Consider the following 226185-nt stretch of genomic DNA (forward strand, 5'->3'; position numbering starts at 1 on the left):
CCCATCGCCAGCGCTTTTACGGTAGCGGCAATTACCGGGCAGCCGCGTTGTGAGGCCTGCTCCGCACCCTCCGACGTGATCTTTGGGCGCAGAGCGGGCCTAACAACGAGTGGTCAGCGACGGGTTTCGCCGGTTCCCACGCTTGCTATCCGGGCCAGCAGGAGCTTACGCTCGACGAGGAGAAACTGTACTTGTGCCAAAGGTACCCACCTCTCTTTCCACCTTCAGGGTCCACAATGACTGCTCAGTCAGCACAGCAACCTCTTTCTTCCTCTCACCACGCACGCCAGCCCCGCTGCGAAAAGTGCCGCACCAACCAACACCTCATGGTCGACACCATCGACGCCCATTCAGACCTCTCGATGGGCCTTGTCCGCGTCGGTTACAACTGCAGAAAATGCGGGTCCTTCCGCGCGCATGCAGCAACCGTGGCCGACGTCGCCGATGTCCTCAACACCTCTAACCCATCCTCCGGGCTGCTGCAGTTCGGAAAGCACTTCCTGCACTGCGGGCTCCCCATGCACACCGGCGCCGGGAAGCTAAACCGGATTTCCGCCACCACCGGACGCATCGTCGATCCGGAGCTTGAGGTCTACCTCAACACCCGGGTCCTGCACTGCGATGAGTGCGGCTTCCAGATGGAAATCCCGGACTAGCCTGCGCCCGGGCGGCACCCGTGCCATGAAGCGTCCGTCGGCGAGCACCGCCGTCGGACGCTTTTCGTACGCCTTCCAAAGCCCGACGCGCCGATCGCTCCAGGCGTCTGGCATTGCGGGCGCAAGTGTTCGCGTGCCAGTGCTTGGGCGTGCCAGCTTCCGCAGGTAGCGTGAGCCACGGACAGGTATTGCTCCGCCCCGCGCGGACCATTCCCGAGGACGAGCCCCTAGGAGCCAGCCATGAGCAGATCCCATCGAACGTCACAGCGCGAGCCGAACAACGCCGTCGAACTCAATCCCCTGTTCAGCAGGCCCGGAGAATCAACAATTTTTCCGCGCTTCACCATGCCTGAGGGTGAGGCCCTGCCATCCACGGCTTACCAGGTTGTCCATGACGAAGCGATGCTCGACGGAAACTCGCGCCTGAACCTTGCCACGTTCGTAGGGACGTGGATGGAACCCGAAGCGTCCCAGCTGTATGCCGAGACGTTCGACAAGAACATGATCGACAAAGACGAATACCCTCAAACGGCGCTCATCGAAACACGGTGCTGGCGGATGCTCGCGGATCTTTGGAACGCGCCGGATCCCGAAAAGAGCATCGGAACGTCGACCATTGGCTCCTCCGAAGCCTGCATGCTGGGCGGCCTTGCTTTGAAGCGTCGCTGGCAACACGCCCGGCGCGAGGCAGGTAAGCCCACAGACAAACCCAACCTCATCCTCAGCTCAGCCGTCCAAGTATGCTGGGAAAAATTCTGCAATTACTGGGAGGTGGAGCCCAGGTTCGTTCCCGTCTCCGCCGAACACCCGATGCTCGACGGGCATGACCTGGACAGATACGTCGACGAAAACACCATCGGCGTTGTAGCCATCATGGGAGTCACCTACACAGGCGTCTACGAACCCGTCCGCCTCATCTCCGAGGCCTTGGACGACATCCAGGAGCGCCGCGGCCTGGACATTCCCATCCACGTCGACGGTGCCTCCGGAGCCATGGTTGCCCCTTTCCTGCAGCCCCAGACGGTTTGGGATTTCCGGCTCCCGCGGGTTGCTTCCATCAACACCTCAGGACACAAATACGGGCTGGTGTACCCCGGTCTTGGCTGGGTGGTCTGGCGGGACGCCGCGGCACTACCCGAGGACCTGATCTTCCACGTCAGCTACCTCGGCGGGGATATGCCCACCTTTGCGCTGAACTTCTCGAGGCCCGGCGCGCAGGTGCTGTTGCAGTACTACCTCTTTCTCCGGCTCGGCTTCGCAGGGTATCGGGCGGTTCAGGCGACCTCCCGGGATGTCGCGCTCTACTTGTCCAACGAGATCGGTGCCATGGACGCCTTCACGCTGTGGAGCGATGGTTCAGACATTCCCGTCTTCGCGTGGCAGCTAAGCGACGGCCACACGGAGCATTGGAACCTCCACCACTTGTCAGAGCGGCTGCGGATGAATGGATGGCTGGTGCCCGCGTATCCCCTACCCGATGGGTTAAGTGACGTCACGGTCCAACGGATTGTTGTCCGTAACGGCTTCACCCGCGACCTCGCCTCGAGTTTCCTCGCCGACCTCAAGAAAGAGGTGGACTACCTGGACAGCCTCACCGCACCCATGCCTACAGACAAGCAATCAGAAGGATTTCACCACTGACCCTGTGAACGGGAGGCACGCATGTGCCGTCTCTTTGGCCTACATGCCGGCGCCCGACCGGTACGAGCAACCTTCTGGCTGCTGGACGCCCCGGACAGCCTGTCGGTGCAAAGCCGCCGGGAGCCTGACGGGGCAGGGATAGGGACGTATGACACCGAGGGCGTGGCCCGCGTGGCCAAGCAACCGTTGGCTGCCTGGGAGGATCATGCTTTTGCCCGCGAGGCGCGAGACTTGCAGAGCACGACGTTCCTGGCTCACGTACGATACGCGAGCACGGGTGCGCTCACCATGGTCAACACCCACCCGTTCGAACAGGACAACCGGCTGTTTGCCCACAACGGAGTACTCCATGGGCTGGACGAACTCGACCGGCGGCTCACTTCACTCGGAGTCAGGGGCCTGGTCCAGGGACAATCGGACAGCGAGCGGTTCTTCGCGCTGATCACTGCCGAAACCCGACGCGCTGGAGGGGACGTTGGCGAGGGCATTGTGCAGGCCGTGCGCTGGATAGCGCGCGAACTGCCCGTCTTCAGCCTCAACTTCATCCTGTCCACGGCGACCGACATGTGGGCGCTCAGGTACCCTGCCACGCACCCTCTTTATATGTTGGAACGGGATCCAGCCAGGGCACCCGATCCGCCGGCCCCGCTCGATGCCAGGAGCAAACGGATCAGTTCCCGCAGCACGGATCTTGCCCGTTCTCCCCACGTTCTCTTTGCCACCGAACCCATGGACCACAATCCCCGGTGGCACCCCTTGTCGTCCGGCGAGTTGGTCCATGTTGGCGCGGACCTGGCCGTGACCTCCACAATGCCCTTCGACGGCGACCCCGTCCGCCTCCTGACGCTCGCGGATCTTGAACCGTCAGCAGCGGCTTCGCAGACACCGTAAACCGCCCCGGTCTGCACCCGTCCTGTAACGCTCGACGGCGACCTGCCGCCGTCGTGCGTTTCTGTCGCCAGCCGGGACAGCCCCGGAGACAGTTCCCTGCACGAGGTCAGGGGCGTTTGAAACCGGGTTTGGAGCTTCTCTGGTCGATGGTCTCCAGTTCCTGGAACAGGGTAACTTGGAGGCCCGCAGGTGCTTCGAGCCGGGAATTTAAGGATTTCCACGGGGTTTCGCGCGGTTCTGCGATCAGGGTGGCACCGGCGTTTGTCAGGTCCTTGGTGATCGCGGCGGAGTCGTCCACTTCGAAGGCGATCCGGATTTTCGCGCTAGGTTGCCCATCGGCCTCAACGTGGTCGATCATCCGCACCTGCGCGGGATTGGATATCTCCAGGGTTGCCCGTCCTGCTTCGAGGATGGCAACACGGGCATCCCCTTCGCCCTCAAAGGCGGCCTGTTCGGGGAGACCCAAGGCGTCGCGGAAGAACGCCACAGCGGCATCGTAATCGTTCGCTTCAACGATCAAGCGCATCTGGCGTACCGGTGATTGGGAGTTCGATTCACTAGTCATGCCTGTACCGTAAGACCTGACACCAATGTGAGGGGCAAGTGCCTATGCGTATCGGCGAACTCGCGGCAGCAACCGGGGTAAGCGTGCGGTCCCTCCGCTACTACGAGAACCAAGGATTCCTCAACCCGGAGCGGTCCGCTTCAGGGCAACGGATCTACGCTCCTGACGCTTTGCAGCGCGTCACACTCATTCAGAGACTGTTCGACGCCGGCCTGTGCAGTAAGGCAATGACGGACATCCTGCCCCTCATCACCGATCCCCGGCCACAGGCGGCCGCGCTTCAAGCACGCCTCATGCAGGAGCGCGAGAGGCTTAGCAACGACATCGCCAAAATTAAGCGAAACCGCGAGTCCTTAGATCACATGATCGGTGAACTAAGGCAGTTTTCCACATAGGTCGTTTGAGGGCTGATGGTGGGTTGAGGGAGCGTGTCAGGCTGGTTGCATGGGAAGCGGCGGGCAGGTTTTGGCATCAAGGGCGGTAGCGCCCGGCAGCGACGGGGCCCTGCTCGGCCGTCTTGCCGGGCGTACGACTCCGGCTTCGGCTCCCCATTGGATGGCAGCGGGCGACTGGTCCGGATCAGCAGGAAGTTCCAGGTCAGCAGGAATGTCCGTCCCCTCAGGCGGCTCGTCAGGGCACCAGGATGTTGGAGCCCACGGCAGTGCCAGTGCGTTTGAGCCGAGGGTTGATCCGTCCGGGGAGGTTGGTCCATCCGGGGAGCTGGCCGCACCCTTGGCTCAGGCCGTCCAAGCCTTGACGGGCCTCCGGGACATCGCAGTCTCCAAGGCGCGTGTCCTGGGATTCGTGGAGGCAGCGGACTTTGCAGGCAGGATCGAGGACATCTCCCGGACGCTGGAGTACCTGCAGGTGGTTGCGGCCCATGCCGTGGAGCGAACCCGGCATGAGGCACAACAGGCCCGGGATACAGGAGCCGCAGGTTCAGCAGATCATGCCGGCGCCGGCGGCGGGTCATTCGCCAGCCCGGCCAGCACGGCCAGCACAACCCAGGCCAGCTTCTTGGATGATGGGTATCGGAACGCGGCGGAGTTCCTGCGGGCGCGGTTGCGGATTGGCATTGGTGAAGCCCGGCGCCGGCTCGCCCTCGCCGCCGACACACTCCCCCACATCGGTTTGACCGGCCAACACCTCCCGGCCCGGCGGCAGGTCCTCGCCGATGCCCTCGCCACAGCCCAGATCCCCTCCCGGTCCGTCACAATCATCAGCACCGCCCTGGACAACGTCCGACACCTCACCAACCAAGACACCCTGGCACGGATGGAACACGCCCTGACCAGAACCGCGATCCAAACCGACCCGGACTTCCTCACGAAAATCACCAAACGCTGGAACGACTACATCGATCAGGACGGCCCCGAACCAACAGAAGAAGCCCTCCGCCAATCCCAAGGCGCGTTCCTCCGACGCCGACGCCGCCACGGCCTCCACCACCTCGAAATCTTCGCCACCGACGAACAAATCGAAACCCTTACCACCGCCATGAACACCGCCACCAACCCCCGACTCACCCCCACCCACACCAACACCGGCACCGGCACCGGCATCGGCACTCCCGGCGACAACGGCTCCAGGCACAGCCCGCACGAAAACGAGAAACACGGAAACGAGAAACAAGACCACCCCCGTCAACCCGCCCCCAACCTGGACCGCCGCTCACGCGCCCAGAAACTCCTCGACGGGCTCGTCGGTGCCTGCAACGTCGCGATGACCACCGGGAAACTCCCCACCAACGGCGGGCTCCGCCCCCAACTCACCGTCACCATCAGCCACCAAGACCTCTTCGACCAACTCACCCACACACCCACCAACCCAGACACCAAGACCACCGCCGGCACCGGCACTAGCACCGGCGCCGCGACGTTCACCGGCCCCATCCACCCCAACACCATCCGCAAAATCGCCTGCGACGCCGACATCATCCCCGTCCTGCTCGGCACCGACTCCCGCGTCCTGGACATCGGCCGCACCACCCGGATCTTCCCACCCCACATCCGCAAAGCCATCACCGCCCGCGACGGCGGCTGCGCCTTCCCCGACTGCACCATGCCCGCCCCCTGGTGCGAAACCCACCACATCACCTACTGGTCCCACGGCGGCACCACAGGAACAGAAAACGGAACCCTCCTCTGCTCCCACCACCACCACCTCATCCACAAAGAACAATGGACCATCACCAACACCAACGGCACCCCCTGGTTCATCCCCCCACCCCACATCGACCCCACACAAACACCCCGACGCAACCACCACCACACACCCCTCAAAACATGAGGCTGATGGGGTTGGCGGCCAGCCAGGCGAACCCTATGGGCCAGCTTCAGGTCGACCGCAGTTAACGCAACAAACGCCCGACTGTCGGGGAGCCCCCAAGGGGACTTCCCGCCGTCGGGCGCCGGAGGTGGGTTGCCGGGTAAAGCGTCAGCGTGAGGTCGGCCAGCCTGTGTACGATTCCGCGAGGTACGCCTTGGCATGCTCGGAGGTCACCACGGAGTGGAGTTCGCCAAGCTGGCGGGCGCGATCGAAATCGACAGCGCCGGGTACGGTGTGCAGCATCGATGTCATCCAGTAGGAGAAGTGCTGGGCCTTCCACACACGGTCCAACGCCCGGTCACTGTAGGAATCCAGGAGTGCGGTGGAGCCGTTGGAGTAAAAGGAGTCGAGGCCCTCGAAAAGCACTTTGACGTCGTGAATGGCCAGGTTCAGGCCCTTGGCGCCCGTGGGTGGGACAGTGTGCGCTGCATCGCCGGCGAGGAACAGGTTTCCGTGGCGCATGGGGGTATGGACGAAGCTGCGGAAGGGCAGGACCATCTTTTCGAGGACCGGTCCTTCCTTGAGTTCGAAGCCGTTGCCGTTGACGCGCTTGCGGAACTCTGACCAGATACGTTCGTCGTCCCAGTTGGCTACGTTCTCTTTGGGGTCGCACTGGAAATACATGCGCTGGACGGTCTCGGTGCGCTGGCTGATCAGGGCGAAGCCGTTTTCCGAGTTCGCATAGATCAGTTCGTCTGCGCTGCGTGGGGCTTCGGCGAGGATACCGAACCACGCAAACGGATATTCGTGGAAGTACCACTTGCGGTTCGCTTCGGGAATCTGGAAACGGCAGTGGCTTCGGGATCCGTCGGCGCCGACGAGAAAGTCCGCCTGAATTTCAAATTCCTGCCCGTCGGCATTGGTAAACCAAACTTTGGGCTTGCCCTCGAGGTCATGCACGGTGGTGTCCGTAACGCTGTAGTGGACGGCACCGCCGTCAGCCTCACGCCGGGCAGCCAGGTCCATGAAGACATCTGTTTGCGGGTAGAGCCATACGGATTCGCCTACAAGTTCCTTGAAGTTGATGCGATGGCTTTCGCCGTTGAAGCGCAGTTCGATGCCGTCGTGCCGGTCGCCTTCGCGAAGCACCCGGTCGGACACTCCCGAGTCCACCAGCAGGTTCACCGTGCCATGTTCCAGGATGCCGGCTCGCACCGTCTCCTGGATTTCCTTTCGGCTGCGAATTTCCACCACGACCGATTCGATTCCCTGCTTGGCCAGAAGATGGGAGAGCATGAGGCCTGCGGGGCCTGCGCCCATGATGGCGACTTGGGTTTTGATAGGCGTGCGTGCCATGGTTGTTCCTCGCTTCGTTGCGGATCCCGGCGCTTCTGCCAGGTGAATTGGTCTGGCATCAGTCTGGCCCCATCAACGTGATTGTCGTTACAACAATTCCGTTCAACGGAAATCTGTAGGCTAGGCGAGCTGGCGTCCGATTCCCCGGGCGGCGGTCTGCAGAGCCGGGACCAGCGCCTGGAGCCGCATCTCGGCCAAGGGCACCACTACCCCCAATGCGGCAATCGTCTTCCGCTTCCCGTTCATCACCGGAACGGCGATCCCCCACGTATCCGGATCCACCACCCCAGCCAGTTGCACGTACCCCTGTTGGGCGGCTTCGGCCAGCAGATGGCGCACGACGTCGGCGCTCACCTTCCCGGCTGGGTCGTTGAAGTGTCGGAGGTACTCGGCCTGCAATTCCCGCGACTGGTGAGACATCAGTGCCAAGCCGGCCGAGGAGATGTGCACGGGCATGCGACCAGCAATTTGTGCACGGTTGGCCACCGAACCGCGGCGGGACAGCCTTTCGACAAACAGCGCTTCCCACCCATCCAGGACGGCCAGGTTCACGTTCTGGTTCAGGACCTGCTGAATGTCCTCCATGAACGGCATGGCTGCCGTCCTGAGGGCCAGCGTGGGCGAATTCCGGTTGACGAGTTCCCACAGGCGCAATCCCAAACGGACCGTGCCGCCGGCCCCAAGATCCAGCAACCCGTGGTGGGAAAGCTGACGGACCAGCCTGTGGGCAGATGACAACGGGAGCCCCGCCCGATCTGCCAACTCCGTCAGCTGCAGAGTGGTGACACCCTCAGGGAATGCCTCGATAACCCGCACCACGCGGTCCACCACGGAATCCCCAGATGCAGAGTTAGCCACGATGCCATCCTCAGTTAGAGCCATCCAGAACAGAAAGCACCTAACGCACCTTCCATTCAATGGTAGAACGTGTGCCAGACAACATTCCACGGTGATACAACTCTCATAACCAAACGGCCGTTCTGGCGGCCGGGAACACCATCAAGACGCACCACCAAGACGTACCGAGGACGCTATGCCAACGATGCCATCTGCCCACCGCTCTCAATGGCCCGTTTGGCTATGTTGGCTAGCCATGGTGCTGGACGGCTTCGACCTGGTAGTCCTGGGGACTGTCATTCCCACACTCATCAAGACTGGAGAGTTGGGCTTTGATGCAGTCGGAGCCACCTTCGCCGCCACCATCTCCCTGGTGGGCGTAGGCCTGGGAGCCCTGTTCATCGCACCCCTCTCCGACACGTTCGGCCGCCGCAAACTGTTGATCGCATGCGTCGCCGGCTTCTCGATCTTCACCATAGGCGTCGCCTTCGCACCGAACGTGGCAGTGTTCTCCGTGCTGCGACTCCTTGCCGGGCTGGGGCTGGGCGCATGCCTTCCCGCCGCCTTGGCCTACATGAACGATTACGCCCCCGCGGGCTCAGCAGGCAAGTCCACCACCCGGACCATGACGGGGTACCACGTTGGCGCCGTAGCAACCGCTTTGCTGGCCATCCTGATCGTTCCGAACTGGCGGCTCATGTTTATCATCGGCGGCGCCGCTGGCCTGGTCCTGCTGCCTTTCCTTTGGGCAAAGCTGCCCGAGTCCCTGCCCGAAGCAGCCCACGCCGCGTCCACTCCGGCTACCAAGGCCCCGGCCGCCGTCGGGCGTTCCGCTGAAAGCAGCCAGGCCGCACCCAAGACCGGTTTCCGTGACCTGCTGCAGAAGCCATACCCCTTGGTTGCACTGGGCATCGGCATCGCTTCGTTCATGGGACTGTTGCTGGTTTACGGGCTGAACACCTGGCTTCCACAGCTGATGGCCGCCGCCGGATACCCCGTAAGCACTGGCCTGACGCTGCTGTTGGTCCTGAACCTGGGCGCTGTTGCAGGCCTGTTCCTGGCCGGTTTCCTCGCCGACAAGCACGGAACCAAGAAGATCGTTTTGCTGTGGTTTGGATTGTCCGCGGTGCTCCTGGCAATCCTCAGCGTTAAGATCCCGAACGAATTCCTGCTCAATGCCGCCGTGTTCGTCACCGGCATTTTCGTGTTCAGCTCCCAGGTACTGGTTTATGCGTGGGTCAGCCAGTTGTTCCCACCACGGCTTAGGGGAACCGCGCTGGGGTTCGCCGCCGGCGTTGGCAGGCTCGGCGCAATCGTCGGCCCGGCAGTAACGGGGACATTGGTTGCTGCCAACATCGCCTACCCGGCGGGCTTCTATGTGTTCGCGATCGCCGGACTGCTGGCCGTTGGCGCCTTGGTCCTGGTGCCTCGGGAAGTCAACACCGCCGACCCAAACGTGCTTGCGGGTCGCTAAACCCGCCTCGGTGCCAGGGGCGTCCGACACAGGGAGCTCTGCGCAGTGCCGAGCAGTTGCGGCCCCGCCGCAAAGCACCGGTCGGTTGAGCGTCGCAGCTCCGGCAGCGCCTGTACTGCGACGTCCAGGTGGTCTTCCCGAATCATGGTTTCAATGGCCAGGCACTGGTCTTCTGTCTCCAGGGCGCCCACCATGGCAGAGGAGATCTTGAGGCTCAGGATGGCATCCATGCTCGCCTCCCTGTCGCCTTGGCACAGTCCGGTGGAGATCCTCAGCATCCTTCCGGGCAACATCGACAGATAGGTCGAGAGGAAACGGAGCGCCGGCCGGGAGTCGCCCAACTCCTCGGCCAGCGCCTGCAGCCTGCACGGTTCCAGTGCGGGAATACCCGGTCCCTCACTCACCGCTGGCCGCCTTCGGCTCGGCGACGCCCTTCGGCGTCGTCTTGGTGCTGTCCTTGGTCCAGATGGAGGCGAGCATGCCGATCACCAGGATTGCCGGCGCACCGTACATCAGGATGTTTCGAACCATGGGTTCGCGGAGCGCACGGATCGCGTTGCCCACGTACGGGATAGTTGCGACCTGCTTGTCCACGGTCTTGCCCTGCAAGGTGGCGATCCATGGGTCGATGCCGTTATTGGCGTCGCCCTTGGTCTGCACAGCCACGCCGCCATCGGCCGTTGCGGTGATTTCGGTGATGCGGTGGGTTTCCACCCGCTGGTCTTCAACCGGAATGTGGTAGGTGATGATGTCGCCGACTTTGACGTCGGCGATGGGGGTGGGGACCGTCACGACGACGTCGCCCGGGTTGATCAGCGGGGCCATGGAGCCGGTCAGCATGGTGGACGTCTGGTAGCCCAGCACCCGCGGGCCAATCGCAAGGAACAGAAACACCAGCGCCGCCAGGACCAGCATGCCGATGCCGACGGACTTAACAACCAGGCCCGCAACCCGACGGACTCCGCGCTGGGTGCCGGCGGCACTTTCGACGGCGGCACTCGGGGCTACGTTCTCGACGGCGGCACTTTCGACGGCGGCACTCGGCGCGGCCTTCGCGGAACGCCGGCCGCGGACGGCTGAGGTGGGGATGGTGCTCAGTGCGCTCATTGTCCTGGCGTTCCTTCCGGTAGGTTTCGTCTTCTGTTTCCCAGTCTGAAGGGGATGGCTCAGGCTTGCTGCGGAAATTCCTCAAGTCTGGCTCAGGAAAAGCCGGCGGACCTGATCAGGCAGGGGGGACGCCCGATCAGGCCCGGCGGGGCTTGTGGTTACTTGGTGGTTTCGGTGCGTTGGGTGCCGGTGAAGGAGAAGGCGATGGTGGAGGTGGCGCCTTGGAAGGTGTTGTCCGCGGTGGTGGGGAAGGCGGTGGTGACTTTGAGGTTGTCGGTCTTGGCGTTGGTCAGGGAGGTCAGGTTGTTCAGGACCTTGTTCGCGGCGATCACGGGGCCGGAGGCCAGGACGGTGGTTTTGGTGCCGGCGCAGGTGTAGGGGGCGGCGGTGCCGGTCCAGGCGACGGAGCAGTTTTCGATGGTCAGCTGGAGGCCGTTGGTGGTGTCGGTGGTGAGCAGGGACCCGGTGGCGCCGGCGGAGGTGGTGAGGGTGACGTTGTTCAGGTCTGAGTTGCCGGTGTTGGCCAGGGTGACGAGCTTTTCGACTTTGTCGCCGGGCAGCAGGCCTGCGACGGGGACGTTGAGGGTGTTGTTGGCGCCGGTGCCCAGGGCGATGGTGACGGTTCCTGCGGTGACTGCCTGGGAGGCGGAGGTGGAGGAGGTGAACGCACCGTAGGTTCCCATGCCGGCCACGGCGGCGGCGGTGCCGACCAGTGCGACGGAAGCGAGGATCTTGCCGGAGGTGGTCTTGAGGCTGATGGCCATGGGAATCAGTGTCCTTTCGGTAGGCCACCGTGAGACCGGCCGGCCGTTTCTTCCAGCCTCTCTGGCTGACAAGAACTACTGTGCCGGGCCACCCTCAAGAACCAATCCTGCAAATCCGCAACAGCCCCTCAGGAAAACCTCAAGATTCTTTACACCTTCTAAGGCTCCTTATGAAACACTGCTTGATGCATGTGGACCGGCGATGAAAGGGCAAGTCAATGCCGATGTGGTTGCAGGCCCTGATGTGGGGAACGCTGGCAGGCGGGGCCTTGGTCCTGGGCGCTGGTGTCGCGTGGATGTGGAAAGTACCCGCCAAGGTGGTGTCCACGGTCATGGCCTTCGGTGCCGGGGTCCTGATATCTGCACTGGCCTTCGAGCTGGTGGACGAGGCCGTGGACGGCGGCGGATTGCTCCCCACCGTCCTCGGCTTCCTTTTGGGCGCACTGATCTTTGTGGGCTCCAACGTGTTGTTGGCCCGCGCGGGCGCGAAGCACCGGAAGCGTTCCAGTAAGCCCCAGCCCACCGAGAAGGACTCGCCGGGCAGCGGTACCGCCATCGCCGTGGGTGCGCTCATTGACGGCATACCCGAATCGGTGGTCCTTGGCGTGGGACTGCTGGCCGGTGGTGCTGTGAGTCCGGCGATGCTGGCCGCCGTCTTTATCTCCAATGTCCCCGAAGGCCTGTCCAGCACGGCAGGCATGAAGAAGTCCGGACGCAGCCCGGCCTACGTGTTCGGCACCTGGATTGGCATCGCGGTCTTCAGCGGACTTGCTGCACTGGTGGGGTACACCGCCCTCGAGAACGCGCCCGAAACTGTGATCGCCTTCATTACAGCCATAGCAGCAGGCGGTATTTTGGCGATGCTGGCCGACACAATGATTCCCGAAGCCTTCGAGGAGCACCACAACCTGACCGGGCTGACGGCCGCCGTCGGGTTCCTTAGCGCCTTCACGATTCACCACGTCGGGGGCTGACCCTCCGGAAGGGCTCCGGCGGCCGGCCCTGCCTCAGGCGGGCAGTAGTCCAAGCAACGGCAATGTGACCGCCGTCGAAACCGCCATGGCGGCCGTGTTGCCAATAACAGGGTGGAAATCCGCGGGCAGCTTTGCGGAGAAAGCCTTGGCCAGGGGCGGTGCCAAAACTGCACCCAGGATCGCCCCGACGACGACGCCGGACCAGGAGCCCCCGGTGGCGAGGACCGCCGCCGGGGCTACGGACACCACGGACGCATACGTCGCAACCCATCCCTCGTCCCGGTACCAGCCCCGCCAGAGGACGACGCCGATGGCCGAAGTGAGCGCCTGCGCGAACAGGATGTGGGGAAGCAGGTTGGTCCCGTAGGCCGGCAGCCCCGGGTTGAGGACATATGCCACGGCAGCCCCGAAAATCATGCCAACGCTGGCGAGCCCCTTGGCGATGAAGTGGGTCTCCGTGAAGTCCCGGAGGACCTGTCGCGCAGCCCACAGAGCGTCAGCCCACAGAGCGTCCCCGAGGACCGTCCGGTTAATGCCCGACGCCGGCAGGTTCCGTTCTGGTTGGACGCCCGGCTCGCGCAGGACAAGCCACGGCAATCGTCGTGCGACCAGGAACGCGAGGACGGAACCCACGGACATCGCCAGGACGTTAGCCACGACGGGCGGCAGGCCAAGGGGGCTGGCGACGGTGGGGATGAAAATCAACGCCAAGGGCGTGACGGTGGCTGCACCCAGCACGGCGCCCGTGATGCACGTCCTCCACCCCGCCCCATGGAGGATCACCATGGCCGGAGCCACGCAAACGAAAGGCACGAACGTTGGCTGCCACCCGTCGTCGAGCATCCATCCGAACGCAAGGCTGGACAGCAACAAACTCAGCGAAGCTGACGCAAGGATCCAAGGACCCAGGCCCCCACCCCGCTCGTCCCGGCCCCGGCGGCGACCGATCCACCACGACAACCCGGCCCCTGCTAACAGCCCAAGGGCTGCAAGGTCCGACTTGTAGAAGAGCGGCTCCGTCATGTCCCCCAGGAACCACCTCGCAGCAGCCACCGGAGACCCTGCCGCAGCCTCGGCCCAGCCGGAGTAGCCGGGGCCAAGGTGCGGAGATCGCTGCCCCAGCACCTGCAGGAACACAGCGAGGATGCCCATGATGGCGGTGATCCCGAAGGCGCCCAAGGCTGTCCCGAAGATGCCGTATTGGCGGGTCTGTTCCGGCCGCCCTTTGATGACGGCGGCGGCTGAAGAGTGCATCGTTGGCCCTTAGCGTGCGGTGGGTGGTGACGTCGAGCAGCGTAGCTGAGCCGAGGGAGTCGCTCCCAGCCGGGCCCAAGCGGGGGAAATGTGACCGGCAGGGCGAGGACCACCCTCGTTGGACACTCAGCTTTAGTGGGTGATTTTTCTGTCGAATCGTTGCCCATTCGTCTCCCCGCACACGCAGGAGGGCCCTGCCGAATCGAGAATGGTGTTGTGCTCCTGCCGGAAACGGGCGCTGCACATTGAAGCAGCCAAAGCCCTCCTCGCCGCTGGCGATATCACCGAGGCTGAGTACGCCGGCCTGAAGGAGCTTGCGTTGGGCGCGGTCCGCAATCCACGTACCACCGCATTATCTCTTCGAAGCCACGACGGTCCCTTAAACCAGCTGAGGCCCCGGCGCCTGCGTAGTAAAACGCGGCGACGGGGCCTCAGGCTGTCAGCCAGTTACGCCTTCTTGCGCGTAACCAGGCCCCAGATAACCAGAACGATCAGTGCGCCCACGATGGCCAGCAGCCAGGTGGACAGCGACCAGAACTCGTTGATGCCAACGTTGAACAGCGCGCTGCCGATCCATCCACCCAGGATGGCGCCAACGATGCCCAGGAGCAGCGTGGCGATCCAGCCGCCACCCTGACGGCCCGGCAGGATGGCCTTGGCAATGGCGCCGGCGATCAAACCCAAAATAATCCAACCTATGATTCCCATTTTTCATCTCTCTTTCGTGATTAGGTCCCAGTTCGGCATGAGAGCGCACGCCGCTATCGACCTGATTGTTGGCTACCAGCTGAGCCGTCGGAGCATACCGACGGCTTGGCTGGCAGACGGTCTACCCGCCGGATCGGGGTCTGTCATGGCGTGAAGCACCATGGACCAGCGCCGCCGTACCGTGCCGGGAATTCGGGGTTCCCCCAGGGTCCTTGCAACCATGGACTCGAGTGGAGGGCCAGGAAAAGCCTTTGTGCCGGTGAGGCATTCGAGGGCAACCAATCCCAGCGAATAGATGTCACTGGCAGCAGTTGACTTGCCGCCACAGACTTCTTCCGGGCTCAGATAATGTGGCGTCCCGGAGGAGGAGCTCGGTGCGGAATGCCGTCCGTTGAGGGCAATGCCGAAATCGGTCAGCTTGGCCACGCCCACACCGTCCGGGTCGCCTGCGAAGTCCACCAGGATGTTGCCGGGCTTGATGTCGTTGTGGACAATCCCGCGTCGGTGAAGGAACGTCAGCGCCCTTGCGATTCCGCTCATCCACTCCATTGTTTGCCGTGGAGAGGCCGGCCTTTCATCGAGGAGGGTACGCAGGTCCTGGCCTTGGATCAGTTCCATCACAAGGTAGTTGTGGCGGCCATGGACGTCCTCGCCCCCGGTGGCTCCGGATGAGACCACCTTGGCGATGTTCTTGTGGCGCAACGGACCGTGAATGTCCAGTTCGCGGCGAAAGGGGGCGTCGTTGGCCGGTTCCGTGGCCCTGAAGATCTTGATGGCCACAGTGGTGCCCGACTGGAGGTCGAAGGCCTCCTTGACGTAGGCTTCGGATCCCCCGCCCAACTGCTTGCCGAGCCTATAGCGGCCTCCGAGGACCACGTCGGAAGGTGCGGCCCCGCGATCAACGCGGACGGCCACCGTATCCATGAGCGTCATTGGAGGAGCTGTTCAATCTCAGCGGCTGGCACCCCTGCCACCTCGGCGAGGGCAAGCGGGTTGACTCCGGCGTCAACGGCCTTCTTGAAGGCCAGCGCCAAGGTGTTCTGGGATATTGCGAGCTCATGCTGCAGGCTTTGCCGCCGAAGGGCTGCAATCCAGACCCCACTCACGGGATCGACGGCGTCGATGTCCATCCGGAAGCCGCAACCGCAGGCCCATTCCGGCCAGATCGGCTCGACGGAAACCCATTGCATCGAATCGAAGGTGGGCCCGGCGGAAATCGCCATCCGTGAACCACAATGCACGGGGCCCGCAGGAATGACCTGTTCCGTGATGACGTCAACGTCATTCTCAGCGACTGGTGTGGAGCTTGGTTCACGCAGCGCGATTGTCATCGTCTTCTCCCACACATTCACTAGTAAGTAGCTTGGCTATCTAGTTATATGTGTACTTATCAATTATGTCCAACTGCGCGTCAGGAAGAGGAGACGCTGTCGATCGCCTTTCGCATGCGCCGAAGGAACTCAACCACCACCGCGGAGTCCTTGCTGCTCAGCGTTTCAGCGGCCTCCATCATGCGCGAATGCATGTCGCCCAAGGTGCTCCGGACCTCCTGGTCCGACCCCGGGGTCGGGCGCAAAATAAGGGCTCGACGATCAGTTGGGTGCGGCTCGCGGGTTACGTAACCGGACCTCACCAGGCGGTCCACCAAGGACGTCATGGAGGCCGAAGTCACCCCCAGCCGTACCGCCAACTCCTTCGGACCCACCTCGCGGCCGGCACGCTCGGCTTCAAGCAGGTACCCCAACGCCAACAGGTCGGTTTCGCCCATGCCCATCGAGGCACGCGTCCGGCGCCGCATGTCAGCTTCGGCCGTGCGGTAGTCCCTGAGTGCGTTCAGGACGTCCACGGCGCCCATCTGCTTGCGGCTCTCCAGCCCGTACCAATATCCCTTGCGTTCGTCCTTGTCGCTCACACCAGTCCTTTGGTAGACATGTATCTCGCTTGTCTAACCAATTGATACTAATCCATGGAGCGAATAAACCGGATCAGCCTTCGATCAGGGCTGCTTGCCGCACCCGCACGCGGCGCCACACGGCCGGTGCCACAACCACCGCCACGCCCACAGCTGCACCGATGACGGTTTCGATGATGCGGTCCCGGAGGAGCAAGCCCGGGTCCACCGGCGCTGCGAGGAGCGTGGCAATCAGCGCCAGCGGGGTGACGAAAAGCTGTGCAATGAAGTACTGCCGGGCTATGAACATCTCCGCACCAAACTGGCACGCAGCTATCACCAGCACCATGGCCCACGGCGCCGGGTTGAGCCACAGGATGCCCGCGAGCAACACCAGGCCCACCACGGTTCCCGCGATTCTCTGGATACCGCGGCTCACCCGGTGCCGGGTTGAATGGCCTACCAACGGCACCACCGCCGCCACCATGGCCCAGTATGTGTGGCCAAAGCCAAGCCGCTCCCCCACCAGCGTCGCGATGGTCCCGGCCAGTCCAGCTGCTATGAGGTAGCCCCCTCCTTCAAGCCAGATGGCACGGCGTTCGGCAGGTGTATGGCGGATGCGCGGGGGCCGCTTCCATGGCGTTCGATGGCTTTTGACCACACGCGCCGACATGCCCACCAACAGGCAGAAGCCGGTGGTCAGGACTGCCACCACCGTCGCCTCCCACAAGGGCGGCTGGGTGGGAATCGAAGCGATCGCAGCAAAAGCAAAAATGTGAAAGAGGGAGCCTCCGGGACGGAGGCGCCAGGCAGCTACCACCACGGAGCAGGCACCAGCCACAACGGTGGTGGCGACGATCAGGAGCCAGGAATACGCGGTAGCATCGAGGCCCCAGGCATGCTCCCCCCGGGCTATCAACGTGGCGCAAAGAATGATGAAAAGCATGAAGCCGCCGGCCCGCAGTTGGCTCCGGAAACGCACGCTATGCGGTTCATTGCGACCATAGATTCCGGTGAAAGCCCCGAACGACGCAAACACTGCCAGATCCAGTCGACCCAGCAGCGTCAACGCGATCAGTGGCACGAACACGCCTACGGCGCAGCGAAGGGCGGGATGGTGGTCCTTGTTTCCCGGACCCATCGTGAACATTTCCGCTACAGCCTTCAAGGGGCGGCTCGCCTTTCGTCGCAGGATCAAACGTACGACGGCGGCGCTGGCGTCCGCTTCAAGGTTACGCTCCAAGCGCTGGCCTACTCAGGGATCAGGCACAGATAGTGCCCCTCATCACCTTGAGGGGCACTATCTGTGACGTACTGCTGTGGCTCGATGGAGGGATCAGAACCGGGAGGGTGCGCCGTTTACCCCACCGGGGACAATCGGGTTGGTTGCGAGGTCGGTCATGCCCGGTCCTGGGGTGTAGGTGGGGAACACTGAGGTTGAAGTAACTGTCTTGTCCCCGGCGATGTTCCCTCCTCCGAGGGTGATGGTCAGTGTCCCGGATGTCTGGGTGGGAGTCCACGCCAGGCTGGAGGCGTTGTTTCCGTTTCCAGAGAATGTCATTCCCGTCGAGGTGTAGATCGCTCCAAGCGCTACCTTTCCAACAGTGCATCCATTACTGGTGACTGTGAGGTCGTTGGCCGCGGAGACTGCCACCGTCACAACTCCGTTGCCACTGAGCGACTGGGCCGTGTTGGTGGTCCAGGCCGTGCAGATAGAGCTGGCGGTGAGCGGTTCGGAGAACGTCAGGGTGACCTTGTCGCCGGGAGCCATGACTCCGCTGCCGGAGGTGCCGCCACCGTTGATCAACTGCACTCCCGTGACCGTGGGAGATGCGACGTCCTTGGTTGATGTCGCCATGCCTGCTGGCCCCGTGTTTCCCGCCGCGTCAGTTGCCTTGGCGGAGTATGTGATGGTGCCAGGGTTGAAGGCCGTGAGGTTCACCGGCACAGCATTCCAGTTACCGGCGCTATTGGTAGTGACGTTTTGGGTGACTGGTACGGCCCCGCCGCCGGTGATGGTGAGGACCACTGTTGAATTGGCCTCGGCGGTGCCACCAACGGGAACATTGGCGACGTTGCCCTGATGGACATAGGTGGGAGCCGTGACCACGGGAGCAAGTGGCGGGGTGGTATCGGTGACGGGTGTGGTACCAGCGCTGCGTGCGCTCTCAGCGCCCTGCCAGAGGGAGAGCATGGGCGTCACAGTGTAGTACCAGGTCCCGGCAGGAACACTGGTTTCAACGCAACTCAGTCCTGCGATGGCGGCACTGCAGCCACCGGTAGCCGCAACCCTGGTTCCGCCGGTTGCTGTCCCATAGCGGGCGATGCTGTAGCCGCCCACGGGCCGTCCTGCCGCCGTCGTACTTGCCGTCCAGGTGACGGTGACGTTAGCGCCGGAAACCGCGGTGGTGGGCTTGGCGCCTTGGGCTACGGCGTCTGCTTTTGCTGTGCCGGAGCCGGAGCCCAACGAGCCCCAGAACGCGCTGGCCGCCGGACCGCCCCACGAGACGAGGAGGATTCCCACCACGATCAGGGCAAAGCGGTTCCACCTGCCGAAAGATGTGACGGGGACAGTACGATGCCGGTTCACTTCCTTACCTCCAACGTGACGGGGACGCCGAACTGGGCTCCTTGGCAGGCGGAAAGGGAGGTGGCGTCCATCGTTGCCGCACCCTGAAGCGTGAGCAGGATTGAGCTGCTCGCGGGAATGGTCACCGACGGTGTCAACGGTGCCGGCGGTGGCGTGAAGGTGACGCCTGTGGTGGTGCAGCCGGAGTGGGCTGCGTCCGCGGTCACGGGACCGTTGCCGGAGACGGCGTAGATGGTTACCGGATGGGGGTTGGGGTTGCTGGCCCGGAGAATGACGTCGGCGGTTCCGCCGGGCACCAAACTGGTCTGCAGGGTATCGCCCGGGACGAGTGCGTCCACCGTGACGGTCTGCATGGTGCCATTGGTTGCCGCACCGGAACCGGCACCGGTAGTTGCCCAGTAAGCGTAGGCGGAACCTGCTCCGCCCAGGATGCAAAGCGCCACGGTGGCCGCCGCCGTTCGTGCCAGGCGCCCGGTGCTGGGGGTGCGCGGGATTCGGACTGTCGTCTTCATGTCAGTTCGCCTGTCCCGTGCCTGTGTAGGTGAGCTGGAGGGTCGCGCCTTTGCAACCGTCCTGCAGTTTGTTGGTATCGAGCATCTTGATCTGGGGCCATTTCGCTTGAGCCACGCCAAGGCCTGACAGGGAGCGGGTGCCTGGTTCCACGGTCAACGGGTACGGGCCCGAGTACTGGGTGAGTTGATAGTCCGCAGTGGTGCATGGAAGGTTGGCCGCCACGGCTGCGGAGGTCCGGACCACCTGGGTGATCTCCACCGACAGGTTCGTCACCGCGATGCCCTTGTTCTGTGGGTTGGAGATCTGGAGGTCCACGGAGCGGGAGACGCCGGGGGCGAGCAGCCCGTTCACCGACCCCGTAACACCGAAGGTCCGTTTGACTTCCAGGACCTGCAACTGGCCAAATGCCGCGTTCGACACCGTTGTTCCGCCGGTTCCCTTGACCGTGAAATCCGTCTTGGCCACTGGGGTAGTGGGGGAGGTCAAAACGGTGAGGGTGGTCTGGGCGGTGCTCCCGGAGGTGAGGTTAACCGACGACGGCGCCGCGCTGGCTGTTGCTCCAGCCGGCAGCCCGGTCACGGCGAACGTCACCGGACCGGTGAAGCCTCCCGTTGAGGTGGCAGACACCGTGAAGGTTGCGGACTGCCCCTGGTCTACGGTGCGGCTCGATGGGGACAGTGCGACGGTGATCCCCTTGACGGTGGCTGCGGCGCCACCTTGGCTGGCGCTTTGTCCGTTGCCTTGTCCATTGCCTTGTCCATTGCTGGCCGCCAGGGCCGCAACGGGTATCACGGCGACCACCAGTGCGAGCAGCAGGGCACGGAGTGGAATTCCAACTCGCTGGAATGGTGCGGTGCGCTGTGGCCGGTGGTCCATGGAGGCTCTTTTCGGACGATAGCTTGGGTGGGTTGGAGGCAGCTTAGGTGCGTTGAAGGCGTTGCGGTGAAAGGGTGAGCCGGGGGCCGCCATGTGAAACGTGGCCCCCGGCGCGTGACGGCCTAGAGGCTGCCGACGGTGACCGTAACGATCGCGGACTTGCAGGCGTCCTGGTTGACCGCGGCGTCGTTGAACTTCAGGACGCCACTGCCTACGGATGTTCCGGTGGCACCTGCCGCCACGGGGCTGTTCGTCGTCACGGCCGTGACTTCGAACCATGCAGGAAGGCAGCCCGCCACGTTGGTGGTCACATCCGCGCTGAGGGTACCCACCACGGTGCTGGACGTCGTCGAGTTGTCCGCGGTGTAGGAAACCGGGACGGAGTTACCCGGAGCGAGTCCGCCTGCGAAGGTCGCGTGAAGGGTGACGGTACCGCCGCCGGCCGAGTTGGTTGCCGCGCCGCTGCCCGAACCTGTAGTGGTCCAGTAGGCGTAGGCGGCTCCGCCACCCACCGCCACCAATGCGACGCCTGCGACTGCAGCGGTGACCCGGCTCTTCTTGGAAAGTTTGCGCATGATGTAACTCCTTGGTTGATCGGTTCCGGGAGCCGCTGGGCAACCCCCACCATCCGGCCGAGGGTGGCGGATGAAGCGATGCCACCTATGCTTCAGGCCGCACGCGTCCGGCCGCTAGGGTCCGGTGTACGCCTCTTTTTCATCCGAACATGGCACTCGAAATACCCACACGCACCATGCAGGTACTCAGTTTTGGGTAGCGGACTACTTGGTGCCCCTCGCCCGATCGCAGGCAGGGCAAGGGCCCGGTACCCGCTTCCGGGAGGAGCTGTCCAAGGGGTGGAGAGGGGCCATGCGCCCTCCCCGGGATGGCCCTCGAGTGTGAGTGCGCAAAGATTGTGGCCGTCTTGAGCAAAAACTGCGCTGGTGTTCGAACGTTTTTCCCCCACAGCTGCCGCACTACTCCCCCACATCGAGGAACCACAGCGGCCTTAAACGACCACGACGGCGGCCCGGTCACCTCCGGAGAGGCGACCAGACCGCCGTCGTACGTCTTTGGCGCTGGTAGGGAGCGCCTAGCCGACGCTGTCCAGTTTCGGTTCCGTCAGGGGAGCGCGTCCAAGGGGGGTTAGCTGTGGGCTGCGAGGATGGTGGAGGCTTCCTGGCGGGTGGTGCCGGAGGACTCGATGTGGGCCAGGGCGGCCGGGATTTCCCAGCCCTTCTTCCGCATCGCGGTGGCCCAGAGACGCCCGGCCCGGTAGGACGAACGGACCAGCGGCCCGGACATGACGCCGAGGAAGCCGATCTCCTCGGCCTCGTGCTGGAAGTCCACGAACTCCTGCGGCTTCACCCACCGGTCCACCGGAAGGTGCCGTTCGGAGGGGCGCAGGTACTGGGTGATCGTGATCAGGTCACACCCGGCGGCGTGCAGGTCACGCAACGCCTCGGAGATCTCTTCACGGGTCTCGCCCATGCCCAGGATCAGGTTGGACTTGGTCACCATGCCCAAATCCCGGCCCTGGGTGATGACATCCAGGGACCTTTCGTACCGGAACGCCGGCCGGATCCGCTTGAAAATCCTTGGCACGGTCTCGACGTTATGCGCGAACACCTCGGGCTTGGAATCGCAGATCGCCGCGATGTGCTCAGGTTTGCCGGAGAAGTCCGGGATCAGCAACTCCACCCCGGTGCCCGGGTTCAGTTCGTGGATCTTCCGCACCGTTTCGGCGTACAACCACACACCCTCATCGGCCAGGTCATCACGGGCCACACCGGTCACCGTGGCGTACCGCAGCTGCATCGCCTGCACCGAGCGGGCCACCTTGGTGGGTTCGAACATGTCCACCGGGGAGGGTTTGCCGGTATCGATCTGGCAGAAATCACAGCGCCGGGTGCACTCGGACCCGCCGATCAGGAACGTCGCTTCCTTGTCTTCCCAGCACTCGAAAATGTTCGGGCAGCCGGCCTCTTCACAGACCGTGTGCAGGCCTTCCTTCTTCACCAGGTTCTTGAGCTGAACGAACTCAGGACCCATCTGGACCTTGGCCTTGATCCACTCAGGCTTACGTTCAACCGGGACCGCCGAGTTACGCTGCTCAACGCGCAGCAACTTACGGCCTTCAGGTGCGAGTGTCATGACGTTCCTTCGTTCTTGGGTTTCAATCTTCTTGCGGCAGTGCGTTGTGGGGCCTGCTCTGCGTGCTTTGCCTGGGTTTTAGGCGGCAAAGCGGGCCTCACAACGGGCGTTTTTCAGCATTCAACGACGTTGACGGCCAGGCCGCCCATCGCTGTTTCCTTGTACTTGTGGGACATGTCCTTGCCCGTCTCACGCATGGTCACGATCACCTCGTCCAACGAGACCCGGTGCGTCCCATCGCCCCACAACGCCATCTTCGCCGCGTTGATCGCCTTCGCCGCAGCGATCGCGTTCCGCTCAATACACGGGATCTGCACCAACCCGCCAATCGGATCACACGTCAGCCCCAGGTTATGTTCCATCGCGATCTCCGCCGCGTTCTCCACCTGCCCCGGGGAACCACCCATCACCTCAGCCAAACCCGCAGCAGCCATCGACGACGCCGACCCCACCTCGCCCTGGCACCCCACCTCAGCACCCGAAATCGAGGCCTGCTCCTTATACAACACACCCACCGCACCGGCAGCGAGCAGGAACTTCACCACCACATCATCCCGGTCCTGCTGGGTGGCCTTGTCCATGCCCGGGGCGTAATTCAACGCGTAATACAACACCGCCGGAATAATGCCCGCCGCACCATTGGTCGGAGCCGTCACCACCCGGCCGCCCGAAGCGTTCTCCTCATTGACCGCCAACGCGATCAGGTTCACCCACTCCTGCCAATACTTCGGATCGTTCCGGTCCTTGTCCTCCTTCAGGAGCCGCTCCAACCAGTCCGGTGCACGACGCTTCACCTTCAAACCACCCGGCAACACACCCTCACGCTTCAACGAGGTCTCAACACAGGCCTCCATCACCTGCCAGATATGCAAAAGACCCTCCCGGATCTCCTCCTCCGACCGGGACGCCCGCTCATTGATGAACATGATGTCGCTGATCCCCAACCCCTTGGACGCGCACCTGCCCAACAACTCCGCCGCCGTCCTGAACGGCAACGGCAACTCCTTCTTGGACTCCTCCAACTCAGCCTGAGCCGCGTTCTCCTCGCCCTCACGGACAATGAACCCACCACCGACCGAAAAGAACGTCGCTTCCTTCAGCACATTGCCCCCGGCATCGGACACAGCAAACCGCATCCCATTCGTATGCCGCGGCAACACCGTCAACGGATGAAGAACCATATCCTCCACCGCATACGGCAACAGAACCTCACCGGCGAGGTTGAGCTTGCCGGTCTCAGCGATCGCCGCAAGCCGCTCCTCGACCTCGTCCGGCAGGATTTCCTCGGGTTCGAACCCTTCCAGGCCAAGCAAGGTAGCGGTGAAGGTGCCATGCCCCTTGCCGGTCGCAGCCAAGGAGCCGTAGAGATCGACACGGAGCCCCACCACTGCAGGAAGCACGCCGGAATCACGCAACTCCCGGGCAAACACCGCCCCGGCCCGCATCGGTCCCACCGTGTGGGAACTCGACGGACCAATGCCCACGGAGAACAGATCGAAAACGCCAACAGCCATAGCCGTGCTCCCTTTCAGGGAAGAATCAAACAAAAAAGAATGTGGGGCCGGGCCAATTCCTGAGCCAAGGCGGCCCGGCCCCCGTGGAGGTCCCAGTGCGAACCTCCAAACCCGGTGTTTACGTGCGGCATTCGTTCCCAGCGAATGCCGCACCCGGGAGATCAATGTGCATACGCCGCGGAGCGCCTCGGCAGAAACAGGGGTTCGCTGCGAAACATGCCGTTCGCACGGCACACTCCGCTGCGAGCCCACGAATCGGCCAGCACCACCGAGCGGCTAGCCGAGGTTCGCCACTCCCGGGTACAACGGGTGCGCCTTGGCGAGTGCCTCAACACGGTGACGCAACCCGGTAAGGTCCACATCGGCGTCGGCGATCAGTGCCTCGGCGATGATGTCAGCGACCTCACGGAAGGCCGCCTCCCCGAACCCGCGCGTTGCCAGCGCAGGGGTGCCGATGCGCAGGCCGGAAGTGACCATGGGCGGGCGCGGGTCGAAGGGGACTGCGTTGCGGTTGACGGTGATGTCGATTGCGGCGAGGCGGTCTTCGGCCTGCTGTCCGTCGAGATCGCAGTTGCGGAGGTCCACCAGGACCAGGTGCACGTCCGTTCCACCGGAAACCACGGAGATTCCCTTGGCGGCGACGTCGGGCTGGATCAGGCGTTCGGCCAGGATGCGCGAGCCTGCCAGGACGCGTTCCTGGCGCTCACGGAACTCCTCCGAAGCGGCAATCTTGAACGCCACAGCCTTGCCCGCGATGACGTGTTCCAGCGGTCCGCCCTGCTGGCCCGGGAACACGGCCGAGTTGATCTTCTTGGCGATGTCGGCGTCGTTGGACAGGATGATTCCGCCGCGCGGACCGGCGAGGGTCTTGTGCGTGGTGGAGGTGGTGACGTGGGCGTGCGGGACCGGCGAGGGGTGCAGTCCAGCGGCCACCAGGCCAGCGAAGTGTGCCATGTCCACCATCAGGTACGCGCCAACGGAATCGGCGATCCGGCGGAACTCGGCGAAGTCCAGCTGCCGCGCATACGCGGACCAGCCGGCCACGATCAGTGCCGGTTTGTGCTCCTGCGCCAGCGCTTCAACTTCGGCCATGTCCACAGTGTGGGTGTCCTCGCGGACGCCGTACGGGACCACGTTGTAGAGCTTGCCCGAGAAGTTGATGCGCATGCCGTGGGTCAGGTGGCCGCCGTGGGCCAGGTTGAGGCCCATGATGGTGTCGCCCGGCTTGATCAGGGCATGCATCACCGAGGCGTTGGCCTGCGCGCCGGAGTGCGGCTGGACGTTCGCGTACTCGGCACCGAACAGGGACTTGATGCGGTCGATCGCGAGTTGCTCGATCACGTCGACGTGCTCGCAGCCGCCGTAGTATCGCTTGCCGGGGTATCCCTCGGCGTACTTGTTGGTCAGCACCGAGCCCTGCGCCTGCATCACGGCCACGGCCGTGTGGTTCTCGGAGGCGATCATTTCCAGGCCGTCGCGCTGGCGGCCCAGTTCGTCGTCGATCTTCGCGGCGATCTCCGGGTCCAGCTCGGAGAGCTGCGCGTCCAGCGACGCCGACACAACCTGCTCGAATTCAGTCACGGCTGCCGGGTTCACAGTTCGCCTCCGTTGGCTGCTGCGTACTCTTCGGCCGACATGAGCGGTCCTTCTTCGGTGGCGGCCACTTTGAACAGCCAGCCTGCGCCGTACGGATCGTTGTTGATGAGCGCGGGATCGCTGACGACGGCGTCGTTGATCTCGGTCACCTCACCCGTCACCGGCGAGTACAGATCGGACACGGACTTGGTGGACTCCACCTCGCCGCAGGTCTCCCCCGCGGTCACTGTGGAACCAACCTCGGGAAGGTCCACGTACACAATGTCACCCAGGGCGTCTGCGGCGACAGCGGAGATCCCGATCCCCACGGGCCCGCCACCATCGGCGGCAACCCACTCGTGCTCAGCCGAGTATTTCAATTCAGCAACTACCTTGCTCATTCCGGTTCCTTCTCTCTGGGAGTTACTTTTGACGCTTGTAAAAGGGCAGCTGGACGACCTCGAAGGGCTCGGCTTTGCCGCGGAGATCGACGTCGACGATCGTTCCCGGCTCTGAATGTTCGACGTCGACATAGGCCAAAGCGACCGGGTAACCGAGCGTCGGGCTTGGCTGCCCTGAGGTCACCTCACCGATCAGGGAACCGTCCTTGAGGACCGAATAGTGGCCCCGGGCGGCACGACGGCCGGCGCCCTTGAGCCCCACGAGCTTCTGGCCGAGAGCGGATCCCACACCGGCAGCTTTGATCGCAGCGAGTGCTTCCTTGCCCACGAAATCGCCCTCCTTGGCCAGGGAAACAACGGGTCCCAGTCCGGCGGTGTAGGGATTCACGTGGCGGGAGAGCTCGTTGCCGTAGAGGGGCATTCCGGCTTCGAGGCGCAGGGAGTCGCGGGCGGCCAGCCCAGCCGGGATGAGTCCTTGGCCTTCACCGGCTTCAAGGAAGGCGTCCCACAGTCCGGCAGCATCGACGTTCGGGACATAAATCTCGAAGCCGTCTTCGCCGGTGTACCCGGTGCGGGCAAGGAGCAGATCCTGTCCGTTGATCGAAACCTCAACGGCCGCGTAATACTTCAGCTCCGTGACCAGCGCGTGCTGCTCGCCGGGGACCAGTTTCAGCAGGATGCCCTCGGCGTTGGGTCCCTGCACAGCGATCAGTGAGGTTTCGGCGGACGCGTCCTGCACGTCAACGTCAAAACCGGCTGCCCGCTCCATCAGTGCCGCCGCAACCACCTTGGCGTTGCCCGCATTGGGGACCACCAGGAAGGTATCGTCAGCGCGACGGTACGTAATCAGGTCGTCGATGATGCCGCCGTCGGCGTTGCAGATCAGCGAGTATTTGGCCTTTCCCACCGCAATCGCGGACAGTTTTCCAGCCAAGGCGTAGTCCAGGAAGGCCGCTGCGTCCGGACCGGTAACCCAGACTTCACCCATGTGGGAGAGGTCGAACAGGCCTGCCGCGTTGCGGACTGCGTGGTGCTCGGCGAGCTCGGACTCGTATTTCAGTGGCATCTGCCAGCCACCGAAGTCCGTGAAGGAGGCGCCGGCCTTTTTGTGCTGCTCGTAGAGGGCGGTGTAGTTCTCAGTCATGGAGTCAGTCCTTAGTTTTCAAAGTCTTCGAGGGGAGGGCAGGAGCACACCAGGTTGCGGTCGCCGGCTGCGCCATCGATGCGGCCCACGGGCGGGAAGTACTTGTCCTGCTTCAGGTGGTGGACTGGGAAGGCGGCCTGCTCACGCGGGTAGGAGCGGTCCCAGTCGGAATTCACGACGGCGGCCGCCGTGTGCGGCGCGTTGCGCAGCGGCGACTCCTCAATAGTGAAGTCACCGTTGGCCACCTGCTCGATCTCGGCACGGATGGTGATCATGGCTTCGATGAAACGGTCGATTTCGGCCAGGTCCTCGGACTCGGTCGGTTCCACCATGAGCGTGCCTGCAACCGGGAAGGCCAGCGTGGGAGCGTGGAAGCCGAAGTCGATCAGGCGCTTGGCGACATCTTCGGCCGTGACTCCGGTGCGGGCGGTGAGTTCGCGGAGGTCCAGGATGCACTCGTGCGCAACCAGTCCACTTTCGCCCGTGTACAGAACCGGGAAATGCTCATCCAACCGGGAAGCAACGTAGTTCGCGGCCAGCAGTGCCGACTTGGTGGCTTCGGTGAGGCCCTGGCCACCCATGAGCTTCACGTAGGCCCAGGAGATCGGCAAGACACCCGCGGATCCATACCGCGAAGCGGAAATCGCTACGCCATGACCCGGTTCGTGGGCGGCCTTGTTGGCATCGCCGGGCATGAACGGGGCCAAGTGGGCTTTCGCAGCAACGGGTCCAACACCGGGACCGCCGCCACCGTGCGGGATGCAGAAGGTCTTGTGCAGGTTCAGGTGGGAGACGTCGCCGCCGAACTTGCCCGGCTGGGCAAGGCCAACCAGGGCATTGAGGTTCGCGCCATCGACGTACACCTGACCACCGGCCTGGTGAACGGCGTCGCACACCTCAACGACGTCGGCGTCGTAGACACCGTGCGTGGACGGGTAGGTGATCATGATGCAGGACAGGACGTCCTTGTTGGCTTCGATCTTGGTGGTCAGGTCCGCGTGGTCGATGGTGCCGTCAGCAGCCGTCGCCACCACAACCACCTTCATGCCGGCCAGCACCGCGGACGCAGCGTTGGTGCCGTGGGCGGAAGCGGGGATCAAGCAAACGGTGCGCTGCTCGTCGCCCCGGGAGAGGTGGTATCCACGGATCGCCAGGAGCCCGGCGAGCTCACCCTGCGAACCGGCGTTCGGCTGGATGGACACTTGGTCGTAGCCGGTGATCTCCGTGAGGTCGGCTTCCAGGTCCTCGATGAGTTCGCGCCAGCCGGCCGTCTGGTGGTCAGGTGCGAACGGGTGGATCGAAGCGAACTCGGGCCAGGAGATGGCTTCCATCTCTGCCGTGGCGTTGAGCTTCATGGTGCACGAACCCAACGGGATCATGGTGCGGTCAAGTGCGAGGTCCCGGTCGGACAGCTTGCGGATATAGCGCAACAGCTGCGTCTCGGAACGGTGGGTGTTGAACACCGGGTGCTGCAGGAAATCGCTGGTCCGGAGCACGTCCGAGGGCAGCTCGAAGCCGGCGGCGTCCCTTACCGGACCGGCACCAAAGGCAACGGCTACTGCGGAGAGGACCTCCGGCGTCGTGGTTTCATCAACCGAAACCCCAACGGTGTCGGCGTCGATGAACCGCAGGTTGATGCCGCGGGCTTCGGCGGCGGCGATGACCTTGTCGGCCTTGCCCGGGACCCTTACGGTGATGGTGTCGAAGAAGGCCTCGGTCACAAGTTCGCGGCCAGCCGCCTTTAGCGCCGTCGCAAGCGTGCGCGCATGGCCGTGCACGGTTTCGGCGATCGATTTCAGGCCTTCCGGGCCGTGGTAAACCGCGTACATGGAGGCGACGATCGCGAGCAAGGCCTGGGCTGTACAAATGTTGGACGTGGCCTTTTCACGGCGGATGTGCTGCTCGCGGGTCTGGAGGGCCAGGCGGTACGCCGGAACGCCAGCGTTGTCCTTGGAAACGCCGACGATACGGCCCGGGAGCGTGCGCTCCATGCCTTCGCGGACCGCCATGTAGGCTGCGTGCGGGCCGCCGAAGAACAGCGGGACGCCGAAGCGCTGCGCAGTTCCGACGGCGATATCGGCACCCTGTTCGCCCGGGGGCGTGATGAGGGTGAGCGCCAGAAGGTCGGCTGCAACGGTGACGAGTGCGCCGCGTTCCTTGGCCTCAGCGATCACAGAAGAGTGGTCGAACACACGGCCGGAAACGCCCGGCTGCTGCAGCACGATGCCATTGATGTCGCCGTCGGGAAGACCCGCCGACAGGTCAGCAATCTCCACCTCGAAGCCCAGGGCCTCAGCGCGGCCCTTCACGATTGCGATGGTCTGCGGGAGGAGGTCGGCGTCCAGGACAGTCTTGCCATCCTTGGCCGTCTTGGACTTGTTGGCCCGGCGCATCAGCAGCACGGCCTCGGCCACGGCGGTAGCTTCGTCCAGCAGCGAGGCGTTGGCCACGGGAAGTCCAGTAAGGTCCTGGACCATGGTCTGGAAGTTGAGCAACGCTTCGAGGCGGCCCTGGGAAATTTCCGGCTGGTACGGGGTGTAGGCCGTGTACCAGGCGGGGGCTTCCAGGATGTTGCGGCGGATGACGGGCGGGGTCACGGTGTCGTAGTAGCCCTGGCCGATCATCTGCACGGCGGTTTTGTTCTTGGAAGCCAACTTGCGCAGCTCGGTGAGGACCTGCACCTCGGTGAGGGCGTCCTGCAACTTCAGGGCAGTGTCCTGGCGGATGGAATCGGGGACAGCAACGTCCACCAAGCCGTCGACAGAGTCGTAGCCGATGGCCTTGAGCATGGTGTCAACATCGGCCTGGCGCCGGGCGCCGATGTGCCGGTCCGCGAAAGCGGTGGGGGTTGATTGAACAGTCAAGAGGAACTCCATGATTCAGGCGCCCACTGAGCGCCACGATGATGTGGGTTCCTCCCCGCTCTGTATTGGACCTGAGAGATTCCGCAGGAATGGTTGCCTGCTTGCACCGTCGGTGAGCCCGGTTGCCCGGGCTGCTTTCCAGAGTTGCCTAACCGCGGCGGTACATGGGCCTGAGAGATTCCTGGGGAGGATTTGCTCCTACGGCGCCTGACTGGATGTACCGGCAGGACTCTCCCGCCGCAGATCAAAAGCGTTGCATCACGTGAGTGACACGCTTCACACCATAGCGGGTTGGCTTGGAGTTCTGCAAGAAAGGTTCGGCTATTGCCGTGGTGCGCGTTCGCCACCTTGACACGCCCCTGACACCGGCAAGAAACCCTGGAGTGGTAGTTTGTTCTCTGCTGGAGGCAGACACTGCACCTATTCGGAGGACCATCCATGTTCAAGGGTTTTAAGGACTTCATACTTCGCGGCAACGTGATCGAGCTGGCCATTGCCGTCGTCATCGGCAGTGCCTTCACCGCCCTCGTCGGCGCCTTCACCAACCACATCATCAACCCGGTGATTGCCGCGGCCGGTGGCATGAATGCCGAGGGCCTGGGCTTCAAGATCTGGGAAAACAACCCGGCGACCTTCGTTGACTTCGGGGCCGTGCTGACCGCGCTGGTGACCTTCGTCATCACCGCGGCCGTGGTCTATTTCATCTTCGTGGCGCCCATGAACAAGATCAACTCCCTGGTCAAGGACCGCCTTTCCACGGAGGAACCCGAGGAAGAGCCGCTGCCGGCGGATACCGCTCTCCTGGCTGAAATCCGCGACCTGCTGAAGGATGCCGCTGCCGCCCGCAACGCCGGCCCGGCTTCCGTGCTGGACGCCGACCTCGATTCCGACCGCACGCGCTAGGCCCCTCTTCGCCAGGACCGCACGCTCGCCGCGAGCGTTCCTTCCCATCGCTTGGCCCGAGCCCGGTGTCCTCTCCGCGAGGACGCCGGGTTCTTGCGTTCATCAGGCCTTCCCCAGAACGTGACGCGACAGCAACGGGCACGAAACAGCAGCAGGGCAGCATGAAACCATGAAGCCCAACCCGAGCAATCCGGTTACTGCGGATCTTCTCTGCGATGTCTGCGGTCAGCTGCCCGAACCACCTAAGGCCAGGCTCACCCTGGCCAACATCGCCGTCATGCTTCCTATCGAACTGCTGGTTCACGCTGCCGTGGTGGAAACCCACCTCCCGTACGTGGCCAAAGTCCTGCTCCTGGCCGTCACGGCCACGGTACTGGTCATCTGGGTGGCTGAGCCATCTGCCGCGAAGGTCCTGCGCCGCTGGCTGCACGCCACCGCACTGCGGCAGCGACGCCAATTGCACCTTGCCCCGGCACTTTGGCGGGCACGGACTCTGCTCCGGGACCAGCCGGGGTCATTGCAAAGAATCACCGAGTCGCTGGCCAGGATGGAGACGAATATCCTCAGCCTCCACGTCCACCCGATGTCTGGAACCGGCGTTGCGGAAACAGTTATGGATGAGTTCGTGCTCTCCGCGCCGGGCCACGTCACCGAGCAGCAACTGCAGAAAGCACTGCTCGACGGCGGCGGGCGTGAGTCCCATGTTTGGCCTACCACCGCGCTGGCCATGGCCGACGGACAAACCAAGGCGCTCAGCCTCGCCGCCCGGGTGGCCGGAAATCCGCAGGAACTTCCGATGGCCGTGGCGGAGCTGCTTTCCGCGAAAGTAGTCCCGAACGATCCTGAGCACCCGGCACCCCACGCGGGTGCCGGCGTCGTTCCATCCCCAGACATCCTCAAGATTCCGACGGCCTGGCACGGACCCTTGATGTTTTCACGCCTAGGCGAGCCATTCACGCCCGCTGAATCCGCGAGGGCGCACAGGCTAGCTGAGCTCGCGGAGATTCTGGCATACCGTACCGTTGCCACGGAGAGCTCGCGCGGCTAGCCTAGCCCAGCGCTCCCTCCCAGTTTGTGCCAGCCAAACCCGGCTTTTTCCTGAGAAAGCCGGGTTTTTGGCGTGCCTCAAAGAGGAAACCGGGAGGGAACGCACCTGGGCTGGTCACATTTAGTTTCGAAAACGGGTATACCAAAACTCTTGACAGTGCCACGGGCCACATCTAACTTAGTTTTTGGGATCCCAAAGCGGGATCCCAAAAGATTCGCACCGGCTGTGGATTTGCCGCATCGATCGGCAGGGACCGCAACAGTTGCCGCCGGAACGGATCAGGCTGCAGCGGTATCCCGCCCGGCTCATCCCCCCCAAGACATTCCCATCCGTTGACTCCTAATGAAGGAGAAGTTGTGTCTCCCCAAAACACCCAACTGGCAACCGAGGAAGCCCAGGACAACGAGCCCACATCCGGCAAGAACGGCGTGCAGCGACGCACGAACGTCCGCTGGAAGCTCTTCATCCTGCTGTTGGTCCTCGTCTCGGTCAACTACATCGACCGTGGTTCGATCTCCGTAGCCCTGCCCATCATCCAGAAGGAATTCAATCTGCCACCGGAGCTGGTAGGCCTGCTCCTTTCGGCCTTCTTCTGGACCTACGCCCTGATGCAGATCCCGGTCGGCTGGCTGATCGACAAATTCGGCCCCCGCAAAGTGGTTACTGCCTCCTGCATCGGCTGGGGTGCAGCCACTGCTGCTTCCGGCTTTGCCGGCGGATTCCTCAGCATGTTCATTGCGCGTCTGGGCATCGGCGTGACGGAAGCCGGTGTCATGCCCGCCGGCGGCAAGCTCAACGCCATCTGGATGCACAAGAAGGAACGGGGCCGTGGTGCCACCATCCTCGATGCCGGGGCTCCCTTGGGTGCCGGCCTGGGCGGCATCCTCATCACCTGGCTGATCGCCTCAACCGGCAGCTGGAGGATGTCGTTCATCCTCGCAGGTGCCGCCACCGTACTCATGGGCTTGGCTGTCTGGTGGTACATCCGTGATAATCCGCGCCAGCACAAGGGCGTCAATGAGGCCGAGGCCGCCTATCTTGAGGCCTCCCACGCCGAGGACGACGCCGAAGCCGCCAAGGAAGGGGCGCACGGAAAGCGTGCTCTGCTCCCCTACCTGAAATTCCGCTCCTTCTGGGCGATGTGCTTCGGCTGGCTTGGCTTCAACGGCGTCTTCTACGGCCTGCTGACCTGGGGTCCGCTGTATCTGGCACAGGCCAAGGGCTTCGACCTGAAGACCATCGGTTGGTCCACGTTCGTCATATTCGGAGCAGGCTTCGTTGGTGAAATCCTGGGCGGCGTCATCGCCGACAAGTGGCGGGCCTCCGGCGCCTCCGCGAACCGCGTCATGCGCACGTTGCTGGGCTTCTCCAGCGTCGTCGTGGTGGGTGGGCTCGTAGGGGTGACAGTGGTCGCTGACCCGATCACCGCCGTCGTGCTTCTCTCGGTTGTCCTGTTCTTCCTTCGCTGGGTTGGCCTGTTCTGGTCCATCCCGTCCATCCTTGGCGGGCGGACCAACGCCGGCGTCCTCGGTGGTGCGATGAACTTCAGCGGCAACATTGCCGGGTTCGTCACACCCATTGTGGTAGGCCTGATTGTTGGGGCCACGGGCTCATACACCTGGGCCCTGCTGTACTTCGTTGGGTCCGCTGTCGTCATGGGCATCTCTGTCCTGGCGCTGGACTACAACAAGCGACTCCCGGTTTAGCTCGCACAGACCGGGCCGGCCGGACGGTCCTGAACCGCCGGAAGGCCGGCAGCCCGCCGGGTCACCGGGCGCACTGCCTCACATATCACGAAATGGAGCCTGAAATGCCAGCCGCAGAAGCCACGAAGAACACTGACCGTCCCCTCCGGGAGTCAGTGCGTGACACGCTCCGTTCCAGGATTTTTGAGGGGCACTACGCGCCCGGCACCCGGCTGGTTGAACGTGATCTCGCCGCCGAATTCAACGTCTCGCGCCTCCCCATCCGCGAAGCGCTCCGCATGCTCAGGCAGGAAGGCCTCATCAGGGACCGCACGGGACGTGGCACGGAAGTCAGCGGGTTGAGCCCCAAAGACGTGGAAGATCTCTTCGATGTCCGCCAGTCGCTTGAAGTCCTCGCCTGCCGGCTCGCAGCGAAGCGCGCCACCGCTGAGGACCTCAAGCGCCTGGAACAGCTTCTCGACGAAGCCGGGCGCTGCCTCGCGAAGGGTTCTATCCTGGAAGCGCACCGGGCCAACAGTGAATTCCACGATGCCATCACCTACATCGCCAACAACGACTTTCTCCGCTCCGCGCTGGAACCGCTACAGGGACGCATGCACTGGCTTTTCCGCCACGTCAGCGACCTGCCCGAGCTCATCCAGGAGCACCGCGAACTCTACGCAGCCATCGCCAGTGGCGATCCGGACCGCGCCGCCGCGCAATCGGCGTCGCACATCGGCAAGTACCGCGAGCAGTTCCCGGAGGAATCCAGCGCAACCGAGCCCAAGCTGCAACGGAAAAAATAAATGAAACTCCTGGTCATCAATCCCAACATCAGCGATGCCGTCACCGCCCTGATCGAAGCCGAGGCGCTCCGTTCCGCGGGTCCGGACACCGAGCTGGTTGTCCGCACCGCCGGCCACGGCGTCGAATACATAGAGACCCGCTTTGAATCAATCATCGCCGCCGGCGCGGTAGCGGAGCTCATCGCCGAGTACGCGCACGACGACGGCGGCCCGGCCGGGTCTGAGGGTGCCGGTTCCGCTGTGGACGGCGTGGTTGTGGCCGCGTTCGGCGACCCGGGGATGCCGGGCCTGAAGGAACTCGTGGACGTTCCCGTTATCGGCATCACGGAGGCTGCCCTGTGCGCGGCAGCCCTGCAGGGCCAGCGTTTCTCCATCATCGCTATCTCCGACCGGATCCAGGCCTGGTACCGCGATTGCGTGGAACGCTTCGGGTTCGGTGGCAGGCTCGCCTCAATCCGTTCCATCAACCAATCCCTGAACTCGATCGGTTCCGTGCAGGCCGATTTCAAGGAAACCCTTTTGGCACTCAGCCGAAAGGCCGTCGCGGAGGACGGCGCCGACGTCGTGATCCTTGCGGGTGCGCCCCTGGCCGGACTTGCCCGTGAGCTCGAGGGACAGATCCCCGTGCCGGTGGTGGACGGGATCTCCGCGGGTATTCGCATGGCTGAGGCCGTGGTTGCGCTGAAGTCCGGTGTCCACCGCGGCGGTTCGTTTGCCGCCCCGCCGGTGAAGGCCCGCCGTGGTCTCTCCGAACACCTCGACTCGGCTTTGGCGATCGCGCAGTCGGCGCAGCTCCCCACCACCGTTTAGTACTTTCCCAGAACAGGATGACAATGATGTCCCACTTCCCAGACCTCGTGATCGCCAACGGCACGGTGGTGAACAGCTTTGGACGGCAAGCCGCCCATGTAGTCGTCGACGGCGGCAGGATCACCCGGTTGCTCGACGCCCAAGAACCCGTACCCGCAGCTGTTCGCACCGTGGACGCCGCCGGAATGCTGGTCATTCCCGGCGGGGTGGACGGCCATTGCCACGTAGCCCAGGTCACCGGCCGCTTCCGCACCCTGGACGACTACGCCACCACGTCGACAGCCGCGTTGTGGGGCGGAACCACCACAATCGTCGACTTCGGCATCCCGCGCGACGCCCAGGAAACACCACTCGACGCAGTCCTGAACAAGAAGCGCCTGGCAACGGAATCACGCTGCGACGTAGCGCTCCACGGTTCCGTGATCACCTGGGACGAAACCGTGCCGTGGCAGCTGGAGCAGCTAGCTGAGGAGGGGGTCCGATCAGTCAAGATGTACACCACCAACCGCGGATCGACGATGGCCGACGGCGACACGATCCTCAAAGTGATGCGGGAAATGGTCAGGTTGGACGGACTGACCTACATTCATGCCGAGCACGACGCCATCATTACGGATTGCACTGAACAGCACGCCACCGATGGTCGTATCGGGATTGAACACCTGCACCGAACGCGGCCCGGGCTGGCGGAGGAGATCTCCGTCAAGGAAACCCTAGCGATGGCCGAGTACACCGGAGCGCCCGTGTACTTTGTGCACCAATCCACGCCCGGAGCTGTTGACCTCGTGACAGCTGCCCGCGAACGTGGCTTGGAAGCATTCTCCGAGACGTGTCCGCACTATGTCACCCTGGACGACACCGTCTACGGCTCCCATTTCCCGGAATGGTACGCCTGCTGCCCGCCGATGCGCGATGCCAGGACGGTGGCAGCGTTGAAGGAACGGCTCGCCTCCGGGGCCATCCATACGGTGTCCTCGGACCACTCCTGCTACGACCTTTCCCAGAAGCGTGAGCGCACGGATGACGTCCGGTTCATGCCCCACGGACTGCCGGGCGTAGAGACCCGCATGCCCGTCAGCTTCACGGCCCTCGTCACTGAAGCCGGTGGCTCGGTAGAGGACTTCGTGGCGGTCTTTTCCGCTGGCCCGGCCCGCATCAATGCGCTGCCAGGAAAGGGAGTCGTGGCAGAAGGCTTCGACGCCGACCTGGTGATCTTCGATCCCGCCGCAAAGCGAACGGTCGACGGCGGCGCGCTGCACATGGGGACTGACTTCTCGCCTTTCGAAGGGAAGACGCTGAACGGTTGGCCCGCCGTCGTGATTTCTGCCGGAGTTGTTGTCCTTGATGAGGCAGGTTTCCACGATCCCGGGCCCGTGGGCAGGTTCGTTGCCAGGAATGGCTTCACCGAACACCGCTCCATCCCTGCACCCATTCCCGCCTAGGAGTTCCTGATGCCTTCCCTCGACCGACCGACACGCATCGGCATGATCGTCCCGTCCTCCAACACGTGCCTCGAGCCGCAAAGTTACCGGATCCTCGGCGACCGGCGCGACGTAACCATCCATTCCACCCGCATCCCCGTAACCCGGATAGCCTTGGACGATTCTTCGGACAAGCAGTTCGATTCCACCGTGATGCGTGCTGCTGCCGAACTCCTGGCAACGGCGAACGTTGACGTCATTGCGTGGAACGGGACCTCGGGGTCCTGGCTGGGGGCCGCGCATGACCACGCCATCGTCCGGGAGATCACGGAAGCCACAGGCATCCCGGCAACAACGTCCACGCTGGCCTACCTTTCCGCGTTTGATGCCTTTGGGACAGAACGGATCGGGCTGTTCACCCCGTATACCTCCGATGTGAATGAGGCCGTGATCGCTTCCTATGCCCGGGAAGGGATCAAGACCATCGACCACCGGCATCTGGACCTCAGCGACAACGAATCCTTCGCCAGAGTCACCGATCAGGAGATGCTCCCGGGCTCACTGGAACTTGCTGCAAACCACCCTGATGCCTTGGTGTACCTGTGCACCAACCTCTACGGCGCAAACATCACGGCGGAGGTGGAGGGCCGCACCGGAGTACCCGTTCTCGATTCCGTGGCGGTCACCCTCTGGCACGCCCTGAGGCTGGCTGGCGCGCCGCTGCTTGACCCCGCATGGGGCAGGTTGCTTGCCGGCTAGTCCTTGTCGATCCGGTCCAGCAACTTCCCCAGGGCATCGCGGATGTCGTCGTAGTCGTTCTGGCCGGCGCGGCTTTCGGCGGCGATGACACCGCAGCGATGGATCTTTGTGAAGTCTCCGATGGGGAACTTGTAGTGGCCCTTTTGGTCATCCGGGTGTTCGTCGTCGACGCCGAGGAACCACTTGGAGTACTCGGCATGGCCATGCTTGTCCAGGAACGCATTCTCGTCCTTGGTTGAGGGGGCATGCTCACTCCAGTCGTCCCGGGTGTCCTCGACCACCTTGCCGTCACGGATCAAGGCCTTGGCATGCTCGAAGGCCTTCTTGTTGAGCTTCACGGTCATGGCACAACCTCGCTTTGACGTCTCAATTCGGGCTTTGGACTGGTACGCCCCAGCTTAGGGCGAGGACGGACAGCCCGGAATACCCGACGGCGAGCGCGGGGGCGGGCGTGCGGCCAGTGCGCGGGGCTAGTTCATGAGCTGGACCCAGAGGCCCGTACCCCGCTCCTTCGTGACCATCCGGCGTCCGATTGCCCCCTTTTGGGTCAGCCACAGGACGCTGCCATCGGCAGTTACTGCTTCCACCAAGCCTTGGTCAACAATCTCGTTCCCACGCCAGATCTGGACGGCCTGGCCCACCAGCAGCTTCCAGTTGGACACCCTCTTCCCCTTCGCTGTTTCGAGGCGTGAACCAAACAACGATTCTTTCCCACGGTCTTTCACTCGATGACTCCTAGCCTGCTGTACACGGTTCCTGTACATGACGTGTGCCATCAGTGCCGCATAAATGACGCGTTTATGCGGCCTACGTTCATCAGAGTGCTTTCACGGCCCCCAGCACCTTGGTCAGAGAGTCCTTTGCATCACCGAACAGCAAAGTGGTCTGAGGTTCGTAGAGCAACTCGTTCTCTATCCCGGCGAACCCAGGCCTCATGGAGCGTTTCAGGAACACCACCTGCCGGGCGTCGGCCACCTCCAGGATGGGCATTCCGTAGATGGGCGAGCCCGATGTGGTCTTGGCCGCGGGGTTCACGACATCGTTGGCACCCACTACCAGCGCAACGTCCGTTGTTTTGAACTCGGAGTTGATATCCGTCATTTCCTTCAGCGACTCGTAAGGAACGTTGGCCTCGGCCAGGAGCACGTTCATGTGTCCGGGCATGCGACCGGCTACAGGGTGAATGGCGAAGTCCACGTCGATCCCCCGGGCCTCCAAAGCCAGAGCAAGTTCGGCTGCGGTGTGCTGCCCCTGGGCCACGGCCAGTCCGTACCCGGGGACGATGATCACCCGCTGCGCGTAGCCGAGCAGCACTGCGACGTCCTCCGCGCTGGACGAGCGGACCGGCCGTTCGCTGACCGCCGTGGAGCCTGCCGTGGATCCACCTTTAAAGGCACCGAACATGATGCCGGCAACACTGCGTCCCATGGCTGCTGCCATGGCCCGCGTAAGGATGGTGCCGGAAGCTCCAACCAGCGTTCCGGCAACGACCAGGAGGACATTCCCCAACACGAGTCCCGACGCCGCGACAGCCAGGCCCGTGAAGGCGTTCAGGAGCGAAATGACAATCGGCACGTCGGCGCCACCCACCGGCAGCACCAGAAGGACGCCGGCCACCAGCCCCAACCCCAGGAGCGCCAAGGCCAGCACCAGCGATCCGCCCAGGACCACCGCGACACCGCTCCCCACGGCTGCCAGCAACACAACGCCCATCAGCACCGGCAACCCGGGGAACGTCACTGGCTTGGTGGTCATGAGCCCTTGAAGCTTGGCGAAGGTAACTGCGGACCCGGCGAACGACACCGCACCCACCAGGAGCGTGAACACGATAGCCACACGAACCCACGAGTCGCTGGAATGCGGGAGTTCCAGAAGCGCCACAAGGGCCGCTGCACCACCGCCCACACCGTTGAAGAGGGCCACAAGCTGCGGCATCTGGGTCATCTGCACCCTGCGGGCCACGGGGGCAGCAACACCGGCACCCACCACTATGGCCCCAAGAATCCAGGGGATGTTTTCCAGTTTCACGGACAGGAACACCGTCAGCACGGCCAAAAGCGCCCCAAACGCGCCAATGAGGTTGCCGCGCCGGGCGGTCCGGGGCGAGTTCAAGCCTTTCAGGGCGAGGATGAAACAGGCGGCAGCTACGAGGTACAGCAGTGCAGTCCAGAGGGGGTTGAGGAGGGTCACGGGCGGCCCTCCTTGCCGGTGGTTTGCCCGGTGTCGATTTTCGACGGCGGCCGTTGCCTTCCCCGGAACATCTCCAGCATGCGGTCGGTCACCACGAACCCGCCCACGAGGTTGGCCGTGGCCAGGACGACAGCCAACAGTCCAACCGCCAGGACCCACGGATCCGTAGCCTGCCCCGCGACGATGATGGCCCCCACCAGGATGATCCCGTGAATGGCGTTCGCCCCGGACATGAGGGGCGTGTGGAGGGTGCTGGACACTTTGGAAACGACCTCGAAGCCCACAAAAACGGCCAGCACGGTGATGGTCAGCAGACTCATTCCATCCATCAACGCACTCCTTCTGTTCCGGTGTGGGTACTGCCGAAGGGTGCCTTTTCGCCGGCGAGCGCCGTGAGTGCCTCCGCTGTGGGTGCGTGCCGGACTTCGCCGTCGTGGGTGAGGCACGCACCGTTCACCACTTCATCCCCGAAGTCGGGTGAAACCACGCCATCGCGCGTCATGAGTGCCAGGAGGTTGGCCACGTTCTTGGCGTACAAGCGCGAGGCGTCCGCGGGCATGGCGGAGGCTGGATCCTTGATTCCCACCAGTGTCACAGTGCCCTGGCCGTCGGCGGTTGGGACGGGGATATCCTGCCCCGGGATACTCCCTTCCACGTTGCCGCCAGATTCTGCCGCCAGGTCAATCACCACCGACCCGGGCCGCATGCCCTGCACCATCTCGCGGCTGACCAGGAGGGGAGCGCGCCTGCCGGGGACCGCGGCGGTAGTAATCAGGACATCGGCCTGGGCAACATGCGGCGCAAGGAGTGCGCGTTGCAGCGCTCCCCGGTCGGCGCTCAGTTCGCGCGCGTATCCACCTGACGCTTCGGCCGTTTCGAGGTCGAGTTTGATGAACGTTCCGCCCATGGACGCTACCTCGTCGGCTGATGCGGGCCGGATGTCGTTGGCTGAAACGCGGGCGCCAAGCCTTTTGGCTGTTCCGATCGCCTGCAGTCCAGCCACGCCCGCTCCAAGCACCAGCACCTTGGCGGGCGGGATGGTTCCGGCCGCGGTCATGTAGAGCGGGAAGAACCGCGGCAAACGCATTGCAGCCTCAAGCACGCACCGATATCCCGCCACCAAAGCCTGGGAGGTCAGCGCATCCATGGATTGGGCCCGTGAAATCCGGGGCACCAATTCAAGCGCAAACGACGTGATGCCGCCAGCGGCGAGGGCCCGCACGGTAGGCAACTCCGACGACGGCGACCCCAGTCCCACGGTGACCGCACCCCTGTGGAGGGATCCCGCCGTCGACGGTTCCAAGGGCCGCACATGGCAGTAGACATCCAAGGACCCGACATCCAGGGCCTGCACTACGGAGGCACCTGCTTGCCGGTAGTCGTCGTCGCTATGGCCGGAGGCCAGCCCGGCCCCGGACTGGATCTCCACGTCAAGGCCCAGACCCACCAACTGCTTGACCGTTTCCGGCGTGGCAGCCACCCGTCGCTCACCATCGAGCGCCTCGCGCGCTATGCCTGCTTTCACCCGCCACCCCTCTTCCGGAACCCGCCAGAAACCAGTTGGCATGAGTCTATGACCGCATGGGTTCCGGCGGGAGTAGGGGGCTGCGCTATGTGCACAAGTCCACTAGGGTCGGTGGAAGCTGGTGGCAACCAGCCACCACACCGTCGACGAGCCGGTTCCGGCCGTGCCGTCGGGAAGGAACGCCGCTATGGACACGTTCAAAATCGGCTATTTCGTAGGAAGTCTCTCAAGTACCTCCATCAACCGGGTCCTCTCAAAGGCCCTGATCAGCGTCGCTCCGCCGGAGCTGGAATTCCATGAGATCGCCATCAAGGATCTCCCCCTCTACAGCTCTGATTACGACGCCCAGTTCCCGCCTGCCGGGCAGGAGCTGAAGGATGCCATCGCGGCATCGGACGGCATCCTGTTCGTCTCCCCCGAATACAACCGTTCCATTCCGGGCGCGCTGAAGAACGCCATCGACTGGGGCTCACGCCCGTGGGGCACCAACTCGTTCGCTCGAAAGCCCACTGGAATCATCGGAGCTTCGCCCGGCGGCATCGGCACGGCGGTGATGCAGTCCTCCATGCGGAGTGTGCTGAGCTTCCTGGACGCACCGCAGTTGAACGCCCCGGAGGCGTACATCCGTTTTGTCGCGGACGCTTACGACGACGACGGTTCAGTTAAGGACGAAGGCACCGCTGGGCTCCTGCGGCACTACATGGAGGAGTACAGCGCTTTCGTGCAGCGCGTCCTCGCCGCCAATGCTCCCGGCCACATCGGCGACCCGGAACCGGATACCGACAAGCTGAACCGCTAGGACTGCGGGCTGGGTGTCGCCTAACTCTTTACGGGCGGCACCCGGACTTCCCGCCCGTCCCACGATTTAGTCAGTATGCTTACTACTACGAGGATGTACGAACAGGCCCCTACCTCAGGAGAAAAGATGCTTCGTAGAGTAGCTATGACCGCCCTGGCGCTGGCCCTTTTTGCCGGCTCTGCCGCCTCCACCGCCGGAGCCGCCAACGCGGCCACAAGCTTTCAAGGCAGTGTTGCCGCAACCACGCAGGGCCCGTCACCCGAGCCCAGCAACCCCTCCGGCCCGTCCACCGCGACCCCCACGGCGGAGCCAACTTCCGACGCTCCCAATCCTGCCGGTACGGGGCCGGCCAACCCCGGCACCAGCGAAACCAACCAGCAGCAGCAAACCCGGACAGATGTTGTTCCGTGGGTTCTCGCGGGGGTGGCTGCGGTCATCATCATCGCCCTCATCATCTGGACGTTGCGAAACCGCCGCGGCCGGGACAAGGGCATCCAGCACGACGACGACTAGTCGCCCTGGCCCCTGCCGATCAGCTTGCCAATAAGGCTCGTCTCCAAGTGCTCCAGCAGGTGCTGCGGATTGTCGTAGACTTCCGCGGCACCTGCGTCACGCAATTCTGCTTCGCTGATTCCACCGCAGGTCAGGGCAACCACCGGCACGCCGATCGCAGCGCCGGCCTTCACATCCCATACGGCGTCGCCAACGAATACGGCATCCTCCGGGCTCACGCCGAGCTTCTCCAGGCAGGCCACCAGGATGTCCGGGGCGGGCTTGCTTTCCTCGGCGTCGTTGGAGCTCGTCCAGGCGTCGATGGAGGAGCCCGCGTCGAGGAGGTGGCGGCTCACGTCGAGGTCGCGTTCCTGCGCCGACGATGCCAACCCGACCGCGAGCCCGGCGTCGGAGCATGCCGCCAGAAGGTCGCGTGCCGAGTCGAATGGCCGGAGCGTCGGCCAGAACGTCGAGAACACGGCGCCGTGGGCCGATTTCAGGTCTTCCTGCATTTCATCGGTGCAGTCCGGGACCAGGCTTTGGATCAGTTTGTCACCTCCCATGCCCACGCGGCGGTGGATAGCGGACATTTCGATGTCCAGCCCTTCGCGCCTGAACGCCTGCCACCAGGCCATCGCGTGGAAGTAGCTGGAATCGATCAAGGTACCGTCCACATCGAAGAGGACTCCGCGCTTCTTTTGCGACTTCACATCAGCTGCCACAACTCACCACTTTCGACGTCGTTTGGGCACCTTGCTCCGCGAGCGCCGAATCAATGGCGGGCTCTTCCAGCATCAGTACCGCGTACCGCTCAGGGGAGGCTTGCCGCAGCAGGCCGGTGCCGGCAACTTCCCGGATGGCCTCGACGCCTTCCACCGCCTCATCCACGGAAGAGAAGCGCTTCGAGAGGCCCATCAGGGCGTCGTTGCCATCCACTACCAGAATCCGATATCCCCCGTCGGGCGTTTCAACCATCTCCAAGTGTCCGGCCACGCAAACCTCCTCTTCGTTGATGAACTGCATAGTAAGACTACTTAGTATAGGCCACCTAAGAAATGTGGCGTAACGCGGGAAATACGCGCGTGCAACATCTTGTTGGCACCGACATGACAACAATTGGAATCATCGGTGCAGGACACATTGGCAGCCAAGTAGCACGCAAGGCCGTGGAACTGGGCTACGACGTCGTAATCAGCAACTCGCGGGGTCCCGAAACGCTTGGCGAGTTGGTCGCGGAACTTGGGCCGAAGGCCCGTGCCGCCACGGCAGCCGAAGCGGCAGCGGCGGGCGATTTCGCCGTCGTGACCGTTCCCCTGAAGAACTACCAAAGCATCCCGACGGAGCCGCTCGAGGGCAAGGTGGTCATCGACACCAACAACTATTACTGGGAGCGCGACGGCCGCATCCCCGAGCTGGACAACGGCGAGGCAACCACGTCAGGCCTCCTCCAAAAGCACCTCCCCACCTCCAAGGTAGCCAAGGGCTTCAACCACATCTTCGCCAAGGACATCACCACCGACGGCACCCCTGCCGGGACGCCGAACCGTCGCGCACTGGCCACCGCCAGCGACTTCCCCGAAGCCGCGGAACTGGTCACCAAGCTCTACGACGAGTTCGGCTTCGACACCGTCAACATCGGCCCGCTGGAAGATAGCTGGCGCGTGGAGCGGGACCGCCCCGCATACGTGATCCGGCAAAACGCGGACGAACTCCGCGAGAACCTCGCCAAGGCAACCCGCACCGTCTAAATTCCGGAACGCACGACGGCGGGCAAGCGGCTTGCGCTTGCCCGCCGCCTTTGTTTTGGGTGCTTTGGGTTCCGGAACTTCCATCACGGCGGAGTCCAAAAAAACGACGGCGAAACGGTGTCACGAATCGGCGGCGGCGCACACATTATGGGTGGCTGCCTCCCCGATAGGCCCGGCGCATGGGCTTCCGGGGAGGCAGCTTCGCCCTAAGAGCCCCTACGCGAGGAGTCCCATGTCCACAAGAATCTCGAGCTGGCCCGCAGCAACCCCCATGTGGGTGGACCTGGGCGCAGATGATCCCGAAGCGGCGAAGGACTTCTACTCGGGCCTGTTCGGCTGGGACTTCATCTCCGGCGGCGAGGACGCGGGCGGCTACGTCCTGGCGTGTGTCGGCGGGCGTGCCGTGGCAGGACTGGGCCCCAAACAGGATCCGCAGATGCCCACCACCTGGACCACCTTTCTAGGGTCGGATGACGTCGACGTCACCGCAAAGAAGGTAACCGCAGCTGGCGGACAGCTGATCGCTCAACCGTTCGACGTGATGGATTCCGGCCGCATGGCCCTGGCCGTGGACAGTGCCGGCGCAGTGTTTGGGGTCTGGCAGGCAGGCAACCACATCGGCGCGGAACGCGTCAACGAGCATGGCGCGCTGTGCTGGAACGAGCTCCATACCCGTGACTATGCTGCAGCCCGCTCTTTCTACGCCGAGGTCTTCGATGTCAGCTACCAGGACGTGACCGAGGACGGCTTGGTCTACTCCACTATCAGGCGGCCGCTGGACGGGCGCGAAGTGGGCGGGGTCCACCATGACACCGAGCTCTCCGGGACCACACCCAACCATTGGATGACGTGGTTCGCCAGCGACTATGTGGAGGGCTCCGCCACCCGGGCCGTGGAGCTGGGTGCGACGCTCCTGGAGCCGGTCACCGATAGCCCGCTGGGACGAATGGCCGTAGTGCGGGGACCGCAGGGCGAGAAATTCGGCCTCATCGACGCTCCGCGCACCAGCGAATAGGACGCCCCGCGTACCAGCGGTAGTCAGGCCGCCGCCGGGTCCAGCGCTTCGGCGATGATTTCATGCGCGTGGGCAGCGGCCAACGGCGCGGCCAGGCGATGCACGGCCTGGAAGGTCCTGCGGACGGCGGGGCCATGCCATTCGGGCGGGAGATAGTCCGTGGGCAGGTTGGGGTCCCGGTACGGGAACCGGCGCCACATGGTCAGCATGGGGATGTAGTAGCGGAACGCGTCACGCCGCAGCTCCTCCGTGGACTGGGCCAAGGCAACGTTCGGGTCCTCACCCACGCGCTCAACCCACTGCTGCTCCGCATCCCCGTAGAGCTCAAGGAACTCGGTGAACTGGTCATCGAGTTCCTTGAGGTCCCACCACTCCGAGATTTTGGGCCGCATGGGTCCGTCAAAGACGTAGTCGCTCCGGAAAAGGTCCACGAATTCGATCAACCCACTGGCCGTGAGGCGCTCCCTGGCTTGTTCGAGTTTGTGTGCTGGCGCGATCCACACGCCGTTCGCCACCGACCCGAACCCCAAGCCGGACAACGCCGAACGCAGCTGGTGCCTGCGGTTCCGCATCGATTCCGGCACGGAGAACACGGCAAGCACCCATGTGTCCACCGGTGCAGGCTGCTCAGGGGCGAAGATGCGGCGGTCACCTTCACGGAACACATCGCTGACAGACTCCGAGATCTTGTACTTGGCAATCCCACCTTCGCGCACACTCTTCAGCACGCCCTTGGCCTTGAGCCTGGAGACAGATGACCTCACGCCCGGCGCGTCGTAGCCGAGCGAGCCCAGCATGGAAATCAGTGCGGACACCGGCAGGGCATCGCCTGCGTTCCGACCGTAGAGCCCGAAGATCGTGACGAGCAGCTGCTGGTGGCGCACCGGGGGTGCCGGGACGGCGAACATCGGAAGGATCCTCATTTCCGCGCCCCACAGTGGGCGCCAGTCCAGTTCATCATAGGTGCGGGCAGCAACCCGCCCGAGACTAGCCGGGCCATACTAAGCATGCTTACTATAGATGGACGCTGCTCGGGGGCTGTTAGTGCCCCGGAGAGTCCTTTCCGTTCAAACGATAGGAAGCACATCATGGCAGGAAATCTGGTAGCACGCTCCATCCACGACCTTACGGCCGCTGCGTGGTTCGGCGGCTCATTGATGGGGGCCATTGGTCTTAATGGGGCCGCCGCAGAAGCCAAAGATCCCACGGAGCGTACCCGGTTATCGAGCAAGGGCTGGGGAAAGTGGGCCCCTGTGCAGACAGCGGCCTTCGTCGGGCACCTCGCATCGGACCTGGCAATCGCTTGGGAGAACAAGGGCAGGATTGCGAAGCAGGACAGCGTCGCCGCCAACACCATCTATAAGACCGTGGTGACACTGGCCGGCGCTGCCGTCACTCTCTACGCAGGCGTCGTTGGCAAGAAAGTGGATGAGCTTTCCGAAGAAGGGGCAGAAGGAGCCACCGAACCTCGCGCAGGCGCTTCCGATGAGCTGAAGTCCGCCCAGAACCAACTGAAGGCGCTGCAGTGGGCCATTCCCGCATTCGCAGGCTGGGTGATCGTTCTCGGCGCCAAGCACGGTGAGATGCAGCGGCCCAAGAACATCCTGAAGGGCCTCCGCTAAGGGCTCCGAAGACCCCGCCGAGATGGCACCTAATGACAATCCGGAGCCGGCATTGTCATTAGGTGCCATCTTGCGCGGTGATCCTGCGTACGAAGTGCTCCGGCCACGGTTCCGCTGAGGTGGCTCCGCTGGGTACGTGGACGGTGGTGACCGTCCCGAAAGCCGCCACGTCCCCGCCGTCGGACGTTACTTCGAATGCCATGGTCAGCGAGGTCCGCCCCAGCGCACTGACCCGCACCGTCGCGGTGATGCGCTGGCCGAACCACAGCTTGGCTTTGTAATTGATGACTTGCTGGACCCTGGGTGCGCTGGGGAAATAGTCCGGCAGGTCCAGGGACCGGAAGAGCTCAGCTTCGGCAGCTTCCACCCAGCGCAGGATGGCCGAATTGTGTTGGTGTCCGGAGGCGTCGGTGTCTACCCACTCCACCGTTCGCTCGATGCACGCCTCCGGAAACCTGTCCACGATGCTCTATCGGGCGCTTACTGCGACGTCGTCCGGGTCCACGCCCGCCTCGGCAACCGGCACCTCGGGCTGCGGCTTGGGAATCAAGGCCACCGCTCCGGCTGCCAGCACTGCAATCCCGGCAAAGATCGCGAAGTTGGCCTCGAAAGGCAGCTTCGAGCCAGCAATCCAGCCACCGATAAGGGGTCCCGAGATGGCACCAAGCCGGGCAAAACTCAGGGCCCATCCCGTTGCGGTGCCGCGAACCTTGGCGGGATAGTAGTCGGCGATATAGCCCGTCAGGACCAAGGACGTGGAGATGGAACCAACGCCGGCGAACGCGACGAACAGCAGGTTGACCACCATGGTGTTCGGGAAGACCAACAGCATGATGCCCAGGCCGCCCAGGATGTAGAACACCACCAGGATGAGCTTCTTGCCGTACTTGTCCGCCGCCCGCCCCAGGAGCAGGCCACCGATCGCGGAAGCCAGGCTGAAGACCAGGAGGAAGGTCAGCGACGAGCCGAGGTCGTAGCCAGCCTTCTTCATGATGCTCGGCAGCCACGTGTTCAGGCCGTAGACCAGTACCAGTCCGCAGAAGAGCGAGATCCAGAAGAACACCGTGGACCGCAGGTACTTCCGCGAGAACATGGTGGTGATCGTCTTCCACCATGGGTCGGCCTGCACGCCGGCCACAGGAGCAGTCTGGACAACCGGCCGGTAGCCGCGGATGTCCAGTTTGGCTGCCAGCGCCTTGGCCTCAGCCCGCCGCCCCTTGGACTCAAGGTATTCGAGGGACTCGGGAAGGAACTTCCAAATGATGGGCAGCAGGACAACCGGTGCGGCACCGATCGCGATGACGGCGCGCCATCCACCCAAGGGAAGGACGAACAGGGCCGCAAGTGCCGCCGCCACGATGCCCAGCGAGTAGCCGGAATACATCAGGCCGTAGTTGTAGGAGCGCTTGTTTGGAGCCGAGTATTCGATGGTCAGGGCCGCGGCCACCGGGATGACACCGCCCATGCCCAGCCCACCAATGAGACGGAAGAGACCGAACAATTCAGGGGTTGGAGCCCAAGCCGCCCCAGCCTGGGTGATCGTGAAGATGACCATGGAGGCCAAGAGCATCTTCTTCCGACCCACGAGGTCACTCAGGGTGCCGATGAAGAGTGCGCCAATAAGCATGCCGATCAGGGCATATGATCCCAGGCCGCCCAGCGCGAGCGGCGAGAGGTTCCATTCCTTGTACTCCGCAAGTGCGGGAAGGACGGCACCGAGTACGCCGACGTCGTAACCCTCGGCGAGGATCGCGATCCAGCAGCAGAACAACACCAGGCCGGTTGTTTTAGTGGGTACATTCCAGTCGTTGACGGGTGCGGTTGCCATGACTACTTCACCAAGACCGATGCTGCGGCGGACTCCGGAGTCCAACGAAGGTGCGTGTTGACCTGTTCGATGTCCGCTTCCTTCAGCAGGGAAAGGCGGGGGCGTACGGCGTCAGTCCGCGAGCTCGGCGGCTTCCGCCGGCCAGCGCGGAACTGCGGGATCCATTGGGCACCAGGGCCCTGGTATTCCTGTTCAGCCGCAGCGTGCAGGGTCCACTGGGGATCGTAGAGGTGCGTGCGGCCGAGTGCGATGAGGTCCGCGCGGCCGGCGAGGAGGATCGAGTTGACGTCGTCGTAACTGGAGATAGCGCCGACGGCGATCACTGCCACGCCTGCCGGAGCGGCCACTTCCTGACGGATGCGGTCGGCGAACGGGGTCTGGTAGCTGCGCCCGAACGCGGGCTTCTCTTCCTTGGCGACCTGGCCGGTGGAGACATCCAGGCCGGCAGCGCCATGCTCGACGAATGCCTTGGCAATCGCCACGGAATCGTCGGACGTGTTGCCGCCTTCGATCCAGTCCGTCGCGGAGATGCGCACCGTCACCGGCTTGCCGGCAGGCCAAGCCGCACGAACGGCGTCGAAAACTTCCAGCGGGAACCGCAGCCGGTTCTCCAAGCTGCCGCCGTATTCGTCGGTCCGCTTGTTGGACACCGGCGAAAGGAACGAGGACAGCAGGTAACCGTGCGCGGCGTGGATTTCCAGGAGGTCGAAGCCTGCCTGTTCGGCGCGGACGGTCGAGGCAACGAACTCTGCCTTGATGGCTTCCATTCCTGCACGGTCCAGTTCAACGGGGGTCTGGTTCTCGGCGCTGTACGGCAAGGCAGAAGGGCCGACGGCGGTCCAGTTGCCGGAGTCGAGTGGCTGGTCGATGCCTTCCCACATGAGCTTGGTGGAGCCCTTGCGGCCGGAGTGGCCCAACTGGGCGCCGATCTTGGCGGTGGAACGGCCGTGCACGAAGTCCACGATCTCCTTCCAGCTATCGCGCTGGGCATCTGTGTACAGGCCGCTGCAGCCCGGGGTGATCCGGCCGGCTTCGGAAACGCAGACCATTTCGGTCATGACCAGGCCGGCGCCGCCCAGGGCCTTGGAGCCGAGGTGGACCTTGTGGAAGTCACCGGGGATACCGTCGACGGCGGAGTACATGTCCATCGGTGAGACCACGATGCGGTTCTTCAGCTCGAGGTCGCCAATGCGGAACGGCTGGAACATGGCCGGGGCAACCTCTGCGAGTCCCTGCGACGAAGCGAAGTCGCGGTCCACGGCGTCGGCGAACTCGGGGTCGCGAAGGCGCAGGTTTTCCTGGGTGATGCGGCGGCTGCGGGTGAGCAGGTTGAACGCGAACTGCGTGGGATCCTGGTCCTTGTACTGGCCGATGCGTTCGAACCATTCGAGCGAGGCCTGGGCAGCACGCTGGGTGGAAGCGACTACGGGCCGGCGTTCGGCTTCATAGGCTTCCAGGGCGTCCTGCACCGTGGAATGCTCGTGCAGGCACGCAGCCAGGGCCAAGGAGTCTTCCATGGCCAACTTGGTGCCGGAGCCGATGGAGAAGTGTGCCGTGTGCGCGGCGTCGCCGAGGAGGACCACGTTGTTATGGCGCCAGCTCTCATTCCGGACCGTGGTGAAGTTGATCCACTTGGAGTTGTTGGTGAGGACCTCGTAGCCATTCAGTTCCTCCGCGAAGATTTCGCGGATCTTGGCGATGGCCTTCTCATCGGAAACGCCGGGTGGGAAGACCTCGTTGGCGGTCTCGTCGAAGCCTGCCGCGTGCCACACGTCCTGGTGCATTTCGACGATGAACGTGGAGCCCTCATCCGAGTACGGGTATCCGTGGATCTGCATGACGCCCCACTCGGTTTCCTTCACGAAGAACTTGAAGGCCTCGAACACCTGGTCCGTGCCCAGCCACATGAACTTGTTGGTGCGGGGATCCAGGTTTGGCTTGAAGGAATCGGCATACTTGGCGCGGATCTGCGAGTTGACGCCATCCGCGGCCAGCACCAGATCGTAGGTGGCTTCGAGTTCTTCGACGGGCGGGGCCAGGGTGCTGAAGCGGACGTCCACGTTCAGCTCGATGCAGCGGCGCTGCAGCAATTCCAGCAGTTCCTTGCGGCTCATGGCAGCGAAACCTTGGCCACCAACGGTGATCATCTGGTCCTTGAAGTGGATGTCGATGTCAGACCAGCGGGCGAAACGGCGGCTCATGTACTCGGCCACGACGGGATCGGCGTTGCCGATGCCGCCCAGCGTCTCATCGGAGAATACGACGCCGAAGCCAAAGGTGTCGCTGGCAGCGTTGCGTTCCCAGAGGGTGATGTCATGCGACGGGTCCAGCTGCTTCATCAGCGCTGCGAAGTACAGGCCGCCGGGGCCGCCTCCAACGATTGCGATTTTCATGGGTGTTGCTCCTTCTCAGGCCTGGCTCTGGCCGGCGGGGGTAAGTTGTTCGGTGCTCGCGTTCGCCGTGACCAGGCCCTCGCGCAGCTTGAAATGCTGGAGTTTGCCACTGGGGTTGCGCGGCAGTTCGGTGACGAAGCGGACATCCCGGGGGTACTTGTACGGGGCGATGGTCTGCTTCACGAAATCTTGGATTTCCTTGCGCTTACCGGCGTCGCCAGTGACTCCCTCGCGCAGGACGACGAACGCGCAGACGATGCTGCCGCGTTCCTCGTCCGGAATTCCGATGACCGCGTTTTCCACCACGTCCGGGTGTTGGTCGATGGCGGTTTCAACCTCCGGCGCACCGATGTTGTAGCCGGAGGAGACGATCATGTTGTCCGAACGGGCCTGGTAGGTGAAGTACCCGTCCGCGTCCATTGCGAAGGTGTCACCCGTGACGTTCCAGCCACGGACCACGTAGTTCGCCTGGCGGGGGTCATCCAGGTAGCGGCATCCCGTAGGACCAATCACGGCCAGCCGTCCAATGTTGCCGGGGCCAAGTTCGTTGCCTTCGTTGTCCAGGATGGTGGCCCGGAATCCCGGCACCGCACGCCCAGTGGTGCCGGGGCGGATGTCATCCCCGGCAGCGGAAATGAAGACATGCAGCATTTCCGTGGCACCGATTCCGTTGACCAACCGCAGTCCAGTCGCCGTGTGGACGGCTTCCCAGGTCTCCTTGGAAAGGTGCTCCCCTGCGGAGACCGCGATGCGCAGGCCGCGAAGGAGGTCGCCGCGTTTCTCCTTGAGGATGGCGCGGTAGGCCGTGGGTGCCGTGAAAAGGATCGTGGCCCCGGCCTTCGAGGCGTGCTCGGCCAGTTCAACGGGTCCGGCCTTCTCGGTCAGGAGCGATGACGCGCCAAACCGCAGCGGGAAGACCACCAGCCCCCCAAGCCCAAAGGTAAAGGCCAGCGGAGGCGAACCGGCAAAGACATCGTCCGCGGTGGGCTGAAGGATGTACCGGGCGAAGGTGTCGGCGTTGGCCAGGATGTCCCGGTGGAAGTGCATGGTCACCTTCGGCACCCCTGTGGTGCCGGACGTCGGACCCAACAGCGCAACGTCATCGGCGGCCGTGTCCACAGCCGTGAACTTCCCACTCTTGTGCCCGCAGCGGGAGGCGAGGTCGCCGTCGTCGTCGAACCCGTTGCCGGCTCCATAGGTCAGGACGGTGACGCCATCCCCGGCGGCGATCGCGAGTTCATCCACGAACCGGTGGTCCGAAATGGCCACTACGGGCTTGGTGAGCTGGATGAGCGTGGAAACCTCGGTGGATCGCAGCATGGGCATGGTGGTGACCACGACGGCGCCTGCTTTCAGGACACCCAGCCACGCTGCAACAATCCACGGGTTGTTGGGGCCGCGCAGCAGCACACGGTTGCCGGGAACAACACCGAGATCTTCGGTGAGGACCTGCGCCACCTGGTTGGAACGCGTCTGGAGCTGGCCATAGGTCCAGACGGAGCCATCGGGTGTCCACAGGGCGGGACGGTCTGCGCCGAACTGTTCGACAGCGTCGTCGATCAGCACCGCGGCAGCATTGAGCCGCTCAGGGTATTGGAGTTCAGGAAGAGTGAATTCAAGCGCCGGCCAGGTGTCGGCGGGCGGCAGGTGGTCGCGGGTGAACGTGTCCACGTGGGCCGATGGCGTCATGCTCATGGCCGTTCCTTTCAGTGGTGCGTCGTTGAAGCTGGTGGTTGGGGGATCTCAAGCTGTTCAGGCGCCGGCCCGGATCATGCCCTCCTGGGCGACCGTGGCGAGGAGCCTTCCGTGCCGGTCGAAGAAGCGGCCCATGGCGAGGCCCCTGTTGCTTTGACCGGAAATTGCTTCTTGGGCGTACAGGATCCAGTCATCCGCGCGCCCGTCGCGGTGGAACCACATGGAGTGGTCCAGGCTGGCGGTAGCGAGTCCTGGGGTTGACCAGTTGAGGCCGTTGACCCGGAGGAGCGGCTCCAAAATCGTGTAGTCGCAAACGTAGGCGAGGGCTGTGCGGTGGAGGTCGGCATCGTCCGGCAGGGCGTCGAAGGCCTTAACCCAGATGGCTTGCTGGGGCACCGCGCCGCCCTCCAACTTGATGTATACCGGACCGGGAATATGGCGCATATCGAAGCTGCGACCCGTGGACCAATAGTCTGCGGCCGGACCGTCAATTCCGTCCAGCACTTCGGCTGCCGTCCGCAGTGATTCAGGATCGACGGCGGCAGGTGCCTCGGGCTGGAAGTCCGGTCCGTCTTCGGGGACCTGGAAGGAACCCATTGCGGCATATACGGGTTTGCCGTTCTGGAAGCCCCGCACCGTGCGGGTGGAGTAGCCGCGGCCATCGCGCAGGCGCTCCACTTCGTACCGGACACTGGAGCCGATATCCACCGGACGCATGAAGTAGCTGTGCATCGAGTGCAGGTCCCTGTCAGCATCAACGGACCGCATCATTGCGGCCGCGGCCTGTGCCACCATGTCTCCACCGTAGGCTTTTGGCCACGGCACGTACTGGGTGGTTGCTTCATAGGCTTCGTCGAAGACCTGGGGCTCGGTGGCGGTAAGTTCCACCGCTTTGAGGAAGGTCTCCGAGGTGAGGGTTCCAGTGATCATGGCTTAGGCCCGGCGGTAGTCTGCGAGGGTTTCGTCGGCGACGTCTTCGAGGTTGACCACGAGGTTCTCCGGCGTCCGTGCCGTGAGCCAGACGAGTTCTTCCGTGATGGACATGTTGGCTTCAACGTGCGGCATGAACGGCGGCACGAACACCCAGTCGCCGGCCTTCATGTCGATGAACTCCGAGTAGTTCTCGCCGAAGTAGATCCGACCATGGCCACGAAGGACGTAGCCGCCGGTCTCAGCCTCGCCGTGGTGGTGCGGCAGGGAGCGGTAGCCGGGGGTGTTGGACACCTGGCCGAACCAAATCTTGGTTGCCGGGGTGTGCTGGATGCTGACGCCCGAAACACGGATGCAGTCTCCGGACTGGGCAGTATTGGTGTCTTCAGCTCCGGAGCGGGTGACGACCGGAACAACCTTGCCATCAGGCTGGGCGTAGATGGAGTTGTCGCCTTCGAGGACGTATTCAGTGGTGGTCTGGCTCATTGGTCTCTCCTTTGAATGGGTTGTATCAGGCGTTTACAGGGACGGGGGCATGGATCCGGAACTGGTTCTCCAGCCGGCCAATCCCATCGATTTCGGTGGTGAGCACGTCACCGTCCTGGAGGAAGCGCGGCGGAGTCATTCCCATGCCCACTCCCCCGGGCGTTCCCGTGAGGACGAGGTCGCCAGGGCGCAGGATGGTGAACTGCGAGATATAGGACAGGAGTTGCGCGGGGCCAAACACCAAGGTGCTGGTGTTGCCGTTTTGGACGAGCTCGCCGTTGACGTAGCCCCTGACCTGGAAGTGTTCACCCGCCTCGTCCGCGGTGACCAGGACTGGGCCCACCGGAGTGGTTCCGTCCCAAGCCTTGCCCTGGAACCACTGCAGCGTCCGGTTTTGCCAGTCGCGCATGGAAACGTCGTTCGCCACCGTGTACCCGGCGATGCCCTGCCGGGCTTGGTCCTCATCGGCGTGGAACAGTTCAGAGCCGACGACGACGGCCAGCTCGGCTTCCCAGTCGACGCGGCCACTGCCGTGGACTTCTACAGGGTCGGTGGCCCCAACGAGGGTGTCCGCGTACTTGGCGAACAGGGTGGGGAACTCGGGGAGTTCACGGCCCATTTCCTGGATGTGGTCACCGTAGTTCAGGCCGCAGCAAATCACTTTGCCGGCGCGGGGCAGGAGCGGTGCCAGATCGGCGTCGGCTGACTGAATCACAGTCTGCTCCGTCGAGGCCGCGGCATCCTCCACCACGGACCGCCACTCAGGCTGGGCCAGGAGTGCGCCCACATCGCTGGCTGGCAGCGCAAGGTAAGAGTCGGCGCCCGTGGCGAGTGCCGCCGTCGTACCTCCGTTTGCCGTGCGCAGGGTGGCGAGTTTCATGTGCTGGGTTCCCTTCGAGTTTTGTGATGTGTCGACTTTTTTACGATCGTCACATATGCTCAACGTAGCACGAGAGAAATGATCTGCACAGAGGCTTTCCAAAAGTTTTTGCAGCCGCCACAACGAGGAGGAACAGCATGAGCCACCAGACGATCAACCCCGAATCCCTGCCTAAGCCCTCAGGTTTCGCGCACGGCATCCTGGCCGGCAACACCGTGTTCCTGGGCGGACAAACCGCGCTGGACAAGAACATGAACATCGTTCCCGGCGGCATCGTGGAGCAGTTCACGCAGGCCTTCACCAACGTTCTGACGACGCTGCGCGAGGCCGGGGGTCAGCCTGAGGACCTGGTCAACGTGACCATCTACCTCACGGACGTGGACGACTACATGGCAAACGGCCGCGAAATCGGACGCATCTGGCGTGAAATGGCGGGCTCGCAGTACCCCGCGATGGCCGGTATCGGCGTCACGAGGTTGTGGCAGAAAGAAGCCCTGATCGAAATCCAGGGCATCGCGGTTATTCCGGAGCGCTAAGCCCGGTAGGCCAAGTCTGTGGGACGTGCGGGTTCAGATGCCGCTTTCGGCATCGAGGCGGCCCGCGCGGACTGCGCGCGCCAACTCCGCATGGTCCTTCTCGGTCTGGTCTGCGTAGTGCCTCGCCCATCCCGCCAGTGCTTTTTCGAACAGCTCTGAACGGCCCAGGTAGCCCGCGATGAATGCGGTGCCGGGAGTTTGGGAGTGGGCCCGGGCGAGCACACCCCCGCACAGCTGGGCATAGTCGGCCAGTGCCCCCGGGCCCAACTGATCCACGGCGAAGGACCCCTTCATGTCGCGGAATTGACGGACGAAGTAGTCCCGAGGCTGACCATCGGCCTCGACCGCGTTGCCCACCCATCCGAGGAACGGATCGGATTGTGCCTGCATGATCCTCTGGCCGGCCACGGTTCGGTAGCCTTGGCCGAAGCTGGTCAGCAACCGGACAACATCTGAGGATGGTCGGGAGCCTCCATGGCTCTCCAGCACGGAACGCTGCACCTCTTTTGCTTGCAGGAACAAGGGCTCCTCCGATGGGCCCAGCATGAGGATCACCCAACAACGGGTTCCGACGCTACCCACTCCGACCACCCGCAACGCTACGTCCACCAGCCGGTACTGGCTTACCAGCACTGCAGTATCGGCACGCAACGAATCCCGATACTGGTCAAAGAGTGCGCTCACTCGATCCAGCGTTGTAGTTTCAGGGTGGTAGACCAACGGCCACTGGTCGACGATCCTCCGCTCCCCCTGGACTGTCTCCGTAGTCATCTTGGCCAAAACCTGTTCGGAGGTCCGCCTCTTGGCCTTCTCGACGTCCTTCTCCAGGATGTTTTTCCTGGAAAGCCTCCCGGACGACATGGTTGCCATGAGCACGTCCATATCGACGTGGAAGTAGTACCTCTCTGCGGCCGTACCCTCGAACAACCTCCGCATCGCCACCCGGTACCCCCTCGCCGAAGCCTCAGCAGCCGTTTGGCATTGTTCCTCAGAGTGGCCGCTGTTGCGTCCGCTCAGCCAGATACTTGCTGCCAGCCTCTTGACGTCCCACTCCCATGGAGCGGGAAAGACCTCGTCAAAGTCGTTGAGATCGAAGACCAAGCGCCGCTCGGGTGACGCGTACAGCCCAAAATTTGCCAGATGGGCGTCGCCGCAAGCCACCACCTGATGCCCGGAGGTCGCTTCGAGGGACAGGTCCCCGGCCATGACAGCCGCGGCACCCCGAAAAAAGGCGAAAGGCGTCTGCACCATCCGGCCCACCCGCACGGGAACAAGGTGCGCCAGCCGGGAAGCGTGCTGTTCCTCAAGAATCGATACCGGGCTGCGGTCCGGCGTCGAGAACCTTCCCTGGGCGCTCCGCGGCAAGGCCTCCCGGGCGGCTTTGCCCCTGGCGCGGTCTTGGTCGACTGGACTCCACGTACCACTGACGAGCGGACTCATGCCCCAAGTGTGGCATCCGGGTCGTCTTGGGTGAACCATGTCCCTATGGGATCTGTCACTGAATATCTGGAAAGCGTTACCCCTGGCAACCGGCCGATACTGGAACGGATAGTGGGTATCGCGCGCGAACTCGCGCCGGAGGCCGAGGAAGGTGTCAGCTACGGTATGCCCGCGCTGCTCGTGGACGGGAAGGGGTTCGTGAGCGTGCTCGAGACGAAGAAGCACCTGGCTCTGTACCCGTTCAGCGGGCAGATCCTGCCGACAATGTCGGAGGAGCTAGGCGGGTACTCGTGGTCGCCGGGGACGCTGCGGTTCTCGGCGGATAATCCCGTGCCCGACTCAATGGTGCGCCGCATCTTGGAGACGCGGCTGGCGGCGATCCGGAGCTAGTTCGTCAAGGTCTAGTGCTTAGCGGAGACATCCTGGGATATTGCGTTGGCTGCGGCCACGACTTCCTGGCGCACGGAATCCAGGTACTTCTCCGGGTCTGGCTGCGCTGCGACCGCCTGGGCCTGCAGTGACACGTTGATGGCCGCGACGTTGTCCCCGTTGTTGTGGTTGAACACCGGCGCCGCGATGGACATGAGGCCCAGTTCCAGCTCCTGATCGAGCAGGCACCAGCCTTGCGCACGGACACGCTCGACGGCGGCCCTCAAGTCGGGCACGCTGGCGACGGTTCGCGGCGTGAGCGGGGTGAGTTCCGCCGTCGAAAGGTAGGCCTCAAACTTGGCCTGCGGCAATCCGGCGAGCAGGACGCGACCCATGGATGTGGCATACGCCGGGAATCGGGTGCCGACCGTGATGCCGACGTTCATGATCCGGCGGGTAGCAACGCGTGCCACGTAGAAGATGTCCGGACCGTCCAGAACCGCGGCCGAGGTGGACTCCCCCAGCTTCAGGCTGAGCTGCTCGAGGTGGGGCTGCACCAATTGCGGAAGGGAGAGTGCCGACAGGTAGGAGTAGCCCAGCTGCAACACCTTGGCCGTGAGCGCGAAGGTCTTGCCGTCGGTGCGGACATAGCCCAGCTCAACCAACGTGTGCAGGAACCTCCGTGCCGTGGCGCGGGTCAGGTCGGTCCGGGCAGCGACTTCGCTCAGTGTCATCACCGGGTTATTCGCGTCGAACGCCCGGATGACGGCGAGTCCGCGTGCCAGCGACTGCACGTACTGGTCGCTGGCCTGCGGGGTAACTGCGGAGTCGGTCATGGTTACCAATCCTAGGGGTCGTTGCGGGGCCCGCTTTGCACCCTCAGCGGGGCAAATAACGCGCAGAGCGGGCCCCACAACGCGAGGGGGCCACCTTGCGAGGCCTACTCTGCGCCCCAAACTCACGAACAAGCATGCAGAGCGGGCCCCACAACGCGAGGGGGCCACCTTGCGAGGCCTACTCTGCCTTTTTCAAGGGCAGCGGCACGAGCTCCTGGATTTCCTCGAAGGTACAGCCGAAGGTTTCGCGGACCGTGACGCCGTCGGGGCCGGTGAGGAACACGGCTTTATCCGTGTACACGCGGGTCACGCAGCCGACGCCTGTGAGCGGGTAAGTGCACTGTTCTACGAGCTTGGACACGCCTTCGCGCGTCAGCAAGGTCATCATCACGAAGACGTCCTTGGCGCCCGTGGCCAGGTCCATCGCGCCACCCACGGCGGGGATCGCGTCCGGGGCCCCGGTGTGCCAGTTGGCGAGATCTCCTGCTGCGGAGACCTGGAACGCGCCGAGCACGCAGATGTCCAGGTGACCGCCCCGCATGATCGCGAATGAGTCAGCATGGTGGAAGTAGGACGCCCCGGGCAGTTCGGTGACGGGTATCTTGCCCGCGTTGATCAGGTCGCCGTCGATCTCGTCTCCCTCAGCGGCCGGGCCCATGCCTAGCATCCCGTTCTCCGTGTGGAGCGTGATGTTCTGTTCCTCGGTGAGGTAGTTCGACACCAGGGTGGGCTGGCCGATGCCCAGGTTCACGAAGGAACCCGGAGCGATGTCGCGGGCCACCAACTGGGCGAGTTCGTCGCGTCCCAGCGGCTTTTCAGAGGTTTGGATGCTCGTCTGCGTGCCCATGATCAGGCCACCTTTCCGTTCGTAGCAGCGGAGTCAACGCGCACCACGCTGTTGACGTAAATCCCCGGCGTCACCACGTTCTCCGGATCCAACGAACCGGTCGGCACGATCTCCGAGACCTGCACGATGGTCTGCTTTGCTGCCGCAGCCATGATGGGACCGAAGTTCCGGGCGGTCTTGCGGTAGACCAGGTTGCCCTTGCCGTCGGCCTTGAGTGCCTTGATCAGGGCGACGTCGGCGTGGATCGGGGTTTCGAACACCTGCCACTTCCCATCCAGCAACCGGGTTTCCTTGCCCTCGGCCAACGTGGTGCCGTAGCCCGTGGGTGTGAAGAACCCGCCGATACCAGCCCCAGCCGCACGGATGCGCTCGGCCAGGTTGCCCTGTGGAACCAGTTCCAGCTCGATCTCCCCAGCATGGTACTTGGTGTCGAAGTGCCAGGAATCGGATTGCCGCGGGAAGGAACAGATCATCTTGCGGACCCGGCCTTCCTTGATCAACAACGCCAGGCCCTGGTCGCCCTGGCCGGCGTTGTTGTTCACCACGGTCAGGTCCTTCGCGCCACAATCCATCAGCGCGTCGATCAGTTCGAACGGCTGCCCGGCGTTACCGAACCCGCCGATCATTACTGTGGAACCGTCCTTGATCCCGGCGACAGCCTCGCCGACAGTGTCTATGAAATTCAGCATCGCCCTTAGCCCTTCACTGAAGCTGTTACGTTTTCGAGCACCACGGCCAGGCCTTGGCCCACGCCGATGCAGATCGCCGCAACGCCCCAGCGCTGGCCGGAGGCCTGCAGGGAACGGGCCAGCGTGCCCAGGATGCGGGTACCGGAAGCGCCGAGAGGATGGCCCATCGCAATCGCGCCGCCGTGACGGTTCACGATTGCGGGGTCAATCCCCCACGCGTCAACGCACGCCAGCGACTGCGCGGCGAACGCTTCGTTAAGTTCGACGGCGCCCACCTGGTCCCAGCCGATGCCCGCCTTCGCGAGGGCCTTGTTCGCGGCCTCCACGGGCGCGTAGCCGAAGAACTGGGGATCGTTGCCGTGCGCACCACGGCCTGCGATGCGGGCCAAGGGATCCAAGCCAAGGATCCCCGACGCAGCCTCGGAACCGATCCACGCAGCCGAAGCACCATCGGACAAAGGCGAGGCGTTCCCGGCGGTGACCGTGCCGCCGTCGGGCCCGTCTGACTCAGCCCTGAACACCGTCTTCAAACCGGCCAGCTTCTCCGCAGACGAACCAGCGCGGATGCCCTCATCACGCATCAAGTCCGTACCGGGGACCGCGGTCACCAGGTTGTCGTAGAAGCCTTCATTCCACGCAGCGTCGGCCAGGTTGTGTGAATCTGCCGCAAAAGCATCCTGCCGCTCACGGGTGATCCCGTACTTCTCGCGGAGGCGTTCGGTGGCCTCGCCCAGGGAGATGGTCCAGTCCTTGTTCATGGCAGGGTTCACCAGGCGCCAACCGAGCGTGGTGGACGCCAAGGTCATGTCCCCGGCCGGGTAGGGCTTGGAGGTCTTGGGCAAAACCCACGGCGCACGGCTCATGGATTCCGCGCCACCCACCAGCATCAGTTCGGCGTCGCCTGCGTTGATCTGCCGCGAAGCGATGATGGCAGCATCCAGGGAGGAGCCGCAGAGACGGTTCACCGTGGTGCCCGGAATGGAGACCGGCAGGCCTGCCAGGAGGGTGGCCATGCGGGCAACGTTGCGGTTTTCCTCGCCGGCACCGTTGGCGTTGCCAAACACCACCTCATCGATCCGCTCAACATCCAGCCCCGGCGCCCGCTTCACGGACTCACGGACCACGTGGGCAGCAAGGTCATCGGGACGGACAGCGGCAAGGCCGGAGCCGAACTTGCCAAAGGGCGTGCGCACGGCGTCGTACACAAAAGCCTGATTCATGGGGTTTCCTCTGGATTCTGTAGTTCCAAGTAGCTAAGTTGCTCAACCGCTAGTTGGCGGGTGGATTAGTTGGGTTCGGACGCGTCGATCTCGGCGAAGACCTTCTGGGCCGTCTTGAACGCTGAATTGGCCGACGGCACACTGCAATAAATGGCGGTCTGCAGCAGGATTTCCTTGATCTCGTCCCTGCTGAGGCCGTTGTTGAGTGCCGCCCGGACGTGCATGGCCAGCTCCTCCCAGTGCCCGTGCGCCACCAGGGCCGTGAGAGTGACCGCGGAACGCATCTGCCGGCTAAGTCCTGGCCGCGTCCAGATGCCGCCCCAGGCGATCCTGGTGATCATGTCCTGGTAGTCCTCGGTGAAGGAATCCTTGTTGGCATTCGCCCGGTCCACATGGGTGTCGCCAAGCACTTCGCGCCGGACAACCATGCCGGCGTCGTAAATGTCCTGTGCGGTAGCGTCCGCCTGGACGGCACCGTTCCGTACTGCGTCGTTGTGCTCAGAAAATGTCATCGTCCGTTCTCCTTCATGAAGGTCCGCATCAGCCCGGCCACCACGGCCGGTGCTTCTGCTGGCGCAAGGTGACCGACGCCGTCGAGCGCTTCCGCCACGGCGAAACCGCCGCCCGCCCGAATGCCGGCGGCGGTCTCTTCCGCCATGGACGGCGGCGCCACAGTGTCCTCGGCGCCGGCGATCGCCTGCGTGGGGACGGTGATGCTCCCGAGCTGCTCGCGGACATCGAAAGCGGCCAGGGCTTCGCAGCAGAACGAGTAGCCGAAGCGGTCGGCGTCGCGAAGTGCGTGCAGGAGTCGGCTGCTGATCTCCGGCTGACGGTCCATGAATCCGGCGCCAAACCAACGCTCAGCGGAGCCTTGGATCATCACCGGCGTCCCCAGTTTGCGGACAGTTTCAGCCCGTTCCAACCAACCCTCCGGTGTGCCGAGCTTGGGTCCGGAGCACTGGACTGACAAGCTGCGGAGGCGGTCGCCGTGCTTGATGCCGAGCTGCAGGCCGGTGGCCCCGCCCAGCGAGACGCCAGCGTAGTGGAACTTTGATCCGGGCGAAACCGAATCGACAAGATCGACGACGGCGTCCGCCAGTTCCGCGACATCGAAACCTTCGGTGGTGGTCGGCGAGATGCCGTGGCCGGGGAGGTCCCAGCCGATGACGTCGTACTCATCGCCGAGAAGGGCTGCGGTTTCTGTCCAGAGCACGGTGGATGTGCCCAGCGACGGGCCAACAACCAGAAGCGGTTTGGCTCCCAGTTCCCGCTGCGGAGACAGCAGCACTGCCTTGACTGTTGGCTTAGCCACGCGTGGTTCCTTTCGTGGAGGTGAATTCGGGGTAGGCGGCGAGGATCCGGCGGCTGATCTCCTGAGCTTCGCCCAGGTAGCTTGCGGGGTCCAGGAGCGCCTCAAGTTCGGCGTCGGAGAGCTTGTCAGACGGCACCGCCTCGCGCAGCAGCTTGCGGTAGGTGTCCGCCTGCTCGGGAGCCGGCGCGGTGAGGGTTTCGTCGACGACGACCTGCAGCTTTTGCTTGCCGTCCTCGCCCAGGAGAGGTGCGACGGCGGCCACCAAGCCTTCGCTGAGGAGCAGCGGTCCCGAAATGTCGAGGTTCCGGCGCATCGCATCGGGGAAAACGCGCAAGCCTTCCGTGAGTTCGCGGAGGTGGCCGGCCGCACCGGCAGCCAGTGCCAGCAACTGGCGGAGGGCGGGCCATTCGCTGTGCCAGGCGCCGTCCGGACGTTCGTCGTTGAAGGTGGCGGCAGCGAGATGGAGTTGAGAGGCGAGGCCGGGTGCCTGCAACGCCGCGCTGCGGATCAGCACGGACAGTACGGGGTTCTGCTTCTGCGGCATGGCCGAGGAAACACCGCGCCCGGCGGCCAAGGGTTCGCCGAGTTCGGCAACCTCCGGCCGGCTCAGGAACAGGAGGTCCGCGGCGATCTTCCCGAAGGAGTCGATCAGGGCAGCGAGTCCGTCGCCTAATGACGTGACGGCCAAGCGGTTGGTGTGCCAGGGAGCGGCAGCGGGTGCGAGGTCCAGTTGGGCGGCCAACGCATCCGCCAAAGCGAACGGCGTAGATGCAGAACCAGCCGTCAGCTTGTTCGCCGACGCCAACGTCCCGCCGGCCCCGCCGAACTGGATCGGAATCTCCACCGATTCCAGTCGCCGGGAAGCTGCGGCCACACCCTGGAACCACTGCCCAGCCCTGAGCCCGAACGTATAGGGAAGCGCATGCTGCGTCAGGCTCCTGCCTACGCACAGCGTGTCCGCATGCTGTTCCACCAAAGTGGCGAGCGCCGTCGTCGTACCTTTGACGTCAACCAGCAGCGCGGAAACGGTGCGGCTGGCCAGCAGCATCAGTGCGGAGTCGAGGACGTCCTGGCTGGTCAGGGAGGTGTGCACTGCGGAGGCCGCGCCGAGTCCGGCAGTGTCCAGCTCGCGGACGCGCGCACGGAGGTCCCCGAGCAGCGGAATGACCGGGTTCCCTCCACCCTGCGCACGCTCCGCAAGCGAAGCAACGTCGTAGGAGCCGGGGTCGGCGGCTTCGGCCACCACGGCGGCGGATCCGGCGGGGACCAGCCCCGCCTCCTCGAGGACGGCCGCCCAGGCGGCTTCGACGTCGAGGATTGCCGCGATCACTGCTCGGTCGCCCGTCAACGCCGTCACAGCGGTCGACGCCGAGACAGGACTAAGGAGGCCGAAGTCGCCGCCGGTCATGGGGTTGCCAGGTCCAAAGAACCGTCCTGCTGGAAGTCCAGGAACACGGTTTCGTCCCCACCCTGCAGGCGGATGTCCCAGGTGAGGCCGCCGTCGGGATCGCGGCGTGCGATCAGCGTCTTGCGGCGTTCGGGATCGAGGGAGCTCAGCAGAGGATCGTTGGCCAGCGCTTCCTCGTTTTCCGGCAGGTACACGCGGGTGAAGAGGCGGTTCATGAGGCCGCGGGCGAAGACGGCTACGGAGATGAACGCGGCAGCGCCGGACTTAACCGGCCCGGGGTTGACCGTGGTGAAGGTGTACACGCCGGAGTTGCCCACGGAGCTGCGGCCCCATCCGGTGAACGTGTAGCCATCGCGGACCAGGGACCCGGTGCGCTGGACGATGTTTCCATCGGAGTCCGGCTGCCAGATCTCCAGGATGGCGTCCGGAATAGTGCTCCCGGCGCCGTCATAGACCGTACCTTGGAGGCGGATGCTTCCGGGGCTGCCCGGTGCCAGGAGTTCGTTGTCCTTATTAAAAGGAAGGGCGTAGCCGTAGAAGGGGCCAACGGTCTGACCCGGTGTGGGTGCCAGCTTGCTCATGCGCTTACTCCTCGTCCCCGGCGTCGCCGTATGCTTCGTTTTCCGTCCAGGTCCGCTTGGACCCGGTCAGGATGATGTCCCACTTGTAGCCAAGGGCCCACTCGGGGCTGGTCAGCTCATGGTCGTACTGGGCCACAAGGCGGTCGCGGGCGTCCTGGTCCACGATCGACTGGTAGATGGGGTCCAGCGGGAAGAGCTGGTCACCCGGGAAGTACATCTGGGTCACGATGCGCTGGGTGAACTCCGAGCCGAACATGGAGAAGTGGATGTGGGCCGGGCGCCAGGCGTTCAGGTGGTTCTTCCACGGGTACGCGCCGGGTTTGATCGTGGTGAAGCTGTAGGAGCCGTCCGCGCCGGTGATGCAACGCCCGACGCCGGTGAAGTTCGGGTCCAGCGGGGCCGGGTGCTGATCGCGCTTGTGGATGTAACGGCCGGACGCGTTCGCCTGCCAGATCTCCACGAGCTGACCGGCAACCGGGCGTCCGTCGCCATCGAGGACACGGCCGGCAACGATAATGCGCTCACCCTGCGGTTCACCGTTGTGCTGGATGGTCAGGTCCGATTCCAGCGCGTGGACATCCTGGTGGCCGAACGCCGGCGAGTAGAGCTCGATGGTTTCCGGGTCCGCGTGGTGCAGGCTCTTGGTGGGGTGGCGCAGGATGCTGCTGCGGTACGGGGCGTAGTCCAGGCGCGGCATGGTCTCGGGTCCCTTGCCGTCCTTGACTGCCTGGGCGTAGCGATCCCCGATGGCCTTGATCTCAGCACTGAGATCTGCCTGGGTTTCCACCTTCTTGGTGTCGTGCGCGGCGTGTGGCTCAGCTGGCGGCACGAGTTCCTCGGTTTCGAGAGCTTGTGTGGTGTGGTCTTGCGGCACAGCCGGCTCCTTTCGGTTTGGATGGATTCTTGGTGGTACTGGTCGTAGGGCTTACACCCGGTGGAGCGAGTCGTATTGAACGGCGTGGCGCACCGGTGCGTTGGGCGCACCGTAGCCGTCGTAGTTGCCGCGTCGCTCCACCATTTCGAAGAACACACTGCCCACTGTGGCGGTGTAGAAGTGGAGGAATTCGCCGCTGGCGTCCCGGTCATACAGGAGGTTCAGTTCCTTGAGGGTGGCCAGGAATCCGGGTTCAAGATCGAACCGTGCATCCAGGTCCTCGTAGTAGTTGGCCGGAATCTGCAGGAACTCAAGGCCACGATCGCGTGCGCCCCGGGCCGTAGCCACGAGGTCGTCCACGGCGAAGGCGATATGTTCCTGGTACGTTTTGCGTGCTTTTTCGGCCTGCTGCGCCGGCGCAAGGTTCAGCACCAGCCGCACGGCTTTGTTGCCAGTCTGCATGACTTGGGAGCGGACCAGGCCGCTGGGGCTCGGAACCTCGGCGAAAGGCTGCGGTTCCAAGGCCAACGCGCTGGTGTAGAAGAGGACAGCTTCATCGAAGTGCTGCCACGGCTGGGCCAGGTTCACGTGGTCAATGACCGCTGTTTGGCCGGCGCCGGCGTGCTCCAGCCCCTCGCCGAACTCGTGCGTCCACGCGGCGGTCCCGTCCGGGCTGCCTTGGCAGAGGAAGATCTCGGTGGAGTCCGGCGCCGAGATGCCCTGGAACACCTCTTCATCGGCCTGGACCTTGCGGGCAACTACAGGCGCCTTGAGTTGCTGGGCGCGAGCGGAGGCAATCACTGGAGAGTCGACGTCGAACCCCAAAGCGGCAATAGCCGGTTCCGCGTGTTGCGCTGCTTGTTCGTTGATGATCACGCGGGCCTGGCCCATGGTCCAGAGCTGGACGTCCTTGGTGCGGTGGCGGCCCTCGAACTCGAAGCCGAGTTGGCCCAGGAGCTTCTCCAGCTGCGCGGTGTCGTCGGCCTTGACCTCGGCGAAGTTGAAGCCGGCGGGTTCGTTCACCTTGGGCAGCGTGGCAAGTTCCATGGGATAACGACGGCGGGACGCACTGCCGTTGCCGGCGGCGGTTCCGGTCTCCAAAGCGGTACTTGCGAGCCACTTGGCGCTCTGTTCCTCCAACCAGATCAGGGAGCGCATGGCATCCACTGCGGTCCGCTCAACGTCGGACTGGCGGAACACGTCATTGAAAACTTCAAGGGAGACCGGGCCGGTGTAGCCCGCGCGGACCACGTGACCCATGAACTTGGCGAGCTCGAACTGCCCTTCGCCCGGGAACACGCGGTAGTGGCGGCTCCAGGAGAGGACGTCCATGGAGAGCTTGGGGGCATCGGCAACCTGGACGAAGAAGATCTTTTCCGCGTTGATGTTCTCGATCGGGGCGGTGTCCCAGTCGCGGGAGAGGATGTGGAACGAGTCCAGGCAGGTGCCGAGGTTGGGGTGGTCCACCATCTCAACCAGGCGGTAAGCGTGCTCGTAGTCGTTGACGTACTTGCCCCAGGCCAAGGCTTCGTAGGCAACCTTCACGCCGTGGTCCCCGGCCAGTGCTGCGAGCTCAGCCAGTTGTTCAGCCCGCAGATGGTCGTCGTCAATGGTTGCCGTTGCCACGTTGGAGCACACCAGGATGGTGTCCATGCCCAGGCGTTCCATCAGGTTGAACTTTGCCTCGGCGCGCTTGAGGTTGGCCTTCAGCAGGTCCGGAGTAACGCCGTCGAAATCCCGGAACGGTTGGTACAGGTCAAGGCCCAAGCCGAGGTCTGCGGCCATTTTCCGCACTTCCTCCGGGCTGAGGGGTGACGTGACCAGGTCCTGCTCGAAGATCTCGATGCCGTCGAAGCCCGCAATGGCGCAGGCCTGCATCTTCTCCTTCAGCGTGCCGGACAGGCAGACGGTGGCGATTCCGGTGCGCATCAGCGGGCCGCCTTTGCGAGGGTGCCTCCGTTAAGACTGGCGGCTGCTTCCTCCTGGGCGATCAGCTCCAGGAAGTGGGCCCGCATCCGCTCACGGTCCGCAACTCGTCCGGTGATGAGTTGGAAAGCGTCCGCGGCCTGACCGACCGCCATTCGACCGCCGTCGAGGACGGCGCAACCTTTGGCGCGGGCTTCACGGACCAACTGCGTGTCGATGGGGCGGTAGACAATGTCCGCAACCCAGTGCCGCGGCTCCAGGAGTTCGATGTCCAAGGGCAGGCCCGGATGCGCGGCCATGCCGATAGGGGTGCAGTGGACCAGGCCGTCAGTGCGGGGCATGAGCTGGGCGAGTTCATTCGGCGTGTGCGGCGTCACCGAGGCCTCGGGGAACAGTTCGCCGAGTTCCGCGGCACGCTCAGCCGCCCGGTTCGCGTCCATGTCCACGAGGTCAAGTTCCTTGACCCCTGCCTTGAGCAACGCATACGCGACGGCGGATCCCGCACCGCCCGCGCCGAGCTGGACGACGCGATCGAGGTGAGCATCCGGGAGGCCGTCGGCGAGCGCCGAGCCGAATCCGGAGAAGTCCGTGTTGTGTCCGATGTACCGGCCGTCCTGAATCAGGACCGTATTGACGGCACCCAGGCGCGCGGCGTCGTCGGAAATTTCGTCGAGGTGCTTCATCACCAGCTGCTTGCAGGGGTGCGTGATGTTCAAGCCGTTGAAGCCCATGTGCTGGGCCGCGGTCAGGAGATCCCCGACGGCGGCGGCCGGCAATGCGAGTTCAAGCAGGTCGATGGGGCGGTACAGCAAGCGAAGGCCCTGCACATCGGCTTCGCGTTCGTGCATGGGCGGAGTGAGCGAGGGCATGACGCCTTCGCCAATCAGGCCCACCAGAACGGATTCGGCTCGGTTGCTCATCCTCAAGCTCCTTCTAACTTCAGCACCGCGGACACGTGGCGTTTTCGAAGCGCCGCACGCCGGGTGTTATTTACGTTACTACAGATGTTCATATTCCGCACGCATGTTCTTATCGCGAACAAATGGTGGGTAAATAGCACGTTGCGGGTCAGCGCCTCGGCAGGCGGGCCGCGAGTTCGGCCGCCGCCTCCTGCAGGGTGGGGACATGCGCGATCAGCTCCTCCATGGTGAGCCTGAAGACCGGCACCGCCGTAGCCAGTGATGCAAAAGCGTGGCCCTGGGCATTAAGGACCGGCACGGCGACGGCCCGCATGCCGATTTCGTTTTCCTCATCCATCACCGCGTAGCCCTGGCGGCGCACCTGCTCAATCTCCTCGCGGAATGCGTCACGATCTGTGATGGAGTGCTCCGTGAGCGCATCCAACGGAAGCTCCTCCAGGAGTCGCTTGCGTTCGATTTCCTCCTCGAAAGCCACAATCGCCTTGCCCACGGAGGTTGTATGCAACGCTCCCAGGTGGCCGGGATCGCTGGTGACGCGGAACGTCTTGGGTCCGTCCACCTTGTTCACGGTCAGGTGATGATTTCCATCCCGGACAGAGAGGATGGTGGCCTCATGGGTGCGCTCGGTGACACGCTGGAGGACAGGCAATGCGGTAGCCGCGAAGCCGTGGTGGTTTGAAACCCGCTGACCTAGCTGGAAGACCCGCAGGCCCAGGTGGTATCGCCTTCCATCAGGCTCGTAGTCGACGAAACCGTCGCGGGTCAGGGACCCCAGCAGCCGGTAGGTGGTGCTGAACGGGAGACTTGCACTCCTCGCGAGATCAGCAGCACTGGCCCCGCGGGGTTCGTCGCCAAGCAATACCAGCAGGCTCAGGGCCTTGCCGACCATGTCGGTCTTTGTGTCGTCTTTCACACTCATAACTCGATGCTCTCACATGGTGAGAGCTATTTCTAGATGGTGGTGACATCTCTTGACAAGTGACCGTACTCACAGTCACTATTGCTGTATTGCACAAGTAGCTCTCACCATGTGGTTACTTTGAGGGATGATCCGGCCGCACCTCGCTCTGGTCTCCCACAGACGCTAGATCCGCGACATCGTCGTCACAGAAGGAACACCCAATGAGCCAAACAATGCCGTCAGCGACGCCAGGCACTGAAACCATCACCGGAACACCCCGCAAAGCAGCCCTCGCCAGCTTCCTGGGCAGCGCCGTCGAATACTACGACTTCTTCATCTTCGGCTCGGCTGCGGCACTGATTTTCCCGCACGTCTTCTTCCCGGACGCCGATGCCAACGCATCCATCATGTCCTTCGCCACCTTTGGCTTCGCCTACGTCGCCCGGCCCATCGGAGCCATCATCCTGGGCCACTTCGGTGACAGGATCGGCCGGCAAAAAGTCCTCATGTTCACGTTGGTGCTCATGGGGGCGGCAACGTTCGTCATTGGCTGCCTTCCGGACTTCAAGACCATCGGTTGGTGGGCTCCGGTGCTCCTGGTTCTCGCCCGCCTCTGCCAGGGCCTTTCCGCAGCCGGCGAGCAAGCCGGCGCTTCATCGATGACCCTCGAGCACGCCCCTGATAACCGCCGCTCCTTCTTCACCTCGTGGACCCTGACCGGTACGCAGGGTGGCCAGATCCTGGCAGCTCTGGTCTTCATCCCCGTCGTGGCATTGCCGGACGAGATCAAGTACGGCATCGGCTGGCGCATCCCGTTCTGGCTAAGCGCCGTCGTGGTGATCGTCGCCTACTTCATCCGTCGCACGCTGCACGAGCCGCCGGCATTCGCCGAAGCCAAGAAGAACAACCAGATTTCCAAGCTTCCCATTGCCGACCTCCTTCGCCTGCACTGGCGTGATGTCCTCCGCGTCGTCTGCTGCGCCTTCATCGCGGCCGTCAGCACCGTGTTCGGTACCCTCGCCATCAAGTACGCCCAGGACGTGGCCCACGTCAACAGCACCATCACGCTGTGGTTGGTTGTAGCGGCCAATGTCGTAGCCCTCGGAACCCAGCCCCTGTTCGGTATGCTCGCGGACAAGATCGGCCGGAAGCCAGTCTTCATCTACGGAGCCATCGCCAGCGCAATCATGACCCCGGTGTTCCTGCTGACCCTCGAAGGCGGCAACGTTCCACTCATGTTCCTGGTCTCCGTGGTCTACTTCGCCTTCGGATACGCGGCAGCAAACGCCGTATGGCCTTCCTTCTACGGTGAAATGTTCAGCACGAAGGTCCGATTCTCCGGCCTGGCGATCGGCACCCAGCTCGGCTTCCTCATGGCCGGCTTCGCTCCGGCAATCGTGACTGCGCTGGGCGGGACCAAGCCCGGCGGATGGGTCCAGATCTCCATCTTCACCGCAGTGATTTGTGCCATCGCAGCAGTCTCCGCAATGACGGCACGCGAATCGGCCAAGACTCCCACCTCGCAGCTCGGCCTGCACAAGCAAGCCCAGTCCGCGTAACACTGACGCTCCTGCCCACATAGTCGGAACTGAAGTACGGAAAAGCCCGGAATGCCACCTGACACTCCGGGCTTTTCCGTGTCTGGTACGGGATCGGTGGAGGCAACCGGGACAGAGCGCGCCAACCCATTCAGCGCCACCCACCCGCGAGGGGTGGCTAGCTATCCTGTGCGTTGAACCTGTACATGAAGGCAGCCATCGCATCACGGTTGACGGGTTGCAAGGGCCGGAAAGTCCGGTCATCCCAGCCGGTGCTGATCCCGGTGGATGCCAGCCATGCGATTTCCTTGTAGAACTGGGCGTTGGCCGGAACGTCAACAAATGGCGATGTGGCTGGCGGAACGAAGTCCGTGACCTTGGCGAAGCGGTGCAGGAAAGCGGCCATCGCATCACGGTTGACGGGTTGCAAGGGCCTGAACGTCTGGTCTGGCCAACCACCCGAGATCTTGGTTGACGCCAGCCAAGCGATTTCCTTGTAGAACTGGCTGGTGGTCGGAACGTCCACGAATGGCGACGAAGCCGGGGGTGTGAAGGCGGGTTGCCCAGCCAGTCGATAGAGGAACGCCGCCATGGCATCCCGGTTCACGGACAGCAAGGGGCGGAACGTGGCGTCTGGCCAACCCGTGGAGATGCCGGTGGACTTCATCCAGCTGATCTGGTGGTCGAACTGTTGGCCTTCGGAGACGTCGGAGAAGTTAGCGCGAGACCAATAGGCCACTGTTCCGACGTCGGTCTGGGCGCCACTGGTGACGGCGATTTCCTTCGCTTCGGATTGATCCGCGACGCTTCCGGAATAGGTGGTGCCAGCGAGGCGCACATTCGTAGTGTTGCCCCGGAGACGGTAGGACCCGGTGGTTAGTCCGGTGATGTCGAACCTTCCTTGGGCGTCCGTGACTGCCTTCCTCGTCACGAGCGAACCATCGCGCGTGTAGGCCTCGACTACCGCAAACGGTAAAGGATGGCCGTCTGCATCGCGGAGGTATCCCTTCATGCTCCCGCCATCCGTGCCGGAGAAATCGAACCGGGTTTTCTGCTCATTCGCCGTGAGCGTGATGATCTGCGCAGGACCGGGCCCCTTGTCCTCACTCACGCCACTGTAGTACTGCCCCTCATAAGAATTCTTGGCCTGGTGGGCGCTCCCGACGGTCACCATATCCAACGCAAGTTTGTATTGCCCAGGCTGAAGTCCGCTGACGGTGTAATAACTGCTGTTAACCGGGACGTCCTTCACCACCTTGCCGCTGAGGTCATGGACAGAGACCCTATGCATGCCTTCACCCGTTGCCGGCCATGCACTGGACACCCAACCACTGATGCTGGAGCCAGGATCGCCCGCCAGATCTGCGTTGTAGACATCCTGCTCGCCCACGATGGAAACAGTGGCGGCCTCAGCGAAGGAAGCTCCTCCTCCATGCCAACTGGTAAGGACACCGCCGCTGGCCCGGATCCGGTAGATGCCATCAGGGATTCCACGGAGATCATAGTGGCCACCGCTGCTTGGAAACTCTGAAGCGACAACAGCTCCGGAGGAGTCCAACGCCTCGACCACAACGGTGGTCGTATCCACGTAGTAGGGCATCTCCACCCTGCCTTGGATCCGGCCGCCGCCCATGTTTTGGTCGATTCCGGTAACGTCCTGCCCCTCTTTGACCAGCACAGGAGTGTAGGTGCTCAGGTCCGAGCCGCCGTAGACCTCCATGCGCGACCAGCCGGGGTCGCTGGAATAGAAATAGACCTTGTATTCTGCGGCCGGCAGGCTGGGAAGAGTATAGGAACCGTCGGAGTTCACGATGCCGGACGGAGCGTTGGAGGACGGGTTATAGAGATTTGTCGCAAAGACGGAGACGGACCCCAAGTCCACATCTGAACGGACAGTAACGGTCCCACTGATGGAACCACCCGTCGTTCCGCTCACCGTCTCCGAACCAACTGTCATAGGGGTCAGGCCCACGGCCTGCGCGGGAACCATCCCCAACGCCAACGAAGCAAGCAGTGTTGCCAGGACGGCCATACGCCAACGCCGGATCCTCAAAAGAGACACGGATTCCCCCAAAATCAAGAGTGGATCGCCGTCGTAACCGCAGCGACTATGGCAATGCTAACGTTCGCCCGGGACAGAAATGGAACCCGGGTCTCAGCTCCGGCCGAGAGCTACCGCGGGTTCAGCGAGACCGGCTTGAACTGGCCCGCACCGGTACCGGAGTAGAGCAGCAAGGTCCCGTCGCCGGCTGCGCCCACCACGGACGGATCCCCAGTGCCCGTGAATCCGTTGCCCAACGCCGCAATGCTGGAGAACATGTTCCATCCGGATCCCAGATACAAACGCGCGAGGAACCCGCCCGAACCGTTGCCCGGATACAGCCACAGTCCACCATCCGAGGCGCGTCCCAGGAGGTCTTCCTTACCGTCGCCGTTGAAGTCGCCGGCCTGCAAGACCAGGTTGAACATATCCCAGCCCGTGCCGATCTGCTTGCGGGCCAGGAATCCGCCGGCACCGTTCCCGGGATACACCCACAGAACGCCGTCGGCAGTCTGCCCCACGATGTCCGCGCGGCCATCACCCGTGAAGTCCCCAGGGGCCAGTAACTGCGTGAACCCTTGCCAGCCCTCGCCGATCTGTTTGCGGGCCAGGAACTGGGCTTTGCCGTCGGTCGGATACAGCCACAGTGAACCGTCCGACGCCCGTGCCACAAGATCAGGGTGGGCATCGCCGTCGAAATCTCCTGCACTGACCACGGAAGTGAAGACGTTCCAGCCGGATCCCACCTGCACGCGCGGCAGGAAGCCACCCGAACCGTTCCCGGGATACAGCCACAACACACCATTGGTGGCGCGGGCAAGAATGTCCGCAACTCCATCGCCGTCGAAGTCGCCCGCCTCCCACACCTGGCTGAACTGGTTCCAGCCGATGCCAATGGTCAGGCGATCGGCGAAGCCGGAGCCGTCGCCTGGATAGAGAGTCATCGCGGAACCATTGCCGAGGACATCTGCGATCCTGTCACCCGTAAAGTCCTGCCCACCCATGATGTCGCCTGCCAGGTTCCAACCACTCCCGACGGCGGAACGCGGCAGGAAGCTGCCCTTGCCATCCCCCGGGTAGGAAAAGAGCGTTCCATCAGCGGAGCGGGCGAGGAGCCCTGCCGAACCGCCGCCGAAGGTACCGGCCGGGGCGAGGCTGGTGAACATGTCCCACCCTTGACCGATCCGAATGCGCGCAAGGAAACCACCCGAACCGTTGCCTGGATATAGCCAGAGCAGGCCTTCGCTGTCGGCGGCGATGACATCGTTCCAGCCGTCACCGTTGAAATCGCCCGGAGCCACCAACTTCGTGAAGCTCTGCCAGCCGACACCAATCTGGGCCCGCGGCAGGAAGCCACCTTTCCCGTTGCCCGGATAAAGCCAAAGTGTGCCATCGCTGGCGCGCGCCATGATGTCCGCGAAGCCGTCACCGTTGAAATCGGAGGTGCCGAACACGGAGTTGAAAATGTCCCAGCCGGAGCCGATACGCACTGGATCCTCAAGGCGGTTGCCGGGGAGGCCTGCGAAGAGGACCAGGGACCCGTCCGCCTCGCGGGAAATGACGTCGGCCAGCTTGTCGCCGTCAAAATCGCCAGCGGAGAAGCTGATGCGCGTTTTCAAGTTGACGTCAGCGTTGATGGTCACCGACGCCGACGTCTTGCTGACCGCGTTGATGGTCACCTGGGTCCCGGTGTACGTCGTGAACGTGCTGCCCGCCTGCCAGGCGTGGTTCTTGGCGTAGTAGGGCTCGGTAAAGGGCACCGTTGACGGCATGAGGATCAGCGAGGAGGCAATGGTGGCACCGCCCCGCTGGACAACCTTGACCCCCATATTGCCCTGCGGCCTGCCGGCATCCCCCAAGTAGCTGTCGTAGCCGGCGGGTTCCCTTAGCTCCAGGTAATAGACCTCTTTGCTGATGGGATCGGTGAACTTGATGGCACGCTGCGCGTCGGTGCCGCCCCAGGGCTTCAGCGTGTAGCTCTTGACGCCTGTGGCCACTCCGACGTCACGTATTTCGTCACCGCGCCCCAGCCGCGCGTAATCCCAGAACGTCGAACTGACCACGGGTTGGGCGTACTGCGCCGCGCCCATAAGGTCGGTGGTGTCGCCGTACTCGCGGATGTAGCAGGACGGGTCCGTGAAACGTCCGTCGCTGTTAACGCCGACGTCGGATGCGCCGCTGCCGCACTGCAGTGCATCTGCGTGCATCAGGCCGATGACGTGACCGAACTCGTGGCTCATCACGTTGTTCGAGAAGTTGCTGAGCTGCGGCATGAGCACGCGGCCGCTGTACGCTCCGCTGCTGTACCCGGCCCCCAACGCGTTGCCGGACAGCGTGGACGTGGGGATGAAGATGACCAGCGCTGTGTACGGACTGGCCGACCATTGAAGCTCGCTGGTGATCGTGGAAATGATGGTGCCGTAGCTGTCCGTTGAGCGGGCCTTCGACTGGAAGCCCTCCACCCTGCTGTTGACGGTCATGGAGAGCTTGTTGTCCGTCATGGCCTTCCAGTAATTACTGGTGGACACCACGGCCTTCTCTGCGCCGGCCATGGAAACGGGGTTGCCGTTGTCTGCCAGCTTTGCAGTCACCAACCGCACACGGATGTCGCCGCTGGGCCCGGTGGCCGCCACGGTGTTGTCCGGCGCGGTGTCCAACGGCGAAGCGCCGGGTCCTTCGAAAGTATGGTCCGAGTGCGGCGTACCCTCCACGAACCGGACATTTGGGTTGTCCGGCCCTGGAACCGGCACGGCCGTAGCCTGAGCCTGAACGAAAAACAGGCCCGTGGCAAAAACCATTAGACCTGTGGACAACGCGATGGATCGCCGCAAAACTCCCATTGAATCTCCCGGGGACGGAGTCTGTGGTTCCTGTGAGTCTCAAGAGCCACAGTCAGGTTACAGGCGGCTAGACAGTACCCTGCGCACATGTGCGCGTAACGTCGGCGAGTCTTCGTAGCTTCGGGCGGGGGGCTTTGTGGGTCTCTGGTGGGGGACGTCCGGGAAGCACCAGGGTTCGAAGTGCGCCCAACGCTGCTGCGTGGTCCAGGGGCTGCGCGCCGACAACCGTCGTCGGACGTCCATGAAACGCAACCATCCCGGAAACCTAACCGGACCCTAACCACGCGGAAATACGGCGGCAACATTGCCGCGCCACACTGGAATAGCCGGCAAGTGCAGGCGCCCAGCTCCAGCCAGGAGGACACCATGCTGAAGGAAGTCACCACTCACACAACACGTATACGCGCGATCAGCCAGCTCCACCGCGGAGACGAGATCGAAGCCCGCCTTTCCGTGGGTCCCGCCTATGATGACGTGGTCATCCGCCGCGGACGGGTCCAGGAAACAGCACCGGGAATCGGTGTCGTCTGGATCATGGATCACGCTTCAGGCATGAGAAAAGCGATCAATACCGATGAATGCAGTGTTTGGCGCGTCGCCTGAACAGGGCTCGACCCCGAACACTCGCTCAGCCGCCAGCCACGGACTGGATAATCAAGACCTCCTGGCCAGCCGCAACCTCCGTATCAAGACCCTTCAGACGCCGGACCTCATCTCCGTTCACGTAAATATTCACGAAACGGCGAAGCGCCCCGGTCTCATCCCGCAATCGCCTGGCCAGCACCGGATATTCTCCGGTAACTGAGTCCAGCAACTGTCCCACGGTCACAGCCCCGTCGGCGGACGCAGTCAGATAGGACTGTCCGCCGACGAGCGGCTGCAGGACGCCAGGCAACAGGACCGTAAAGTCAGCCACGGCGGACCTAACCAGGTACCGGAGCGTCAGGTTGGTCTTCGGGAGACGCTGCCGTCTTGGCAGCCGCCTCCACAATCACCTCGGCCTCCGCCAGTACTGTTGCTTCCGCTGCAGCCAGCGGGGCTTCCTCCCCTGCCGGGTTTCCAACCACGACGGCGGCACGCACGCTCAGTACGTCCGGCAAGTGTGCTGCCACTTCAGTAAAGGTCACGCCCTCGTCGGCGCTGGCGTAGACGGTGCCGCCGCGGGTGCCGAAATACACGCCAACGGGCTCGGCCGTGTCCACCGATGCGGCGTCACGGAGGACCGCGTTGTATTCGTGGTCCGGGAGTCCGGCGTGGAGTTCTGTCCACGTATTTCCTGCATCATGGGTCCTGTGCACGCTGAGTTTGCTGTCCGGCGGGATACGTTCGCCGTCAGCTTTGAGGGGAATCACCCAAGCCGTACCCTCGCGCCGTGGATGCGTCAGCATTACGAACCCGAAGTCTGCGGGCAGGCCCTCCGCGATGGAATTCCAGTTCTCGCCGTCATCATCCGTGCGGTACACGCCGTGATGGTTCTGCGCATAAAGACGACCGTCGACGGCGGCGTCTGCAGCGATCTTGTGGACGCACTGGCCGAATTCAGGGTTGGGATCGGGCATGAAGTAGGCCGATATCCCCTTGTTCCGGGGCTCCCAGGACGTACCGCCGTCGAGCGATCTGTAAACGCCGCCCGTGCTCATGGCGACGTGGACCTTCTCACCGCTCGGGTCCACCACGATCGAGTGTGCCGCCGCGCCGCCATAGCCGGCACCCCACTCACTGCGGTGGGGGTGGTCCCACAGTCCGCGGTTCAGTTCGAAGTGCTCGCCGCCGTCGGTCGATTTCCACACTGAAATCGGCTCGCAACCAGCCCAAACGACGCCGGGCCGGGAGTCGGCGTCGGGGTGGATCTGCCAAATGCGCTCCAGGGCCGCGTCAGTATCTTCGGGGAATTTGATGGCACCCTGTTCGGGCTCGGTCCACGTGGCGCCAAGGTCATCGGAGTGGACAACGGTGGGACCCCAATGTTCGGAACGCACCCCCACCATGATCCGTGTTTTGCCGTCCCTGGTGTCTATTCCAATGCTCGGTATCTCGCTCATCAGGAAATGTGGGCCGGAGAGGGACCATTCCTTGCGGTCTGTGCTGGTCGCGAGCCACAGGCCCTTCTTGGTCCCGATCGCTAAGAGGTAACTCTCTGGGGTAGCCATGAACCCATGCAACCATCCGCTGGATGGCGAGGGCAATGGTTTCCCTCATCTTAAAGCGCGGACCGACGCCCAGGCACAGCTATTCACTAAAGCAAGAAAACATGCTTGACTGAAGACTTTGCGGCCAAATTGGGTTGCATCACAAATCTTGGGGGATTAAATGAATCACGAGGATGGCAGCCAATGAGAATTCTGACTGGGAGCGCCTTGGTTACTGGCCGGTAGCGGGACTGCTTTTATGAATTCGCTTGCATTGCAAGAGGGAACGATCGTCCTGGACCCCTTCGCCGTCCGAATCATCCTTGGTTTGGTGACCTTGGCACTGATTGTCATCTCGTGCGTTACGTCGCAACGGAAACGCACCCCTTACGCCGACTGGTGGCGGGCGGCCCTCTTCCTGTTTTTCGTGGGAAACGCGGCTTTCCTGTTGAACAGCACGCCTTTCCAGTGGTGGGCCAATCCTGTGGGTAAATCCTTGGTGGTGGCCGGCGCCTTCTGTGTCTGGGCGGGAGCCCGCACCCTCCGCGACCGACAGGCCGCCTTATGGCAGCTGCTGCCTGGACCAGTGCTGGCCGGAGCGGCCTCCATTCTGGATGACCCAGCTTCAAGCGTGTGGTCAGGCGGGGTGGCTTATCTGGCAATGACCACCGCCGGAATCTCTTTTGCCGCAATTGAACTGTGGTTTACACAGTCGGCCCGGTCCAGAATCACCAAGTTTCTATCCATCATGGCTGGGCTGACAGCCGCCTATTACCTGATGCGCACGCTTACTTACATTCTGTACGGTGCTGAAAGTTGGCTGTTCCGGACATATTTCGGTTACGCTCCTGCCGCCTTGATCCACCTCATGCTGCTGGTAGCGGTGTCATCCACTATGAACACCCTGAGCAACAGGCAACTCATCCGGCGCCTTCGCGAGCGCGCGGACCGCGACCATCTGACGGGACTGCTCAACAGGGGCGCTTTCCTGGACCTGGCTGCCCGGGAACTTGCCCGCTCTTCGCAAGGCCGCGGCGCTGCTTTGATCCTGGCCGACCTGGACAACTTCAAGGCCGTCAACGACGAACACGGACATTCGGCCGGGGACGCCGCCCTCCGGGCCTTCGCCGAGGCCAGCTCAGCCGCCGTCAGGTCAACGGACCTCATAGGACGCTACGGCGGGGAGGAGTTCATCCTTTTCCTGCCGGGAGCCTCTCAGCAACGGGCCGAGGCCATTGCCTCGGACATCAGCAACCGCCTGGCTGCGATGGAGGGCACGGACGGCCTGCCCTTTCCGACGGTCAGTTACGGTGTCACGTCCACGGGAACCGGGGATCCTGACCTGGCGTTCATGATCAACGTGGCAGACGCCGCCCTGTACAGCGCAAAGGCCCAGGGCAGGAACCGGGTTGTGGGAGCAGACCCCTTGGACGCTGAATCGGCGGAAGATAGGGCAACACCGTAGTAGATGGTCACACATCGACTCCGGTGAGCGGCACGCACCCGTGAGTGCGTCCCGCTCACCTTCCTAGCAGGCAGTCGGTTCCCCGAACGGCAATGCGGTTCCTGCTATGCGCCAGAGCGAGCCGTCCCAATGCATCGCATACTGAATCCGCCAATTTGAGCATGTCTGGCCACTCCTGCCATGGGCCGGGTCCTGGATGGTCTGAAGGACTACATTGGCGTTCAGGTCATCCGGGGACTGTGTATTGGTGACGTTGTAGAGCTCGGCCTTGGTCCAGTAGGACGAACCCAACCCTTCGCTCCATTTGACCGAGTCTCCAAAGGTCGCTTGGAGTTCGGGGGTGAGAATTTTGAAGGCCGCGGCGTATGCGCCCTGGTTAATACCTTGCCCGTGAAGAATCAGGCTCTGCCCTACGCTGCGGGCCTGATCGTGATTCGCCGACACAGTGAACGGAAAGAACCCGGAACCCGGTGCCGGCGCGTTTCCGCATTCGTCGAAGGCCACAGGTGCGGACCGTGATTTCCATTCGTCTACAGCCGCTGAAACACGGGGTGCTGTTACTGCATAAGCGATGCCTTCTGCCCGGCCGTTGCCTTCGGGTTCTATGGTGACCACTACACCGGAAACCTTCCCGTCCTGGGTGATGAGCGGCCCTCCACTGTTCCCGTGGTTTATGGCGGCGTCTGTTTGGATAAGGTTCGGAAGAGTCCGGTCACCGATGTGTTGTTCGACGTCGAGTGCGCTCACCGTTCCCCTGGTCAAGGTGAACGGATGACCCAGGGGGAATCCGAGTGCGGCCACATCGCTCCCGACTGGGGGCTCGCTGCTTCGTAGTTGAAACTGATGGCCTTCCACAGGGCTTCGGGTTTTAACCACCGCGATGTCCGCCACGTCATTCTTGCCGAGAACCGTGGCATCTACGGAGGTCCGGCCGAAGGCGATGCTGATCGCGGATGCGTCACGAACAACATGGGCGGCTGTGACCACCAGATCCGGTCCCACAAGGAACCCCGTACCCGTGTAACCGGCGTCGCACGTAGTGACGGTCAGCTGCCCCACGCCCGACTGCACTTGGGCAACCACGTCAGGCCAAGTACTTGGCTCAGGAGACTTACTGGTGCCGGTGTCGGCGGCAGAGCTTCCGTTTGGGCTTGGCGTGCTCGGGGAAGGGGTGGGGACTTCTTGTCTGGTTGCTTGTGATGTAGAAGTTTGAGGGGACGGACTGGAGCCGGCGTTACAGCCCGTTGTCAAAAGACACAGGCTTATGGACGCTATGACAGTGCAGCGGACAAAGGGGTTTGGGGTGCTGTTCATCAAGGACCTCCTGACGCTGAGGGCGAGCAGCGGCATGAGCGGGTTCCCGTTCTGGATCGCTCCTGCAACTGCGCCCTCAAAAGAAAAGTCGGGTAAGCCGCCGTCGTAAGGGAGTGATCATGGAATGGATATGCGAGACCCATGATGCAAACCGACGGCCGTTTACTCGACTCGTGTTTCCCAGCAAGCACATCGTAACTCCGGGAAAGCCGGCCAAGGAGAAACCGCCACGCCTTAGGCCTAGGCTGAAGCTGGCAAGATTCCCAGCCCACGACGGAGGAAAACCATGACAGAAGCAACCACCCATTCACGTGCGCAGCAGTTGAAGGCCCTGCATGAGGCCCCGGAAATCCTCAGCGTTGTCAACGTCTGGGATGCCATCAGTGCCTCCACAGTTGCGGCCCTTCCAGAGACGAAGGCCATCGCGACGGCCGGCCATTCGATTGCTGCTGCCTACGGCTACGCCGATGGGACCATGCCGCTGGATGTGGCGCTCAGCGGCGTCGAGAGGATCGTCAAGGCTGTGGATGTTCCGGTCACCGCAGATCTCGACGACGGATATGAGGACCCAGCCGAAACGATCCGCCGGGCCATTGGAATCGGGGTAGTGGGCGCCAACGTCGAGGACCGCCTGCGGCCCTTCGACGAAGCCGTTGCCCGCGTTAAGGCCATCATTGAAGCAGCCAACGCAGAGGGCATCCCGTTCCAGCTGAACGCACGCACTGACGCGATCGTCCGCGGCGGCGACCGCCCGGTCAAGGACAGCCTCGACGACGCCATCGCGCGTGGCCGGGCATTCCTCGACGCCGGTGCTGCCTTGGTTTTCGTGCCGGGCGCACTGAACCGTGAAACCATCGAGCCCTTGGTTGAAGCCTTGGGACACGGAAAGCTCTCCGTGATTGGCGCACCGGGAGCCCTCCCGGCGAACGAATTGCAGGAGCTCGGCGTTGCCCGCGTCTCCTACGGCCCGTTCACCCAGCGCGTAGCTTTGCGGGCCCTCCAGGACCTGGCCGCTGACCTGTACGGCTCCGGTGTGATCCCCGCGGACACCCCGGCTTTGAACTAGCAGCCACTCCCGCCCGGTCCCGCTGGCAAAAACCCGGCGGGACCGGTCAGGAGCCTGCCCGCGTGTCGAAAGCCGCTGCCGATTCCCGGAGAAGACGTGCGACGGTATCCAGCGGCAGGCTCGTTGCCCTCCGCCGGTCGAAACGGCGGAGGGCAATGTGGCGGGTGCCCAAGCCAGGCACGTCCAGGATGTCCACGTTGTCCTGGACCACCCCGGTCAGTGCCAAGGTGGGAACAATCGCGACGCCCTCACCGGCGGCAACCAGGGCGAATGCCGTGAGTGTGTCCTGGTACTGATGGACCGTCTCTATGCGGGCACCGGTGGTGTGGCGAAGGCGACCCAGCACGGCGTCATTGGCTGCAGACGGCTCCACTCCGAGCCAGGGCAAGTGCAGCCGGCTCAGGTCGATGCTGTCCGTGGCGAGCAAGGATCCGGCCGGCACCACCAACTTCCACGGCTCATCAAGCAAGGGCTCCTCGACCATTCCGGCGGCGAGCGGATGCTGCACCGCCGCGGCCGAGTCCTGCTCGATCACTACGGCGTCGAGTTGTCGTTGCCTGAAGAGCCGCATGAGCGCCGGAAAACTGTCCTCGACGATCCGGATCTGCAACTCGGGGTACAAGCCGCGCCACTCAGGCAGCCGCGGAATCACCACCGTACGCATGAAGCTGGTGAACCCACCGATGCGCACCATCCCCGCTACCTGGGCCTCGCCCTGCATACGCGCACGCGCAACGTTGAGCGCCCGTTCGATCTCTTCGCCTGCTTCTGCCACCGCCAGTCCGGCCGGCGTCAGGACAGAGCCCTTAGGGGTTCGCATGACCAAAGCCTGTCCCGCTTCGCTCTCAAGCTTGCTGAGTTGCTGGGACACTGCCGATGGTGTGATCCGCAGTTCATCGGCAGCGGCAAGAACGCCTCCAGTGCGTGCTACGGCAAGGAGAACAAGCAGCCGGCGTGGGTCCATCTCCATGTTAAGAAATCCTAAATACGGGATTCAGCGGAATGCAATTGATCTAAAGAAGAATCTCCAGCAATATCTATCTCAGAGCTGCTGTTCAGTCCAACGAAGGACGAGCCAGGGCAGCCTCAAATCCTTAAAACTTACGCCGCCGGCAATCCCAGCCGGGCGCTTCATCCTGAAAGGAATCCGATGGAACTGCTGTGGGAAATGACCGGTTGGGCTGGCGCTGCTGCGATGCTCGGTTCTTACCTGTCGGTGTCCATGGGTTGGTTGAAGCCGGGCATCAGTTTCCAGACAGCGAACCTCTTCGGATCATGCGCCTTCATCATCAATGGCACGCTGCACGGAGCCTGGCCGTCGGTAGCCACCAACGTGGCGTGGTTCCTCATCTCAGCGGTGGCGCTGCATCGCCTGCGCACCAAGCAGGAGGCCGTCGTCGTCGACATCACCGAACGAACCTCAACGAATACGGGCACCCTGATGATCGTCCAGGCGCCCCAGCCGACCACCAACTGCGCGTAGGCCACAAAAAGTAACCTCCCGGCGTCGTACCAAGACGTGGCGCAATAGTCTGGGCCGTAACACGCGACCCAAAGGAACGCCATGCCCAATCCAGACCGTCCGCTCCGCAACCTCGGATTTCTCACCATTGGACTGTTCGATCCCGCGGACCCGGCCGCTGGTCACCAGTCCACACTGGACATCATCGAGCTGGGCGAGCAGCTCGGCTTCGACAGCGCGTGGCTGCGGCACCGCCATCTGCAGTTCGGCATCTCCTCCCCCGTTGCAGTGATGGCCGCTGCAAGCCAGCGCACGTCCAGGATCGAGCTCGGCACCGCCGTTACTCCGCTGGGATGGGAGAACCCGTTGCGCCTCGCTGAGGATCTGGCCACCGTGGACATCCTCGCGGGCGGACGCATCAATCCCGGGCTGAGCGTGGGCGAACCCATGAACTACGACACCGTGAAGCACGAGCTCTACCCTGACTCCGCGGACGTGGAAGACTTCAGCTACGCCCGCGTGGAACGGCTGGCCCGGCTGATCGCAGGTGAGAAGGTCCGGGAGTTCTCCGGTAAGCAGGGCGTCGTGGAGGAATTCTCGAACCGGGTGGAGCCGCACTCCCCCGGGCTGCGGGACCGTCTTTGGTATGGGGCAGCCAGCCTGAAGTCGGCCCTGTGGGCCGGTGAGAACGGCTTCAACCTGCTCTCCAGCAGCGTGGTCTTTCCCTCCCCCGATGAAGAGCCGAACTTCGCCCGCGTCCAGCAAAACCAGATCCGCGCCTACCGTGAGGCCGCCGCGGCGCAGGGGCGCAAGCCAGCGCGGGTCTCGCAGGGACTGGTGGTCATCCCCACCGATTCCGCATCCGCAGCGCAGCGGGAGAAATACCAGCGCTACGTCGATGAGCGCACGCCCCGCACCAGTGCGCCACAAGGACCCAAGGGCATGCTGTTCGCCAAGGACCTTATTGGCACCAGTGAGCAGATCGCCGAGCAACTGTACGCGCACGCCGGATTCCAGGAAGTTGACGAGGTCGCGTTTGCGTTGCCTTTCAGCTTCGCCCACGAGGACTACGTCCAGATCCTCACCGACATTGCAGGCACCCTCGGCCCAGCCTTGGGATGGCGCCCGGGAAGCTAGTCCACGAACTCCGACTGGGTCTGGATGAACTCCCAATCCGCGTCCGTGAGCACTCCGCTCACCTTATCCGGATGCGGACCGCCCGCCTCGGCAATGTGCTGCAGCACCTGCAGGGGAAGTTCGTCGGCACGCAGGTTCTCGCGCAGCCACTCCTTGCTGTCCAGGTGCAGATCGAGCCACCACATGTAAATTTCCATCGCAGACCGCCTTCCTTGGGATTAACCGTAGGCCCGGGCAAACAGTGTCTACAAGAGCCCCTTGTGGCGGACCTTGCGGAGGGCCACTCTGTACGTAGAGGCCTCCCAAGGGGTGTCCCGTCGTAAGAGGATCCGCGATGGATTGTGACATCGAGCTGGAAATCGACGCCGGCTCTGCACGCGGCGAATACACGGTGCACGTGGTCCGTGCACCGGCGGGAGGGCACGCTTCGGGGGAGTTCAGGCTGGATGTGGACCGCGTACTGGAACGGCTTTCCCAGCTTGAGGCCACCGTCCTCGCCTCAGCCGTCGCAGCCCGACGGACCGCCCCGGTAGCCGAGATGGCCGTCCGCGAAGTAGGCCAGGATTTGTTCCAGGCCCTGTTCACCCGTGAGGTGTACGGAACGTACCGTGCGAGCCTGGGAGCGGCCCAGCATGCGGGGCAGCAACTCCGGGTGGTACTGCGGCTGGCTGCGCCCGAGTTAGCCGCGATGCCGTGGGAGACGCTGTTTGATCCCGAAACGGAAACCTACTTGTGCCAAACCGAACCACTGCTCCGGCACATCCCGGCCCCCGACTACAACCAGAATCCCTTGGACGTGGCTCCCCCGCTGCGCATCCTGGGAATTGTTGCCTCACCACGCGACCTCCCGGCCCTGGATGTCGCCACGGAAAAGGACCACCTCAGCAGGGCGTTGGCCGGTCCGGCGTCGGAGGGGCGGGTGGAATTGGTCTGGGCAAAAAGCGGCACCTGGGACGACGTGCAGTCCTTGCTGCTGGCCGGCCCATGGCATGTGGTGCATTTCGTGGGCCACGGCGACTACGATTCCCGAACTGACGAGGGCCGGATCGCGCTGGTCGGGCCCGACGGCAGGGCGGCGATGGTCCGGGCCGTCAGGCTCATGGCGCTGCTCAGCGTCGCATCCCCACGGCCACGGCTGGTGGTGCTCAACTCCTGTTCGTCGGGTGAAATGGGACAGTCCGACCTGTTCTCCGGGACCGCATCCGCGCTGGTCAGGAGCGGGATCGGAGCTGTGGCCGCCATGCAATTCGCCATTAGCGACTACGCGGCCATAGCCTTCGCCCACGGCTTCTACGCCGCCATAGCCAACGGCCGGACTGTGGACGAAGCCGCCCGCGTAGGCAGGATTTCGGTGATGGCCAGCCCCGACGGCACCTTGGAATGGGTCACCCCCGCCCTCTATGTCCGTGGGGGTTCCACCCAACTGTTCACGCTGACAGGATCACCACGCGCCGCTTCCAACACGGAAGGCACGACGACGGCACGCGGCCCAGACGGTCAGGCAGCAGCTTCCACTGCTCAGCCGGCGTTGGCCGGCCAGACACAATCCAGCGAGACACTCGCCGACGCTGAGCGGGCGATGAAGCGCGCCCAGCTGCGCGCCCTTTACGTGCAGGCGTCGGCGGAACTCCGCGCACGGCGTTTTGAGCAGGCCGTCGAGTTGTTCGAGGATCTCCTGACCCTTGAACCCGGATACCGGGACGCTGCCGCGCTTCGCGACCATGCCCGGCAACGATTGGAGATGGCCAAGGTCTACCGATCGGCCCTGGAAGCGGAGGAATCCCGGGATTGGTTGGCCGCAGCCGACGGTTACGCCGTGGTCCAAGGCGACCCGGAATTCCCGGAAGCAGCCGCCCGCAAGCAGGACTGCGAGCGTCGGCAACGTATTTCTGACCTGCAGGGTGAGTTGCGCTACCACTCCTCCATGGGTGCCTGGGAGACGGTGCTGGACGTATCCGCCGAGTTGGCCACGGCGGACCCGGCTTCGGCGGACCCTGACGGACTCGCAACCGCTGCGAGGGTTGAGATCGAGAAGAAGCAGCATACGGACACGCCCAAGCCTGCCGTGCCAGAGGTCGCAGCGCGCGGTTCGTACACGGCTGCATCTCAGGCCCCAGCGCAATCCCACGCCCCGGCACCCAACCGGGTCCCGGCGTCGAGCGCTGCTGTTTCCGGACCCCGCACCAAGGCCGCATCGCCGCCGCTGAACTGGATGCCACTCGCGTGGGGCGGTGCCGCACTGGCGATAGCGGGCGGGCTCGGGGCGGGCTTCGCGGTCTACTTCCTCTGGTTCGACGACAACTACTGGTACGAAAGCGGCGGCGACGGTTCGCTCAGGGTTCTCTACGGTTTGATCGCACCTTTTGGATATCTCATGTTGGCGGTCGCCGGCCTTCCTGATCGCACCGTGGTGGGCCGCGTGGTCATGGCTGGCTTAGTGGTTTCGCACGCGGTGTTTGGATTGGCTGGCCTGAACTACGCGGTGGAAGCTACGGCCGTCTACTCCAGTCTCCTCGTTGCCGGCCTGGGAATTTGGGCAGGGATCCTTGCCCTGCGTTCCCCGCCCCAGCGGACCCTGGGCTGGCTGTTGTTGCTGGCCACGGCAAGCATCCCGCTTGTTTGGATCCAGGACAAGGGGACCTTCCTGGAGGAGTGGTACCGGACGCACGCCTACTTTGCCTTCGTGCAGCTCCTGGTTTTGTGCGGAGCCGGCATCGGATTCATGGTCGCCGCGCGCCGCCTGCGTGGGCTTTACGGGAAGGGTCAGGAACATGAGCCGGTTGGTTGAGTTCACTACGGACGACGGCGGCACGGTGGTTGTGGAGGTGGCGAGCTCCGCGGGGAGCCTTGTCACCAGGGGCGGGGACCACGCCGGCGATTCCTCGGGTGTGTTCGCGAGGGCACAACAGACGTTTGAGCGGGCGTTGGCGCATGTCAGGCCAGCGGTCCAAGGGGTGATCGATGAGTTGCTGAGCCTCGAGAACCGGCCGGACGAGGTGAGCGTCGAGTTCGGAATCGACCTTCATGCGGAAGCGGGAGCTTTCATCGCGTCGGCCAGCACGGCATCGAACTTCAAGGTGCGGCTTACGTGGAACAAACCTGCCAACCCCAGCGCCGCCAGCTAGGCCGTAGTTGGGGGACCGGTGCCCTGTTCAACGCCACCCAGCGGCGTAACAATAAGGGTATGGCTGCGGAAGATTTCAGCGGACCGATTCCCTTGGTGGTGGGAGTGCTGCCGGACCAGCATGTGGAGGTCCTCCAGACGGCACGGACCTTGGCCGAACAGCTCGGCGTGCCGCTTGTCTGTGCGTACGTGGACGAGGCCAGCTACCTCGTCGAGTGGGATCCAGCGCGTGACGCGCACCGGATGTCGTTGCACCCCGAAAAGGACCAGGCCGACGTCGAGGCCGTTCGCGGGGACCTGGGCAAGGTCATCGGCGAAGCGCTGGACGGGGGAACCGCCGAATGGACCCTGCGTCTCCTTGCCGGTGATCCTGCCCGCGCCCTGGGTCGGCTCGCGGAGGACATCAAAGCGTCGATGATCATTGTGGGTACCCCTGAGCCTGGTTTGGGGCACCGTATTTCCGAGGCCCTCAACGGTTCGGTTGCAGCCTGGCTCAGCCATCACCAGCGCCGCCCGGTGCTGATCGTGCCCCAGAAAAAGAGGCAGGAAGCGGCCCATCGAAACTAAAGCGAAAGTACTTATTCGAGGTGGTGGCAATGGCGTCCCGGGCCACGTAGAGTAATTACTGCAGGACGGCGAAAGCGCCTGCTCAAAGGCTGCTCCGGAGTGCGTATCCCCCAATAACGCACTCCGGAGCTTTTTGTTTAAGCCCGGGTTTCTTCCCGCGCCGCCACCACCTTCTTTCACGCACAAACGGCCCCGACACACCCTTTTTAGGCGTGTCGGGGCCGTTGAGTTCTCAATGTTGGTGGGGGCGGCACGGCTCGCAGTATGAAGAGCGCGACGCCGGAAGTCACCTTGTACCTGGGAACCTCACCTCACGAAGGTGTACAGCAGCGCCGCCATTCCGAAGCCCACAACGGAGAGCACCGTTTCCAGCACGGTCCACGTCTTCAGGGTGTCCTTGACGGACATGTTGAAGTACTTGGAGATGATCCAGAACCCGCCATCGTTCACGTGGCTGGCGATGATGGAGCCCGATGAGATGGCCACGACGATCAGCGCGAGCTGAGGCTGGGAGTAGCCGGTAGCCAGGCTGGGCGCCAGGATGCCGCCAGTGGTCACGATTGCCACCGTTGCCGAGCCCTGTGCGATGCGCATCCCTGCGCTGATCACGAAGGCGGACAGGATGATCGGCAGGCCGGCTTGGGACAGCGAATCCGCCACCGCCTTGCCCACACCGGTAGCCGACAACACCGCTCCAAAGAATGCACCGGCACCAACCACCAGCAGGATCATGCCAACGGGCCGCAGCGATGATCCCGTGATTTCACTTAGCTCGGCTGAGGTCATGCCACGGCGGATGCCCAGCAGCCACATGGCCAGAAGGACGGCGACGGTGAGTGCGATTGCCGGGTTGCCGAAGAACTGGAGGATGTCCCGGAAAACACCGGCCGGGGCGAAGATGTTGCCGAACGTGCCGCCAAGGATGAGGATCATGGGCAGGCCAATAGCCAGCAGCACCAGGCCGATGGACGGCTCCTTGCCCTTGGCAGAGTCCGACTCGGGAACGATCCGGTCCTCAGGGACGGATACCATGACGCGCCTGCCGATGTAGGTGCCCCACAAGATACCGGAGGCGAACCAGGCCGGGATACCGCAGATCAGACCCATGAGGATGATCCAACCAAGGTCCACGTGGAACAGCCCGGCAGCAGCCACAGGACCGGGGTGGGGAGGGAGGAAGGCGTGGGTCACGGACAGGCCGGCCAGCAACGGCAGCGCATACAGGGCAAGCGACTTACCGCCACGGATCGCGGCAACATAGACCAGCGGTGCCAGGACGAAGATGCCGATGTCGAAGAACACCGGGATACCCAGCACGAAGCCGGTGATGCCCATGGCAAGCGGGGTACCTTTTTCACCGAAGATCTTCACGAGCCTGCCGAGCAGCACTTCCGCGCCGCCGGACCGTTCCAGAATGGCGCCCAGCACGGTACCGAGACCGATGATCACGGTGATGTGGCCGAGGATGCCCGCGAAGCCCTTCTCAATCAGGGCGTCACTGCTCTTGGTAGCCGAACCGACCAGCGCCTCCACGGAGATGCCGCCCACCAAGGCCACGATCACGCCCGTTCCCACCAGGGCGATGAACGGCTCGAGCTTGACCTTGATGATGAGGAACAGCAGAAGGGCAATGCCTGCACCCGCCAGGAGGAGCAGGCCGGCGGTGTCGTGCCGCAGCCATTCAAGGAATTCATTCATGGGCGTATCTTTCTGGGTGAGTCCTACTTGAGGGTGCCGGTGAAGGCTGCGGCACGCGCCGCGATGTCTGCCCAGTCGCCTGCGGCAACTGCCGCGGGCGGGACTACGCTGGTGCCGCAGCAGACTGCGGCAGCACCGGCGTCGAGGTAGCTCTTGGCGTTGGAGGCATCGATGCCTCCCGAAGGCAGCAAGCGGATCCCGGGGTAGGGGCCCTGCAAATCCTTCAAATACGCCGGGCCGAGCTGCCGGGCGGGGAAAATCTTGACGGCGGCCGAACCCAGGTCCAGCGCCTGTGCCACTTCGGTGGGGGTCATGGCGCCGAGGCTGAACGGGATCCCCGCAGACGTGGCGACGGCGGCCACCTCGGGCCGAAGGCCTGGCGTCACCAGGAACTGCGCGCCGGCGTCGATCGCTGCACGGGCCTGGTCGGCGGTCATCACCGTTCCAATTCCGACGGCGGCACCGTGCTCCGCTGCGGTCTCCGCCGCACGCTTGACGTGCTTGAGTGCATCCGGGGTGGTGAACGTCAGCTCGACACTGCGGATGCCGCCGTCGGCCAATGCCCTGCAGAGATCCGCGGCGTCGGTGATGGATGGTGCGCGGACCACTGCCAGGGTGCGGTCGGCTTCAAGCTGTTCGAGGAATTGTTCAGGTGTCATTGTTGTCCTTCTCGGGTGAGGCCGTCGCGGCTGCGACGCAGGGCGCGGCCGGCTCGGGCGCCGGTTGCTTTGCCGCCGTCGATCGCTGCCGTGCCGTTGACGAAGACGTACTGGACGCCGCTGGCGGCTTGGCGGGGGTTCTCGAAAGTGGCTTCGTCCCGGATGGTTTCCGGATCGAAAAGCACGACGTCGGCCGCGTAGCCTTCGCGGACCAGTCCCCTGTTGTGGAGCTTGAGTCGTGCGGCAGGCCGGCCACTGAGATGATGGACCATTTCCTCGAGGCCCAGCAGTCCCAGATCGCGGGAGTAGTGGCCGAGGTAGCGGGGGAACGTGCCCCACGCGCGGGGGTGTGGCTTGGCGCCGACCAGAAGCCCGTCACTGCCGCCGGTGTGTGTGCGGTGTTTCATGATGGCCTGCACGTTTTCTTCGTGGCCCACATGTTGCAGGATTCCGGTGCCGAGGCGGTCTTCGGTGAGGATGTCTGCGAAGACGTCGAAGGGCTCCTGATGCGTTTCCGCGGCGATGTCCCTGATGGTCTTGCCCACGTAACCGGCGAGCGCCGGGTTCTGGACGCCGCTGATTTCCAGGGTGTCCCACTCGGCAACCACCCCGTGACAGCCGTCGGATCCGTAGATCTCCACAGCCTCACGGATGCGAGCCCGGGTTTCCGGATCTGCCAGCCGCGCCAAGGTGGCATCGGTTCCGCCGGACGAGGCCCAACTGGGGAGGATCGCGGAGAGCGTGGTGGCCCCGGGGAGGTACGGGTAGGTGTCCAAGGTGATGTCCACGCCTTGGTCCAGGGCTTCATCGATCAGGTCCAGGAGCTCCCCTGCACGGCCTTTGTTCTCCGCGAAGTTCATGGTGGCGTGGGAAAGATGCAACGCGCAGCCGGTGTCGCGGCTCAGACCGATCATCTCGGCGTAGGCGTCCAATGCACCCTTGCCGTAGGAGCGGTGGTGCGGCGCGTAGAAGCCACCCAGCTCACCTACTGTCCGGCAGAGCCCGGCGAGTTCTTCGGTCTGCGCGTACATGCCCGGGGTGTAGGTCAGCCCGGAGCTCATGCCCACGGCTCCGTCCTCCATCGCCGTGCGGATGACGTCCTGCATCTTCTGCTGTTGCTCCGGGGTGGGATCACCCTCGGCGAAGCCCATGACCATGGCCCGGACAGTTCCCTGCGGGACGAGGTAGGCGGCGTTGGTGGCGATGCGGCCACCAACTTCTTCGGTGTCGAGCCGGTCCAGGTACTCGCCCACGGTCCGCCAGTTCCAGTCGAAATCGGCAGGGTTGTCGTTCCAGGCGGCAATTTTCTCCCGGACACCGGCCAGCGTTGCGTCATCAACCGGCGCATAGGACAGTCCGTCCTGGCCCAGCAGTTCCGTGGTGACGCCCTGGCTGAGCTTGGCGTAGTGCTCCCTGTTGACCAGCAGCTGCAGGTCCGAGTGCGCGTGCATGTCGATGAAACCGGGGCTGAGGACCAGTCCTGTGGCATCGATGACACGGTCCGCGCCGGTTTCCCCGGCGGTGAGGGTCCCGGCGTCGACGATCGCGGCAATCACCCCACCGTCCAACAGGATGTCTGCGGGGCGGCGTTCCGCTCCCGTTCCGTCCACCAGGGTGGCATTGCTGATCAAGGTCTTCATGGCGTCCTAGAAGAAGGTATGGATGAGGTCGACGACGGTCTGGTCGCCATTGGTCCGGGACGAGCCTGTGTCAGCCAGAACCGGGATGACGGTCCACTTATCGAACGCAGTGCACGGGTGGGAAAGGCCCAGGCGGACGACGTCGCCGGGGCGGACGGTGGTGGTGTTGGCGTCGAAGGTCATGAAGGAATGCTGGTCGTTGACCGAGGTGATTTCTGCGCCAACCAGGGGTTCCATGGCACCGCCAAGCACGGGTCCGATGAGCTGCGGCTCGGGCAGTCCTTCGTCGAACGGAAGGTCGCGCTTGCCGGCGTCGAGGATGGCCAAGCCGGGCTCGGTCTGCGAAACTACGCGGGCCCAACCGTACATTCCGGCTGTGAAAGGCTGGTCGCCTTCCCGGGAAAAGGGCGAGATTCCGCGGTAGAAACCGTCGTCGTGGATGATGTAGGCGCCGCTGCGGATCATGAGGTCCACTCTCGGTCCACCGGTTTCGGCCCCGGCGCCGATGCATGGGGACAGCACAGTGACGACGTCGTCAAAGTACGCGCTGCCGCCGGCAGTGAGTATCACCGAGTCGGTGCCGTACAACCCGTCTGCGAGCAGTTGCTCGTGAAGCAGCCGCATCTGGGCGAGGTAGCCGCGGACGGCGGCCAGGCCGGCGTCGTCCGCTGTGTGCGCGAGTGAGCCTTCATAGCCGCTGACACCTACCAGGCGCAGGTTGGGCGAGGCCGAAATAGCGCGGGCCACGTCCATGGCAGCGTCCACACCGCGTGCACCCGTCCTGCCGCCGTGGGCACCGAGCTCCACCAGGACATCCAGCACGGAATCGCTACCGGCGAGGGTTCGATTGATGACGTCCACGGTTCCCAGGGAGTCGATCCAGGACAAGATCGTGGAGCCCTGGGCAGCGACCCACTCGATGGCCCGTGGGTCCGTGAGGCTGTTGGCGAGCTGCAGGTTCCGGACACCAAACCCGCGGGCCACGCGAAGCTGCGCAAAATTGGCCAGCGTGATGCCCCATGCGCCTCGGTTCAGCTGCTCGGCCCAGAGCTGCGGGGCCATGGTGGTCTTTCCGTGCGGGGCGAGCAGCACGCCTTTTTCGGCGCACCAGTTCGCGAGGCGGTCAGCGTTGGCTGTCAGCGCGTCGGCATCGAGTGTCAGCAGCGGCGTTTGGAGGTCGGCCAGCGTGTGTTTGGCGGCGAGGAACTCCGCGTGGGTGGTCCCGTTTTCGCTTGCCGGCACGGCTTTGTGGCGCCAGTCGAGCCGGCGCTCGGCCAAGGATGCCACGGCGGTCGCCGAGATGGCTACGGAAGTGTTCACGCGTTTCGTTCCCTTCGCGGTGCTGCGACAGTGCGGCTGTGGGATAGTCGCCGCCGATTCTTGCGTTGCGTATTTTGCAACGCTGGTTGCAAACCTGATGGTGATATGTCTAACATGGTGGCGGATCGAGAGTCAAGGCCGCTTGGCGGCACGAACAAGTGCGGGAGAACGATGCTTTCAGCTGTATGCGTTGGCGAAACCATGGCCATGCTTACCCCTGTCAACGCCGTTCCGCTGCACCTTGCAACCGAACTGCACTTCGGGATTGGCGGCGCTGAATCCAACGTCGCCATGGGCCTCGCAGCCATGGGCCTGGACACGCATTGGGTCAGCCGCGTGGGCCGCGACGGCTTCGGCACCCGCATCCTGGACGAACTCCGCGACCACTACGTTGGGGTCTCCGGCGTCGAGGTTGACCCCGTGCGCCCCACCGGCTTGTACGTCAAAGTGCCTGCCCAGGACTCGGCGTCCGACGGCGGCAGCTCAGTTTTGTACTACCGGCAAGGATCTGCGGCCTCAGCGATGGGACGCGACACGCTCTCCAACCCTGACGTGTCCTCACTGCTGGAGAACGCAGCACTCATTCATTTGAGCGGGATCACCGCGGCTCTATCCCCCGAATGCCTCTCGCTGCTGGAAGCCATCCTGAGCGCACCCCGGAACGGCCGCACCATCAGCTTCGACGTCAACTGGCGTTCCGCCTTGTGGGCCGGCCAGGACCGCTCCGTCCTGCAGCGATTGGCCAACCTGGCCGACGTAGTGCTGGTCGGTAAGGATGAAGCCGAGCACGCCTTCGGCACCACCGACGAAGCCGAACTCCGCCGCATGATGCCGGACCCGGACGTCCTGGTGATCAAGAACGAGGCGATCAGTGCCATCGCGCTCACCCGTTCGAGCGCTGACCTGGGCGGCACCCGGGAAGAGGTCCCCGCACTGTCGGTCGCCGTCGTCGAGCCTGTAGGCGCCGGCGACTCGTTCGCCGCCGGTTACCTCAGCGGCATGCTGTTCGGACTCGGCCAAAAGGAGAGCCTTCGCCGCGGCCACGTCGCCGCGGCCTGCACCCTGACCGTCCACGGCGACCGCGGCCCGCTCCCCGACGCCGCCCAGCTCGCAGCCATCCTCGATTCTTCGGATGACGCCTGGGCTGCTATCCATGTTGAAGACGGACAATTCAGCAAACGGAGCGTGACACCTTGAGCCAGAGCCTCATGCGGGCCATCGACCTGCTCGGCGAACTCGCCGCCAAACCTGCAACCCTGGACGAGCTCGCGTCCAAGGCCGCCGTGCACAAGACCACCGTGATGCGGCTCCTGCACGCCATGGAAGAGAAACGTTTCGTGGTCCGCGACGAGGACCAGCGCTTCATGCTCGGCTCCAAGCTGTTCGAGCTATCCTCGCTGGCGCTGGAGCAGCGGGACATCCGGAAGGTCGCGCATCCACACCTGGCCGAGCTCAACGGAAAAACCGGGCACACTGTGCACCTCGCAGCCTTCGAAGGGAACGAGGTGGTGTACATCGACAAGTTCGAGTCGCACCACCCCGTCCGCATGTACTCGCGCATCGGCCTGACAGCATCGCTGCACTCGGCCGCTGTGTCCAAAGTCCTCCTCGCCGACATGCCGCGCTCCCGGCAGGAAAAGATCGCCGCGGGGCTGGACTACGTCAAAGTTACCGAGAACACCCTGACCTCGCCGGAGGCCTTGCTGGCCGAACTCGAGCGGGTCAAGGAACAGGGCTGGGCCCACGACAACGCCGAGCACGAAGCATTCGTGCACTGCATCGCGACCCCCATCCGCGATGCGAGCGGCGCCGTCGTGGCCGCAGCCTCTTGTTCGGTACCGGTAGTGATGCTCAGCTATGAAGGCCTGCTTGAGCTGCTGCCCGACCTCAAAGCCAGCACCGAGGCCATCTCCAACGACCTCGGCTGGATCAGCCACGAAAGGAACTCAGCATGAGTGAAAAGACCGTAGTACTGACCGAAAACGCCCCTGCCCCGGCGCACGTATTCTCGCAGGGCATCAAGAAGGGCGGCATGTTCCAGGTTTCCGGCCAGGGCCCCATGGACCCCGCCACCAACCAGTACATCGGCGAGGGCGACGTCCGCGTCCAGACTCGTCGCACCCTGGACAACGTCAAGGCCATCCTCGAAGCCGGCGGATCCTCCGTTGAAGACGTCCTCATGTTCCGCGTCTACCTCACCACCCGCGACGACTTCGCCGCCATGAACGAGGTCTACGGCGAGTTCATCAAGGAGAACGTCCCCAGCGGCCAACTGCCCAGCCGCACCACGGTGTTCGTGGACCTGCCGCACGAGGTCATGCTCGTCGAGATCGACGCCCTGGCCGTCACCGCCTAGCATTTCCCCGTCGCTGCCCCGCTGTTCCGTTGTTGCCCAACGACGCCGCAGCGGGGCAGCAACGTCCGACGGCGGCACTCACCGTCAGGAAGGCACGCGCCTGGACACCACCGACGTCGGGACCGCCGGAACCCGCTGCCGTTTGGCGAACACCCTTGCCCGCTGGCTCGACAACGCCAGAAGCACCAGGATGTCCGAAGCCAGACCGGACAGACCGGCTTCAAGGGTGAGGTTGGCGCTCCCACTGAAGTAATCGATCGCCTGCACCGTGATGGACACGGAGCTCAGACCCATGGCAATCACCCGCGCTCCGTTGCTGCCGAGGAAAATCCGCCATGCAAGGAAGACTTCTCCGAGTCCGAAGAGCAGCACGATGACCGCTACGGTGACCAGTGCCGCCGTCGTGGTTTGTGGATCAGTTGACGCGTCATCGAAGGTGACACCCTCAATGTTGCCACCCGAGGTCAGCAGGGTAAGCGCCAACACAAAGGCCGCAAGGGACCTGGCCACAACCAAGGCCGTGCCCACCATGATGGGCGCGGGCCGCCTGTCGCGGCTGTCGGTCTGGCGGGGCAGTTGATCGGTGGGCGCCCGGACGCTGCGGGCGTCGACAATGGGAAGGTCGCCGTCGGTGGAGATCGAATCGCCGCCGCCGTTGCGCGAGTGGTAGCCGGTGGAAAAGTCCTCGATGACCTGCACCTCAACGGCCGGCGACGCAGCCGAAACTGTAGAGACAATGTGGTCCCGTTCCACGTCAGTGTTCTGCTCGATCTTGTGCGTAACCTGCAGCGTGAACAATGAAAAGCCCACGCTGCGGTCGTAGGTGCCGGCGGCGAGCCAATCGACTTTGTGCCCGCCCGGCAGGAGCCATCCTTCGGGGCAGCGCCAGAAACGGACATGGTGGCGTTTGCCCGGATTGTTGTCCACTTCCTGCTGGTAGGCGAAGTCCTGCTGGCGGTCGAAAAGGAAGAGGGGGCTGACCGGCGCCTCGGTGTAACTCTGCCGGAAAACAGTGGAACTGATGATGCGGCGGCTGCTGGCGAAGGTGACGTCGTCGGCCATGGTCCACCCGGCGGCCCTCATGATGGCGTGGATCTGGGTTTCGGCGCCCAGCAACGCAACGTTCACGGGATCACCCAACAGCCCATCACTGGTCCTGGCGCGTCCAATAAAATACCCGGGAACGTAGATGGTGGTGAGGATGCGGTGCAGGCGCGGCAAGAGCAGGTACGCGAGGAACGCCCAGAAAACGACGTAGAACCAGACTTGGCCCCACCCCAGCTGAAAGCTTTCGCCCACGAGCAGGAAGGCGAGCCAAATAGCCGCCGCACCGCCCAGGATGAAAAACGCGTGATCCAGCCGGCTGTCGGTCACGTTGAGGCGTGGTGTCTTAGCCATGCAGCTCCCCCTTTTGCTACTTAAGCTTCGGGGTTGGGGCTGGGGTTGTACATGGGGTAGGCGGGATTAAGCTCTCATTGGGCTATCGACGAGCAGCCTGTTGTTCTCGATGAGCCATCCAACTGACTCGTGCACCGCTTCCTCCGGTTCGTACCGCGGCGCGTAGCCCAGCAGCGCCTTGGCCTTCTCGATGCTGATGCAGTGGTTGCGGGACAAATGGGCCCAGCTGGTGTCGGCGTGTTCGGGCGTAGTGGTTTTGCGGAAGTCCTCCCAGCTGACCATCTCCGAGTTTGGCTCTTGCCCGAACCACGACGCCGCAATTTCCAGGTAGCCGCGAACCGTCAGGGCGGACGGAGCAACGATGTTGAAGTCCTCCCCTGCTGCCGCTTCGCGTCGCTGGATGGCTTTCTCGAATGCCTGGGCGAGGTCGTCGGCGTGGACGTGGTGCATCAATTCGGTGCCACTTCCCGGAATCCGGAGGGGCTGTCCGGCGGAGACCCTTTCCCAGACCGCGGGATCGAAATTCCCCAGCGGGCCTACCGGATGCCAGCCCGGCCCCACAATGTGTCCTGGGTGCAGCGACGTGGTGACCAAACCGCCGTCGGCCGTTTCTTCCTTCAGCATCCGGGCGATGTCGCGCTTCTGGATGCCGTATTCATCCAGCGGCTCCGCGGTGGAATCCGACACCTCTGAGATGGGCAGCTTCCGGCTCGCGCCATAACGCCAGATGGACCCGCAATGCAGCAGATGCCCCACCTCGCCGCGGAGCCGGTTCACCAAGTCGGTGGCTGAGTCGAGCGTAAAGCACATCAGGTCAACAACGACGTCGGCACTCAAGTCCGCGATGCGGTCACCAAAAGTGCCCTCCCGGTCCTCCCGCGCGCGGTCCGCGGTGACCTGGTGGACGTGCTGCCACTCGGGGGAATCCGTGTAGGGCGTACTGGTGCCGCGGCTGAGGTTGACCACTTCATGTCCCCCGCGTACCAGCCTGGGAACGAGGAACGAGCCGATGTGGCCACTGCCACCGATGACGACGATTTTCATGGTTCTCCTGCGCTGGGTGGGGCGTGGGTGTTCACTGTACGTGACCGGATCTTGGCGCGCGATCCCCCGGTCCATTCGCCATCGGTTCACTAGGGTGGAGAGAAGCCCAGAGTGAGGATCACCAAATGGACACCGCTGCCAGCGCAATCGCCGTGGACCGGCACTACGATCTGATCATCATCGGCACCGGGTCCGGGAACTCGATTCCCGGACCGGAGTTCGAAGACCGGTCGATCGCGATCATCGAAGAAGGGACGTTCGGCGGTACCTGCCTGAATGTCGGCTGCATCCCGTCGAAGATGTACGTTCACACTGCCGACACCGCACTGGACATTGCTGACTCCAAGCAACTGGGCCTCGACGCCCAGGTCAACTCCGTGGATTGGCCGGGCATAGTCAACCGGGTCTTTGAAAAACGGATCGACCCCATTGCCGCTTCAGGCGAGGATTACCGCCGTGGCCCGCGGAGCCCCAACATCGACGTCTACGACCACCACGCCGTTTTCGTCGGAGAACGTACTCTGCGCGTAGGCGACGGCGCCCACCAAAAAACCATCTCAGGTGACCAGATAGTCATCGCCGCCGGCTCCAGGCCCATGATTCCCGATGCCATCGCAGCTTCGGGCGTGCGGTATTACACCAACGAGGACATCATGCGGCTGCCGGAGTTGCCCAAATCCTTGGTGATCATTGGCGGGGGCTACATCGCCATGGAGTTCGGCCACGTGTTCGACGCCCTCGGCACCGCCGTCACCATCATTCCCCGCTCAACGCTCCTGCGGCATCTGGATCACGACCTCCACGACCGGTTCAACGCCCTGGCCGCCAAACGTTTCGACATCCGGCCGGGCCGGAGCACCATAGGAGCCGAGCAGACAGACCAAGGCATAACAGTCAGGCTCGACGACGGCACCTCCGCGACAGGGGAGGTACTGCTCGTAGCCACGGGGCGCATCCCCAACGGGGACCTGCTGGACCTGGACGCTGGCGGGATCGAGATGACCGGGCAGGGTCGCATCAAGGTCGACGAGTACGGGCGATCAACCTCGGCGCCCGGTGTCTGGGCCCTTGGCGACGTCTCTTCCCCCTACATGCTCAAACACGTCGCCAACGCCGAGATGCGCTCCGTGCGCCACAATCTGCTGAACCCGGACAACCTCCGAAAAATGCCACACGACCATGTTCCCGCGGCCACGTTCACCAACCCGCAAATCGCCACAGTGGGCATGACCGAAGCCCAAGCCCGCGAAAACGGCTACAACGTGACCGTCAAGATCCAGGACTACGGGGACGTCGCATACGGCTGGGCTTTGGAGGACACCACCGGGATCTGCAAACTCATCGCCGACCGCAACAGCGGCAAACTCCTCGGCGCCCACTACATGGGACCTCAGGCATCGACCCTCATCCAACAGATGATCACCGTCCTGGCCTTCGACCTCGACGTGCGCGACTTCGCCGCCAAACAATACTGGATCCACCCCGCACTGCCCGAAGTTACCGAAAACGCGTTGCTCGGCCTCACGTTCAACGGGACGGGAGCGGGGTGATGCGGGTGGCGGCTTGAACGATTCGGGTCGGTGGATCCCAGGAGGAACTGAACGTGCCACGATCCAGTTCGTAGTCGGACGCTATTGCGTGGCTTCGGGCGGCCGGATGGCTTTGATCTTTCGCCAGCCACCGGCACGGTTATTGGCAATGATGGCCCTGAACATGTCACCAAGTGCCTGGACGTTCACTGCCTCACCCTCGCGGTAGGAGACGGTGCGGGCCGTTTTGTTGTTGTGTCCGGCCGTGATGATGCCTTGGGGGTCCGGGACAATGCCACCGTCATAAAGGAATACGTTGACGTGGTCATTGGCCGCGAGGAGGGCGCAGATATTGCCATCCAGGACGAAATACGGCTGGATGGTGCGTTTGATGGTTTCCTGGACGTCCGGATCTGCGGCGAGCACCAGCTCCCTGACTGCTTGGCAGATTGCCTGCTGCCATTCCGGCAGGGACTCGATGTAGCTGTCAACGCGGGGGTCAGCCATGTCCGAAAGTATGCGCCAGCAATTCGGGAAATTGAAGGGTGCGTGAGCCGTTCGAATTTGAACCACGGTTGCAGGAGTAACTCAGAAGTCCGGGCTGGATCCGGTGGTCGCCATCCGCCGTCGAGCCTCAACCCGCACGACTCACTTCTCCTCGAGGTCGACAAACAGCTGCCAAGGATGCTTAGCATGATTACGCCGGGTGCGCCCGGGTACGTGACCTCTTGAATGACCCCTCGGACGGTCGGCGCAGCTGCGGCGACCACGTAAAGGAGAATGCTGTGCGGGAGCCTGTAGTCAACGAGAGCGCGGCAGAAGTCGGCGCTGATCCAGCCGAAACGCAGGAAGAACCGCAGGTAGAGTCCCAGGAAGCCGAGGAAACCGCAACGGAGTCGCCGGAGATCACCTTCGACGAGCAGTTCTACCCTGCCCGCCCCAAAGCGCTCCGGCCTATTGCCCGCCGTCGTCAGTTCTTCGCGGCCCGACCGTCACTTGAGTTCGACGGCCTCAACAAGACGTATGTGGACTGGCTGCGTAACCAGTCGATGCTGGGTGACGCCAACACCATGGCCCGGCAGCTTTCCGGTCAGGCAAGCATGTGGCAGAACTCGTATGCCAGGCCAAATCCGCGGGCAGCTGTGGAGCGTGCACCCGTTTGGTTCACGGCGTACCCCTTGTCCTTCATCACCAAGGACGGCCAGTCCTTCCTGTCGGCACTCGGTGATCCTGAGCTGTGGGATGCCTTCCGGGAAATCGGCATCCGTGGACTGCACACCGGACCGGTCAAGCTGGCGGGCGGGATCCGGGGATGGTCCCAAACACCCAGCGTTGACGGGCACTTCGACCGTATCAGCATGGCAATCGACCCCGCCTTCGGTACCGAGGAGGAGTTCCGCCAGATGTGCGAGGTCGCCAACGATCATGGCGGCACGGTCATCGACGACATCGTCCCTGGCCACACCGGCAAGGGTGCCGACTTCCGCCTCGCTGAAATGAACTTCCGCGACTACCCGGGCATCTATCACATGGTCGATATCCCGGAAGAGGACTGGCACCTGTTGCCGGATGTTCCGGAGAACGCGGATTCGGTCAACATCAGCCCTGAGGCGGAGAAGGCCCTCCAAGAGGCGGGTTACATCATCGGCCGGCTCCAGCGGGTGATTTTCTACGAACCCGGGGTGAAGGAAACCAACTGGAGTGCCACCAAGCCGATCATCGACACCACGGGCAAGACCCGCCGCTGGGTCTACCTCCACTACTTCAAGTCCGGCCAACCCTCCATCAACTGGCTGGACCCTACGTTCGCCGGGATGCGCCTGGTGGTGGGGGATGCCTTGCACTCGCTGCTGGACCTCGGCACGGGCGCCCTGCGGCTGGACGCCAACGGGTTCCTGGGTGTTGAGAAGAGCGCGGAGGAGGAGCCGGGCTGGTCCGAAGGACACCCGTTGTCGGAGGCGGCCAACCAGCTGATCGGCTCGATGATCCGCAAGGTGGGCGGGTTCTCCTTCCAGGAGCTCAACCTCACCATTGATGACATCAAGTCCCAGTCCGAGTCCGGCCCGGACCTCTCCTACGACTTCATCACCAGGCCCGCTTACCACTACGCGCTGGTCACCGGCGACACCGAGTTCCTCCGCCTTACGCTCAAGCTGGCCATGGAGATCGGCGTGGACCAGGCCTCCTTGGTCCACGCACTCCAGAACCACGACGAACTCACCTACGAGCTGCTTCACTTCGCAGCTGGCCACCGGGAGGAAACTTTCGAGCTCGGAGGCGAGGAACTGACCGGCGCTGAGGTTGCCGAGAAGGTCCAGAACACCATGCGGGAACGCCTCACGGGTGAGAACGGACCGTACAACGCGGTCTTCACCACCAACGGCATTGCCTGCACCACAGTGAGCTTCCTGATGGCAGCGTTAGGCGTCAAGGACCCGGATGCCATCACTCCCGAGCAGGAATCCCAGGTCCTGGACGCGCATGTGCTCCTGTCCATGTACAACGCACTCCAACCTGGCGTTTTCGCTTTGTCCGGCTGGGATCTCACCGGCATCACGGCGCTGGACCGCCAGACAGTGGGCGAGCTGACCTCACAGGGCGATACCCGTTGGATCAACCGCGGCGCCCACGACCTGATGGGCACCAGCCCGGACGCAACGACCTCGCTGGCGGGCATGCCCCGGGCCCGGAGCCTCTACGGTCCGCTGCCCGAGCAGCTGAAGGACTCCAACTCCTATGCTCGGCGGCTCCAGCAGATCCTCGCAGTGCGGGAAGAGTCGGGGATTGCCACCAGCACACTCCTGGACGTGCCGGACGTGTCGAACAAGGGATTGCTGGTCCTGGTGAACCAGCTCGCTGACGGAGCCCTGCAGGTCACGGTCCTGAACTTCTCGGACCAGGACATCGCGGGCAGCATCCAGTCCTCACACCTTGTTCCGGGCGCAACTGTCCATGACCTGTTCAGCGGCGAGGACGTCGGCCAGGTCGATGACCTCTGCAGCTTCTTCCTGGAGCTCCGTCCGTTCCAGGGCACCGCGCTGCTGCTGAAGGACCCCGTGGAGGAAGAAGTCACCGAATAGGGAGTACGACGTCGGCACTCAACTTGAGTGCCGACGTCTGGGGTTGCTTCGGTCCGGGAGGTATGAAAAATTTACGGACCCGGCTTCCAACTCTGAACCAGGAAGGCCGACCCCCTGGGGGCGCATTCGCCAGGGTCCACGTCGGTGGGCGAGAGGCCGCCGCCGAAGGCGAAGTCCTGTCCAATGGTGATGGTGGTCCCGTCGGGCAGGATCAACCCCGTCCCAGTGACCTGTGTTCCTGCGGGGAAGATGAGCGCACCCTCGCTGCCGTCGGGATAGGTGCCGACAATGCACCCAGCGCCGTTCAGGCCCAGCTTTCCCCCATTGGCGGCATCCATGTGGAAGTCTGCTTCCGGGTCGTTGGCCACGGCGGCCTTGTGACCGTTGCTGCCCGTGACGATGTGGTTGCCGAACGTCGGCATCCGCATCCCTGTAATTTCAGGCAACGGGGCGCCCGACTCCAAAGTTGCAGGTTGCGAAATGGCCGGCGTCGCCTGCTCCGGCATTGGGAAACCCATTGAGCCTGCCACGAAGAAGCCGACAGCAATTGCGGCCACCGCCCCCACCAAGCCAAACCCCGCCACCGGCCGGGACCGTTTACGGGGCCGTCTGTTGAATGCGTCGATGGGACCACCCACCGCAGGTTGGCTGCGCTCAGTACCCACGACCGCCAGGCTTCTTTCCCGGCTCCGTGCCAGCTCCTCTTCACTGACCGCCAGAGCCGGGTCCGTTGCGGCCAAGCGTTCCCCGGGTGATATCTCCCTGTTGCTCATCGCTGCACATCCTCTGCGGCTCGATCTGTTCCAAGCAATGCGCCCAGTTGTTTCCGTGCCCTGTGCAGGCGCATCCTGACGGCTGTCGCAGGAAGGTTGAGCAGTGCCGCAATCTCGGCGGAGGTGAACCCGTCCCAGTAGGTCAGCAGGAGGACTTCGCGCTCGTCCGGCTTAAGCTGCTCCAAAGCTTCCTGCACCGCGCCGTCGTCGGAATCCACCGGCCGCGGCCGTTCTCCCTCCAACCGTTGGGCGAGGTTCTGCGAGCGCATCGCGGAGCGCTGATGATTTCGAAGGACGTTCCGGGCGATCCCGAACATCATCAGCACAGACAAATCCTGGTCCTGCTGCGATCTTTCCCAAGCGATCCGGAAGACTTCCGCACACAGATCTTCGGCCGTCGACGCCCCTTCACATCGCCTGCGGAGATAGCGGTACACCTTGTCATGGCAAGCCGCGTGTGCTGCCAGGAAGTGCTTCTCCCGGGCCATCTCCACGCGATCTCCTTGCTCCGCCTGCACCCTCATAACCAGTTAATGTCCAGCAGTGAGAAGAATGTAACGGAACTTTCAGGAAAATGCGGAACGCCCGACGTCGGCACTCGGGTGAGTGCCGACGTCGGGTCCTGTTGTTAGTCGCCGACTGCGTCGCGGCCGCGGCGGAGGATGAGCGGATCGGCGTCGTAAACGACCGAGGTGTCCTTATCCGCGTAGTCGAACTGGTTGAGGAAGAAGCGCATGGCGTTGATGCGGGCGCGCTTCTTGTCGTTGGATTTGACGGTGATCCAGGGCGCATGGTCCGAATCGGTGTGCAGGAACGTCTTTTCCTTGGCGTCCGTGTAGTCTTCCCAGCGGTCCAGTGACGCGAGGTCCATGGGTGAGAGTTTCCAGCGCCGCACGGGGTCGATCTGGCGGATGGCGAATCGTGTCCGCTGTTCCTGGCGGGTCACGGAGAACCAGAACTTGGTCACATGGATTCCTGCGTCCACCAGCATCTTTTCGAAGACGGGCGCCTGGCCCATGAAGGTGTTGTACTCATCCTCGTTGCAGAAGCCCATGACGAGCTCAACGTTGGCGCGGTTGTACCAGGACCTGTCGAACATCACGATCTCCCCGGCGGTGGGAAGGTGCTGGATGTAACGCTGGAAGTACCATTGCCCCTGCTCCCGGTCCGATGGCTTGGCGAGCGCAACAGTCCTGGCCGAACGCGGGTCAAGGTGCTCGGTGAAGCGCTTGATGGTTCCGCCCTTGCCAGCAGCGTCCCGTCCCTCAAAGACGATCACGTGCTTCAACCCTAGGTCCTGGCCCCAGTACTGGAACTTCAGCAGCTCAATCTGGAGCCGGTACTTCTCGATCTCGTACTCGTCGCGGGTCATCCGCTCTGTGTACGGATAACCCTCGTGCCAGGTTTCCACCGCGGATCCGCCTGGATCGATAAGGTCCGGGTCTTCGCTTTGGCCGCCGCTGATGGTGTAGCCCATTTCCACCAGGTGATCGATGGTTTCGCGCAGGTTGTCCCTGACCCACCAATTGTCCAACGATGCAGCTAGTGGGTTTGCCTCCGTCATGCGGTCCTCCTGGTCAGCCGGGTAGTGCCGGGCAGCCTAACAGCGGCGGATGACGGGAGGGCGAACAAGCCTTGGGGTTAGCTGAGGGCCGCTGGGACCTCGATCCAGTAGCGACGGAATTCCCGACCGTCCGTCCCGGTTCGTACGTCCTCAAGCACTCCACCGCAGCGCTCAATCGTCTTGGCGGAAGCCTCGTTGGCGTCATCACAGGTCAGGAGAACGCGTTCCGGTCCCGGCTGGGCGGCGAGTTGTGCGGTCAACTCCCGTAACGCCCATGACGCCGCACCTCGCCCACGGTCCGACGGCCGCACTCCGTAGCCGATATGTCCCCCGGAGTTCAGTAGCGCCGGGGTAAGGAAGTGCCTGAAAGCAATGGCACCCACATACCGTTGATCCTCGGTAATCCAGCGGTAGGTGCAGGGAACAATGCCATCCTTCTCGGGCGCATGCTCGGCGTCGGCCAGCCGTTGGACCCACGCAGCAAAGCCGTCAGGGGTGCTGACGTCGTCGTTCGGGAACAGTCCCGCGCCGTCTTGGTGGGTGCCGCCCCATTCGCGGTGGGCCTCAAGGAATGACTGGTGGAAAGACACATTCGGGGCAACGAGTTCGAACATGGAGACGACTCTATAACGACAGGAGTGCGGCACAGACCCCCTTGGAGACAAATCGACTTTCTTGTCATATACATGACTTAGCTCGTAAATACATCGTGTTCGGCTCGATATTGCGATCCAGGGAGTTTTGAGCACGCGAAGGAGAACGAGCTGGCCCGCTGGACTCCACTAACCGATTGGAATGCACATGCCCGGAAAAAGAACCACCCTCTTGACCGCGGCCACCACCGTACTGCTCATGACTGCCGCAGGGACTGCGGTCGCGGCCGTGCCCACCAATGCGGCACGTACGACGGCGGCAAGCACCGCACCAGACATCGAGGCACTGATTGCGGGAATGTCCCTGGACGAAAAGATCGGCCAGATGACCTGGACCCACGTCTACGGCTCGTCGGCAGATGACACGTCCATGGCGGCAAGCAACCAAGAACGGTACGGCGTCAACACCCCAGGCGAAGTCGTGGAAAAGTACAACCTCGGCGGCGTCCTCTACTTCGCATGGTCCGGGAACACCAACAACCCACAGCAAGTCGCGGGACTCTCCAATGGCCTGCAGAAACGGGCAGTGGGGGCTGACGGTAGCGGTATTCCCCTTGCGGTGACCATCGACCAGGAGGGCGGCCCCGTGGCCCGCATCGGACCCCCTGCCACGGTCCTCCCCGGCAACATGGCCCTTGGCGCAACGGCGGACAAGGACCTCGCCCGGGCGCAAGGCAACATTCTGGGGTCGGAGATGCGCGCCATGGGCATCAATGTCGACTTCGCCCCGGTGCTTGACCTGAACTCCAATCCCGACAACCCCGTCATCGGTATCCGCTCCATGGGTGAGGACCCGGCCCTTGTCAGCTCACTGGGTGTCGCCCAAATCGATGGGATGCAATCCCAGGACGTCGGAGCTGCCGCCAAGCACTTCCCCGGACATGGCGACACATCAGTGGACTCCCACTACGGGCTCCCCACGGTCACCTACGACCGCGAAACGCTGAACAAACACCTTCAACCGTTCAAGGCGGCCATCGACGCCGGCGTGGATATGGTCATGACCGCCCACATCATCGTCCAGGCCATCGATCCGGACATGCCCGGAACCCTTTCGCATAAGGTGCTGACCGGATTGCTCCGCGATGAGCTCGGGTTCAAGGGCCTGGTCACCACGGACGCCCTGGACATGGCAGCCATGGCAGCGGAGTGGCCGCAGGAAGAGATCGCGGTCAAGGCCATCCAGGCCGGCTCGGACATCCTGCTGAACTCCCCCGATGTGGACGCGTCGTTCGCAGGGGTTCGCGCCGCCGTCGGGTCCGGGGAACTGAGCGAAAGCCGCCTCGACGAATCCGTTCGGCGGATCCTCGAATGGAAGGTCAAGCGGGGAGTCTTCGAAAGCCCCTTTGCAGATGTCGGCAGCGTGGACAGTCTGGTTGGCACGGCAGGGAACCTTTCTACGGCCAATCTGATCTCGGACCGCGCCGTTACGCTGCTGCGGAACCAGGACCGTGTGCTGCCGCTGTCCCCAGGCACTTCGGTGCTGGTGGTGGGTTCCGGTTCCGGTTGGCCGGAACTCATTGGACCCCAGCTGAAGGATCAGGGATTTGCGGTCACCGAAGACTACGAAAACGGGACTTCACCCTCGGCCGCCTATCGGGCACGTGCAGTGGCGGCGGCCGGAAAGGTAGACGCAATCGTCTTTGCGTCGTACAACGCCACGTCCAACGCAGCCCAACAGCAGATGGTGGCCGAGCTCGCCGCAACCGGTAAACCCGTCATTGTCATCGCTACCCGCAACCCCTACGACATCAGCGTCTTACCGGGTGCCGCGGCGGTGCTGAACAGTTACGGGGCAACCAACGTCAATTTCCATGGAGTGGTTGGTGCCATCTCTGGTGCGGTCAACCCGGGCGGCAAGCTGCCGGTCAACATACCAGCGGCCGACGGCGGCGGCGTCCTTCTACCTTTGGGCTTCGGTTTGAGCTACGACACCGCGACGCCGGCAACCGTCACCTTTACGGACAAGCCTGGCCGCGGGCAGGACTCGTACACCATCCCAGCGGTGGCCGGAGTCGCCTATGTCGTTGATGGCAAGACCATCGCGGCGGGGACGTACAGGAAGCCCGAAGGGACGCTGACCGTCACAGCCGTACCCATGAAGGGGTACGTCTTCACCGAGGATGCCGTGACCCGGTGGAACCACACGTTCACCACAGGACTCCCCAACCCTTAGGAAGAGCTACACCACCGGCGAGTGCATCAGTGCCACCGTGATGAGCAGGGCAATCCCGAACATCGGCAGGCAAAGGACCATGTTCGTCAGGCGGTTGTCCCTCATCACGGCCACGAACTCCCGGAGGAAAGCGCTGGGTACGAAATACCTGGCCGTCGGGGCCCCAACCACCTGGGCGTTGATCTTCTGCCGACGGGACAGGAGCGCGGCGCGGAGCACGTGGTAGTTGTTGGTGCACACCAACAACGGACCGTGGATGCCCTTCGCCGCCAGAAGCGAGACCGAATACGCCAGGTTCTCGCGGGTGGTGGTGGCTTGGTCTTCCTCCAGCACGTCTCTGGAAGCGGCACCCTTCAATACCAGGTACTCCTTCATTGCCGCAGACTCCGGCCGGGGTTCGTCCGGGCCCTGTCCCCCGGAAGGCACCAATACGGGCCTGACCGGAGCGGCGCCGTCGTAAATTTCCAGGGCCTTGTTCAAGCGCGCGGCGAGCAGGGGCGGGACCTTGCCGTCGATCAGGCCGGAACCCAGGACGATCACCGCTGCCGGGTTGGAACTGAAACGCATCCTCGAGTACACCAGCGCGTACCCAAGGAACACCACGAATGCGCAGCCAAGGTAGGCGCAGAGAAAGAACGCCAGGGCGGCGATGCCAGCCAGGACAGGCTGTCCGCTCAAAACGAAAAGGAAGGCGACAACGGGTGCCAGGAAGACTGCGAGTCCCACGGCAATCGGTAGGAAGCTGGTGATGCCCGGACCTTCCCGGCGGACCATCGTGATTCCGTTGGCAATCAGGAAGCTGGCGAACACGAAGATACTCACCACGGGGACCACCAAAACCACGAGGTTCAGCCACTCGAACCAGGGGTTCAAGTCGATCAGGAAGTCCAGAATCGCCTGCAGGAGAAACCACGCGGACACCAGCAAGAGGACGCCGTTGCGCAATCGCCGCCGATCCGACTGGTAGGAGGCGAGGAAGAGGCCCGCGAAAAGAAGTCCAAGGACCAGGTTCAGCATGCTCCAAGCCTATGTGGTGCCGCTACGGCTCGCGGGGTGCCTCATACGATTCTGGAATGAGCCCCCGGTCGGTGGCGAGGTGGGGTAAAAAACCTGCGACGGCGGCACTCGGTTGAGCGTCGCCGTCGAGCCTTAAGTTGAGGGCAACTGTTGAGTCGCCGCGTGCACGGTCAGCAGGCGCTGCCGAACATCGCCCCCATACTGGTCGATACGCTCGCTGATTCGCCACTAGAGCTATTCCGCGTGCCTTGGTAGCTTCGAACCCATGGCCATCAAACTTGAGAACGTCGGCATTGCAGTCCGGGACATCGAAGAAACCATCGCGTTCTTCACCGACCTGGGCCTGACGGTCCTGGGGCGGGACACCGTCAGCGGCGAGTGGGCCGATACCGCCGTCGGGCTTGATGGCAACCACGCGAAGATCGCGGTGCTTCAAACTCCTGATGGTCAAGGACAACTGGAACTCTTCGAATACATCCACCCGGATGCGATCGAGACACACCCCACCCTTCCGAACGAGATCGGAATGCACCGGGTGGCCTTCTCCGTTGACGACATCGACGAAGCTCTTAAGATCGCCGCCAAGCACGGGTGCACTCCGCTTCGCGGTGTGGCCACCTACGGGGACGTCTACAAGCTCACGTACCTCCGCGGACCCAGTGGAATACTCGTGATGCTCGCGCAGGAACTGAAGAAGGACTGAACCGCAGCTATCTAGCCGCGAGCAATCTGGCGGGCGAAGTCGTTGAGAGCGGCAGCTACAGCATCCGGATTGCTCAACGTGGCGTAGTGACCGCCGGGGATCTCCACCGGTTCGATTCCGAGTCGCTCGCGAATCTGGCGCCTCATGAACGACCGTGGAAAGAACAGATCGTCACGGCACAGAATCCCCAAGGTTGGCACGTCCGGATGATTGCCGGGCCACGGTCCTGACATCCAGGCACCCTGCTGATCGCGCTCCCTGTTGGTGGCTTCCTGCGCTAAATTGTCGGGGACCAGATTGAAATATGGCTCATCGGGAATGGTCTCGCGGTGATGCCCGGTGTTGGTCCACCAGTCCCCGAAGGTCTCGCCCGGCATCGGGATCATTGCCGAGAGGTACACCAGGCCGTCGGACTGGAGTTCTTCGCAGGCCAAAGGTGCCGTGAAGCCTCCCAGCGAGTGCCCCACCACGATAGTGTGCTGAGCTTCGCCAACCGCTTCCTTTACAGCGCGGGTGTAGTCCTCAAGTCCGGCATCGACATCTTCGATGGGTAAGTCGACGGCCACTACGCCATGACCGGACGCTTCAAGCCGTGGGCTGACCAGATGCCAGTCCCACGCCGTGGAACCACCACCGTGAATCAGTACGAATACCGCCATCGTGCCGCCCTTCAACTCAGGCCGGGTGTGCTGTCACCAGCGCATCCGGCTTACTTTGAACGACACCCGCTGCTTTTTCCACCGGCAGTCCGTTCCGGATCCAGTACTCGATGCCACCGATCATTTCCTTCACGGCATACCCAAGTTCTGCGAAGGCCAGCGCTGCGAATGTGCTGCCGTTGCACCCCGGTCCCCAGGAGTAGACCACGACCTGTGAGCCAGCCGGTATCAGTTCGGCTGTAAGCTCCGGGATCTGGGCCGTCGGGATATGTACCGCACCCGGAATATGTCCGTGGTCCCAGGAAGATCGGCGGCGGGTGTCCACGACAACCAGCGCTCCCGGCTCTGATTCAGCCACTTCCATGACGTCAATCTCGCACTGCAGCTTGGCGCGGAAGTACGCTGCGGGATCGAGGCTCATGCGAGCTTCGCCAGCTTGGCACTTGCCCGGCGGGATCCCAGCTTGGCGGAGATGCGAAGGCTCGTCTCGGCTGCCATGGGCCCAACTTCCCGGACGCGCTTGGCGGTCATTCGTGAGGACAGCGAGGAAACTGAGAGAGCAGCCACTACGTGATCGTCATGTCCGAAGATCGGAGCGGCGACGCAGCGGACTTCCGGCTCGTTTTCCCGATCGTCAATGGAATATCCACGGCGCCGTATGGCCTCGAAGTCAGCGCGAAGCAATACCGGATCGGTGATGGTCTTGTCTGTGAGGGGTACCAATTCGCCCGCCAGGATGGGAGCCACCACCTCTTCTGGACTGAACGCCAGCATGGCCTTCCCGACGGCGGTGCAATACGCCGGCATGGTGGCCCCCACCCTCGACGCCATGCGAACGGTGGCCTCATCCTCCACCTTGTCCAGATAGACAACGTCGTGCCCGGAAAGCACCACCAGATGGCAGGTGCTTTCTGTGGCGCGCATGAGGGCCCGGAGTTCGCCGTTGGCAACGCTTCGCAGGTCTACGCGGTCAAGGTAGGACTGTCCCAGGCGCAGGCAGCCGTGGCCCAGCCGGAACTTACCCGTCTCGTGGTCACGCTCCAACAGGTTTTCCTCGAGGAGCGGAGCAGCAAGACGCAACAACGTGCTCTTGTTCAAGCCTGAGAGCCGGGCAAGCTCCACCAAAGCCAGGCCATCGCCATTGCCGGGCTCCTCGGCCACCACTGTGAGGAGGGCCAACGCCTTGCGGAGCGAGGCCGAGGAGTTGCGGACCTCTTTGCCTTCAGTAGTCACTCAGTTCCTCACGAGCTGCTCGGCGTCGTAATCGCGTTTCCAGCCCTCAACACCAGGACGCTGCTGCCAGGGTGCGGGGCCGGCAAGCGGCCGGTATTCCACACCCATTGCTTCGAGTCTCGCCAGATGTGCATGTGTGAGCCGCTTCAGGAACTCATCGTAGTCCCGGTTTTCCGGGTTGGACCAGAACACTTCGGCAATGGCGCTGAGCCGCGGGAACGCCGCAAACTGCACGCGGCGCGGTGAATCCAGGTGCTCGGTCCAGATGTTGGCTTGGGCTCCCAGCAGTCGGCCAGCGAAGTTCGTCCCATCCACGCCAGGCAGCGGCTCAAACTCATAGACAGCCTGAAGCGTCGTCACGAAACCAACCGGCACCGGCTCGTCGTCGCCATCGGCTTGTCGGTGGTCCAGGTAAAGCTTGTGCTCAGGGCACATCACTACGTCATAGCCCTTGCGGAGGGCATCAATCCCGCCCTCGTAGCCCCGCCAGGACGCCACGAGCGCGCCATCCGGCAAGCCGCCGTCGCCGATTTCATCCCAGACGGATGTGGCGCGGCCATGGTTTTGAAGGTGCAATGCCAGCTGACCGACGAACCAGCTGTGCAGGCCGGAAACGTCGTCCAACCCCAGCTCGGCCGCCTTGGCCTGCGCTTGGGCACTGGCTTGCCATTGGGTCAGCGGGACTTCGTCGCCGCCAAGACTTATCCACGGGGAGGGGAAGATCTCCACCACTTCGTCCAGCACGTTCCGGTAGAACTCGAGGGAAGTGTCGGAGACTTCCAGGACGGTTTCGTTGATTCCCCAGCGCGTCCAGACCTCCACGGGCGCTGAACCCTCGGCCGGGCCCGCGCCAAGCTCCGGGTACGCTGCGATCGCAGCCTGGCTGTGTCCCGGAACGTCGATCTCCGGGATGACCGTGATGTGCCGGTCGGCGGCGAAAGCGACGATTTCGCGAAGGTCATCCTGTGTGTAGAAACCGCCGTGCGGGCGAGCGTCGAAAACGCCTGCACGCCAGGAGCCCAGCGACGATTCACGGCGCCACGAACCGGTTTCGGTCAGCTTGGGATAGCGGTTGATCTGGATCCGCCAGCCTTGGTCGTCCGTAAGGTGCAGGTGCAGGATGTTCAACTTGTGAGCAGCCATCACCTCGATGAACCGCAGCAGGTTGTCCTTGGGCATGAAGTGCCGTGCGACGTCCAACATGGTCCCGCGGTAACCGAAGCGTGGCTTGTCCTCTACAGAGACGCGCGGCACCAGCCAGGTGGAAACGGCGGCAACGGGAGCCTGCCGCAGCGCAGCCGGTCCCATCAACTGCAGAAGCGTCTGCGCACCGTAAAACGCGCCAGAGGCCCCGCCCGCGGAAATCACGACGGCGCCGCCCACCTCCAGGCGGTACGCCTCGGCGTCGAGTGCGGGGTCAAGCAGGAGTCGAATGGACGCGCTCTGGGCGGGTGCAGGCGCCACGTCCCAGCCGGTCGCTGCCCCCAAAGCCCGGGAGAGCCAACGCCTTGCGCCGCTCAGTTCTGGGTCGGCACCCAAAGTGGTACCGGCGTCGAGCACCAGTTCGCCTGTCCCCACGGAGAAAGACCACGGCGCAGGGACCAACTGATGAACCGCACTCATCCCTTCACCGCCCCAGCCAAGCCGGATACCAGCTTGCGCTGGACCGATACGAAGAAGATCAGTACAGGAATGGTCATGATGACCGAGCCGGCCATGATGGCTCCCCAATCGTTTTGGTCCGGCTTGAAGAACGTCAGCAGTGCCATGGGCAGCGTCTGGTTCTCCTGCGCGGAAATGATGAAGGTCTTGGCGAAGAGGAAGTCGTTCCACGTGGAAATGAACGAGAACACCGAACACGCCACCACACCCGGTGCCACCAGGGGGAACAGGATGGAGCGGACAAACCGGAAGCTGCTGGCGCCGTCCAAGCGGGCCGCCTCTTCAACTTCCAGCGGAACAGCGGCCACGAAACCGCGCAGCATCCAGATGGCGAACGGAATGCTGAAACCGACGTGGACAAGGACCAGCGAACCCAGCTGGTTCAGGCCAACCAACGGGATGGCCTCGCCGGCGTTGCGCAGCAGGAAGAACAGCGGAATCGTCAGGGCTTCAACAGGCACCATCTGTGAGACCAGGATGATGATCAGCAGCTTGGTGCGCATCTTGAAGTTGTAGCGGGTCAACGCCACAGCCGCGAGGAACGCGAGGATGGTGGAGAGCACCACAACCACCAAGGCCACGATCACGCTGTTCAGGAAGTACTGGCCAAAATTGTTCACACCCAGGACGCGCCCGAACGAGTCCAGCGACGGTTCCAGTGTGTACGGCGCCGCATCACCGGCGTCGAGCGCTGTTTTTGGCTTCAGCGCGGACAGCACCATCCAGAACAGCGGAAACGCAACGATCAGTGCGATGACAATCGCGGCAGCGTCGGCGCCGAAACGGCGTTTGCCCTGCTTGCGCAGCTTCTGCGGGGCGTCAGCTGTGTCGGTGCGGCGCGGGACTGATGAAACGTCGACGGCGGTCATAGGGCTTCGCCTGTTCTCTTGAGGATCCGGAGGTAGACAAGCGTGATGACCATAAGCAGCGCAGTCATGATCACGCCGAGCGCGGAACCGAGGCCATAGAGGCTCGCAGCGAACGCCTGCTGGTAGCCGTAGACGTTGAGCACCAGGTTCTGGCCGGCAATTCCCCCACCGTTGGTCATGATGTAGATCTGCGAGAAGATCTTGAAGTTCCAGATGATGGACTGGATGGTCACCACGATCACGATTGGACGCAGCATCGGGAGCATGATGCTGCGGGCAATGCGGGGCATGGAAGCGCCATCGATCCTGGCGGCCTCAATGACCTCGGTGGGGATCGCCTGGATGCCTGCGTAGACAGTCACCAGGACGAACGGGAACGAGCACCACACCACTTCGCTGGCCACGAGTCCGAAAGCCGACCATTTGTCGTACGTCCAGGAGTAGCCCTGGAACTGCGTCAGGCCGATTGAAACCAGCGTCTTGTTGACCAAGCCGAGCGTGGGCTCAAACAGGAAGAGCCACACGGCGCTGCCCGTGACTGCCGGGGTGGCCCAGGCGCCGAGCGACACCACGAAGAGCATCGAACGGACCCAGGGGCGCAGCCTTGTTGCCAGCACTGCCAGCGAGCTGCCCACCAACAACGTGAAGACCACGCAAGCGGTGGCGAACACCACGGTGTTGCCCAGGACGGTCCAAAACTGGGGATCGGCGAAGAGCTTCTGGTAGTTTTCAAGGCCGACGAACTTCAGGGGTGCTTTTCCGCTGACCTGGGCTTGGCGGTAGTCGTACAGCGAGACGTTGATCAGCTGGAAGATCGGATAGCCCAGTAGTGCGATCAGGACAATGAAGGCCGGGGCCAGGTAGAGCCATGGCTCCAGCCCGCGCTTTCCGTTGGAGAAACGCTGGGACTTGCGTGCCGCCGTCGTCGTTCCCTTGCCGGGCGTACCGCTTTGGGGCGCATCGGGCAGAGCCGGGGTCAGCGCCGTCATGCTGCGCCTCCGGGATGTGATGGGGTGCAGCGCATTACTTTGACCCGAATGCCGTATTCATGGCCGATGCAGCCTCGGTGGTAGCGGCGTTGACGTCAGCCTTACCCGTGACCACCTTCTGGTACATGCCGGTGAAAACACCCTGGGCGTCGATGGTGGACCAGTTCTCCGTGACCGGGACAAACTTGGTGCCCGCCCCCAGGGTGTTGATGAACGGTTCAACCTGCTTGTTGTTCTCCGCCACGGATTTCTGGACGTCGCTGAACGTGGGGAGGTTGCCCATGGAGTCGAACATTTTCTGCTGGTACTTCTTGCTGGCCAGCAGCTTCACGAAGTCAGCGGCGAGCGTGCGTCGTTCGCTGCTGTTGAAGACGCCCAGGTTGTTGCCGCCGGCGAAAGCTGGGGCGATGGAACCGGCCGTCTTACCGGGAACCGGAACTACGGCGAACTTGTCCTTAATAGCGCTGGCGGCAACAGCCTTGTAGTTGAAGTCGCCGCCGATGGTCATGGCGGACTTACCTGCGATGAACTGCTGGACGCTTGCGTTACCGCCGAACTCCGCACATGTCTGGGCTGGGCAGATGTCGTCCTTGAGGAGGCGGGTATAGTCGGCAACTCCTTCGCGGGATTCAGCAGAGTCCAGTTTGGAGACGAACTTGTCGCCTTCCTTCGTGGCGATCTCGCCGCCATTGGCCCACAGGTACGGCATGGCGGAGAACTGCGCTGCGCCGCCCACGGAAATACCCAGCAGGTCCGGGTTTGCTGCCCGAACTGCCCGGGCAACGGTTTCTACCTCATCCAAGGTCTTGGGGACCTGGAGGCCGAGCTGCTGCAGGAGATCCGTGCGGTAATAGAGGGCGCGGACGCCGACGAACCACGGGACACCGTAGTTCTTGCCGTCGATTTCGGTGGTGTCCAGGATCTTTTGGTCAAGATCCTTGGCCTCGTCCCAGGACTTGATATCTCCTGTGACGTCGGCCAAGCCGCCGGATGCCACGTAGCTGGCCAGGTCCGTGTTGCCGAACTCGGCAACATCCGGAGCGCTGGAGGGGTCGTTGAACGCGGCCTTGAACCGTTCGGCGCGGCTGTCCACCGGAATGTACTGAACGTCGACCTTGGCACCACTGTGTGCCGCTTCGAACTCAGTGACAGCTTCCTTCACTACGGCGGACTTGGGATCCTGGTTGACCTCGGAGAACAGCCAGACACGGACGGTGCCGGTCTGCTCGTCCGAGCTTGATGCAGCGTTGTTCGAGGTGGGTGGAGCGCAGGCGGTCAGTGCGAGCGCTGCGATGGCGATTGCCGCGGCGGAGCGTGCGAGTTTCAAGTGTCCTCCATGGAGAAAGTTGGGTTCCGCGGGACTTCCCCCTCCGCGGCTATGTGACCAAACACTATGAACGCGAGGGTGTGGGCGGAAGCACATTTACCAAAAGGTTTGCACTGCAAAACAAGAATCCAGATTTTGGACATTTTGGTCTATACCTACCGGGGTGTTTGGTCTAGTCCTTTGCTTTCGCCATGCCCCTTGGGTGCAACCCCAACGGCAGGACATATATACCCCTAGGGGGTACTTGACGGGATACCCCCGGTAGGTATAAGTTCAAATCATGAGCACGCCAGACCTGAGCATGAGCCATCCGGACGCACCCGTCATCGAGGCGGATCTGGAAACCGCCGCCCCACACGGGTACTCCAGCAATAAGGACGCGTACCTCAAACGCTTGAAACGGATCGAGGGGCAGGTCCGTGGTATCGCGCGCATGGTTGAGGACGACAAATACTGCATCGACATCCTCACCCAGGTAGCCGCTGCCACGAAGGCCCTCCACGCGGTCAGTCTCGGACTGGTAGAGGAGCACATCGGCCACTGCGTCGTGGGCGCCGCATCCGAACCCAACCCGGAAGCCCGTGCCGAACAGATCGACGCCAAAGTGAAGGAAGCCACCGATGCCATCGGGCGCCTGCTGCGGTAACTCCGGCACCAAACACCACACCATCCAACTCGTCACCAAGGAGAGCACCATGAGCCAGACCATCCAGACAAACGTCAACGTATCGGGCATGACCTGCGGCCACTGCGTCTCCAGCGTGAGTGAAGAACTTGAGTCGCTCAACGGCGTCGAAAATGTGGCCGTTGACCTCAACCCCGGCGGCCTGTCCACCGTGACCATCACATCAACCAAGGAGCTCTCGCCGTCTGAAATTGGCGAGGCCGTGGCAGAAGCCGGCTACCTGGTGGTAGCCAACGAAGCTTAGGAGTCCTCTTGAGTAGCCAGGAGACTTTCAACCAACCCGCACACCGGGTCCTCGAGCTGGACATCGAGGGCATGACCTGCGCCTCGTGCGTCAACCGAGTGGAACGAAAACTGGGCAAGCTCGAAGGCGTCGAAGCCAGCGTCAACCTGCCCCTCGAATCGGCCCACGTAACCGTCCCTGCCGACGTGACGGATCAGCAGATCGTGGACACGGTCAACGCGACGGGCTACAAAGCCACCATCCGTCAGGCTCCAGCACCGCATACCCGCACCAGGGACCAGCACACACACGCCGCTCCCGGTGACATGCGGCAGCATGCGTCCAAGCGAGGCACGAGCGAGCATGCAGAGCATGGCACCGGAAGCGGCGCCCACGAAAACCACATGGATCACGGCCCGTCCGCTTCTACGCTTCGCCCGCGCCTGATCGTTGCCGCGTTGCTGACCATCCCCGTTTTCGCGATCTCGATGATTCCCGCCCTCCAGTTTCCCAACTGGGGCTGGGTTGTTGGGGTGCTGGCCCTGCCAGTAGTGAGCTGGGCGGCTTGGCCCTTCCATAGGGCCGCAGCCATCAACGCCCGGCACTTCGCTTCCACCATGGACACCTTGGTATCCATCGGTGTTGTTGCCGGATACCTGTACTCGGCCTGGCAGTTGTTCGCTGATCCCCGGATGACTGAACACCCCGGAATGGAAAGCATGTCCGGAGGCGGGCTGTACTTCGAAGTCGCAGCCGTGGTTACCTCGTTCCTGCTCTTGGGCCGGTACCTTGAGGCCAACGCCAAAGCCAAGGCCGGCAATGCCCTGAAAGCGCTCCTGAATTTGGGCGCCAAGGATGCAACCATCCTGGTCGACGGCCACGAGCAAAAAATACCTGCGGACCAGCTCTTGGTGGACGACGTCATCGTGGTCCGGCCGGGTGAGAAAATTGCCACCGATGGTGTGGTCACAGACGGCGCATCCGCGGTGGACGCTTCACTGGTGACCGGGGAGTCCGTCCCGGTTGAGGTCGGGCCCGGAAGCGCTGTAACGGGCGCCACGATCAACACGTCCGGGCGCCTGCTGGTCCGGGCCACGCGCGTGGGCTCGGACACAACGCTCGCGCAGATGGGCCGCTTGGTCAGTCAGGCGCAGACGGGCAAGGCTCCCATAGCCAGGCTCGCGGACAGGATCAGCTCCGTGTTCGTACCGATCGTGTTGGTCATCGCCTTGGTGACGTTCTTTGCGTGGCTGCTTTTCACCGGCGACCTCAACGCAGCTTTCACCGCGGCCGTTGCCGTTCTGGTGATCGCATGCCCTTGCGCCTTAGGTCTGGCCACACCCGTTGGCCTCCTGACCGGAACGGGCCGCGGCGCCCAGCTCGGCATCCTGATCAAGGGCCCGCAGGTACTCGAAGACACCCGGCACGTGGACACCATCCTGCTGGATAAAACGGGCACCGTCACCAGTGGCAAGCTTTCCGTAGACCACACTGTGGCACTGAATGGCTACTCCCCCGAAACGGTCCTCACCTTGGCCGGTGCCGTTGAGTCAGCGTCGGAGCACCCGATCGCCCATGCGATCGCCTCTGCAGCCCAGAACGCAATGCCCGACGGCGGCGCACTACCCCGCGTTGACGGCTTCAGTTCCGCTCCCGGCGGCGGAGTACGGGGAACCGTGACTCTCGACGCCGCCACCCAGGACGTGGTGGTGGGACGCTCGGGCTGGCTCGAGGAGAACGGCATCACCCTTGAGTCGAGCCATCGGGATACCCTGGCCGCTGAGGAAAACGGGGGCGCTACCGCAATTTGGGTCGCCGTGAACGGGCAGCCCGCCGGTATTGTGAGCCTGAGCGACACAATCAAGCCTGGTTCCGCCGCAGCCATCCGGAAATTGAAGGAGTTGGGCATCCGCCCCATTCTGTTGACCGGAGACAACGCTGCCGTAGCCGCGCAGGTAGCGGCCGCCGTCGGAATTTCACCTGACGACGTTTACGCCAGCGTGCTGCCTCACGGCAAGGTTGAGGCCGTTCGTAAGCTTCAGGACTCGGGGGCAACGGTGGCCATGGCCGGCGATGGCGTCAATGACGCTGCAGCACTGGCGCAGTCGGACCTGGGAATCGCCATGGGCTCCGGGACGGACGTCGCCATCGAGGCCTCCGACCTGACCGTCATGGGAAGCGACCTTGGTCAGTTGGTACAGGCCATCGAGCTCTCCCGGAAGACCCTGTCCACCATCAAGACCAACCTGTTCTGGGCCTTCTTTTACAACGCGATCGGCATCCCGGTGGCTGCACTGGGCTTCCTGAACCCGATGATTGCCGGCGCAGCCATGGCGGCGAGCTCGGTACTGGTTGTAGCGAACTCGCTGAGACTGCGGTCGTTCGGGAAGTAAGCCCGAAGCAAACAGGGGCCTGGGTTAGGCCGTCCCGAAACGGACGGCCGACCGGGCCCTTGCTTTTGCTGCTTCCTCTTCCCGGTTCTTCGCCGGCGCGTGGCTCACCAGGGAGTCCAGGAGATGCTGCGTAATATGGGCGATCTCGTGGACAGCCTCGGAGAAGGCTTCCTCGTTGTCTTTGGACGGCTTGGTGGAGCCGCTGATTTTGCGCACATACTGCAACGCTGCGGCCTCCACTTCGGCGCTCGTGGCATGCGGTTCAAAGTTATGAAGGGTCCTGATATTGCGGCACATAACCCCATGCTAACTATGGGCAGCGCTGCATGGGGAGGGGTGCCCATCGACGGGTTTGTGCATGCCGGGATAGGTTTTAGCTATTGGATCTTCCGGATGAGCCGGAGGCCGCTGGGGATGCCGAAGAGCTCGGGTCCGAACAATGAAGGAGAATCTCATGGCTATTTGGGGTGCAGATGTTGATCAGCTTCGTCAGCTCGGTAACAAGCTGAAGGCCGGTGCCGAGAACATCGAGCAGCAGCGCTCACAGCTCAAGGGTGCCCTTGACGGCACCGACTGGAAGGGCCCGGACGCTGACAAGTTCCGCGGTGAGTGGGACAGCCAGCACGCTTCCAACCTGAAGAAGGTTGCCGACGCACTTCGCGAAGCCGGCGATCGCGCTCAGAAGAACGCTGAGCAGCAGCAGCAGGCTTCCAACTAAGACAGTTGGGAAAGGCCCGGACGCACACGCGTCCGGGCCTTTTGCTCTTAAAGCGACGTGGGTCCGGTTAGTTCCGGGGCGACTTGGTGAGCGGACCGGAAGGAACAGGTTCGACGTCGTTCGGGTGGTCCAGGACGGACACCAACTCTGCGCGGGCCGCCCTTCGGTCGCCGCGCAACTCGTCAACGCGGACCAGCACTACGCCGCCCACAATGAGGAGTCCGCCCAGCAGCTGAATCGGTCCAGGGAGCTCACCCAGCAGTAGCCATGCCCAAATCACGGCGAACAGGACTTCTGTCAGGGACACGAAAGACGCCACCTTGGATCCAAGGCTGCGGGCGGCCATGATGCCGGTAACGTACGCGAGCACTGTGGCCAGGATGATGAGGCCCACAGCGGATACCCACCACGGCGTGGTCCACGGCCCAAGGGTGGTGTCCGCAGTGCTGAAGGTCATGGGGAGCAGTCCCGAGAGGCCCACCAGCCACATCACAAGAGCCCCCACCAGGAGTCCGCCTGAAGCGAGCACCAGCGGAGGAAGGGTGTCATTTTCCTTGGCAGTAATGAAGAAGTAGATCACCAGGCAAACGGCGGCCGCCATGCCCCAGAGGACGCCAATAAAGTCCACCTTTACGGAACCGGTCAGGTCCAGCACCAGGACCAGCCCGCCCAACGACAACAGGGCGCCCGCGGCGGTGAGCGCGCGCGGGCGTCGCCGGCTGGCAATCCAAAGCCACAGCACGATCATCACTGGGGCAAGGTACTCAAGCAGCAGCGCCACCCCCACGGATAAGCGGGCAACCGCGTTGAAATAGAAAAGCTGGCAACCGGCAACTCCAATGAGCCCGAACAGCAGGATGGTGAGCCAGTTGTCCTTCAGCTGGTGCCAGCGGCCGCGAAGAACCACGACGGCGGGAATCACCAATATCAGTGCGGCGCCAGTCAGCCGCACGGCAACTGCTGCTCCAGGTGACCACCCGGTCTCCAGCATCGACTTGGCGAACGATCCGGATGTACCGAAAACGGCAGAAGAAAACAGTGCGATGCCGAGTCCTGATGCGAGGAAACCCTTTGCATCAGCCTTCGTCGTTGGAGCTGACACAGCAGCCTCCTGTCAGGAGTAAAGTGGGCTTATGGTCATGACAGTACTCCCGAGCCTTGTAAGGAGTCAAAGTGCTTTTTGCGCCTGACACCGAGGTTGCACTCCGTAGCGTCGTTAATCTGATCAATACCGCCGCCAACGGGGAAGAATCGCTGGCCACATTGGAGGATCTCGACGCGTTCTTGGACGCCGAGGAATTCACGGGTTCCCGGACCAACTCGCCCGCGGAACTGAGCAGCATTAAACGACTCCGGGGCGAGCTGGCCGCCCTCTGGAGCTCCGATGAAGACACGGCAGCCAAGTCCGTCAACAAGCTTCTCGCCGACGCCAAGGCGCTGCCGCAGCTCGTGAAGCATGACCACTGGGATTGGCATCTCCATGCCACCACGCCGGAAGCGCCACTGGCGGACCGAATGGGAACCGAGGCCGCCATGGCCATCATCGACGTGATCCGCAGCAAGGAAATGGAGCGGATGCGGGTATGCGCGGCAGAGGACTGCGACGCCGCCGTGCTGGACCTCAGCCGCAACCGGTCCAAGCTCTACTGCGACACGGGAAATTGCGCCAACCGGGCACACGTTGCCGCATACCGGGCGCGGAAGGCCGCGGGAACCGAGTAGAGCCCGGCAGAAGACCCGCGACTCCCCCAAGCGCCCCTTGGTGTGACTAACGTCACATTTAGTCCTGCAACACGATTCCCCAACCCGCCCTACCTACCCCTCAGAAAGAAAATTCGGGCGGCTCCCAAGGAGTTCGCCCGGCGAGGGCGCCAGGGAAAAGGAATCGCATGCGGAAGCAATCGGAGCACACACGTGCTCGTGTTCGGGGCAGGCTGGGTGGTGGGCCCGCACATACAGTGCTGGGACTCCTGACATGCGTGCTTCTTGTTCTGGTAGGGATGACCGCTTACGGAGTGGTAAGCGCTCCCACACCTGTGGCAGCACTTCCTGGATCCCCGGGGGTGACCCAGCCGGGCACTCTGATATACAGCGAAGATTTCTCCAACCAGAGCGCAGCAACGGCTCCGATTCCCCTTGGCTCCTACGTTGGCGGTGCTGCGGCGCAGAACGAGCAGTACACGGCCGATCCCGCCTGGCTTCCGGGTGCGCAGGAGTGCAACGGCTGGATCATGCGTGAAGGAACGCCGCTGCCGACCAATGGCGGTCTCCTCAACATCCTGACCAACGACCAATGCGGACGAAATACTGCATTCACTGAACTGGGCAAGATGGCTCACGCCATGGGCCTTTACCAAGGAATGACGGACACGCAAGCGGCACAAAACCAGATCCTCAGCGAGTACACCAACAGCGTCACGGGTCTCCAGGCGGCGGGGATCCAGCTCCAGACCACGAAGAACAGCATCCCCACGGTTGCCGGGCATTACTACGCGGTCTCCGGAATCTTCGGCGCCACCAGTTGCTTCGCCAGCCATGCGAGCCAGGAATTCTCCATCCTGGTCAACGGCGTACCAACTGTCGTGGGCGCAAACCTCGATCCCTGTACGGACGCCAGCCGGCAGAACATCACCTATAACGGGAGCAGCTTCAGCGTGGCCAAGCTGCAGTCCGGCGCCATCCAGGTTCCGCTGACCGGCACAACGCCCACGCTGGGCATCCGGGTACGGAACCTCACGGCGAACGGTAACGGCAACGACGTCGGATTCGACCTCCCGCAACTGGTGGATGTGACACCGCAACTGGACAAGGCCTTCAACCCGACGAGCATGTACCAAGGTCAAAACACCACCTTGACCTACACGGTGACCAACACCAGCGACTTGATGGCCAAGAACGGCTGGCACTTCGTTGATACGCTCCCCACCGGCCTGACGGCTGTTGGCTCGCTCGGTGGCACCTGTGTGCGCACAGCCGGAACCGTCTCGGGCCGCACCGTCGATGTGACCGGAAACCTGGCTCAGGGCAGCGCTTCCTGCACCATTACGGTGACGGTCACCAGCAACACCCCCGGCGTTTACAACAACTCCGGATGCGTGGCCAACAACGGCTCTGCCATTCCCAACTGCACCAACAACTTCCCCACCATCACGGGGCTGTACTCCCCTGGAACCGCGCCCCTTACCGTTCTGCCCGTGGTTGACCTGTCCATCACCAAGAGCGTCAACCTGACGGCATACATCCCTGGCCAGCCCATCACTTACACGGTGGTTGTCCACAACAACGGACCGAGCGACGCCATCAACGCCACGTTTACCGATCCCCTGCCTGCTTCCATCCAAGGCGCAACCTGGACCTGTGCGGTGACGGCAGCAGGAACGTCCAACCTCCCCCCTGCCGGACCTACAGCGTGCAACGCCGCCAGCGGAACAGGAAGCGTTTCCGGGACGGTAAGGATCAACATCGGCGGTACGCTGACGTACACCATCAAGGGCACCGTCGCGGCCGGTACTACCGGCAACATTGCCAACACGGCCACCATCGTTCCGGCCGCGCAGACGTCAGTTCCCAACATGCCCGGCGGCGGCCCGAACCCAGTTACGGGTTCCACCACACAGGTCCCCACTGTGGACCCCGCGTGTCCGCCTTCTCCCGGAGTTGGATGCTCGGCAACCGTCACCACCCCCGTCGACCCCCAATGGACCATCGCCAAGACCGCATCAGTCAACGGCAAGGCTTCCACCGGTGATACGTCCGTCAAGCCCGGTGACACGATCAGCTACACCGTGACGGCCACCAGCAACCGCGGCCAGATCAACGGCGTTGTCCTGACCGATAACCTTGCCGACGTCCTGGACCAGGCCACCTTTGTTCCCGGCTCAGCCGTTCTGACCATCGGAACGGCCACCCCAATAGCAGTTGCCAATCCAGCGGCCGGTTCGACGACGCTGACCACCCAGCCCTTTACCCTTCCTGCCGGACAAACCGCCACACTCACCTACAAGGTGGCCGTCAAGCAGGACGCATGGAGCGCAAAGCTGATCAACGTCGTTACAGGCACCGGCAGCGTCAACCCCGTCCGATGCGCCACCAACGTCACGCCGCTGGCACCTGAATGCTCCACCACCCACCACACACCTGCCAAGGTCCTCATCGAAAAGGTCGGCGAGTCGGCCAACGCAACGTGGGTCCCCATGGCTGGCTCCACGTGGTCCATCCTGAGCGACGCCAACGGCCTTCCCGGGGCAGTCAATGCCACCTACACCGTGGCACCCGTCCCGTCCCAGACCGGACAGTTCCAACTCGAAGGCATCGAGCCAGGCGTGTACTGGCTTGAAGAAACCACGGCTCCCACCGGCTTCAACCTCTTGGCAGAACCGGTGCAGTTCACCGTAGCCGCCAATGGGGCTGTGACACTCGGTAAGGGAAGCGGTTCCGGCGTTGTCACTGCCAGTGACTCAGACGCCAACGGCATCTACCTTGTGACCGTCCGTGACGTCCCGGCATTGAAATTGCCCGAGTCCGGAGGTATCGGCTGGTGGCCCTTCACAGCAGGCGGAGCGGGACTGCTCCTGGCTGCCGGTGCCGCCCTGGCTTTCACCAACGTGAGGCGAACGCGAACCCGCGTATCCGCCTGACTCCAACCTGGTCCACTGATCTCCAGCTGGACCATAACTCCCTGAATGTTCGCTCCAGAGCATCGCACCATCAAAAAAGAAAGAGGATACAAGTGAGTAATCCGCTCTCCCGGCGTCTTTGGAAGACCGCCGCCGCCACCATTGCCGGGGCGGTGTTGGCAATGTCCTTCTCCGTCGCTCCAGCTTCGGCCGCACCGTTGGTTGACGGCACCAAGACCGGTTCCATCACCGTTCACAAGTTCGAGCGGCCCGCCACCCCCACGGGCCTGCCCAACAACGGCACAGCCGTTGACACCACCGGCCTGAAGCCGCTGGCGGGCATCGAATTCACCATCCAGCAGGTCAACACCATCGACCTCTCAACCAACGCAGGGTGGGACAAAGCCAACACCCTGAGCAGCACCTTCTCAGCTGCCAACCCCACAGGTTCCATCACCGGCGCGGGTTACACCTTGGGCACCGCACAGGCCAAGTCCACCGATGCTGCGGGAACCGCCGCTTTCGGCAGCCTGCCGGTCGGCCTGTACCTGGTGACGGAAACCAACTACCCCGCAGGCGTCACGCCGTCGGCCCCGTTCCTGGTCTCCGTACCGTTGACTGATCCGAACAACAAGAACAACTGGATCTATGACGTCAACGTCTACCCCAAGAACTCCGTGACCGGTGCAACGAAGACCGTCACCGACGCTCCGGCCGTCAAGTTTGGCGATGCCGTGAACTTCACCATCACCGGTGACATCCCGAACGAAGCCGTCATCGATGGCTACAAAATCGTGGACAAGCTGGACAGCAAGCTGACCTACGTCGGCGCTACCGCCACACTGGTTGACGGCACGGTTATCACTGCGGGTACCGACTACACCGTTGCCTTCGATGCTGCCACCAACACCGTCTCCATCGTCTTCACCCCGGCCGGTCGCCTGATCCTCGCCGCTCACAACGCCACCAGCGTCCAGGTTGTTGTCAACACCACCGTCAACACCATCGGCGAGATCGAGAACGTTGCTACGGTTTACCCCAACGCAGGCAGCTTCACCGCTACCCCCGGCCAGCCCGGCGGCCCGATTGTCACTCCCCCGGTTGTCACCAAGTGGGGCGAAATGACGCTCAAGAAGGTTGACCAGAACGGTGCAGCCCTGTCCGGCGCTTCCTTCTCCGTCTACGCCAACCAGGCTGACGCGAAGGCCGGCACCAACCCGATCAGCCTTAACGGCAAGACCACCTTCACGGTTGCAGCAGACGGCACCCTGACCCTCTCGGGCCTGCGTTACTCTGACTGGGCCAACGGCGCTGCAGTAGCACCGGGCTCGCCCGACTACCGCACCTACTACCTGGTGGAGACCACCGCACCGGCAGGCTACGAACTGCTCGCCGAGCCGGTTTCCTTCCTGATCAACTCCGCCAGCACCGCGGTGGGAATTGACCTGCAGGTCAAGAACGTACCGTCCAACAGCGGCTTCCAGCTGCCCCTCACCGGTGGTGTGGGAACCGGCGTTCTCTACGCAGCCGGCGCCCTGCTGGTAGTTGGTGCAGGACTGCTGTTCGTCCGCTCACGCCGGAGCGCTGACAACAACAGCTAGAACCTGAGGACCCGCTTCAACGGTCCACAGCACGAACACCGAAGTGGGGAAGAACGCTTACATGCGGTCTTCCCCACTTTGTTTACACCAGTAAGCCCCTGCCAACCCAGCACAAGCCTCCCCAGGATCCCAATGACACAGCCCCCCTTTTCCCGGCTGCAGCCGCAGCGAAAACTCCGCGACGCATGGACCCGGCAGCGCCTCTTCATTGTTGTGGCAGCCATCCTGGGCATCGGTGTTTTGTTGTACCCAACTGCTGCGGCCTGGTTCTCAGACCGGGTTCACGCCACAGAGATCAGCGGCTATGCGGACACGGTCAAGAACCTCGCTCCATCCGCGCAGGAAGCCCTGCTGGAAGAGGCACGCCAGTTCAACAGAGAACTTCCCAACGGACCCCTCCGCGATCCATATTCCCTGAACGACAAGGGTGAGCAAACCGTCGTCGGGGCCGGTTCGGAAGCCTACAAGAAGCTGCTGGATGTCGGGCCCGAGGGAATGATGGGACGTATCAGCATCCCCTCGATCCACGCCGATCTGCCGATATTCCACGACACTGATGACTCCACGCTGGCCAAAGGGGCCGGGCACCTTTTCGGCTCGGGACTGCCTGTGGGCGGAGCGGACACGCACAGCGTGATCACCGCCCACTCCGGCTTCGTCAATGCCACGCTCTTCGACAACCTGGACAAGGTAAAGGAGGGAGACGTCTTCTCCGTTACGGTGCTCGGTGAGACGCTGTACTACAAAGTGGGCCAGATCAAGACGGTTCTGCCCGAGAACACCGACGACCTGCGGAAAGTTCCGGGAAAGGACCTGATCACGCTCGTCACGTGCACACCAAAGGGCATCAACAGCCACCGGTTGCTGGTCCGCGGTGAGCGAATCGATGCGCCTTCGGGCGACGCCGCGCAGTTGGTGCCCAGCCAGGCGCTGGATCCCGGCTTCCCCTGGTGGGCTCTCGGCCTGATCGGCAGCGCCATCTTGATGGTCGTGGTCACCAAACCGCGAAAGGCTCCGTCGGAAGAAGCTGAGGAACCGGAAACCCCGGACACGCCCACCGACGACCTCGCGGATGCCCTGCTGGGCTAAGCCGCACTCTCCGGCCAGGTGACCCGGTCTCCTGCCACCAAGGACATACGTCCGAGGCTCACGTCCCTGCCTGGAATCAGGAGATAGGGCTGAACCAGGCCCAGCGCGAAGCCGGCCAAGTGTTCCAAGGCAAAGTGCATGGCATCACCACCCAGCCCGGCAAGCCGGACATCTGAAACAACGACGGCGGCCCTTAAGTCCTCCCGCTGTGCGGCGAGCGCTTCGTAACATTCCGCGATGACGGACTGGGCCGGTAGGTGCTGATCGGACAACATTGTTTCCGTGGCAAGGTACACGTGTTCACCGTCGTCCTTAATCGCCGCCGCGAACGGATACAGCTCCCCGTAGGCGGTGAGGCAGCGAACGGCGAAAGGTAAGGCCTCGCTAAGCAGGGAATCCACATCATCCTGCGCCGTCTGATCCACGGATTCCCGCCATGAAGCCATCTGTTCCCCCAAGAAACGTCGTCCTGCCGCTTGCCGTGCGGCTCACCCTACCCCCGGCGGTCCTCCAGCGAAATGCCTTGCAGGCTCAGAACGGCGGGGCGGGCACAGTTCCGGCCGGTAAAGGGCAGCGTGGGTGCAACAAGAAACGCTCCCCCACCTCGGTGGAGAAGCGCTTGAAAGTTACCGGCCGGCGTCGGGCGTTTCGGTCTCATCGGGTGAATCGGGTGAACCAGGCGAACCGTGGCCGCGCTTTGAACTGAGGTTCGCACCCGAACCCTTGCCGAGATAGTCGGCGTTCTCTTTGTGGCTCATGGAGAGCATGGCCGCAACAACCAGGCTCACGATGAAGGCGATACCGGCGCCGGTGAAGGCGAGGTCGAACCGCGGAGCCCGTGCGCTGCCGCCCGAAGCGAAGATGAGTACGGCCACGAAGGCCAGTACTGCAAAGAACGCGGAGAACATGAGGGGTCCCTTGACCGAGGTCCGCATCTTGCGCGGTTCTCCTGGTGTCTGGTCTGCCACGGTCATTCCTCCAATGATGGCGGTTGGTGTTCCGCCGGTCTGCAAAAGTTCTACAGCGAGTAGAACGTCCAGCTACTAGTTTACGGCCTCGGGCGAAGCTCCCGGCGCAGAGGCCGTTGCGGACCCAGCGGCACCCGTCCGGGCGTCGTGCCTCAGGGTCAACCCGGAGAGCATCCACAGCACTCCCGAAAGGATGGCGCCGCCGCCGGCCACCCCAAGCAACGCATGGGCCCCCAGCGAGGTGAAGAACGGCAGCAGTACAGCGGTGCCAACGGAAATAATTCCGGAAAAAAGCCAGTCGCGGGCTACCGCGTCCCGCTTGCGGAGGCCGTGGACCAACTCAAGCAGGCCCAGCACCAGCAACGCCAGCATTGCCGATAAAGCCACGCCCGCATCCGACTGGGTGGCCAAGGCGCCTGCACCGCCGGCGGCGACAACCACGGGAACGGCAATCGGCAGGGCCCGCGACAGCCACAGGGCCGCAGCTGTTCCCAGCAGGTACAACCCCACGGCCCAGGAAAGGACCTGCACCGACGGCGAAGCCCAGAAGATAGTGACGGCCCCGAAGATCAGCGCAACCGTGGCACGGATCAGCACGGGTTTCCAGAGCCCGGCCGCAGCGGCAGAAGAAGTCTTGGCGGGAGTTGTTGGGAGAGTCACCCGTCCAGTTTAGTGCGAACCCAGCACCATCCAGCGATCTGTCCTTGCCCGCAATCCCAACGTCACGCCACGGGCCAGCATGTAGCCCAGCGCAAAGGCGGCCCACAGCCACAGCAGCCCCGCCTCGCCGTCGGGCCTTATTTGGTGGATGGCGTACAGCAGCGGCAAGTAAACGGCCAGGTTAACGACGCCGGCAATCGCCAGATAGCGCGCGTCACCGGCGCCAATGAGGACTCCGTCGAGGACGAAGACGTACCCGGCCAGTGGCTGCCCGAGTGCCAGCACCCACAGCGCAACGGTCAAAGCGGACCGGACGCCGGAATCGGCGGTGAAAAGGTAGCCCGCCCAGGGTGCCGCGAGCGCCAGCAAGACCCCTGTGATCACGCCGAATCCGAGGCCCCAGCGGACCATGGTGCGCGTCAGTTCCCGGACCCGGCCAGCGTTCCTGGCACCGAGTTCCTTGCCGACCAGGGCCTGCGCGGCAATTGCCAGTGCGTCGAGGGCGAAGGCGAGGAAGGAAAAGATTGTCATGGCCAACTGGTGCGCTGCCAGGTTGACGGCACCTTGCGCGGTGACCACCAGGACGGTAGCGAGGATGGCGAGGCGCAAGCTGAGCGTTCGAAGCATGAGCCAAGAGCCGACTCTTGTCATCGCCCTGATGCCATGCCAGTCGGGCCGTAGGGACACGCCGTGTTGCCGCGCGTTCCGGCTGACCATCACCAGGTAGACGGCGGCCATGGCCCACTGGGCAATGCTTGTGCCGATCGCCGAACCCGCAACCGACAGGTTCAACCCATAGACAAGGAACCAGTTGAGGGCGATGTTCAGCGCAAACCCCGCCGTTGCTACGAGGAGCGGCGTGCGGGTGTCCTGGAGTCCGCGGAGCACGCCTGTCCCGGCAAAGATCAAGAGCATGGCGGCCAGGCCGGGCATGGACCACCGCAGGTAGTCGACGGCGAATGCGCGCACATCCCCGGTCGCGCCCATGGAACCCACCAGCGGCTCGGCGGCAACAAAGCCAATCGCCGCGAGCGCCAATCCGAGCAGCAGCGCCAGCCAAACGCCGTCGCGCCCTGCTGCCAAAGCCTTCCCCAGCTTGCCGTCGCCGATCGCGCGGGCGACTGCCGGCGTCGTCGAGTACGCCAGGAAGACCATGAGCCCCACGGCGGTGTGCAAAATGGTGGAGGCGAGCCCAACGCCGGCCAGTTGGTCCACACCCAAGTGGCCCACGATCGCGGAGTCGGCCAGGAGGAACAGTGGCTCGGCGATCAGGGCGCCGAAGGCCGGAACCGCCAGGCGCAGGATCTCGCGGGCGTTGGAGCGGGGTGTGATGGTTGTGGTCTCAGGCACTAAACCAGCCTAGTGGGCCACGGGGCGGGTACATTTGAGGCCGTGTCCAACGAGCATCCCGTCACAGTTTCCGTGGCCCGCACTATCCTTCCCGGCTATACGCGGCAGGCAAATGCGTGGGCGCACGCGGGCCAGGAACTTGCGCGTGAATGGCCCGGCTACCTCGGATCCGGGTGGGTGCGAAACGGCGCGGGCTCGAACGAGTGGCACATGCTGTACCGCTTCGCCGACGCAGGCGCGCTGCAGGCTTGGGAAGATTCCGAGGAGCGCCGCTGGTGGATAGACAGCGCCAGGGACATGATGGAGACCACCCGGGTGGAGCGGCACACGGGAATCGAGGGCTGGTTTTCGCGGCCCGGTGATGTTTCGGTGGTGGTCCCCGAGACCGTCGCGCCACCCCGCTGGAAGCAGGCCATCAGCATTTTCCTGCCGTTCTTCCCGCTTAGCCTGTTGGCGAACTTCCTGCTGCACCCTGTGACCCAGCATTGGCCATTGGTCCTCGCGGTACTGCTCAACATCGTCATCCTGACCCCGCTGATGACGTATATCTTCCTGCCGATCACTACCCGTTTGCTTCAACCGTGGCTGCAGAAGCCGCCAAGGAAGCGCCGAATACAAGCCAAAGGGACTGCACGATGACGTACGTTCTTTCCACTGACAAGGACCGCGTGGATCGCGATTGGCTCTGGGCCGAGCTCTCCAACAACGTCTATTGGGCCAGGTGGCGCACGCGGGCGGACGTCGAGGCCCAACTGGAAAACGCCTGGCGGATTGTGGGGGCTTACGACGCCGGGACGGGCGCCATGGTGGGCTACGCGCGGGCGTTTTCCGACGGCGTCGCCATCGCCTACCTCGCCGACGTGTACGTCCACGAGTCCGCCCGGGGCCAGGCCTTGGGCAAAGCGATGGTGGCGGAAATGATCGACGCCGGGCCGGGGGCCAACTTCCGCTGGATGCTGCACATCAGCGACGCCCATGGGCTCTATCGGCAGTTTGGATTCGGCGATCCCGACACCCGGTATTTAGAGCGACCCGAAGTCCGGTAGTTCGCGGTCTTCGTCACAATGGGCCACGATTAGTTGACACTTCAACTTACTTCCATAAGGGTTGAAGATATGAACAAATCCAGCTTGACCACCACAGCCCTGACCATCCTGCGCGTCATAGCAGGATTTCTCTTCGCCGCGCACGGTTGGCAAAAGTTCAACGAATTCACCATCGCCGGCACCCAGGCATCGTTCGCCCAAATGGGAGTTCCGGGCGCGTCCACAGTCGCCCCGATCGTCGCAACCCTCGAACTCGTAGGCGGCATCGCATTGATTATCGGCTTCCTCACGCGCGTCTTTGCTGCCCTTCTGGCGATAGACATGCTCGGCGCACTGTTCCTGGTGCACGCCCCGGCCGGCGTCTTTGTCGCCAACGGCGGGTACGAACTGGTGCTGCTCTTCGCGGGCGCAGCTTTGGCACTCGCACTCGCGGGCGCGGGCAGGATCTCAGCCGACGCCGCACTCTTCGGTCGAAAGGGATCGAAGCTCCGCGTCCTCGCATAAGCCCCGGACGCTCTCTCACGAAACACCCCATTCCCCCGGACGCTCCCTCACTTCCCCAAAGAAAGTGAGAGAGCGTTAGGTGTTTAAGTGGCGGGTCGTGAGAGAGCGTTAGGTGTTTAAGTGGCGGGTCGTGAGAGAGGGTCCTAGCCCGTCACGCCGGTGAGCTCATTCGGGACATGGTGGAGCTTCGCCGATTTGGTCACCTTGCCGGACTTCAGGTCCACAGCGTGAAGTGACTGCGAGGCAGGTTCGGTGACGAACGCCGTCGAACCCTGGACGAAGAGCGTCGGGCGCGGGTCCTGCCATGTTGTGGACTCCTCCCAGGCGGCCACTACGGGGATGGAGGATGTGACGGCGCCGGAGAGAGGGTCGATGACCCGTAGCCCGCCATCCGTACCGAGTACCAGCGCTTCGCCCGCCGGGCCGCGGCCGAGTGAGCGGAAGGAGTAGCTGGTGCCGATGTCCACGAGTTGCAGGCTGGCAGTTTCGGTGTTGACCAAGGAGATCCTGGTGGGCCGCTCGAGCTCGGCCGCCTTGTCCACTTTGTAGTCACCCAGGATCACCGGGGATTTTTCCGAGCCTGCCTGATTTCCCATCCGACCGTAGGCATCGGGGCTGGCGACCTTGGTGATCGCGCCGTCCTTGTAGATCAGCATCCCGTTTTCGCAACCAACCACCACAGCTTCACCCGCGGCTACGGCCTCGCCGTGAACGCCGGGGCATTCCTCGTTACGCACCACTTCAGTGCGATCCTGCCCCTTGCCGACCGTCAGGACTGCGATGCCCGAGCGCCCTTCCTCATTTCCGAGGGTCACCAGCAGCTTGCCGTCCTCCAGCTCAACAGCCACCCCATGGTGCGCCTCCGGCGTGGTGTACACATCCGTCGGAGGCAGCTTTCCATCCTCTACGGCAGCGGCCAGCGCGGAGGTTTCGAAGCTCTCCACTTTGCCCGAGCCGTCATTGAAGAGCACGGTCTTGCCTGCGTGCAACACCACGTGGCCGGCCTTATCCGCCTCAAAGGCCAGCTCGGTCAGCTTGGGGTCTGCCACATAATGATGGCTGTGATCGCCATGCGGCTCGGTCCAGGCGCCTGCGTCGAACAGTCGGAAGGAATCCCCGGTGGACACGAAGACATGCCGCCCGTCGCCGGCAGGATTGAGCCGGTTGAAGCCGGACATTTCCGCACTTCCCACCGGCTCAAGTGACGTTGCGTCCACAACCGAAATGCCGGCGTCGTGCGTGTAGACGAGACGCGGCGCTGGTGCTCCGGCCTCTTTCGCGTTGGGCTCAGGTGATGCTGAAGGCGGCGCGTCACCTGCTGTGCCGGCCGAGCTGCCGGGGCCGGCGCAAGCGGTCAGCAACAGGGCTGAAAGTCCGACGGCGGCAATCGGCACAGCGTATAGGCCACGCCTGAGGGTGGTCGGGGCAGGGGTTTTGAGGGTGAGGTGATAAGGCATGGGTTAAATGATATTGATTCTCATTTAGAGTGCAAACCAGCCTGCCCCTGCCTCTGTTTCGCTGCTACTGTCAACAAGATGCCCACCATCCTCACCGGAGTCGGCGCCAGTACCGGAGTTATCCAAGGACCGGCCCGGCTCATTCACGGACCTGACGAATTCGGCCGCTTCCAAACCGGAGACGTGCTTATTTGCCGCACCACCGATCCCGCCTGGACACCCCTCTTCGGCATGGCCTCAGCCGTTGTCACACAGACCGGCGGAATGCTGTCCCACGCAGCGATTGTGGCCAGGGAGTACGGGATTCCCGCAGTGCTCGGGGTCCGGGACGCGCTCGAAACGCTCATCGACGGAAGCCAACTGGCGGTAGACGGGGCGCGAGGAACTGTCACGGTGGTGGACGGCTCGTGACTCTTCTCACGCTGCATGCAGTACGGCTCCTTGGGTTCGCTGATACGGAGGCAGTAGCGACGCGCTTCGCCCAGGATCGTGCGGTGGTGGAGTCCGAATTAATCGACGCCGGGGTGATTGGTTTCGTTTCGTACAGCACCTTCGCGGGAACCAGCTGATCGGCGCCTCGGCAGCATGGCGTCCACTGGAGGATCAGCTGACCGGTGTGCTGCCTCGATTCGACGGCTACGCCGAGCGCCTGTTGCGAGCACTGAGGAAAGCTCCAGAGAGTACGGCCTGGCTGACTGCCACGGATCGCGATTCGTTTCATCGGGCCTGGTTCGAGCTGCACGAGGATCTGATTGCGACCCTGGGTCTCCAGCGCACCTGATGCGTCTGGTCGCTGCGACAGCCGGGATTGACTCAGTCACGTAACAGAAACCTTCCGACAGTAAACTTCGGAACATGAGCGATGATGCCGCCAATTCAGTGACCCTCCGCTTCCTCGCGGCACCCACCGACGTCGGACACAGCGGGTCGGTCGACGCCGGCACCGTCCTCGAGTGGGTGGACAAAGCGGCGTACGCCGCGGCGGTTGGGTGGGCCAAGTCCTACTGCGTCACGGCCTACGTGGGCAACATCCACTTCACCGATCCGGTGAACAGCGGAGACATGGTGGAAGTAACCTCCACGATTGTTTACACGGGCCGCTCCTCCATGCACATCCACACCGTGGTCAGCTCGCGCGACCCCAAGGGCGGTCCGGAGACGATGCACAGCCAATGCATGGTGATCTTCGTAGCGGTGGGTCCGGACGGCAAGCCGATTCCCGTCCCCCAGTTTGAGCCGTCCACTCCTGAAGAGGTCGAGCAACGGGACCACGCACTGGCACGCATCGAGGTCCGCGAGCAGATCGTCAACGCGATGAACGCACAGGAATATACCGACGCCGGGACCGCCGAGCGCGTCACCCTGCGGTTCATGGCGTCCCCCACTGATGTGAACTGGGGCGGCAAGGTCCACGGCGGCATCGTCATGAAGTGGATCGACGAAGCCGCCTACGTGTGCGCCTCGCGATACTGCGGCAAAGATACTGTGGCCGTGTTCTCAGGCGGCGTTCGCTTCTACAGGCCGCTGCTGATCGGTCATGTCGTGGAGGTCGAAGCGCGACTTGTCTACACCGGTGCCAAGGGCATGCACGTCGCCGTCCACGTCCGTTCCGGTGATCCGAAGACCCGCGAAATGAACCTGACCACGTACTGCCTCACGGTGATGGTGGCACGCGACGAAACGGGAACCTCGGTGCCCATTCCAGCATGGGTGCCGGTGTCTGACGAGGACAAGAAGTTGCACGCCCACGCCCGTGAACTGCTGGAAATCCGTGGCCGGGCTCCGGGAAACCGTCTGCCGGATCACCTGCTGAAGGCCGCCGGCGCCTAAGCCCGTCGCTGCCCCGCTCCTACGTCGTTGCCCAACAACGGCAAAGCGGGTTAGGAACGCGCTAGAGCTCAGCCGACCAAATTCTCCGCGGCACCATCCATGTGCGCGATGATCGTCTCCCGTGCCTTGGCCGCATTCCCGGTCTCAATGGCGGCGACAATGTCGTGATGCCGCCCGACACTCATGTTCCGGGTTGCGCGTTCCAACCCGGCGAACATGATGGACATCCGGATGGAACCCTCCAAGGATTCCCACGAGTGCAGCAGGGTTTCGTTACCGGACAGGCGGCAGAGCGTGCGGTGGAACTCGAGGTCGGATTCGATCCGCTCCTCCAGGGACGATTTGGCGGCCTTTTCCATGGTGTCGACGGCGGCACGCAACTCTGCCAGCGCGGCCTCCTTGTCCGGCATGTCGCTCAAGGTCCGGGCAGCCAGCGATTCCAGGACGCCGCGGACGGCGAAGATGTCCCGGATTTCCTTGACGTCCAGGTGCCGGACGGACATCCGGCCGCGCGCCCCGGCCGAAATGAGGCCTTCCTGTTCCAGCTGGCGCAGGGCTTCCCGGAGCGTGCCGCGGCTGATCTGGAGCATCTCCGACAGCTCGGTTTCCACGAGGTGCCGCCCGGGTTCGAGTTCACCACTCGTGATGGCGGTCCGCAGTGCTGCGAGCGCCTGTTCGCGCAGGCTCTTCTTCTCAAGTCCCAGCAGGGATGCGGTGGCCATGGTGTGTCCTCGGTTCTATGGGCGACTGCTGACAGTCCGGTGTTAACTGTCGATACTACGGGCAGGAGTGCGGGACGGGCAGTCATGGCCGTCCCGCATTCCCAAAGAAACTCAGCCGAGTTCCGCCAGCACCTTGGCCACGATCCGGTCCACGGACAGGCCGTACCGTTCGTGCAGCGTAGGCAGCGCGCCGGCGTCGAGGAACTGGTCCGGAAGGCCGATGGGCACCACACGCTTCCCGAGACCGGCGGTGACGACGGCGGATGCAACGGTTTCAAACAGACCGCCAACAACCGTGTGGTTCTCCAGCGTGACGGCAAGACGGTCCGTGTTCAGTTCTGCCAGCACGGTGGCGGCGTCGAAGGGTTTGATGGTGGGAGTGTGCACCACGGCCACATCCACGTTGTGCTTCGCCAACGCATCCGCCGCCTGCAAGGCACGCATGGTCATCAGGCCGGACGATACAAAGACGACGTCGTTCCCGCCGCGCAGGACCTTGGCTTTGCCGAGCTCGAACGTGTAGTCGTACTCGTCCAGCACTGTGGGCACGTTCCCTCGGAGCAGGCGCAGGTACGTCGGCCCTTCAGATGCAGCGAGTTGGGGAACTGCCTGCTCGATGTCCACGGAATCGCAGGGGTCCACGATGGTCAGGTTGGGCATGCCGCGGAAGATCGCCATGTCCTCGGTGGCCTGGTGGCTGGGGCCATAGCCCGTGGTGAGCCCGGGCAAACCGCCGATGATGTTGACGTTCAGGTTCGGTTCGGCGATGTCCAGGCAAAGGAAGTCGTAGGCGCGTCGGGCGGCGAAAACCGAGTAGGTGGAGGCGAACGGGATCAGTCCGGTTTCCGCCATGCCCGCCGCGGCTCCGAACAGCAGCTGCTCGGCCATCCCCATCTGGAAGAAGCGCTCCGGGAACGCCTTGGCGAAGATATGCATGTCCGTGTATTTGCCCAGGTCAGCGGTCAAACCCACGATCTTCGGATTAGCTTCCGCTGCGGCAACGAGCGCGTGCCCGAAAGGAGCGGATGTGGTCTTCTGCCCGGGGTCCGCGAAAGACGCGATCATGGCCGAGGTCTTCAGCTTCGGCTTCCCAATCGAAACTGCGGCAGCCGCCGTCGTAACTGTGCTCATGCTGAAGCCGTCCCTTCGTATCCTGCGGTCAGCTGGTCGCGGCAGATCTGCCACTCGTTTTCTTCGATGCGCATGAAGTGCGCCTTTTCCCGGGTTTCCAGGAGCGGGACGCCCCGCCCCACCTTGGTGTCGCAGAGGATCACGGACGGTCGCCCGACCGGACCGGAAACTGAGGCGATGTTGTCGAACGCCGCCAGCAGCGCACCGACGTCGTTCCCGTCCACGCGCTGGGTGAACCAGCCGAACGATTCCCACTTCTCGGTGACCGGTTCGGTGCGCAGCACCGTGTTGGTTGCACCATCGGCCTGCAGGGCGTTGATGTCCACCATGGCGGTCAGGTTGCCCAGTTGGTGGTGGTGCGCACCCATGGCGGCTTCCCACGTGGAGCCCTCATCAAGTTCACCGTCGGAAAGGAAGTTGATGACACGGGATGCGGAGCCCTGAAGACGCAGCCCCAAGGCCATGCCGACGGCGATGGTCAGGCCGTGCCCCAGCGAACCTCCGGAGATTTCCATGCCGGGCGTATAGGTGGACATGCCTGACATGGGCAGGCGGGAGTCATCGGAGCCGTACGTTTCGAGTTCGGCCACCGGAACGATCCCGGCTTCAGCCAGCGCTGCGTAGTGCCCGATCGCGTAGTGCCCGGTGGAGAGCAGGAACCTGTCGCGGCCCTCCCAGTGCGGGTCTTCGGCTCGGTAATTAAGTTGGTCGGCGTAAACGGAGGCGAGCATGTCCGCCGCTCCGAGCGCCTGGCCAACGTAGCCCTGGCCTTGGACCTCACCCATGTTCAGGGCGTGGTGCCGGATGCGGTAGGCGGCGGCACGGATTCGACCTATGCGCTCCTGCGTGGGAGCGGAAACGGCGGCCGTTTCAACTGATGAGAGAGTCATTGGATTCCTTCCGGAGTCGGGCGCGTGCCGATGGGGAGAACGCGCCCGACGTCGAGTGGTGCTTAGGCGTTTACCGTCTGGGGTGTTTTGCTGGCGGCTTCTTTGGCGAGCTCACGCTCGCGCTTGCCCCAGGTTTCCCGGGTGATCAGTGCTGCCCACAGTCCGATGGCTGCGTAGACGCTGAACAAGAGGGCCGGGCCCATCCAGCCCATGCTGACGAACAGCAAGGTGGTGATGAAGGGCGTGAAGCCGGAGACCATGGCCGAGATCTGGTAGGACAGCGACGCCCCGGAGGAACGGGTCTTGGCTTGGAAGAGCTCCGGGAACCACGCACCCTGGGCGCCGGCGAGGGAGTTCTGGCAGACGGCGTAGGCAACCACGATCGTGGCGATGATCAGGAAGAACAGTCCGGTGTTGACCAGCATGAACATGGGGATACCAAAGACGACTGCAAACGCCGTGGACCAGATGTAGACAGGGCGGCGGCCTACTTTGTCGGTGAGCTTGCCCCAGTAGTAGGTAGCGAAGATGCCTATGCCTGCCGCGATGCAGAGGGCCACCAGGGTCTCGGTCTTGTCCGCCAGCTTGTTGGTGTGAAGGTAGGAAATCATGTACGTCACGGACACGGCGTAGCCGGCAGTTTCAGCGATGCGAAGGCCGATGCCGCGGACGATGTTGCGCCAGTCGGTCTTGATGACCTCGATGATGGGGGACTTCACGATGTCGCCCTTGGACTTGACGTCCTCGAAGACCGGGGACTCCGGAACCTTTGAACGGATGATGAGGCCGACGGCAACCAGCACGATGCTGGCCAGGAACGGCACACGCCATGCCCACTCACTGCCGAGCCCCACGCTGCTGAGGAACACCAGGTTGGCGAGCAGGAGGCCAACGGGGAAGCCGGCCTGAACAATGCCCGTGAATTGGCCCTTCTTGCGCCACGGTGCGTGTTCGTAGCTCATCAGGATCGCTCCACCCCATTCAGCGCCGAAGGCCAGGCCTTGGATGACCCGGACCAGGACAAGGAGTGCCGGAGCCAGGAGGCCCACCTGTTGGTAGGTGGGCAGGAGGCCGATTGCGAAAGTGGCCAGGCCCATCAGGATGAGCGACGCGACCAACACAGGCTTGCGGCCCAGCTTGTCGCCCAAGTGGCCGCCAATGATGCCGCCCAACGGACGGGCAGCGAAGCCGACGCCGAGGGTCGCGAAGGAGGCCAGGGTGCCGGTCACCGGGTCGGCGCCCGGGAAGAACGCTGTACCGAAGTACAGTGCAGCGGCGGTGCCGAAACCGATGAAATCGTAGGTTTCGATGACTGCGCCAACGCCGGAACCGACGGCGACGCGCTTTGCTTCCTTGGTTCCATGAACCGGACCACGCATGGTCAGAGCTTCGTTGCTCATAGGTGTCTTTCCCTTTCAAGAGTGGGGCGCTCCTACGCAACCTCACTGTCGACAGTCAACATAATACGTCAACTGTGACGTAGCGCACCAGTAATGTCAACAGTCAACTCCTAAGGTTGACTGTTGACAGTTAGCGGACATAAAGTGGTCTCCATCACTAAGGCGCCTCGCCGATGAGGCCCTGGCTTAGGGGATCAACGACGATGTTTCATCACAGACTGGGCTGTTCGTCCATCAGCTTCCGGCACCAGGACCTGGCAACCGCCCTGCACACCATGAGCGGCCTCGGTTTCGAGGAGATCGACCTCGGCGCGCTCCCGGGCGTTTGCGACCATGTGCCTCACGTACTGGACGCCGAGGCAGTGGAGGCGGCGGCCGCCGTCGTCAACGCCTCGGGCCTGCGCGTCCGCTCGGTCAACGGCGACGTCGGTGACCTGAACGCAACGCTCGACGCCGGTGCCCAGGAGGCGCGCGAACATCACCTCGAGATGCTGCTCACCCTTGCGGCCAAGACCGGCGCGAAGGCGCTGGTCCTGCCCTGTGGTGCGATCGACCATGAGCCGCTGCGGATCCTGGAAGAAGACATCGACGTTGTTGCAGCCCAACTGATCCATGCCTCAGTTCGAGCCAAAGAGTTCGGCGTTGGGCTCTGGACCGAATCCCTGCACTACTACCGGCTGTGCTGGAACACTGAACGCGCGCAGCTGCTGGCCAACCGCCTGGCCGGGTCCGACGTCGGAATCGTCATGGATTTCAGCCACATCGTCGCCTCCGGCGGCGACCCAGTGGACTTCGTTTCCCGGTTCCGCGACCGGATCCAGCACGTTCACCTGCGGGATGCCATCCCAGCCACGGACAACGAGCAGGGGAACATCAACCTCAGCATCGGCAACGGCAACGCCGACTTCGCCGCGGGGCTCGCATCACTCAGGGACTTTGGCTACACCGGCCACTTCTCGTTGGAACTCGAAACCCGGGACGTCACCCATGACGAACGCCCGGCGGCAGCCGCCAAGGCAGCCAGCTTCATTACAGACCTCATCTAATCCGCGTCACCTCATATTCAAGGAGCACCATGACCACCATCCAGCGCACCGCCGTCCTCACCGGAGCAACCTCCGATCGCGGCATCGGCCTGACGACTGCCCGCCGCTACGCAACCCAGGGCTGGGGCATCGTCATCCTGGACCTCGACGGCGAGAAGTCCGCCAAGGTTGCCGCCGAGATCGCCAACGAATTCAACGTTCCGGCGTTCGGCTACGAAATCGACGTCGCCAACGAGGCATCCGTCACCGCAGCCCAGGCCGCCGTTGCCGCGGAAGTTACCGCCGGAAACCTCCCGCCCGTTGGCGCCCTGGCAAACATCGCCGGCATCACCTCCCCCGTTCCGTTCCTGGAAACCACGCTTGAACTGTGGCACAAGGTCATGGACGTCAATGCCACCGGCACCTACCTGGTCACCAAGGCCTTCCTTCCGGACATGATCGCCAACGGCTGGGGCCGCATCGTGAACATGTCCTCGGTCTCCGCCCAGCGCGGCGGCGGCGTCTTCGGCAAGGTCCCCTACTCCGCAGCCAAGGCAGCCATCCTCGGCTTCACCAAGGCACTCGCCCGCGAAATCGGTGAGACCGGCGTGACCGTCAACGCCATCACCCCCGGCGCCGTGGACACCAACATCCGCGTGGGCAGCACTGAAGAGCAGGAAGCCGCCATCAACGCCGGCATCCCGCTGGGTCGCAACGCCACCACCGAGGAAGTGGCCGCCGTCATCACGTTCCTCTCCTCCGAGGAATCCGCCTACCTGACCGGCACCACCATCGACATCAACGGCGGCAGCCACATCCACTGATTCGAGCTGCTCGAAGGAAAATCCAGGACCCACGATGACCAGAATCTTCAACGACCCCGCCGACTTCGCTGACGAAGCCCTCGCAGGTTTCTGTGACGCACACTCAGACCTTGTCCGCCAAGTGGAAGGCGGCGCAGTCCGCCGCAACCGCCCGGCAACTCCCAAGGTCGCCATCATTACCGGCGGTGGTTCCGGACACTACCCGGCCTTCGCCGGCATCATCGGGCCGGGCTTCGCTGACGGTGCCGTGGTGGGCAACATCTTCACCTCGCCCTCCTCGCAGCAGGCCTACTCGGTGGCGAAAGCCGCCAACTCCGGAGCCGGCGTGGTGTTCACCTACGGCAACTACGCCGGCGATGTCATGAACTTCGGCATGGCCAGCGAGCGCCTGACCGCCGAGGGAATCCCGACGGAAAACGTGCTGGTCACCGATGACATTGCCAGCGCTTCACCCGCTGAAGCGGAGAAGCGGCGCGGTATTGCGGGGGACTTCGTAGTCTTCAAGGTCATGGGGGCTGCAGCCGAAGCTGGCTTGGATCTGGACACCGTGGTTCGTCTGGGGCGCAAGGCCAACCGCCTCACAAAGACCATCGGCACGGCATTCAGCGGCTGCACGTTCCCTGGGGCAGACCAGCCCTTGTTCAGCCTTCCCGAGGGACAGATGGGCTTGGGCCTGGGGATCCACGGCGAGCCGGGACTTTTCGATACCGAGCTGCCGTCCGCCGTCGAACTTGGCCGGGAACTGGTGCGTCGTGTGCTGGCCGAAACTCCGGCGGCTGGTTCAACGCGGCTGGCCGTGATCCTCAATGGATTGGGTTCCACCAAACACGAGGAATTGTTTGTGCTCTGGCGCACTGTCGCTCCCCTGCTGCGCGAGGCCGGCTACACGCTGGTGATGCCGGAAGTGGGCGAGCTGGTGACCAGCCTGGACATGGCCGGGGCTTCGCTGACGCTGACGTGGCTGGATGAGGAACTTGAGCACTATTGGACCGCACCGGCGCTGACTCCTGCCTACCGACGCGGGGCGGCGGGGTTCTACGTCGCTTCCTCTGACACCGCGGAAGCCGAGACATACGCTGCTGCCGCCGCCGACTATTCCTCCACAGCTGATTCCCGCGCCTACGCTGCCCATTGCCTTCTGGCCTTGGACACGACGGCCGTCCTGCTCGGAAATTCCGAAAGGTTACTGGGCGACATGGATGCCATCGCCGGCGACGGCGACCACGGCCGCGGCATGGTCCGCGGATCCGCAGCAGCTCTCGACGCTGCCACCGCCGCCTTCGAACGCGGCGCAGGTGCCGGCTCCCTGCTGGCCGCGGCCGGAGACGCCTGGGCAGACAAAGCCGGCGGAACATCGGGCGTCCTCTGGGGCGCCGGACTGCGCGCCTTTGGTGAGCAAATAGGAGACACGGAAACCCCGACGCCGGACGTCCTCGCCCAGTCTGTTCGGGCTTTCGCAGACCGCATCGCAAGCCTTGGCAAGGCCGAAATCGGTGACAAGACCATGATGGACGCACTGCTTCCGTTCGCGTCCTCGCTGGAAGACCGCATTTCTTCAGGCGCTGCCGCGGAAGACGCCTGGGCAGCCGCGGCAGCGGATGCTACCACCGCCGCGGCATCGACGGCGGCACTTCGTCCGCTGAAGGGCCGCGCCCGTCCGCTGGCCGAGAAGAGCATCGGTACGCCGGACCCAGGGGCTACGTCGCTCGCCATGGTATTCACCGCCGTCGGGCCGCACTTCACCTCCGCTCCCGTACCCGCTGCAGCAACCAACTAGGAGAATCACATGCGCATCATTGTGGGTGCCGACGAAGCCGGCGTCGATTACAAAGACAGGATCCTCGCCGATCTTCAGGCCGACTCCCGGATCACTGAAGTGATCGACATCGGAGTGAACCGCGCTGACGAGGACTTCGCCAGGCCCTACCCGTACGTGGGCATCGCCGCTGGCGAGATGATCCGGGACGGCAAGGCGGACCGGGCCATCCTGTTCTGCGGTACGGGAATCGGTGTGGCAATCGCCGCCAACAAGGTTCCGGGCATCAGGGCCACAGCTGCCCATGACCCGTTTTCCGTGGAGCGCTCCATCCTGTCCAACGACTGCCAGGTCCTCACCATGGGCCAGCGCGTTGTGGGCATGGAACTCGCCCGGCGCCTGGCCAGGGAGTGGATAGGCTACGCGTTCGATCCTTCGTCCGGGTCAGCAGAGAAGGTCAAGGTACTCAGCGACTTCGAGGGCTGCTGACAGCCACCAAAAAGGGCCGTACCGGTGAGAATACCCCTCACCGGTACGGCCCTTGGCTGTAGTTACTTGATCAGCGCTGCGGCTTGGTCCATGAGGGCGCCGGCGGCTTCCGGGCCGCCGGAAGCGGCATCATTGCTGGACGCCGTGGCAAAGATCAGGATGCCGTCCTTGATTGCATGGGCACTGTAGATGGCTCCTGCCTTCCCATCCGGCATGACCATCAGGGTTTTCATCGCCACCGTCCCGGGCACGTTGCCGACGCCGTCAATCTTTTCGGTAGTCAGCGTCATAGTGTCCCCCTCCGCGGAGAGCGTCACCTTCTTGCAAGCTTCTATTTGCGACTCACTCTTGTCCAAGCTCGCTTGCAGCTTTCCTGCCTCGACGCCGGAGGTCAATGCCAAGCTGGTGATGAAGGCACCGGTTTTGGACCTTGTAGTGCCTGCGGACGTGGCGCCATCGATGGGCTCGTACACTCCGAGGGTGCCCAGGTTCGCACACTCTGACGGTTCGATGGTTGCCTTCTTCAGCACCAGAACGGGTTCATACTGCGCTGCCAGCTCTTGTCCGGAAACTACCGCCCGGCTAGTGCCATCGGCTTCCTTGACCTGGCCGGCCAACCCGACGAGCTCTTCATTTGTGTACTGCTTAGCAGGTGTAGGCGTCGCAGCAGCAGTCTCGCTTGCCTGGGCCGACGCTGATTCCTGTGAGGCCGCAGTGGAACCACCGCACGCGGTGAGGGTCAAAAGGACCAGTGCCGATGCCCCGAATCCGAGCAACGAAATTTTCTTCATGTGTTTCCCCAATAATTTCAGTGACGCGCCCGCAGACGCGGACCTCACCCACACTACTGTTTACGCACAGCCGCCATGGACAGGCAACCCAGTTGGCTAGAAGCCTCCGCCACCGCCGGCATCGCCCGCCATGTTCGCGAAGCGCGAGTAGTGGCCCTGGAAAGCGACAACGATGTCCTTGGTAGGACCGTTACGGTGCTTGGCGATGAGGATGTCAGCTTCGCCGGCCCTGGGTGATTCTTTGTCGTAGACGTCTTCACGGTGCAACAGGATGACCATATCGGCGTCCTGCTCGATGGAGCCGGATTCACGAAGGTCGGACACCATAGGGCGCTTATCCTGTCGCTGCTCGGAACCACGGTTCAGCTGCGAGAGCGCAATAACGGGAACCTGCAGTTCCTTGGCCAGGAGCTTGAGTGCACGCGAGAACTCGGAAACTTCCTGCTGGCGGGATTCCACCTTCTTGCCGGAGCTCATGAGCTGGAGGTAGTCAAGGATCACGAGCTTGAGGTCGTGCTGCTGCTTGAGGCGGCGGCATTTGGCCCGGATCTCCATGAGCGACATGTTGGGGCTGTCATCGATGAACAGCGGCGCATCATTCATGCGGCCCATGGTGGTGGCGATCTTGGACCATTGCTCGTCCTTGATGGTGCCCTTGCGGAGATCCTGCAGGCCGATGGTGGCTTCCGCGGAGAGAAGGCGCATGGCGATCTCATTCCGACCCATTTCCAGGGAGAACATGACCGTGGCCAGGTTGTTCTTGATCGCGGCGGAACGGGCAAAGTCCAGGGCGAACGTGGACTTACCCACTGCGGGACGCGCAGCGATAACGATCATCTGGCCGGGGTGGAGGCCATGGGTCAACTCGTCCAACTCGTAGAAACCGGTGGGAACACCGGTCATGCCTTCGCCTCGGTGACCCGAGGCCTCGATCTCGTCCACGGTGGATTCCATGACGTCCTTCAACGCCACGTAATCCTCGGCCGTACGCTTTTCCGCAACAGCGTAGACCTCTGCCTGGGCCTGGTTGACCAAGTCTTCCACTTCGCCATCCTGGCCGTAGCCCATCTGTACGATCTTGGTACCGGCATTAACCAAGCGGCGAAGGACTGCACGCTCGGCGACGATCTCAGCGTAATAGCCGGCGTTCGCCGCGGTGGGGACGGTTTGGATGAGCTCATGGAGGTAGGCAGGACCGCCGATCCGGTTGATCTCGCCCCGCTTGGTCAGTTCATCCGAAACGGTGACGGCGTCGGCCGGTTCGCCACGACCGTAGAGGTCAATGATGGACTCATAGATGGTCTCGTGGGCGGGACGGTAGAAGTCATGCCCGCGGACGATTTCCACGACATCCGCGATCGCGTCCTTGGACAGCATCATGCCGCCGAGGACCGACTGTTCAGCCGGGATGTCCTGCGGTGGTTTCCGGCTCGAGTCTGAAGCGCGTGTGCCCTCGATTGAGTCCAAGTGCGTAACTGACAAAGCCGTCCTCCATTTGTGTACCGCTGCAGGTGTGCAATCCCGGCGGCCCGTAAAGCGCGGTATGCGGGTAGGGATCCCGCCGGTTACCCCTGACCATGTCAGGGACGTCCGACAAAATAGCGTTCCGTATCCACAAGTTATCCACAGCCGGTTCCGCAGGGGCGCCCTCGATAGTTCGTGAGTACGAAGTTTGGGAATGCCGACAGGGGATAAATGTGCCCAAAATGGACACTTCAGACACGTTACAGCAGGTGCCGGAACGCCCCTGTGGATAACCTGTGGAATAGCACCGCCACGTTGTGCACAGACTGTGGGTTACTCTGTGGATAGAGAAATTCTTTCGACGGAAACCAGGCTCTGACCTGCGGAAACGTTCAAAAAAGGCTGTGGACGGAAGAAAGATTTGGCACAAAATCATCCACAGACAATCGGCCGCGTCGAGCCCATCCGGCAGCGAAAGGGCCCTAAACATGCCAAAAATGTGATGCATCTTACAGCTCGGCCTTCAATTTGACAGAGCCCTCTCAGAAGCTTATGCCCGAAATGGAATGTGCTGTGGATAACCAACTTCTGGCATAAGCTCTAGACATGGGGATGAACTTTGGTGACGTGCTGACGATTGTCCTCCCACTACTTATCCTGGTGGGCCTGCTCTGGGCCTTGACTGCGGCCTTCAAACCCCGCGATACCGGGCTCTCGGACGCTGAGAGGTATCAGCGCGAACTGGCCGCCCGCTCGGCTGCGCACCAAGCTTCCCAGGTGCAGGCTGCACTGGCTCTGCGGGCCCGCATCGAGGCGACAACAAAGCCGAGTCAGAACGAGGCCCAGCAGAGCCAGCAAACGGAACAGAACCGGTCAGCCCTCCAGGCCCAAGCTGCCCGATCCCACGCGGCCGGCCAGACGGGACACCAGCCCGCGGTACTTCCCAATGGACAACTGAACCCGCAGCTTGCTTTCGAGCTGCAGAATTTGGTCCGCAGCGGGAAGAAGATCGAGGCCATCAAAGTCTTGCGCCAAGCTACCCACTCAGACCTGCTCACCGCCAAGAACTACGTAGATCGGCTCTGACAACGCCATGGATTCCATCCTCATCCCGCTTCTGATCCTCATAGCGGTCATTGCGGGCGTACTCCTGCTTATTCGCTCGTTCACCAAGCGCTCCGCCGAGTCCAGGGCGGACGCAGCAGGGTCGAAGCCGCCCAAGGACCCGGTGGAATTGGCCAGGGAATCCGCCGCCAAGCTCAACCAGGAGCAGCACCGGCAGCTCTACTCGCTCATCGCGCGGGGACAAGGCATGGCAGCCATCAAGCTCTACCTCCAGGCGACCGGCGAGGGCCTGCGCGCGTCGCGTGACGCGGTGGGCGCCCTGGCTGCGCACCCCCAGCCGTTCACGCCGGAGGCTCCCGCCAAGGACCTGCTGGCGGACGACGATGACGAGCCGGAGCGTTTCCCCTACCGGTACCGCGCCATCGTCAGCAAAGGCGAGGTGACCCGGGAAGTGAGCAGCAACATGCTCAACGACGAGATTTACGGACGGATCCGGACGCTCGCAAAAAGCGGTGATGTTGAGGGCGCTGCCGTCGCTTTGACGCGCCACTCAGACATCACCATCAAACAGGCCCGCGAGTTCATAGAACTGTTGGACGACTAGCAAACCCTAGAAGTCGAACAGGTCCCCCAGGAAACCTTCTTTTTTCTTGCGCTTGCGCCCATAGCCATCGCGATCGTAGCCATCTCGCCGGTCTCCATCACGGCGGTCATAGTCTCCACGGCCGTCACGCCTGTCCCGGTCGTCGTACCGTGGCTGCTGCGAACGGGACTCGAAAGGGTTGTAGAGGGGCGGCGGGGCAATGGGAGGTTGGGACGGAGCAGCTGCCGGTCGCGTGGCGGGTCCGGAGTCGGCCGCCACGCGATCGATGATCTTGTCCAGTTCCCCGCGGTCCAGCCACACTCCCCTGCATTGGGGGCAGTAGTCGATCTCGACGCCGCTTCGTTCGCTCATCACCAGGTCAATGGAATCCACAGGACATTTCATGTTTGCCCCAACGTTCGGCGGAACGGAATAGTTCGGATCCACCAAGGCCAGATCGGCCCGCTTGTTCGGGTTACCTGCCCGCTGAGATCCCGGCCAGGAGCTGTTCAAAAGGCAGCGACTCCAGAACCGGAGCCTTACGCCCGGGCTGGGGACCGCTCAACAGCTGCACGAGTTCACCCGCGGCCTTGTCCACGCGCGCCGAGAGGGGCGAGCCGCCGTCGTCGGTGTTTCCCCAGTCCTGAGGCCCCGCGAAGACGCCGGTGGCCGCAATCCTGGTACGCAGGTAGCTGAACAAGGGGCGCATGGCGTAATCAAGGACCATCTGGTGGCGGTCGGTGCCGCCAGTGGCACCCAGAAGTACGGCCTTGCCGTCCAACGACTTCGGGTCAAGAACGTCGATGAACGACTTGAACAGTCCGCTGTAGGAGGCGCTGAAGACCGGGCTGACGGCAATGATGGCGTCGGAATTCTCGACGCCGGCAATCACCTCAGCGAGGCGTGGCGCAGCATAGCCGGTGACAAAGTTGTTGGCGATGTCCACGGCGAGGTCGCGCAGTTCAACCACGTCGATCTTCGCGTCGTATCCTGCCGCCCGCAGCTGACGCTCGGCGGAGGCGGCCAGTTGATCGGCCAGCAGACGGCTCGACGACGGGACACCAAGTCCGGCGGAAAGGACGGTGATGCGGCGGGTTTCCATGGCATTCTCCTGTTGCTCGTTCATTCAGTTTACATGCATTTGCATCTACATCAATGAACGGGGGCGCGTCCGGAAGTATTCCCGTGGTTCGACTACTTCGCCCCGAGCCCTGCCAGGAACGCCGTGGTGGCGGACGATATCTGCTTTTGGGCTACATCCCGGGCCACCGTCGGCTCACCATCGCCGGGCTGTGGGCCGTAGTCCCCGAAGTAGGCATGGTTACCACCCTGCACCGCCAGGAATGCAGCGTCGGAGGGAAGCAATTGACGGGATGCGTCGATCTTCCCCGGCGTACTCAGTCCGTCCTCTGTCCCGGATATGGAAAGCACCTTCAGGCCCGCACGATCCTGCATCGAGTCAAGGGGATAGGAGGCGTACAACAGCAGGCCGTCAACATCCTGGTTCGCCAACGCGAAAGAGCTCGCACTGACTCCCCCCAGCGAATGACCCCCTACCGTCCATGTGGAGATTTCCGGATGGTCCGACATGGCGCCCCTGGCCTGGTTGCCGTCGAGCAGGCTGAGATTCAGGGGCGTCTTCAGGATGACCACCAGGAATCCGGCATCCACTGCAGGCGTGAGGATATCCGCATAGGCCCGGGCCTCCACCTTCGCACCCGGATAGAAGACCAGGCCCTCCGTAGCTTGCTCTCCGTCCGGCAACATGGTGATCGCCGTCGGGGATTCGACCACGGAAATTTCCGCTATGGGACCCGCGTTGGCCGCGCCCGCCTGATAGGTGAAGGGGTTGAGCCAGGCCAGGATTGCCACCAGCACCAGGACGGCGACCCTCCCCAACCATGCCCCGACAGCACGAAGAGTGGAGCGGCGCAGGCGCACATTGCGCCCTCGCCAGAGCAGGGCGGCCCAAAGAAGTCCGACGACGGCGGCAGTCACCAATACCGCTGGCAGCAGCGGGTGGCCACGCAGGACAGCCGGGTTCCCGATCAGCATTACTGCGGGCACCGATATCAGGGCTGCCGCGCAAAGCCAGGAGGCCCAGAAGAGGGCAGTGCGGCGAGTGGTGACTTCTGAGTGAGCCGAACGTAGAACCATACCTCAAGGATAGTTCCATGATGGAGATAATTTTGGACATGGCGGCCAGCCGCCGGACCTACTGCTTCCTGGCGGCGTTCGTGGACAGGAAATCGAGCAGCTTTTCGCGGGCCTCCCGGGCCTCGGCAAAGTTCAGATGGAACTGGTACTCATGGGGAAGTTCTGGCTGATGGTCAGCGGGCCAGAACAGCTCCGTCACCGGAACGCCGGCATCTTTCAAACGATTGCTGTACGGAACCGACTGAAGCCACGTCAGGCCGTCTCCGTTTCCGCCACTGATGAACGTCGGTGGAAAGTCGCTCTGGACAAAGTCGATTGTGGACATGGTGGCACCTGCATAGGTTGCGGACCAGTCCTTGGTGCCGGTGTAGGCCCAGAGGGAGGTCTTGAAGCCCCAGGCAACAATGCCGTTCAAATCTGCCATCGCCCGGAGATCGTAGACACCACAGTGCAGGATGGTTGCGGCCAGGTCCGATTTCTGCAGGGCCGGCTGAATTCCCAGAAGGTTGGCGTACTTGGGATTCACAGTGAGCGTTGTCATTTGGCTGGCCAACTGTGCGCCGGCGGAGTCCCCCGCCAGGACGATGCGGCCCGGGTCCACGTTCAGCTCCGCTGCGTGCGCCTTGATGTAGGCGAGCGCTTCGTTGATGTCACGAACGGCTGTGGGATAAGTCGCCTCAGGCGCGATCGGGTAACTCAAGCCGATGGTGGTGTAGCCCTCTGCCGCCAGAATTCGAAGGTAGGGCTCAACGTCCCTCTGCGCGCCGGAGATCCAGGCACCTCCGTGGATCCACACGATGGTCGGAAGCGCTGCGGCAGTCCCGGCAGGACTAAAGGCATCAAAGGTGGATCCGGGTTTGTAGACGATACCTGTTTGGGCCTGCAGCGGAGTATCGGGAACGTACGGGGTCATCTCGTCGATGGTGGACTGCGCACCGCGTTCAAAGACGCTTCGAATCAACATCGCCGACGGCCAGGGCGTTGCCGATAGCGCCAAAAGCACAACCAGCAGCACGAGGATCGCCAGGTCCAGTTTCCTCAGGCGCAACGAGCGCTTTCGGGGTGCGCGCGGACCAGTACCCGTTCCTGTTGCTACACGCTCCCCCGCGCTGGCCTGGATCGATTCCAACGGTCCCATCACACACTCCCCCGGTCGGTGCACCTGTGGACCATGCTAAGGGCAAAGTCCGGCGCACGCGGGGGAACCGGCGCGCGTCCACGTCAGGCCAGCGGCCGTGCCGCTCCGAGCAGGACTCCTTCGCCGCCGTCGAACGTCACTGAATGGAATCGGGGCCCGCGGGCGCAGCTCCCTCAGCAGAATCCCATTGGTGTGTCTTGGCCCAGCCCACCACGGCCGGCGTACCTTCCCTCGGAGTGCACTGGGCCATCCCTGCTACCAGAACCAAGCGGGCAGGGTCTGCAATCGCGGCCGAGATGCTGGAGGAGAAGTTCCCTTTGCCCGCACCGTCAAGGCGACCGGCGGCAAGATCGATCTCGACAATCCCGGGCACATCGGCTTCGACGGCGGTGCGGATCACGACAGTCATGTTTCCAGCCTAGTTGCGGCGAAATCTTGAAGTACGAGCCCAAGATCATAGTCTGGGAGGCATGACACAGGAAGCAATCGCCCCGCTGGACGGCGTCCGGGTCCTTGAGCTCGGAAATTACATAGCCGCCCCCACCGCCGGCAGGCTGCTGGCCGATTTCGGCGCGGAAGTCATCAAGGTGGAGCGCCCGGGGACCGGCGATGAGCTCCGCAACTGGCGCCTCCACAAGGGCACCACGTCCATGCTGTACCGCACGTTGAACCGCAACAAGAAGTCCGTGGTCCTGGACCTGCGAACTGAGGCGGGAAGGCAGGCCGTGCTGGAGCTCGTCGCCCACTCCGACATACTGCTGGAAAACTTTCGGCCCGGCACCTTGGAAAGGTGGGGCCTAGGGCCGGAGGTCCTCAACGAGGCCAACCCGGACCTCATCGTCACGCGCATCTCTGCCTTCGGGCAGACGGGGCCGCTGTCCGGGCGGCCCGGTTTTGCCGCCGTCGCCGAAGCCTACGGCGGGTTCCGAAACCTGGTGGGCGACCCGGACCGGGCACCAGTGCGGGTGGGTGTTTCCATTGGTGACTCGATCGCCGGCCTTTATGCCGCCTTCGGCTCCGTGATGAGCCTGTACCAGCGTGAAGCACGACGCCGGGACGCGGCTGGTGCGGTTCCGCTCGCCGAACGCATCATCGACGTCGCGTTGAATGAGGCAATGTTCTCCATGATGGAGTCACTGATCCCGGACTACCAGGCCTACGGCGTGGACCGGCAACGCGTCGGTGGCCGCATGGAAGGTATTGCCCCCTCTAATGCCTATGTGTGCGGGGACGGGGCGAGCATCGTGGTGGCGGGAAATGGCGACTCGATTTTCCAGCGGTACATGCACACCATTGGGCGGCCCGACCTTGCCGAGGATCCCGGGCTGCAGTCCAATGCAGGCCGCTGGGCCAAACGTGAAGAGTTGGACCAGGCCATCGGTGAGTGGGCCTCGACCTTGGGCGCTCCGGAGGCCCTTGCCGTCCTTGAGGCCGCCGGAGTCCCGGCCGGACCTATCTATACGGCGGCGGACATCAGCACGGACGGCCAGTACGCGGCCCGAAACATGATCCAAAAGTTCGACGTCTCTACGGGCGAGGAAGTCCTCCCGGATGTGGGTTTCCCGGGCATTGTTCCCGTGATCGGCGAGCAGTCCTTGCCCATCCGGAACCTTGGGCCGGATCTTGGCGAAAACACGCAGGAAATCCTCGGCGGCCTCTTGAACATGGACGCGGCCCAGATCAGTGCGGCTTCAGGAACCGAGGAGGTACACCTGCCATGAACGGCATCGACAATCCGCTCTCCAGCACCCTCGGTAACGCGATCCTGAGGGATGTGACGCTGCGCGACGGACTCCAACTCACCGGTAAAATCCTGCCGACGGAACGAAAGATCGAAACGGTCCGCGAGCTGCTGCGCCTGGGCGTACCAGCGATCGAGCTGGGTTCAATGGCCCGGGCCGACCTGGTACCCACCATGGCCAACACGCTTGAAGTGGTCCAGGCACTGACTGCGGACGAACTGGAAAGATGCTGGATCTGGGTGGCGACGCCGGGCCATGTCGCAAAGGCCTCGGCCGCGGGGGCACGGAATTTCCAGTACTGCCTGTCGGCCTCAGATTCCCATAACAAGGCCAACATCGGCCGGACCACCGACCAAAGCCTGGATGCGTTGCCGGAAGCTGTTGAACTCGCACAATCGGTGGGTGGAAAAATTCAGTTGTGCATCGCAACGTCTTTTACGTGTCCGTTCGAGGGCTATGTTCCGGAGGAACGCGTCCTGTCGATCGCAAATGATCCGCGGGCGGCGGGCACCACGGACATCGTCATCTGCGACACCTTGGGCCAAGCAGTTCCGGCCCAGGTCTCCCAGCTGATCACCCGGGTCCGCAACGAGTCTCCGGCCCGTCGGATCGTCTACCACGGCCACGACACCTGGGGGCTGGGCGTGGCTAACACCCTGGCAGCGATCCAAGCCGGCGCCGCGATGGTGGACGGTGCCCTCGGCGGTCTGGGAGGCTGCCCGTTTGCTCCAGGCGCCAGCGGCAACACCTCCAGCGAGGACATTCTGTTCGCCACCCGGCCTGGCTGGTTGAATCCGGAAGTCTTCGGCGCACTGGTGCACCTGTCCGGTAAGTTGCTGGAGGAGCTGGGTGAACCCAACCGCTCCAAGGCAGCACAGGGTGCCCACTCCAAGGCTGCGGCCTTTGAGTGGGTGATGCCCGTTCTTTAGCCGTTTCCTCCAGCCCCACCAACGGCCATCAGACCGAGTCGCTTGAGGGTTTCACGGTTCCGAACGCCGATTATGGGATCCCGTAATGCCTTAGGCACGAACTTTCCGGGGCCACGGACGGCGTCTTCGGAAATGGAGACCCGGCACTGGGCGCTTCCCATGGACTCCAAAGTGAGGAGCACTTCCGCCTCACCCATGGGCCAGCCCCTCGCCAGGAGCTTGAGTTCCCGCTTGGGCTCCATGCCGGTGACGCTGGTGCTGTCATCGATGAGGAACGGCCAGGCCCCCACGGAGTGGTGGAGCCGGGCACCTACCTGCGGCCACTGATCGTCCACAGCACGGATCCGCGATGCGCCCACTACCCAGCCGGAGTAAAGCCATCCGTCGGCGATCACGCCCCAAACGCGGTCAGCCGATGAGTCGAGTACCTCGGTCACTGTTGACATCTGTAGCCCTTCCACGCATTGTCCGGCACCATCGGTGACCACAAGCTAAGCATGCTTACTGTCTGCCTGCCAGCGACCGCGCAATTATGGCGAGGGCTTGCTGGCCTTACCTTCCAGCCAGAGCGTGGATGCCGCCGACATGGGGCGCTGGAGAGGGTGTCGAGCTGTTTCCAACCGCCTACACTGGCAGCATGCGCGGAGAGCTGGCGGTGCGGGCTTCGGCTTCCGTCGTGGCCTTCTTCTGTGCCATCCCCCTCCTGGCGGGGTGTACCGGGCCTGGCGCCACCGCGCCAGCCGTTGAGACGCCCTCCAGCGCAGCCAAGCAACAACCCATCACCGTCGAGGTCAACCAGTCCAGGGACCAGTACGGTAAGCAGGCCATCCAGATCCAACTGACCAACACCTCCGATGCGGCACTGACCGTGAGCAGCGCCCAACTGGACTCACCGCTCTTCCAGGAAGACATCGTGTGGAGGCCGTCGGAAGGCGGGCTGGTCCTGCCGCCCAACCAGCCCAAGAGCGTTCCCACGGCCCTGCCCGCGCCGGCATGCGATACACCAAAAGGTGCCACCACGGATCTCAAAGCCAAAATCGACTACGCAGAAGCCGGCAAGGACCCGGGGCAACAAACTTCCAATGCTTCCGACCCCTTTGGTGTCCTCCCCAGGAACGCCGGCGAGCTATGCCTCGCAGCCCAAGCAGCCGACGTCGCCACCATGGTCCTGGACCCGAAACTGGAGGTTGCCGCTGACGGCGGCACCGCCGTCGTGCGTCTTCTGATCACGCCAGCGGCCGACGGCGGTTCCCATCGGACGCTGACCATCCAGGGCATCGACGGCACAACCCTGCTGGCCGAAGCCGACAACCAGCCGTGGCCGCGGGACGTAAAAATCAGGCAAGGCACTGCGCCCATGGAACTCGCATTGGGAATCCGTCCGGCACGCTGCGATCCACACGCCGTGGCGGAGGACAAAGTAGGGACGCTGCTGCCGCTCAGGATAACCGTGGGTGACCGCGGAGGCCTGCTGAAGGTCGCGGCGTCAATTGACCTGCGGGGCCGCATCTACGACTTCGTCACTGCTGCGTGCGGTGACGGATAACGCGGATTCAGTCGTCGAAATGGGCCACGACATCCGGCTGCCCGGAAATACGGTCCACCATCGACTGCGCAACGGAATGGAGTTTTTGGTTGCGATCGCTCGAAGCCCGGCGCAGTACCTCGAATGCCTCACCCTGGGTGCATCGGTTTTGGGCCATGATCATTCCGCAGGCAAGATCTATGACTGTCCTGGTGTCCATGGCGGCTTTTAGATCGTCCCCGCGCTGATCGGCGGCCGCAATCCTGATGGCCAGCCGCATTGCTTTACTCGACATCTCCACGAAAAGGACAGCATCGGCAATTCTCTCCTCTGTGAAGACCCCGGGGGTAGGAGAGAAGAAATTCAACACAGCGGCCGAATCCGGGCCCAAGGTCATGGGGACGCCCAGAGCACTTTTGATCCCTGCCGCGTCCAGCGCGCTCCGATACTCCGGCCAGCGCGGATCGGAATCAACATCTCCCAGAAGGACCGGCACACCACTGTCCAGTGCGTCGACACACGGCCCCGAACCCAAGGACTGTTCAATCCGGTCCAACATCAGGGCACGTTCGCTACTGCCTCCGATCGTGGCAGTCCGTTTACGGCGCCTCAGTGTCACGGCACACTCAATATGCGCGGCGCACACCCTGGTCATCATGCCTGCGGCGAAGCCGGTCAGTCCGTCCAGGAACGCCTTGACGTCCTCGGTCCCGGCAATGAGGTCGACCAACCGCTCGAATTCTCCCGCCCAGTCTCCTTCACCCATGACCTCAATCTAGAGAACCCCGCCGCTTGCCACAACAGTCCGGCTGGAATGCTTGGCTAGCCGATGATCGGGAGCGCTAATGGCGCGCTTTCCACCTTGACTGTGACGTTCGCTTCCACCCTTTTGACTTCGCCATCCATCTGGTAAGGCAACGGCTTGAGCGTGGTGAATTCGTAGCTGCTAACGCTCGGCTGATCCCCCAACCCCTGGGTGGTGGCGCGCAACGCGGTCAGCAGGACACGCCACTTGGGCATGTGCGGAAACACGATGACCTCGAACTTGCCGTCCTTTGGCAGGTTGTCCGCTTCGCTCAGTGTGGCGTACTTGGCCATCTCCGGAATGTTGGCGAAGACGAGGCTGTCGAATTTATGGCGCTTCCCATCCTCCAGGCGGATTGCGAAAGGCTCGAATTTGGAGAAAGTCTGGATTACCGTGACCATTTCCTTGAGCGCGCCCTTGCTGCCTTTTTCCAGTTCGGTGGCCACAACCGGGGTCAGGCCAAATCCGATATAGGAGTGCGCATATTCCAGGGGTTCATGGTCTTTTTGGCCCGTGTGGATCCGGAGAAGGTCGATCGAGTGGACCCGACCCTCGGCAATGGCCTCTTCCAAGGGTTTTGAGGCGGTAATCCGGCTATGGTCGTTGGCATTACCTGCAGCCCTCACGGCACAAACGGCCCGCGGGTTGCCGGCCTGCATGACACCGTTCACCACCTCGTTGTATCCGCCGTCGCCACTCACGGAAACCACAAGGACGTCCCCTCCCTTCGCCGCTGCTTCGCGCGCCAAATCAACTGCGTGGCCTGCATGCTCCGTGGGCTGGAGGATGATCTCGGGCTGGTATGTGAGGAGACTCTTTAACTTGTCGTGCAGCTGCTGCGCCAACTCAGGCGCGTCCCCCGTGCTGTTGGGATTGAAAATAATGACGATCGACTCAAAGGTCCGGGCAGAATCCACGATGCGCTCCTGATTCATTGCGAGGTCCCTTACTGGCGGCTTTTTTCCTCGGAGTTCCCATAGTATTCGCAAACGCGGTGGGGTTTCGGATGGAGCGCGAACGTGAAAGCATGAAACATGTCCGCAGAAGCCGGGTACACGACAATCAGCCTGACGCAGTCCGGTGCTGTGTCAGCGGTGGGGGGCCTGAATGCAAGACTCGCGGGAAACAGCGCGAACACTTGTCCTGGATCATGAAATTACCCTTGAGGATTTATGGGCCTGGTACTGGGCCAACGGCGGAAACGCGAGGCAGTGGGACTTTGACGCCTACCTGTTTGGAATCGAAGAGCGTGATCCTTTCGAATTAAAGATTCTCGCCTGGGCCATGGAAGATCTTGAGGCACGGTCACTTCTGTGACATAGCAAAACCGGACCAGAGACCCCCGGTAGGGTTACACCATGGGGACGGTTCTTGAGGTTGAAAGCTTGAGCGTGGGCTATGCCGGGGATCCAGTGTGTGGCGAGGTTACTGCGTCCGTGGCGGCCGGAGAGGTGCTGGGGATCGTAGGCGTCAACGGCGCCGGGAAGTCCACGGTAGCGCGCACCATCGCCGGGCGGCAGTCCCCCCTGGCAGGAGACGTCAAAGTCAATGGCCTCCTGATTGATCCGGACGCCGTCCCGTTCCGACGGCAGGTTTCGGCTGTTTTCGATGACGACCTCTTCTTTCCCTCCCTCACAGTCCGGGAGCACTTGCTCCTGATCGCCCGCGGGCACTCGCTGGAGAACCCCGAGACGAAGGTCGAGGAGGAACTGGAGTTCTTCGGCCTCCTGGGACGGGCCCACGCGATACCCGACGCCTTGTCTTCGGGCCAGCGGCGACGACTTCTCCTCGCCGCTGGATTGATCCGACCGTCGTCGCTCCTGATCCTGGACGAACCCGAACAACGGCTCGATCCGCAGATGCGCGTCGCAGTGGGTGCGCGCATCGCGGAGCACGCCGATCACGGTGGAGCGGTGGTCCTTGTCACCCATGATCCCCAACTGCTGCTCGCTATTGCTTCCACCTGCCTGGTCATTGATGAGGTAGTCCGGGAACTCGCCCCGGAGCACGGCGCTTCGATCATTTCCGGATCCTGACGCGATGAGCACGGGCACCTCCCGGCATGACCGGCTAATGACGGCCGACATCGTGCGGTTCACGCGCCGGTCCGCCCGACGTTACAGACGCAGCCAATCCTCCTGGAGCGACCGCTTCGTGGATGCCTACAGTTGGGGCCTGGGCATTGGCGTTTCCCTGACCATCGCGGCCTCGTTCGTCCTTGCGTTGCGCAACGAGATTGCCAGTAGGGCCTCGACCTCGGGCAGCATCATCCGGAAACAGTGGCTTGTCCTACCTGAACCTGTCCTGTGGACCTGCCTGACGTTCGTTGTCCTGCTCGCCGTGGGCAACCTCGCCAGGAAGCTTGGCCCCTTGGCGGTCAATGGGCCAGAGAGCTCTTGGTGGCTCCCCCTTCCGCTGGACCGCCGGCCCATGGTCCTGCCTCCATTCCTCCGAAAGGTGGCGCTTACCGCCGCTGGATCCGTGATCGCCTACGTGCCGTTCAGCATGGTGACAGCCGTTGACCGGGGCCCTTTGGAGCACGTTTGCGCTGCCCTCACCTTCGGGGCAGCTGCTGTCATCGCAGTGGTCCTGGCGGCCGCCCAGCAGCTCGGTTTGCTGGGTCGATGGACCGGTCGCATGGTCACCGCGGTAATACTTGCCGCGTGCTCGGCCGCCACCTTGACCTCGTCCTCTCCATGGCCAACGGCGTTCGCCGCCGTCGTCGCCGTCGGACTCCTGGCCGTGGTGGGGACGCGCGGCGGTGAGGTGCCCGGTGAGGAGCTGGTGCGCGGCGGTGCCGTCGCCGGGCACGCCGGCGCATCACTGTTCATGATGGATTCCAACGAGGTACTGCGTGCGCTTGGTGCCGGACGGAAAAAGGTCGACGGCGGACGTGCGGCCGGGTTCTACACTAGCCCGCCGCGTAGCCCGCTCGGGGCGCTGATCCGGGCCGATATTGTGGCTTTCCTCAGGTTGAACCCGCCACTTGTCCCACCGATCATGTGGCTTGCAGGCAGCATTGCGATACTCCTGGTGGAGGGCGGGCTTCCCGAGTTCGTCCAACTGGCCGTGCTGGTCATCGCCGGATGCGCCACGGCTTCGGGCATGGGCACGGTGGCGCGCAGGACGGCCATGGTCCCGGAAATCGACGCGCTGTTGCCGATCCACGCGGCAATGGTGTGGACCAGCCGGATGCTCATGCCGTGCGCGGCGATGGCCGTGTGGATGGGCACGCTGAGCGGAGTCCTGGTTTTCCTCGGTGCAGCCGATCCAGCGTTGATCGGAGTGGGCGCCATGGCAGGAATGGGCATGGGAGCAGGAAGTATCCGCGCGGCGATCCGGACCCAGCCCGACTGGTCCGCGCCACCGGTCGAGACCCCCTTTGGTCCAGTCCCCCGCGCCCAGCTGGGATCCCTGCTCCGCGGTCTGGACGTGACCATCCTGGCCATGATTCCGCTCATGGTGGCTTTGTACCTCGGGTACGTGCCGCCACTCGTGGCTGTGGTTCAGCTGGTGTTCAGTGCCGGCATAGTCCTGGTGGTTGCCCTATCCCGCCCCAAGCACGCCTGAACGACTCACTAAAGGAGCACGGTGCCCTGGATGCACGTGGCCGAGGCCCCGCCAACCCAAATTTCGCCGTCTTCGGCCTTGACGTGGATACGTCCGGCGCGACCCAACGCAGTGCCCTGAGCCGCCATGTACTCGTTCGGTGCGCGCCCACTGCCGATCAACCATTGGGCTGCACCCGCGTTGAAACTGCCGGTCACAGGGTCCTCGGTCATCGCGTCGCGGGCGATAAAAGTCCGGACTTCAAAATCGACGTCGGAATCCCCCTCATGCGGGCCGATCACGCCCACCTTCAAGTCACCCATTGCTACGAGGTCGGGCTCGATTCCCAATACCTGCCCGGCCGATTCCAGGAGCACACCGATCCACGCCGGGCCGTTGACGAGCCACGACGTATCCAGCAGCGCTTCCTCTGGAAGCCGCAGGCCGGCGGCAAGCTGCGCGCGAACCTCGTCCGATACCGGCTCAAAGCGCGTCAGCGGCGGCGCGGCAAAAGCCAACCGTCCGGCGTCGTGCTTCACCCGGACCAAACCAGCCCCACACTCCTGGACCACCACGCCGTCCGTCTTGGGCACTCCCCCGGCTTGGAGCCAGGTATGCGCGGATCCCAGGGTGGGGTGCCCGGCAAAGGGGAACTCCTCGCTACCCGTGAAGATCCGCACCTTGTAGTCGGCAGCGGGGTCGCTGGGCGGCAGGAGGAACGTGGTCTCGGAAAGATTGGTCCAGTTGGCGAAGTGCTGCATGGTCTCACCGCTGAGCCCTTCCGCATCCACGACGACGGCGAGGGGGTTGCCGAGGTAAGGCCGGTCGGAGAAGACGTCGACTTGATGGAACGGTCGGTTACGGGGAGCTTCGGAAGTCACTGGTGCAGGCTATCACCAGGTACTGGCTGGCCCACGCCACGTCTGGGAGACTACGGGAATGGCAGAGAACAAGACACAGCCCACGGAGGTCTCCGTGGAAGATTTCCTGGCATCGGTGGAGCATCCCCAGCGCCGGAAGGACGGCTTGGAGCTCCTGGACATGATGCGCCGGGCCACGGGCCAGGAAGCGGTGATGTGGGGGCCAACGATCGTAGGTTTCGGCAGCTACCACTACAAGTACAGCAGCGGCCGCGAAGGTGACGCTGCCGCTGTTGGGTTTTCTCCGCGCAAAGCGAACCTGGTGCTGTACGGACTCACGGACGGACCCGATGCCGACCGCCTACTTCCGGAACTCGGAAAGCACAAGACCAGTACCGCGTGCCTGTACATCAACAAGCTGGGTGACGTGGACCGCGGTGTCCTCGCCGAGATGATCCGCAGTGGGTACCACCACACCATGACGGAAGTCCACACCCCGTAAACCCCTCCGAGGTTTTGGGGAACAGAAAACCCCCACCTCCGGAAACCGGAAGCGGGGGCCTTCTTTGTAGTCAGGGACTACTTGCTGGCTACGACCTCGAGGTCGATGACAGCGGAAACGTCCTCGTGCAGGCGAACGTTGGCCTGGTACGAACCGACAGACTTGATGTGGTTCGGCAGTTCAACGTTGCGCTTGTCGATGGAGCCGAGGCCAGCGGCCTCAACAGCAGCAGCGACATCAGCAGGCTTGACGGTGCCGAAGAGACGACCGGACTCGCCGGCCTTCACCTCGAGCTTGACCTTCTTGGAGGACAGTGCCTGAGCCTGGGCCTGTGCAGCTTCAACGGAAGCGTGCGCACGAGCAGCGCGTGCAGCCTTGATGGACTCAACCTGCTTCTCGCCACCCTTGGACCAGGTCAGGGCGAAGCCGCGGGGCAGCAGGAAGTTACGTGCGTAACCGTCCTTGACCTCGACAACGTCGCCAGCAGCACCGAGACCGGTTACTTCGTGGGTCAGAATGAGCTTTGCCATGTTAGTTAATCCCTTCCCTTAGCCGCGGCCAGCGCCGGAGTAAGGCAGCAGAGCAACTTCGCGGGCGTTCTTGATTGCCTGGGCGATCTTGCGCTGTTCCTGAACGGTAACGCCAGTGACGCGACGAGCGCGGATCTTTCCGCGGTCGGAGATGAACTTGCGCAGCAGTGCTACGTCCTTGTAGTCGATGACAGTGATGTCAGCGGCCTTCAAGGGGTTGGACTTTGGTTTGGGCTTACGGAGTTCAGCCTTAGCCATCGTGGAGCTCCTTTTCTATGGAGCCCGTGGATATTGATCCACGGGATGGTGGTGTTCGACGGCGGTGATCGCCAAGGTGCCTTTCGGCAGTCCCGGTGAGCGACCGGCGTCGGACGTTTATGTGATGTTTAGAAGGGAGGTTCGGAATCCGGGCCGTTGCCCCAACCGCCGCCTGCATTGCTGACCCCGGGCGTGGCCCAAGGATCATCCTGCTGTGCGGGCTGGTTGTTGCCGCCCCAGTTTCCACCGGAGTTGCCACCACCCTGGTTTCCACCAGGAGCGCCACCTCCAAAGCCACCGGAATTACCGGCGTTACCGCCACCGAAGCCACCCTGGCCACCGCCGGAGCGCTGGGTACGGTTGACTTTGGCGTTGGCGTAACGCAGGCTGGGGCCGATTTCGTCGACCTCAAGCTCGATAACGGTGCGCTTTTCGCCTTCTTTGGTTTCGTAAGAACGGCTCTTCAAACGGCCGGAAACGATGACGCGCATACCCTTGGTCAGGGATTCGGCCACGTTCTCGGCTGCTTCGCGCCATACCGATGCGCGGAGGAACAGGGTTTCCCCGTCCTTCCACTCATTGGACTGGCGGTCAAAGGTCCGGGGAGTAGAAGCGATGGTGAAGTTCGCTACTGCTGAGCCAGACGGGGTGAACCGCAGCTCGGGGTCATTGGTGAGATTACCGATGACCGTAATAGTGGTTTCGCCTGCCATCTACTGCCTCCTTGTTCGTTCCTGCGGGGTAAAGATCTGAAAGGGGCTGATTACTCAGCAACAACCTTCTGGTCTTCAGGGCGGATGATCTTGGTGCGCATGATCGTCTCGTTGAGAGACAGCTGGCGATCAAGTTCCTTGGCGGTAGCCGGAGCAGCGGTGAAGTTCACCACGGCGTAGATACCTTCGGACTTCTTCTTGATGTCGTACGCCAGACGGCGACGGCCCCAGATGTCTACCTTTTCGATGGTTCCACCATCGGTGGTGATGACATTGAGGAACTTCTGAAGCGACGACTCTACGGTACGCTCTTCGACCTCGGGGTCGATGATTACCATCAATTCGTAAGGACGCATATGTGAACCCACCTCCTTTGGGCTAAGCGGTTACGGTATTTCCGTAACAGGAGGTTCATTTGCGATGCCGTGCCAGCTCCCCACCGAAAATTCCGGGGGAGGGCGTAACACAGACTTCAATATCTTAGTGCATCTCCTGCGCTCAAAGCTATTCGGCGGCATCCTCACCGGGAACCGTGAAGCTGCGCTATGTGGATAACACCGGTCCATAGGCAGTGAATACTGGATCCATGACCGTCCTGAAGCCGATTGTCCTCTTCGTTTTGGCCGCCGTCGCAGAGATCGGCGGAGCCTGGCTGATCTGGCAGGCCGTTCGTGAAGGACGGGCTTGGTGGTGGGCCGGACTGGGGATCATTGCCCTGGGAATCTACGGCTTCTTCGCGGCGTTTCAACCGGACGCCCACTTCGGCCGGGTCCTTGCCGCGTACGGCGGCGTGTTCATCGCCGGCTCTCTCGCGTGGGGCATATTGGTCGACGGCTTCCGACCCGACCGCTGGGATGTCATCGGCGCCGCGATCTGCCTTGTGGGGGTGGGCGTGATCATGTTCGCACCCCGGCCGGGCGCGTAGGTGCAAGCCGGCACGGAACGACGAAACCCCCGGTCCGAAGACCGGGGGTTCATTGTGCGCGGAGGGGGACTTGAACCCCCACCCCCTTTCGAGGACTAGCACCTCAAGCTAGCGCGTCTGCCATTCCGCCACCCGCGCAAGGTGATCAGGAGAAACAGTGTTTCGTTTTTCTCCTCGACAGCGACAAAGACACTAACACGAGGAACGCCAATACGTGGATTCCTGGTCGCCCGATGGCATCCGGCTAGGGTTGGAGCCATGGATGCCACACCCCTGAACGCCCTGGTCCTGACCGTTGTCTTCGCTGCGATCGGGCTCTATGCCCTGTATTTCGTGATTCGTGCCGGGGTCCGCGACGGCATCCTCCAGGCAAGGAAGCTCGATGCCGCTGATGCTCCTTCCCGCCCAACAGAGGTTTAGGCCGCGAAAGGCGCCTCCGCATGGCGTAACGCAAACCGGCGCCCGCTAACTAAGGTGGGCAAATGAGCAACGTCAGAGTCCGACGCAGCAGGTTGCGCTTCCTGGTCATGATGATCGCTGGAGCCGCAGCTGTCATCGCCACGGGAAGCACAGGCAATTGGGTGGATGCCCCGGCAGTCGGATGGGCCACGGCCGCGCTCATCTACGTCGTGTGGGTGTGGCTGGTGATAGGCCGCATGGACCCCGATGACACACGCCAGCATGCCACCAGCGAAGACCCGTCCCGCGGCGTCACTGACCTTCTGATCCTGATCGCGAACCTTGCCAGCATCGCCGCTGCTGCCGCCGTGATCGTCAATTCCCACACTGAGGGCGCCGTTACCCGCCTGTACTCAGGGGCGCTTGCGTTGGTCTGCGTAGCCTTGTCCTGGATGCTCGTCCAGACCCTTTTCACATTGCGCTATGCCGAGCTCTACTACAGCCCTGAACCGGAAGCCGGAGGTGCGGTGGGTGGCATCGGCTTCAACCAGGACCGGCCACCCCAGTACACGGATTTTGCCTACCTCGCCACCAGCTTGGGCATGACCTACCAAGTCTCGGATACCAACCTGGGCAACCACCGTATCCGCGTCGAGGCGTTGAAGCACAGCCTGCTGTCGTACCTGTTCGGCACGGTCGTCCTGGCAGTGACCATCAACCTGGTCATCGGGCTGGCCCAGTAGGCAACCCGGACTTCCGTTAATCACAAAGTGGGGCAGCCGCCGTCGTATATTGACGGCGGCTGCCCCACTGCGTAAGGACGTTTACGACGCCGGTCCGGAACCGATGTCTGCGCGCTCGGCTTCCGCGGTGGTCGCCACGGCCCCGGTGGCACCACGCTTGCGGTACCGCCACACGCCGATAGCCACGACTACTGCGGCCAGTCCCAGCGAGAGGAACAGCGATTCACGCGTGGATTCGATGATGACCATGCCAATGATGAGGGCCACGATGGCGGCGATGGCAATCCAGGTGAGGTAGGGGAAGAACCACATCTTGAGTTCCAGGTCCTTGGCGGCAGCGCCCATGCGGCGGCGAAGGATCAGCTGCGACGCCGAAATAACCAACCACACGAACAGCGCAATGGCACCGGAAGTGTTCACCAGGAACAGGAACACGGTGTCCGGAGCAATGTAGTTGAGGCCCACGGTGACGAAGCCGACCACGGTGGATGCCAGTACTGCTGCAGCCGGGACGCCCCGCTTGGAGATCTTCATCCAGGACTTGGGGGCGTCGCCTCGCTGCGAGAGCGAGAACAGCATGCGGCTTGCCGTGTACAGGCCAGAGTTCAAGCAGGAGAGCACGGAAGTGAGGACAACGATGTCCATGATGGTGCCGGCGCCCGGAATCCCGTAAAGCTCAATGACTGCAACGTAAGGGCTCTTGGCAACGGAGGCGTCGTTCCATGGCAGGAGGGTGACCACTATGGCGATGGAGCCGATGTAGAAGATCAAGATGCGCCATACGGTGGATTTCACGGCCTTCTTGACGGCGTCCACGGGGTTCTCGGATTCACCAGCGGCGATGGTGGCGATTTCCGCCCCGAAGAAGGAGAAGACCACCACGAGGATGCCCGCCAGGACGGCGCCGGGGCCGTTGGGCATGAACCCACCCTGGTCCAGGAGGTTGCTCACGCCCGGCGCGGATACGCCCGGCATCAGCCCGAGGATCGCAGCAATGCCAGCCAGCAGGAAGATGACAATGGCGGCCACCTTGATGGAGGCGAACCAGAATTCGAATTCTCCGTAGGACTTCACGGAACCGAGGTTGGTCAGCGTCAGCAGGACCATGAGGACCAATGCCCAGACCCACTGATCGACGCCGGGAACCCAGCGGTGCATGATGGCGGCACCCGCCGTCGCTTCGATACCGAGCACAATGATCCAGAACCACGCATACAGCCAGCCAATACTGAAGCCCGCCCAGCGGCCAAGGGCCTTATCTGCGTATGTGGAGAACGAGCCTGTCTCCGGGTTCGCCGCAGCCATTTCGCCGAGCATGCGCATGACGAGGATGACCACCAGGCCTGCGGCCAGGTAGGCCACGAGGATTCCCGGGCCGGCCTGTTGGATGGCAGCGCCGGAGCCAACGAACAAGCCGGCTCCAATGACGCCGGCGATGGCGATCATGGAGAGGTGTCGGGGCTTCAGGGACTTCGATAGTTGTTGGTCAGCGTGCATGGATCGGCGCCGTCCTTCAGGTCTTAGGGGTTGGCCACTGTGGTGTGCCACGGGCCACATGACTAGATCACGCTAACCTGCTACACCGGCACCTATCCTGTGCAACCAAACAATTTGCGCTCTCCGAAAACGGAGCGCTGCACAAAATGTAAACCTGGGGGCATCGGATGTTTCCTCAAGGATACATTTGCAACACCCTTGAAATGAGTGTTTGAGGCTTTACCTCAGACGGCGGTCCCAAAGAACAATTGCGACACCGTCGCCAGGCTCTTGGGATCCTCCACGCCGCAAAGCTCGCGCGCCGAGTGCATGGACAACAGCGGAATGCCCACGTCCACGGTCCTGATGCCGAGCCGGGTGGCCGTCAGCGGACCGATCGTGGAACCGCAGGGAAGGTCGTTGTTTGACACGTATTCCTGGTACGGGACGTTGGATTCCTTGCACAGCCGGGCCCACAGGGCGGCACCGGTGGCATCCGTGGCGTACCGCTGGTTGGCGTTGATCTTCAACAAAGGACCGCCGTTGAGTACTGGCTTGTTGGCTGGATCGTGCTTTTCCGCGTAGTTCGGGTGGACGGCGTGACCCGCGTCCGCTGATACGCAGAACGACGCCGCAAAGGCCTGGCGCCGCTGGCTCACCGAAGCACCGAGGCCGTCGGAGATGCGCACCAGGATGTCCTCCAGGATGGGTCCGCAGGCACCTGAGCGGGAGTTGGACCCGATCTCTTCATGGTCGAAGGCTGCAAGGACGGCGATCGGGCCGTCACTCGGGGCGGCCACAGCATGCCCTATCAAGGCAACCAGGCCAGCGTGTGTGGAGGAAAGGTTATCCATGCGCCCGGATGCGAAGAACTCACCCTTGGCCCCGAAAACCGCAGGGGCTTGCGTGTCTGCCACCACGACGTCGTATCCGCCGATGTCCGCAGCATCAACGGTGGCGCCCTCAACGCGTTCGGCCAGCAGTCCCAGGAGATCCTCACCTGCAGGGTCTCCCTGGCCAAAGACGGGGTTCATGTGCTGCTGCTTGGACAGGTGCAGGCCGTTGTCATTGACCCCGCGGTCAAGGTGGATGGCCAACTGGGGGAAGCGCAGAAGGGGTCCCGTGGCGGTGAGGTGCTGTGTGCCGTCGTGGAGTACCAATCGGCCTGCAAGCTGCAATTCGCGGTCCAGCCAGGAGTTCAGGAGCGGTCCGCCATAAACCTCGACGCCGGCCTGTAGCCACCCAAACTTCCCCGTGGTGGGCTTTGGCTTGAGCTTGAAGGAGGGCGAGTCGGTGTGCGCACCCAGGATGTTGAATCCCGTGGTGGGGCCGGCATTTTCGGGAGTAACCCACGCGATGAGTGCGCCGTCGCGGATCACATAGAACTTGCCAGCGCCCCCATCCCACGGCTGCAGTTCATCCAGGGACGTGAAGCCGGCATCGTCCAACCGTCGCGAGGCCTCGTGCACGGCGTGGAAGCTGGAGGGAGACGCCGAAACGTAAGCGCCAAGGTCCTCGATGTGGTCAACTGCGGCGGAGGCATTCGAAGGCATGCCCCCGAGTCTAGCCCCCGCTTGGGACGACAGCCGGGCTAGACGGTGACGTTCAGCGCGGCCGTATAGCCGCCGGCCACTGAACCGGAAATAGTCGCCAGTTGGTATATGCCGCCGTCGTCACCAAAGACGTTGTCAGAGGTCAGCGAGGTCTTGGGGAAATTTCGCGCGCTGGATTCGTAACCCTCCGTGGCGTAGACCTCGTTGCATGCCTTCTCTGTGAGGGCGATCTGTGAGACCGCCAGCACCCTTCCCGCCGCCGAGGTATTGCTCATCGATTCGAATACCTCAAAGTGAATATGTGGCCAGCGACCGCTGTACGCGCCAGGGTAGATGGTGCTGAAAGTGAGTTGGCCGTTGCTGTCTGCCTCCTGCACGCCCCGGAGGTAGTTCTCGTTCTTGAGCCCCGAATCATAAAGCGAATACTTGCCGTTGCGATCGCAGTGCCACACGTACACGGCCGCACCGGCCAGCGGCGAGCATCCGTTGGCGTTATCCAGCAGGGTCAAGGTCACCGTCAGCGGGACACCATCAGCTTTCGTCGTGGAGTTGCCGAAGCTCGACCTGATGTCCCGCCGAACAACTCCGGAAGCTTCCAGTACGTTCGGACCGTTGGAGCCGTCACCGGGGTACGGGCCCAGAGTCTCGTCCGGGATTTCCACCCCGCATTCGGCGAGGGCGCGGGTGACCGTACTGGACGGTGAGGCGACCGCCGTCGAACTTTCCGTAGCTGTACCGCTAACAGCGCCCGACGCCGACCCGCCACCGCCGCTGCCGGATTCAGTTCCGGGGGTGCAGGCTGCCAAAGCCGCCGCGGTGCCTGCCCCTAGGAAGACCCCTAGGGTGCGGCGGCGACTCAGGAGGGTGGCGAGGTCGAATTCAAGGCCGCGGTCGTGGTTGGGGTGCGGAGTAGTCATGTGTCCATGGAACCCGCACCCCCTATGCCTTGTACATGGGGCAACTGTGCAGAGGCTGTGATCTCGTTTCAGAGCAGTAATTATTCAATGTGCACTATGAGCAAATCAATATGCTTGTAATGACCATCACATTGTGCCACTATGGCTCACAGAATCCACATCCACGGAAGGCCCCTCCCATGAAGATCCAATTGAAACCAGTGCGGAAGCTCCGCATCCATTGGCCCATCCCGGTCGAAACCATGACTCAACTGGCCGGAGGCAACCTCGCCGCGTTGGAAGCGGACGGCGGCATATCATCCCTGCTGCAGGCGCTGACAGAGTGCCCCGAGCTGGGCGGCTTCGGGAACTACCACCACGTCTTCGAGTCCTCTGCGGGTTACGAGGGCTTTACCGTTGCTGAGGGCGCAAACCCCACGCTGGGCTGCGTGGGCCAGCGAACCATCTCGCCGACTTTCGTTTTCACCTCCTACTTCGACGACTCGCTGGATGAAGACGACGTTCACCGCCTGGTCCAACGGATCGTGGACATCCATCCCTGGGAGGTCCCGGTGATCGAAGTGTCCGGACCCCTGAACGTCTCCAGCAGTGTCCTGACCCATGCAGGCGAAAGCCGGGTGGCCTCATGACCACAGGACTTTGGCAGGAACTCGCGCCCCTGCTCCGCAACCGAACCTTCACGGACCTCACCCACGCGTTCCATCCCGGCCAGCCCCGGTTTGCCGCTTTCCCGGATGAATCCCGCGAGGCGCTCTTCGATATGGAGAAAGGCGACGGCTTCACGGCCCATCGCTACTCAATAGTTGGCCAATGGGGTACCCATGTGGATCCGCCATCGCATTTTGTGCGTGGTGGCCGGACCTTGGACCAGATACCCGTGGACCAGATGGTGCTGCCCCTGGTTGTCCTGGACATCAGCCAGCGCGTGCACACGGACGCCGATGCCACGCCCACACGGGGCGACATTAAGGACTGGGAATCGCGAAACGGCGCCATCCCCGCTGGTTCGTTCGTTGCCCTCCGCACGGGATGGAGCCACCGGTGGCCCGACCCTGAGGCCATGGCCAATAAGGACGAATCCGGAACGAGCCATACTCCCGGCTGGTCGCAAGAGGTCCTTGGATGCCTGATCGAAGAGCGGGGCGTGGCGGCGGTGGGACACGAACAGACCGATACGGACCCTGGCATGGCCACTTCCCAGCAGGACTTCAGCCTGGAAACCTACGTCCTGGCGCAGGACAAATGGCAGATTGAACTGTTGGCTCATCTTGATGACCTCCCCGAATCCGGTGGCGTCCTGATGGCAAGCTGGGCCAAACCGCTGGGAGGGAGCGGCTTCCCGGCAAGGGTTTTCGCCATCCACTAGGGCTGCGGGTCGCTAGAATCGTTCCATGTCAAAGAGCTCCAGCATGGGCCGCGGGATGATGGCCATCCTCGCGGTGGGGGCGCGCCACGCTCAAGGGCACGACGGCGGTACAGTCGCAGACGTCGCGGCCCACCTGGAGAAGGACCGCAGCCAGGTTTCGCGAAGCCTCAAGGGGGCTTTGCAGGAGGGCTTCCTTGCCCGCACCGACAACAGGGAATACCGCTTGGACTGGTCAGTCCTGGCCGACGCCCAGTTGGTCACCGAGCAACGCCTGAAAACCGACGGACTCACGGCGCTGGAAGGCTTGGCCGCAGAAACCAACGAAGCCTGCTTCCTGGGCGTGCTGAGCGGAAACAGTACGGTCACCATTGGCGAGCAAGTACCGGCCAGCGCCAACCTGGTGGGTTCTTGGCTGGGCCGGCCCTATCCTGCCTACTGCAGCGATGCCGGCCAGGCGCTCCTCTGGGATGCACCGGATGACGAAGTCCGGACGCTCTTCAAGACCGTGGAATTCGTCAAGCACGGGCCCAACACGCCATCATCCGTTGACGACTTCCTGGACCGGCTCAACCAAGCCCGTGAACGCGGGTACTCGATAATTGATGAAGAAGCCGAACCGGGGCTCTATTCACTGGCCGCGCCCGTCCGCGATTTCAAGAATGAGGTCGTTGCCGCGCTCCAGATCGTTGGCCCCAGGACGCGGGTCCAGCCACTGCGTGAAAGCCACGCCGTGGCACTCCGCTCATGGTGCCAGTGGCTGGAAGCGATGGTGGGCGGCCGGGCCACACCTCCACACCAGCCCTAGGTCAGTACGGTGCCGTGGGCGCCAAGTCCTTGGGAAGTTTCATGGAGCACCCCGGCGATCTCCGGGGCTGCCTTCTCGATACTGGAACGGTTGCCCAGGACACTGAGGGCGGCAACGATGTTCCCGCCGTCGGACCGCACTGGTACGGCCAATTCCCACACGTCATGCTCGAATTCCTCGGCGGCGACAACAAACCCGCGGGACTTGTCACGGTCCATGAGGTCACGGACTTCCAGCGCGGAATGTGCCGCCGCAGGGCCGCCCACACCGATGAAATTCACATCGCGGAGAAGGGATTCCAGCTCACCCGGCGAATGATCCCACAGCAGAGCCCTGCCCGCGCCGGTGCACCAGACGGGCGTCACCATACCCGGTTTGGCGAAGCCCCCCGGGAATGAGTTGTTAGTGGATGAACGCAAGAGGAGCACCCTGACGCCGTCGCGGACGGAGAGCCGTGATCGCAAGCCAAAAGCGGACACCAGCTCCTCCAGCTTTGCCCTCGACTTCTGGACCCAGCCACTGTTGAGCGAAGCTGCAAGGCTCAGGAAGCCCGAACCTGCGCGGAAGGGGCCCCTGTCCACCCGTTCCAACAAGCCCAGATCACACAACTCCTGGGCCAAGCGGGAGACCCTGCTTTGTTCCATGTCCAATTCGGCGGCCAGTTGGGAGACACCCAAAAGCTGACGGCCCTGCTTTTCGCGGTCCGTAATCAGGCGAACGAGGCGAAGGCCCTGGGCCAAAGACGACGCTTCGGGTGACGTATCCACAAATCCACTCCTTCCACCACGCGCTCACGCCATTTTCACACGGGCGTGTCTGCCACAAGGATTCGGGCGTCCCTTGCCCGCACCGTGTACGGATTCACGAGTATCCCTGCACCATCAATTACCCCGCATCAGCGCCTTGCGGCCGGGCCCAGGACCCGGCCGCAAGGCTCAGAGGATGTGGATTCACGACGTCGGACCGGACTTCGCCGGGCGCCGGTACCTGAAGTAGAAGTAGGCGTAGCAGGCTCCAACGAAAGGAACGCCGAAGTACAGGGCGGCGATCTGCTGTGGGTCAAACGCAATGCCCACCAATGAAATCAAACACAGCGCGAAGGCCAGGATCGGGACCAACGGGAAGAGGGGCGCCTTGTAGGCAAGGTCCTTCACGCTCCCGCCGTTACGTACAAAGGCTTTGCGGTGGAAGAAGTGGGACGCAGTGATGGACATCCACACACCAACAACCGCAAAACCGGCCACGGAGACCAAGGCGAGGTACACGGTTTCAGGTGCAACCACACTGCTGATCAGCGATGCAATGCCGCCAACCATGCTGACCGAGAGAGCAACAAGCGGTATGCCCCGCCGGGTGAGCCTTTTCAAGGCCTTCGGTGCATGACCCTCGTCTGCCAAGGAGTAGAGCATACGGGCACAGGAGAACAATCCGCTGTTCCCGGCCGACAGCAGGGCCGTGATGATGACGAAGTTCATGATGTCAGCGGCGTAGGGAATTCCAACGGAGGAGAACACCGTCACGAACGGGCTCTCGTCCAGTCCCACCTGTTCAAACGGGACGGTTGCAGCAATGACCGCGATGGCACCAACAAAGAAGATCAGCAGCCGGACCACGGTGCTGCGCATGGCCTTGGGAATGTTCCGCGCCGGATCCGTGGTCTCCCCGGCGGCCACGCCAATGAGTTCCGAACCGGAGAACGCATAGAAGACCGCCAACGCCGTCACCAGGACTCCGGTAAAGCCGTTGGGGAACAATCCTCCGGAGGTGTTGAAGTTCTCAAGCATGACGGGGTGGTTGCCGGACTCGGAGAGGGGATGGAATCCGAAAAGGGCTGCGCCACCCAACACGATCAGGGCAATGATCGCGCCCACTTTGATGATGGCGAACCAGAACTCGGATTCCCCGAAAAACTTGGAAGATACGGCATTGAATCCGAACAGGATGGCTGCGAAGACGAGGCACCACACCCACACCTCGACGTCGGGAAACCAGCGCTGCATGAGGAGTCCTGATGCCGTGAATTCCGAGCCGATGGCCACTGCCCAGCAGAGCCAATAGAGCCAGGCCGTGGCAAAGCCGGTGGCTGGACCGATGGATCGGGACGCGTAAATGTGGAAGGCACCTGATACGGGGTAGGCGATGGCCAACTCGCCAAGGCATGCCATCACGAGGTAGACCACGAATGCACCCACCAAGTAGGCGATCACAGCCCCGAGCGGACCAGCTTGGGAGATCGTGTAGCCGGAGCTCAGGAACAACCCGGATCCAATGACACCTCCCATCGCGATCATGATGAGGTGCCGTGGTCCCATTGATCGGCGCAGTCCGGGTTCGGCCGGAGCGTCGACTGCCTCAGGTTGATGGTCAAGTTGCACGGGTGCTGAAGATTCCATGTGGTGTCTCCGGTTAGGTGTCGGATGCGAACGGTACGCCTTGAAGTCCGGGGTCGGAGTGCCGGGAGGGCGTCTGTAGTGACGAAGGTAACACAGAATCTCACCAAGTGGTCATTAAAAACATTTGTTAATGCGTATAGCGCACATTGAACCGGATGGGCCCGCAGGCACATCGGCAGTTGAATGGTCAGAATGCCCATTCTTTAGGGCAATTCAGCATGGGTGGACGGACATCAAAGGCCCGCAGGATTGAAGCATCACCCCTCCACCTACCTGAGGAGCACCATGAAAACCTACGACCTCGCACTGATCGGCTTCGGCGGCGTCAACCGGACCCTCGCCGAAATCATCGCCACCCGGGGAGACGCCCTCCACTCGGAGCTGGGGTTCGGCCTCAGGGTTGTGGCCATCACCGATCTCAGGCTCGGCTCCCTGGTCCAGGCCGAAGGCATCGACATTGACATGGCGCTCAATATTGGCGCCAACGAAACGTTCGCGGACCATGGCGGCTCCCGTGACACCAACAACGAAGCCGTGATCCGTTCCTGCACGGCAGATATCGTCTGCGAAGCCACCTTCACAAATCCCGACGACGGCGAACCTGCCGTCTCGCACGTCCGGTGGGCCCTGGAATCAGGCAAAAGCGTCTGCACAACCAACAAAGGACCCGTGGCACTCCGGGGCCCTGAACTGTCCGCGCTGGCCGCGGGAAATGGAGTCCACTTCGAGTTCGAAGGCGCAGTCATGAGCGGCACCCCTGTCATCCGCCTCGCCAAAAAGATGTTTGCCGGCCTGAAGATCGACGGCTTCGAAGGAATCCTGAATGGAACCAGCAACTACGTGCTCGGTCGCATGGAATCCGGCCTGGACCTGGACGCCGCTATTCGGGAAGCCCAGGACCTGGGGTACGCCGAAGCCAACCCTGCAGCGGACATTGAGGGCTACGATGTTCGGCTCAAAGTGCTCATCCTGGCCAACCAATTGCTCGGGGCAGACATCACCTTGCAGGACGTCTCCTGTGAGGGCATCTCCTCCCTGACCCGCGATGACATTGAACAAGCTGCCCGCAAAGGCCTGCGCTGGAAGCTCATCGGTTCCGCGAAGAGATCCAAGAACGGCGCAGTGACGGCCGGCGTGAAGGCCGTGGCTGTGCCCCTGGCCCATGAACTTGCTGGAATCTCCGGCGCCACCAACGCGGTTTCGTTCAACACCGATCTTCTGGGCCCGGTGATGGTTTCCGGGCCCGGCGCCGGACGCGTCGAAACTGCCTACGCCTTGCTCTCAGACATCATCGCCATGCACCACACCTCGGAGGTTCCCTCCCATGCCTAAGTCCTCACCCGGAACCGTTGAGGCACCAGCCCTGCCACTGTTCCACAACGTCACCAGCCCTTACGACCAGCGCGTTATTGGCGCCGTTCCGCTGACCGACGCCACCGCCGTCGACAGTGTCCTGGATGCTGCCCGTGCGGGAGCCAAAGTGGCAGCGGGCCTGTCCCGGGACGCGCGGGGAAAAATACTCGACCGGGCAGCCAACCTCGTGGAAGACCGGCGCGATCTCTTTGCCGAAACCATCGTCGCTGAGGCCGGCAAGACTGTAAGGCAGGCACGAAAGGAGGTTCTGCGTGCAGTCAATACACTGCGGTTGTCGGCGGCAGAAACTCGCCGCAATGCCGGTGAAGTTGTTCCTTTCGACGCCTATGAGGGATCAGAGGACCGGCTGGGGTGGTTCTCCCGCGAGCCGCTGGGCATCATCCTTGCGATCACGCCATTCAACGACCCCCTCAACCTTGTAGCCCACAAGATCGGCCCCGCTATAGCGGGCGGAAACTCCGTTATCCTCAAGCCCTCGGCCCTCACACCCCTTTCCGCACAGCTGCTCACCGAGGCACTCCTGGAGGCCGGACTCCCGCAGGAAGTCCTCACAGTTGTCCACGGGGAACGCGACGTTGCGCAGAAAATCATCGCGGCGAGGGACGTACGGATGGTGTCATTCACCGGCGGGTTCTCCACCGGAGAGTCCATCGCCTCGGCAGCTGGACTAAAGAAGCTCTCCATGGACCTGGGCGGAAACGCGCCTGTCATCGTCATGGCGGACGCAGACCTCCAGGAAGCGGTGGCGTCCTGCGTTTCCGGTGCGTTCTGGGCCGCCGGCCAGAATTGTGTCGGTGTTCAGCGGATCCTGGTCGACAAGCTCGTCTACGCCGAATTCCGGGAGCTCTTCATCGCCGCGACCAACGAACTTGTGGTCGGCGACCCGTCAGACGAACTGACGGATGTGGGGCCCATGATCACCGCACGTTCCCTGGAAGATGTGCGGGCGAAAGTCCACGAGGCAGTGGAGCGCGGGGCAGTTGTCCTGGCAGGAAACGTAGCTACCGGGAACATCCTCCATCCCACGGTCCTCGAGGAGGTGCCGGAAGACAGCCGGTTGTGGTCCGAGGAAGTATTCGGCCCACTGGTGATGCTCCGCCCTGTGGACAGCCTCGAGGAAGCGATCGGGATCGCCAACTCCATCGAGTTCAGTCTGCATGCCGGAATCTTCACTGCATCCCTCGGGGACGCGATGAAGGCAGCCAAGGAGATCCAAGCCGGTGGTGTCATGATCAACGACTCGTCCGACTACCGGTTCGATGGAATGCCCTTCGGCGGGTTCAAGTACGGAAGCTTGGGCCGTGAAGGCGTTCACTTCGCCTACGAGGAAATGACCCAGCCCAAGGTCATCTGCATCAAGAACAGTACGGCCCGGCCATGACGTATCGCCTCGAATCCGATTCCCTTGGGTCCATACGCATACCAGCGGACGCCTTGTGGGGCGCGCACACGGCCCGGGCCCTGGACAACTTCCCCATCAGCGGGATCCCTGTTTCACGGTATCCCGGACTGGTAGTGGCGCTGGCGCAGGTAAAACGGGCAGCGGCCCGCGCCAACTCCAGCCTCGGGGTCCTGAACCCCGCCGTGGCCAACGCGATCAGCCGTGCGTGCCGGGACATCGAAGAAGGGCACCACCACCAGCACTTCTGCGTGGACATGATCCAGGGCGGCGCGGGGACCAGCACCAATATGAACGCCAACGAGGTGATCGCCAATCTGGCCCTGGAAACCATGGGTCACCCCCGCGGCAACTACCAGCATCTGCACCCCATCGACCACGTGAACAAATGCCAGTCAACCAACGATGTCTACCCCACCGCCATCAAGCTCGCACTGATCACCGCTGTCCAGGAGCTTGACCACGAACTCGGTCTATTGACGGAGTCCATGCGGGAGAAGGGGGTCGCATTCGCCCACGTTGCCAAGATAGGGCGCACCCAGCTGCAGGACGCCGTCCCCATGACGTTGGGTCAAGAGTTCGGGGCCTTCGCGGCCACCATTGAGGAGGACAGATGCCGGCTGCGGGAGTCAGCAGCTCTCATGCTCGAATGCAGTCTGGGAGCAACCGCAATAGGCACAGGGATTACTGCGGAGCCCGGCTACCGGGAGCGGGTTATTGAAACCCTCGCCGAAATTGCTGGGCTGCCCCTGGTACCGGCAGCCGACCTGCTGGAGGCGACATCCGACGTCGGGGTTTTCATGCATGTGTCCGGGATACTGAAGCGCTCGGCCATCAAGATCTCAAAAATCAGCAGCGACCTGAGGTTGCTGTCCAGCGGACCGCAAAATGGCTTTGGGGAGATCCAACTACCACCCCGCCAGGCCGGGTCATCGATCATGCCCGGCAAAGTGAATCCGGTTATTCCCGAGACACTGAACCAGATCGCCTTTGCTATTGCTGGTGCGGACACTACCGTCACCATGGCCGCGGACAACGGCCAATTGCAACTGAATGCCTTTGAACCCGTCATTGCCCATGCCTTGCTGCAGGGCTTCTCCTGGCTCACCAAAGGCGCGCGGATCCTCAGGACCCACTGCATCCAGGGCATCACGGCAAACGAGGAACTGCTTGGCGGGCGGGCCGCGGGCTCGGCGGGACTGGCCACTGCCCTGATCCCGACCCTTGGCTACGCCGCCGCGGCGGAGGTGGCCAACAAGGCGCTGACCGGACGCGTGACGGTGATCGACGCCGTCACGTCGATGGGACTCATGGAACGGGACGCCGCCGCACTGATACTTGGGGGAGCTTCCACGCGTGGACGCTGAGTCAGTGCGACACCCGTCGGATCACATTGGACAACGTCATGGCCGTGACAGTGTCCGTGACACCGGGGAGGGAAGAAATCTGTTCCCAAATCTCCTGCACCCTGCCGTGGGAGCGGGCTTCGACACGCACCATCAAATCAAAGTCACCGCTCAGGACATCACACAGAACGACTTCGGGGATCGCCCTGAGCTCAGTCAGGACATCGGCGCCCCGCATGCGGTCCTTCCGGTAAACCATCAGGAACGCGGACACAAGGTCCTGGGTCTCCGCTCCGGCGACGATCGTATAGCCCTGGATGTACCCCTGCCGCTCCATGCGCTCGATCCGCTGACGGACAGCGTTCCTGGAAAGCAGGACCTTTCCTGCCAGTTCCGCGTGCGGCATGCGGGCGTTCCTGGTGAGTTCTGAAAGGATCCTCTGATCGATGCCGTCGAGGCCAGCTCGCTCCATGAATCCCTTCCAAGAAATAGCCCGCCAGGAACCCCGTGGCTCCTGCCTTTGACCGAAAGGCCACGAAGAAGATGATACGTCCCGAGCACCACGAACCATTCCCGGAACGCTACTCATGCGTCCTGTTCGACATGGATGGCACACTGGTGGACTCTGCCAGCGGCGTCACGGCCAGTGCGGCGGAAGCACTGTTATCCGTAGGAGCAACCGTCCCGGGTCCTGACCAGTTGCGCCGGTTCGTGGGCCCACCCATGATCGACTCTTTCCGGGCCGTTGTTGGGCTGGACGAGGACCGGGCCAACGAGGCGCTGCAGCACTATCGGGTAGCCTATGCCAGGGCCGGAGCTCTTCAGGCCCGGCTCTATGAAGGTGTTGAGGGACTCCTTCAGCAGTTGCACTCACAGGACATGCCGATGGCGGTGGCTACGTCAAAAGTAGAGGATCAAGCCGTCCGGCTCACACGGCATTTTGGTGTGGACCACTTCTTCTCGGATGTCTGCGGGGCATCGGATGCCTTGGGGCGGTCGCGGAAAGACACAGTGATCGCGGAGTCGTTGCACCGGCTCCGCTCACGCGGTGTCGACACCTCGCGGCCGGTCATGGTCGGAGACCGTATATACGACATCGAGGGAGCGGCCACATTCCGGATACCCACCATATTTGCCCTCTGGGGCTACGGCGAACCACTCGAATCCGTGCACGCTATTGCCACGGCTTCGTCTCCCAGCGAGCTCTTGCCGTTGCTCCAAGGAACCATGCAGGATTCGACGACGGGTCAGTAGTCCGGGTTGCTCGGCACCACGAGCCCGGTTTCGTAGGCGTAGACCACCACTTGCACCCGATCGCGCAACTGCAGCTTGCTGAGGATCCGGCGGACGTGGGTTTTGACCGTGGCCTCAGAGAGGAAGAACTTGTGGGCGATCTCCGCGTTGGACAGACCCTCGGCGATAGTGGTGAGGATTTCCGTTTCGCGCGGGGTGAGCTCGTCCAGGAGCGGGTCACGGTGCGGGCTGGGGGAATGGCCGGGCAGGGCTCCTCCGCGGACATAGGTTTCCAGTAGCCTCTGGGTCACCCGCGGAGCCACCACTGCGTCACCGCTGGCTACGAGGCGCACTGCGTGGACCAGCTCGGCCGGCGCCACGTCCTTGAGCAGGAAGGCGGACGCGCCGGCCTGCAGGCCGCTGAATGCGTACTCGTCGAGATCGAAAGTGGTGAGGATGATGACCCTTGCATCGGAACCTGAACTGGAGATGCGACGTGTCGCCTCGATCCCATCCATGGCAGGCATCCGGACATCCATCAGCACAACGTCGGGTTGAAGCGCCTCAACCTGCCGGACGGCTTCCAAGCCGTCGGAAGCCTCGCCCACCACCGTGAAGTCAGCTTCGCCTTCCAGGATGAGCCTGAAGCCCATCCGCAGCAGCGGCTGATCGTCCACCAGCAGCACTTTGATGATGTCGCCTGTCATGATTCCCCCTTGTCGCCGTTCCAGCGGAGCTCGGCGTGAACCGCCCAGCCTCCCCTTTTCCCTGGACCGGCAGTAACGATTCCAGCATAGATTCCGGCGCGTTCATTCATTCCGGCGATTCCCTGCCCCGTGCCCAGGCTGCCCGCGAATTCGCTGCCGCCCTCGTGGGTTCCGCGGCCGTCGTCGTTGACGTTTATGGTGACCAAATCGCCGTCGCGCGACACCTGCACATCAACACGGCTGAGCGCGCGGCCATACCGCAGCACGTTGGTCAGCGACTCCTGCACGATCCTGTAGACGGTGAGTTGGAAGGCCGGGTCGGACGGCAGCCCGGGACCCGTGTGTGCGTAATGCAGCGGGAGTCCGGCCGTTCGGAATCCCTCCAGGAGATTAGCCAGGTTATGCCCCGACTCCAGCGGCGCGAGCGGCGCCGGCCGCCCCGAATCGTCACGGAGTACGCCCAACACGCGGCGCATGTCAGCCAAGGCAGCCCGGCCAGTCCGCGACAGTTCGTTCAGGACCTCCCCGGCCCTCTCCGGGTCCTTTTTGACCACAACGGCTGCGCCGTCTGAGAGGCTGATCATCACCGTCAGGGAGTGGGCCACGACGTCGTGCATCTCACGCGCTATCCGGTTGCGCTCAGTGACCTTGCCCAACTGGGTGGTTCGGGCAGCCCAGGCGGCGATTTCTCCCTCATGTTCCCTGCGTTGGCGCACGGAGATGCCGATCCCGGTAGCCAGGAGGTTGGAGAGCATGATGGTTATCGCGGTGGCAATGTTGTTGATCAGATGGAAGTTCTCGGGGACGTCCTGGAGTGTGTTCATCTGGCTGGGACTTGTCCACATGAACAGGTAGAGCAAGCTGAGCGGCAGGCTGGCCACGGCGAAAACGACCAGCGCAACCGCTCGCCGCTTGAGCGATGCCAGCGCATAGAGAGCGAACCAAAGACCCACCGACACGTTCGAACCCCAGGGGTTCAGGATGGTCGCCGCGACTTCAAGGAGCGCGACGGCGGCAACCACCGGAAGGGGGAAGTGCCGCCTGAACACCAGGGCGATGGCGATCATCAGCAGCAGGGCCACCACGAACCACTTGGAGTCGATGACCGAGGTGATGATGGTGGGCAGGGCCAACAGCACGTAGCAGAGGACCACCACGGCATCCATCGCGCGGGGGTGCTTGAAGAAGTAGCGCCGGATCCTACCCCTGCGGCGCTGGGCGATTTCAGCGAAGGACGCGTCAGCCGAGGCGGCCGACGCGTCCTTCGTCTGTAGAGCTTCAGTCATGGATCGAGCCTAGACGGCAATCCGTCCTAGACGTCCCGCTTCTTCAGCAGGACCATGGCCAGAGCCACCGGAACCACAACCCAGGCCCCCAGGACCAAGCCAGCCTGCCATGCTTCAAGCGTTTCAGGGACATGCTCGACGGCGGTCAGCGGACTGATGGTATTGCCAGGAAGGTACTTGCTGGCCTCTTTGAAGAAGTCACCCGGAATGAGTTGGAAAGCAATTGGAGCCACGAAGAACAGGCCCACCAGGCTCATGATGCCACCAGCCGAGTTGCGGACGATGGTTCCAAGAGCCATGCCGATAGCGGCTACGGCTGCCACGTAGATGCTGTTGACCAGGAGCAGCTTGACGGATTGCGAGCTGCCGAGATCCAGTTTGAGGTCGTAGTTGTTCAGGATGGGCAACGCCACCAGGCCTGCAACATAGGTGGCCACAGCTGTCAGGACGAAAGCGCTGACCATCACCACGATGAGTTTGGCCAGGAATGGGGACATGCGCTTGGGGACGGCAGCAAACGTTGACCGTGCCATGCCCGTGGTGAACTCCGAGCTCATGAGCAGCACACCCAGGGAACCGAGGATCAGCTGCGCGAACACAATGCCCGAGGTGGGTACGGTGACGGCGAGGTCCCCGCCCTGTGCTGCGATGGCTGCGGCGGCCTGTGGATCCTGCGTGGCCTGCTGAGCAAATTGGCCCGTTCCCCAAGCACCCAATGCCGAGAAGCCAACCATGACAACCGCGGTGGAAGCCAAGAGGATCAGGGTGGACATCAGGGTGCGGAACTTGATGAATTCCGAGTTGAGGACGCGGTGGAAGGCCGGTCCCGGACCCACGGAGTTGCGGATGGACTTGCGGTCCAAAGTGGTAGTGCTCATGTCTATTTCCCTCCGGCCTGAGCGGGAACCGAGGCCCCGGTGGTGATGTGCGAGTGGTATTCGACCTCGTCCTTGGTCAGTTCCATGTAGGCCTCTTCCAGGCTCGCCTGGAGTGGGGTCAATTCGTAGACCATGACCTGGTTGTCCAAGGCCGCCCGGGCGATGCCACGGGGATCCAGGCCCGAAACTTCCAGGAGCTCGCGTTCGTGGACTTCGACCGAGACCCCGGTGCCGGCGAGCAGTTGCATGAGCCGTTCCGGCTGGTCAGTGCGAACGCGCGTCCGTATCTGGCCCTTGCCCGTAATGATGTCGGCGATAGGAGCGTCGGCAATGATCCTGCCGCGGCCGATCACGATCAGGTGGTCCGCCGTGAGCGCCATTTCGCTCATGAGGTGGCTGGACAGGAAGACTGTGCGTCCCTCCGAGGCCAGGTACTTGACCAGGTTACGGACCCAGACCACGCCTTCAGGATCGAGGCCGTTCACCGGCTCATCCAGGATGATGGTCTGCGGGTCGCCCAGCAGCGCGGCGGCAATGCCGAGGCGCTGACCCATTCCGAGCGAGAAGCCTTTGACTTTCTTCTTGGCAACATCACCCAGACCGGTCATCTCGATGACTTCGCGCACCCGGCTTTTCGGGATGCTGTGCGTCGCGGCCATGGCGAGCAGGTGGTTGTAAGCGGTGCGGCTGGTGTGTACTGCCTTGGCGTCCAGGAGGGCGCCGATCTCACGCAGCGGTGCCTTGTGCTCCACGAACGGCTCGCCGTTCACCGTCACGGAACCCGACGTCGGAGCATCCAATCCCATGATCATGCGCATGGTGGTGGACTTGCCGGCACCGTTCGGGCCCAGGAAGCCCGTCACCCGTCCGGCTTGGACAGTGAAACTGACACCGCCGACGGCGGTCTTCTCGCCGTAGACCTTGGTCAGGCCTTTTGCTTCGATCATGGAAGCGTTCCCTCCTCGGAGCACAACATCTGTGTGCAAGTGAGTTTTGAATGTACTCACCACGCTACTCACGGCGGGAGCGCAAATCGCCTGTCTCAGGGATGATTCAGGGTCCAGTCAGGGTAGTCCTCGCGGATGACGCCGGATGGGACTATTCGGCCGGCAACGGCGAGTACACGCGAAGTTCCCCCTGTTTCACCCTGAACGTTGCGCTGCGGACGCCCGGCTTGGGCTCACCGTCAACCGCCAGGACCAACGGCTGGCCGACTGCTTCCACGGTGACCTCGGTGGCTTCGGTGAGGTGGGTGACCTTTGAAGCAGAGACAGTGCCGGTCACGACCGCCCACAGCAGCCGCGCCCGGGCGAAGGGCTCATCCGCTGTGATCATGCGGAGGTCGAACACTCCGTCATCCAGCACCGGCCTGCGGAGCGGGGCATGGTCGCTGGGGTAGAACCTTCCCCGGCCCATGTAGAGGATCCAGAGTTTGTGCTTCACGCCATCCACCAAGAGGGTGGTGGGCGAATTCACCCCGAAGGTACGCAGCGACGCCACCACACCTGCCAGAGGCTTTCCCATGGCAGGCTGGAGCCGCTCCCTGCGGCGGACAAGGTTGGGATAGACGCCAACGCTGGCGGTGTTCAACATGGCCAGCTCGGAGGTCTCCGGCATGTCAGGCAGGCCACGCTGGACCACCACATGCCCCAGGTCGACGGACGCCGCCAGGCCTTTCGTCACGGCTTCAATGGCGTCATCGATCGAGCTGGTTCCGAGGTCCCGTGCGAAGTGGTTGAGGGTCCCGCCCGGTAGTACCAGGAGCGGGAGTGAATGCTCGACGGCGGCAGCGGCCGCAGTGCCCACCGTTCCGTCACCGCCCCAGACACCCAGCGCTACGGTGCCGGGCCGGGTGGCCGCGGCTTCCATCTCGCCAGCTATGTCCTCACCTTCGGAAATTTCCTGTATATAAGCTTTGGGGAATATTTCCCTTAGGAGTTCTCCCGTTTCAGGGGTGTACGAACCGCCCATGACGTTGACCCCGATGCTGAGCCCTTCGCCGTCGTGAATTGCTGGCGCTTCTGCCGGTGTTCGACGGGGAGTCGGTTCGGGAGGCCGGGCAGGCCACCACTTGCGGGTCGCCCACGCGGCGCCCGCCCCCAAAGCCGAACCCAGCACCACATCGGATGGCCAATGCGCACCCGTATGGACGCGTGAATAGGCCACCCCAGCAGCAATCGGCGCCAAGGCAACTCCGATGGCAGGGGAGACGATGCCGACGCCGACAGCAAAGGCCACTGCGGAAGCGGAGTGGCCGGAGGGCATCGATGAGCTGGTTGGCTGTGGGTTCACGAAACGAAACAGTGGCAAATGCTCAGGAAGCGGGCGTCTCCGGGGGAGTACCCGCTTGAAGATCACGTTGGTGACTCCTGAGGCAACGCCCAAGGCCAGCACGCCATGAAGGGCGGCCCTGCGCGGTTTGCCGGGAAACGCTGCCATGACTCCCGCGATTCCGAACCACAGCTTGCCCTTGGTGGCCGCCGCGGAGAGCCGCCGGAAGAACACGTCGTGATCGCCTTGGGGTTGTCGGGACACAGCCCCCACCAGGAAGCGGTCCAACCGTGCCACCCTTTTGGGGCCTTTGCCCACGAAGCCTCGCATCCCAACACACTAACGCCCGATCAGCCCGAAAGTGCAACACTGCGGTGACTACCATGAAGGCATGATTCGTGTCCTTCACCTACGGGCGCGGCCAGGCTGGCGAACGGCGCTGGCCGGGGTCCTTCTCTTCACCGCTTTCATCATCCCCGGGGTGATGCTGCTGGTTGGGCAAGGTGAGCCCGCATTCACCCGGGTGGACACCTGGTGGCAGGCCTTCGTGTTCACGCTTCGCTCGCCGTTTTGGGACGGGCTCAACGCGTTCCTCAACAGCATCGGGTATGTGGGGATGCTGGTGCTCCACGCGCTGTTGGCCGCTGCGCTCCTTGTGTGGCGCCGACCCGTCACGGCCACCTTCGCCCTGACCTCGGGAGTGGCTGCGCTGGCACTCACGCAACTGGCCAAGGTAGTTGTGGGCAGGCAGCGCCCGGAGGGAGCCAAGGTCCTGGCTGATACGGGTTCATACCCTTCCGGGCATGTATCGGCAACCACCGCATTTCTGGTGGTTTTGCTTGTCCTGCTCGGACGATGGTGGGTGACTGTACTGGCCGTGCTCGGCGTGATCGCCATGATGATCAGCCGGACCTACCTCTCAGCGCACTGGCTCAGCGATGTGTTTGGCGGAGCCTGCCTGGCCTCAGGGGTGGTGTTCCTTCTGTGGTGGCGGTTCCGCCGTTCATGTATTGCGGAGGATGCCAGGTCCGACGGGAAAGCTATTTGGTCCGCAAGGGCTTTGCGACGCCGGCCAGGAGCAGGGCGAGCAGAATAGGCGCTCCGATGGCCAGGAGGGCCATGTGGATTCCCGTGTGGTCGCCAAGGTAGCCAAGCAGGGGTGGTCCGGCAAGGAATGCGACATAACCGATGGTGGACACCACGGAAACACGGGCCGCAGCATGCTTGGGGTCGTCTGCCGCAGCGGACATCCCCATGGGGAAGGCGAGGGCCGCACCAATGCCCCACAACGCCGCCCCGACACCTGCCAGGAACACGTTGTCAGCGAAGACGAACAACGCCAGGCCCGCTGCTGCCGCAGCCATGCTTGCGCGGAGGACAGCAACCCGGCCGAATTTGTCGATCGCCTTCCCGCCCAGGAACCGCATGAGTGTCATCGCCGCAACGAACAGGGCGAAGAGGAGCGCTCCGGTTGATTCAGTAGCTCCCAGACCGTCCACGGTTGCCTTGGCGATCCAATCGTTGCCGGCACCCTCGGTGAGCGTCGCACCCAGGACCACGACGCCAATGAGCAGCGTCCTGCCATCCCGCCAAGCCGCGGGTCCCTTCTCAAGGGGAGCGCCGTCGTCGTGCGTTTCCGCGACCTCGTGCGGCAGGAAGAACTTGGGGACCGTCAGCGCCAGGGCGACGGCGATGGCAGCGATCACCAGCAGGTGTGCCGGAAGCCCGACACCAAGCTTCGAGAGACCGGCGCCGATCAACGCCCCCACGAACGCGCCGCCGCTGAACGCCGCATGGAACTGGGGCATGATGGTGCGCTTGAGCCGGTGTTCAACGTCTGCGCCCTCGATGTTCTGGGCGACATCCCACAGGCCGATTCCAACTCCGAAGAAGAACAGGGCAATGGCGGTTGCCGGGACTGAGGCGGCCATCAGCGAGAAAGCAATGGCTGCTCCCGCGGCGCCAGCCACGATGCCGGCCACCCGGACCGTGTTCGCTGTCCCGATCCTGCCCACCACCCAGCCCGCGGAGGGCAGCGCAAGCAAAGACCCGACGGCGGTGCAGAGCAGCAAGGTGCCCATCTGGCCCGATGTGAGGCTGAGTGCTTCGGTGACGGCCGGAATGCGGGCGGCCCAGCTGGCAAAAACCAGCCCGTTCATACCGAAGATCAGGAACGTTGCCACCGCCGCAGCGTTGACGCTTTTGGAGCTTTTGATGCTGGTGGTCATGCAATCACAACTTCCACGGAGAGTTTGTTGAGCCGGGCAAGATCTTCGGGGGATGGTTCAAGGTCTGTCACGATGACGTTCACGGTGTCCATGGCGGCAACCAGGGCCACGGCGCTGGCATTCCATTTGGTACCGGCTGATGCCACAATGACACGCGCCGCCGACTCCAGGCCGGCCCGCTTCACCGCCGCATCGTCGAGGTCGTGGGCCAGGAGCCCGTCCTTGAGGTTGAGGGCACACGGGGTTACGACGGCGGCGTCGAACCTCAGCGAGCGGATGTTGGCTTCCGCCATGGGTCCCCGGAAGGATTGCTCACCCCGGACAAGACTTCCGCCGGGGAGGATCAGCTGGGGTGAGCGGCCATCCTTGACGCGGGTCAGAGCGTCAACACCGTGAAGGGACATGGGCATGACCGTGAGTTCGCGGGTGCTGAGCCTGCGCGCGATTTCCGTGGCAGTAGAACCACTGTCCAACCACACGTGCTCCCTGTCTTTCAGGAGGGCATCCACTGCTGAGGCGATGCGCATCTTGGCGTCGTGGTCTTCCAGTGCGCGTTGCCCGTAACCGGGGTTGTCTCCGCGTGCCAGCAAGCTGCGGGCCCCGCCGTGGATACGCTTCAGGACACCGTTGGCGGCGAGGATTTCCAGGTCGCGGCGGATCGTGGCGCCCGACGCCCCCGTAGCGTCCACGAGTTCATCGACTGTGGCTTCTTCGCGTGTGCGCAGCAGCTCGCCGATGAGCCGGTGGCGGTCAGCAGTTCCCATGGTTCAACCGTACCAAGCTGTGAGCATTTGATCATCCCCAGTGATCATCTGCGCACAAACGCTCCATCACATCCCACCCCTTAAAACCGAACGCTCCTGCAGCTGCTGCAGGAGCGTTCGGGTGAAGGGGGCGGGATGTGAGAGAGCGTCCGGGTTAGCGGGCGCGCTCCACGCGCTTCTCGTCCCACACGGGTTCCTCGGACTCGTAGACCTTGCCGTCGGAACCAAAAATGAGGAAGCGGTCGAAGGACTTGGCGAACCAGCGGTCGTGCGTGACTGCGAGGACCGTTCCTTCGAAAGCATCGATGGCCCGCTCCAAGGCTTCACCGGAATGCAGGTCCAGGTTGTCCGTAGGCTCGTCAAGCAGCAGGAGCGTGGCGCCGGAGAGCTGCAGCAGCAGAATCTGGAAACGTGCTTGCTGGCCACCGGAGAGCGACTCGTACTTCTGCTCGGACTGGCCGGCCAGCCCGTAGGAGTCCAAGGCTCCGGCAGCTGCCTCACGTGGAAGTCCGCTTCGGTGTTCGTCGCCGCGGTGCAGGATCTCCAACAAGGTCCGGCCCAGGAGGTCGGGCCGGACATGGGTCTGCGCAAAGAAACCGGGGCGGATTCGGGCGCCAAGCTTCACCACGCCCTCGTGCGGGACCTCAGCGATGACGACGTCGGACACTGGCAGGTGCTCCCGCTCCGGATCCGTGCCCCCGGTGGCGAGCAGGCGGAGGAAGTGGCTCTTGCCCGAACCATTGGAGCCCAGGACACCCACACGGTCTCCGAACCAGATCTCCGTGGAGAACGGCTTCATCAGCCCGGTCAGCTCAAGCTTCTCTGCAACAACGGCGCGCTTGGCGGTGCGGCCACCCTTGAGGCGCATTTTCACGTTCTGCTCGATCGGCAACGCCTCGGGCGGACCAGCCTCGAGGAACTTGGCGAGGCGGGTCTGCGCCGCCTGGTACCTGTTGGCCATGTCAGAGCGGAAGGCAGCCTTGTTTTTGTACATATTGACGAGTTCCTTGAGCTTGATGTGCTCCTCGTCCCAACGCTTTCGCAGTTCCTCGAAGCGCGCGTTGCGGTCAGCGCGGGCCTCGACATAGGAGCCGAAACCACCACCGTGGATCCAGGCACCCGCACCGTTGATGCCCGGTTCAAGTGTGACGATGCGCCCGGCGGCGTTGTTGAGCAGCTCACGGTCGTGGCTGATGAACAGCACGGTCTTCTTGGACTCATTGAGCTTGCTTTCCAACCAACGCTTCCCGGGCACGTCCAGGTAGTTGTCGGGCTCATCGAGGAGCAGCAGTTCATCGGGCCCGGCAAAGAGCGCTTCAAGCACAAGGCGCTTCTGCTCGCCGCCAGACAGGGTGGAGGCACGCCGGAACTGGGCTTTGTCGAAGGAAATCCCCAGCGCCGCCATGCAGACTTCGTCCCAGACGGTCTCCACGTCGTATCCGCCTGCGTCGCCCCAGTCAACGATCGCTTGGGCGTACTTCATCTGGGTGGGCTCGTCGTCGTGCTCCATCATGGCGAGCTCGGCTTCCTCCACCGCCTTGGCCGCGGCAGCGAGGCCTGCCTGCGCGGTGGAGACCAGGAGGTCGCGGACCGTGGATTCGTCGCGGACCTGGCCCACGAACTGGCGCATGATGCCCATGTTCCCGGACCTGCCCACGGCGCCCTCATCGGGCGTGAGGTCTCCGGAAATGATCTTGAACAGCGTGGTCTTGCCCGTTCCGTTGGGTCCGATCAGCGCTGTCTTGGTGCCATCGGGAACCTTGAAGGTCACCCCGTTGAGCAGCTGGGTGCCGTCGGAGAGGAAGTAGTCGATGCCGGAAACGTCAATATGGGCCACGTTTCAATCCTCCCACGGCACGGTATTAACGCTCGACGGCGGCCTGCCGCCGAGCGTCCGCCGGGTCAGCCTGCTGCGGTGAGGAACGACTTCAAGAGCGGCCCGCTGGTGGTCGCACCGAGCCCACCGTCCTCCACAAACACGGCGACGGCCAGGTCACCGTGCGTGGCGACGATCCACGCATGTGTTTTGGGAGGATCGTCGTTGCCGAACTCTGCTGTTCCCGTCTTCGCCCCGACGGGGAGTCCGGGTACCTGTGCCAGGAAGCCGGCGTGGCCGGAGGTCACTACGGCACGCATCATGTCAGCCAACGAAGCGGCTTCTTCCTTGGTAATCGGTTTGGTGGATGCCGGAGACGCCGGGAGGGCGCTGGCCGTGGCTGAGTCCGGCGACGGCGATGCGCTGCCACTTTCCGTCGGAGCAGCACTGGCGCCGGAGTCCTGGGCAGCGTCGGCGTTGAGAACCAGCTGGGGTGAAACCGGAGCGCCGTTGGCAACAGAAGCGGCCATGACAGCGGCTGAGAGCGGCGAGAACAGCACCTTGCCCTGGCCGATCATGGAGGCAGCGTGCTCAGTGCCTTCAGCAGCACCGGGGACCGATCCCAGGAACGCGTCGGCGCCAAGCTTGGGGGCTTCCACGGCCACTCCGAGGGCCTGGGCTGCAGACTCAAGCTGGTCCTGGCTAACGGTATCGCGGGCATTGATGAAGGCTGTGTTGCACGAGTGCGCGAAGGCGTCACGCAGGGCCACGGTACCCAGCGATCCCGCCGGGTACCCCTCTGCGTTCTTGAAGGTGCGCCCATCAACGGTGACCGTCGGAGTGCACTCCACCTTGGAATCGGGCGTTGCACCGTTTCGGAACATCGCCAGCGAATCAACAATCTTGAACGTGGAGCCCGGTGCGTACTGTCCCAACATTGCTGTGTTGTAACCGTTGCTGCCCGGGCCTGAGGCGGCGGCGAGAACGGCACCGGTGGAGGGTTTCAGCGCCACGATCGCCGAGGCTGGCCCAACTTTAGCCAGTGTTTCCTCTGCCAATTGCTGGAGTTTCAGGTCAAGGGTGGTCTTGAGCGTGGTGCCCGGTGCGGGGAGGGAGGAGAAGAAGACTTTGGTACCGGGGGTCTCACCCTGGGACTTGGCGCTGGCAATGACCTCCACGCCATCCTTGCCGCGGAGGAGGGAGTCGTACTTCTGCTGCAGCCCACCCGTTCCAGTGGTGTCCCCGGCTCGCAGCGCGCCGTTGGACTTCTCGATCTGCTCTGCGCTGGCTTGGCCAACGCTACCCAACAGAGCACGGGCGAAAGTCCTGGTGGGAGCCAGGGCCATGGAGTCAAGGATGCTGACGCCACCGACGATGGCGTTGATCTTGGCTTCGGTGATGTCGGTTGTGTAGGCGCGGAGGACGAGGCCTTCCACGAACGCTTGCGGGCCGGAGGCGGCAACCTGCTTGGCGTACTCTTCAGCATCCAACCCGAGCAGGGCGGCCATGGCCCGCGCCGAAGCGTCGGCTTGTTCGGCCGGAACCTTGGTTTTGTCGATGCCCACCCGGAACACGGGCCGGTCTTCGACGATCGGGGCATCGCCGGCACCCAGGATCTGGCCGCGTTGGGCCGCAACTGTCTTTACGGAGAGCGTCTCGCCATCGGAGAGCTGGGGCGCCAAAAGTGCGGGATTCCACTGAACCGCCCATTTTCCGGAGGACTTCTTCAGCGTGGCATCGGAGGTGTACTCCCATTTGGCAGAGCCGACGTTCCAGCTGTAGTTCAGGGGGAACGTGGCGGTGTCGCCGTCGAGTTTCACGTCGCCGGACTGCACCGACGGTTTGGCGCCGAGGCCTTCGAAAACGGCTTTGAGTTCATCGTTGGCCGCGGCAGCGTCCTTGCCGTCGACGGCGAGCGAACCGACGTCGAGGGCTTCCAGGGACGACGCCAGCTGCTTGGCTGCAGCTTCAGCGCCAGCCCTGCCATCATCGCAGGCGGCCAGCGAGCCAGCCATCACTAAAGTCAGTACTCCAAAGACCAGGTTTCTCATTTTCCCCATTTGCGACATTATGCCCCGTTCCACCGACAGTTTCTTGTCGTGCCCGGCCAGCGGACAGCCGCCGCTTGCCCCCTGGGGAGAGGCGGCAAACGGCGGCCGTCAGGACATGCGCGCTAGGGAGCGCAGGTGAACTTCGCATCACCCCACACACCGTGGGCGCCGTTGATGGAACCGGACGGATCCACCACCAGCTCCACATATGCCGCCCCGGTGAGGTCCACTGTCACGGATTCAGGAGCGAACCCCGGCGTGTACGTGCGCGACTGGTATTTGTTCACGCCGTCGGCGTTGACCTTGAAAATGATGTTGCCGCCGAAGCCGCTCTCAAGGCCCACCTGCGAGGTGAACGAGGAACACTTGCCACCAAGGTAATAGGTGATCTTTGATGCTGCGTGCACACCAAGGCCCTTGCTGAACACGGGCTCCTTGCCTGTAGCGGGATCCGTGTAATTCACTGCCAGCGGCTTGTCCGGGGACGACGCCGAGTCCTTGTTGGCCACGTTCTTGCCGATCACGCCGTAGCCGTTCAGCGCCTGGACCCACGGGGTTTCAGAGGCATACACGGAGCCGACAGGAACACTTGGCAACGGCTGCGAGGTCACCTTCCAGTCGAAGAACTTCACCCGGGTATCCGTTGGCAGCGTGACCGATGCCAGCTCCTTGGTGGGATTGAGCCGCACTGTGTTGGAGAACGCTTGGTACTTGTATTGCGTGTACTCCGGCGACGGGCCGGAGGCATTGTTGCGGCCCTGTTCCGAGACCGCCAGCACGGCTCCGTTGAGTACCGAAGGCTGCAGCCAGTTGGGGAAGAAGATGGACTGCTGCTCTGAGGAGCCGTCCGCGTACGTCAGGGTCAGTGTGGGGCTGGTGCCGTTACCTACCGCGGCGGATCCGAGGACGGCAAGATGCGTACCTTTGCCCTTGACTGAGATGGTTTGCGCGGAAAGGGCCACGGAGTTGGGGACATCCGGTCCCGCGGCCGGCCAGGTGTAGTCCACCTGTGTGGGCTTACCGGCATCAACAGTGACCGTGCTGCCTGGTCGGACGCCGCCGGCCGGGACCGTGGCCGCAGCCAGCTGCTCGGCAGCGAAGGTGGCACCGCCGCCGTCGAAGTTTCCGAGCGCCTTGCCCGCCACTGTGGTGACCGAAACGGTGTTGTAGGCAGCGGCCAGTGAGCCGTAGGCGACGTAGATCTGGTTGCCACCGGTCACCGACTGGTTCGAGCCAGACGCAGAGTACGACGCCGATACCCGCACGGTCTGTTGGCCCGCCTTTGCGCTGGAGCCGGGTTTGATGACGAAGGTGGCAGTGGCTGTTGCTCCACCTTGGACTGTGGCTGCGGTTGCACCGGAGGACGAAACCACGGCCCACCCCTCGGGCAGGACAGGAGTCAGGACCACGTTGGTCTTGGCTTTGGCTCCGGTGTTCACGAACGCGGCAGTGACTGTTGTCTCCTGGTCCTGGAAAACCTGCTGCCCGGTGGTCACGCGGACTTCGGCCGCGGTGTCCTCCTGGCTCTTGCCGCCTAGAGGACCGGCTTGCTGGAGCTGGACCGTGGCTGACTGGTTGGAAGCGATGGAGCCGGTCTTGACCCAGATGGTGCCGTTGTTGGCCTCATCGAAGAACCAGCCTGTGGTTGCAGCGGCATAGGCGGCCTGGGTTGGGAGCTGGCTGAGCTTGGTGCCACCGATCTTCACGTCCTTGGGAGCTGCGCCCGCGTGGACTTTCAGTTCATAGGGCCGGGCTGCTGCCTTGCCGGTGTACTCGCCCTTCCGCTCACCGATGGATACCTTGACACTGCTGTTGCCCTTGCCTGGCGCATCTACTGCGAAGAGCTGGCTTGAGGACTTCCCGTCCTTGAATTCGCGGGTGACCTTGTCGTCCTCGTACAGCGTGAACGAGTCCTGGCCTTGGGCATAGACGTCCAGGGTGATCATGGAATCTTCGGGAACCAAGGAGGCATTGCGGGCCACGATGCCTTGTGGGATCACCGATCCGGCACGAACGAATACCGGGAGCTTGTCCAGCGGCGCGTTGTAGCCGTTGAGGATCTGGCCGCCCTGGTAGAGCTTGCCGGTCCAGTAGTCCACCCACTGCTGGCCGGCGGGGAGGAAGATGCCGTTGCGGACATCGGTTTGGGTAAAGACAGGTGCCACCAGGAAATCGGAGCCGAGCATGAACTGGTTGTTGGCCTCAGCACCGTAGGACCACTGCTGGTCCGGGAATTCCAGGGCCATGGAGCGCATCATCGACACACCGCTGGTGGAGGATTCCTGGGCAAGCGTGTAGATGAAGGGCATGAGCTGCTGCCGCAGTTGGAGGTACTGGCGGTTGATGGCTGTGGCTTGGTCACCGTAGAGCCATGGACGCTTGTCCGTAGCCGCCCAGCCGGACATGGAGTACAGCGCGGGGGCGAAGGCCTTCCACTGGAGGTCGCGGACGTACGATTCGGCCGAACCGCCGAAGATCCCGTCGACGTCGCCCGTGGTGAACGCCAAACCCGAGTTTCCCGCCCCGGTGAGGGCCGAGACCTGCCAGCGAACGGCGTCGAGGTTTCCCGAATGGTCACCGGTCCACTGCATGCCGCAACGCTGGGCCCCCGCCCAACCCTCCACCATCAAGGAGGTGCCGCGCGCATTGGAGTACTGCTCGATGCCATCATGGGCAGCTTCGCAACCGGTGAGTGCCTGGCGGTAGCCCTGGCCAACCCATGCAACGTCGAGCTTGCGGAGCCGGACGCCGGCCTCGCCCACTTCGTACTCCTGGTTGGTCAGGGAGCGCTGGGTCCAGAGGCCAACCTTGAGGTCGGTTTCTTCCTCGATGTTGCTCACGGTTTTCGGGAGTTGCTGATATTCGCAGCCGTAACCGTCGTTGACCAGCATCCAGCCAGCGGGCATGTCGTTTTCAACGAACTTCCGTGCCGTTTTGATGGCGTCGGGCGTGCGCTGCTTGGCACCGTCGGGGTCGCCGTAGCCGGAGGAGGAATAGCCCGGGTTGGAGCGGTTGTAGCAGTCGGCGTCGCCGTATTCCAGGGCGTAGACCGGGGGCATCATCGGCTTGCCGGTCAGCGTGGTGTACGCGCCAAGGGCCTGTTTGTAGTCGCCCACGAAATAGTAGGCATCGAAGCGCTTTTCCTCGTGCGTGGTGGTGGGCTGGTCCTTAAAATCGTAGGAGCCGCGGGCGAACGTGTCGCGGAGGACACCGTAACCCTTTGAGGACATGTAGTACGGCACGGCGTTGGGGTAGCCGTCGTCATCCCAGTCGAAGTTCTTGGCGATATTGATCAGGGCGCCGGTGTGCACGGAGCGGCCGTTCTGCATGCCGCCGCCGATGAACTGCTCGCCGTCCTGCTGTGCAAGGTGCTGCGTGGCCGAGTTGGTTCCGAAAGTGATGGGCGCCGATTCTTCCATCACCAGTGAGCCGTCGGCCCGGGCCACGCGGAGTTGGGTGGTGGACTTCTTGATCGCCACCGTAATCTTGGCCGTCTTCAAGTGCAGCCAGTCGCCGTCGACGACGGTGGGCGTGGTGCCGGGAAATTTGTCTTTGCCCACCACGATGTTGGCGGTCCTGGCCGGGTCGCCTTGGTCGGTATTGGCGGGGTCCGTGAACATTCCGCTTGGATCAGCTTCCAGGCGGAAGGTGCCGCCGTCCAGGAACGTGACCCGGATGCCGCCTTTGCCGGTGGAAAGATCGACGACGTTGCCGGACTGGCTAAATCCGGTCACCGCACCGAGAGGTACTCCGGCGGCGTCTACAGGTACTTCGGGGGTGACGGCTTTGACGGTGGCGGGGTCGCCCGGTGCGGAATTTGCGGCCGTTGCGAAGGTCAGGGCGGGGATGGTCCCTGCGAGGAGGAGCGAGGCAAGGCCGAGCGATGCGGCCTTCCTGACTAACTTTCTGGCGCGTCCGGTGCTGTTGGGAGCAGCGCCGGACAGGCCAAAGGAGGGTGCGGACATGGAGGCCAACTTTCGACGAGTGACTTTTTGTGATCTAACTCATAGCGAAACGTGCACTAATCGTCACTGCTCGCGGTCGAAAGGTCAACCGTTTAACCAAAATTAACAAGCCAAATGGGATCTGAACCCACCCTCCAAGAGGGACTCAGTCCAACGTTTCCTGTCGCCTGGTTGGCCGGGTCAGCGCCCGCGGATGATCCGTCGCTGCGTCGCCACCGCAATCGCCGCCGTCCGGTTGTCTACCCCCAGCTTGGAGTAGATGTGCACCAGGTGCGTCTTCACCGTGGCCTCGGATATGAAGAGTTGCTTCGCGATCGCGCGGTTGCCCAAACCGGTAGCCAAAAGCTCAAGCAGTTCCACTTCCCTGGCGCTCAACGCGGGCGACGGGTTACGGATCCGCCCCATGAGCCGCGCCGCCACCTCCGGCGCCAGAGCGGTCTGCCCTGCTGCCGCGGAGAGGACAGCCTGCCGGATTTGCTCAGGCGGTGCGTCCTTCAACATGTACCCACTCGCACCGGCTTCAACGGCGGCGAGGATATCGGCGTCGGTGTCGTACGTGGTGAGAATCAGGACCGGGGGCGCGGGGCTTCCGGCCTCGCCCGACCTAATCTTCTGCGTTGCCGTCACGCCGTCCAGGCCTGCACCCATCTGCAGATCCATGAGGACCAAATCCACGGGCTCGCCCAGGGTGTGCAGCTTGCTCAGCTCTTCCAACGCGGCATCACCATCCGCGGCCTCCGCTACCACCGTGACGCCCGGAAAATCCGCCAACATGGCGCGTAGGCCGGCCCTGACCACAGGGTGGTCGTCAACCAACAGAATGCGGATTTCACTCATGCTGCTCCTTCCCCCGCGGGCAAAGGCACCCGGACGGCAACCACGGTTCCCTCGCCAGGAGCCGACTCGATCTCCAGGCTGCCATCCAGCGCGTCCAGCCTTTCGCGCAAACTCAAAAGCCCGACGCCGGTGCCGTCGCCGCGCACTGCGCCCACCGCCGTCGGCGGCTCAAAACCGATGCCGTCGTCGAAAACGTCCAGGGTCACCTCGGAGCCAAGGAAGGACAGGGTCACGACGGCGGCACGCGCCCGGGCGTGCGCCCATACGTTCGCGAGGGAGGCCTGGGCTGCCCGGAGCAGGGTGGTCTGGTAGGTGTTGGGAAGCTCCACGGGAGAGCCCACCAGCTCGAAGCGGCAACGCAACGCCGTACCCCGGGCAGCGGCCTCTGTTTCGGTCTTCTCGCAGAGCCGGCGCAAGGTATCCACCAGACCCGATTGCTCCAGGTCAGGCGAACGCAGCCCCCGCACGAAGCTGCGCGCCTCCGCCAGATTGGCCGAGGCCGTGTCCTGCACGATCCGCAGGCGCTCTTTTGCAGCCCCCGCATCCCCGTCATCCAAAGCTTTCTCCGCGGATCGGCCCATCAGGACGATGCTGGAGAAGCCCTGGGCAAGGGTGTCGTGGATTTCGCGGGCCAGCCGTTCGCGTTCTGCCAAGACACCGGCGTCGTGCTGCGTTTTCGCAAGTTCCGCCCGCGTCCGGCGCAGGTCTTCGGCGACGACCCGCTGGTTCTCGGCCTCAAGGAACAACGCCCGGTACGCCAACCCGGTGACCACGGCGAAGCCGGCTCCAAACACCGGCCCCAGGACCATCGCGAGCTGCAGGCCGCCGTCGGACGAGCCGCGGCTATGGAACCACAGGGCGCCGATCAGCAGGACCGTGCTTAACGCAATCGTGGGCAACGCCAGGCGCCGGGGGAGCAGGTGGAGCTGCAGGAAGAACAGGGGAAAGGCGACCCAGGCGAAGTCGCCGCTGACCAGCAGGAGCAGTAGCCACAGCAACATCACTGCGCCCAGCCACCAACCCGCGTAGCGCGTCGGATTGAAACGGGAGGGGTCGCTTGCGTGCCGTTTCTCCAGGATGGTTCCCACCAGGTACACCACTGCCAGGAGGGCAGAAAGGCCCAGGCCGGCGGCTAACGCAGTGGATGACGGCGAGCCGGCAGTGCCCACCCCGGTCAGCAGGCGAATGACGGCGACGAGCAGCAGCACGGCGAATCCGACGTGCAAGCACACGCGCAGGACGCGGAGTATCGTGGCGGCGCCGGTGGGGGACTGCATGCCTCCCAGCGTATCTCCGGCGCTCCCGCGCACAGCTCGAATTCCGCGCCGCACGGCCAGAATCAACCATTTGGATGACAGCCCCCTCAACCCCACGGACTCGGCCAATCCATCCACCTCCCGATGTCCAGGAGGTCCTTCGCCGGAAGAGTTGTTAATGCCGGGACCAAGCCCGCACGTACCGAAGGAATCCGATGTATCTCGCCATCCGCGACATCCGTTTCGCCAAGGGCCGCTTTGCGCTCATGGGCAGCGTCGTCGCCCTGATCACTTTGCTGCTCGTGATGTTGTCCGGGCTGACGGCCGGACTGGGCAACCAGTCGACGTCGGCCATTGCATCGCTGCCCGCGCAGCAGATCGTCTTCGGGGCTCCTGCCGGTGGTGACCCCAAGGCGTCGTATACCGAGTCCGAAGTTTCCACCGCCCAACTTGAGACATGGCGGGAACAGCCCGGCGTCGCTTCAGCGCAGGCAATGGGAATCAGCCAGACGCGTTTCCAGTCCCTGGGTGAGGGTGGCACTCCGAGTGGTACAGCGAACGTCGCCGTCTTTGGCGGCTCCATTGCCCCTCAACCCGTCGAGGATGGGACGGTGGTTGTCGGCGAAACCTTGGCGAAGGACCTGTCACTGATCCCCGGTAGCCGAGTGAGTGTAGGCGGTACCGACCTCACCGTCTCGTCCGTTGTGGAGGATCAGTGGTACTCCCATACCGGCGTTGTTTGGACCACCCTGGACACCTGGCGGTCCATCGGGCATGCGGCCCCGGGCACGGCTACCGTCCTGGCCGTAAAGTACGACGCCGGAACCTCCTTGGACGTCGACGCCGCCAACGCGTCGGCTGGCACCGTCAGTACGGATCCCGTTGGCTCCTTCCAGGCCTTGGCCTCATACAAGAGCGAAAACGGTTCGCTCATGCTGATGCAGGCCTTCCTGTACGGCATCTCCGCGTTGGTGATCGTGGCCTTCCTGACCGTGTGGACGGTGCAACGGACCCGCGATATCGCAGTACTCAAAGCACTCGGCGCTTCCTCCGGCTACGTCTTGCGCGATGCCCTTGCCCAGGCTGCCTTGGTACTGGTTTCCGGGGCCGCGGTGGGCGGTTTGTTGGGGCTTGCCGCGGGCGTCTTTGCGGCCCAGGCGGCTCCTTTCCTGATAACTCCCCTGACCACACTGCTACCGGTGACTGGAATTGTCCTGCTCGGCCTGGCAGGCGCGATTCTCGCAGTCCGAAAAGTCACCAAAGTGGACCCCCTGCTGGCCCTCGGCGGCAACTGATTCCGTACATTCCTCGAAAGGCATACAAAGTGACTACCGCACTCAACCTCGTGAACGTCTCGCTCGAATATCCCGATGGCGGCTCTACCCTCAAGGCCCTGGACTCCGTGAACCTCACGGTAAGCGAAGGGGAATTCCTGTCCTTGGTTGGTCCCTCCGGCTCGGGGAAGTCATCACTGCTCGCCGTCGCTGCCACCCTCATCAGGCCCACCTCCGGAGTGGTGGTCATCAACGGACAGGATGTAGCCGCCCTTGCGGAGGCCGACCGCACGGCGCTGCGTCGGGACAAGGTGGGCATCATCTTCCAGCAACCCAACCTGCTGCCGGCTCTGACCGCCGTCGAGCAGTTGTTGATCCGTGAGCACCTGCGGGGCAACCCGTTGAAGGAAGCCCGCCGGACAGCCGGGGAACTGCTCGACGTGGTTGGCTTATCCGGGGCCGAACACAAGCGACCCCACCAGCTGTCCGGCGGCCAGCGTCAACGGGTGAACATAGCGCGGGCCCTGATGGGCAGTCCTTCGGTGCTGCTGGTGGACGAGCCCACCGCGGCACTTGATCACGAACGAAGCGAATCCGTTGTGCGCTTGCTCCGTCGGGTCACGGACGAATTCCACACGGCCACCGTCATGGTCACGCATGATACCGAGTTCCTGCCCCTCACGGATGCCGTGGCGACCATGCGGGACGGACGGATCAGCCGTGCACTCGTCCCCTCGTCCCGGACCCTAGTTGGCTGAGCCAAGGACCGCGGAGTCCTGTGCGTCGTCGTAGGCGTCGCGGGCCTCCAGGATGGTGGGCACGTGGCTCTCCGCCCATTCACGGAGCAGGGACAGCGGCTGCAATAGGGATTCGCCCATCGCCGTGAGTTCGTAGTCCACGCGTGGGGGAACCTGGGCATGGACCGTCCGGGTTATGAGGCCGTCCCGCTCCAGCGCCCTCAGGGTTTGGGTCAGGACTTTGGGCGTCACGACGTTGACCGTCTTCCGCAGCTCGGAAAACCGTACGGGACCATCACCCAACACCTGAATCACCAACGACGCCCATTTATCGCCGATTCGTTGGAAGATCACGCGGGAGGGACAGTTGGGGTCCAGGATGTTCGCGGGGAGGTTGTTGGTTTCCATGAGGTAACTAGGTTCCTTTGAAGCTATCAGTATCCAATGTATACCGTTGTTGTATTGCAAGGATAGCAACCCCAAGGAGAGCAATGAAAATCGCAGTCTACGGCGCAACAGGCATGGTCGGCAGCCAGATCGTCAACGAGTCCATCACCCGCGGCCACCAGGTCACGGCCATCTCCCGCAAGGGCGCTGAGGTCCCCGGAGCGGCCACACAGGCTGCAGACCAGGCTGACGCGCAGACCTTTGCATCCATTGCGAAGGACCACGACGTCGTTGTACTCGCTACGGGTCCCAGCCGCACCGGCGGCGACCATTCAGAATGGCTCGACGCCATGTCCACCGCGTACAGCAACGCCGAAGGAACCCGGCTGATGATTGTTGGTGGTGCCGGGACACTGGAAATTGATGGCGTCCGCCTGCTCGACTCCCCGGACTTCCCTGAAGCCTACAAGGCTGAGGCCACCACGGCCGCCAAAGCACTCGAGGCCGTGAAGCAGGCCCCTGAGACCCTGGACTGGACCGTACTGGCCCCGGCGCCCGTCATCCAGCCCGGTGAGCGGACCGGCGAGTACGCTGTGGCGAAGGATTCGCCGGCCGGCAGCAGCATCTCCACGCAGGACTACGCCGTGGCCATGCTGGATGAAATCGAAAGCCCGGCCCACCGCCGCGCACGCTTTACCGCCGCCAACTAAGACGGCGGGCTAAACGCCCAGCCCGGGTACCCGCAGTTTGAATATGTCCTTGAGGGCATGTCTAGCCGCATGGTACCCGGGCATTCCTGTCACACCGGGGCCGGGCGGCGTCGAGGATGAGCACAGATACACACCGGGCATCGGTGTTCGCCAGGGCACAGTGGAAACCACGGGCCGCTGCACCAGCCCGCGGAGATCGAGGGTGCCTGCGCTGAAGTCGCCACCCACGTAGTTTTCGTTGTACTCAGCCAGTTCTGCCGCCGTCGTGGTCTTTGATGCAACCACGACGTCCCTGAAGCCAGGCGCATATTGCTCGATACGGGCCGTGACCGCTTCGGCCATGTCCACGGTGGAGTTGGCTGGCACGTGGCAGTAAGACCACAGGATGTGACGGCCTTCGGGTGCCCGCGTTGGGTCCACCAGGGACGGCTGGGAGACCAGGACGTATGGTTCCGGAGGATATTTACCCATGGCTACCAGATTCTCGGATTCGGCCATGGCTAGCCGTGAACCGCCCACATGGACCGTTCCCGCTTGGGCCAGACCGGGATCCACCCAAGGCACAGGCCCGGAAAGAATGAAGTCCACTTTGCATGCTGCATTCCCGAACCGGAATGCTTCCAGTGCCCGGCGGTAGCGATCAGGTACTTCCGCGCCCCCAATCCGGGCCAGAGTCGGCGGAGCCACATCCAGCAAAATGGCCTCCGCAGGTCGGACCTGGTCCAGGGAGTCCACTCGTTCACCTACATGGATGGCTCCTCCGTGTGCGGTCACATCATCGGCCATAGCCTGGGCAATAGACATAGAACCGCCCACAGGAATTGGCCAACCACCGGCATGGGCCAGGACGCCGAGCAGGAGCCCAGCACCGGTTGAGCTGAGGGACGGTTGGGAGCCCAGCGCATGCGACATCACACCCGTCAGGAGCGCGGGAGCAGCTTCCTCCCGGAAGCGGCGACCCCACAGTGGCGTGCCTTGATCCAGGGTGGCCAGCCCAAAGCTCACGGCGGCCAGGGGATCCCGCGGGATGCGCAGCAGCTGGTTTGACGTAAAGTCCACTACCCCCGAGACCCGCTCCAGCAAGGGTTCCATGAGCCGGCGGTACGCCTGGCCATCCACGCCCAAGCCCTGAACGGTCCGGTCCAGGGACTGGTACGCCAATGCGGCCCCGCCAACGTCCAAGGGTGTTCCATGCTGAACCTCCGGAATCCGCAGTTCGATCCGCCTGGACAGCTCGAAGGCACGGAAGAACGGCGAAGCCAGGGCCATGGGGTGCACCGCCGAACAGACATCGTAGAAATGCCCGGGTTCCATCAGCCCGCTGGTGCGCGAACCTCCGCCAATAGTGTCCGCGGCCTCGTAGACGTGGACTTTCAGGCCCGCGCGAGCCATGACCACTGCTGCGGCCAAACCGTTGGGACCGGCCCCGACGACGGCGACATCACCCATTGTTGCCTCCCTCCGCCGTTTGGGCTGCTTCAGTTGTGGCCGTCTGAGGCCTCCTGGGCAGGACAGACCGGGCCGGGTTGAAGAGGTCGATCCTGAGCCAGTCCGGGGCACCGTTGAAAGGCCCGCCATGCGGGTCATCATCGCCGTGGTTGCGCAGGTGGTCCTGGGCCGGATCCCAAATGTCCATAACCACCCTGGCCATCAGGTAAGCCGTCGCAGCCATGTGTAGGACCACCGCCAATACGTAATAGGACATGTCGATGTTGTGCTGGACAGACCCACCGCTGGTCGCCTGGCCCAGGTACATCCAAATGGCTGCCCAATGCAGGCCTTCGGCAGCCTGCCATAGGAGGAAGTCGCGCCAGCGGGGTCGGGCCAGGGCGAGGAGCGGGATCAGCCAGATAACGAATTGGGGCGAGTAGACCTTGTTGGTGAGGATGAACGCGGCAACAATCAGGAAGACCAGCTGTGCCACCCGGGGACGGCGCGGCGCGCACAGTGCCAACGCTGCAATGAGTGCGCACGCCAGGACGAACAGGGACAGGGCGATCACGTTGATGCTGGCCGCATCCATCTGCATCCAGTGCAGCCGGTCCGCTACTAGGTTGTAGGAGAACCATGGCGAGCTGTACCCGGCAGGCCGGTCCTGGGTGAACTCGAAGAAGTACTGCCAGCCGGTAGGGTTCAGGGCCGCGAACGGAAGATTGACTACCAGCCAGGACACCAAAGCAGCCCCTGAGGTGGCAAGGAACGGCCGAAACTTTCCTGTCCGGAGGGCCAGCAGGAGCACGGCACCCAGGAACAGGACCGGATAGAGCTTGGTCGCTGTGCCCAGTCCGATGCATATGCCGGCGAGCACCAGTTTGTCCTTGGAAAAGAAATACATTCCCAGGGCGAGCAGCGCCACCGCCCACATGTCCCAGTTGATCAGGCCGGCCAGGATAATCCCCGGGGCCAAGGCCACCATGGCCGCATCCCAAGGGCGTCGCTTGTTGATTCTCGCGGTCAGCAGGACGGTAACAACCCATATGGCCACAATCAACGTTGCGTTGACATCGAAGTAACCCAGCACCCGATCATTGTTGACACCCTGGCCAGGAACCAGCAGGGCAGTGATTCCCGCGATGATCCCCATCAGCACGGGATATTCGAACTGGCTGCCCTGGGTGAAGAGGGGGAGGACCCCGTCGCCGAGTCCTCGGTTCTTGAACAGTTCCGGGAAGTCGGAGTAGCAGGTGGAGTAGAACTGTCCGGGCGTTTCCCACCCGTTGACCCGGCAGTAGTCCTTCGCGAGAACAGCGAGCAGTGCCGCGAGTACGGTGAGGATGATCAGGACCCGTTCTACAGTGAACGGGCCGGAAGAAGCTTCGCCTGGCGAGGAGTGCTTCCCGAGCGGACCGCCTATGAGCTCGGTGAAGTTTCGGAGCAGGTTGTCACTGCGGCTGGGAACCTCCGCGCGGGCACGTTTTTGCTGCCGGTGCGGCTTCGTCTCCTGCATGGATCGAGCTTACAGTCACCACTTGAGGCAGAGCACCAGGTCCTGCCTCAACTGTGGGAATGAACCCCACTGTTAAAAGGGGGGAGCCCACGCGTAGCCGCGTGGGCTCCTTGAGGTTCAACAGAATCGTGTGGCATCTGGGTCTCCTTCGGTCGGGCTGAAGGAAATCAGCGGATCAGTCCCATCTGGTGCAGGACAACGTAAACGTCTTCACGGCGTTGGTCCAACAGTTGGCCGTTAAACAGGGTGCGGTCCTTTGGAGCTGTGACGCTCTTGAAGAAGCGCATGTCTTCGGGGCGCTTTCGCATGGTTCACCTCCTTTCGGGGGGATTATGCCGGGTATTTAGGCGCAACAATTAGGGCCATTTGAGGATAAAGAAATCAAAGGCCAAAATGGGCACAATGTACCGAGGCTGGTGAAAGGTAATTAGCGGACCGAATCAGGAATTCCCGAAACGTCATTGCATCATTGCGTGAGCTTCCGGCAGTCGACCCAACAAGAAGCTGGTTCCGAACTTTGGGGAAACTGCGCACCCGCGGCATGCTGCTTGGGTCCGCGCCTACAGCTGACTACTCAGCCATCCAAGGTGAGGAAGGCCGTCATGAACACCGCCGGCAACAGGCCGGTCCGATGGATCAGGAGTGGGTCAGAGAGCAAAAATGGCGTCGATCATCAGCAGAGGCCGGGGCAGCATTGACGGTCAACTTTCGTCCGCTAGTCAAAGTAATCATTTTTCCCAACCTCCTTCCGGCCTTTACAGCCTGCTGTGGCATTCACCCGAGTGACAAATCGGAAGAATGCGCGCCTGGTTCCCGGCGGATCGCTCTGGGAACAAGATATAAGCTACCCCATGAACAAGGAGTTTGGCCAGCGGAATTCGCTGTTTCCCCAAAACTTTTTCTCAATGAATGTTTTTAGAGGCCCCAGCGGACAATTGCGGGCGTCCGCTTATCCCAGCCGAGCGTGCAGACTTTGGCTGTACCGAGGATGAAATGCCGACCTTCACGGGCGTCCATTTCGAGCCAACGCGCGGTAAGGATGCGGGAGAAATGCCCGTGGGCTACCACCAGGACATTGTCCATTCCGGACTCCAGGACGCGCCCGATGATCTTGTCGGCACGGGCAGCCACCTCGTCCAGGGTCTCCCCGTTGGGAACACCATCTGTCCAGATGAGGTAGTCCGGGTTGTCCTTACGGATCAGGTCCGAGCTGATGCCCTCGTAGTCGCCATAGTTCCATTCGACCGCCAGCGGCTCGTGCACCGCTTCCGGGTAGCCGGCCAGTTCGGCTGTCCGGCGGGCACGTCGCAGCGGCGAGGTCAGCACCAGGTCGAAGTCGATGCCTTCCAGGACCTTGCGTGCTTCAACAGCCTGCTGCTCACCCTCAACAGTGAGGGGTAGATCAGTCAGGCCGGTGTACTGGCCGCTCTTGGACCACTCCGTTTCGCCGTGGCGAAGAATCCAGAGTTGCGGACGTGGGGAAGTCGCAGCATTCATGAGGGCTCCTCAGTTTCAGTCAAAGGCTCGACGACGGCGGACTCGGGTTGCGTGCCCCACCACGCCAAAAGCTTCTGCTCGGCTTCCTCCGGGGACAGCGGTCCATGTTCCATGCGCTCCTCCAGGAGGAACTTGTAGGCCTTGCCCACTACCGGTCCCGGCTTGAGTCCCAGAAGGGCCATGATCTGCGCTCCATCGAGGTCAGGCCGGACGGCTGCCAGCGATTCCTGCTCCAAGAGCGCCGCGATGCGGTGCTCAAGGTCATCGTAGGCGAAGGACAAGCGGTCAGCCTTGCGCTGGTTACGCGTGGTGACATCGGAGCGGGTCAGCCGGTGCAGGCGTTCCAGCAGGGGACCGGCGTCGGTAACGTACCGGCGGACAGCTGAGTCGCTCCAGCCCGCATCGCCGTAGCCGTAGAAACGCATGTGAAGTTCCACCAAGCGGGAAACAGCCTTGATCGAGTCGTTGTCGAACCTGAGCGCCTTCATCCGCTTGGCCGTCAGTTTCGCACCGACAACGTCGTGGTGGCGGAAGCTCACCGCGCCGCCCTGTTCGAAACGGCGCGTAGCCGGCTTGCCGACGTCGTGCATCAACGCAGCGAACCTCAGCACAAAGTCCGGCCCGGGCACCGGGCCATCGGGACCTGTTTCCAGTGCGGCGGCCTGCTCCAGGACCTGGAGTGAATGCTGGTACACGTCCTTGTGGCGGTGGTGCTCGTCGGCTTCCAGACGCAGCGCAGAGACCTCAGGGAGCACGAACTCGGCCAAACCTGTATCCACCAGGAGGTCGATACCCACGCGCGGGTGGGCTCCGTTAATAAGCTTGACCAGTTCTTCGCGGACGCGTTCGGCGGAAATGATCTTGATGCGGTCGGCCATTTGGGACATGGCGAGCCGGACGTCGTCGTGAACCGACACGCCGAGCTGCGACGCGAACCGGGCCGCGCGCATCATGCGCAGGGGGTCATCCGAGAATGACGCCTCGGGAGCGCCAGGTGTTGCCAACTCGGAGGCGTGGAGGTCGCGGACCCCGCCGAAGGGATCCACGAGTTCCAGGCTGGGCAGCCGAAGGGCCATGGCGTTGATGGTGAAGTCGCGGCGCAGCAGGTCATCCGTCAAGGAGTTCCCGAAAGCCACCACGGGCTTCCGGGAATCGGGATCGTAGGCCTCGGCGCGGTATGTGGTGATCTCGATCTGGAAACCACTCTTCTTCATCCCGATGGTGCCGAAGGCGCGGCCGATCTCCCAGAAGTTGTCCGCCCACTTCTTGATGACGGCGATGGTCTGGTCCGGTGTGGCGTCGGTGGTGAAGTCGAGGTCCGGGGATGTCCTCCCCAGGAAGAGGTCGCGCACGGGGCCACCGACCAAGGACAGCTCAAAGCCGGCGTCGACAAAGCGCTGCCCGAGGTCGAGCACCACCGGATCGATGGTGAAGTTAACAGAAGAGCTGTCCAATACGTGCGCCATAGTCCCTTAAGCTTGGCAGATTTTTATCCGGGAGTGGGCCACTGTTCCATGCAATATCAGGCATGCGTCCGCGGACCGTCTCCTGCAGTCCATCTTGTAGCCATGTCCCGGTCATCACTCCGGGGCAAGAGTCGTTAGAGTGGACCTCATGGCCAACCCGATCCCGAGCGCTCCTGGCAGGAGGACAAACGCACCGTTGCCGTCGGCAATCGGTGCCCACGTCGCGCCTGCTCCGCAGCACCCGGTACAGGCCTCACTTCCTACTGTTGAGGAAGTGTCAGCGGGCGGCGTTGTTGTGGACACGTCCGACGGCGAACTCCGGGTTGCGATTATTGCCCGCCTTAATAGGGGTGGCCGGCTCGAATGGTGCTTACCGAAAGGCCATCCCGAAGGCCGGGAAAACAACGAGGAAGCAGCCGTCCGCGAGATCGCCGAGGAAACCGGCATCGAGGGCAGCATCCTGGCACCCCTGGGCAGCATCGACTATTGGTTCACCGTGAGCGGTCACCGCGTCCACAAAACCGTCCACCATTTCCTGCTCCAGGCAACGGGCGGTGAGCTGACCATCGAGAACGATCCTGACCAGGAAGCCGTGGACGCCGCGTGGGTTCCTATCCAGGAACTGGCCCGCAAACTGTCCTTCCCGAATGAACGCCGCATCGCCGATCTGGCACGGGAAGTGCTGCCCGAACACCTCTGACCCGGGTACATGGGACGATAAAGGCGATGTCTGAAGCCAAAACCACCCAGTCCGTTCAATCCGGAGAAGCACGTTCCAGCGCCATCATGGCTGCAGGGACGCTCGTTTCCCGGTTCCTTGGCTTCGCCAAAACCTGGATGCTCGGCGCCGCCTTGGGCCTGGGATCCACCGTCAATGACACGTTCATCAACGCGAACAACCTGCCCAACCTGATCTTCCTGCTGGTGGCCGGCGGCGTGTTCAACGCCGTCCTGGTGCCGCAGATCATCAAGGCGAGCAAAGCCCCGGACCGCGGCGCGGACTACATCAGCCGCCTGCTGACCCTGGCCGTGCTGGTGCTTCTGGCACTCACGGCGTTGGTAACCCTTGCGGCACCCCTGGTCATCGATCTGACCACGCAGGGGTACTCCGAACAACAAAAGGCCCTGGCGGTCACTTTCGCGTTCTGGTGTCTCCCGCAAATCTTCTTCTACGGGCTCTATGCCCTGCTGACCCAGGTCCTGAATGCGCACGGAGCGTTCGGCCCGGCCATGTGGGCGCCCATCCTGAACAACCTCGTGGCCATCGCAGGCCTGGGAATGTTCATCTGGATCCTCGGCGCCAACATCACCAACCCCCACACAATCGACAACTGGGGGCCCACGCAGACATTCCTGATCGCCGGCTTCTCTACCTTTGGTGTGATCGCGCAGACGGCCATCCTCCTCATCCCCGTCTTCCGTTTGCGCCTTGGCCTGCGTCCTCGTTTTGGCTGGCGCGGCGTTGGACTGGGCCAGGCAGCCAAGCTGAGTGTTTGGACGCTGGCGACTGCCGCCGTCGGACAGTTGGCCTTCCTGTACGTCATGAGGATCGCCACCATTCCCGGTGCCGAACGCCTCCGCTTGGACAACGCAGGGGATACCGCCGCGGCAGCCGTCCTGCCCGGCAACGCCGTCCTGGAAGTCGCCAGCCAGCTGTATCTGCTGCCGCATTCGATCATCGCTTTGTCGCTGGCTACAGTCCTCTTTAACCGCATGACGCGCGCATCCCAGGACGGTAACAAGGCCGAACTCCGCGACGCCCTGTCCCACGGTCTCCGGACCATGGCCGTTGCCACGGTTTTCGGTGCGTTGGCCCTGTTTGCCTTGGCCGGCCCGCTGGGCATGTTCTTCTCCGGCGGCAATCCGCAAGACGGCGTCATGCTGGCGCAGACCCTCACAATCCTTGCGCTCAGTACCCCGTTCCTGAGCGCGAACTTCATGATGTCCCGCGTGTTCTACGCCAACGAGGACGCCCGCACGCCCCTGTACGTGCAGTTGTGGCTGGCGGTGATCTACGTGGTGGGCGCGTTCTTCATCCAGTTCCTCCCCGTGGGCCAGATCATTTACGCGATCGCGATCCTCTACACGTTGGGCAACATTCTCTCCGTGGTGATCAGCGTGGTGTTCCTGCGCCGGTTGCTGGGCCACCTCGACGGGCCAAGGATCGCAAACTCCTATATCCGCATGGGCTACGCCGGACTTGGTTCAGCGCTGGCGGGGGCGGCAGCCCTATGGCTCCTGGGCAGCTACCGGGCCGACGGTTTCGCGTGGAGCAGCCGCCCGGCCGCCCTGGTGACCGTCGTCGTCGTCGGGCCCGTCATGTTGCTCGCCTACCTGGTCTTGCTAAGGGTCTTCCACGTCACCGAACTTCGCGACCTCCTGCGCCCGCTCATGGGACGTTTGGGCCGCGGCGCGCCGGAGCCGGTCGCCGCAGGAGCCACAGAACCCACGACGCCGGAACGCGCCACAGTCTCGGACGACACCGGTTTGATCCCGCGCATCTCGGGCGAGTTCGACGCCGCCTCGTTCAGGGCCGGTCCGGCTGTTGGGCCCCAGCGCACGGCATCGGCCGCCGCTGTGGACGCCCCAAAGACCTACCTGCCCGACGAAGACGTGCCCAGCACAGCCTTGGGTGGCAGGTTCCGCCCGCAGGTCCCGTTGCCGGGCCGGCGGACCTACCAAGGCGATGCGGGGCGCAACCCATACTTCCCCAGCAGGCAGAACAAGAAGTAAGCCGGTGCCGCCAACACGGGCGGCGGGCACCAATCAGCTAGGCTAGAAACGAATATAGGTAGTTGCAAAAGCGGTTGAACCGGCTCGCCGGGCCGGCCGTGTGCAGGACCCGCAGCTCCCGGACAGCCTAGGAGGAACACGTGTCCCACCCGATCGACGTCGGATCAGTACTTGGCGGCCGCTACAAGGTCACGGCCAATGTGTTGACCTCGCATGACCAAGATCAGGTGCTCGACGGCGTGGACCAGGTCCTCAACCGTCCCGTGAGCATCCTCGTCGCCGGACCCGGAAACGCCGAGCAGGTTGCCCAGAGCGCCCGTGAAGTCGCCACCGGGGAGCGCCCTGGCCACGTCCAGATCCTGGACCTCGGCATCAGCGATAACACCACGTATCTCATCACCAACCACAGCTCCGCGCCGGACCTGCTCGACCTCGTTGTGGCCACCAACCCGCCATATATCGAGCCCTTCTTCACGGAGACGCTCGGCAGCGAAATCTTTGGGCAGCCGCGCACGTACGAGCCCGAAACCTACGACGGCCTCTATGAAGACGACGAGCACGACGCCGAGTACATCCAATACGACGAAAATGGCTACCCCATCCCGTCCGAGGCCGATGCTGATCAGGTAACGCCTGGTTCCGAGGCCGGGAATGTGCCTCCCAGGCCTGCCTCCAGCCCCACATCTGCCAAGAGTGGCATCGCCGGTAAGCTCGCTGCCGCTGCTGCCGGAGCCGGAGCAGCGGGGCTCGCTGCCGCCGCCGCGCTGAAGAACCAGGGTTCCAGGAATCACGACGCCGGTGCTGGCGCCGGCGCTGATGCCGCTGCCTCAGGTGCCACTGGGGGAGCGTCCCACCAGCCGCCCACCCAGGCCGTTACCTCACAACCGACTCCGCCGCCGGCCAGGCCCGCCGCACCGACCCAACCGCCTACCCAGGCTGTCAGTTCCCAGCAAGCACCTGCCCGCGAGCCGGCCAGGCCTGCCGAGACCGCTAAGCCTGCAGGGGCTGCTGAGCCCAAGGTATCGCTCTGGTCCGAGGAGGACTACGGCTTTGCAGGGGCAGGCGCCGCTGCCGGGGGAGCTGCCGCTGCGGGCAGTACCTCGGACACTGGCTACGATCGCGCTCCAACCAGCTTCCCGGCGTCGGCCGCTGTCCAAGAGGACTACGACGACAACGAGGTATACGAAGACGAGGCTCCCGAGAAGGAACCCCGTTCGCTCCGCTGGCTGGTTGGTGGCCTGCTGGCTGCTGTCCTGGTGGTAGGTCTAATCCTGGCTGTTACCAACCTTGGCAGCCTCCTTCCCAGCAGTGCGCCCGCAGCGAGCCAGAGCACGCCGGCCCCGCCGTCCAGCGAAACCAAGACCGAAGAACCGGCCCCCACGCAGGCTCCGCCGCCCGCGGCGCCGCCGGCCATCGAGGGCATCACCCGCCTGGGAGATTTCCCCTTCGCGGCCACCTACGACAAGGACCTTGCACGCGCCTTTGACGGCAACGCGGCAAGCTACTGGTCAGACATGGAATTCGCGACGGCGGACTGGGGTGGCCTGGTCACGAACATGCCGCTGGTCATCAAGCTCAAGGAAAAGACCGAGGTCAAGTCCATTGTGCTGAACCAACTGGGTGGATCGGGCGGCAGCATCAGCGTCTACACCAACGACCGCCCCGCCATGGACGGCGCCAAGCTGGTAGGCACCAACAGCTTCACCTCGCCTGAATTGACCCTGCCCCTCGCAGCGCCGACGCAAACCCAGTACATCATTGTGGATATCAAAACCCTCCCCAAGCTGGCCGCCCCGAAGACCCGCTTCGGATTCGGTCTGCGCTTGGCTGAAGTCGCAGTCCAGTAGTCCGCACCAAACCAAGCACCAGTAGAGGCCGTTCTGACTTGCCAGGACGGCCTCTACTGCTACCTGCGTGGGTGTCACCGCTTCGATTTGGCGCGTGTCCAGAAGGTACCCTGAATGTTGGTGGCTTTTAGGGCCGACAAACTCCAACGGAATATTTGGGGCTTAACTGGGGTTGAGTCAGGTGGCTGCCCCGAAAGCCGCAGCATCGACTAAGGAAGAGGTTCACGCCACGTGAGCATTGCAGAAAACGGCGCATCGCAGGTGCGCGACGTCATCATCGTAGGTTCAGGCCCCGCTGGCTACACAGCCGCTGTTTACACCGCCCGCGCCAACATGAATCCTCTGCTCATTGCCGGCTCTGTCACCGCTGGTGGCGAGTTGATGAACACCACGGACGTTGAGAACTACCCGGGATTCCCGGAAGGCATCATGGGTCCGGACCTGATGGAGAACTTCGAAAAGCAAGCCGCCCGCTTCGGCACTGAAATCCAGTTCGAGGACGTTACCGAGCTGGACCTCGAAGGCGACATCAAGACGGTCACCATCGGTACGGGGGAGACCTTCCAGGCGAAGGCCATCATTCTGTCCACGGGCTCGGCTTACCGCGAGCTGGGATTGGCCAACGAAAAGCGGCTCTCAGGCCACGGCGTTAGCTGGTGTGCAACCTGCGACGGTTTCTTCTTCAAGGACCAGGACATCGCCGTCATCGGTGGCGGCGACTCCGCAATGGAGGAAGCACTCTTCCTCACCAAGTTCGCCAAGTCCGTTACCGTCGTCCACCGCCGCGACACCCTCAAGGCGTCAAAGATCATGGGTGACCGCGCCCAGGCACACGAAAAGATCAAGTTTGTCTGGAACACGGCCGTTGAAGACGTCCTCGGTGGGGACAAAGTTACGGGCCTCAAGCTGAAGAACCTGGTGGACGGCACTGAGTCCGAGCTCGCAGTCACCGGCGTGTTCGTGGCCATCGGAAACGATCCCCGCACAGACCTCGTCAAGGGCAAGGTGGACCTGACCCCTGAAGGAACCATCGCCGTGGAGGGCCGCAGCTCCAAGACGAACATCAAGGGTGTCTTCGCCGCGGGTGACGTCATCGACCCCACCTACCGCCAAGCCATCACGGCTTCGGGCTCGGGCTGCGTGGCCGCCCTTGACGTAGAGCACTACCTCGCGGACCTGAACTCCTAAGCTGCATCCAAGCAACCATACGAAGGGAAAAGTTATGAGCAACGCAAAAGACGTAACTGACGCAAGCTTCAGCACGGATGTCCTGGCTTCCGACAAGCCGGTCATCGTGGACTTCTGGGCAGAGTGGTGTGGCCCCTGCCGCAAGCTCGGCCCCATCCTCGACGAGATCTCCGTCGAGTACAGCGACAAGGTTGAGGTCGTGAAACTCAACGTCGACGACAACCCTGCTATCGCAGCTGAGTATGGCATCACGTCCATCCCGGCCGTGTACCTGTTCAGCGGGGGAGAAGTGAAGAACACTGTCATCGGTGCCAAGCCGAAGCAGTTCTTCGAAAAGGAATTCGCGGACGTACTGTCCTAAGTTCCCGCTCAACGTCTAAAGCCGGCGGTTCCTGCTCCATACGGGGTAGGAACCGCCGGCTTTTTGTTTATTTTCCGTGAAATGAACCTCTTCAGGATGCATTGGCGGCTCCCGTGCGCTTGTTGACGACCGTTGCGCCGCGAATCCGTGGCTCGACTTCCCCCTCACTGGGGTAGGGGCAACTCCCGCCCCCGCCCCTCCCGGCCAACCCCCACTCACACCCCCGCCCCTCCCGGCCAACCCCACTCACATCCCCCCCTCCCGGCCAACCCCCACTCACACCCCCGCCCCTCCCGGCCAACCCCCACTCACACCCCCGCCCCTCCCATCCAACCCCCACTCACACCCCCGCCCCTCCCATCCAACCCCCACTCACACCCCCGCCCCTCCCGGCCAACCCCCACTCACACCCCCGCCCCTCCCGGCCAACCCCCACTCATATCCCGACCCCATATGTTCGAGGCGGCGCCCGCTCATGGAGGGCTGGCGGCTGCGGTCGAACGAAACTCAAGGAGAATTGGCTCCCGCTTTCCTGTGGTTTGGCGCACGAGACCTGGAGTGCGTCGGTGGGTTTCAATAGGTCGAACAGGCGCGCGACTACAGAGCGCACTGGCACCGAAGCTGTGTTGTGACGCGGCAATTCTTGTCTCATGTGCTCCATCGACCGCGAACGTTGGAGATGTTTCACGTGAAACCGATCCAACTGTCCCAATCTACGTCCCAGTGAGCTACGTATCTGAACGATCTACCCATGCTCTGAGTCTCTGAATTCAAACAGAGAATGGCTCCCAAAAGAGCGCCGGGACTACTCCACTAAAAAGTGTTTGAGACTGACAGGTGCCCTCTTCTAGCCCATCCAGGCGCCCTTTTCTAGCCCGTCATGCTCAGTGAATTGTTCACCTCGCGCGGTTGGCAACCGGACGAAGCCGCGCTGGTTTCCTATTGCGGGCCTGGCTCAGCGCCTTGTGCGTGTAACCAGCTCTACGCTGCTGGGGGGCATGTCATCAACTATTCGTGGAATCCCCGGCACGCTACTTCCGGTCTCAGCGTCAATCCCGCATCCTCTACGCTGTCCGGCATACTGCCGCGCTTCCACAGACGCTAACAAGTAGCTCATGATCCGTAGGAGCACCTGTTCAGTGGGCCGCTAGATTTACACCCAATAAGTCAGAGAGCCGTTTCACACACTACGCATCCTGTAGGGTGCCAGGAATGTGTAGACGCGACCCACGACAACACCGTACTGGGTACCTCTGAATACAGTCCCATGTTCTCCTTGGTTGCCTTCGGCACGTTACTCACGAAGCTGCCATCCGCCCTACAGACAGAAGTACGGCATTAGCAGAGCCATTTCAATGACCATCCGAGCGCGGGCTCAGTCGAGTGGCTGATGTTTCACGTGAAACAAAGCTCGACTCACGCACTGACGAACCTTCGACCGACCAAAATTGGATTTTTCACACACGCTGTGTGACCGCGGCAGATCAGTCGGGACGCCAACAAGCTCAAGCGCAGGGCGCAATCAAGGTCTCCAGACCAAAGCACCTGTGGAAGGAGAACAACTGCTATATCGCCACGCGCACTAGCCTCAAGCCGTAGTAGCGCCAGTCTAGATGGCGGCTACACCTCAGATTCTCAGACGCTCCACAGCCCGTCAACGGCCCACACTGTAGGCTCAACTCCACAGGAGTCGACTCACCTCACTCCCTTGAGCAATATCGAGCCTCGTACCGCGGTCCCAGATTCCAGGCCTTTGGGGGGCAGGCAGGGCACCTAGGGCGCGGCAGGGAGTACTGAATCCTCATTGGAACCGCCATCGCGGGAGAAAGTGATGGGGATTGCCTGCGTTGGAGCATATCGGCATTCCTTCCATCCTCCATATCCATGCGCTTGGAGCTACACCGACATGCGCAGCGCGTGGTCACTTTCACAACGACCTGGAAATGGGGTCCCACCATCAGGTCATGGCTTCCCGCTGCTCCGCGCCTACCTCGTTGGATCGTTGGCATGCGTCGATGCTCTCCGAAGTCAGTTCATTGGCGTCAATGGAGCCGAGCCACGCTGGACCACGATCATCCTCCTGTTGAGCGAACCTGCGTGTTGCTTAGGACACGCTCTTCCGGGAGGGAAGGGCAGGAGGCAATGGGTCCTCCAAGTAAGGGACCTCCAGCCTGTCGGCCAAGTAGCATCGATCAGGACGGCCCTTCTATCAGCGCTAGCCCCGGCCAATCACACGAATGTTTCACGTGAAACGGAGCGCCACAAATGCGCAGGTCCCAGGCAAGCCCTGCGTCCACCGCCAACTGCAGCCCTATAGCGACTCGGATGTCTTCAGGGAGGCTCCTTCCGCAGCCACCCAAATGTCCCTTGAGCAGTATCGGCTGTTCCCGGAGCAGGAGGCTTCAATCTGTGGCCCGTGGGAGATGCGACTCCCCGCAGGTTCCCATTCCTAACCCATCACATGGTCCATCCGCCGAGCACTGTGCTGTACAACCTCGCTTATAGATGGGAAGTCTGAGCTCCGATTACGCAAGGTCAGATTCCGCTTTGAGTCTCCTATAACGCACCACCCGTACGTGCTCTGGGCCGAAGCAGATAGCTCAAGATCAGGGCAGCCGCCGCATCCAGACATCCGATCAATAGGCTTGGATTTCTGCCTGAAAATCCAAGCCCTCTGCTGCGGCAACCGTGGGAGACGGTTCGGTCCCATTCATCCACAGAATTTTGAGACACACCACCGCGGCTAATGCAGGGGGGATCTCAGCGCCCCTCGTTACATAGGTCTTCCGGCTCGATGACGCGGGGGACGAAATCGCACCGTTGACTTGGCCATAGCGGGCACTTGTAGCGACGCCACGAGCACTAGAACTTGAGATGAAGGGGGTAGTTATTCACAATGTTATCCACAGGCTTTTCCACTGCCCATGAGATTGCCCATAGGGGGATCAAGCCGGCCAGTCCGATACCGGCCAGAAATCGCTCGCACCGAGAAGGATTGTTTCGTTTCTTCTTGGATGCCCTTTCAAACGGAAACGCACCTGAAGCCTCCAGAATCAATGCATATGGGCCCATTTTTGCGCCTTGGCAAGGATGCATCTGCGGCAACAAGGAACCGCTGCCAGACTTAGGTACTGGGCCAGTCCTCGTCGCTCGATATTGGATTTCAATAGACCTGGAACCAGGAATTTTAGCGGAGTGAGCGAGGCCTCGACGGATGACTTATCCCCATCGTTATCCACAGCGATATCCACCGACTTGTCCACATCATTTCTGCACATGTGGGGGGGCTTCGGACTTAGGCTCCCGACACTCACGCCGGTCCGTTTCACGTGAAACATCACAGAAGCGCACCGTCATGCAGTAGCCACGCGTACGGTTCCTCGTGCGCAGGGGACCCCCGAAGTCGAAGGTAGGTACTTGAGCGCATGGACAGCGAATCAGGGGTATATAGGCACGCCGACGGGATCTTACGCCAACATCGGATCAATCCGTCCGCGGATCACGTCAAGCGTGCGGAGGCTAGTAACCCGTGAGATCTACGAGCAATGGCCTGCCCAAGCTGATGCATCCGTTTCTGAGTAGCTTTAGACAATGTCTGATGCACGGACGGTGACGGCACCGGCAGGGGACCTGTAGCCAGACAAGTCGTAGTAAGCGCTGTACATGCCCAGGTTCAGCGCCCGCTCGGCTTGCCTATGCCCGCTCCACCAGTTCAGTGATCCTTGTGCCCTACCGGCGCCTGTGGCACCCGCACGGGAACCAGTCAAGGAAAACTTGAGGACGAAGATCGCGAACTGAAAGTATACGAGCGTTGCTCTGATGTGCACCTTGACCCAGCCCGTATGAACCTTTTTTCCTTTACCCTGGTCCGAACAGCTGGAATGTCCATGGCACAATCTCGTTACAGCTCAGCAAATCGAGATGCTGCAAAATAGCCCACAACCGTGCTTGCTCGGGCCGTCACATGTCGGTGCAATCGCTGGAATCTAAGCGTGGACCTAGAACGCTACCTTGGACCCTGTCACGCCACCTTCGACTTTTATCTTCCGCCCCAAGTGCGTACGATCCGATAGTCTACTCTAAGTTACGGCCGTCCATCATTCTATTCCTGACTGATTTCAACCAAAGCCCTGTCCCGACTCTCGTCTGCACTCACCCCCCTTTGAGCAGCCCAGCTCCAAATGGGATCAACGTAGTCATGAAGTTCACGGACCAATCGGCGCCCTTCCAAATGCCGGCACTCTTGTCCACTTGGGGTTTGGTCGAAGACGGGTTCCGTTCTGCGATCGATCGGCGTCTCACCCATCCGTCCCAGCAAATATATCGGGGCCGCGGGATGCCGACAACCATGGGTGCTCGTACGCCCGACAAGACGGGAGACACTGATACGGATGTCGGCGCGGTCAGCGGCTCGACTGGGCAAGGTTCAAGGCCTTTGGTGCCGGCGTCCAAGGGGCCTTTCACCCGCGTTCGACCACGATATTCACGGCCTCAAGCCGAATAGGCCTGAAGATGCGTCCCGCCATTGAAGGGCTGATATGACGCCCGACTTCTCGCTTACATGTCACCCCGATCCGGCATCATGTAGTTCCGGCGCCGCGCCGTTTCACGTGAAACATATGCCGACATCTAGCGCCCCCATCGCTACTCAGCTCATGCCGACAAATGCAGGGAGCACGCTAGTCAGCCGAACCTAGAGTTGTGCGCAGATGGCGATACTTGCGGCGGCACGCAAGCCAACTCGTGCCGAAGTCACTACTCGGAATACCGTTTCACGTGAAACATGATCGTTCGCGCCCAGGGCAGCAATCAAGGCGCTGAACAGCACTTCTTCGCCCTCAAAGACAGTACAAACAGACCCATCAGCCAACCAGCCCTCGCCCAGCCCTCGATGCGAGGTTCCGCCACTTGAGCGATGCACCAGCGCAAGTGCGCAACAGTATCTCTAGACGGGCATGCGACCCTCGGAGGCTCTGTCCAACACGGTGTCAGCCTCTTTGTTTCACGTGAAACAGCCCCAAGACTATAGTTTCAGTGCGGATCCACATTGCACTTGGCGGCCCCCGTCCCTACGGCGCCAGGCTAGGAGACAACGGATTTCACCAACAGCGACAGACTTAGTCGGAAGAGGCAATAGCGGAGGAGGCATCCAACTGGACGAACCGGGCCTGGATGATCGCGTGAACACGCCGGAACGCTAGAAGGGGCAAGGACGCTAATTCACCAGCGGGCGACGTTTAGGGGAAATACAGCGGCACCTTCACAGCTAGAGCAGGGCGAGTACCCGGGCGCATCCTTTACATACGCCCTTGACGGCATTGTTTCACGTGAAACGACAAGGCCACGACCGGCCAGCCTCGTCGAGCTAAAACCAGATCGAACAGGGGCGCACTACGGCCGACAAAAAATGGGGCCCGCTCCAAGAGCGGGCCCCATCTACTGAATGCTCCAGTACTAGTCCTCAGCTCCTGGTCCGAGAACGTCCATGATTCGGTTCAAATCCTCGACACTCGCAAACTCAATACTGACCCGCCCCTTCCGAGCACCCAAAGTAATCTTCACATTGGTATCCAAACGATCGGAAAGCGACGAAGCAAGGTAATCCAAACGTTCGTGGCGAGCGTTGGGCTTAGGAATGGAGTTCTTCGCAGGCGCAGTAGGGTCTTGGTACAGAGCTACGGCTTCTTCGGTTGCCCGCACAGACATGCCCTCAGCGACGATCTTCTGAGCCAGGCGTTCCATTGCCGCCGCATCAGGAAGGGACAGCAAGGCACGTGCGTGACCGGCTGAAAGTACACTGGCAGCGACTCGGCGCTGCACCAATGGGGGCAGCTTCAGCAAGCGAAGAGTGTTGGAAACCTGCGGGCGGGACCGGCCAATGCGATCTGCCAACTGTTCGTGGGTGGTACCAAAGTCCTCAAGGAGTTGCTGGTAGGCCGCTGCTTCTTCCAACGGGTTCAGTTGGCTGCGGTGCAGGTTTTCGAGGAGCGCATCGCGGAGAAGGTCGTCATCCGTGGTGTCACGGACGATTGCAGGAATAGTCTCGAGTCCTGCGGCCTGCACGGCCCGCCAACGACGCTCACCCATCACCAATTCATACGGTTCTCCACCCTTTTCAGTTGAAGTCCGGACAACAATTGGCTGAAGAACGCCTATTTCTTTGACGGAGTGCACCAGCTCAGCCATGTCGTCCTCATCGAAGACGGACCTGGGCTGTTTGCGGTTTGGATGAATGTCGCCGACCGGAATCTCGGCAAAACGGGCACCCGGAACTTCTACGAGCTCAACGCTTGGCGAGACAGAAGCAGAAGGCTCGTCCGCCGTCGGGTTTTCATCTTCAACCACTGCGGCATCAGTAGCAGCTGCGCGTTTGGTAGTCGAAGTCTTGGCTGAAGAAGAAGACATCTTGGTGGCGGGCTTTGCCGCGGGCTTTGTCCGCGCTGAAGTGGAAGACTTGGCACCGGACGCTTTGGGCTCGTCAGCAAGCACCTCGGTGATTGGTGTCTCAGACGACGGTTCGGCGGTCTTCCGTGCCTCCGGAAAGAACAGGTCCACGGGACGGGAAGCTGCGGCGCCATTTCCCTGGGCACCAGGCGCGCTGGGAATGAGAGCCCCAAGACCCCTGCCGAGGCCCCTTCGCTTTTCGCTCATTGATTCATCCCTCCGATGGATAGCCAAGCACGGTCCGGCTCAGGCTGTTGCAGTGTTTCAAAAATTCTAGCGTTCAGCGATTTCGGCGGCGGCTTCCATGTAGGACAACGCGCCGCTCGACGAAGGATCGTAGGTCATGACTGTCTGCTGGTAACTCGGAGCCTCAGAGATGCGGACCGACCGGGGTACCACGGCACTCAGTACTTGATCGGGGAAGTGCTGGCGCACCTCAGAAGCAACTTGGGCGGCGAGGTTGGTGCGGCCGTCGTACATGGTCAACAGAATGGTGGAGACGACGAGGTCGGCGTTCAGGTGCTTCTGGATCATTTCGATGTTCTTGAGCAGCTGGCTCAAGCCTTCAAGTGCGTAGTACTCGCACTGGATGGGAATGAGTACCTCGCTGGCCGCGCAGAATGCGTTGACCGTGAGCAGGCCGAGACTCGGCGGGCAGTCGATGAAGATGAAGTCGAGTCGCCCTTCACCGCTTTTTTCCCGTTCCTTGGCGTAAACATCGATGGCACGGCGGAGACGCTGTTCGCGAGCAACCAATGAGACCAGCTCGATCTCGGCACCAGCCAAGTGAATCGTAGCGGGGGCGCAGATAAGGTTGGGGATGTCCGGGCATGGCGCCACAACGTCTTTCAGGGGCAGATCGTTGATCAGGACGTCATAAATGCTGTCGACATCGGCATGGTGTTCAATGCCGAGGGCCGTCGACGCGTTGCCCTGCGGGTCAATATCGATGACCAGGACGTTGAGGCCTGCGGAGGCCAAGGCGGCTGCGATGTTGACCGTGGTTGTGGTCTTGCCAACGCCGCCCTTTTGATTGGAGACCGTGAAGATACGGGTCCCTTCAGGCTTGGGCAGCTCGCGACCGACAAGGCGTTCACGCCGGCGCGTTTCGTTGGCCAGCTGGCGGGCAATGGGGCTGGAATCATCGATGGAATCCATGACGTTTCGCACTCCATCTGTGACAGTTTCACGTGAAACGGCGTTATCAACCGAATGAGGGCGCACTATTGCAGACTGAAGGGACGCAGAGGGTGTGGCCATTGCCCGCGCGGACCCCAAAGACATAAACGGCGGGATTCGCTGCGTGGAGGTTTCACTACTGCCCACTGGTCACACTCTCACTCTCATTTGGCGCTTGCTGCCGATCTCTAGCCTAACCGCTCGGCCGCCGACACGCGGGAAACCGGGCGGTAGCTACGAGCTCTTTCCGGGCTTGTTGACGATGATCCGCACCACGGTGGTGGGTTCCTCCAAAAGTTCCTGTCCGCAAACCACAACGGACGTTTCCACGCCACCAAGCTTGCGGATAACTTTCTTTGCCTTCTCTATCTCTTCGCCTGCGCTTCGGCCCTTAATGGCCACCACTTCACCGCGACCATTCAAGAGTGGGATGGTCAGGCCGGCAAGGTTGCTCAGTGCCGATACTGCCCGCGCCGTAACGACGTCAGCGTCAACAAGGCCCACTGCCAGTTCAGCGCGGGTCCTCATGATGGTGACGTTGTCCAGGCCGAGATCATCCACTATCTCTTGGAGCCAAATGACGCGGCGCTCCAGGGGCTCAATCAAGGTAAGTTCGAGATCCGGCCGGGCAATTGCCAAGCAAAGACCCGGAAGGCCCGCACCGGACCCCACGTCGGCAACGTGACTGTCCATCGCAATGGCAGATTCGATGACTGCGCAGTTCAGGACGTGACGGCTCCACAAGCGAGGGATCTCGCGCGGACCGATCAGTCCCCGTTCGGTACCGGACGTAGCCAGGTGTTCGACATAGCGCTTGGCGAGATCCAGGCGCTCCCCAAAGATCTTCTCTGCCGCTTCCAGTTCAGCTGAGGTGATGTCAACCATGAGCTTCTAGTCAGCCGAGACTACGATGTGGCGACCAGCGCCTTCACCCTCGGATTCTGAAACCAGTCCGAGATCAGCGACGACGTCGTGGACGATCTTGCGTTCGTAAGCGCTCATGGGTTCCAGGGCCACAGTCCCACCATCGGCCTTGACCTTGGCCACGGCATCCTCGGCGATCTGCTGGAGAACGCCGGCGCGCTCCTTGCGGTATCCGTTGATGTCCAGCACCAAGCGGGACCGGTTCTCGGTAGCGGACAGCACCGAGAGGCGCGCCAGTTCCTGCAGTGCTTCCAGCACCTCGCCGTCGCGGCCAACGAGGCTGTCCAGGGCTGCGGACTCTTCGTCTGCGCCGATGGAGATGTAGGTACGCCCGTTGCGGACCTCAATGTCGATGTCGCCGTCGATGTCGGCGATGTCCAGGAGCTCCTCGAGGTAGTCGGCAGCGATGTCGCCTTCCTCTTCCAAGCGGCTGGCCGTCTTGGACTGGGTTTCTTCCTGGGAGTCGTCCTGGTCTTCAGTTACGGCGGTGGTAACTTCTTCGGTGCTCTCGGCAGACATTACTTCTTCTTCCTGTTCTTACGTTGTGGCTGGACGCGCTGGGCACGGGCTTCGGCGGCTGCAACCGCCGCAGCTTCGGCCTCGGCAGCGGCATCAGCGGCTGAAGTCTTCTTGCCACCCAACAGCGGCGGCAGGCCCTTCGCTGCGCGGCGCTCCTCGAGTGCCTTTGCAGCAGGTGAACCCGGGGTGGGCATGCGGCGGATGACGAAGAACTGCTGGCCCATGGTCCAGAGGTTGGTGGTGGTCCAGTAAATAAGGACACCAATCGGGAAGTTGATGCCACCGATACCGAACACGAGGGGCAGGATGTACAGCATCATCTTCTGCTGCCGCATGAACGGGCTGGCCATGGCCTCTTCGGACATGTTCTTGGCCATGATCTGCTTCTGCGTGATGAACTGCGAGGCAGTCATGGCAACGATCATGATGATGCTCAGAACCACTACGGAGACGTTTCCAGCACCACCGTGAAGCAGCGCGGAGGACAACGGGGCACCAAAGATGCTCGACTCATCGAATTCCACGACTTGCTGGGCACTCATGGCCCCAATGCCGTTGCCCGCGTTCTTGGCGCTCGAGATACCCGAAAGCACCTGGAACAGAGCGAAGAAGAAGGGCATTTGGATCAGCATCGGCAAACATGCCGAGAACGGGTTGGTCCCATGCTTCTTGTACATCGCCATCTGCTCCTGTGCCATGGCCTGGCGGGAGAGCTGGTCGGTTTTACCCTTGTACTTCGCCTGCAGCTTCTTCAGGTCCGGCTGCAGCAGCTGCATGCCGCGCTGCGCCTTGATCTGCTTGACGAACACAGGAATCAGGGCGGCGCGGATCACCAGCACGAGGCCAATGATGGACAGAGTCCAGGTCCAGCCATTAGCGGCGGGCAGGCCAATGAAGCTCAGTCCCTCGTGGAAGCCGACCATGATGATCGACACCAGCCACTTGAACGGGAACATGATTGTCCCAAAGAAGTCATCCATTAGTTATCCCTATTCGTTAGGCCGCCGTGCGGCCTTCTTCATCAGCCTGAGCAGCCAGGAACTGGTCCGGGTTGTTCAGTACAACAATTGTGGGCGTCCGGCCTTCAGGCCAATGACGATGGCCGGCGGGGACATGGTCCACTCCACCGGCGTTCCACGGGTGGCATTTGGCGAGCCTCTTGGCTGCGAGCCAGCTACCCTTGACGGCGCCGTGCACCGTGACTGCTTCCAAGGCATACGCCGAGCAGGAGGGAAAGAAACGGCAAACCTGGCCGTACAGGGGGGAGACGACCTTGCGGTACGCCTTCAGCAAAAGGATGAGGATGTTCCGGGGCAGCTCCCACAGGAAGATACCCACAGCTGCGGGCAGGCTCCTGTTTGAGGGCACAGTTGAGGAAGGAACGACGGCGGTGCTTATGTCATGCACGCGGTGTCCCTTCCGTAGTGGTGCCGTTGCGGTCCGGCGAAGCGTTGCGTGGATTGGAGCCACCCAGTCGCTTCGTCGTCACTGCCAGTGCGGCGTTGTAGTCCGAGAGCAACTGCTCCCAGCTGGCAGATGCAGCTGCGGGCAGAGCCCGGACCACCACCGCCAGGCCAGTTCCATGCGTGTGCAAGGAAAGTGCGCCTGCTTCTCTCAGTCTCCTCTTAACGAGGTTCCTGGTCACAGCGTTCCCGACGGCTTTGGAGACAATGAAGCCGATTCGACTCGGCTCCCCGGCCCCAATAGAGGCCGTATATAACACTAAGTTCCGGCGTCCATTGCGGACGCCGGAACGTACAGTTGTTGAAAAGTCGGTAGACGTCCGCAGACGGTTAGGGGTGGCTAGCACCGTCGAACCCGCAAAAAGACCCTGACCGACAAGTCAGTTATTTACGCCGACAGTTCGACGCGGCCCTTGCCGCGACGGGCAGCCAGGATGGCGCGGCCGGCACGGGTGCGCATACGAAGGCGGAAGCCGTGCTTCTTGGCCCGACGGCGGTTATTCGGCTGAAAAGTCCGCTTGCTCACGTTAGTTACTCCAGTGGATCAAAGGTGCGCCCACCCGATCAAAAAAGGGGAAGAACTGGCCGACGCTAAGTTTTGTATGTGCCGCCGCCGTTGCCTCCCGCACGATGAACGTACGGACTTACAACTGATCTCAAAAGCGGACACAAAGGACTTCACAACGTTAGGGCAAAAAGGGACCCACAGTCAAACCGGCAGCCTGCCGCGCAAGTATCCACAGCTGTGTCCAGACTTTGTTCGCAGCCTGTGGATGAAGTGGCTCACAGGCCGAATTCCGGAACCACAACGGTGTAATTATCCACAGGCAACTTCCCAGCTATCTTCTAGCGATTTCATCCCCTAGAGTGGCTCAGTAGCCCAATGTCCACCCGCTGTGTATAACTCTGTGGATTATCGCCCAGAACAGCGCCGCCGGAGTGACTTCGGCTGCCAGCAACGCCGGCAAGCAAGTATTTAGGAACTGATTGATGACAGTAGACGAAGCCAACCACGCCAACACTGTCGGAAGTTCCTGGCGCAGGGTGCTGAGCCTCATGGAGCAGGACGACCGGGTTTCACCCCGTCAGCGCGGTTTCGTCATCCTCGCCCAGGCCCAGGGACTCATCGGTTCCACTCTGCTGGTAGCCGTTCCCAATGAGCTCACCCGCGAAGTCCTCCAGACGCAGGTCAAGGACGCCCTGGACGATGCCCTCCGCAGCGTGTTCTCGGACGACATCCGTTGCGCCATCGACGTAGACACTGATCTGGTGCCCGTGCACGCGGAGCCGGAACCCGTCGTCGAGCTTTCCGCGGTGTCCGACTTCGCCGAGCCGAAGCCGCAACCGACTCCGCCGAGCACTTCGCATGAGTTCGGCCGCCTGAATCCGAAGTACATCTTCGATACCTTCGTGATCGGTTCCTCGAACCGTTTTGCGCACGCGGCCGCCGTCGCTGTTGCCGAAGCGCCCGCCAAGGCCTACAACCCGCTGTTCATCTACGGGGACTCGGGCCTGGGCAAGACCCACCTGCTGCACGCCATCGGCCACTATGCCCGCCGGCTCTACAGCGGAATCCGTGTCCGCTACGTGAACTCCGAGGAGTTCACGAACGACTTCATCAACTCCATTCGTGACGATGAGGGCACCAGCTTCAAGACCACGTATCGCAACGTCGACGTGCTCTTGATCGATGACATCCAGTTCCTGGCGGGCAAGGACCGGACCCAGGAAGAGTTCTTCCACACGTTCAACGCCCTGCACAACGCCAACAAGCAGGTTGTCATCACCTCCGACCAGCCGCCCAAGATGCTGGCCGGCTTCGAAGACCGTATGACGTCGCGCTTCGAATGGGGCCTGCTGACGGACATCCAGCCGCCGGAGCTTGAGACCCGTATCGCCATCCTCCGCAAGAAGGGCCTCAGCGAGGGCCTGTCAGCGCCGGACGACGCCCTGGAGTACATCGCTTCGAAGATTTCCAGCAACATCCGCGAACTTGAGGGCGCCTTGATCCGCGTCACTGCGTTTGCGAGCCTCAACCGCCAGCCGGTTGACGTTGCCCTCGCCGAGATGGTCCTCAAGGACCTCATTACGGATGACGGCGCCCAGGAAATCACGGCGAAGCAAATCCTCGACCAGACGGCGGACTACTTCAAGCTCAGCATGGAAGAGCTTTGCAGCAAGTCCCGTACACGGACACTGGTGACAGCCCGGCAGATCGCCATGTACCTCTGCCGGGAGCTGACTGACATGTCCCTGCCCAAGATCGGCCAGGAGCTGGGCGGCCGCGACCACACCACAGTGATCCACGCGGACCGCAAGATCCGTGAGCTGATGGCTGAGCGTCGTGTGATTTACAACCAGGTCACCGAACTGACCAACCGCATCAAGCAGCAGCAGCGCGACTCCTGAATCCACATCGCGACCGCCACTACATACCTTATTAACAGGTGCATGTGGATAAGCCTGTGGATACTTAAGGGGACAAGCGTGCTTAATGGGCTTAAAACCCTTAAGCCGCCTGTGGATCGTTAAAAACGGTCCTGGGAGTTGTCCCCATCCACACCCTGTTTAAAACCCAGTTAACGCACACTCCGTGAACAGGGCTTAACCGCGGAACTGCGCGGCGAGATGGGGTTATCCACAGTTTCCACAGCAGTTATTAACACTACGAATCCCAAAAAATTGAAATCCCTCAAATAACAATCTCGTTCTGCCACACTCCGAGCCCGGCCAACGGCCAGGCCGAGGCCAGCCTGCGGCTGTCCACATACGAGGGGTCCGGCCGATCGGGGATGGGTTAATCGCGGATCTTCCGGCTAAGCTGTCAGCAGCGCTCCCATCCTCGGGTCTGTTTGTAGTTCGCTCAGTGCGGACCATGCAGGTTCCGGTGCGGGAGTGCGGAGATTTAGCGGCTTCCAAGCAGGAATCCGCAGCTACTACATGGCAGCAGCAATGAAAGGCGGCACCCCTCCGTGAAGTTCAGAGTCGACCGCGACGTCCTGGCAGAAGCCGTTACGTGGACCGCGCGATCGTTGTCTCCGCGGCCGCCTGTTCCGGTGCTTTCCGGCCTCCTCCTCAAAGCCGAGGCGGGAACCGTAAGTCTGTCGAGCTTCGATTACGAGACGTCGGCGCGCCTGGAAATCCCGGCAGACATCGCTGTTGAGGGCACCATCCTGGTATCCGGGCGCTTGTTGGCTGACATTTGCCGAAGCCTCCCCTCCGCACCGGTCGAGGTGGAAACCGATGGCAGCAAAGTCACACTGACCTGCCGCCGAAGCAGCTTCCACCTGGCCACCATGCCCGAATCCGAATACCCGGCCTTGCCGGCTTTGCCGGCAATCAGCGGCACATTGCCTGGTGACGCTTTTGCGCAAGCCGTTTCGCAGGTCATCATCGCTGCAAGCAAGGACGACACCTTGCCGATCCTCACCGGCGTACGTATGGAGATCGAAGACGATCTGATCACGCTCCTCGCCACAGACCGTTACCGCCTCGCGATGCGCGAAGTTCCCTGGAAGCCTGTTACTCCGGGAATTTCCACCAGCGCACTGGTTAAGTCCAAAACCCTGAACGAGGTTGCCAAGACCCTCGGTGGCAGCGGCGACATCAACCTCGCCCTCGCGGACGATGACAGCCGCCTGATCGGCTTCGAAAGTGGAGGACGTACCACCACGTCACTTCTGGTGGACGGCGACTACCCCAAGATCCGTTCCCTTTTCCCGGATTCCACCCCGATCCACGCGACAGTCCAGACCCAGGAACTCGTCGAGGCCGTACGCCGTGTATCGCTCGTTGCTGAACGGAACACTCCGGTCCGGCTCGCCTTCACCCAAGGTCTGCTGAACCTCGACGCAGGTACGGGCGAGGATGCGCAGGCTTCGGAAGAGCTCGAAGCCCAGCTTTCCGGCGAGGACATTACCGTTGCGTTCAACCCGCACTACCTGGTTGAGGGCCTGAGCGTTATTGAGACCAAGTACGTTCGCTTCTCGTTCACCACAGCTCCCAAACCGGCCATGATCACAGCCCAAGTTGAGGCTGACGGCGAAGACCAGGACGACTACCGGTACCTCGTGATGCCGGTCCGCCTGCCCAACTAGCAGGCACTCCGGACACGTCAACCCACCTTCCCAGAAAAGAGTTCACACTGTGCACATCGGACTGATCGGCCTTGGAAAAATGGGTTTCAACATGCGGGAACGCATGCGGAACGGCGGCATCGAGGTCACAGGTTTCGACCGCAATCCGGACATCACGGATGTTACTTCCGTAGATGAACTCATCGCGGCTTTGCCCACCCCGCGGCTGGTGTGGGTGATGGTCCCGTCAGGTGCCATCACGGATGCTGTGGTCACAGAGCTTGGTGAAAAGCTCAGCCCCGGTGACATGGTGATTGACGGCGGAAACTCACGTTTCACCGAGGACCAGAAGCACGCCGCGGCACTCGCTGAAAAGAACATCCGTTTTGCGGACTGCGGTGTTTCCGGTGGCGTTTGGGGCCTGCAGAACGGCTACGGCCTCATGGCCGGCGGTGCGGACGAAGACATTGAACTGGCCATGCCTGTTTTTGATGCCCTCCGCCCTGAAGGCGAACGC

220 protein-coding genes, 1 tRNA gene, 1 pseudogene and 1 riboswitch (1 of these 223 running past the window's edge) are annotated in these 226185 nt (G+C 62.9%); of the genes and pseudogenes, 87 read left to right on the forward strand and 135 right to left on the reverse strand.

Going from position 1 to position 226185, the window contains the following annotated elements; all coding sequences use genetic code 11:
* Positions 1-326 precede the first annotated feature (326 nt).
* The 3 genes from J2Y68_RS10170 (at position 327) to J2Y68_RS10180 (ending at position 3188) form a co-directional block, all read left to right on the forward strand.
* Positions 327-656: a hypothetical protein gene (locus J2Y68_RS10170; protein ID WP_211711749.1), complete on the forward strand. Its 330-nt coding sequence runs from the start codon at positions 327-329 to the stop codon at positions 654-656.
* A 240-nt stretch (positions 657-896) separates the two neighbouring features.
* A complete protein-coding gene (locus J2Y68_RS10175) occupies positions 897-2297 on the forward strand; it encodes a glutamate decarboxylase (protein WP_309992881.1) in 1401 nt (466 codons plus the stop codon).
* 21 nt (positions 2298-2318) lie between these two features.
* A complete protein-coding gene (locus J2Y68_RS10180; protein WP_309992884.1) occupies positions 2319-3188 on the forward strand; it encodes a class II glutamine amidotransferase in 870 nt (289 codons plus the stop codon).
* Between the two features lie 106 nt (positions 3189-3294).
* On the opposite strand, the gene J2Y68_RS10185 is transcribed toward J2Y68_RS10180, so the two are convergent.
* Positions 3295-3753, reverse strand: a complete 459-nt coding sequence (locus J2Y68_RS10185; RefSeq protein ID WP_309992885.1) for a VOC family protein — start codon at positions 3751-3753, stop codon at positions 3295-3297.
* A 44-nt stretch (positions 3754-3797) separates the two neighbouring features.
* Here J2Y68_RS10185 and J2Y68_RS10190 point away from each other — a divergent pair, with 44 nt between their 5' ends.
* Positions 3798-4148 (forward strand): MerR family transcriptional regulator, encoded by a 351-nt coding sequence (locus tag J2Y68_RS10190; RefSeq protein ID WP_309992887.1) that lies wholly within the window; start codon positions 3798-3800, stop codon positions 4146-4148.
* Between the two features lie 211 nt (positions 4149-4359).
* Positions 4360-6042 (forward strand): HNH endonuclease signature motif containing protein, encoded by a 1683-nt coding sequence (locus tag J2Y68_RS10195; protein WP_309992890.1) that lies wholly within the window; start codon positions 4360-4362, stop codon positions 6040-6042.
* 147 nt (positions 6043-6189) lie between these two features.
* Here J2Y68_RS10195 and J2Y68_RS10200 read toward each other — a convergent pair whose 3' ends face one another.
* Both J2Y68_RS10200 and J2Y68_RS10205 read right to left on the reverse strand, forming a co-directional pair.
* Positions 6190-7377: a 4-hydroxybenzoate 3-monooxygenase gene (locus J2Y68_RS10200; RefSeq protein WP_309992891.1), complete on the reverse strand. Its 1188-nt coding sequence runs from the start codon at positions 7375-7377 to the stop codon at positions 6190-6192.
* A 120-nt stretch (positions 7378-7497) separates the two neighbouring features.
* Positions 7498-8235 (reverse strand): IclR family transcriptional regulator, encoded by a 738-nt coding sequence (locus J2Y68_RS10205; RefSeq protein WP_309992894.1) that lies wholly within the window; start codon positions 8233-8235, stop codon positions 7498-7500.
* A gap of 175 nt (positions 8236-8410) precedes the next feature.
* Between J2Y68_RS10205 and J2Y68_RS10210 the strand changes: the two genes are divergently transcribed.
* A complete protein-coding gene (locus J2Y68_RS10210) occupies positions 8411-9688 on the forward strand; it encodes an MFS transporter (protein ID WP_397334869.1) in 1278 nt (425 codons plus the stop codon).
* Here the strand turns inward: J2Y68_RS10210 and J2Y68_RS10215 are convergent.
* The 3 genes from J2Y68_RS10215 to J2Y68_RS10225 form a co-directional block, all read right to left on the reverse strand.
* The gene (locus J2Y68_RS10215) at positions 9685-10092 is read right to left on the reverse strand and encodes an Hpt domain-containing protein (RefSeq protein ID WP_309992898.1); all 408 of its coding nucleotides are present in this window, start codon (positions 10090-10092) and stop codon (positions 9685-9687) included. The genes J2Y68_RS10210 and J2Y68_RS10215 overlap by 4 nt on opposite strands.
* A complete protein-coding gene (locus tag J2Y68_RS10220) occupies positions 10085-10795 on the reverse strand; it encodes a signal peptidase I (RefSeq protein ID WP_309992901.1) in 711 nt (236 codons plus the stop codon). Before J2Y68_RS10220 ends, J2Y68_RS10215 begins: the two co-directional genes overlap by 8 nt.
* Before the next feature lie 158 nt (positions 10796-10953).
* Positions 10954-11559 (reverse strand): TasA family protein, encoded by a 606-nt coding sequence (locus tag J2Y68_RS10225; protein WP_211712157.1) that lies wholly within the window; start codon positions 11557-11559, stop codon positions 10954-10956.
* A gap of 218 nt (positions 11560-11777) precedes the next feature.
* Here J2Y68_RS10225 and J2Y68_RS10230 point away from each other — a divergent pair, with 218 nt between their 5' ends.
* Positions 11778-12533 carry a ZIP family metal transporter gene (locus tag J2Y68_RS10230; protein ID WP_309992903.1) on the forward strand — a complete coding sequence of 252 codons (756 nt, stop codon included), beginning with the start codon at positions 11778-11780 and terminating at the stop codon, positions 12531-12533.
* Between the two features lie 33 nt (positions 12534-12566).
* Here J2Y68_RS10230 and J2Y68_RS10235 read toward each other — a convergent pair whose 3' ends face one another.
* The 16 genes from J2Y68_RS10235 to gcvP form a co-directional block, all read right to left on the reverse strand.
* Positions 12567-13787, reverse strand: coding sequence for a hypothetical protein (locus tag J2Y68_RS10235; protein WP_309992906.1), 1221 nt, complete (start codon positions 13785-13787; stop codon positions 12567-12569).
* A 447-nt stretch (positions 13788-14234) separates the two neighbouring features.
* Positions 14235-14495 (reverse strand): GlsB/YeaQ/YmgE family stress response membrane protein, encoded by a 261-nt coding sequence (locus J2Y68_RS10240; protein WP_211712160.1) that lies wholly within the window; start codon positions 14493-14495, stop codon positions 14235-14237.
* 72 nt (positions 14496-14567) lie between these two features.
* Complete coding sequence (locus J2Y68_RS10245; protein ID WP_309992909.1) at positions 14568-15428, reverse strand: serine/threonine-protein kinase; 861 nt, start codon at positions 15426-15428, stop codon at positions 14568-14570.
* Positions 15425-15826, reverse strand: a complete 402-nt coding sequence (locus J2Y68_RS10250) for a hypothetical protein (protein ID WP_309992912.1) — start codon at positions 15824-15826, stop codon at positions 15425-15427. The genes J2Y68_RS10245 and J2Y68_RS10250 overlap by 4 nt, the downstream gene beginning before the upstream one ends.
* 80 nt (positions 15827-15906) lie before the next feature.
* Positions 15907-16407, reverse strand: a complete 501-nt coding sequence (locus J2Y68_RS10255; RefSeq protein ID WP_309992914.1) for a MarR family winged helix-turn-helix transcriptional regulator — start codon at positions 16405-16407, stop codon at positions 15907-15909.
* 73 nt (positions 16408-16480) lie between these two features.
* Complete coding sequence (locus J2Y68_RS10260; protein ID WP_309993652.1) at positions 16481-17554, reverse strand: FUSC family protein; 1074 nt, start codon at positions 17552-17554, stop codon at positions 16481-16483.
* A gap of 168 nt (positions 17555-17722) precedes the next feature.
* Positions 17723-18976, reverse strand: coding sequence for a hypothetical protein (locus tag J2Y68_RS10265; RefSeq protein ID WP_309992916.1), 1254 nt, complete (start codon positions 18974-18976; stop codon positions 17723-17725).
* The gene (locus J2Y68_RS10270) at positions 18973-19488 is read right to left on the reverse strand and encodes a hypothetical protein (protein WP_309992919.1); all 516 of its coding nucleotides are present in this window, start codon (positions 19486-19488) and stop codon (positions 18973-18975) included. The genes J2Y68_RS10265 and J2Y68_RS10270 overlap by 4 nt, the downstream gene beginning before the upstream one ends.
* A 1-nt stretch (position 19489) precedes the next feature.
* Positions 19490-20365, reverse strand: coding sequence for a hypothetical protein (locus J2Y68_RS10275; RefSeq protein ID WP_309992921.1), 876 nt, complete (start codon positions 20363-20365; stop codon positions 19490-19492).
* A 122-nt stretch (positions 20366-20487) separates the two neighbouring features.
* Positions 20488-20940, reverse strand: a complete 453-nt coding sequence (locus J2Y68_RS10280; protein ID WP_309992923.1) for a hypothetical protein — start codon at positions 20938-20940, stop codon at positions 20488-20490.
* Positions 20941-21508: 568 nt separating this feature from the next.
* Positions 21509-22516, reverse strand: a complete 1008-nt coding sequence (gene lipA / locus J2Y68_RS10285; protein ID WP_309992926.1) for a lipoyl synthase — start codon at positions 22514-22516, stop codon at positions 21509-21511.
* Between the two features lie 113 nt (positions 22517-22629).
* Positions 22630-24030: an L-serine ammonia-lyase gene (locus J2Y68_RS10290; protein ID WP_309992927.1), complete on the reverse strand. Its 1401-nt coding sequence runs from the start codon at positions 24028-24030 to the stop codon at positions 22630-22632.
* 276 nt (positions 24031-24306) lie between these two features.
* Positions 24307-25626, reverse strand: coding sequence for a serine hydroxymethyltransferase (gene glyA, locus J2Y68_RS10295; protein ID WP_309992928.1), 1320 nt, complete (start codon positions 25624-25626; stop codon positions 24307-24309).
* A complete protein-coding gene (gene gcvH / locus J2Y68_RS10300; protein ID WP_309992929.1) occupies positions 25623-26006 on the reverse strand; it encodes a glycine cleavage system protein GcvH in 384 nt (127 codons plus the stop codon). The genes glyA and gcvH overlap by 4 nt, the downstream gene beginning before the upstream one ends.
* A gap of 22 nt (positions 26007-26028) precedes the next feature.
* Complete coding sequence (gene gcvT / locus J2Y68_RS10305) at positions 26029-27150, reverse strand: glycine cleavage system aminomethyltransferase GcvT (protein ID WP_309992933.1); 1122 nt, start codon at positions 27148-27150, stop codon at positions 26029-26031.
* A gap of 11 nt (positions 27151-27161) precedes the next feature.
* A complete protein-coding gene (gcvP, locus tag J2Y68_RS10310; protein ID WP_309992935.1) occupies positions 27162-30014 on the reverse strand; it encodes an aminomethyl-transferring glycine dehydrogenase in 2853 nt (950 codons plus the stop codon).
* 148 nt (positions 30015-30162) lie between these two features.
* Positions 30163-30261: riboswitch (glycine riboswitch) on the reverse strand.
* Positions 30262-30452: 191 nt separating this feature from the next.
* Here gcvP and mscL point away from each other — a divergent pair.
* The 7 genes from mscL (at position 30453) to J2Y68_RS10345 (ending at position 37446) form a co-directional block, all read left to right on the forward strand.
* Positions 30453-30917 carry a large conductance mechanosensitive channel protein MscL gene (gene mscL, locus J2Y68_RS10315; RefSeq protein ID WP_309992938.1) on the forward strand — a complete coding sequence of 155 codons (465 nt, stop codon included), beginning with the start codon at positions 30453-30455 and terminating at the stop codon, positions 30915-30917.
* A gap of 169 nt (positions 30918-31086) precedes the next feature.
* Positions 31087-31965 (forward strand): amino acid-binding protein, encoded by an 879-nt coding sequence (locus tag J2Y68_RS10320; RefSeq protein ID WP_309992941.1) that lies wholly within the window; start codon positions 31087-31089, stop codon positions 31963-31965.
* Positions 31966-32321: 356 nt separating this feature from the next.
* Entirely contained in the window at positions 32322-33671 is a 1350-nt protein-coding gene (locus J2Y68_RS10325) for an MFS transporter (protein ID WP_309992944.1), read from the forward strand.
* Positions 33672-33775: 104 nt separating this feature from the next.
* A complete protein-coding gene (locus tag J2Y68_RS10330; RefSeq protein WP_309992946.1) occupies positions 33776-34456 on the forward strand; it encodes a GntR family transcriptional regulator in 681 nt (226 codons plus the stop codon).
* A complete protein-coding gene (locus J2Y68_RS10335) occupies positions 34457-35266 on the forward strand; it encodes an aspartate/glutamate racemase family protein (RefSeq protein ID WP_309992949.1) in 810 nt (269 codons plus the stop codon).
* Positions 35267-35292: 26 nt separating this feature from the next.
* Complete coding sequence (locus tag J2Y68_RS10340; RefSeq protein ID WP_309992952.1) at positions 35293-36708, forward strand: amidohydrolase family protein; 1416 nt, start codon at positions 35293-35295, stop codon at positions 36706-36708.
* A gap of 9 nt (positions 36709-36717) precedes the next feature.
* Positions 36718-37446, forward strand: a complete 729-nt coding sequence (locus J2Y68_RS10345) for a maleate cis-trans isomerase family protein (protein ID WP_309992953.1) — start codon at positions 36718-36720, stop codon at positions 37444-37446.
* On the opposite strand, the gene J2Y68_RS10350 is transcribed toward J2Y68_RS10345, so the two are convergent.
* The 5 genes from J2Y68_RS10350 to J2Y68_RS10370 form a co-directional block, all read right to left on the reverse strand.
* Positions 37443-37790 (reverse strand): hypothetical protein, encoded by a 348-nt coding sequence (locus J2Y68_RS10350; protein ID WP_309992956.1) that lies wholly within the window; start codon positions 37788-37790, stop codon positions 37443-37445. The genes J2Y68_RS10345 and J2Y68_RS10350 overlap by 4 nt on opposite strands.
* 126 nt (positions 37791-37916) lie before the next feature.
* Positions 37917-38108, reverse strand: a complete 192-nt coding sequence (locus J2Y68_RS10355) for a hypothetical protein (RefSeq protein ID WP_307843756.1) — start codon at positions 38106-38108, stop codon at positions 37917-37919.
* A gap of 154 nt (positions 38109-38262) precedes the next feature.
* A complete protein-coding gene (locus J2Y68_RS10360) occupies positions 38263-39636 on the reverse strand; it encodes an NAD(P)(+) transhydrogenase (Re/Si-specific) subunit beta (protein WP_309992960.1) in 1374 nt (457 codons plus the stop codon).
* Positions 39633-39965: an NAD(P) transhydrogenase subunit alpha part 2 gene (locus J2Y68_RS10365; RefSeq protein ID WP_309992962.1), complete on the reverse strand. Its 333-nt coding sequence runs from the start codon at positions 39963-39965 to the stop codon at positions 39633-39635. Before J2Y68_RS10365 ends, J2Y68_RS10360 begins: the two co-directional genes overlap by 4 nt.
* Positions 39965-41161, reverse strand: a complete 1197-nt coding sequence (locus J2Y68_RS10370; RefSeq protein ID WP_309992965.1) for a Re/Si-specific NAD(P)(+) transhydrogenase subunit alpha — start codon at positions 41159-41161, stop codon at positions 39965-39967. Before J2Y68_RS10370 ends, J2Y68_RS10365 begins: the two co-directional genes overlap by 1 nt.
* Positions 41162-41348: 187 nt before the next feature.
* On the opposite strand from J2Y68_RS10370, the gene J2Y68_RS10375 reads away from it, so the two are divergent.
* Together J2Y68_RS10375 and J2Y68_RS10380 are read left to right on the forward strand one after the other, a co-directional pair.
* Positions 41349-41960: an NADPH-dependent FMN reductase gene (locus tag J2Y68_RS10375; RefSeq protein WP_309992968.1), complete on the forward strand. Its 612-nt coding sequence runs from the start codon at positions 41349-41351 to the stop codon at positions 41958-41960.
* Between the two features lie 126 nt (positions 41961-42086).
* Positions 42087-42473, forward strand: coding sequence for a hypothetical protein (locus J2Y68_RS10380; RefSeq protein ID WP_309992970.1), 387 nt, complete (start codon positions 42087-42089; stop codon positions 42471-42473).
* Here the strand turns inward: J2Y68_RS10380 and J2Y68_RS10385 are convergent.
* Both J2Y68_RS10385 and J2Y68_RS10390 read right to left on the reverse strand, forming a co-directional pair.
* Positions 42470-43174, reverse strand: a complete 705-nt coding sequence (locus tag J2Y68_RS10385; RefSeq protein ID WP_309992973.1) for an HAD family hydrolase — start codon at positions 43172-43174, stop codon at positions 42470-42472. The genes J2Y68_RS10380 and J2Y68_RS10385 overlap by 4 nt on opposite strands.
* A complete protein-coding gene (locus J2Y68_RS10390; RefSeq protein WP_309992975.1) occupies positions 43164-43475 on the reverse strand; it encodes a hypothetical protein in 312 nt (103 codons plus the stop codon). Before J2Y68_RS10390 ends, J2Y68_RS10385 begins: the two co-directional genes overlap by 11 nt.
* 83 nt (positions 43476-43558) lie before the next feature.
* Between J2Y68_RS10390 and J2Y68_RS10395 the strand changes: the two genes are divergently transcribed.
* Together J2Y68_RS10395 and J2Y68_RS10400 are read left to right on the forward strand one after the other, a co-directional pair.
* Positions 43559-44200, forward strand: coding sequence for an NADPH-dependent F420 reductase (locus J2Y68_RS10395; RefSeq protein WP_309992978.1), 642 nt, complete (start codon positions 43559-43561; stop codon positions 44198-44200).
* A gap of 232 nt (positions 44201-44432) precedes the next feature.
* Complete coding sequence (locus tag J2Y68_RS10400) at positions 44433-45215, forward strand: VOC family protein (protein WP_309992980.1); 783 nt, start codon at positions 44433-44435, stop codon at positions 45213-45215.
* 23 nt (positions 45216-45238) lie between these two features.
* On the opposite strand, the gene J2Y68_RS10405 is transcribed toward J2Y68_RS10400, so the two are convergent.
* On the reverse strand, positions 45239-46138 hold the full coding sequence (locus tag J2Y68_RS10405) for a PaaX family transcriptional regulator (protein ID WP_309992983.1): 900 nt from the start codon (positions 46136-46138) through the stop codon (positions 45239-45241).
* A gap of 165 nt (positions 46139-46303) precedes the next feature.
* Here J2Y68_RS10405 and J2Y68_RS10410 point away from each other — a divergent pair, with 165 nt between their 5' ends.
* The gene (locus tag J2Y68_RS10410) at positions 46304-46837 is read left to right on the forward strand and encodes an ABC transporter permease family protein (protein ID WP_309992986.1); all 534 of its coding nucleotides are present in this window, start codon (positions 46304-46306) and stop codon (positions 46835-46837) included.
* Positions 46838-46895: 58 nt separating this feature from the next.
* On the opposite strand, the gene J2Y68_RS10415 is transcribed toward J2Y68_RS10410, so the two are convergent.
* From J2Y68_RS10415 to J2Y68_RS10445, 7 genes are read right to left on the reverse strand one after another with little or no spacing between them, the layout of a single operon-like run.
* Positions 46896-47300, reverse strand: coding sequence for an acyl-CoA thioesterase (locus tag J2Y68_RS10415; protein WP_309992989.1), 405 nt, complete (start codon positions 47298-47300; stop codon positions 46896-46898).
* Positions 47301-47306: 6 nt separating this feature from the next.
* Complete coding sequence (locus J2Y68_RS10420; RefSeq protein WP_309992991.1) at positions 47307-48665, reverse strand: MFS transporter; 1359 nt, start codon at positions 48663-48665, stop codon at positions 47307-47309.
* A gap of 2 nt (positions 48666-48667) precedes the next feature.
* Positions 48668-51058, reverse strand: a complete 2391-nt coding sequence (locus J2Y68_RS10425; protein ID WP_309992994.1) for a bifunctional salicylyl-CoA 5-hydroxylase/oxidoreductase — start codon at positions 51056-51058, stop codon at positions 48668-48670.
* A gap of 15 nt (positions 51059-51073) precedes the next feature.
* Positions 51074-52753 (reverse strand): AMP-binding protein, encoded by a 1680-nt coding sequence (locus J2Y68_RS10430; RefSeq protein WP_309992996.1) that lies wholly within the window; start codon positions 52751-52753, stop codon positions 51074-51076.
* Positions 52754-52810: 57 nt separating this feature from the next.
* Positions 52811-53683, reverse strand: coding sequence for an acyl-CoA thioesterase (locus J2Y68_RS10435; RefSeq protein WP_309992998.1), 873 nt, complete (start codon positions 53681-53683; stop codon positions 52811-52813).
* A gap of 3 nt (positions 53684-53686) precedes the next feature.
* Entirely contained in the window at positions 53687-54169 is a 483-nt protein-coding gene (locus J2Y68_RS10440; protein WP_309993002.1) for a cupin domain-containing protein, read from the reverse strand.
* A gap of 25 nt (positions 54170-54194) precedes the next feature.
* Positions 54195-55049 (reverse strand): fumarylacetoacetate hydrolase family protein, encoded by an 855-nt coding sequence (locus J2Y68_RS10445; RefSeq protein WP_309993004.1) that lies wholly within the window; start codon positions 55047-55049, stop codon positions 54195-54197.
* 137 nt (positions 55050-55186) lie between these two features.
* Here J2Y68_RS10445 and J2Y68_RS10450 point away from each other — a divergent pair, with 137 nt between their 5' ends.
* On the forward strand, positions 55187-55585 hold the full coding sequence (locus J2Y68_RS10450) for a RidA family protein (protein WP_144648759.1): 399 nt from the start codon (positions 55187-55189) through the stop codon (positions 55583-55585).
* A 33-nt stretch (positions 55586-55618) separates the two neighbouring features.
* On the opposite strand, the gene J2Y68_RS10455 is transcribed toward J2Y68_RS10450, so the two are convergent.
* The gene (locus J2Y68_RS10455; RefSeq protein WP_309993006.1) at positions 55619-57025 is read right to left on the reverse strand and encodes a DUF2252 domain-containing protein; all 1407 of its coding nucleotides are present in this window, start codon (positions 57023-57025) and stop codon (positions 55619-55621) included.
* 45 nt (positions 57026-57070) lie between these two features.
* Between J2Y68_RS10455 and J2Y68_RS10460 the strand changes: the two genes are divergently transcribed.
* Positions 57071-57415, forward strand: coding sequence for an iron chaperone (locus tag J2Y68_RS10460; protein WP_309993008.1), 345 nt, complete (start codon positions 57071-57073; stop codon positions 57413-57415).
* Positions 57416-57426: 11 nt separating this feature from the next.
* Here the strand turns inward: J2Y68_RS10460 and J2Y68_RS10465 are convergent, their stop codons facing one another.
* The 12 genes from J2Y68_RS10465 to J2Y68_RS10520 all read right to left on the reverse strand — a co-directional run bounded on the left by J2Y68_RS10465 (position 57427) and on the right by J2Y68_RS10520 (position 68926).
* Entirely contained in the window at positions 57427-58230 is an 804-nt protein-coding gene (locus tag J2Y68_RS10465; protein ID WP_309993009.1) for an IclR family transcriptional regulator domain-containing protein, read from the reverse strand.
* Between the two features lie 178 nt (positions 58231-58408).
* Complete coding sequence (locus J2Y68_RS10470) at positions 58409-59077, reverse strand: 3-oxoacid CoA-transferase subunit B (protein ID WP_309993010.1); 669 nt, start codon at positions 59075-59077, stop codon at positions 58409-58411.
* Positions 59078-59079: 2 nt separating this feature from the next.
* Entirely contained in the window at positions 59080-59766 is a 687-nt protein-coding gene (locus J2Y68_RS10475; protein WP_309993011.1) for a 3-oxoacid CoA-transferase subunit A, read from the reverse strand.
* Between the two features lie 5 nt (positions 59767-59771).
* Positions 59772-60986, reverse strand: coding sequence for a thiolase family protein (locus tag J2Y68_RS10480; protein WP_309993013.1), 1215 nt, complete (start codon positions 60984-60986; stop codon positions 59772-59774).
* A gap of 65 nt (positions 60987-61051) precedes the next feature.
* Positions 61052-61498 carry a 4-carboxymuconolactone decarboxylase gene (gene pcaC, locus J2Y68_RS10485; protein ID WP_309993016.1) on the reverse strand — a complete coding sequence of 149 codons (447 nt, stop codon included), beginning with the start codon at positions 61496-61498 and terminating at the stop codon, positions 61052-61054.
* A complete protein-coding gene (locus J2Y68_RS10490) occupies positions 61495-62298 on the reverse strand; it encodes an alpha/beta fold hydrolase (protein WP_309993017.1) in 804 nt (267 codons plus the stop codon). Before J2Y68_RS10490 ends, pcaC begins: the two co-directional genes overlap by 4 nt.
* Positions 62291-63706 carry a lyase family protein gene (locus J2Y68_RS10495; protein ID WP_309993019.1) on the reverse strand — a complete coding sequence of 472 codons (1416 nt, stop codon included), beginning with the start codon at positions 63704-63706 and terminating at the stop codon, positions 62291-62293. Before J2Y68_RS10495 ends, J2Y68_RS10490 begins: the two co-directional genes overlap by 8 nt.
* Positions 63703-64287, reverse strand: coding sequence for a protocatechuate 3,4-dioxygenase subunit alpha (gene pcaG, locus J2Y68_RS10500; protein WP_309993021.1), 585 nt, complete (start codon positions 64285-64287; stop codon positions 63703-63705). The genes J2Y68_RS10495 and pcaG overlap by 4 nt, the downstream gene beginning before the upstream one ends.
* 4 nt (positions 64288-64291) lie before the next feature.
* Positions 64292-65161, reverse strand: a complete 870-nt coding sequence (gene pcaH, locus J2Y68_RS10505; protein ID WP_309993023.1) for a protocatechuate 3,4-dioxygenase subunit beta — start codon at positions 65159-65161, stop codon at positions 64292-64294.
* A 51-nt stretch (positions 65162-65212) separates the two neighbouring features.
* Positions 65213-67090 (reverse strand): bifunctional sugar phosphate isomerase/epimerase/4-hydroxyphenylpyruvate dioxygenase family protein, encoded by a 1878-nt coding sequence (locus tag J2Y68_RS10510; RefSeq protein ID WP_309993026.1) that lies wholly within the window; start codon positions 67088-67090, stop codon positions 65213-65215.
* Entirely contained in the window at positions 67090-68007 is a 918-nt protein-coding gene (locus tag J2Y68_RS10515; protein WP_309993029.1) for a shikimate dehydrogenase, read from the reverse strand. Before J2Y68_RS10515 ends, J2Y68_RS10510 begins: the two co-directional genes overlap by 1 nt.
* 148 nt (positions 68008-68155) lie before the next feature.
* The gene (locus J2Y68_RS10520; RefSeq protein ID WP_309993031.1) at positions 68156-68926 is read right to left on the reverse strand and encodes an IclR family transcriptional regulator; all 771 of its coding nucleotides are present in this window, start codon (positions 68924-68926) and stop codon (positions 68156-68158) included.
* 203 nt (positions 68927-69129) lie between these two features.
* Here J2Y68_RS10520 and J2Y68_RS10525 point away from each other — a divergent pair, with 203 nt between their 5' ends.
* Positions 69130-70467 carry an MFS transporter gene (locus J2Y68_RS10525; RefSeq protein WP_309993034.1) on the forward strand — a complete coding sequence of 446 codons (1338 nt, stop codon included), beginning with the start codon at positions 69130-69132 and terminating at the stop codon, positions 70465-70467.
* A 157-nt stretch (positions 70468-70624) separates the two neighbouring features.
* On the opposite strand, the gene J2Y68_RS10530 is transcribed toward J2Y68_RS10525, so the two are convergent.
* Together J2Y68_RS10530 and J2Y68_RS10535 are read right to left on the reverse strand one after the other, a co-directional pair.
* Entirely contained in the window at positions 70625-72508 is a 1884-nt protein-coding gene (locus tag J2Y68_RS10530) for an S-layer homology domain-containing protein (RefSeq protein WP_309993038.1), read from the reverse strand.
* A gap of 110 nt (positions 72509-72618) precedes the next feature.
* Entirely contained in the window at positions 72619-75237 is a 2619-nt protein-coding gene (locus tag J2Y68_RS10535; protein ID WP_309993039.1) for an FG-GAP repeat domain-containing protein, read from the reverse strand.
* A 456-nt stretch (positions 75238-75693) separates the two neighbouring features.
* Between J2Y68_RS10535 and J2Y68_RS10540 the strand changes: the two genes are divergently transcribed.
* Complete coding sequence (locus tag J2Y68_RS10540) at positions 75694-75930, forward strand: hypothetical protein (RefSeq protein ID WP_024818712.1); 237 nt, start codon at positions 75694-75696, stop codon at positions 75928-75930.
* A 25-nt stretch (positions 75931-75955) separates the two neighbouring features.
* Here J2Y68_RS10540 and J2Y68_RS10545 read toward each other — a convergent pair whose 3' ends face one another.
* Both J2Y68_RS10545 and J2Y68_RS10550 read right to left on the reverse strand, forming a co-directional pair.
* A complete protein-coding gene (locus J2Y68_RS10545) occupies positions 75956-76243 on the reverse strand; it encodes a MoaD/ThiS family protein (RefSeq protein ID WP_211710084.1) in 288 nt (95 codons plus the stop codon).
* Between the two features lie 7 nt (positions 76244-76250).
* Positions 76251-77477 carry a WD40/YVTN/BNR-like repeat-containing protein gene (locus tag J2Y68_RS10550; RefSeq protein WP_309993044.1) on the reverse strand — a complete coding sequence of 409 codons (1227 nt, stop codon included), beginning with the start codon at positions 77475-77477 and terminating at the stop codon, positions 76251-76253.
* A 238-nt stretch (positions 77478-77715) separates the two neighbouring features.
* Between J2Y68_RS10550 and J2Y68_RS10555 the strand changes: the two genes are divergently transcribed.
* Entirely contained in the window at positions 77716-78921 is a 1206-nt protein-coding gene (locus J2Y68_RS10555; protein WP_309993046.1) for a GGDEF domain-containing protein, read from the forward strand.
* A 63-nt stretch (positions 78922-78984) separates the two neighbouring features.
* On the opposite strand, the gene J2Y68_RS10560 is transcribed toward J2Y68_RS10555, so the two are convergent.
* Positions 78985-80004: a S1C family serine protease gene (locus tag J2Y68_RS10560; RefSeq protein WP_309993048.1), complete on the reverse strand. Its 1020-nt coding sequence runs from the start codon at positions 80002-80004 to the stop codon at positions 78985-78987.
* 181 nt (positions 80005-80185) lie between these two features.
* Here J2Y68_RS10560 and J2Y68_RS10565 point away from each other — a divergent pair, with 181 nt between their 5' ends.
* Both J2Y68_RS10565 and J2Y68_RS10570 read left to right on the forward strand, forming a co-directional pair.
* Complete coding sequence (locus J2Y68_RS10565) at positions 80186-80344, forward strand: hypothetical protein (RefSeq protein ID WP_309993049.1); 159 nt, start codon at positions 80186-80188, stop codon at positions 80342-80344.
* Between the two features lie 177 nt (positions 80345-80521).
* Positions 80522-81301: an isocitrate lyase/PEP mutase family protein gene (locus J2Y68_RS10570; protein ID WP_309993051.1), complete on the forward strand. Its 780-nt coding sequence runs from the start codon at positions 80522-80524 to the stop codon at positions 81299-81301.
* 46 nt (positions 81302-81347) lie between these two features.
* On the opposite strand, the gene J2Y68_RS10575 is transcribed toward J2Y68_RS10570, so the two are convergent.
* The gene (locus J2Y68_RS10575) at positions 81348-82271 is read right to left on the reverse strand and encodes a LysR family transcriptional regulator (RefSeq protein WP_309993053.1); all 924 of its coding nucleotides are present in this window, start codon (positions 82269-82271) and stop codon (positions 81348-81350) included.
* 180 nt (positions 82272-82451) lie between these two features.
* On the opposite strand from J2Y68_RS10575, the gene J2Y68_RS10580 reads away from it, so the two are divergent.
* Both J2Y68_RS10580 and J2Y68_RS10585 read left to right on the forward strand, forming a co-directional pair.
* On the forward strand, positions 82452-82784 hold the full coding sequence (locus tag J2Y68_RS10580; RefSeq protein WP_309993056.1) for a CBU_0592 family membrane protein: 333 nt from the start codon (positions 82452-82454) through the stop codon (positions 82782-82784).
* Positions 82785-82865: 81 nt separating this feature from the next.
* Positions 82866-83900, forward strand: a complete 1035-nt coding sequence (locus tag J2Y68_RS10585; protein WP_309993059.1) for an LLM class flavin-dependent oxidoreductase — start codon at positions 82866-82868, stop codon at positions 83898-83900.
* On the opposite strand, the gene J2Y68_RS10590 is transcribed toward J2Y68_RS10585, so the two are convergent.
* A complete protein-coding gene (locus J2Y68_RS10590; RefSeq protein ID WP_309993062.1) occupies positions 83897-84097 on the reverse strand; it encodes a hypothetical protein in 201 nt (66 codons plus the stop codon). The two genes, J2Y68_RS10585 and J2Y68_RS10590, sit on opposite strands and share 4 nt — an antisense overlap.
* 137 nt (positions 84098-84234) lie before the next feature.
* Between J2Y68_RS10590 and J2Y68_RS10595 the strand changes: the two genes are divergently transcribed.
* The 3 genes from J2Y68_RS10595 to J2Y68_RS10605 are packed head-to-tail and all read left to right on the forward strand — an operon-like array spanning position 84235 to position 87591.
* Positions 84235-86688 carry a CHAT domain-containing tetratricopeptide repeat protein gene (locus tag J2Y68_RS10595; protein ID WP_309993065.1) on the forward strand — a complete coding sequence of 818 codons (2454 nt, stop codon included), beginning with the start codon at positions 84235-84237 and terminating at the stop codon, positions 86686-86688.
* Positions 86672-87025, forward strand: coding sequence for a CU044_2847 family protein (locus J2Y68_RS10600; protein WP_309993067.1), 354 nt, complete (start codon positions 86672-86674; stop codon positions 87023-87025). The genes J2Y68_RS10595 and J2Y68_RS10600 overlap by 17 nt, the downstream gene beginning before the upstream one ends.
* A 59-nt stretch (positions 87026-87084) precedes the next feature.
* Positions 87085-87591, forward strand: coding sequence for a universal stress protein (locus J2Y68_RS10605; protein WP_309993070.1), 507 nt, complete (start codon positions 87085-87087; stop codon positions 87589-87591).
* Positions 87592-87897: 306 nt separating this feature from the next.
* On the opposite strand, the gene J2Y68_RS10610 is transcribed toward J2Y68_RS10605, so the two are convergent.
* The 4 genes from J2Y68_RS10610 to J2Y68_RS10625 are packed head-to-tail and all read right to left on the reverse strand — an operon-like array spanning position 87898 to position 92908.
* Positions 87898-89289, reverse strand: a complete 1392-nt coding sequence (locus tag J2Y68_RS10610; RefSeq protein WP_309993072.1) for a GntP family permease — start codon at positions 89287-89289, stop codon at positions 87898-87900.
* Positions 89290-89312: 23 nt separating this feature from the next.
* Positions 89313-89948, reverse strand: a complete 636-nt coding sequence (locus J2Y68_RS10615) for a bifunctional 4-hydroxy-2-oxoglutarate aldolase/2-dehydro-3-deoxy-phosphogluconate aldolase (RefSeq protein WP_309993075.1) — start codon at positions 89946-89948, stop codon at positions 89313-89315.
* Positions 89945-91588 (reverse strand): N-acyl-D-amino-acid deacylase family protein, encoded by a 1644-nt coding sequence (locus tag J2Y68_RS10620; RefSeq protein WP_309993077.1) that lies wholly within the window; start codon positions 91586-91588, stop codon positions 89945-89947. Before J2Y68_RS10620 ends, J2Y68_RS10615 begins: the two co-directional genes overlap by 4 nt.
* A gap of 6 nt (positions 91589-91594) precedes the next feature.
* The gene (locus tag J2Y68_RS10625) at positions 91595-92908 is read right to left on the reverse strand and encodes an alanine racemase (protein WP_309993079.1); all 1314 of its coding nucleotides are present in this window, start codon (positions 92906-92908) and stop codon (positions 91595-91597) included.
* Between the two features lie 171 nt (positions 92909-93079).
* On the opposite strand from J2Y68_RS10625, the gene J2Y68_RS10630 reads away from it, so the two are divergent.
* The 3 genes from J2Y68_RS10630 to J2Y68_RS10640 are packed head-to-tail and all read left to right on the forward strand — an operon-like array spanning position 93080 to position 95264.
* On the forward strand, positions 93080-94105 hold the full coding sequence (locus tag J2Y68_RS10630) for a sugar kinase (protein ID WP_309993082.1): 1026 nt from the start codon (positions 93080-93082) through the stop codon (positions 94103-94105).
* Positions 94102-94863: an IclR family transcriptional regulator gene (locus J2Y68_RS10635; protein ID WP_309993084.1), complete on the forward strand. Its 762-nt coding sequence runs from the start codon at positions 94102-94104 to the stop codon at positions 94861-94863. The genes J2Y68_RS10630 and J2Y68_RS10635 overlap by 4 nt, the downstream gene beginning before the upstream one ends.
* Positions 94860-95264: a RidA family protein gene (locus J2Y68_RS10640; protein ID WP_309993087.1), complete on the forward strand. Its 405-nt coding sequence runs from the start codon at positions 94860-94862 to the stop codon at positions 95262-95264. Before J2Y68_RS10635 ends, J2Y68_RS10640 begins: the two co-directional genes overlap by 4 nt.
* An 84-nt stretch (positions 95265-95348) precedes the next feature.
* Here J2Y68_RS10640 and J2Y68_RS10645 read toward each other — a convergent pair whose 3' ends face one another.
* Both J2Y68_RS10645 and J2Y68_RS10650 read right to left on the reverse strand, forming a co-directional pair.
* Positions 95349-96662, reverse strand: coding sequence for an LssY C-terminal domain-containing protein (locus J2Y68_RS10645; protein WP_309993090.1), 1314 nt, complete (start codon positions 96660-96662; stop codon positions 95349-95351).
* A gap of 66 nt (positions 96663-96728) precedes the next feature.
* Positions 96729-97706 (reverse strand): NAD-dependent epimerase/dehydratase family protein, encoded by a 978-nt coding sequence (locus tag J2Y68_RS10650; protein WP_309993092.1) that lies wholly within the window; start codon positions 97704-97706, stop codon positions 96729-96731.
* Between the two features lie 125 nt (positions 97707-97831).
* Between J2Y68_RS10650 and mtr the strand changes: the two genes are divergently transcribed.
* A complete protein-coding gene (gene mtr / locus J2Y68_RS10655) occupies positions 97832-99256 on the forward strand; it encodes a mycothione reductase (RefSeq protein ID WP_309993094.1) in 1425 nt (474 codons plus the stop codon).
* Between the two features lie 81 nt (positions 99257-99337).
* Here the strand turns inward: mtr and J2Y68_RS10660 are convergent, their stop codons facing one another.
* Complete coding sequence (locus J2Y68_RS10660) at positions 99338-99742, reverse strand: DUF1801 domain-containing protein (protein ID WP_309993098.1); 405 nt, start codon at positions 99740-99742, stop codon at positions 99338-99340.
* A gap of 278 nt (positions 99743-100020) precedes the next feature.
* Between J2Y68_RS10660 and treS the strand changes: the two genes are divergently transcribed.
* Positions 100021-102315, forward strand: a complete 2295-nt coding sequence (gene treS / locus J2Y68_RS10665) for a maltose alpha-D-glucosyltransferase (RefSeq protein ID WP_309993102.1) — start codon at positions 100021-100023, stop codon at positions 102313-102315.
* A 71-nt stretch (positions 102316-102386) separates the two neighbouring features.
* Here the strand turns inward: treS and J2Y68_RS10670 are convergent, their stop codons facing one another.
* The 4 genes from J2Y68_RS10670 to J2Y68_RS10685 all read right to left on the reverse strand — a co-directional run bounded on the left by J2Y68_RS10670 (position 102387) and on the right by J2Y68_RS10685 (position 105266).
* Complete coding sequence (locus J2Y68_RS10670) at positions 102387-103088, reverse strand: hypothetical protein (RefSeq protein ID WP_309993106.1); 702 nt, start codon at positions 103086-103088, stop codon at positions 102387-102389.
* On the reverse strand, positions 103085-103576 hold the full coding sequence (locus tag J2Y68_RS10675) for an RNA polymerase sigma factor (RefSeq protein ID WP_309993655.1): 492 nt from the start codon (positions 103574-103576) through the stop codon (positions 103085-103087). Before J2Y68_RS10675 ends, J2Y68_RS10670 begins: the two co-directional genes overlap by 4 nt.
* A 140-nt stretch (positions 103577-103716) precedes the next feature.
* Positions 103717-104652 (reverse strand): polyphosphate kinase 2, encoded by a 936-nt coding sequence (gene ppk2 / locus J2Y68_RS10680; protein WP_309993109.1) that lies wholly within the window; start codon positions 104650-104652, stop codon positions 103717-103719.
* 77 nt (positions 104653-104729) lie between these two features.
* Positions 104730-105266 (reverse strand): GNAT family N-acetyltransferase, encoded by a 537-nt coding sequence (locus J2Y68_RS10685; RefSeq protein ID WP_309993112.1) that lies wholly within the window; start codon positions 105264-105266, stop codon positions 104730-104732.
* Positions 105267-105453: 187 nt separating this feature from the next.
* On the opposite strand from J2Y68_RS10685, the gene J2Y68_RS10690 reads away from it, so the two are divergent.
* On the forward strand, positions 105454-107481 hold the full coding sequence (locus J2Y68_RS10690) for a glycoside hydrolase family 3 protein (protein ID WP_309993115.1): 2028 nt from the start codon (positions 105454-105456) through the stop codon (positions 107479-107481).
* A gap of 6 nt (positions 107482-107487) precedes the next feature.
* Here J2Y68_RS10690 and J2Y68_RS10695 read toward each other — a convergent pair whose 3' ends face one another.
* Positions 107488-108498 carry a YdcF family protein gene (locus tag J2Y68_RS10695; protein WP_309993118.1) on the reverse strand — a complete coding sequence of 337 codons (1011 nt, stop codon included), beginning with the start codon at positions 108496-108498 and terminating at the stop codon, positions 107488-107490.
* Between the two features lie 265 nt (positions 108499-108763).
* Between J2Y68_RS10695 and J2Y68_RS10700 the strand changes: the two genes are divergently transcribed.
* Positions 108764-109201, forward strand: coding sequence for a VOC family protein (locus J2Y68_RS10700; RefSeq protein WP_309993120.1), 438 nt, complete (start codon positions 108764-108766; stop codon positions 109199-109201).
* 11 nt (positions 109202-109212) lie between these two features.
* On the opposite strand, the gene J2Y68_RS10705 is transcribed toward J2Y68_RS10700, so the two are convergent.
* Genes J2Y68_RS10705 through J2Y68_RS10735 form a run of 7 tightly spaced genes read right to left on the reverse strand, consistent with a single transcriptional unit; the run spans position 109213 to position 115940 of the window.
* Positions 109213-109860, reverse strand: coding sequence for an alpha/beta fold hydrolase (locus J2Y68_RS10705; protein WP_309993122.1), 648 nt, complete (start codon positions 109858-109860; stop codon positions 109213-109215).
* 16 nt (positions 109861-109876) lie between these two features.
* Positions 109877-110281: a rhodanese-like domain-containing protein gene (locus tag J2Y68_RS10710; RefSeq protein WP_309993123.1), complete on the reverse strand. Its 405-nt coding sequence runs from the start codon at positions 110279-110281 to the stop codon at positions 109877-109879.
* A complete protein-coding gene (locus J2Y68_RS10715) occupies positions 110278-111093 on the reverse strand; it encodes an IclR family transcriptional regulator (RefSeq protein ID WP_309993125.1) in 816 nt (271 codons plus the stop codon). The genes J2Y68_RS10710 and J2Y68_RS10715 overlap by 4 nt, the downstream gene beginning before the upstream one ends.
* The gene (locus J2Y68_RS10720; protein WP_309993128.1) at positions 111094-112716 is read right to left on the reverse strand and encodes a beta-N-acetylhexosaminidase; all 1623 of its coding nucleotides are present in this window, start codon (positions 112714-112716) and stop codon (positions 111094-111096) included. It lies immediately after the preceding gene.
* Positions 112713-113624, reverse strand: a complete 912-nt coding sequence (locus tag J2Y68_RS10725; protein WP_309993130.1) for a carbohydrate ABC transporter permease — start codon at positions 113622-113624, stop codon at positions 112713-112715. The genes J2Y68_RS10720 and J2Y68_RS10725 overlap by 4 nt, the downstream gene beginning before the upstream one ends.
* Positions 113621-114613, reverse strand: coding sequence for a carbohydrate ABC transporter permease (locus J2Y68_RS10730; RefSeq protein WP_309993132.1), 993 nt, complete (start codon positions 114611-114613; stop codon positions 113621-113623). Before J2Y68_RS10730 ends, J2Y68_RS10725 begins: the two co-directional genes overlap by 4 nt.
* Before the next feature lie 34 nt (positions 114614-114647).
* Positions 114648-115940 carry an extracellular solute-binding protein gene (locus tag J2Y68_RS10735; protein ID WP_309993134.1) on the reverse strand — a complete coding sequence of 431 codons (1293 nt, stop codon included), beginning with the start codon at positions 115938-115940 and terminating at the stop codon, positions 114648-114650.
* A gap of 280 nt (positions 115941-116220) precedes the next feature.
* Between J2Y68_RS10735 and J2Y68_RS10740 the strand changes: the two genes are divergently transcribed.
* Genes J2Y68_RS10740 through J2Y68_RS10750 form a run of 3 tightly spaced genes read left to right on the forward strand, consistent with a single transcriptional unit; the run spans position 116221 to position 119241 of the window.
* Positions 116221-116586: a metal-sensitive transcriptional regulator gene (locus J2Y68_RS10740; RefSeq protein WP_309993139.1), complete on the forward strand. Its 366-nt coding sequence runs from the start codon at positions 116221-116223 to the stop codon at positions 116584-116586.
* A gap of 49 nt (positions 116587-116635) precedes the next feature.
* Positions 116636-116869, forward strand: a complete 234-nt coding sequence (locus J2Y68_RS10745) for a heavy-metal-associated domain-containing protein (RefSeq protein WP_026541102.1) — start codon at positions 116636-116638, stop codon at positions 116867-116869.
* Positions 116870-116877: 8 nt separating this feature from the next.
* Positions 116878-119241 (forward strand): heavy metal translocating P-type ATPase, encoded by a 2364-nt coding sequence (locus J2Y68_RS10750; protein ID WP_309993141.1) that lies wholly within the window; start codon positions 116878-116880, stop codon positions 119239-119241.
* Between the two features lie 24 nt (positions 119242-119265).
* Here J2Y68_RS10750 and J2Y68_RS10755 read toward each other — a convergent pair whose 3' ends face one another.
* Positions 119266-119538, reverse strand: coding sequence for a DUF2277 domain-containing protein (locus J2Y68_RS10755; protein ID WP_309993145.1), 273 nt, complete (start codon positions 119536-119538; stop codon positions 119266-119268).
* 157 nt (positions 119539-119695) lie between these two features.
* Between J2Y68_RS10755 and J2Y68_RS10760 the strand changes: the two genes are divergently transcribed.
* Positions 119696-119959, forward strand: a complete 264-nt coding sequence (locus J2Y68_RS10760) for a WXG100 family type VII secretion target (protein ID WP_011776688.1) — start codon at positions 119696-119698, stop codon at positions 119957-119959.
* A 67-nt stretch (positions 119960-120026) separates the two neighbouring features.
* On the opposite strand, the gene J2Y68_RS10765 is transcribed toward J2Y68_RS10760, so the two are convergent.
* On the reverse strand, positions 120027-121061 hold the full coding sequence (locus J2Y68_RS10765) for an EamA family transporter (RefSeq protein ID WP_309993148.1): 1035 nt from the start codon (positions 121059-121061) through the stop codon (positions 120027-120029).
* 71 nt (positions 121062-121132) lie between these two features.
* On the opposite strand from J2Y68_RS10765, the gene J2Y68_RS10770 reads away from it, so the two are divergent.
* The 4 genes from J2Y68_RS10770 to J2Y68_RS10785 all read left to right on the forward strand — a co-directional run bounded on the left by J2Y68_RS10770 (position 121133) and on the right by J2Y68_RS10785 (position 127265).
* The gene (locus J2Y68_RS10770) at positions 121133-121681 is read left to right on the forward strand and encodes a CGNR zinc finger domain-containing protein (RefSeq protein ID WP_309993151.1); all 549 of its coding nucleotides are present in this window, start codon (positions 121133-121135) and stop codon (positions 121679-121681) included.
* Between the two features lie 278 nt (positions 121682-121959).
* Positions 121960-124596, forward strand: coding sequence for a DUF7927 domain-containing protein (locus tag J2Y68_RS10775; protein WP_309993153.1), 2637 nt, complete (start codon positions 121960-121962; stop codon positions 124594-124596).
* 92 nt (positions 124597-124688) lie between these two features.
* Positions 124689-126176 carry a SpaH/EbpB family LPXTG-anchored major pilin gene (locus J2Y68_RS10780; RefSeq protein WP_309993155.1) on the forward strand — a complete coding sequence of 496 codons (1488 nt, stop codon included), beginning with the start codon at positions 124689-124691 and terminating at the stop codon, positions 126174-126176.
* Positions 126177-126308: 132 nt separating this feature from the next.
* The gene (locus tag J2Y68_RS10785; RefSeq protein ID WP_309993157.1) at positions 126309-127265 is read left to right on the forward strand and encodes a class C sortase; all 957 of its coding nucleotides are present in this window, start codon (positions 126309-126311) and stop codon (positions 127263-127265) included.
* On the opposite strand, the gene J2Y68_RS10790 is transcribed toward J2Y68_RS10785, so the two are convergent.
* The 4 genes from J2Y68_RS10790 to J2Y68_RS10805 form a co-directional block, all read right to left on the reverse strand.
* Complete coding sequence (locus J2Y68_RS10790; RefSeq protein WP_309993159.1) at positions 127262-127711, reverse strand: hypothetical protein; 450 nt, start codon at positions 127709-127711, stop codon at positions 127262-127264. The genes J2Y68_RS10785 and J2Y68_RS10790 overlap by 4 nt on opposite strands.
* Positions 127712-127891: 180 nt before the next feature.
* Positions 127892-128239 carry a hypothetical protein gene (locus J2Y68_RS10795; RefSeq protein ID WP_309993161.1) on the reverse strand — a complete coding sequence of 116 codons (348 nt, stop codon included), beginning with the start codon at positions 128237-128239 and terminating at the stop codon, positions 127892-127894.
* A gap of 69 nt (positions 128240-128308) precedes the next feature.
* Positions 128309-128893: a DUF308 domain-containing protein gene (locus J2Y68_RS10800; protein WP_309993164.1), complete on the reverse strand. Its 585-nt coding sequence runs from the start codon at positions 128891-128893 to the stop codon at positions 128309-128311.
* 9 nt (positions 128894-128902) lie between these two features.
* On the reverse strand, positions 128903-130243 hold the full coding sequence (locus J2Y68_RS10805) for an MATE family efflux transporter (protein ID WP_309993167.1): 1341 nt from the start codon (positions 130241-130243) through the stop codon (positions 128903-128905).
* Between the two features lie 42 nt (positions 130244-130285).
* Here J2Y68_RS10805 and J2Y68_RS10810 point away from each other — a divergent pair, with 42 nt between their 5' ends.
* From J2Y68_RS10810 to J2Y68_RS10820, 3 genes are all read left to right on the forward strand, one after another.
* A complete protein-coding gene (locus J2Y68_RS10810; protein WP_211710143.1) occupies positions 130286-130882 on the forward strand; it encodes an antibiotic biosynthesis monooxygenase in 597 nt (198 codons plus the stop codon).
* Positions 130879-131289, forward strand: coding sequence for a GNAT family N-acetyltransferase (locus J2Y68_RS10815; RefSeq protein WP_309993170.1), 411 nt, complete (start codon positions 130879-130881; stop codon positions 131287-131289). Before J2Y68_RS10810 ends, J2Y68_RS10815 begins: the two co-directional genes overlap by 4 nt.
* A gap of 69 nt (positions 131290-131358) precedes the next feature.
* On the forward strand, positions 131359-131793 hold the full coding sequence (locus J2Y68_RS10820) for a DoxX family protein (protein WP_309993172.1): 435 nt from the start codon (positions 131359-131361) through the stop codon (positions 131791-131793).
* A gap of 143 nt (positions 131794-131936) precedes the next feature.
* Here the strand turns inward: J2Y68_RS10820 and aztD are convergent, their stop codons facing one another.
* Positions 131937-133250: a zinc metallochaperone AztD gene (gene aztD / locus J2Y68_RS10825; protein WP_309993174.1), complete on the reverse strand. Its 1314-nt coding sequence runs from the start codon at positions 133248-133250 to the stop codon at positions 131937-131939.
* 78 nt (positions 133251-133328) lie between these two features.
* Here aztD and J2Y68_RS10830 point away from each other — a divergent pair, with 78 nt between their 5' ends.
* The 3 genes from J2Y68_RS10830 to J2Y68_RS10840 all read left to right on the forward strand — a co-directional run bounded on the left by J2Y68_RS10830 (position 133329) and on the right by J2Y68_RS10840 (position 135080).
* The gene (locus J2Y68_RS10830; RefSeq protein WP_309993175.1) at positions 133329-133661 is read left to right on the forward strand and encodes a PEP-utilizing enzyme; all 333 of its coding nucleotides are present in this window, start codon (positions 133329-133331) and stop codon (positions 133659-133661) included.
* Entirely contained in the window at positions 133658-133819 is a 162-nt protein-coding gene (locus J2Y68_RS10835) for a hypothetical protein (protein WP_309993177.1), read from the forward strand. Before J2Y68_RS10830 ends, J2Y68_RS10835 begins: the two co-directional genes overlap by 4 nt.
* 286 nt (positions 133820-134105) lie before the next feature.
* Positions 134106-135080, forward strand: a complete 975-nt coding sequence (locus J2Y68_RS10840; protein ID WP_309993180.1) for an acyl-CoA thioesterase — start codon at positions 134106-134108, stop codon at positions 135078-135080.
* A gap of 68 nt (positions 135081-135148) precedes the next feature.
* Here the strand turns inward: J2Y68_RS10840 and J2Y68_RS10845 are convergent, their stop codons facing one another.
* The 4 genes from J2Y68_RS10845 to J2Y68_RS10860 form a co-directional block, all read right to left on the reverse strand.
* On the reverse strand, positions 135149-135802 hold the full coding sequence (locus tag J2Y68_RS10845) for a GntR family transcriptional regulator (RefSeq protein ID WP_235518223.1): 654 nt from the start codon (positions 135800-135802) through the stop codon (positions 135149-135151).
* Between the two features lie 111 nt (positions 135803-135913).
* Positions 135914-136933, reverse strand: a complete 1020-nt coding sequence (locus J2Y68_RS10850) for a transketolase family protein (RefSeq protein ID WP_309993183.1) — start codon at positions 136931-136933, stop codon at positions 135914-135916.
* Positions 136930-137823: a transketolase gene (locus J2Y68_RS10855; protein WP_309993186.1), complete on the reverse strand. Its 894-nt coding sequence runs from the start codon at positions 137821-137823 to the stop codon at positions 136930-136932. Before J2Y68_RS10855 ends, J2Y68_RS10850 begins: the two co-directional genes overlap by 4 nt.
* A gap of 62 nt (positions 137824-137885) precedes the next feature.
* Positions 137886-139223 (reverse strand): MFS transporter, encoded by a 1338-nt coding sequence (locus tag J2Y68_RS10860; protein WP_309993189.1) that lies wholly within the window; start codon positions 139221-139223, stop codon positions 137886-137888.
* Between the two features lie 203 nt (positions 139224-139426).
* Between J2Y68_RS10860 and J2Y68_RS10865 the strand changes: the two genes are divergently transcribed.
* From J2Y68_RS10865 to J2Y68_RS10880, 4 genes are read left to right on the forward strand one after another with little or no spacing between them, the layout of a single operon-like run.
* The gene (locus tag J2Y68_RS10865; RefSeq protein ID WP_309993191.1) at positions 139427-140269 is read left to right on the forward strand and encodes a sugar phosphate isomerase/epimerase family protein; all 843 of its coding nucleotides are present in this window, start codon (positions 139427-139429) and stop codon (positions 140267-140269) included.
* Positions 140270-140298: 29 nt separating this feature from the next.
* Entirely contained in the window at positions 140299-141072 is a 774-nt protein-coding gene (locus tag J2Y68_RS10870; RefSeq protein WP_309993194.1) for an SDR family NAD(P)-dependent oxidoreductase, read from the forward strand.
* A 34-nt stretch (positions 141073-141106) separates the two neighbouring features.
* Positions 141107-142849 (forward strand): dihydroxyacetone kinase family protein, encoded by a 1743-nt coding sequence (locus tag J2Y68_RS10875; RefSeq protein WP_309993197.1) that lies wholly within the window; start codon positions 141107-141109, stop codon positions 142847-142849.
* 9 nt (positions 142850-142858) lie between these two features.
* Positions 142859-143317 carry a ribose-5-phosphate isomerase gene (locus tag J2Y68_RS10880; protein ID WP_309993200.1) on the forward strand — a complete coding sequence of 153 codons (459 nt, stop codon included), beginning with the start codon at positions 142859-142861 and terminating at the stop codon, positions 143315-143317.
* Between the two features lie 62 nt (positions 143318-143379).
* Here the strand turns inward: J2Y68_RS10880 and J2Y68_RS10885 are convergent, their stop codons facing one another.
* A complete protein-coding gene (locus J2Y68_RS10885) occupies positions 143380-144108 on the reverse strand; it encodes a hypothetical protein (protein ID WP_309993202.1) in 729 nt (242 codons plus the stop codon).
* A 96-nt stretch (positions 144109-144204) separates the two neighbouring features.
* On the reverse strand, positions 144205-145590 hold the full coding sequence (gene dnaB, locus J2Y68_RS10890; protein ID WP_235518206.1) for a replicative DNA helicase: 1386 nt from the start codon (positions 145588-145590) through the stop codon (positions 144205-144207).
* A gap of 594 nt (positions 145591-146184) precedes the next feature.
* On the opposite strand from dnaB, the gene J2Y68_RS10895 reads away from it, so the two are divergent.
* Positions 146185-146658, forward strand: coding sequence for a hypothetical protein (locus J2Y68_RS10895; RefSeq protein ID WP_257370073.1), 474 nt, complete (start codon positions 146185-146187; stop codon positions 146656-146658).
* 7 nt (positions 146659-146665) lie between these two features.
* Positions 146666-147241: a hypothetical protein gene (locus tag J2Y68_RS10900; protein WP_309993205.1), complete on the forward strand. Its 576-nt coding sequence runs from the start codon at positions 146666-146668 to the stop codon at positions 147239-147241.
* A gap of 6 nt (positions 147242-147247) precedes the next feature.
* Here the strand turns inward: J2Y68_RS10900 and J2Y68_RS10905 are convergent, their stop codons facing one another.
* The 5 genes from J2Y68_RS10905 to J2Y68_RS10925 form a co-directional block, all read right to left on the reverse strand.
* A complete protein-coding gene (locus J2Y68_RS10905) occupies positions 147248-147613 on the reverse strand; it encodes a TFIIB-type zinc ribbon-containing protein (protein ID WP_309993208.1) in 366 nt (121 codons plus the stop codon).
* A gap of 82 nt (positions 147614-147695) precedes the next feature.
* Positions 147696-148322 carry an FMN reductase gene (locus J2Y68_RS10910; RefSeq protein ID WP_309993211.1) on the reverse strand — a complete coding sequence of 209 codons (627 nt, stop codon included), beginning with the start codon at positions 148320-148322 and terminating at the stop codon, positions 147696-147698.
* 92 nt (positions 148323-148414) lie between these two features.
* Positions 148415-149377, reverse strand: a complete 963-nt coding sequence (locus J2Y68_RS10915; RefSeq protein ID WP_309993213.1) for an alpha/beta hydrolase — start codon at positions 149375-149377, stop codon at positions 148415-148417.
* Between the two features lie 58 nt (positions 149378-149435).
* Positions 149436-150515 (reverse strand): alpha/beta hydrolase, encoded by a 1080-nt coding sequence (locus J2Y68_RS10920; RefSeq protein WP_309993216.1) that lies wholly within the window; start codon positions 150513-150515, stop codon positions 149436-149438.
* Between the two features lie 136 nt (positions 150516-150651).
* Positions 150652-150924: a hypothetical protein gene (locus J2Y68_RS10925; RefSeq protein ID WP_309993219.1), complete on the reverse strand. Its 273-nt coding sequence runs from the start codon at positions 150922-150924 to the stop codon at positions 150652-150654.
* Positions 150925-150985: 61 nt separating this feature from the next.
* Here J2Y68_RS10925 and J2Y68_RS10930 point away from each other — a divergent pair, with 61 nt between their 5' ends.
* Both J2Y68_RS10930 and J2Y68_RS10935 read left to right on the forward strand, forming a co-directional pair.
* Positions 150986-152236, forward strand: a complete 1251-nt coding sequence (locus J2Y68_RS10930) for a CaiB/BaiF CoA transferase family protein (RefSeq protein ID WP_309993222.1) — start codon at positions 150986-150988, stop codon at positions 152234-152236.
* Positions 152233-153186, forward strand: coding sequence for a beta/alpha barrel domain-containing protein (locus tag J2Y68_RS10935; RefSeq protein ID WP_309993224.1), 954 nt, complete (start codon positions 152233-152235; stop codon positions 153184-153186). The genes J2Y68_RS10930 and J2Y68_RS10935 overlap by 4 nt, the downstream gene beginning before the upstream one ends.
* Here the strand turns inward: J2Y68_RS10935 and J2Y68_RS10940 are convergent.
* A complete protein-coding gene (locus J2Y68_RS10940) occupies positions 153183-153632 on the reverse strand; it encodes an SRPBCC family protein (protein ID WP_309993227.1) in 450 nt (149 codons plus the stop codon). The two genes, J2Y68_RS10935 and J2Y68_RS10940, sit on opposite strands and share 4 nt — an antisense overlap.
* A 191-nt stretch (positions 153633-153823) precedes the next feature.
* Between J2Y68_RS10940 and J2Y68_RS10945 the strand changes: the two genes are divergently transcribed.
* Complete coding sequence (locus tag J2Y68_RS10945; protein ID WP_309993229.1) at positions 153824-154732, forward strand: hypothetical protein; 909 nt, start codon at positions 153824-153826, stop codon at positions 154730-154732.
* A gap of 7 nt (positions 154733-154739) precedes the next feature.
* Here the strand turns inward: J2Y68_RS10945 and J2Y68_RS10950 are convergent, their stop codons facing one another.
* On the reverse strand, positions 154740-155477 hold the full coding sequence (locus tag J2Y68_RS10950; RefSeq protein ID WP_309993230.1) for a GAF and ANTAR domain-containing protein: 738 nt from the start codon (positions 155475-155477) through the stop codon (positions 154740-154742).
* A gap of 56 nt (positions 155478-155533) precedes the next feature.
* Positions 155534-156451, reverse strand: coding sequence for a diacylglycerol/lipid kinase family protein (locus J2Y68_RS10955; protein ID WP_309993232.1), 918 nt, complete (start codon positions 156449-156451; stop codon positions 155534-155536).
* 172 nt (positions 156452-156623) lie between these two features.
* Between J2Y68_RS10955 and J2Y68_RS10960 the strand changes: the two genes are divergently transcribed.
* From J2Y68_RS10960 to J2Y68_RS10970, 3 genes are read left to right on the forward strand one after another with little or no spacing between them, the layout of a single operon-like run.
* On the forward strand, positions 156624-156833 hold the full coding sequence (locus J2Y68_RS10960; RefSeq protein ID WP_211710201.1) for a hypothetical protein: 210 nt from the start codon (positions 156624-156626) through the stop codon (positions 156831-156833).
* 41 nt (positions 156834-156874) lie between these two features.
* A complete protein-coding gene (locus tag J2Y68_RS10965) occupies positions 156875-157552 on the forward strand; it encodes an ABC transporter ATP-binding protein (protein ID WP_309993236.1) in 678 nt (225 codons plus the stop codon).
* A 4-nt stretch (positions 157553-157556) separates the two neighbouring features.
* Positions 157557-159086 carry a DUF6297 family protein gene (locus tag J2Y68_RS10970; protein ID WP_309993239.1) on the forward strand — a complete coding sequence of 510 codons (1530 nt, stop codon included), beginning with the start codon at positions 157557-157559 and terminating at the stop codon, positions 159084-159086.
* Positions 159087-159094: 8 nt separating this feature from the next.
* Here the strand turns inward: J2Y68_RS10970 and J2Y68_RS10975 are convergent, their stop codons facing one another.
* Positions 159095-159946 carry a PhzF family phenazine biosynthesis protein gene (locus J2Y68_RS10975; protein ID WP_309993240.1) on the reverse strand — a complete coding sequence of 284 codons (852 nt, stop codon included), beginning with the start codon at positions 159944-159946 and terminating at the stop codon, positions 159095-159097.
* Between the two features lie 58 nt (positions 159947-160004).
* Between J2Y68_RS10975 and J2Y68_RS10980 the strand changes: the two genes are divergently transcribed.
* Positions 160005-160427 carry a DUF1801 domain-containing protein gene (locus J2Y68_RS10980; RefSeq protein ID WP_309993242.1) on the forward strand — a complete coding sequence of 141 codons (423 nt, stop codon included), beginning with the start codon at positions 160005-160007 and terminating at the stop codon, positions 160425-160427.
* A gap of 77 nt (positions 160428-160504) precedes the next feature.
* Here J2Y68_RS10980 and rplI read toward each other — a convergent pair whose 3' ends face one another.
* From rplI to rpsF, 4 genes are all read right to left on the reverse strand, one after another.
* Complete coding sequence (rplI, locus tag J2Y68_RS10985; RefSeq protein ID WP_211710215.1) at positions 160505-160957, reverse strand: 50S ribosomal protein L9; 453 nt, start codon at positions 160955-160957, stop codon at positions 160505-160507.
* Positions 160958-160975: 18 nt separating this feature from the next.
* On the reverse strand, positions 160976-161215 hold the full coding sequence (gene rpsR, locus J2Y68_RS10990; protein ID WP_003800144.1) for a 30S ribosomal protein S18: 240 nt from the start codon (positions 161213-161215) through the stop codon (positions 160976-160978).
* A 128-nt stretch (positions 161216-161343) separates the two neighbouring features.
* Positions 161344-161928 (reverse strand): single-stranded DNA-binding protein, encoded by a 585-nt coding sequence (locus J2Y68_RS10995; RefSeq protein WP_211710216.1) that lies wholly within the window; start codon positions 161926-161928, stop codon positions 161344-161346.
* Positions 161929-161978: 50 nt separating this feature from the next.
* Positions 161979-162284: a 30S ribosomal protein S6 gene (gene rpsF, locus J2Y68_RS11000; RefSeq protein WP_011776755.1), complete on the reverse strand. Its 306-nt coding sequence runs from the start codon at positions 162282-162284 to the stop codon at positions 161979-161981.
* A 230-nt stretch (positions 162285-162514) separates the two neighbouring features.
* On the opposite strand from rpsF, the gene J2Y68_RS11005 reads away from it, so the two are divergent.
* Complete coding sequence (locus J2Y68_RS11005; RefSeq protein ID WP_309993245.1) at positions 162515-162853, forward strand: YnfA family protein; 339 nt, start codon at positions 162515-162517, stop codon at positions 162851-162853.
* A 55-nt stretch (positions 162854-162908) separates the two neighbouring features.
* Here the strand turns inward: J2Y68_RS11005 and J2Y68_RS11010 are convergent.
* A tRNA-Leu gene (locus tag J2Y68_RS11010) sits at positions 162909-162991 on the reverse strand.
* Between the two features lie 120 nt (positions 162992-163111).
* On the opposite strand from J2Y68_RS11010, the gene J2Y68_RS11015 reads away from it, so the two are divergent.
* A complete protein-coding gene (locus J2Y68_RS11015) occupies positions 163112-163273 on the forward strand; it encodes a hypothetical protein (protein WP_309993248.1) in 162 nt (53 codons plus the stop codon).
* 62 nt (positions 163274-163335) lie between these two features.
* The gene (locus tag J2Y68_RS11020; RefSeq protein WP_309993250.1) at positions 163336-163995 is read left to right on the forward strand and encodes a DUF1345 domain-containing protein; all 660 of its coding nucleotides are present in this window, start codon (positions 163336-163338) and stop codon (positions 163993-163995) included.
* 81 nt (positions 163996-164076) lie between these two features.
* On the opposite strand, the gene J2Y68_RS11025 is transcribed toward J2Y68_RS11020, so the two are convergent.
* From J2Y68_RS11025 to J2Y68_RS11035, 3 genes are all read right to left on the reverse strand, one after another.
* Positions 164077-165492, reverse strand: a complete 1416-nt coding sequence (locus tag J2Y68_RS11025; protein ID WP_309993253.1) for an amino acid permease — start codon at positions 165490-165492, stop codon at positions 164077-164079.
* 224 nt (positions 165493-165716) lie between these two features.
* Complete coding sequence (locus J2Y68_RS11030) at positions 165717-167024, reverse strand: M18 family aminopeptidase (protein WP_309993256.1); 1308 nt, start codon at positions 167022-167024, stop codon at positions 165717-165719.
* A 38-nt stretch (positions 167025-167062) separates the two neighbouring features.
* The gene (locus J2Y68_RS11035) at positions 167063-167941 is read right to left on the reverse strand and encodes an intradiol ring-cleavage dioxygenase (RefSeq protein ID WP_309993259.1); all 879 of its coding nucleotides are present in this window, start codon (positions 167939-167941) and stop codon (positions 167063-167065) included.
* Positions 167942-168120: 179 nt separating this feature from the next.
* Here J2Y68_RS11035 and J2Y68_RS11040 point away from each other — a divergent pair, with 179 nt between their 5' ends.
* From J2Y68_RS11040 to J2Y68_RS11050, 3 genes are read left to right on the forward strand one after another with little or no spacing between them, the layout of a single operon-like run.
* Positions 168121-168570 (forward strand): hypothetical protein, encoded by a 450-nt coding sequence (locus tag J2Y68_RS11040; RefSeq protein WP_309993262.1) that lies wholly within the window; start codon positions 168121-168123, stop codon positions 168568-168570.
* Positions 168567-169307 (forward strand): cyclase family protein, encoded by a 741-nt coding sequence (locus tag J2Y68_RS11045; protein ID WP_309993265.1) that lies wholly within the window; start codon positions 168567-168569, stop codon positions 169305-169307. The genes J2Y68_RS11040 and J2Y68_RS11045 overlap by 4 nt, the downstream gene beginning before the upstream one ends.
* Positions 169308-169332: 25 nt before the next feature.
* A complete protein-coding gene (locus J2Y68_RS11050) occupies positions 169333-170112 on the forward strand; it encodes an IclR family transcriptional regulator (protein WP_309993268.1) in 780 nt (259 codons plus the stop codon).
* On the opposite strand, the gene J2Y68_RS11055 is transcribed toward J2Y68_RS11050, so the two are convergent.
* Both J2Y68_RS11055 and J2Y68_RS11060 read right to left on the reverse strand, forming a co-directional pair.
* On the reverse strand, positions 170109-170879 hold the full coding sequence (locus J2Y68_RS11055) for an IclR family transcriptional regulator (protein ID WP_309993271.1): 771 nt from the start codon (positions 170877-170879) through the stop codon (positions 170109-170111). The two genes, J2Y68_RS11050 and J2Y68_RS11055, sit on opposite strands and share 4 nt — an antisense overlap.
* 183 nt (positions 170880-171062) lie before the next feature.
* The gene (locus J2Y68_RS11060) at positions 171063-172505 is read right to left on the reverse strand and encodes an amino acid permease (RefSeq protein ID WP_309993273.1); all 1443 of its coding nucleotides are present in this window, start codon (positions 172503-172505) and stop codon (positions 171063-171065) included.
* A gap of 285 nt (positions 172506-172790) precedes the next feature.
* Here J2Y68_RS11060 and J2Y68_RS11065 point away from each other — a divergent pair, with 285 nt between their 5' ends.
* The 3 genes from J2Y68_RS11065 to J2Y68_RS11075 are packed head-to-tail and all read left to right on the forward strand — an operon-like array spanning position 172791 to position 176645.
* Entirely contained in the window at positions 172791-173837 is a 1047-nt protein-coding gene (locus J2Y68_RS11065; protein WP_309993277.1) for a homoserine dehydrogenase, read from the forward strand.
* The gene (locus tag J2Y68_RS11070) at positions 173830-175260 is read left to right on the forward strand and encodes an aldehyde dehydrogenase family protein (RefSeq protein WP_309993280.1); all 1431 of its coding nucleotides are present in this window, start codon (positions 173830-173832) and stop codon (positions 175258-175260) included. The genes J2Y68_RS11065 and J2Y68_RS11070 overlap by 8 nt, the downstream gene beginning before the upstream one ends.
* The gene (locus J2Y68_RS11075; protein ID WP_309993283.1) at positions 175257-176645 is read left to right on the forward strand and encodes an aspartate ammonia-lyase; all 1389 of its coding nucleotides are present in this window, start codon (positions 175257-175259) and stop codon (positions 176643-176645) included. Before J2Y68_RS11070 ends, J2Y68_RS11075 begins: the two co-directional genes overlap by 4 nt.
* Before the next feature lies 1 nt (position 176646).
* Here J2Y68_RS11075 and J2Y68_RS11080 read toward each other — a convergent pair whose 3' ends face one another.
* A complete protein-coding gene (locus J2Y68_RS11080; protein ID WP_309993285.1) occupies positions 176647-177096 on the reverse strand; it encodes an Lrp/AsnC family transcriptional regulator in 450 nt (149 codons plus the stop codon).
* A gap of 71 nt (positions 177097-177167) precedes the next feature.
* Here J2Y68_RS11080 and J2Y68_RS11085 point away from each other — a divergent pair, with 71 nt between their 5' ends.
* Positions 177168-177878 carry an HAD hydrolase-like protein gene (locus J2Y68_RS11085; RefSeq protein ID WP_309993288.1) on the forward strand — a complete coding sequence of 237 codons (711 nt, stop codon included), beginning with the start codon at positions 177168-177170 and terminating at the stop codon, positions 177876-177878.
* On the opposite strand, the gene J2Y68_RS11090 is transcribed toward J2Y68_RS11085, so the two are convergent.
* The 5 genes from J2Y68_RS11090 to J2Y68_RS11110 form a co-directional block, all read right to left on the reverse strand.
* Positions 177872-178564 carry a response regulator gene (locus J2Y68_RS11090; RefSeq protein WP_211710261.1) on the reverse strand — a complete coding sequence of 231 codons (693 nt, stop codon included), beginning with the start codon at positions 178562-178564 and terminating at the stop codon, positions 177872-177874. The genes J2Y68_RS11085 and J2Y68_RS11090 overlap by 7 nt on opposite strands.
* On the reverse strand, positions 178561-179850 hold the full coding sequence (locus J2Y68_RS11095) for a sensor histidine kinase (protein WP_309993292.1): 1290 nt from the start codon (positions 179848-179850) through the stop codon (positions 178561-178563). Before J2Y68_RS11095 ends, J2Y68_RS11090 begins: the two co-directional genes overlap by 4 nt.
* Positions 179851-179876: 26 nt before the next feature.
* Positions 179877-180728, reverse strand: coding sequence for an ABC transporter permease subunit (locus J2Y68_RS11100; protein ID WP_309993295.1), 852 nt, complete (start codon positions 180726-180728; stop codon positions 179877-179879).
* Positions 180729-180730: 2 nt separating this feature from the next.
* Positions 180731-181675: an ABC transporter ATP-binding protein gene (locus tag J2Y68_RS11105; protein ID WP_309993298.1), complete on the reverse strand. Its 945-nt coding sequence runs from the start codon at positions 181673-181675 to the stop codon at positions 180731-180733.
* 151 nt (positions 181676-181826) lie between these two features.
* The gene (locus J2Y68_RS11110; protein ID WP_309993300.1) at positions 181827-183329 is read right to left on the reverse strand and encodes a bifunctional phosphatase PAP2/diacylglycerol kinase family protein; all 1503 of its coding nucleotides are present in this window, start codon (positions 183327-183329) and stop codon (positions 181827-181829) included.
* Between the two features lie 61 nt (positions 183330-183390).
* Here J2Y68_RS11110 and J2Y68_RS11115 point away from each other — a divergent pair, with 61 nt between their 5' ends.
* Positions 183391-184095 (forward strand): phosphatase PAP2 family protein, encoded by a 705-nt coding sequence (locus J2Y68_RS11115; protein WP_309993303.1) that lies wholly within the window; start codon positions 183391-183393, stop codon positions 184093-184095.
* On the opposite strand, the gene J2Y68_RS11120 is transcribed toward J2Y68_RS11115, so the two are convergent.
* From J2Y68_RS11120 to J2Y68_RS11150, 7 genes are all read right to left on the reverse strand, one after another.
* Entirely contained in the window at positions 184040-185227 is a 1188-nt protein-coding gene (locus J2Y68_RS11120; protein WP_309993305.1) for an MFS transporter, read from the reverse strand. The two genes, J2Y68_RS11115 and J2Y68_RS11120, sit on opposite strands and share 56 nt — an antisense overlap.
* Entirely contained in the window at positions 185224-185991 is a 768-nt protein-coding gene (locus J2Y68_RS11125) for a DeoR/GlpR family DNA-binding transcription regulator (RefSeq protein ID WP_309993308.1), read from the reverse strand. The genes J2Y68_RS11120 and J2Y68_RS11125 overlap by 4 nt, the downstream gene beginning before the upstream one ends.
* 154 nt (positions 185992-186145) lie before the next feature.
* Positions 186146-187828 carry an ABC-F family ATP-binding cassette domain-containing protein gene (locus tag J2Y68_RS11130; protein ID WP_211710299.1) on the reverse strand — a complete coding sequence of 561 codons (1683 nt, stop codon included), beginning with the start codon at positions 187826-187828 and terminating at the stop codon, positions 186146-186148.
* 65 nt (positions 187829-187893) lie between these two features.
* The gene (locus tag J2Y68_RS11135; protein ID WP_397334922.1) at positions 187894-189867 is read right to left on the reverse strand and encodes a penicillin-binding transpeptidase domain-containing protein; all 1974 of its coding nucleotides are present in this window, start codon (positions 189865-189867) and stop codon (positions 187894-187896) included.
* 113 nt (positions 189868-189980) lie between these two features.
* On the reverse strand, positions 189981-193823 hold the full coding sequence (locus tag J2Y68_RS11140) for an NPCBM/NEW2 domain-containing protein (protein WP_309993313.1): 3843 nt from the start codon (positions 193821-193823) through the stop codon (positions 189981-189983).
* A gap of 180 nt (positions 193824-194003) precedes the next feature.
* Positions 194004-194660 (reverse strand): response regulator transcription factor, encoded by a 657-nt coding sequence (locus J2Y68_RS11145; protein WP_309993315.1) that lies wholly within the window; start codon positions 194658-194660, stop codon positions 194004-194006.
* Positions 194657-195937 (reverse strand): sensor histidine kinase, encoded by a 1281-nt coding sequence (locus J2Y68_RS11150; protein WP_309993317.1) that lies wholly within the window; start codon positions 195935-195937, stop codon positions 194657-194659. The genes J2Y68_RS11145 and J2Y68_RS11150 overlap by 4 nt, the downstream gene beginning before the upstream one ends.
* Before the next feature lie 194 nt (positions 195938-196131).
* On the opposite strand from J2Y68_RS11150, the gene J2Y68_RS11155 reads away from it, so the two are divergent.
* Both J2Y68_RS11155 and J2Y68_RS11160 read left to right on the forward strand, forming a co-directional pair.
* Positions 196132-197211 (forward strand): ABC transporter permease, encoded by a 1080-nt coding sequence (locus J2Y68_RS11155; protein ID WP_309993319.1) that lies wholly within the window; start codon positions 196132-196134, stop codon positions 197209-197211.
* Positions 197212-197240: 29 nt separating this feature from the next.
* Positions 197241-197948 (forward strand): ABC transporter ATP-binding protein, encoded by a 708-nt coding sequence (locus J2Y68_RS11160; protein WP_309993321.1) that lies wholly within the window; start codon positions 197241-197243, stop codon positions 197946-197948.
* On the opposite strand, the gene J2Y68_RS11165 is transcribed toward J2Y68_RS11160, so the two are convergent.
* Complete coding sequence (locus J2Y68_RS11165) at positions 197937-198335, reverse strand: winged helix-turn-helix transcriptional regulator (RefSeq protein ID WP_309993324.1); 399 nt, start codon at positions 198333-198335, stop codon at positions 197937-197939. The two genes, J2Y68_RS11160 and J2Y68_RS11165, sit on opposite strands and share 12 nt — an antisense overlap.
* A gap of 83 nt (positions 198336-198418) precedes the next feature.
* Here J2Y68_RS11165 and J2Y68_RS11170 point away from each other — a divergent pair, with 83 nt between their 5' ends.
* Positions 198419-199024, forward strand: a complete 606-nt coding sequence (locus J2Y68_RS11170) for an NAD(P)-dependent oxidoreductase (protein ID WP_309993327.1) — start codon at positions 198419-198421, stop codon at positions 199022-199024.
* Between the two features lie 9 nt (positions 199025-199033).
* On the opposite strand, the gene J2Y68_RS11175 is transcribed toward J2Y68_RS11170, so the two are convergent.
* From J2Y68_RS11175 to J2Y68_RS11195, 5 genes are all read right to left on the reverse strand, one after another.
* The gene (locus J2Y68_RS11175; RefSeq protein WP_309993329.1) at positions 199034-200473 is read right to left on the reverse strand and encodes a phytoene desaturase family protein; all 1440 of its coding nucleotides are present in this window, start codon (positions 200471-200473) and stop codon (positions 199034-199036) included.
* Positions 200466-201971, reverse strand: a complete 1506-nt coding sequence (locus J2Y68_RS11180) for a glycosyltransferase family 87 protein (protein ID WP_309993331.1) — start codon at positions 201969-201971, stop codon at positions 200466-200468. Before J2Y68_RS11180 ends, J2Y68_RS11175 begins: the two co-directional genes overlap by 8 nt.
* 167 nt (positions 201972-202138) lie before the next feature.
* Positions 202139-202279 (reverse strand): hypothetical protein, encoded by a 141-nt coding sequence (locus J2Y68_RS11185; protein WP_211710324.1) that lies wholly within the window; start codon positions 202277-202279, stop codon positions 202139-202141.
* A 607-nt stretch (positions 202280-202886) separates the two neighbouring features.
* Positions 202887-203468 (reverse strand): histidine phosphatase family protein, encoded by a 582-nt coding sequence (locus J2Y68_RS11190; protein WP_089597061.1) that lies wholly within the window; start codon positions 203466-203468, stop codon positions 202887-202889.
* Entirely contained in the window at positions 203465-204934 is a 1470-nt protein-coding gene (locus J2Y68_RS11195) for a CCA tRNA nucleotidyltransferase (protein ID WP_309993336.1), read from the reverse strand. Before J2Y68_RS11195 ends, J2Y68_RS11190 begins: the two co-directional genes overlap by 4 nt.
* Before the next feature lie 196 nt (positions 204935-205130).
* Between J2Y68_RS11195 and J2Y68_RS11200 the strand changes: the two genes are divergently transcribed.
* From J2Y68_RS11200 to trxA, 5 genes are all read left to right on the forward strand, one after another.
* On the forward strand, positions 205131-205634 hold the full coding sequence (locus J2Y68_RS11200; RefSeq protein WP_090822121.1) for an NUDIX hydrolase: 504 nt from the start codon (positions 205131-205133) through the stop codon (positions 205632-205634).
* A 26-nt stretch (positions 205635-205660) separates the two neighbouring features.
* Positions 205661-207667, forward strand: coding sequence for a murein biosynthesis integral membrane protein MurJ (murJ, locus tag J2Y68_RS11205; protein ID WP_309993338.1), 2007 nt, complete (start codon positions 205661-205663; stop codon positions 207665-207667).
* Between the two features lie 140 nt (positions 207668-207807).
* Positions 207808-209514 carry an ABC transporter substrate-binding protein gene (locus tag J2Y68_RS11210; protein ID WP_309993341.1) on the forward strand — a complete coding sequence of 569 codons (1707 nt, stop codon included), beginning with the start codon at positions 207808-207810 and terminating at the stop codon, positions 209512-209514.
* Between the two features lie 231 nt (positions 209515-209745).
* Positions 209746-210702 carry a thioredoxin-disulfide reductase gene (gene trxB / locus J2Y68_RS11215; RefSeq protein ID WP_211710328.1) on the forward strand — a complete coding sequence of 319 codons (957 nt, stop codon included), beginning with the start codon at positions 209746-209748 and terminating at the stop codon, positions 210700-210702.
* A gap of 34 nt (positions 210703-210736) precedes the next feature.
* Complete coding sequence (gene trxA / locus J2Y68_RS11220; RefSeq protein WP_211710329.1) at positions 210737-211063, forward strand: thioredoxin; 327 nt, start codon at positions 210737-210739, stop codon at positions 211061-211063.
* Between the two features lie 5454 nt (positions 211064-216517).
* Here trxA and J2Y68_RS11225 read toward each other — a convergent pair.
* The 8 genes from J2Y68_RS11225 to rpmH form a co-directional block, all read right to left on the reverse strand.
* Positions 216518-217714 (reverse strand): ParB/RepB/Spo0J family partition protein, encoded by a 1197-nt coding sequence (locus tag J2Y68_RS11225; protein WP_309993345.1) that lies wholly within the window; start codon positions 217712-217714, stop codon positions 216518-216520.
* Positions 217715-217780: 66 nt separating this feature from the next.
* Complete coding sequence (locus J2Y68_RS11230; RefSeq protein ID WP_309993347.1) at positions 217781-218833, reverse strand: ParA family protein; 1053 nt, start codon at positions 218831-218833, stop codon at positions 217781-217783.
* 87 nt (positions 218834-218920) lie between these two features.
* Positions 218921-219571, reverse strand: a complete 651-nt coding sequence (gene rsmG / locus J2Y68_RS11235) for a 16S rRNA (guanine(527)-N(7))-methyltransferase RsmG (RefSeq protein ID WP_309993350.1) — start codon at positions 219569-219571, stop codon at positions 218921-218923.
* 6 nt (positions 219572-219577) lie between these two features.
* Positions 219578-220129, reverse strand: coding sequence for a Jag family protein (locus J2Y68_RS11240; RefSeq protein WP_309993352.1), 552 nt, complete (start codon positions 220127-220129; stop codon positions 219578-219580).
* Positions 220129-221109, reverse strand: coding sequence for a membrane protein insertase YidC (gene yidC, locus J2Y68_RS11245; RefSeq protein ID WP_309993354.1), 981 nt, complete (start codon positions 221107-221109; stop codon positions 220129-220131). The genes J2Y68_RS11240 and yidC overlap by 1 nt, the downstream gene beginning before the upstream one ends.
* A gap of 16 nt (positions 221110-221125) precedes the next feature.
* The gene (yidD, locus tag J2Y68_RS11250) at positions 221126-221536 is read right to left on the reverse strand and encodes a membrane protein insertion efficiency factor YidD (RefSeq protein ID WP_397334930.1); all 411 of its coding nucleotides are present in this window, start codon (positions 221534-221536) and stop codon (positions 221126-221128) included.
* On the reverse strand, positions 221529-221939 hold the full coding sequence (rnpA, locus tag J2Y68_RS11255; protein WP_211710335.1) for a ribonuclease P protein component: 411 nt from the start codon (positions 221937-221939) through the stop codon (positions 221529-221531). Before rnpA ends, yidD begins: the two co-directional genes overlap by 8 nt.
* 41 nt (positions 221940-221980) lie before the next feature.
* Complete coding sequence (rpmH, locus tag J2Y68_RS11260; protein ID WP_011776797.1) at positions 221981-222118, reverse strand: 50S ribosomal protein L34; 138 nt, start codon at positions 222116-222118, stop codon at positions 221981-221983.
* Between the two features lie 464 nt (positions 222119-222582).
* On the opposite strand from rpmH, the gene dnaA reads away from it, so the two are divergent.
* From dnaA to gnd, 3 genes and pseudogenes are all read left to right on the forward strand, one after another.
* Positions 222583-224001 (forward strand): chromosomal replication initiator protein DnaA, encoded by a 1419-nt coding sequence (gene dnaA, locus J2Y68_RS11265; protein ID WP_026541014.1) that lies wholly within the window; start codon positions 222583-222585, stop codon positions 223999-224001.
* A 563-nt stretch (positions 224002-224564) separates the two neighbouring features.
* Complete coding sequence (gene dnaN / locus J2Y68_RS11270) at positions 224565-225689, forward strand: DNA polymerase III subunit beta (protein WP_309993360.1); 1125 nt, start codon at positions 224565-224567, stop codon at positions 225687-225689.
* A 22-nt stretch (positions 225690-225711) separates the two neighbouring features.
* Positions 225712-226185: pseudogene (gene gnd, locus J2Y68_RS11275) on the forward strand (phosphogluconate dehydrogenase (NAD(+)-dependent, decarboxylating)); its annotated part runs 438 nt beyond the window's last position; the annotation flags it as partial.

This window comes from Paenarthrobacter nitroguajacolicus (assembly GCF_031455195.1).
Classification (GTDB): Bacteria; Actinomycetota; Actinomycetes; order Actinomycetales; family Micrococcaceae; genus Arthrobacter; species Arthrobacter nitroguajacolicus_D.

Excerpts from the sequence above, each read along its gene's own strand:
- J2Y68_RS10170 (WP_211711749.1), top strand. The coding sequence starts at position 327 with ATGGTCGACACCATCGACGCCCATTCAGACCTCTCGATGGGCCTTGTC.
- J2Y68_RS10175 (WP_309992881.1), top strand. The coding sequence starts at position 897 with ATGAGCAGATCCCATCGAACGTCACAGCGCGAGCCGAACAACGCCGTC.
- J2Y68_RS10180 (WP_309992884.1), top strand. The coding sequence starts at position 2,319 with ATGTGCCGTCTCTTTGGCCTACATGCCGGCGCCCGACCGGTACGAGCA.
- J2Y68_RS10185 (WP_309992885.1), bottom strand. The coding sequence starts at position 3,753 with ATGACTAGTGAATCGAACTCCCAATCACCGGTACGCCAGATGCGCTTG.
- J2Y68_RS10190 (WP_309992887.1), top strand. The coding sequence starts at position 3,798 with ATGCGTATCGGCGAACTCGCGGCAGCAACCGGGGTAAGCGTGCGGTCC.
- J2Y68_RS10195 (WP_309992890.1), top strand. The coding sequence starts at position 4,360 with ATGTCCGTCCCCTCAGGCGGCTCGTCAGGGCACCAGGATGTTGGAGCC.
- J2Y68_RS10200 (WP_309992891.1), bottom strand. The coding sequence starts at position 7,377 with ATGGCACGCACGCCTATCAAAACCCAAGTCGCCATCATGGGCGCAGGC.
- J2Y68_RS10210 (WP_397334869.1), top strand. The coding sequence starts at position 8,411 with ATGCCAACGATGCCATCTGCCCACCGCTCTCAATGGCCCGTTTGGCTA.
- J2Y68_RS10220 (WP_309992901.1), bottom strand. The coding sequence starts at position 10,795 with ATGAGCGCACTGAGCACCATCCCCACCTCAGCCGTCCGCGGCCGGCGT.
- J2Y68_RS10225 (WP_211712157.1), bottom strand. The coding sequence starts at position 11,559 with ATGGCCATCAGCCTCAAGACCACCTCCGGCAAGATCCTCGCTTCCGTC.
- J2Y68_RS10230 (WP_309992903.1), top strand. The coding sequence starts at position 11,778 with ATGCCGATGTGGTTGCAGGCCCTGATGTGGGGAACGCTGGCAGGCGGG.
- J2Y68_RS10235 (WP_309992906.1), bottom strand. The coding sequence starts at position 13,787 with ATGCACTCTTCAGCCGCCGCCGTCATCAAAGGGCGGCCGGAACAGACC.
- J2Y68_RS10240 (WP_211712160.1), bottom strand. The coding sequence starts at position 14,495 with ATGGGAATCATAGGTTGGATTATTTTGGGTTTGATCGCCGGCGCCATT.
- J2Y68_RS10245 (WP_309992909.1), bottom strand. The coding sequence starts at position 15,428 with ATGACGCTCATGGATACGGTGGCCGTCCGCGTTGATCGCGGGGCCGCA.
- J2Y68_RS10250 (WP_309992912.1), bottom strand. The coding sequence starts at position 15,826 with ATGACAATCGCGCTGCGTGAACCAAGCTCCACACCAGTCGCTGAGAAT.
- J2Y68_RS10270 (WP_309992919.1), bottom strand. The coding sequence starts at position 19,488 with ATGAAGACGACAGTCCGAATCCCGCGCACCCCCAGCACCGGGCGCCTG.
- J2Y68_RS10275 (WP_309992921.1), bottom strand. The coding sequence starts at position 20,365 with ATGGACCACCGGCCACAGCGCACCGCACCATTCCAGCGAGTTGGAATT.
- J2Y68_RS10280 (WP_309992923.1), bottom strand. The coding sequence starts at position 20,940 with ATGCGCAAACTTTCCAAGAAGAGCCGGGTCACCGCTGCAGTCGCAGGC.
- lipA (WP_309992926.1), bottom strand. The coding sequence starts at position 22,516 with ATGACACTCGCACCTGAAGGCCGTAAGTTGCTGCGCGTTGAGCAGCGT.
- J2Y68_RS10290 (WP_309992927.1), bottom strand. The coding sequence starts at position 24,030 with ATGGCTGTTGGCGTTTTCGATCTGTTCTCCGTGGGCATTGGTCCGTCG.
- gcvH (WP_309992929.1), bottom strand. The coding sequence starts at position 26,006 with ATGAGCAAGGTAGTTGCTGAATTGAAATACTCGGCTGAGCACGAGTGG.
- gcvT (WP_309992933.1), bottom strand. The coding sequence starts at position 27,150 with ATGACTGAGAACTACACCGCCCTCTACGAGCAGCACAAAAAGGCCGGC.
- mscL (WP_309992938.1), top strand. The coding sequence starts at position 30,453 with ATGTTCAAGGGTTTTAAGGACTTCATACTTCGCGGCAACGTGATCGAG.
- J2Y68_RS10320 (WP_309992941.1), top strand. The coding sequence starts at position 31,087 with ATGAAGCCCAACCCGAGCAATCCGGTTACTGCGGATCTTCTCTGCGAT.
- J2Y68_RS10330 (WP_309992946.1), top strand. The coding sequence starts at position 33,776 with ATGCCAGCCGCAGAAGCCACGAAGAACACTGACCGTCCCCTCCGGGAG.
- J2Y68_RS10335 (WP_309992949.1), top strand. The coding sequence starts at position 34,457 with ATGAAACTCCTGGTCATCAATCCCAACATCAGCGATGCCGTCACCGCC.
- J2Y68_RS10340 (WP_309992952.1), top strand. The coding sequence starts at position 35,293 with ATGTCCCACTTCCCAGACCTCGTGATCGCCAACGGCACGGTGGTGAAC.
- J2Y68_RS10345 (WP_309992953.1), top strand. The coding sequence starts at position 36,718 with ATGCCTTCCCTCGACCGACCGACACGCATCGGCATGATCGTCCCGTCC.
- J2Y68_RS10350 (WP_309992956.1), bottom strand. The coding sequence starts at position 37,790 with ATGACCGTGAAGCTCAACAAGAAGGCCTTCGAGCATGCCAAGGCCTTG.
- J2Y68_RS10365 (WP_309992962.1), bottom strand. The coding sequence starts at position 39,965 with ATGGATGGAATGAGTCTGCTGACCATCACCGTGCTGGCCGTTTTTGTG.
- J2Y68_RS10375 (WP_309992968.1), top strand. The coding sequence starts at position 41,349 with ATGGACACGTTCAAAATCGGCTATTTCGTAGGAAGTCTCTCAAGTACC.
- J2Y68_RS10380 (WP_309992970.1), top strand. The coding sequence starts at position 42,087 with ATGCTTCGTAGAGTAGCTATGACCGCCCTGGCGCTGGCCCTTTTTGCC.
- J2Y68_RS10390 (WP_309992975.1), bottom strand. The coding sequence starts at position 43,475 with ATGCAGTTCATCAACGAAGAGGAGGTTTGCGTGGCCGGACACTTGGAG.
- J2Y68_RS10395 (WP_309992978.1), top strand. The coding sequence starts at position 43,559 with ATGACAACAATTGGAATCATCGGTGCAGGACACATTGGCAGCCAAGTA.
- J2Y68_RS10400 (WP_309992980.1), top strand. The coding sequence starts at position 44,433 with ATGTCCACAAGAATCTCGAGCTGGCCCGCAGCAACCCCCATGTGGGTG.
- J2Y68_RS10405 (WP_309992983.1), bottom strand. The coding sequence starts at position 46,138 with ATGAGGATCCTTCCGATGTTCGCCGTCCCGGCACCCCCGGTGCGCCAC.
- J2Y68_RS10410 (WP_309992986.1), top strand. The coding sequence starts at position 46,304 with ATGGCAGGAAATCTGGTAGCACGCTCCATCCACGACCTTACGGCCGCT.
- J2Y68_RS10420 (WP_309992991.1), bottom strand. The coding sequence starts at position 48,665 with ATGGCAACCGCACCCGTCAACGACTGGAATGTACCCACTAAAACAACC.
- J2Y68_RS10425 (WP_309992994.1), bottom strand. The coding sequence starts at position 51,058 with ATGAAAATCGCAATCGTTGGAGGCGGCCCCGGCGGCCTGTACTTCGCA.
- J2Y68_RS10430 (WP_309992996.1), bottom strand. The coding sequence starts at position 52,753 with ATGAGCATGACGCCATCGGCCCACGTGGACACGTTCACCCGCGACCAC.
- J2Y68_RS10435 (WP_309992998.1), bottom strand. The coding sequence starts at position 53,683 with ATGATCACTGGAACCCTCACCTCGGAGACCTTCCTCAAAGCGGTGGAA.
- J2Y68_RS10440 (WP_309993002.1), bottom strand. The coding sequence starts at position 54,169 with ATGAGCCAGACCACCACTGAATACGTCCTCGAAGGCGACAACTCCATC.
- J2Y68_RS10445 (WP_309993004.1), bottom strand. The coding sequence starts at position 55,049 with ATGAAACTCGCCACCCTGCGCACGGCAAACGGAGGTACGACGGCGGCA.
- J2Y68_RS10450 (WP_144648759.1), top strand. The coding sequence starts at position 55,187 with ATGAGCCACCAGACGATCAACCCCGAATCCCTGCCTAAGCCCTCAGGT.
- J2Y68_RS10455 (WP_309993006.1), bottom strand. The coding sequence starts at position 57,025 with ATGAGTCCGCTCGTCAGTGGTACGTGGAGTCCAGTCGACCAAGACCGC.
- J2Y68_RS10460 (WP_309993008.1), top strand. The coding sequence starts at position 57,071 with ATGGGATCTGTCACTGAATATCTGGAAAGCGTTACCCCTGGCAACCGG.
- J2Y68_RS10465 (WP_309993009.1), bottom strand. The coding sequence starts at position 58,230 with ATGACCGACTCCGCAGTTACCCCGCAGGCCAGCGACCAGTACGTGCAG.
- J2Y68_RS10470 (WP_309993010.1), bottom strand. The coding sequence starts at position 59,077 with ATGGGCACGCAGACGAGCATCCAAACCTCTGAAAAGCCGCTGGGACGC.
- J2Y68_RS10475 (WP_309993011.1), bottom strand. The coding sequence starts at position 59,766 with ATGCTGAATTTCATAGACACTGTCGGCGAGGCTGTCGCCGGGATCAAG.
- J2Y68_RS10480 (WP_309993013.1), bottom strand. The coding sequence starts at position 60,986 with ATGAATCAGGCTTTTGTGTACGACGCCGTGCGCACGCCCTTTGGCAAG.
- pcaC (WP_309993016.1), bottom strand. The coding sequence starts at position 61,498 with ATGACATTTTCTGAGCACAACGACGCAGTACGGAACGGTGCCGTCCAG.
- J2Y68_RS10495 (WP_309993019.1), bottom strand. The coding sequence starts at position 63,706 with ATGACCGGCGGCGACTTCGGCCTCCTTAGTCCTGTCTCGGCGTCGACC.
- pcaG (WP_309993021.1), bottom strand. The coding sequence starts at position 64,287 with ATGAGCAAGCTGGCACCCACACCGGGTCAGACCGTTGGCCCCTTCTAC.
- J2Y68_RS10510 (WP_309993026.1), bottom strand. The coding sequence starts at position 67,090 with ATGCGCACCGGAATCGCCACCGTCTGCCTGTCCGGCACGCTGAAGGAG.
- J2Y68_RS10515 (WP_309993029.1), bottom strand. The coding sequence starts at position 68,007 with ATGAGCAACCGAGCCGAATCCGTTCTGGTGGGCCTGATTGGCGAAGGC.
- J2Y68_RS10520 (WP_309993031.1), bottom strand. The coding sequence starts at position 68,926 with ATGAGTGTGAAAGACGACACAAAGACCGACATGGTCGGCAAGGCCCTG.
- J2Y68_RS10525 (WP_309993034.1), top strand. The coding sequence starts at position 69,130 with ATGAGCCAAACAATGCCGTCAGCGACGCCAGGCACTGAAACCATCACC.
- J2Y68_RS10540 (WP_024818712.1), top strand. The coding sequence starts at position 75,694 with ATGCTGAAGGAAGTCACCACTCACACAACACGTATACGCGCGATCAGC.
- J2Y68_RS10550 (WP_309993044.1), bottom strand. The coding sequence starts at position 77,477 with ATGGCTACCCCAGAGAGTTACCTCTTAGCGATCGGGACCAAGAAGGGC.
- J2Y68_RS10555 (WP_309993046.1), top strand. The coding sequence starts at position 77,716 with ATGAATTCGCTTGCATTGCAAGAGGGAACGATCGTCCTGGACCCCTTC.
- J2Y68_RS10565 (WP_309993049.1), top strand. The coding sequence starts at position 80,186 with ATGGACGCTATGACAGTGCAGCGGACAAAGGGGTTTGGGGTGCTGTTC.
- J2Y68_RS10570 (WP_309993051.1), top strand. The coding sequence starts at position 80,522 with ATGACAGAAGCAACCACCCATTCACGTGCGCAGCAGTTGAAGGCCCTG.
- J2Y68_RS10575 (WP_309993053.1), bottom strand. The coding sequence starts at position 82,271 with ATGGAGATGGACCCACGCCGGCTGCTTGTTCTCCTTGCCGTAGCACGC.
- J2Y68_RS10580 (WP_309993056.1), top strand. The coding sequence starts at position 82,452 with ATGGAACTGCTGTGGGAAATGACCGGTTGGGCTGGCGCTGCTGCGATG.
- J2Y68_RS10585 (WP_309993059.1), top strand. The coding sequence starts at position 82,866 with ATGCCCAATCCAGACCGTCCGCTCCGCAACCTCGGATTTCTCACCATT.
- J2Y68_RS10590 (WP_309993062.1), bottom strand. The coding sequence starts at position 84,097 with ATGGAAATTTACATGTGGTGGCTCGATCTGCACCTGGACAGCAAGGAG.
- J2Y68_RS10595 (WP_309993065.1), top strand. The coding sequence starts at position 84,235 with ATGGATTGTGACATCGAGCTGGAAATCGACGCCGGCTCTGCACGCGGC.
- J2Y68_RS10600 (WP_309993067.1), top strand. The coding sequence starts at position 86,672 with ATGAGCCGGTTGGTTGAGTTCACTACGGACGACGGCGGCACGGTGGTT.
- J2Y68_RS10605 (WP_309993070.1), top strand. The coding sequence starts at position 87,085 with ATGGCTGCGGAAGATTTCAGCGGACCGATTCCCTTGGTGGTGGGAGTG.
- J2Y68_RS10610 (WP_309993072.1), bottom strand. The coding sequence starts at position 89,289 with ATGAATGAATTCCTTGAATGGCTGCGGCACGACACCGCCGGCCTGCTC.
- J2Y68_RS10615 (WP_309993075.1), bottom strand. The coding sequence starts at position 89,948 with ATGACACCTGAACAATTCCTCGAACAGCTTGAAGCCGACCGCACCCTG.
- J2Y68_RS10620 (WP_309993077.1), bottom strand. The coding sequence starts at position 91,588 with ATGAAGACCTTGATCAGCAATGCCACCCTGGTGGACGGAACGGGAGCG.
- J2Y68_RS10630 (WP_309993082.1), top strand. The coding sequence starts at position 93,080 with ATGCTTTCAGCTGTATGCGTTGGCGAAACCATGGCCATGCTTACCCCT.
- J2Y68_RS10640 (WP_309993087.1), top strand. The coding sequence starts at position 94,860 with ATGAGTGAAAAGACCGTAGTACTGACCGAAAACGCCCCTGCCCCGGCG.
- J2Y68_RS10645 (WP_309993090.1), bottom strand. The coding sequence starts at position 96,662 with ATGGCTAAGACACCACGCCTCAACGTGACCGACAGCCGGCTGGATCAC.
- J2Y68_RS10650 (WP_309993092.1), bottom strand. The coding sequence starts at position 97,706 with ATGAAAATCGTCGTCATCGGTGGCAGTGGCCACATCGGCTCGTTCCTC.
- mtr (WP_309993094.1), top strand. The coding sequence starts at position 97,832 with ATGGACACCGCTGCCAGCGCAATCGCCGTGGACCGGCACTACGATCTG.
- J2Y68_RS10660 (WP_309993098.1), bottom strand. The coding sequence starts at position 99,742 with ATGGCTGACCCCCGCGTTGACAGCTACATCGAGTCCCTGCCGGAATGG.
- J2Y68_RS10670 (WP_309993106.1), bottom strand. The coding sequence starts at position 103,088 with ATGAGCAACAGGGAGATATCACCCGGGGAACGCTTGGCCGCAACGGAC.
- J2Y68_RS10675 (WP_309993655.1), bottom strand. The coding sequence starts at position 103,576 with ATGGCCCGGGAGAAGCACTTCCTGGCAGCACACGCGGCTTGCCATGAC.
- ppk2 (WP_309993109.1), bottom strand. The coding sequence starts at position 104,652 with ATGACGGAGGCAAACCCACTAGCTGCATCGTTGGACAATTGGTGGGTC.
- J2Y68_RS10685 (WP_309993112.1), bottom strand. The coding sequence starts at position 105,266 with ATGTTCGAACTCGTTGCCCCGAATGTGTCTTTCCACCAGTCATTCCTT.
- J2Y68_RS10690 (WP_309993115.1), top strand. The coding sequence starts at position 105,454 with ATGCCCGGAAAAAGAACCACCCTCTTGACCGCGGCCACCACCGTACTG.
- J2Y68_RS10695 (WP_309993118.1), bottom strand. The coding sequence starts at position 108,498 with ATGCTGAACCTGGTCCTTGGACTTCTTTTCGCGGGCCTCTTCCTCGCC.
- J2Y68_RS10700 (WP_309993120.1), top strand. The coding sequence starts at position 108,764 with ATGGCCATCAAACTTGAGAACGTCGGCATTGCAGTCCGGGACATCGAA.
- J2Y68_RS10705 (WP_309993122.1), bottom strand. The coding sequence starts at position 109,860 with ATGGCGGTATTCGTACTGATTCACGGTGGTGGTTCCACGGCGTGGGAC.
- J2Y68_RS10710 (WP_309993123.1), bottom strand. The coding sequence starts at position 110,281 with ATGAGCCTCGATCCCGCAGCGTACTTCCGCGCCAAGCTGCAGTGCGAG.
- J2Y68_RS10720 (WP_309993128.1), bottom strand. The coding sequence starts at position 112,716 with ATGAGTGCGGTTCATCAGTTGGTCCCTGCGCCGTGGTCTTTCTCCGTG.
- J2Y68_RS10725 (WP_309993130.1), bottom strand. The coding sequence starts at position 113,624 with ATGACCGCCGTCGACGTTTCATCAGTCCCGCGCCGCACCGACACAGCT.
- J2Y68_RS10730 (WP_309993132.1), bottom strand. The coding sequence starts at position 114,613 with ATGACGGCGCTGACCCCGGCTCTGCCCGATGCGCCCCAAAGCGGTACG.
- J2Y68_RS10740 (WP_309993139.1), top strand. The coding sequence starts at position 116,221 with ATGAGCACGCCAGACCTGAGCATGAGCCATCCGGACGCACCCGTCATC.
- J2Y68_RS10745 (WP_026541102.1), top strand. The coding sequence starts at position 116,636 with ATGAGCCAGACCATCCAGACAAACGTCAACGTATCGGGCATGACCTGC.
- J2Y68_RS10755 (WP_309993145.1), bottom strand. The coding sequence starts at position 119,538 with ATGTGCCGCAATATCAGGACCCTTCATAACTTTGAACCGCATGCCACG.
- J2Y68_RS10760 (WP_011776688.1), top strand. The coding sequence starts at position 119,696 with ATGGCTATTTGGGGTGCAGATGTTGATCAGCTTCGTCAGCTCGGTAAC.
- J2Y68_RS10775 (WP_309993153.1), top strand. The coding sequence starts at position 121,960 with ATGACCGCTTACGGAGTGGTAAGCGCTCCCACACCTGTGGCAGCACTT.
- J2Y68_RS10785 (WP_309993157.1), top strand. The coding sequence starts at position 126,309 with ATGACACAGCCCCCCTTTTCCCGGCTGCAGCCGCAGCGAAAACTCCGC.
- J2Y68_RS10790 (WP_309993159.1), bottom strand. The coding sequence starts at position 127,711 with ATGGCTTCATGGCGGGAATCCGTGGATCAGACGGCGCAGGATGATGTG.
- J2Y68_RS10795 (WP_309993161.1), bottom strand. The coding sequence starts at position 128,239 with ATGACCGTGGCAGACCAGACACCAGGAGAACCGCGCAAGATGCGGACC.
- J2Y68_RS10815 (WP_309993170.1), top strand. The coding sequence starts at position 130,879 with ATGACGTACGTTCTTTCCACTGACAAGGACCGCGTGGATCGCGATTGG.
- J2Y68_RS10820 (WP_309993172.1), top strand. The coding sequence starts at position 131,359 with ATGAACAAATCCAGCTTGACCACCACAGCCCTGACCATCCTGCGCGTC.
- aztD (WP_309993174.1), bottom strand. The coding sequence starts at position 133,250 with ATGCCTTATCACCTCACCCTCAAAACCCCTGCCCCGACCACCCTCAGG.
- J2Y68_RS10830 (WP_309993175.1), top strand. The coding sequence starts at position 133,329 with ATGCCCACCATCCTCACCGGAGTCGGCGCCAGTACCGGAGTTATCCAA.
- J2Y68_RS10840 (WP_309993180.1), top strand. The coding sequence starts at position 134,106 with ATGAGCGATGATGCCGCCAATTCAGTGACCCTCCGCTTCCTCGCGGCA.
- J2Y68_RS10845 (WP_235518223.1), bottom strand. The coding sequence starts at position 135,802 with ATGGCCACCGCATCCCTGCTGGGACTTGAGAAGAAGAGCCTGCGCGAA.
- J2Y68_RS10850 (WP_309993183.1), bottom strand. The coding sequence starts at position 136,933 with ATGAGCACAGTTACGACGGCGGCTGCCGCAGTTTCGATTGGGAAGCCG.
- J2Y68_RS10855 (WP_309993186.1), bottom strand. The coding sequence starts at position 137,823 with ATGACTCTCTCATCAGTTGAAACGGCCGCCGTTTCCGCTCCCACGCAG.
- J2Y68_RS10860 (WP_309993189.1), bottom strand. The coding sequence starts at position 139,223 with ATGAGCAACGAAGCTCTGACCATGCGTGGTCCGGTTCATGGAACCAAG.
- J2Y68_RS10865 (WP_309993191.1), top strand. The coding sequence starts at position 139,427 with ATGTTTCATCACAGACTGGGCTGTTCGTCCATCAGCTTCCGGCACCAG.
- J2Y68_RS10870 (WP_309993194.1), top strand. The coding sequence starts at position 140,299 with ATGACCACCATCCAGCGCACCGCCGTCCTCACCGGAGCAACCTCCGAT.
- J2Y68_RS10875 (WP_309993197.1), top strand. The coding sequence starts at position 141,107 with ATGACCAGAATCTTCAACGACCCCGCCGACTTCGCTGACGAAGCCCTC.
- J2Y68_RS10880 (WP_309993200.1), top strand. The coding sequence starts at position 142,859 with ATGCGCATCATTGTGGGTGCCGACGAAGCCGGCGTCGATTACAAAGAC.
- J2Y68_RS10885 (WP_309993202.1), bottom strand. The coding sequence starts at position 144,108 with ATGAAGAAAATTTCGTTGCTCGGATTCGGGGCATCGGCACTGGTCCTT.
- J2Y68_RS10895 (WP_257370073.1), top strand. The coding sequence starts at position 146,185 with ATGAACTTTGGTGACGTGCTGACGATTGTCCTCCCACTACTTATCCTG.
- J2Y68_RS10900 (WP_309993205.1), top strand. The coding sequence starts at position 146,666 with ATGGATTCCATCCTCATCCCGCTTCTGATCCTCATAGCGGTCATTGCG.
- J2Y68_RS10910 (WP_309993211.1), bottom strand. The coding sequence starts at position 148,322 with ATGGAAACCCGCCGCATCACCGTCCTTTCCGCCGGACTTGGTGTCCCG.
- J2Y68_RS10915 (WP_309993213.1), bottom strand. The coding sequence starts at position 149,377 with ATGGTTCTACGTTCGGCTCACTCAGAAGTCACCACTCGCCGCACTGCC.
- J2Y68_RS10920 (WP_309993216.1), bottom strand. The coding sequence starts at position 150,515 with ATGGGACCGTTGGAATCGATCCAGGCCAGCGCGGGGGAGCGTGTAGCA.
- J2Y68_RS10925 (WP_309993219.1), bottom strand. The coding sequence starts at position 150,924 with ATGACTGTCGTGATCCGCACCGCCGTCGAAGCCGATGTGCCCGGGATT.
- J2Y68_RS10930 (WP_309993222.1), top strand. The coding sequence starts at position 150,986 with ATGACACAGGAAGCAATCGCCCCGCTGGACGGCGTCCGGGTCCTTGAG.
- J2Y68_RS10935 (WP_309993224.1), top strand. The coding sequence starts at position 152,233 with ATGAACGGCATCGACAATCCGCTCTCCAGCACCCTCGGTAACGCGATC.
- J2Y68_RS10940 (WP_309993227.1), bottom strand. The coding sequence starts at position 153,632 with ATGTCAACAGTGACCGAGGTACTCGACTCATCGGCTGACCGCGTTTGG.
- J2Y68_RS10945 (WP_309993229.1), top strand. The coding sequence starts at position 153,824 with ATGCGCGGAGAGCTGGCGGTGCGGGCTTCGGCTTCCGTCGTGGCCTTC.
- J2Y68_RS10950 (WP_309993230.1), bottom strand. The coding sequence starts at position 155,477 with ATGGGTGAAGGAGACTGGGCGGGAGAATTCGAGCGGTTGGTCGACCTC.
- J2Y68_RS10955 (WP_309993232.1), bottom strand. The coding sequence starts at position 156,451 with ATGAATCAGGAGCGCATCGTGGATTCTGCCCGGACCTTTGAGTCGATC.
- J2Y68_RS10960 (WP_211710201.1), top strand. The coding sequence starts at position 156,624 with ATGCAAGACTCGCGGGAAACAGCGCGAACACTTGTCCTGGATCATGAA.
- J2Y68_RS10965 (WP_309993236.1), top strand. The coding sequence starts at position 156,875 with ATGGGGACGGTTCTTGAGGTTGAAAGCTTGAGCGTGGGCTATGCCGGG.
- J2Y68_RS10970 (WP_309993239.1), top strand. The coding sequence starts at position 157,557 with ATGAGCACGGGCACCTCCCGGCATGACCGGCTAATGACGGCCGACATC.
- J2Y68_RS10980 (WP_309993242.1), top strand. The coding sequence starts at position 160,005 with ATGGCAGAGAACAAGACACAGCCCACGGAGGTCTCCGTGGAAGATTTC.
- rplI (WP_211710215.1), bottom strand. The coding sequence starts at position 160,957 with ATGGCAAAGCTCATTCTGACCCACGAAGTAACCGGTCTCGGTGCTGCT.
- rpsR (WP_003800144.1), bottom strand. The coding sequence starts at position 161,215 with ATGGCTAAGGCTGAACTCCGTAAGCCCAAACCAAAGTCCAACCCCTTG.
- J2Y68_RS10995 (WP_211710216.1), bottom strand. The coding sequence starts at position 161,928 with ATGGCAGGCGAAACCACTATTACGGTCATCGGTAATCTCACCAATGAC.
- rpsF (WP_011776755.1), bottom strand. The coding sequence starts at position 162,284 with ATGCGTCCTTACGAATTGATGGTAATCATCGACCCCGAGGTCGAAGAG.
- J2Y68_RS11005 (WP_309993245.1), top strand. The coding sequence starts at position 162,515 with ATGACCGTCCTGAAGCCGATTGTCCTCTTCGTTTTGGCCGCCGTCGCA.
- J2Y68_RS11015 (WP_309993248.1), top strand. The coding sequence starts at position 163,112 with ATGGATGCCACACCCCTGAACGCCCTGGTCCTGACCGTTGTCTTCGCT.
- J2Y68_RS11020 (WP_309993250.1), top strand. The coding sequence starts at position 163,336 with ATGAGCAACGTCAGAGTCCGACGCAGCAGGTTGCGCTTCCTGGTCATG.
- J2Y68_RS11025 (WP_309993253.1), bottom strand. The coding sequence starts at position 165,492 with ATGCACGCTGACCAACAACTATCGAAGTCCCTGAAGCCCCGACACCTC.
- J2Y68_RS11030 (WP_309993256.1), bottom strand. The coding sequence starts at position 167,024 with ATGCCTTCGAATGCCTCCGCCGCAGTTGACCACATCGAGGACCTTGGC.
- J2Y68_RS11035 (WP_309993259.1), bottom strand. The coding sequence starts at position 167,941 with ATGACTACTCCGCACCCCAACCACGACCGCGGCCTTGAATTCGACCTC.
- J2Y68_RS11040 (WP_309993262.1), top strand. The coding sequence starts at position 168,121 with ATGAAGATCCAATTGAAACCAGTGCGGAAGCTCCGCATCCATTGGCCC.
- J2Y68_RS11045 (WP_309993265.1), top strand. The coding sequence starts at position 168,567 with ATGACCACAGGACTTTGGCAGGAACTCGCGCCCCTGCTCCGCAACCGA.
- J2Y68_RS11050 (WP_309993268.1), top strand. The coding sequence starts at position 169,333 with ATGTCAAAGAGCTCCAGCATGGGCCGCGGGATGATGGCCATCCTCGCG.
- J2Y68_RS11060 (WP_309993273.1), bottom strand. The coding sequence starts at position 172,505 with ATGGAATCTTCAGCACCCGTGCAACTTGACCATCAACCTGAGGCAGTC.
- J2Y68_RS11065 (WP_309993277.1), top strand. The coding sequence starts at position 172,791 with ATGAAAACCTACGACCTCGCACTGATCGGCTTCGGCGGCGTCAACCGG.
- J2Y68_RS11070 (WP_309993280.1), top strand. The coding sequence starts at position 173,830 with ATGCCTAAGTCCTCACCCGGAACCGTTGAGGCACCAGCCCTGCCACTG.
- J2Y68_RS11075 (WP_309993283.1), top strand. The coding sequence starts at position 175,257 with ATGACGTATCGCCTCGAATCCGATTCCCTTGGGTCCATACGCATACCA.
- J2Y68_RS11080 (WP_309993285.1), bottom strand. The coding sequence starts at position 177,096 with ATGGAGCGAGCTGGCCTCGACGGCATCGATCAGAGGATCCTTTCAGAA.
- J2Y68_RS11085 (WP_309993288.1), top strand. The coding sequence starts at position 177,168 with ATGATACGTCCCGAGCACCACGAACCATTCCCGGAACGCTACTCATGC.
- J2Y68_RS11090 (WP_211710261.1), bottom strand. The coding sequence starts at position 178,564 with ATGACAGGCGACATCATCAAAGTGCTGCTGGTGGACGATCAGCCGCTG.
- J2Y68_RS11095 (WP_309993292.1), bottom strand. The coding sequence starts at position 179,850 with ATGACTGAAGCTCTACAGACGAAGGACGCGTCGGCCGCCTCGGCTGAC.
- J2Y68_RS11100 (WP_309993295.1), bottom strand. The coding sequence starts at position 180,728 with ATGAGCACTACCACTTTGGACCGCAAGTCCATCCGCAACTCCGTGGGT.
- J2Y68_RS11105 (WP_309993298.1), bottom strand. The coding sequence starts at position 181,675 with ATGATCGAAGCAAAAGGCCTGACCAAGGTCTACGGCGAGAAGACCGCC.
- J2Y68_RS11110 (WP_309993300.1), bottom strand. The coding sequence starts at position 183,329 with ATGCGAGGCTTCGTGGGCAAAGGCCCCAAAAGGGTGGCACGGTTGGAC.
- J2Y68_RS11115 (WP_309993303.1), top strand. The coding sequence starts at position 183,391 with ATGATTCGTGTCCTTCACCTACGGGCGCGGCCAGGCTGGCGAACGGCG.
- J2Y68_RS11120 (WP_309993305.1), bottom strand. The coding sequence starts at position 185,227 with ATGACCACCAGCATCAAAAGCTCCAAAAGCGTCAACGCTGCGGCGGTG.
- J2Y68_RS11125 (WP_309993308.1), bottom strand. The coding sequence starts at position 185,991 with ATGGGAACTGCTGACCGCCACCGGCTCATCGGCGAGCTGCTGCGCACA.
- J2Y68_RS11135 (WP_397334922.1), bottom strand. The coding sequence starts at position 189,867 with ATGGGGAAAATGAGAAACCTGGTCTTTGGAGTACTGACTTTAGTGATG.
- J2Y68_RS11140 (WP_309993313.1), bottom strand. The coding sequence starts at position 193,823 with ATGTCCGCACCCTCCTTTGGCCTGTCCGGCGCTGCTCCCAACAGCACC.
- J2Y68_RS11145 (WP_309993315.1), bottom strand. The coding sequence starts at position 194,660 with ATGAGTGAAATCCGCATTCTGTTGGTTGACGACCACCCTGTGGTCAGG.
- J2Y68_RS11150 (WP_309993317.1), bottom strand. The coding sequence starts at position 195,937 with ATGCAGTCCCCCACCGGCGCCGCCACGATACTCCGCGTCCTGCGCGTG.
- J2Y68_RS11155 (WP_309993319.1), top strand. The coding sequence starts at position 196,132 with ATGTATCTCGCCATCCGCGACATCCGTTTCGCCAAGGGCCGCTTTGCG.
- J2Y68_RS11165 (WP_309993324.1), bottom strand. The coding sequence starts at position 198,335 with ATGGAAACCAACAACCTCCCCGCGAACATCCTGGACCCCAACTGTCCC.
- J2Y68_RS11170 (WP_309993327.1), top strand. The coding sequence starts at position 198,419 with ATGAAAATCGCAGTCTACGGCGCAACAGGCATGGTCGGCAGCCAGATC.
- J2Y68_RS11175 (WP_309993329.1), bottom strand. The coding sequence starts at position 200,473 with ATGGGTGATGTCGCCGTCGTCGGGGCCGGTCCCAACGGTTTGGCCGCA.
- J2Y68_RS11180 (WP_309993331.1), bottom strand. The coding sequence starts at position 201,971 with ATGCAGGAGACGAAGCCGCACCGGCAGCAAAAACGTGCCCGCGCGGAG.
- J2Y68_RS11185 (WP_211710324.1), bottom strand. The coding sequence starts at position 202,279 with ATGCGAAAGCGCCCCGAAGACATGCGCTTCTTCAAGAGCGTCACAGCT.
- J2Y68_RS11190 (WP_089597061.1), bottom strand. The coding sequence starts at position 203,468 with ATGAATGCTGCGACTTCCCCACGTCCGCAACTCTGGATTCTTCGCCAC.
- J2Y68_RS11195 (WP_309993336.1), bottom strand. The coding sequence starts at position 204,934 with ATGGCGCACGTATTGGACAGCTCTTCTGTTAACTTCACCATCGATCCG.
- murJ (WP_309993338.1), top strand. The coding sequence starts at position 205,661 with ATGTCTGAAGCCAAAACCACCCAGTCCGTTCAATCCGGAGAAGCACGT.
- trxA (WP_211710329.1), top strand. The coding sequence starts at position 210,737 with ATGAGCAACGCAAAAGACGTAACTGACGCAAGCTTCAGCACGGATGTC.
- J2Y68_RS11225 (WP_309993345.1), bottom strand. The coding sequence starts at position 217,714 with ATGAGCGAAAAGCGAAGGGGCCTCGGCAGGGGTCTTGGGGCTCTCATT.
- rsmG (WP_309993350.1), bottom strand. The coding sequence starts at position 219,571 with ATGGTTGACATCACCTCAGCTGAACTGGAAGCGGCAGAGAAGATCTTT.
- J2Y68_RS11240 (WP_309993352.1), bottom strand. The coding sequence starts at position 220,129 with ATGTCTGCCGAGAGCACCGAAGAAGTTACCACCGCCGTAACTGAAGAC.
- yidC (WP_309993354.1), bottom strand. The coding sequence starts at position 221,109 with ATGGATGACTTCTTTGGGACAATCATGTTCCCGTTCAAGTGGCTGGTG.
- dnaA (WP_026541014.1), top strand. The coding sequence starts at position 222,583 with ATGACAGTAGACGAAGCCAACCACGCCAACACTGTCGGAAGTTCCTGG.